The organism is Niastella vici, from assembly GCF_002077945.1.
Taxonomy (GTDB): Bacteria; Bacteroidota; Bacteroidia; order Chitinophagales; family Chitinophagaceae; genus Niastella; species Niastella vici.
Genome location: NZ_LVYD01000041.1, coordinates 230687 through 404760 on the forward strand (window position 1 = coordinate 230687; position 174074 = coordinate 404760).

At 45.2% G+C, this 174074-nt stretch carries 145 protein-coding genes and 1 tRNA gene (1 of these 146 cut by a window edge); 69 read left to right on the forward strand and 77 right to left on the reverse strand.

The annotated features are described in order from the left end of the window. The 3 genes from A3860_RS10630 to A3860_RS10640 all read left to right on the forward strand — a co-directional run. Positions 1-336 carry the 3' end of a DMT family transporter gene (locus tag A3860_RS10630; protein ID WP_081146665.1) on the forward strand. It extends 573 nt beyond the left edge of the window, so 336 of the gene's 909 nt are visible here — the last part of the coding sequence; its start codon lies off the left edge, out of view; its stop codon occupies positions 334-336. A gap of 652 nt (positions 337-988) precedes the next feature. Then, on the forward strand, positions 989-2149 hold the full coding sequence (locus tag A3860_RS10635) for a PepSY-associated TM helix domain-containing protein (RefSeq protein ID WP_081146667.1): 1161 nt from the start codon (positions 989-991) through the stop codon (positions 2147-2149). A 137-nt stretch (positions 2150-2286) separates the two neighbouring features. Beyond that, complete coding sequence (locus A3860_RS10640) at positions 2287-2802, forward strand: hypothetical protein (protein ID WP_081146668.1); 516 nt, start codon at positions 2287-2289, stop codon at positions 2800-2802. A gap of 18 nt (positions 2803-2820) precedes the next feature. Here the strand turns inward: A3860_RS10640 and A3860_RS10645 are convergent, their stop codons facing one another. The 3 genes from A3860_RS10645 to A3860_RS10655 are packed head-to-tail and all read right to left on the reverse strand — an operon-like array spanning position 2821 to position 4317. After that, on the reverse strand, positions 2821-3066 hold the full coding sequence (locus A3860_RS10645) for a putative quorum-sensing-regulated virulence factor (RefSeq protein ID WP_081146670.1): 246 nt from the start codon (positions 3064-3066) through the stop codon (positions 2821-2823). 9 nt (positions 3067-3075) lie between these two features. Further along, complete coding sequence (locus tag A3860_RS10650; protein WP_081146672.1) at positions 3076-3807, reverse strand: tetratricopeptide repeat protein; 732 nt, start codon at positions 3805-3807, stop codon at positions 3076-3078. A 9-nt stretch (positions 3808-3816) separates the two neighbouring features. Continuing rightward, positions 3817-4317 (reverse strand): RNA polymerase sigma factor, encoded by a 501-nt coding sequence (locus A3860_RS10655; RefSeq protein ID WP_143774048.1) that lies wholly within the window; start codon positions 4315-4317, stop codon positions 3817-3819. 256 nt (positions 4318-4573) lie between these two features. Here A3860_RS10655 and A3860_RS10660 point away from each other — a divergent pair, with 256 nt between their 5' ends. The 7 genes from A3860_RS10660 to A3860_RS10690 all read left to right on the forward strand — a co-directional run bounded on the left by A3860_RS10660 (position 4574) and on the right by A3860_RS10690 (position 14190). Continuing rightward, on the forward strand, positions 4574-5527 hold the full coding sequence (locus tag A3860_RS10660) for a hypothetical protein (RefSeq protein ID WP_081146676.1): 954 nt from the start codon (positions 4574-4576) through the stop codon (positions 5525-5527). 101 nt (positions 5528-5628) lie between these two features. Continuing rightward, a complete protein-coding gene (locus A3860_RS10665) occupies positions 5629-7617 on the forward strand; it encodes a PKD domain-containing protein (RefSeq protein ID WP_081146678.1) in 1989 nt (662 codons plus the stop codon). A gap of 77 nt (positions 7618-7694) precedes the next feature. Continuing rightward, positions 7695-10433, forward strand: coding sequence for a CHAT domain-containing protein (locus A3860_RS10670; RefSeq protein ID WP_081146679.1), 2739 nt, complete (start codon positions 7695-7697; stop codon positions 10431-10433). 62 nt (positions 10434-10495) lie between these two features. Next, positions 10496-11047 carry an RNA polymerase sigma-70 factor gene (locus A3860_RS10675; protein ID WP_158085200.1) on the forward strand — a complete coding sequence of 184 codons (552 nt, stop codon included), beginning with the start codon at positions 10496-10498 and terminating at the stop codon, positions 11045-11047. A gap of 20 nt (positions 11048-11067) precedes the next feature. Further along, on the forward strand, positions 11068-12066 hold the full coding sequence (locus tag A3860_RS10680; RefSeq protein WP_081146683.1) for a FecR domain-containing protein: 999 nt from the start codon (positions 11068-11070) through the stop codon (positions 12064-12066). Further along, a complete protein-coding gene (locus A3860_RS10685) occupies positions 12047-13306 on the forward strand; it encodes a hypothetical protein (protein ID WP_081146684.1) in 1260 nt (419 codons plus the stop codon). The genes A3860_RS10680 and A3860_RS10685 overlap by 20 nt, the downstream gene beginning before the upstream one ends. Positions 13307-13413: 107 nt before the next feature. Further along, positions 13414-14190: a class I SAM-dependent methyltransferase gene (locus A3860_RS10690; protein WP_081146685.1), complete on the forward strand. Its 777-nt coding sequence runs from the start codon at positions 13414-13416 to the stop codon at positions 14188-14190. A 10-nt stretch (positions 14191-14200) separates the two neighbouring features. On the opposite strand, the gene A3860_RS10695 is transcribed toward A3860_RS10690, so the two are convergent. From A3860_RS10695 to A3860_RS10705, 3 genes are all read right to left on the reverse strand, one after another. Then, positions 14201-15283, reverse strand: a complete 1083-nt coding sequence (locus A3860_RS10695) for a fatty acid desaturase family protein (RefSeq protein ID WP_081146686.1) — start codon at positions 15281-15283, stop codon at positions 14201-14203. A 309-nt stretch (positions 15284-15592) separates the two neighbouring features. Beyond that, positions 15593-15679: transfer RNA gene (locus A3860_RS10700), tRNA-Ser, on the reverse strand. A 120-nt stretch (positions 15680-15799) separates the two neighbouring features. Further along, positions 15800-16573: a TatD family hydrolase gene (locus tag A3860_RS10705; RefSeq protein ID WP_081146687.1), complete on the reverse strand. Its 774-nt coding sequence runs from the start codon at positions 16571-16573 to the stop codon at positions 15800-15802. A gap of 206 nt (positions 16574-16779) precedes the next feature. Between A3860_RS10705 and A3860_RS10710 the strand changes: the two genes are divergently transcribed. Next, a complete protein-coding gene (locus A3860_RS10710; protein WP_081146688.1) occupies positions 16780-17688 on the forward strand; it encodes a hypothetical protein in 909 nt (302 codons plus the stop codon). Between the two features lie 139 nt (positions 17689-17827). On the opposite strand, the gene A3860_RS10715 is transcribed toward A3860_RS10710, so the two are convergent. After that, positions 17828-18469 (reverse strand): polysaccharide deacetylase family protein, encoded by a 642-nt coding sequence (locus A3860_RS10715; protein WP_081146689.1) that lies wholly within the window; start codon positions 18467-18469, stop codon positions 17828-17830. 34 nt (positions 18470-18503) lie between these two features. Then, on the reverse strand, positions 18504-19439 hold the full coding sequence (locus tag A3860_RS10720) for an ARPP-1 family domain-containing protein (protein WP_081146690.1): 936 nt from the start codon (positions 19437-19439) through the stop codon (positions 18504-18506). A 71-nt stretch (positions 19440-19510) separates the two neighbouring features. Here A3860_RS10720 and gltX point away from each other — a divergent pair, with 71 nt between their 5' ends. Continuing rightward, positions 19511-21043 carry a glutamate--tRNA ligase gene (gene gltX, locus A3860_RS10725; RefSeq protein WP_081146691.1) on the forward strand — a complete coding sequence of 511 codons (1533 nt, stop codon included), beginning with the start codon at positions 19511-19513 and terminating at the stop codon, positions 21041-21043. Between the two features lie 123 nt (positions 21044-21166). On the opposite strand, the gene A3860_RS10730 is transcribed toward gltX, so the two are convergent. Then, positions 21167-21586, reverse strand: a complete 420-nt coding sequence (locus tag A3860_RS10730) for a cobalamin B12-binding domain-containing protein (RefSeq protein ID WP_081146815.1) — start codon at positions 21584-21586, stop codon at positions 21167-21169. 403 nt (positions 21587-21989) lie between these two features. Here A3860_RS10730 and A3860_RS10735 point away from each other — a divergent pair, with 403 nt between their 5' ends. The 3 genes from A3860_RS10735 to fumC all read left to right on the forward strand — a co-directional run bounded on the left by A3860_RS10735 (position 21990) and on the right by fumC (position 25498). Next, positions 21990-22766, forward strand: coding sequence for an enoyl-CoA hydratase/isomerase family protein (locus tag A3860_RS10735; RefSeq protein ID WP_081146692.1), 777 nt, complete (start codon positions 21990-21992; stop codon positions 22764-22766). Positions 22767-22940: 174 nt separating this feature from the next. Beyond that, positions 22941-23954, forward strand: coding sequence for a LacI family DNA-binding transcriptional regulator (locus tag A3860_RS10740; protein ID WP_081146693.1), 1014 nt, complete (start codon positions 22941-22943; stop codon positions 23952-23954). A gap of 146 nt (positions 23955-24100) precedes the next feature. Beyond that, positions 24101-25498, forward strand: a complete 1398-nt coding sequence (gene fumC / locus A3860_RS10745) for a class II fumarate hydratase (RefSeq protein WP_081146694.1) — start codon at positions 24101-24103, stop codon at positions 25496-25498. 134 nt (positions 25499-25632) lie between these two features. Here the strand turns inward: fumC and A3860_RS10750 are convergent, their stop codons facing one another. The 7 genes from A3860_RS10750 to A3860_RS10780 form a co-directional block, all read right to left on the reverse strand. Then, the gene (locus tag A3860_RS10750; protein WP_081146695.1) at positions 25633-26319 is read right to left on the reverse strand and encodes a lipoprotein signal peptidase; all 687 of its coding nucleotides are present in this window, start codon (positions 26317-26319) and stop codon (positions 25633-25635) included. Positions 26320-26433: 114 nt separating this feature from the next. Beyond that, positions 26434-28968, reverse strand: a complete 2535-nt coding sequence (locus tag A3860_RS10755) for a bifunctional UDP-N-acetylmuramoyl-tripeptide:D-alanyl-D-alanine ligase/alanine racemase (protein WP_081146696.1) — start codon at positions 28966-28968, stop codon at positions 26434-26436. Beyond that, positions 28940-29905, reverse strand: coding sequence for a TerC/Alx family metal homeostasis membrane protein (locus tag A3860_RS10760; RefSeq protein ID WP_081146697.1), 966 nt, complete (start codon positions 29903-29905; stop codon positions 28940-28942). The genes A3860_RS10755 and A3860_RS10760 overlap by 29 nt, the downstream gene beginning before the upstream one ends. A 233-nt stretch (positions 29906-30138) precedes the next feature. Then, entirely contained in the window at positions 30139-31854 is a 1716-nt protein-coding gene (gene gldG, locus A3860_RS10765; protein WP_081146698.1) for a gliding motility-associated ABC transporter substrate-binding protein GldG, read from the reverse strand. A gap of 14 nt (positions 31855-31868) precedes the next feature. Continuing rightward, entirely contained in the window at positions 31869-32594 is a 726-nt protein-coding gene (gene gldF, locus A3860_RS10770) for a gliding motility-associated ABC transporter permease subunit GldF (RefSeq protein ID WP_081146699.1), read from the reverse strand. A gap of 985 nt (positions 32595-33579) precedes the next feature. After that, positions 33580-33912 carry a HesB/IscA family protein gene (locus tag A3860_RS10775; RefSeq protein WP_081146700.1) on the reverse strand — a complete coding sequence of 111 codons (333 nt, stop codon included), beginning with the start codon at positions 33910-33912 and terminating at the stop codon, positions 33580-33582. A gap of 126 nt (positions 33913-34038) precedes the next feature. Continuing rightward, complete coding sequence (locus tag A3860_RS10780) at positions 34039-35205, reverse strand: IscS subfamily cysteine desulfurase (RefSeq protein ID WP_173820192.1); 1167 nt, start codon at positions 35203-35205, stop codon at positions 34039-34041. A gap of 93 nt (positions 35206-35298) precedes the next feature. Between A3860_RS10780 and mce the strand changes: the two genes are divergently transcribed. Next, entirely contained in the window at positions 35299-35706 is a 408-nt protein-coding gene (gene mce / locus A3860_RS10785) for a methylmalonyl-CoA epimerase (RefSeq protein WP_081146701.1), read from the forward strand. Between the two features lie 126 nt (positions 35707-35832). Here mce and A3860_RS10790 read toward each other — a convergent pair whose 3' ends face one another. The 5 genes from A3860_RS10790 to A3860_RS10810 form a co-directional block, all read right to left on the reverse strand. Beyond that, entirely contained in the window at positions 35833-36438 is a 606-nt protein-coding gene (locus tag A3860_RS10790; protein ID WP_081146702.1) for a MarR family winged helix-turn-helix transcriptional regulator, read from the reverse strand. Positions 36439-36645: 207 nt separating this feature from the next. Continuing rightward, complete coding sequence (locus A3860_RS10795) at positions 36646-37605, reverse strand: T9SS type A sorting domain-containing protein (protein ID WP_081146703.1); 960 nt, start codon at positions 37603-37605, stop codon at positions 36646-36648. A gap of 532 nt (positions 37606-38137) precedes the next feature. Further along, positions 38138-38872 carry a ribonuclease III family protein gene (locus A3860_RS10800; protein ID WP_245843522.1) on the reverse strand — a complete coding sequence of 245 codons (735 nt, stop codon included), beginning with the start codon at positions 38870-38872 and terminating at the stop codon, positions 38138-38140. 103 nt (positions 38873-38975) lie between these two features. Beyond that, positions 38976-40229 carry a beta-ketoacyl-ACP synthase II gene (gene fabF / locus A3860_RS10805; protein WP_081146705.1) on the reverse strand — a complete coding sequence of 418 codons (1254 nt, stop codon included), beginning with the start codon at positions 40227-40229 and terminating at the stop codon, positions 38976-38978. A gap of 104 nt (positions 40230-40333) precedes the next feature. After that, a complete protein-coding gene (locus A3860_RS10810) occupies positions 40334-40570 on the reverse strand; it encodes an acyl carrier protein (RefSeq protein ID WP_081146706.1) in 237 nt (78 codons plus the stop codon). A 272-nt stretch (positions 40571-40842) separates the two neighbouring features. Here A3860_RS10810 and A3860_RS10815 point away from each other — a divergent pair, with 272 nt between their 5' ends. Beyond that, on the forward strand, positions 40843-41271 hold the full coding sequence (locus A3860_RS10815; protein ID WP_081146707.1) for a GNAT family N-acetyltransferase: 429 nt from the start codon (positions 40843-40845) through the stop codon (positions 41269-41271). Between the two features lie 17 nt (positions 41272-41288). Here A3860_RS10815 and mfd read toward each other — a convergent pair whose 3' ends face one another. Then, a complete protein-coding gene (gene mfd, locus A3860_RS10820; RefSeq protein ID WP_081146817.1) occupies positions 41289-44729 on the reverse strand; it encodes a transcription-repair coupling factor in 3441 nt (1146 codons plus the stop codon). A gap of 338 nt (positions 44730-45067) precedes the next feature. On the opposite strand from mfd, the gene A3860_RS10825 reads away from it, so the two are divergent. After that, a complete protein-coding gene (locus A3860_RS10825; RefSeq protein WP_081146708.1) occupies positions 45068-45838 on the forward strand; it encodes a ferredoxin--NADP reductase in 771 nt (256 codons plus the stop codon). A gap of 218 nt (positions 45839-46056) precedes the next feature. Here the strand turns inward: A3860_RS10825 and A3860_RS10830 are convergent, their stop codons facing one another. From A3860_RS10830 to dtd, 4 genes are all read right to left on the reverse strand, one after another. Then, positions 46057-46350 (reverse strand): hypothetical protein, encoded by a 294-nt coding sequence (locus A3860_RS10830; RefSeq protein WP_081146709.1) that lies wholly within the window; start codon positions 46348-46350, stop codon positions 46057-46059. 127 nt (positions 46351-46477) lie between these two features. Then, positions 46478-47917, reverse strand: coding sequence for a glycine--tRNA ligase (locus A3860_RS10835; protein ID WP_081146710.1), 1440 nt, complete (start codon positions 47915-47917; stop codon positions 46478-46480). A 211-nt stretch (positions 47918-48128) separates the two neighbouring features. Then, positions 48129-48458 (reverse strand): nucleotide pyrophosphohydrolase, encoded by a 330-nt coding sequence (locus A3860_RS10840; RefSeq protein ID WP_081146711.1) that lies wholly within the window; start codon positions 48456-48458, stop codon positions 48129-48131. A gap of 36 nt (positions 48459-48494) precedes the next feature. After that, positions 48495-48947 (reverse strand): D-aminoacyl-tRNA deacylase, encoded by a 453-nt coding sequence (dtd, locus tag A3860_RS10845; RefSeq protein ID WP_081146712.1) that lies wholly within the window; start codon positions 48945-48947, stop codon positions 48495-48497. A 31-nt stretch (positions 48948-48978) separates the two neighbouring features. On the opposite strand from dtd, the gene arfB reads away from it, so the two are divergent. Genes arfB through A3860_RS10860 form a run of 3 tightly spaced genes read left to right on the forward strand, consistent with a single transcriptional unit; the run spans position 48979 to position 51254 of the window. Further along, positions 48979-49386 carry an alternative ribosome rescue aminoacyl-tRNA hydrolase ArfB gene (gene arfB, locus A3860_RS10850; protein ID WP_081146713.1) on the forward strand — a complete coding sequence of 136 codons (408 nt, stop codon included), beginning with the start codon at positions 48979-48981 and terminating at the stop codon, positions 49384-49386. 17 nt (positions 49387-49403) lie between these two features. Next, positions 49404-50207, forward strand: a complete 804-nt coding sequence (locus tag A3860_RS10855; RefSeq protein ID WP_081146714.1) for an MbnP family protein — start codon at positions 49404-49406, stop codon at positions 50205-50207. Positions 50208-50210: 3 nt separating this feature from the next. Next, complete coding sequence (locus A3860_RS10860; protein WP_081146715.1) at positions 50211-51254, forward strand: cytochrome-c peroxidase; 1044 nt, start codon at positions 50211-50213, stop codon at positions 51252-51254. A gap of 164 nt (positions 51255-51418) precedes the next feature. Here A3860_RS10860 and A3860_RS10865 read toward each other — a convergent pair whose 3' ends face one another. Continuing rightward, positions 51419-52093, reverse strand: coding sequence for a hypothetical protein (locus tag A3860_RS10865; RefSeq protein WP_081146716.1), 675 nt, complete (start codon positions 52091-52093; stop codon positions 51419-51421). 509 nt (positions 52094-52602) lie between these two features. Here A3860_RS10865 and A3860_RS10870 point away from each other — a divergent pair. After that, positions 52603-54114 carry an oligosaccharide flippase family protein gene (locus A3860_RS10870; RefSeq protein ID WP_081146717.1) on the forward strand — a complete coding sequence of 504 codons (1512 nt, stop codon included), beginning with the start codon at positions 52603-52605 and terminating at the stop codon, positions 54112-54114. Between the two features lie 14 nt (positions 54115-54128). Here A3860_RS10870 and A3860_RS10875 read toward each other — a convergent pair whose 3' ends face one another. Beyond that, the gene (locus tag A3860_RS10875; RefSeq protein ID WP_081146718.1) at positions 54129-54773 is read right to left on the reverse strand and encodes an MBL fold metallo-hydrolase; all 645 of its coding nucleotides are present in this window, start codon (positions 54771-54773) and stop codon (positions 54129-54131) included. A gap of 73 nt (positions 54774-54846) precedes the next feature. Between A3860_RS10875 and A3860_RS10880 the strand changes: the two genes are divergently transcribed. Beyond that, entirely contained in the window at positions 54847-58356 is a 3510-nt protein-coding gene (locus tag A3860_RS10880) for a hypothetical protein (protein ID WP_081146719.1), read from the forward strand. Positions 58357-58592: 236 nt separating this feature from the next. Here the strand turns inward: A3860_RS10880 and A3860_RS10885 are convergent, their stop codons facing one another. The 7 genes from A3860_RS10885 to A3860_RS10915 form a co-directional block, all read right to left on the reverse strand. Beyond that, the gene (locus A3860_RS10885) at positions 58593-59303 is read right to left on the reverse strand and encodes a DUF1361 domain-containing protein (protein ID WP_081146720.1); all 711 of its coding nucleotides are present in this window, start codon (positions 59301-59303) and stop codon (positions 58593-58595) included. A gap of 2 nt (positions 59304-59305) precedes the next feature. Next, a complete protein-coding gene (locus tag A3860_RS10890; RefSeq protein ID WP_081146721.1) occupies positions 59306-59674 on the reverse strand; it encodes a diacylglycerol kinase family protein in 369 nt (122 codons plus the stop codon). Positions 59675-59826: 152 nt separating this feature from the next. Then, the gene (locus tag A3860_RS10895; RefSeq protein ID WP_143774050.1) at positions 59827-60204 is read right to left on the reverse strand and encodes a hypothetical protein; all 378 of its coding nucleotides are present in this window, start codon (positions 60202-60204) and stop codon (positions 59827-59829) included. 45 nt (positions 60205-60249) lie between these two features. Next, the gene (locus A3860_RS10900) at positions 60250-61830 is read right to left on the reverse strand and encodes a DUF4153 domain-containing protein (RefSeq protein WP_081146723.1); all 1581 of its coding nucleotides are present in this window, start codon (positions 61828-61830) and stop codon (positions 60250-60252) included. Positions 61831-61874: 44 nt separating this feature from the next. Further along, positions 61875-63278 carry a B12-binding domain-containing radical SAM protein gene (locus A3860_RS10905; RefSeq protein WP_081146724.1) on the reverse strand — a complete coding sequence of 468 codons (1404 nt, stop codon included), beginning with the start codon at positions 63276-63278 and terminating at the stop codon, positions 61875-61877. A gap of 83 nt (positions 63279-63361) precedes the next feature. Continuing rightward, positions 63362-63661: a winged helix-turn-helix domain-containing protein gene (locus A3860_RS10910; protein ID WP_081146725.1), complete on the reverse strand. Its 300-nt coding sequence runs from the start codon at positions 63659-63661 to the stop codon at positions 63362-63364. Between the two features lie 8 nt (positions 63662-63669). Further along, positions 63670-64335, reverse strand: a complete 666-nt coding sequence (locus A3860_RS10915) for a hypothetical protein (protein WP_245843513.1) — start codon at positions 64333-64335, stop codon at positions 63670-63672. Positions 64336-65040: 705 nt separating this feature from the next. Here A3860_RS10915 and A3860_RS10925 point away from each other — a divergent pair. Continuing rightward, positions 65041-67482 (forward strand): DUF5686 family protein, encoded by a 2442-nt coding sequence (locus A3860_RS10925; RefSeq protein ID WP_158085201.1) that lies wholly within the window; start codon positions 65041-65043, stop codon positions 67480-67482. A gap of 733 nt (positions 67483-68215) precedes the next feature. On the opposite strand, the gene A3860_RS10930 is transcribed toward A3860_RS10925, so the two are convergent. After that, the gene (locus tag A3860_RS10930) at positions 68216-68734 is read right to left on the reverse strand and encodes a DUF4399 domain-containing protein (RefSeq protein WP_081146729.1); all 519 of its coding nucleotides are present in this window, start codon (positions 68732-68734) and stop codon (positions 68216-68218) included. Positions 68735-68899: 165 nt separating this feature from the next. Beyond that, positions 68900-70102 carry an aspartate aminotransferase family protein gene (locus tag A3860_RS10935; protein ID WP_081146730.1) on the reverse strand — a complete coding sequence of 401 codons (1203 nt, stop codon included), beginning with the start codon at positions 70100-70102 and terminating at the stop codon, positions 68900-68902. Between the two features lie 198 nt (positions 70103-70300). Here A3860_RS10935 and A3860_RS10940 point away from each other — a divergent pair, with 198 nt between their 5' ends. From A3860_RS10940 to A3860_RS10945, 3 genes are all read left to right on the forward strand, one after another. Further along, the gene (locus A3860_RS10940; RefSeq protein ID WP_081146731.1) at positions 70301-70828 is read left to right on the forward strand and encodes a gamma carbonic anhydrase family protein; all 528 of its coding nucleotides are present in this window, start codon (positions 70301-70303) and stop codon (positions 70826-70828) included. Between the two features lie 73 nt (positions 70829-70901). After that, positions 70902-71069, forward strand: coding sequence for a hypothetical protein (locus A3860_RS41070; protein WP_158085202.1), 168 nt, complete (start codon positions 70902-70904; stop codon positions 71067-71069). Between the two features lie 66 nt (positions 71070-71135). Continuing rightward, complete coding sequence (locus tag A3860_RS10945; protein ID WP_081146732.1) at positions 71136-71471, forward strand: DUF3630 family protein; 336 nt, start codon at positions 71136-71138, stop codon at positions 71469-71471. 55 nt (positions 71472-71526) lie between these two features. Here A3860_RS10945 and rsgA read toward each other — a convergent pair whose 3' ends face one another. Genes rsgA through A3860_RS10970 form a run of 5 tightly spaced genes read right to left on the reverse strand, consistent with a single transcriptional unit; the run spans position 71527 to position 76332 of the window. Then, a complete protein-coding gene (gene rsgA, locus A3860_RS10950; RefSeq protein ID WP_081146733.1) occupies positions 71527-72459 on the reverse strand; it encodes a ribosome small subunit-dependent GTPase A in 933 nt (310 codons plus the stop codon). Positions 72460-72506: 47 nt separating this feature from the next. After that, positions 72507-73514: a vWA domain-containing protein gene (locus tag A3860_RS10955; RefSeq protein ID WP_081146734.1), complete on the reverse strand. Its 1008-nt coding sequence runs from the start codon at positions 73512-73514 to the stop codon at positions 72507-72509. Positions 73515-73517: 3 nt separating this feature from the next. Beyond that, a complete protein-coding gene (locus A3860_RS10960) occupies positions 73518-74423 on the reverse strand; it encodes a BatD family protein (RefSeq protein ID WP_081146735.1) in 906 nt (301 codons plus the stop codon). 2 nt (positions 74424-74425) lie between these two features. After that, on the reverse strand, positions 74426-75298 hold the full coding sequence (locus A3860_RS10965) for a DUF58 domain-containing protein (RefSeq protein ID WP_081146736.1): 873 nt from the start codon (positions 75296-75298) through the stop codon (positions 74426-74428). 32 nt (positions 75299-75330) lie between these two features. Beyond that, positions 75331-76332 (reverse strand): AAA family ATPase, encoded by a 1002-nt coding sequence (locus A3860_RS10970; protein ID WP_081146737.1) that lies wholly within the window; start codon positions 76330-76332, stop codon positions 75331-75333. 283 nt (positions 76333-76615) lie between these two features. On the opposite strand from A3860_RS10970, the gene A3860_RS10975 reads away from it, so the two are divergent. The 3 genes from A3860_RS10975 to A3860_RS10985 all read left to right on the forward strand — a co-directional run bounded on the left by A3860_RS10975 (position 76616) and on the right by A3860_RS10985 (position 78539). Beyond that, positions 76616-77095 (forward strand): lipocalin family protein, encoded by a 480-nt coding sequence (locus A3860_RS10975; RefSeq protein WP_081146738.1) that lies wholly within the window; start codon positions 76616-76618, stop codon positions 77093-77095. 181 nt (positions 77096-77276) lie between these two features. Next, complete coding sequence (locus A3860_RS10980) at positions 77277-77711, forward strand: hypothetical protein (protein ID WP_081146739.1); 435 nt, start codon at positions 77277-77279, stop codon at positions 77709-77711. Between the two features lie 387 nt (positions 77712-78098). Then, on the forward strand, positions 78099-78539 hold the full coding sequence (locus tag A3860_RS10985) for a lipocalin-like domain-containing protein (RefSeq protein WP_158085203.1): 441 nt from the start codon (positions 78099-78101) through the stop codon (positions 78537-78539). A 72-nt stretch (positions 78540-78611) separates the two neighbouring features. Here A3860_RS10985 and A3860_RS10990 read toward each other — a convergent pair whose 3' ends face one another. Further along, positions 78612-80327: an NAD+ synthase gene (locus A3860_RS10990; RefSeq protein ID WP_081146741.1), complete on the reverse strand. Its 1716-nt coding sequence runs from the start codon at positions 80325-80327 to the stop codon at positions 78612-78614. 172 nt (positions 80328-80499) lie between these two features. On the opposite strand from A3860_RS10990, the gene gldB reads away from it, so the two are divergent. Next, complete coding sequence (gene gldB, locus A3860_RS10995; protein WP_081146742.1) at positions 80500-81516, forward strand: gliding motility lipoprotein GldB; 1017 nt, start codon at positions 80500-80502, stop codon at positions 81514-81516. 8 nt (positions 81517-81524) lie between these two features. On the opposite strand, the gene A3860_RS11000 is transcribed toward gldB, so the two are convergent. The 3 genes from A3860_RS11000 to A3860_RS11010 form a co-directional block, all read right to left on the reverse strand. Further along, complete coding sequence (locus A3860_RS11000; RefSeq protein ID WP_081146743.1) at positions 81525-82004, reverse strand: YcxB family protein; 480 nt, start codon at positions 82002-82004, stop codon at positions 81525-81527. A gap of 506 nt (positions 82005-82510) precedes the next feature. Then, entirely contained in the window at positions 82511-82633 is a 123-nt protein-coding gene (locus tag A3860_RS42075) for a hypothetical protein (protein WP_262497293.1), read from the reverse strand. A gap of 439 nt (positions 82634-83072) precedes the next feature. Continuing rightward, positions 83073-86438, reverse strand: a complete 3366-nt coding sequence (locus tag A3860_RS11010; RefSeq protein WP_081146745.1) for a vitamin B12-dependent ribonucleotide reductase — start codon at positions 86436-86438, stop codon at positions 83073-83075. 454 nt (positions 86439-86892) lie between these two features. On the opposite strand from A3860_RS11010, the gene A3860_RS11015 reads away from it, so the two are divergent. From A3860_RS11015 to argH, 10 genes are all read left to right on the forward strand, one after another. Beyond that, positions 86893-87621, forward strand: a complete 729-nt coding sequence (locus A3860_RS11015; protein ID WP_158085204.1) for a DUF2490 domain-containing protein — start codon at positions 86893-86895, stop codon at positions 87619-87621. Positions 87622-87712: 91 nt separating this feature from the next. Next, positions 87713-88477 (forward strand): geranylgeranylglyceryl/heptaprenylglyceryl phosphate synthase, encoded by a 765-nt coding sequence (locus tag A3860_RS11020; protein ID WP_081146747.1) that lies wholly within the window; start codon positions 87713-87715, stop codon positions 88475-88477. Between the two features lie 522 nt (positions 88478-88999). After that, positions 89000-89728: a GNAT family N-acetyltransferase gene (locus A3860_RS11025; RefSeq protein ID WP_081146748.1), complete on the forward strand. Its 729-nt coding sequence runs from the start codon at positions 89000-89002 to the stop codon at positions 89726-89728. Positions 89729-89745: 17 nt separating this feature from the next. After that, positions 89746-90948 (forward strand): argininosuccinate synthase, encoded by a 1203-nt coding sequence (locus A3860_RS11030; protein ID WP_081146749.1) that lies wholly within the window; start codon positions 89746-89748, stop codon positions 90946-90948. An 81-nt stretch (positions 90949-91029) separates the two neighbouring features. Then, positions 91030-92046 carry an N-acetyl-gamma-glutamyl-phosphate reductase gene (gene argC, locus A3860_RS11035; protein WP_081146750.1) on the forward strand — a complete coding sequence of 339 codons (1017 nt, stop codon included), beginning with the start codon at positions 91030-91032 and terminating at the stop codon, positions 92044-92046. A gap of 42 nt (positions 92047-92088) precedes the next feature. Next, on the forward strand, positions 92089-93234 hold the full coding sequence (locus A3860_RS11040; protein WP_081146751.1) for an aspartate aminotransferase family protein: 1146 nt from the start codon (positions 92089-92091) through the stop codon (positions 93232-93234). 129 nt (positions 93235-93363) lie between these two features. Then, entirely contained in the window at positions 93364-94335 is a 972-nt protein-coding gene (locus tag A3860_RS11045; RefSeq protein WP_081146752.1) for a Rossmann-fold NAD(P)-binding domain-containing protein, read from the forward strand. Positions 94336-94346: 11 nt separating this feature from the next. Beyond that, positions 94347-95132 (forward strand): acetylglutamate kinase, encoded by a 786-nt coding sequence (argB, locus tag A3860_RS11050; RefSeq protein ID WP_081146753.1) that lies wholly within the window; start codon positions 94347-94349, stop codon positions 95130-95132. After that, complete coding sequence (locus A3860_RS11055) at positions 95125-96198, forward strand: M20 family metallo-hydrolase (protein ID WP_081146754.1); 1074 nt, start codon at positions 95125-95127, stop codon at positions 96196-96198. Before argB ends, A3860_RS11055 begins: the two co-directional genes overlap by 8 nt. An 18-nt stretch (positions 96199-96216) precedes the next feature. Beyond that, positions 96217-97518 carry an argininosuccinate lyase gene (argH, locus tag A3860_RS11060; RefSeq protein ID WP_081146755.1) on the forward strand — a complete coding sequence of 434 codons (1302 nt, stop codon included), beginning with the start codon at positions 96217-96219 and terminating at the stop codon, positions 97516-97518. Positions 97519-97523: 5 nt separating this feature from the next. Here the strand turns inward: argH and A3860_RS11065 are convergent, their stop codons facing one another. From A3860_RS11065 to A3860_RS11075, 3 genes are read right to left on the reverse strand one after another with little or no spacing between them, the layout of a single operon-like run. After that, positions 97524-98813: a M28 family metallopeptidase gene (locus A3860_RS11065; protein ID WP_081146756.1), complete on the reverse strand. Its 1290-nt coding sequence runs from the start codon at positions 98811-98813 to the stop codon at positions 97524-97526. A gap of 36 nt (positions 98814-98849) precedes the next feature. Continuing rightward, a complete protein-coding gene (locus A3860_RS11070) occupies positions 98850-99584 on the reverse strand; it encodes a LytR/AlgR family response regulator transcription factor (RefSeq protein WP_014221839.1) in 735 nt (244 codons plus the stop codon). 7 nt (positions 99585-99591) lie between these two features. After that, entirely contained in the window at positions 99592-100647 is a 1056-nt protein-coding gene (locus A3860_RS11075) for a sensor histidine kinase (protein WP_081146757.1), read from the reverse strand. 243 nt (positions 100648-100890) lie between these two features. On the opposite strand from A3860_RS11075, the gene dxs reads away from it, so the two are divergent. Together dxs and A3860_RS11085 are read left to right on the forward strand one after the other, a co-directional pair. Further along, positions 100891-102822, forward strand: a complete 1932-nt coding sequence (dxs, locus tag A3860_RS11080; protein ID WP_081146758.1) for a 1-deoxy-D-xylulose-5-phosphate synthase — start codon at positions 100891-100893, stop codon at positions 102820-102822. Positions 102823-103015: 193 nt separating this feature from the next. Next, the gene (locus A3860_RS11085) at positions 103016-103666 is read left to right on the forward strand and encodes a murein L,D-transpeptidase catalytic domain-containing protein (RefSeq protein ID WP_245843514.1); all 651 of its coding nucleotides are present in this window, start codon (positions 103016-103018) and stop codon (positions 103664-103666) included. 114 nt (positions 103667-103780) lie between these two features. On the opposite strand, the gene A3860_RS11090 is transcribed toward A3860_RS11085, so the two are convergent. The 4 genes from A3860_RS11090 to A3860_RS11105 all read right to left on the reverse strand — a co-directional run bounded on the left by A3860_RS11090 (position 103781) and on the right by A3860_RS11105 (position 107043). Then, the gene (locus A3860_RS11090; protein ID WP_081146759.1) at positions 103781-104608 is read right to left on the reverse strand and encodes a segregation and condensation protein A; all 828 of its coding nucleotides are present in this window, start codon (positions 104606-104608) and stop codon (positions 103781-103783) included. Between the two features lie 211 nt (positions 104609-104819). Beyond that, the gene (locus A3860_RS11095) at positions 104820-105752 is read right to left on the reverse strand and encodes a DUF3078 domain-containing protein (RefSeq protein WP_081146760.1); all 933 of its coding nucleotides are present in this window, start codon (positions 105750-105752) and stop codon (positions 104820-104822) included. Between the two features lie 76 nt (positions 105753-105828). Then, a complete protein-coding gene (gene mscL, locus A3860_RS11100; protein WP_245843515.1) occupies positions 105829-106194 on the reverse strand; it encodes a large conductance mechanosensitive channel protein MscL in 366 nt (121 codons plus the stop codon). 102 nt (positions 106195-106296) lie between these two features. Next, positions 106297-107043 carry a PPK2 family polyphosphate kinase gene (locus A3860_RS11105; protein ID WP_081146762.1) on the reverse strand — a complete coding sequence of 249 codons (747 nt, stop codon included), beginning with the start codon at positions 107041-107043 and terminating at the stop codon, positions 106297-106299. 84 nt (positions 107044-107127) lie between these two features. On the opposite strand from A3860_RS11105, the gene A3860_RS11110 reads away from it, so the two are divergent. Continuing rightward, the gene (locus tag A3860_RS11110; RefSeq protein ID WP_262497296.1) at positions 107128-107997 is read left to right on the forward strand and encodes a DMT family transporter; all 870 of its coding nucleotides are present in this window, start codon (positions 107128-107130) and stop codon (positions 107995-107997) included. 106 nt (positions 107998-108103) lie between these two features. Here A3860_RS11110 and frr read toward each other — a convergent pair whose 3' ends face one another. Both frr and A3860_RS11120 read right to left on the reverse strand, forming a co-directional pair. Beyond that, entirely contained in the window at positions 108104-108667 is a 564-nt protein-coding gene (frr, locus tag A3860_RS11115) for a ribosome recycling factor (protein WP_081146764.1), read from the reverse strand. Between the two features lie 175 nt (positions 108668-108842). Next, complete coding sequence (locus tag A3860_RS11120) at positions 108843-109982, reverse strand: MraY family glycosyltransferase (RefSeq protein WP_081146765.1); 1140 nt, start codon at positions 109980-109982, stop codon at positions 108843-108845. 255 nt (positions 109983-110237) lie between these two features. On the opposite strand from A3860_RS11120, the gene A3860_RS11125 reads away from it, so the two are divergent. Then, complete coding sequence (locus tag A3860_RS11125; protein ID WP_081146819.1) at positions 110238-111074, forward strand: transketolase; 837 nt, start codon at positions 110238-110240, stop codon at positions 111072-111074. A gap of 237 nt (positions 111075-111311) precedes the next feature. Beyond that, positions 111312-111683 (forward strand): hypothetical protein, encoded by a 372-nt coding sequence (locus A3860_RS11130; RefSeq protein WP_081146766.1) that lies wholly within the window; start codon positions 111312-111314, stop codon positions 111681-111683. Between the two features lie 12 nt (positions 111684-111695). Here the strand turns inward: A3860_RS11130 and A3860_RS11135 are convergent, their stop codons facing one another. Next, positions 111696-112919 (reverse strand): FtsX-like permease family protein, encoded by a 1224-nt coding sequence (locus A3860_RS11135; protein ID WP_081146767.1) that lies wholly within the window; start codon positions 112917-112919, stop codon positions 111696-111698. 38 nt (positions 112920-112957) lie between these two features. After that, positions 112958-113332 (reverse strand): 30S ribosome-binding factor RbfA, encoded by a 375-nt coding sequence (gene rbfA, locus A3860_RS11140; protein ID WP_081146768.1) that lies wholly within the window; start codon positions 113330-113332, stop codon positions 112958-112960. A 67-nt stretch (positions 113333-113399) separates the two neighbouring features. Here rbfA and A3860_RS11145 point away from each other — a divergent pair, with 67 nt between their 5' ends. Continuing rightward, the gene (locus tag A3860_RS11145) at positions 113400-115220 is read left to right on the forward strand and encodes an ABC transporter ATP-binding protein (protein WP_081146769.1); all 1821 of its coding nucleotides are present in this window, start codon (positions 113400-113402) and stop codon (positions 115218-115220) included. A 173-nt stretch (positions 115221-115393) separates the two neighbouring features. Further along, positions 115394-117505 (forward strand): S9 family peptidase, encoded by a 2112-nt coding sequence (locus A3860_RS11150; protein WP_081146770.1) that lies wholly within the window; start codon positions 115394-115396, stop codon positions 117503-117505. A gap of 231 nt (positions 117506-117736) precedes the next feature. On the opposite strand, the gene A3860_RS40525 is transcribed toward A3860_RS11150, so the two are convergent. Together A3860_RS40525 and ileS are read right to left on the reverse strand one after the other, a co-directional pair. Next, positions 117737-118648 carry a TraR/DksA family transcriptional regulator gene (locus tag A3860_RS40525; RefSeq protein WP_143774052.1) on the reverse strand — a complete coding sequence of 304 codons (912 nt, stop codon included), beginning with the start codon at positions 118646-118648 and terminating at the stop codon, positions 117737-117739. Positions 118649-118652: 4 nt separating this feature from the next. After that, positions 118653-122060, reverse strand: a complete 3408-nt coding sequence (ileS, locus tag A3860_RS11160; protein WP_081146771.1) for an isoleucine--tRNA ligase — start codon at positions 122058-122060, stop codon at positions 118653-118655. 1580 nt (positions 122061-123640) lie between these two features. Between ileS and hemN the strand changes: the two genes are divergently transcribed. After that, a complete protein-coding gene (gene hemN, locus A3860_RS11165) occupies positions 123641-125080 on the forward strand; it encodes an oxygen-independent coproporphyrinogen III oxidase (protein ID WP_081146772.1) in 1440 nt (479 codons plus the stop codon). A 76-nt stretch (positions 125081-125156) separates the two neighbouring features. Here the strand turns inward: hemN and A3860_RS11170 are convergent, their stop codons facing one another. Both A3860_RS11170 and hemH read right to left on the reverse strand, forming a co-directional pair. Beyond that, positions 125157-125696 carry a CopD family protein gene (locus tag A3860_RS11170; protein WP_081146773.1) on the reverse strand — a complete coding sequence of 180 codons (540 nt, stop codon included), beginning with the start codon at positions 125694-125696 and terminating at the stop codon, positions 125157-125159. A 40-nt stretch (positions 125697-125736) separates the two neighbouring features. Next, on the reverse strand, positions 125737-126765 hold the full coding sequence (gene hemH, locus A3860_RS11175; protein ID WP_081146774.1) for a ferrochelatase: 1029 nt from the start codon (positions 126763-126765) through the stop codon (positions 125737-125739). Positions 126766-126845: 80 nt separating this feature from the next. On the opposite strand from hemH, the gene A3860_RS41075 reads away from it, so the two are divergent. The 10 genes from A3860_RS41075 (at position 126846) to A3860_RS11220 (ending at position 136466) form a co-directional block, all read left to right on the forward strand. Beyond that, positions 126846-126989 (forward strand): hypothetical protein, encoded by a 144-nt coding sequence (locus A3860_RS41075; RefSeq protein ID WP_158085205.1) that lies wholly within the window; start codon positions 126846-126848, stop codon positions 126987-126989. 241 nt (positions 126990-127230) lie between these two features. Next, positions 127231-128466, forward strand: a complete 1236-nt coding sequence (hemA, locus tag A3860_RS11180; RefSeq protein WP_081146775.1) for a glutamyl-tRNA reductase — start codon at positions 127231-127233, stop codon at positions 128464-128466. Positions 128467-128627: 161 nt separating this feature from the next. After that, positions 128628-129596 (forward strand): hydroxymethylbilane synthase, encoded by a 969-nt coding sequence (locus A3860_RS11185; RefSeq protein ID WP_081146821.1) that lies wholly within the window; start codon positions 128628-128630, stop codon positions 129594-129596. After that, complete coding sequence (locus tag A3860_RS11190) at positions 129586-130287, forward strand: uroporphyrinogen-III synthase (protein ID WP_081146776.1); 702 nt, start codon at positions 129586-129588, stop codon at positions 130285-130287. The genes A3860_RS11185 and A3860_RS11190 overlap by 11 nt, the downstream gene beginning before the upstream one ends. Before the next feature lie 14 nt (positions 130288-130301). Next, on the forward strand, positions 130302-131342 hold the full coding sequence (hemE, locus tag A3860_RS11195; protein WP_081146777.1) for a uroporphyrinogen decarboxylase: 1041 nt from the start codon (positions 130302-130304) through the stop codon (positions 131340-131342). A 16-nt stretch (positions 131343-131358) separates the two neighbouring features. Further along, positions 131359-132270: an oxygen-dependent coproporphyrinogen oxidase gene (gene hemF / locus A3860_RS11200; RefSeq protein WP_081146822.1), complete on the forward strand. Its 912-nt coding sequence runs from the start codon at positions 131359-131361 to the stop codon at positions 132268-132270. Positions 132271-132354: 84 nt separating this feature from the next. After that, positions 132355-132735: a four helix bundle protein gene (locus A3860_RS11205; RefSeq protein WP_081146778.1), complete on the forward strand. Its 381-nt coding sequence runs from the start codon at positions 132355-132357 to the stop codon at positions 132733-132735. Positions 132736-132825: 90 nt separating this feature from the next. Then, the gene (gene hemB / locus A3860_RS11210) at positions 132826-133800 is read left to right on the forward strand and encodes a porphobilinogen synthase (RefSeq protein WP_081146779.1); all 975 of its coding nucleotides are present in this window, start codon (positions 132826-132828) and stop codon (positions 133798-133800) included. A 16-nt stretch (positions 133801-133816) separates the two neighbouring features. Beyond that, positions 133817-135106 (forward strand): glutamate-1-semialdehyde 2,1-aminomutase, encoded by a 1290-nt coding sequence (hemL, locus tag A3860_RS11215; protein WP_081146780.1) that lies wholly within the window; start codon positions 133817-133819, stop codon positions 135104-135106. A gap of 169 nt (positions 135107-135275) precedes the next feature. Beyond that, positions 135276-136466: a DUF5009 domain-containing protein gene (locus tag A3860_RS11220; protein ID WP_081146781.1), complete on the forward strand. Its 1191-nt coding sequence runs from the start codon at positions 135276-135278 to the stop codon at positions 136464-136466. 128 nt (positions 136467-136594) lie between these two features. Here the strand turns inward: A3860_RS11220 and A3860_RS11225 are convergent, their stop codons facing one another. The 3 genes from A3860_RS11225 to A3860_RS11235 form a co-directional block, all read right to left on the reverse strand. After that, complete coding sequence (locus A3860_RS11225; RefSeq protein WP_081146782.1) at positions 136595-137716, reverse strand: PepSY-associated TM helix domain-containing protein; 1122 nt, start codon at positions 137714-137716, stop codon at positions 136595-136597. A gap of 121 nt (positions 137717-137837) precedes the next feature. Further along, on the reverse strand, positions 137838-138779 hold the full coding sequence (locus A3860_RS11230; RefSeq protein ID WP_081146783.1) for a helix-turn-helix domain-containing protein: 942 nt from the start codon (positions 138777-138779) through the stop codon (positions 137838-137840). 323 nt (positions 138780-139102) lie between these two features. Beyond that, positions 139103-140074 carry a M23 family metallopeptidase gene (locus tag A3860_RS11235; RefSeq protein WP_245843518.1) on the reverse strand — a complete coding sequence of 324 codons (972 nt, stop codon included), beginning with the start codon at positions 140072-140074 and terminating at the stop codon, positions 139103-139105. Positions 140075-140214: 140 nt separating this feature from the next. Here A3860_RS11235 and alaS point away from each other — a divergent pair, with 140 nt between their 5' ends. The 5 genes from alaS to A3860_RS11260 all read left to right on the forward strand — a co-directional run bounded on the left by alaS (position 140215) and on the right by A3860_RS11260 (position 148318). After that, positions 140215-142848 (forward strand): alanine--tRNA ligase, encoded by a 2634-nt coding sequence (gene alaS / locus A3860_RS11240; RefSeq protein ID WP_173820196.1) that lies wholly within the window; start codon positions 140215-140217, stop codon positions 142846-142848. 8 nt (positions 142849-142856) lie between these two features. Then, a complete protein-coding gene (locus tag A3860_RS11245; RefSeq protein WP_081146786.1) occupies positions 142857-143879 on the forward strand; it encodes a M28 family peptidase in 1023 nt (340 codons plus the stop codon). A gap of 641 nt (positions 143880-144520) precedes the next feature. Further along, positions 144521-145495 carry a PDZ domain-containing protein gene (locus A3860_RS11250; RefSeq protein ID WP_158085206.1) on the forward strand — a complete coding sequence of 325 codons (975 nt, stop codon included), beginning with the start codon at positions 144521-144523 and terminating at the stop codon, positions 145493-145495. 153 nt (positions 145496-145648) lie between these two features. Then, positions 145649-147097: an Asp-tRNA(Asn)/Glu-tRNA(Gln) amidotransferase subunit GatB gene (gene gatB, locus A3860_RS11255; protein ID WP_081146788.1), complete on the forward strand. Its 1449-nt coding sequence runs from the start codon at positions 145649-145651 to the stop codon at positions 147095-147097. Positions 147098-147118: 21 nt separating this feature from the next. Then, positions 147119-148318: a peroxiredoxin family protein gene (locus A3860_RS11260; RefSeq protein ID WP_081146789.1), complete on the forward strand. Its 1200-nt coding sequence runs from the start codon at positions 147119-147121 to the stop codon at positions 148316-148318. 79 nt (positions 148319-148397) lie between these two features. On the opposite strand, the gene A3860_RS11265 is transcribed toward A3860_RS11260, so the two are convergent. The 6 genes from A3860_RS11265 to A3860_RS11290 all read right to left on the reverse strand — a co-directional run bounded on the left by A3860_RS11265 (position 148398) and on the right by A3860_RS11290 (position 161322). After that, entirely contained in the window at positions 148398-149885 is a 1488-nt protein-coding gene (locus A3860_RS11265) for a RagB/SusD family nutrient uptake outer membrane protein (RefSeq protein ID WP_143774053.1), read from the reverse strand. Between the two features lie 37 nt (positions 149886-149922). After that, entirely contained in the window at positions 149923-153009 is a 3087-nt protein-coding gene (locus A3860_RS11270) for a SusC/RagA family TonB-linked outer membrane protein (RefSeq protein ID WP_158085207.1), read from the reverse strand. Positions 153010-153460: 451 nt separating this feature from the next. Then, positions 153461-153964, reverse strand: a complete 504-nt coding sequence (locus A3860_RS11275; RefSeq protein WP_143774054.1) for a hypothetical protein — start codon at positions 153962-153964, stop codon at positions 153461-153463. 21 nt (positions 153965-153985) lie between these two features. After that, on the reverse strand, positions 153986-155434 hold the full coding sequence (locus A3860_RS11280; protein ID WP_081146793.1) for a SusD/RagB family nutrient-binding outer membrane lipoprotein: 1449 nt from the start codon (positions 155432-155434) through the stop codon (positions 153986-153988). 17 nt (positions 155435-155451) lie between these two features. Further along, positions 155452-158577: a SusC/RagA family TonB-linked outer membrane protein gene (locus A3860_RS11285; protein ID WP_245843520.1), complete on the reverse strand. Its 3126-nt coding sequence runs from the start codon at positions 158575-158577 to the stop codon at positions 155452-155454. A gap of 393 nt (positions 158578-158970) precedes the next feature. Next, positions 158971-161322 carry an efflux RND transporter permease subunit gene (locus A3860_RS11290; protein WP_081146795.1) on the reverse strand — a complete coding sequence of 784 codons (2352 nt, stop codon included), beginning with the start codon at positions 161320-161322 and terminating at the stop codon, positions 158971-158973. 333 nt (positions 161323-161655) lie between these two features. Here A3860_RS11290 and porZ point away from each other — a divergent pair, with 333 nt between their 5' ends. Together porZ and recO are read left to right on the forward strand one after the other, a co-directional pair. Then, on the forward strand, positions 161656-163956 hold the full coding sequence (gene porZ, locus A3860_RS11295) for a type IX secretion system anionic LPS delivery protein PorZ (protein WP_081146796.1): 2301 nt from the start codon (positions 161656-161658) through the stop codon (positions 163954-163956). Continuing rightward, positions 163953-164693 (forward strand): DNA repair protein RecO, encoded by a 741-nt coding sequence (recO, locus tag A3860_RS11300; RefSeq protein WP_081146797.1) that lies wholly within the window; start codon positions 163953-163955, stop codon positions 164691-164693. Before porZ ends, recO begins: the two co-directional genes overlap by 4 nt. A 134-nt stretch (positions 164694-164827) precedes the next feature. Here recO and A3860_RS11305 read toward each other — a convergent pair whose 3' ends face one another. Then, complete coding sequence (locus tag A3860_RS11305; RefSeq protein WP_081146798.1) at positions 164828-165997, reverse strand: amidohydrolase family protein; 1170 nt, start codon at positions 165995-165997, stop codon at positions 164828-164830. Between the two features lie 153 nt (positions 165998-166150). On the opposite strand from A3860_RS11305, the gene prfA reads away from it, so the two are divergent. Further along, on the forward strand, positions 166151-167215 hold the full coding sequence (prfA, locus tag A3860_RS11310; RefSeq protein WP_081146799.1) for a peptide chain release factor 1: 1065 nt from the start codon (positions 166151-166153) through the stop codon (positions 167213-167215). A gap of 876 nt (positions 167216-168091) precedes the next feature. Here the strand turns inward: prfA and A3860_RS11315 are convergent. The 6 genes from A3860_RS11315 to A3860_RS11340 form a co-directional block, all read right to left on the reverse strand. Beyond that, positions 168092-168484 carry a VanZ family protein gene (locus tag A3860_RS11315; protein WP_081146800.1) on the reverse strand — a complete coding sequence of 131 codons (393 nt, stop codon included), beginning with the start codon at positions 168482-168484 and terminating at the stop codon, positions 168092-168094. Positions 168485-168633: 149 nt separating this feature from the next. Further along, entirely contained in the window at positions 168634-169479 is an 846-nt protein-coding gene (locus tag A3860_RS11320; RefSeq protein ID WP_081146801.1) for an anti-sigma factor, read from the reverse strand. Further along, positions 169476-170021 (reverse strand): RNA polymerase sigma factor, encoded by a 546-nt coding sequence (locus A3860_RS11325; RefSeq protein ID WP_081146802.1) that lies wholly within the window; start codon positions 170019-170021, stop codon positions 169476-169478. The genes A3860_RS11320 and A3860_RS11325 overlap by 4 nt, the downstream gene beginning before the upstream one ends. 92 nt (positions 170022-170113) lie before the next feature. Further along, the gene (gcvH, locus tag A3860_RS11330) at positions 170114-170494 is read right to left on the reverse strand and encodes a glycine cleavage system protein GcvH (RefSeq protein ID WP_081146803.1); all 381 of its coding nucleotides are present in this window, start codon (positions 170492-170494) and stop codon (positions 170114-170116) included. A gap of 120 nt (positions 170495-170614) precedes the next feature. Beyond that, positions 170615-171304, reverse strand: coding sequence for a peptidylprolyl isomerase (locus A3860_RS11335; protein ID WP_081146804.1), 690 nt, complete (start codon positions 171302-171304; stop codon positions 170615-170617). A gap of 112 nt (positions 171305-171416) precedes the next feature. Then, positions 171417-171761 carry a hypothetical protein gene (locus tag A3860_RS11340; protein WP_081146805.1) on the reverse strand — a complete coding sequence of 115 codons (345 nt, stop codon included), beginning with the start codon at positions 171759-171761 and terminating at the stop codon, positions 171417-171419. Positions 171762-171840: 79 nt separating this feature from the next. On the opposite strand from A3860_RS11340, the gene serS reads away from it, so the two are divergent. Further along, positions 171841-173112, forward strand: a complete 1272-nt coding sequence (serS, locus tag A3860_RS11345) for a serine--tRNA ligase (protein ID WP_081146806.1) — start codon at positions 171841-171843, stop codon at positions 173110-173112. 124 nt (positions 173113-173236) lie between these two features. Continuing rightward, positions 173237-173887 (forward strand): hypothetical protein, encoded by a 651-nt coding sequence (locus A3860_RS11350; protein WP_081146807.1) that lies wholly within the window; start codon positions 173237-173239, stop codon positions 173885-173887. Positions 173888-174074 lie beyond the last annotated feature (187 nt).

The window sequence follows — 174074 nt, forward strand, 5'->3', positions numbered from 1 at the left end:
CTCACCATTAATGGCTGGCAAACCATGTTGGGCGGTTTGTTTTTGCTACCGGCCGCTATAGCTACCTACGACAAAACAAAAAATGTATGGGGCATGAAAATGATGGCGCCCATCCTGTGGCTGGCCATACCGGTATCCATCGTGGGTGTTCAGCTCTGGTTGTATTTGTTGAAAGACAATGCCGTTAAAGCTTCTTTCTGGCTATTCCTTTGCCCCGTTGCCGGCTTTATTATTGCCAGTGTAATGATGCACGAACCTATTGGAATTTTTACCGTTACCGGTATGCTATTGACATTAGCAGGTTTGTATCTGGTGCAGAAGTATAAGTCGGAGTAGGCTATTATTGAATCATTTTTCAAAATTGATTCTGAATACCCCGAAAAAATTGAAATAGGAAGTAGGAAATAAGAAGTAGGATTTACCCAATAGCCTCCAAATAAAAGCCGTGAATTACGAAATTTTAGATCTTCTTACTTCTTATCTCTTACTTCTGCTAAAACCTTAGCTATTGACCACCATTAATTTACCTCACCGTTAAAATTCTTCCCAATCCCGTAAATTCTCTTTCCAATTCCGTAAGCCCATTTGCCCCCGCAGCGCGCATTTTGCGCAAATGTTTTGCGCAAAACGAAAACATCAAATGAAAGACATTTGCAATTTGATATATGCATTTAAATCAATAAGTGTCGTATGCACAAATCAATAATTGGTGCTATATGTCCTTTACCCGTTTTGCACATTAGCTCTTTACATGAGTGTACACAGGTAGGTCCACATAAGTGTTTTATTTATAACTGACAGACAGTCCCTGGAATTTTTTGCTGTTTACCGGTTTTAATGGAACTTTTAGCGGATCAAATAAATAATAGCCTACATCTGGTTGGTTGCCCTGGCAGTCACCACAATACAGCCAGATGTTAAGGCTCTGATTAGTTTAAAGTCCCGCCAAATGGCGGGACTCTTTTTATATCCTATACAATAGCAAGCAATGACGTTGAAACAGCTCTTTGGTAAACTGCATTTATGGTTGGGACTGGCATCGGGGCTGGTGGTATTGATCGTTGCAGGTACCGGCATATTGCTGGTATTTGAAGACGAGCTCGATGAGTGGGCAAACCATGATTTTTATTTTGTGACCGTACCGCAAAATGCCCAACGCCTGCCCATGGATAGCCTGGTGCATGCAGCAGCTGCCTTTAATCCGGCGTTGAAGCTTACCCGCATTTATGCCGAAACCCAGGCCCCCGATCACTCGGTGGTGATCATGGCCAAAAAAGGAAAAATGCAAACCTGGAATATTGCCGTGGACCCCTATACCGGTAAAGTGATCAAAGCCAGGAATCAAAGCAAAACCTTTTTCGGATTTGTATTAGACCTGCATCGCCGCTTATGCATGAATGAAGTGGGCAAAGCCATTACCGGCGCATCCTGTCTCATATTTGTGCTCATGATCATAACAGGGCTTGTACTCTGGTGGCCCAAACGCTGGCAGGTATTAAAACAACGCACCCGCATCGCCTGGTCATCAAACTGGAAACGCCTGAACTGGGACCTGCATGCGGTGGGCGGTTTTTACGTACACCTGGTATTATTAGCCATTTCATTGACCGGGCTTACCTGGGCCTACCCCTGGTTTAATAATGCCATTTATTTAATGGCCGACGGCAAACCCATGAAAAAGAATGAAGCTCCGGTTAATAAGATCAGCCAACCAGTTGAAGCAGGCTTTTACGAATCACTTTACCAGCAAACCAATAACAAACTGCCTTATAAAGGCCGCGTTACCATGCTGTTTCCTGAAAAAGAGAACCAGTCTGTTACAGTTAACAAAATGAACAGGGAGGCTTCCGTTAATAACGTCGTTGATGCGCTTTACTTTGAAAAAGGCACGGGCCGGCTTTTAAAAGAAAATCTGTTTAAAAATTATTCAACAGGAAACAAGATCCGCAGAATGATTTACCCCATACATACCGGGCGGTTGTACGGCTGGCCTACGCAAATACTTGCATTGATCGCGGCCATCGTAGCTTTTAGTTTACCCATTACCGGTTTAAATATTTACCTGATGGGCCGTAAGAAGAGAAAAGCAAGAGCGGCAAAAGCGCCTGAAAAGGTGGTAGCTATGCAGGAAGAAAGTGCAGCGGTGTAAGTCAGTCAATAATTAATAATATATGTGCTGGCCCGGTTAGAAACACATCTAACCGGGCCTTGCATTTTAAGCGGAATTGGCGTCTGCAGAAACTATCGTATATTCACCGTTTGCGTTTTTAAACACCCACATTAGTAATGACGGATCACGAGTTTGATGAAATGGCCTTGTTTGAAAAAAGTATTGAATTCTTACATACGATCGGAATTGAAACTACATTCAGAAAGATTGGCAAAAACAGTTTTCTTCCTGGTCTTTTGATCAATAAGGGAACAATCATTATCGATAAAGATGTGCTGCAAAACCCGGGCGATATTTTGCACGAAGCAGGTCACATTGCAGTAGTACCGGGTATCGACAGATCTGGTTTATCTGAGCGGAACATTATTAATAGAAAAGACCGGGAAATGGAAGAGATCATGGCCATTGCCTGGTCGTATGCGGCCTGCATCAATTTATTAATTGATCCCTTTTTTGTTTTTCACGAGCAGGGATATCGCGGCGGCAGGGATTATATAACAGATAGCTGCCGGTTGAAAAGCTATATTGGCCTCTCCATGCTCGAAAAGATCGGTTTAACCGCTAATGAAAAAAAAGCCAACCGGCTGAATATCCCTTCTTATCCGCATATGATAAAGTGGTTAAGGGCATAAGATCAAAACAGGCTTATTTTACCGGGGCATACTTCCCCCCTTCTTCAAAGGTTCCAACAAATAAGTCAACCCATTCAGCCTGATCTCATACAGGGTTTCAAGCAATACACCCATTTTTCCTTTGGGAAATCCTTTCTTTTTAAACCAGGACAGGTAAAATTCAGGCAGATCGCACAACAAGGTCCCTTTGTATTTACCAAAGGGCATTTTCATTGCTACCAGTTGTAACAGTATTTCACCATTGGGGCCTTCGCCACTTATCATGTTATAAATTTATAATTGTTGTAACAGCCTTTGTGCTCTGTTATATTCGTTTGCATCGGCAGGTATCTTTTGTAACCATTCTTTACAGGCTACTTTATTGCCCTCTTTCAAATATCCCAGCGCCTGGTAAAACGCCGCCTCGAATTTAAAAGCAGATTGCGCTGCAAACAACCGGTTAAAAATATCCCGGGCCTCTTTTAGCTTATCAGTCTGCAGCAAAGCAACTCCATAATAAAAATTGATAGTGCTATTAGCCGTATCCTGTTGTTTTACCTGTTGCAATAAGGTTGCCGCAGTGGCATATTCTTTTTTATTGAACGCCTCAACGGCCTGTTCCAATAGATCATCCGCAGCATCGCCCCGTTCAGCAGGTGCCACCATACTGGTTTCAGAAAATTCTTTGAACAGATCTGGCTTCCAGGGTTGCCAAATAACTATTACGGCAATCAAAATAGCAGCCACTGCTACAGCACCACGCAAATACCGTTTCATTGGTACTACCCGGGCAGGCTGCGTGGCAGCGCCAAAGAATTCACCACGCATTGATTGCAACGTATTCTGCAATTGATCACGTTGCTCATCGGCGCCAAAATGTTGTTGCAGCGAACCATGCACCTCCTGGTATAAAGCCAGTTGATTACGCAGCGATTCATCAGCCAACAGGGCCACCTCGAAGGCCGACCGTTCATCAGCATTCATCTCGCCTTCAGCATACCGTGCTATATCGTTGAACGTGCTCATAAATTATTATCATTCGGATAATTGAGAATGTATCATTTTTGTGAGGGCCGCCATGCATTCACTTTTCTTTTTGCGCAGGTACCCATAGGTTACCTTTAATTGTGTTGCTATCAGTTCCTGATCTTCGCCACCCAGGCATTTTTTTATGATCTCTTTACAGGCATCGCCCAGCTTTTCAAAACATTGCAGAAATACCTGCATGCGTTGATCGCTTTGCTTCATTTGTTCGGCCAGGGCAAACACATCTTCTCCTATAGATACATCGGCTGCATCTTTTGTTACCGGTTCCCGCCCTCTTTTTTTTAAAAGATTTAACCATTTCCTTTTGCAGATCAATAAAAGAAAAGGTTCAAACGGGCAGGTGAGCTGTAATTGTTTATGTTGCGCCTGGTTATATATATCTATTAATGCCTCCTGAAAAATATCGGCAGCATCATCTTCGGTGCCATTATTGGCAAGAATATAATACCTGATCTTTCCGGCATATTTAGCATAGATCTCCCGCACCATTACTACATCATTTTGCAGCAGGGCAGTAATATAACGCTGATCGGTATGAATGACAGTAGCTATATAAAACAGTTATAAGTGGTTGATAATCCAGGCCTCCCCATCAGTTACACACCTTCAAATATATGTAATAAAAAAAATCTTCAAAAAAAGGGGGTAACAAAAAAACACACCGGTTGATATACTTCTGAAACAAGCACGGGCGGAAGCCGAAAAGCCCGAAAGAGAGTAGGCCATATCTAAAAAACTATTAATTATGAAAGCTTCTTTATTATCAGCCGCTATACTGGCAACAGCTATTGTATCTGTAACTGCCTGCAAAAAAGATAAAAGCACGCCCAACTATGCAAAAGCCGATGATTTCATGGCTTCGCATGCCATCAAGGAACAATCTTTTTCCGGTAATGCCGCCGCCGGATTTACTATAACCGGTAAAGACGGCACAAAAGTAACCTTCTCACCCAATGCATTTGTCGACGGCAATGGCAATGTGGTGAGTGGCAATGTAACAGTAACATTAAAAGAAGTATTAAGCAAAAAAGATGTACTGTTTTCAGGTGTAATGACAGAATCAAATGGACAGTTGCTTGAATCGGGTGGAGAAATTTTGGTGAAAGCCCAGAAAGATGGGGCCGACCTTCGGATAAACCCCGCCCTGCAAAACGATGGAGCCCGTGTAGAGATCCCCAAAGCAATGAACAAAAAAGATATGGGCCTCTTCGTACAGGATAAAAGACAACAGGGTGGCGCCACCGGCGGCAACCAACCCCAACAAAGCCCATATACCTGGAACCCCGCACCTTATTACCCTTTTGGCAACGGCCCCAACAGCTACAGCTTCTCTTTACCTTCTTTTACCTGGGTTAACTGCGATCGTTTTTACAGCGATCCCAATCCTAAAACAACCATTACCGCACTGCCTGCTTTCCAGGATAATAACCAGGTAACAGACCTTCAGGTAATGCTGGTATTCAAAAATATTACAACCGTAATAACCCTGCCCTATGATTTTACCGTACAAAAATTTCAATCGTATCAAAATTCATTGCCCATAGGGTTACAGGCCGACCTCATCATTATAGGTAAAGACAGCGACGGTTATATACAATTTGGCACACAGCCCATCACCATCAGCGCAAACATGCACATCGATGCGCCTATTCATAAGGCAACTCAGGCCGAAGTTGATGCTTTCCTCGCAACCATTTAAAACGGGGCGTTTACAATTAATCCGTACACCTCTCCCGGCCGGCTCCCATACCGGCCGGGATTTTAGGTACAATTAATTATATTTATAAAATCTTTCGTCATATGATATCATACAAACCCCTGTTATGCTCAGCGTTCCTGTTATGTATGATAAATTTTTCCTCAAAAGCACAGACCAGCGATACGGCCGCTGCCGACATTCAACCGCAGGTCGACAATAACCAGGTGAAATTCGGCGCAGCCCTGCGGCCACTCCGACAAATTGCCGGCGCCCCGCTTTCATTTTACACCTATTTCTGGGAGTTTGGTGATGGCGGCTATAGCTTTGAAAAAGAACCGGTGCATGTTTATAAAGATACCGGCGATTATGAAATTCGTTTGTTTGCAACCAACAACTATGACGATGGCAAAAAGCCGAATACCCGTCCCCGCCGCGTTCGGGTGAATAACCGCTCCATGCTGGCCGTCAATAAAACACCCGCTTTTTTTACCGGTGATGGGTCGCTCGAAATTAAATCGAATCAAATGCCCAAACCGGGGGAAGACATGGTACTGCTGATCGGTTATCGTAACAAAAGCAATAACACGTCCCTGAGCGGTTCCGTTATGTTGTTGTACAACGAAAAACAATTCAGCCAGAATTGCTTCGACCTGTCAGAAGCCCGCAGTTACCACCAGGAAAAACCGGTTAGCCTTGAATCGATGTTAGCCTGGCAGCCCGGCACCGAGATGATAGAAGTTGGCACAACAGAAAATAACAGTCTTTTCCCAGTTGCCTCAGCAAACAATGCTCCTGCTGCCGACAGGCGGCAATTGCTGCAACAGATAAAACAGGAAATGGATGGTTTTAGAAAGCATAACATCTGGCGTATAAACAATGTACAAAAAGGCGAAGAACAATTTATGTTCGTGACCATCAATACCCTGCCCGAAATGATCAGGGATACCAATGCAGTGGTTACTATTTCCGGACTATTTATCCCTGATGACCCCTCCATGGACATGGAAAAATTCAATCTCGAAATGCAGGTGGTAGCCTCGCACGACCCCAACCGCATGCTGTTAAAGAACAAAAAACTGAACTATCGCTTTACCAGGAAAAATAAAGAGAACACCTATAAAGTTCAATTTCAAAATACGGGTAAGGGACCGGCTAAAAAAGTGGCGATCACCATTACCATACCCGGGTTATTAAACACTGCATCTCTTGAAGTGGTGAGCATGAAACCAGCCTGCACCTGGTGCAAAACGGCGGGGGAAAACCAAAGCTGTATTGACACCATCGTTACAAAAGACAGCATTCAGTTCGTTTTCAATAATATTTACCTGCCGGGTACGCAACAGGATGGCATTACTGATCCTGATTCCACAAAAGGATATATAAAGTACCGGATCCGGTTTGGGAAGAAAATGCACAAGGTGCCCTTTCAATGCCGGGCGGCCATTGTATTCGACAAAAACGAACCCGTATATACGAACCGTTCTACCGGAAGTTTTAAAAAAGGAATCTCGCCCGGTATTATACTTGGCTTTGGCGCTCAGCCGGGTTCAGCAGCAGCCGGGATAGCCGCACAACAATATTCACTGGGTTTTACCGTATCGGAATATGCAGCTTACAAAAAATATTTCCAGTGGGAATTATTCCTTCGTTCAGATCGTTCATTTGAACAATTTACAGCCCGCCGCCAGGGTGGCGACACCACCATCAACGGCACCGTTTACAAAGTGCAATACCACGACAGCTATGAAAAAATAAAGGTGGCGAATATTGAATTGGTCCCCCTCGAATTCAGGTATAACCTGGCCTCCTTTGCCGCAGCTGGTGCAGGCGCCCTGTTATCGGCAGAAATAAGCCGTAACACTACCCGCTATATACGTTCGCAGTTGTTTAATCCCAATGGCAACGGCACCTTTACCGTCGAAGGAGAAACCGGCAAACAAAATGAATCATTTGCAAAGATCAGGGGTGCCCTGTTTGCCGATGCGCAGGTAGGAAAAGTAAGAACAGGTCCGGCTATCGGCGTCCGCTTTTTACAGTATTTCAACCCTTCTTATCAGACTATTATGCTGTATGCAAGCTGGAAGTTTTAACAGATCGATTGTTCACGGGAAAATGGCTATCCGGTTCAATGCCGGCAATTACCTATCTTTAGCCAAATTACCACCCAATGAACCGCTGTCTGTACAAGGTGGTCATACTTATTCTTTTTCAAATTGCCGTTCCTGCCTGCTGGGTGTATGCTTCGCCCGATAGTCTCGCGCTTCCTGCTTCTTTAACAAAAAAACTGGCGAATTATAAAAAGCACGATGACCTCGATTTCTGGATCTACGAACGCATGATGTATGTTGAAAAAGATCCACCGGCACGTATCGGTTTCCTGATGCGTTCGCAACAGGAAGCCTGGCGAACCTATAAAACTTATTATGAACGGATGGCCTGGTTCGATCTGCTTTCGGTACAGGGATATTATCAATTACAAACCGGTAACATCCTGGCCTCTATAAATGCCTACGAAACCGCCCTGTCTTTTTATGAATCTTATCCATTACCCGATGCCGACATTATTGAAACGGTATTAAAACCGCTTGGTAATAACTATACGCGTTTGGCCGATTACAATACAGCCCTGTTCATTCATCGCAAAACAATGGAACTGGCGATGAAAACCAACAATAAAGACCTCATTGCTTCTACATACAGCAACATGGCCATCTGTTCCCGATCGCAGGACGATCTGTTAACTGCCGCGGGTTATTGTACGGATGGTCTTCGATATGCTTCCCCCGCAACGCCCCTGTATGGTTTATTGCTCAGCACGCAGGCCGATATTCTCACCGCACAGCATCAATACGATTCGGCCGAAAGCATTTGTAATACCGCATTAAAAAAACTACAGCAATATCATACAGAAACAACTGCCTTGTACTGGTATGCCGGGGCATTACAGGTAGCCGCTAAAATTGCCATGGAGAAACACCGGTTTCAACAGGCTGCCGGTTATGCAGAACGGGCATTACAACTTTTCAAACAACACTTTACCGGAACAAGGCAACGCGAAAAAGCCAAACTGTATGTACAGCTGGGTGATATCAATTGCAAAACAGGCAACGGCAGCCGTGCACTTGAATTTTATCAGAACGCACTTCTTTTATTGATACCAACCTGGAGCCCGGCTTCCATAAGCACTGTTCCCGGCGAACAGCTGTTATACAGCGAAAACACCTTTTCAGATGCGTTGTGCGGAAAAGCAGCAGCGTTCATGCTGTTGCATCAACCCCAGGAAGCATTACAACAGTATACAGGTGCGTTGGTGGCAACCGGAAAGCTCAGAAGGGAATTCTTTTATGCCGAATCAAAACTAAAGGAAATAATTAATACCCGGTCAGGGGTAGAAGCTGCTACCAAACTGGCCTATACGCTGTGGATACAAACCGGCGACCGTAAATACCTGGAACAGCTGTTGCTTATAACCGAGCAATCGCGGGCGCAGGTATTAATGGATGAACGCCGCTCCCGCATGGTAACCGGAACATCGTTGCCAGGCGATACGGTACTAAGGCGGGCAGCCCAGTTAAAACAGGTTATCCTCTATTACCAGCATGAGCTGTTATCTACAAAAAACAAAGAAACAGTAACCGCCCTGCTGCAACAGGCCGAATACGACCTGTCGATCTTAAATAAAAAAATAAAACAACAGGCCGGGCCCAACCAATACGAAACCGGGCTCACTGAAAAAAAGCTGTATGCCATCATGCAGCAGATCCCCGAACGGGTAACCATGTTGGAGTTTGTAGCAGCCAGCGACAGCAGCTTTATTATTGAATTGAACAATAAAGGAATTCAATCGGTACAGCTTATCACAGCCAGCAGGGAATTACATGCCGATATTCCACGGTTCATGCAGCAGTGGTTTGCGAATGGCCCTTCGGCGATGATAAATGAACCGGGAAAATTTTATAAAGAATGCTACCATATTTACCAGTCAATATTTAAAACCAGGTCGTGGCAAAAAGACCGGCATTATGTATTGATCCCTGATGGCCCATTCAGCTACCTGCCCTTTGACGCCTTGCTCACCGATCCGGTATATCAGAATAATTTCAGTCAATGGCCATATCTTTTAAAAAAGGCTTCCTTGTCGCAGGCATTCTCGCTTACTACCTGGTATGAACAGCAAAATGCGAACTACCCTTCTGCCGGCTTCACCGGTTTTTTTGTTTCAAAGGGGCAACAAACAAAACAGGCCGTTCTTTCAATTGAAACGGAATTCAGGGAATTAAATAAAAAGATTGCAGGGCGTTATTATACAAATTCTGCCGCAACCTGGGAAGCTTTCAATAATGCAGTTACTTCTACCGGTATTTTGCATATCAGTACGCATGCGGTTTCTTCTGTATTGGCCACTGAACCCTATTTGCAGTTATATGATAAACCCTTTTATTTATTCGACCTTCGGTATAAACATTTTACCCCGGCCCTCGTAGTGTTGAGCGCCTGTAAAACGGCCGATGGCAATTTGCTTGTTGGGGAAGGGCTCAATAGTTTAAGCCGTGGCTTTACAGCGGCTGGCGCCGGTGGTGTTATGGCTGGTTTATGGAATGTGAATGACAAAACGGCCATAGCATTGACCCAACTTTTTTATGAACAATTGTCGAAACAAAATGACATTGCACTGGCATTACATCATGCAAAAAAGCAATGGTTGTTGTCAAATAAGGATAATGCCCTGGTACAATTGCCTTATTATTGGGCGGCATTTGTTTACAGCGGCCATCTGAAAAAAATACAGGTACCGGCTGTTCAATCAACCCGGCGGTATTACTGGTTTCTCGCCCTGCTGTTAATTCCCGGTGCCGTGTATGTATATTCGCGTTTAAACAGGAAAAAAAATTCACCCACCCAATAAGGGTATTCGCCTTTCAGCGTGTAATACCTGAAAATCATCTGACAAGCGGGATTTTGCAAGGATTGAACCTACAGGATGACATAAAAATGAATGATGAGCGGCTGACTGCAGTCGTGGAAAAATACTTTCAAACCCATTTTGAAGGGTTGTATCGCTATGCCTTTACCTTATTGAAGAACAATGATGAGGCAAAAGATGCGGTACAAACCGTTTTTGTAAACCTGTGGCAGAAACGGTTAACCATTGATGAACAGCAATCGGTACAATCGTATTTATACACTTCGGTCTATAATTATTGCCTGAATATAAAAAGGAATGAAAAAGTACGAAAGGCATACCTTCAAAATAACCAGTCTGTTCAACAGGTATTCAACGATGAGCTGGTAAGCAAGGAAAACATCAACCGCATAAGGGAAGCGCTGGAAAGCCTGCCGCCACAATGCAAACTGATCTTCATGAAAAGCAGGTTCGAGCAAAAGAAATATGCTGATATAGCCCTGGAAATGAATTTATCGGTAAAAACGGTAGAAGTACAGATCGGTAAAGCCCTTAGAATATTGCGGGAAAAGCTATCAGAAGTGATGATCCTGTTTATATTACTCTTAACCCAATAAACAATGACCCGCACCAACCGATGAATAATAACAACCATATCGATGTTGATCACCTGCTGGGTAACTACCTGGCCGGCGAAGCCTCGCCTGCAGAAGCCATTCAATTGGAAACATGGCTGGCGGTCTCGCCTGCAAACAGGCAATTGTTTGAACAGGTCAGCAACATATGGAGTTCCCTTTCTTCAGAAGAAAATTGTACCATTCCCGATAAAGAAGCTTTTTTACAGGAGATCAAAAACAGGGTTTTACAGCCACCAATATCAAAAACCATCCCACTTAAAAAAGCGCTGGCCTTTACAAAGATCGCAGCAAGTTTAATACTGATAGCAGGAGCGGTTATCCTGTTCACCGTGCTTACTAAAAAGAAACGTTCACCAAACACGATCGCCATTACCCGCCAAACAGATCAAACCATCCTGAACGATACCTTACCAGATGGCTCCATTGCTATCATTAACAACCATTCGCTGTTACAGTATCCGGTTCAATTTACCGGTAACCGGGAAGTACAATTAAATGGGGAAGCCTTTTTTAATGTTACACCCGATGCTTCCAAACCATTTATAATAAGTGTTGGCCCGGTGCATATAAAAGTGATTGGCACATCATTTAATGTACGCAAGGGAACCGACAGCATTGAAGTAGTGGTAAGAACAGGTATTGTACGTATGCTTAACGATAAGGATAGCATAACCCTTAAAGCCGGTAATAAAGGCATCTACCATATTTCAACACAACGGTTTTCAATTTTGGAGACTTTCAATGTCAATGAAGTGGCCTATGCTACAAAAATTTTCAATTTTGAAAATGCCAGCTTAAAAGAAATTGCCAGTCAACTGCAAAAGGCTTACGGTATAAAAATTGTTATAACCAACAAAGACCTGGAAGCCTGCACCATGAGCAGTTCTTTCGATAATAAATCAATTGAATATATCTTTGAGGTGTTGGCAATGACGTTGAACATTCAATACCGAATTGAGCAAAAAACTGTGTATATAAGTGGTAGTAGCTGTACGTAACAACCAAATAGCGATTAAGATAAGTTTGATCATTTTGCTGATGGCCCTGGTAATAAAAGGCAGCGCGCAAACTGCCGTCAACCTGCATAAAATGATCCTCGTTCCGGCCAACGCTATTCAGCTCGACTCCCTGTTAAACCTGATCAATAAACAGGCGGGTGTAAAATTCTCTATCAATACACGCAAATTTCCCGCAGGAAAATATATCCGCATAAAAGCGAATAAGCAAACTATTGGCGGTTTGTTACAGGAAATAAAGGCGAACACAGGCGTATATTATGCCATCCTCGGCGACCACATTATTCTGCTCGATAATCCCCCGCCCGCAAAAAGAAAAGCTACCAACGTTGTAAACACCACGCACACCGTGCTGGCGCCGCATTTACCGGCTGCCCCATCAGTAAGTCAAAAACAACCGGTTCCGCCCAATAAAAATTCATCGATAAAGCATATTCCGCCAGATACAAACCCGCATATCTCGAACCAGAGGCCTCCGGCAGGTAATGCCACCACTCCTTTACCCGCAGTAACAGCTGCAGATGCAGGTGCTAACAAGAACTTCAGCAGCGATACCATAAAAACCACTGTCCCCATACCAGCCAGTAAGGATTCTGTAAAAGCGCAGTCACCTGTTGGTAAAAAGCCAGCTGCTACAATCAACCAGGTAGCCTCGCGTGCTTCTTCTCCCACAAAAGAACGCAGCATTGCCGGCAACATGCTTATAAAAGCCGGCCTGGGAGCCGATGATGTTTTTTATTTCAACCCAACCATACAGGCAGGTATAAAATATGTGTATGCCCTTGCCTCCTTCAGCAGCAACTTCAAAATATCGGGTTTCCGGTATGGGTTGGGCGGTGCTATTGAGCTGAACGATCAATGGAATTTGCAGCTGCAGTTAACTACCGGCAACCTGTCTTCTACATTTGATACCGCCGGCCAAAAATGGGAATTTAAAACGCAATTACATAGAGCAGCCTGTATAGCCGAAGCCAGAATTGGCAATCGCATCAGTGTTCAATTTGGTCCCGTATTCAATCTTATGAAACTGACCTTTTACCAGGCGGGTATAAAAATGGCGCCGGGATTACCAGATTACCAAATTGATAAAAAATTCAACCTCATTAAACCCATTTATACCCTCTCTGATAATTTTTCAATGAACAGGGCCCAAAGCACCAAAATGTGGATAGGCTTTCAACTGGGTCTCTTTGTCGATCTCAATTTTTTGAAACAGGAATAAGGGTATTCTCCACTAACCGTGTATCAGTAATGCATACCTGCCATTACTATTATTGCAGCTAACCTGCGATAGTATGGGCATTTCATTCTCATTTCAATTTTGTACCAATGATAGCATTACTGAAAACCTCAGAAAGAACCAACAACCTGTCGCACATTAATAATTATGTTTTTCAACGTCACCTGTTTGCTTATAAAGCCATTTCAAAAGAATGGCTCCGCGATAAAAAAGTACTGGAACTGGGTTGCGGCGAAGGCTATGGCATGGAGTTGTTGAGTCCGCTTACCGAAAAGTATGTAGCAGTCGATAAAAAAAGACCGGCAGGCATTTCCTTTAATAACAACAGGCAATTCACCCAATGCCAGCTTCCCTGGTTATCTCATATTCCCGACAACAGCTTTGATACTATTTTATGCTTCCAGGTTATTGAGCATATCAAAAACGATCACCTGCTGCTAAAAGAAATAAAGCGAGTGCTGAAACCCGGCGGTTCATTATTTCTTACAACGCCCAACCAATTGACCTCGCTCACAAGAAATCCTTTTCATATAAGGGAATACCTGCCCGGTCAAATGCAGGCACTTATTGCCGGCGGTTTTGAAACCTGGTCTGTACAGGGCATTTATGGCAACGACACCGTGATGAGGTATTACGTCGAAAACAAAAGATCAGTTGAAAGAATTACCCGGTTCGATGTGCTCAATTTACAATACCATCTTCCTGCTTTACTGTTGAAAGGCGTTTACAGTTTGCTCAATAATTATAACCGGTTTACGCTTGCCCGTAAAACACCCGACATTACTGCCAGCATCGACTATGTTGATTTTTACCTGGGTGAATTGTCAGATACCTGCCTGGATTATTTTGTGACCGCAATGAAATAGCTATGTATTACTACACAGCCAATGGCTTTTTTCCCAACGATTTAATAAACCGGAAATGGGATCTGACAGCAGAATTAAATGAAGGGATGCAGTTATAAGGGATATTGAATTCTTCGCATTTCCCTTTAACTATTTTGCTCAACGCCGGATAATGAATATGGCTCACCTTCGGGAAAAGGTGATGTTCTACCTGGTAATTTAATCCACCTGCAAACCAGGTGATCACTTTGCTATTGGGCGAAAAATTGGAAGTTGTCTTTAACTGGTGAATGGCCCATTCGTTTTCGATGACCGTTGTTTCATTTAACGGCGCAAAAGCAAACTCGGTTTCTTCCACAACATGGGCCAGCTGAAATACAATAGCCAGGGTAAAACCCTGCCCTATGTGCAGGCTTATAAAAAATACCAGCCACTGTTGCCAGCCTACAAGTATTATGGGGAGCGCAATATAAAAGAACAAATACAAAAGTTTACTGATCCAGAAAACAACATGATCACTGGTTTTCATTTTTTGCAGATCAGTATTGTGTATTTTTTGCTTGAAATATTTTTCAAAGTCCTGGAATAAGATCCAGATCATAGAACTAATGGCATACAACAAAGGTGTATATAAATGCTGCACCCTGTGCATAGGCACCCATTGTTGCGTGCTGCACATTCTGATAAACGGCGTTTTGGCAATATCGTCATCAATGCCATCCACATTGGGATAGGTATGATGAATAATGTTATGTTTATGACGCCAGATAAAGCTATTGCCACCCAATGCATTCAATGTTAAGCCCAGCGTATCGTTCACCCAGCTTTTTGAAGAGTAACTGCCATGGTTTGCATCGTGCATCACATTAAAACCGATGCAGGCACATAAAAATCCTAAAACACTGCCAATTAAAATAGTTGTTATTACCGGCAGAGAAAAACAAATGGTGATGAGATATAATGAAATTGCAGCAACGATCAGTATGATGGTTTTACTATACAATCCCCATGTTCCTGTCTTTTTTAATCCGTTTTCTTTAAAATATTTGTCTACAGCCATTTTCAAAGAGGAGAAAAAGACAGCATTTTTATTATTGAAGACGACTTTTGACATGTTTTTATTTATAAGGGTAGAACGGTTAAAGATACCTTTTATTTCCGTTAGGGGATTAATATAAAATAGTTAAGATTGGAATTGCCTTCGGCGCAATGGCATCAATGAATATTACTGGTGGGGTGAATTTATTTCTTCCCCAGGGATTGCCTGCGGCGATCCCTTAAGGGAGGGGCTTAAGTCAAACACAACGTCCGGCACTGTCGTGCCTTCCCATTTTTATTTATCGGGCTTTTGCGCTCGCCACAGGCGGCGCAACGCCCTCAAATAAAAATGTCCCGCCAAAGGCGGGACGTTGTATTTAACTTGCGGAGACTGAGGGATTCGAACCCTCGATACGGTTTCCCGTATACACACTTTCCAGGCGTGCTCCTTCAACCACTCGGACAAGTCTCCAATATTTTTTATTACCCTTCAACCTCTCAGGCACCTCTCTTTCTATGTTTTCCCATTAAAAACAGATTAAGATTTTCTGCCTCTGCTTTTAAAAGGGGAGCAAATTTACATCTTCATCCATTAGGCCCCGAATATTTTTTTTGCATTGGCTGTAGTGATGGCAGCCGCCTCCGAAACCGGTATTTCTTTTACCTCCGCCACCTTTTCAACTATATATTTCAGGTAACTGCTTTCATTCCTTTTACCCCTGAAAGGTACCGGTGTCAGGTACGGCGCATCCGTTTCCAGCACAATATGGTCCATGGAAACCGCCTTTAGCACTTCGCGTAAATGGGTATTTTTGTAAGTTACCACGCCCCCTATTCCCAGGTAAAATCCGAGGTCAATGATCTGTTGCGCCTCTTCCAACGTACCGGTAAAGCAATGAAAAATGCCCCCCAAATTCCCCTTCTGGTGCTGCCGCACTATCTCAATGCTATCGGCCATCGACTCGCGCGAATGGATCACAATAGGCAGCTGGTAGTGTAAAGCCCACTCTATTTGTTGGTGAAAAGCTTCCTTCTGGGCGTCAATAAAAGTTTTATCCCAGTAATAATCAAGTCCAATCTCCCCTACCGCTTTAAAAGGCCGTTTGGCCAGCCATTGCTCAACCAGGGCCAGTTCCTGCTTATGGTCTTCCTTTACCGAACAGGGATGCAGGCCCATCATGGCAAAGCATTTTCCCGGAAAATCCTGTTCCAGTTGCAGCATGGCATCTATCACTTCGCTGTCTATGGCCGGCAAATAAAAACGCCGAACCCCTTCATTTTCAGCCCGCTCAATAACGGCCCTGATGTCCTTGGAAAAATCCTGCCCATATAAATGGCAGTGAGTATCAATTAATTGAAGATTCATATCGGTCGCAAAATTCCCAAAAAATTTATGATTTGTTTAAACTATTTAGAACCGCTTCCGTCATAAACCGGTTACTTGGTTTATGATAATATGCCTTAATTTGTTTTATGAATCGTCTATGGCAAAATTTTCATTAAAACATGCCGTACAATGAAAATTTTGCCATAGTAAGATCCATCTGGCCAAAACCCAATTAATATTCGCAGATGAAAACTATATCAAAACTTACCGGGTTACTGGTAACGGTACTGGTTACCACACTTGTTTTGTGGGCCTGTAAAAAGCAGGATGATGCTTCTGGAACGGCCGACAGGGAAGAGTTTGCCTCAGTTTCATCTGAATCTGATGCTGCCGCCGAAGTGGTTTTTGATGATGTTTTTAATAACGTAATGGGCGTCAGCAGCGAGGTAGCTATTGGCGGAACCGGCGTTTTTGGAAGGGTCGACGTAAGCAGCAGCTCTAATGGTAACCGCATTGATGGAGTAGATTCCATCACCTGCTATGTAGTGACTACCAAACAGTTAAGCACTTCAACCCGCTTTCCTTTACAAATAACCATCGACTTTGGCAGCGGCTGTATTGGCAAAGATGGCAGAACCCGCAAAGGCAGGATCATTGTTTTGTATACCGGTCACCTCGGCACCTCAGGCAATTCGGCCACGGCCTCCTTTGATGGCTTTTATTTAGATAACATTAAAGTAGAAGGCACCTATAAGCTCACCAATACCGGCACAACCGGCCAAAAAAGTTATACCATACAGATTATCAATGCCAAATTAAGCAATTCCAACGGCGATTATATTCAATGGAGCAGTGAAAAAACGATAACCCAGATAGAAGGCGGGGCCACTCCCCTACTGGCGCTTGACGATGTGTACAATATAACCGGCGGGGCCAGCGGCGCGGTTTCGGCCGGTAACAAATACTTTCAATGGTCAACCGTCATTACAGCCGCCCTCCGCAAAAAATTCGGCTGCCGGTGGATCACCCTCGGGACCCTCAGTTTAAAGAAAGGAAATGACGCTGTGGCAGTGCTCGACTACGGTCCGGGCACCTGCGATAACAAGGCAAGTTTCACGGTAAATGGGGTGTCTCACGAAATAACTTTGCATTAATCAAAAAAGTTTATACCTTTAAGTCAGTTTTCATAGGGTACGGATTAAAAACGGGCCAGGGTGTCTACCCAGGCCCAACTTTTTTTAAGGACATACTGTCGCAAAATCCGGTTATTTCTACCCTTATTTTACCGCTTTTTTATCCTCTTATTGCTTCAAAACGGAAGCCTTTTTCACTAAAATATTGCAGCGTTTTTGGCAGTGCTTCCTGCAAGCGGGGAAATGCTTTCTCACTGTCATGGAAAACGATTACGGAACCCGGTTGCGCATTCCTGGTAACATTTAATGCGCAGGCTTCTGGCGTGAGCTTAAGGTCAAAATCACCGCTGAGCACATCCCACATGATTATCCTAAAATTGCTGCTAACGGGCGAATTGCGAATTCCTGTTAACAGTTTTACCTGAAAGCGCGTGATCTTTCCGTATGGAGGTCGAAACAGATTGGAGTCAATATATTTTCCAGCCGATAAAATATTTTGCAGGTACAACTCATCGGTAGCCTTCCAGCCATTCAAATGATTGAACGTATGATTGCCTACCCGATGCCCGCCATCGAGTATTGAACGATAGATGTCGGAATGTGCGGCCACGTTCTTACCAATGCAAAAAAAAGTAGCCTTGGCGTTATACTGCTGTAACTGGTCTAATACAAATGGAGTAACTACCGGGTGTGGACCATCGTCAAATGTGAGGTACAATGTTTTTTCTTTGACCGGAATGTCCCAAACACAACGCGGATAAAGCTTCTTAAGCCACCATGGTGTTTTTACAAAATAAAGCATGCTATGCTATCCTCTGCAACAAAAATAACTGAAATTACTGTGCGTAACCGGTAATGTGTACTACTTTCTCTTTGTACTTATACATCTTGCCATTTTTTTTAAGGTATGCTTCCTGTGTTGCTTCGCTTGTAAGTATGGGATTGAGGTATTCTTTTACTTTTTCATCTTTTATAACCGGCGTACTGCCAAAGGCGATCGCTTCTTCTATATATCCATGTAATAATGGCTGCAGCTCGCCATAAAACAAATTATTACCGGCATATATATCACACCCTATTACTTTATCGCCGCTCATACATACAAAACCGGTTATTGTACTGTCGCTGTTCCTGAATTTTTCGGTGAAGTAACGTAAATACGCATCCTGTTCGGGCGTATATTTTTTATCGCTGCGATGGGCCAGGTAGGCTATTGTTGGTGCTTTTGTGCCGTTGCGTTCCAGTTGCGAAAATACTTCTTTCCATACCAGTACCTGGTTCTTCGATTGGTCTAACACCTTCCGCAAGGCGGGATCAGCATAATTATTGTATTGAAATTTTTTTTCTTTATCGCTCCATCGCCCTTCTTCAACACACATTACATTTATGTATTGATCTTTTGGCGAAGGGGGCAGAACCGTATCCCGGGAAACCATGCGGTCCTGCCGGCCGCCGAGAATTATTTCGCCCGAGCCTATATACACCGATTCGGATCCATTATTATTTATGCGCAACCAATGAACATTTTCCGTTGCCGCAGTTCCGCGTTCGCTGATCACTACACTACCCTTTGCCACCGCCTGGCTTAACGATACCACGCCCGGCACAACCCGGGCCTGGCCGCCAAAACCTTTTGGCCTGATGGGAATAATTTTCAGGTTTTTGTAAGTCCAGGCGCTATCATAATCCACATACAGGGTCTGGTACGTCAGTTGGGCCGGCACTATTTTATATATAAACAGAAAGATGAGCGTGATCAGCTTTTTTAGCATACAATAAAGATAGTTGGAACCGGGGCAAGATGCAAACATTGCCTGTTGTCAATTGCTTATCTTTGCGCCCTATGGCAAAAAAAGTAAGGGTACGATTTGCTCCCAGTCCAACAGGCGGACTTCATTTAGGGGGTGTAAGAACGGTTCTATACAATTATTTGTTTGCCCGCCAGCAGGGTGGCGATTTTGTGTTGCGTATTGAAGATACCGACCAAAGCCGCTATGTACCGGGCGCCGAAGAATACATCTATGAATGTTTAAAATGGTGCGGGTTGCAACCCGATGAAAGCCCGCTGGCCGGTGGCCCATTCGCTCCCTATCGCCAAAGCGAGCGTAAAGAGCTGTACAGGCAATATGCGGAATTTTTAGTACAGGAAGGAAAAGCCTATTATGCGTTCGACCGGCCCGATGAGCTGGAATCGATGCGCGAACGGTTTAAAACAGCCGAAAACCCTTCGCCCCAATACGATCATAATATACGCATGCAAATGCGCAACTCGTGTGCGCTTACTTTTGAAGAAACACAGCGAATGATAGCAGATGGTGTTCCACACGTCATTCGTATTCGCATGCCTGAAAATGAAACGGTGACCTTTACCGATATGATCCGCGGCGAAGTAAGTTTTCATACGTCCCTGGTCGATGATAAAGTATTATTGAAAGCCGATGGTATGCCAACCTATCACCTGGCGGTGGTGGTTGATGATTACCTGATGAAAATAACCCATGCTTTCCGCGGCGAAGAATGGCTGCCCAGCTCACCCGTGCATATCTTATTATGGAAATACCTGGGCTGGGAAAAAGAGATGCCGCAATGGGCGCACCTGCCATTGATCCTGAAACCCGATGGCAATGGAAAATTGAGCAAACGCGATGGCGACCGCCTCGGCTTCCCCGTATTTGCCATGAACTGGACGGTGCCTGGCACCAGTGAACTTACCAAAGGTTTTCGTGAAATGGGTTTTTTACCCGAAGCATTTATAAATATGCTGGCCATGCTGGGCTGGAATGATGGCACCGACCAGGAATTGTTCACCCTCGATGAACTGATACAAAAATTCTCCATCGACCGCGTTCATAAGGGCGGCGCCAAATTCGATTTCGAAAAAGCCAAATGGTTCAACCATGAATGGATAAAGAGAGCGGATGCTGGCAGGCTGAAGCCCGAAGTAAAAAGCATCTTTGACCAGCACGGCATTGCAGCAACTGATGATGCACAACTCGAAAAAGTGATTGCGCTGGTAAAAGAACGTTGCACCCTGCTCCCCGATTTTGTTGAGCAGTCGCGTTTCTTTTTCCAAACCCCACAACAATGGGACCTCGATGCCATAAAGCCCAAGTGGAACGAAGCCAAACAAACATTTTTTGGCGATGTCATCAGCTACCTGCAACAGCAATCCTACTGGAATGCCACTGATCTGGAAAATGGATTTAAAGAACTGGCCGCAGCCAAACAAATAAAACCAGGTGAAGTATTATTGCCCTTGCGCATAATGCTGGTAGGTGGTAAGTTTGGCCCGGGCGTGTTTGAGATAGCCGCTATTATCGGAAAGGAAGAAACCATAAATAGAATTAACCTCGTATTGCAGCAATTGCGCGGTTAAAAAACAAACAATTTAACACAAGAGCCACACCTTCAAAAGTGTGGCTCTTGTGTTTTATGGAAGTATCAGAAAAAGATCGCACATAAACAGGTTAAGGCAGGCCGGCACAGCCTGCGCTTTTTATTAAAAATTCCGGTGGGCGCTTACCCAGTCAGCGATATAGCTGGCAATTTCAGTAGTGGGCGTTCCCGGTGCAAACAATTTACCCACCCCCAGGGCATTTAATTGCTGCATATCTTCTTCGGGAATAATGCCCCCGCCGGTCAGCAATACATCTTCCATTCCTTTTTCCTTCATTAAAGCCACTACTTTTGGGAAAACGGTCATATGGGCGCCGGATAAAATACTAATGCCAATAGCGTCTACATCTTCCTGTAACGCGGCATTCACTACCATTTCAGGCGTTTGGCGCAATCCGGTATAGATCACTTCCATTCCGGCATCGCGCAAAGCCGTAGCAATGACCTTGGCGCCCCGGTCGTGCCCGTCGAGCCCAACCTTTGCCACCAAAACCCGCAGCGGCCTGTTTACTTTTTGATTCATGCAAGCAACATTTAAGTGTTCAAAAATACGGTTCTTTACCCAATAGAAAGGCGCGCCGGCAAAACGCTTCATGATCTTATAATTACACTTCAATACCCCTTTTACACATTACAAACAAACCCGCTTTTCAAGGGCGGAATTTGTTTGCATTTTTGCCCTGTTAATACAACAAAACGATACTACCTACATAAAATATTATCAGGACAGGTTCTCTTATCAGAAACGGCAGCCTTTTTCCAAAGGCTGCATTTTTTTTTGCCGGGAGCGAAGTCGAAGGGGCAGGCACAAACAGCGTTGAGCACTGAGCGTAGTCGAAGTGCCGGAGTATCGAAACGCTCCAAAATCATCTATTTCCTTTAGATTTACAATTATTAATCATTCCAATTGATAAAAAACCTGCAACATGTATTCTGCCATAACTACATCACTTGAAAATGCCATTCTGCTCATTACCATCAACCGGCCCGATAAATTGAACGCACTCAATAAAACCGTATTCGATGAATTGAACACGGCCATTGATGATGTATATAATAACCCCGCCATCAGGTCGGTGATCATAACCGGGGCCGGACAAAAAGCTTTTGTTGCCGGCGCCGACATCAGCGAGTTCCAGGGATTGAAACACCATGAAGGCATGGACCTGGCAAAAAAAGGCCAGTATATTTTCAGAAAGATCGAAGAAGCGCCCAAACCCGTCGTTGCTGCCGTAAACGGATTTGCCCTCGGTGGCGGATGTGAGCTGGCCATGGCCTGTCATTTCAGAATAGCTTCGGAGAACGCCCGCTTTGGCCAGCCCGAAGTAAACCTGGGCCTTATACCCGGCTATGGCGGCACCCAGCGGTTGACCCAACTCATTGGCAAAGGCCGGGCCATTGAACTGCTCATCACCGGTAATATGCTCGATGCCGCTACCGCCCTTCAGTACGGACTGGTAAATTATGTGGTGCCGCAGGAAGAATTGTTAGCAAAGGCCCGCTCTATTCTGGAGCTGGTAAATACCAAAGCACCGCTGGCCGTTGGCCGTTGCATTAAAGCGGCCAATGCCGTTTTTGATCATACCAAAGATGGTTTTACCGAAGAGGTGAACCTGTTTGGCGAATGCTTTGCCACCCACGATATGGTGGAAGGCACTACTGCGTTCCTTGAAAAAAGGAAGCCTGATTTTCAGGGAAAGTAACAGCGGGCGTTGGGGTTGGTGGTGGCCGGCTGCAGGATCTCTATTAAGCGTTCCTTGCGTCGCACACTTCAGGGTTCTGTTCGCTATTCACCATTCACACCCCCGGCTGCATTTTCCGCAAACGTTTGCCTGTCCTATCTTCCGCTACATTGTTTAACTTACAGTGCAATACACATGGAAAAGAAACTCCCCACCATAAAGGAAATAGCCCGCCGGTTAAATATCTCCGCTTCTACGGTTTCACGCGCCCTGCACGATCATCCCAGCATTGGCCTGCGTACAAAAATGGCGGTGAAAAAACTGGCTGCTGAATTAAACTACGAGCCCAACCAAACAGCCATATTCTTCAAACAGCGAAAAACTTTCACGATCGGTCTGGTTCTGCCCAACCTTCGCGAAGAATTCTTTTCCGCTGCCATCAATGGCATTGAAGACGTGGCCATCGATCACAACTATATTGTGCTCATTGGCCAAAGTCACGATGACCTGGCCCGCGAACAAAAGCTGGTAGAGTCAATGAAGAACCATCGCGTAGATGGTATCATCGCGTCCATTTCGAGCAGCACCACCCATATTGAACATTTTGAACAAATGAAGAACTACGATATTCCCGTGGTGTTCTTCGACCGCGTTCCCGATGCCAAAGACATTCATTCGGTAAGCTGCAATTTGTACGATAGCTCTGTGGAAGCAGTGGAATGGTTAATAAAAAAAGGCCATAAACGCATCGGTTACCTGCAGGGACCACCCACCCTGAATATGAAAAATGAGCGGCTCGATGGGTACATGGAAGCCCATAAAAAGCACAAACTGCCGGTCGATGAATCGCTGATCGTAAGCACCGACCTGTCGGTTGAAGGCACCCAGAAAGCCTTTGATGCGTTGATGCTGCTTAAAAAAAGACCTACCGCCATTCTTTCTTTCAACGATTATGTTACGCTCGACGCCATTCATTATGCGCGGCAAAAGAAACTGGCCATCAACAAAGACATCTGTTTTGTAAGCTATGCCAACGTACCGGTTACGCAGTATGTCGAATACCCCCCGCTGGCTTCGGTAGAACAATTTCCTTACGACCAGGGCGTGAGCGCCACAGAACTGCTTTTTCGCCTGATCGATAAAAAAACCTCCCGCCTGGAAGCGCCCTATGAGAATATTGTGCTGAAAAGCGAGTTGATCATCCGTTAAACAATAAGTAGTTACCTGTTACCAGTCGCCGGATACCGGGGCCGAAATTCGAAGAGTACCCTTAAGCAGGGAGAGCCTGGAATTTTAGGCCCGGAAACTGGTACCCGGGAACCGGAAACCGTGTATTTTTGCGCAAATTTTACATTATGGAATTCCGGATAGAAAAAGATACCATGGGAGAAGTGCAGGTGCCTGCCGATGCCCTGTATGGCGCTCAAACTCAGCGCAGTATTGACAATTTCAAAATTGCACAGGACATCAATAAAATGCCAAAAGAGATCATCCGGGCATTTGCTTACCTGAAAAAAGCGGCCGCCATCACCAATTTCGAAGCTGGCGTTCTGCCCAAAGAAAAATGCGACGTAATTGGCCAGGCCTGTGACGAGATCCTTGCCGGAAAGCTCGATGCTTATTTCCCCCTGGTAGTTTGGCAAACCGGTTCCGGTACCCAAAGCAATATGAATGTAAATGAGGTGGTTGCTTACCGTGGCCATGTTATCAAAGGCGGTAAACTCACCGATAAGGAAAAATTCCTGCACCCCAACGACGATGTAAACAAATCACAGTCCTCCAACGACACCTTCCCTACCGCAATGCACATTGCGGCCTATAAAATACTGATCGAGGTTACTATCCCCGGCATTGAAAAATTACGCAACACCCTGGCTGAAAAAAGCAAACAATTCATGCACGTGGTGAAAATAGGCCGTACGCACTTTATGGATGCTACGCCCCTCACCGTTGGTCAGGAGTTCAGCGGTTATGTATCGCAGCTCGACCACGGTTTGCGCGCCATTAAAAACACCCTGGCGCACCTGAGCGAACTCGCCCTGGGCGGTACTGCGGTTGGAACCGGCATTAATACCCCCGCCAATTACTCAGAGAACGTGGCCAAGCATATTGCCGCATTGACCGGACTGCCGTTTGTAACGGCTGAAAATAAATTTGAAGCCCTGGCTGCCCACGATGCCATTGTGGAAGCCCATGGCGCTTTAAAGACCATTGCCGTAAGCCTCATGAAGATCGCCAACGATATCCGGATGTTGTCTTCGGGCCCGCGCAGTGGTATCGGCGAACTGTTCATCCCCGATAACGAACCCGGTTCTTCCATTATGCCCGGTAAAGTAAACCCCACCCAGTGTGAGGCACTGACCATGATCGCTGCTCAGGTAATGGGTAATGATGTGGCCATCAGCATCGGCGGCGCCAATGGCCATTTTGAATTGAACGTGTTCAAACCCGTAATGATCTTTAACTTCCTGCACAGCGCCCGCCTCATTGGCGATGGTTGTGTAAGTTTTAATGATAAATGCGCCGTAGGTATTGAACCCATTGAAGCCAACATTAAAAAACACGTCGACAACTCCCTGATGCTGGTAACATCGCTCAACACAAAGATCGGTTACTACAAAGCAGCAGAGATTGCCCAAAAAGCCCATAAAGAAGGCACTACCCTTAAAGAAATGGCCGTGAAACTGGGCTACGTTACCCCCGAGCAATTCGACGAATGGGTTATTCCGAAAGATATGGTGGGTAAGATCTAGGATCTAAACAAGCATCGCCAATCAAGGGTGCTTTCGCGATTTTCCTGCTTCTTACTTCTCTCTCCTATAAAGCAAAATGTCGCCCCGGTAAATCGGGACGACATTTTTTATTGTAATTAGTTATTTCAACACGCTTATTGCCCGGTGTACACTTTCACTGTATCCTTCAACTCTTCATCAGGCTTCACTGAAACCGGTTCTTCTGCTAACGGACTCTTCTTGAAAAAACGCTTCTGGAATATCAGGATGGCAATAACACCAACTGAAATGGAAGCATCGGCAATGTTAAAGATGGGCGAGAAAAAGGTGAAGCGTTCACCACCCCAGAAGGGGATCCAGGCCGGTAATACTTTGTTATCGATGATGGGGGCATAGATCATGTCAACCACTTTACCGTGCAGGAAACCGGCATAACCTCCGCCTTTAGGGAACATATGCGCCAAACCCGAGCCATCATTACTGCCCGAGAATATCATTCCATAGAACATACTATCAATAAGGTTACCCAACGCGCCGGCAAAGATCATGGCCACGCAAAGGATAAACCCGGGATGATATTTCTTTTGCACGATACTTTTAATATAGTATACACCAAAGATCACGGCTATTAACCTGAAAACGGTGAGGGCCAGCTTGCCCCAGTCGCCACCAAACTTCCAGCCCCAGGCCATCCCTTCATTTTCTATAAAATACAGCCGTAAAGTTCTGCCCAGCAAAAAGATTTGCTCTCCATAAGTCATGCTGGTTTTCACCCATATTTTTAAAGCCTGATCGGCGATAATAATTCCCAGTATTACCAGGGCAACTGTTCTGATCTTCACTATGCTAAAATTTAGTTTCCAAAGATAAGGTTTTCTGTCTTTTATAATAGTTAAGCCCGGGCTGTATTGATAAACGGTTTTCCGGTGCCAACTAATGAACTAATAACGAATGCCCTACTCCTCAAAATATATTCGTTTCACCCGCTGCGAAATACCGGCCAGCAGCTCATACGGGATGGTTTGGGCCCAATGGGACACCTGCTTCACTGGTAAGGCCGCGCCAAAAACGATCACTTCATCGCCTTCCTGAACATGTGAAATATTGGTTATATCGATCATGGTCATATCCATACACACAGTGCCTATCACCGGCGCCAGGTGACCATTCACCAGCATTTTACCGGCCCCATGGCCCAGGCTCCGCGGATACCCGTCTGCATAACCTATGCGCACAGTTGCAATGCGCGCGTCGCTGGTTACCACGCCTTTACGGCCATAGCTCACCGTTTCTCCCTCCTTCAGTTGCTTTATTTGCGCAATGGTCGATTTAAGGGTAGAAACTTCCCGCAAATCGAGCCCGCCTTCCCCGCTGCTGTCGCCACCGTATAAGCCAATACCCAATCGCACCATATCGAGGTGCCATTGCGGATGGCGAATGATACCGGCCGTATTCACCACATGCCTGATGAAGGGATACGACACCACGGCCTGAATTTGTTCAACCATTTGCATATACAACTCGCCCTGCTTATTGGTATAGGCATCATGCTGGGGATCTTCACTCGATGCCAGGTGCGTGAATACCGATTGCACTTTAAAGATCGGGGAACGAAGGGCATGTAGTACCGCCGGCAATTCGGCCTGGGAAAATCCCAACCGGTTCATGCCCGTTTCCAGTTCTATATGTACGGGGAATTGCTGAATTCCCTGTTTTTTAACAAATTCTTCAAACAGCGCCAATATACCGGGCGAATACAGGTCGGGTTCCAGATTATATTGCACTAATATGTCGAAGGTCGATTCTTCAGGATTCATGACCATGATGGGCAGGTTGATACCCGCCTTGCGTAATTCAACGCCCTCATCGGCATAGGCCACTGCCAGGTAATCGACCCGGTGAAACTGCAACGCATTGGCGATCTCATAACTGCCGCTGCCATACGAAAACGCCTTCACCATGGCCATTGTGCGGGTGCTGGGGCGCAACAGCTGCTGAAACTGTTTCAGGTTATGCGCCACGGCTGTAAGGTCAATTTCAAGCACGGTCTGGTGTACTTTCTGTTGCAGCAACCGGTCAATTTGCTCCAGCTCAAAAACCCGGGCCCCCTTTAACAGAATGGTCTCCTCTTTAAAATGGATCTGCGGTAATTCTTTTATAAATGCATCAACCGACGAATAAAACGCCATTTCGGCAAGGCCGGCCGACTGAAAAATAGTTTGATGATGCGATATGCGTTCGCCGATCCCGATGAGGCGGTTCACCTGCCGTTGCTGCAGCATGCGGGCCACTTCGGCATACAGGTCTTTTTCTGACCGGCCGCTTTGCAAAATATCAGAGATCACAACAGTTCGTTTGCCATGTTGCTGTTGCTGGCTTAAGAAATCAAGGGCAATGGTAAATGAACTGAGGTCGGCGCTGTAACTGTCATTGATGATAGAACAATTATTAATGCCTTTCTTTAGTTCCAACCGCATGGCCACCGGCCCTAACAGCTGCATTTGCTGTTTTATTTCTTCATGCGGCACCTGTAAATGCAATAACACGCACCAGCAATGAATGGCATTTTCAACCGAAGCATTATCCATGAACGGAATAACAATGCTGATTTCCTGCTGGCGGTAGCTGGCCGAAATGGTGGTTTTGCCATCTTCTTTTGCCACCAGCAGTATTTGCAGGGTGGCCTCGGTTACCATGCTCCAGCTAAAGATCTCGAAGCGCTTGTTGTTGGGCAATTGCTGCCATAAGGCGGCTACCCCGCTGTTTATTTCGGGATCGTCCTGGCAATAGATCAATGTTTGTACGTGCCTGAACAATTGCAGCTTTTCATTCACTTTTTGCCTGATGTTCACAAACCCTTCACTGTGCGCTTCGCCCACATTGGTAAATATGCCAATGGTGGGTTGAATGATCTTTTGCAGTTGTTCCATTTCGCCCGACTGCGAAATACCGGCTTCGAAGATGGCCAGCTCATGTTGTTCATTGAGCGGCCAAACGCTCAGCGGCACGCCTATTTGCGAGTTATAACTTTTGGGACTGCGAATAATAGTGAACCTTTCTTCCAACAACTGGTTCAACCATTCTTTTACAATGGTTTTGCCATTACTACCGGTAATGCCTATTACCGGCAGGTTGAATTGTTTACGATGCGCCGCCACCAGTGTTTGCAAGGCCTGCAACGGGTCGTTTACCTGTAAAATATTGGCTTCGGGAAAAGAAAGGGCATCTACCGCCTCGCTCACTACAAAATTCCGTACGCCTTTCTTATACAACTGGTCAATAAAGGCGTGCCCATCGCGGCGCGGACCTTTAAGGGCAAAGAACAGGGAGGTTTGCGGAAAAATAAGTTTGCGGCTGTCTATAAGCAATTGTTCAATCAATGAATTATCATGTTGAACAAGCCATCTTGCTTTTATGATGGAAGCAATATTGTCAATAAAATATTTCACCCGGTTAATTTGATCAGTGAATTTCCCGGTCTGTTCCGGCATCCGTTTCTTTGTTTTCAATGGTACGATTGCCTATGGTTACAGAGTATACTATAGAAGCTAAAATACAAATAACGATCACCAGCAGGGAAATATAAACAGGTATTTCAATGTTGAAATATTCCACCAGCATTTTCAACCCAATAAAGATCAACACGATGGCAATACCCTGTTGTAAATTAGCGAACTTGTTGGCGGCCCCTTTCAGTAAAAAGAACAGGGAACGCAAACCCAATACAGCAAATACGTTTGATGTATAAACCACCAGCGGTTCAGGCGAAATAGCAAATACCGCAGGTATTGAATCCAATGCAAATACAATATCGGTAGTGGCCAGCATGATCACCACTACAAACAGGCTGGTGTAGTATTTTTTGCCATTCACATTTATTTTCCACTTTCCTCCGCCATCATCGGCGGTTATAGGCAATGCCCGTTTCAGCAGTTTATATACGCGGTTATTTTCCAGATCGGCCTCTTCATCGTGATTCGCCCTGAACATGGAAATACCGGTGTATATTAATATTCCACCAAATATGTATAATATCCAATGGAATCGCGCTACCAGCCCAATTCCAATTGAAATAAAGCCCATTCTGAAAATAATGGCCATTAAAATACCGATCAACAGTACCCTTGCATAGAATTTATCCTTTACCTTAAAAAATCCGAAAATGAGGATGAACACGAAGATATTGTCGATGCTCAGCGACCACTCCATCAGGTAAGCGCTCAGGTAATTGAGGGCAATTTTATGACCGTTCTGGTACCACAGAAAACCAAAGAAAAGCATGGCCAGCGAAACCCAGAAAGCGGTTTGCCAGATTGCTTTTTTAATGGAGATATGCGTCGATTTTTTGCTTAGTAATCCCAGGTCAAACGCCAATGCCAGTATTAATAAACTGCCAAACGCTAAAAACGTGATCTGCTCAGCTGTCATGTAAGTATTAAATGGTGGGCAAAGATAACCAACTTAAGGTTACTGGTTGATGGTTTGTGACTGCCGCGTTTTAAAGGTCAGTTTCAGGTTGCAGGGTACCGGGTACCAGTTACCAGGCATAATTTGCAAAATGCCCGATAAATTGTTAACAGTTTAGAAATTCAAGGCCCGGCAACCGGAAACTGGTAACCGGTAACTGTTTTTCCTTGTAACTTGAAACTTGTAACCTGTAACTACTTCTTTCCGGCCCCCTGATACTTTCTTTTTCGTAAAGCCTGGTAAACAACGCCAAACAACAATATGAGAACAACCGGCATTCCAATGTTCATAACCTGCCATTGGGTTCTGTCTTCTTCTGTTTTTTTGGTATCTAACAACCGCAGCGCAAAATCTTTCGAGCGGGTGTCTAAAATACCTGATGAATCGGTGAGGTACTGTATACAGTTCAGGAAAAAATCTTTGTTGGCATACTGGTTGTTGGTAAACTGGTTGAAGCCCATGGGCAGGGGTCCTTCCTTCTGTGTTACCACATTGGCTACAATGTCGGCATCACTCACCACGATCATTTTACTTTCCTTCTCCGTGGCAGCCCTGAAAGGCTGTTTGTACAGGCCCGCCAGGGTATCGAGCATGCCTGTCGACAACCGGTTGGTGTACAGAGAAGAAAATCTTCCTTCGAGTAACACCGCTACCGGTATAAATGACTGGTTGAAAGTTTTGAGATCGTCCTCTGTTTTTACACTGTTCAGTGTTACAATAGCCGGTGTGCTGATGATGCGCGAGCTTTCTGAAGACGACAGCAGCACCGTTTTTTTGAGATTATTTTTTATGGTATCTATCGAGTTGGGAAATATGGAAAGCACATTATCGAGGTTCTTGGCAATGGGATGTCCCGAGTAATTCGATAACGTGGGGAAATAAGGCCAGGGCACCAGCTGCATCTGGGGCTGATTACCATAATTGCCCACCACAAGTGGAATTTTATCGCATTGCAGGTCCTGCACCAGGTCGCCATTTATGCGAACACCGTATTTGAATAACTGGTCGTCGAGGTTCAGGTTGCGGTCGAAGGCTACAAAATCACTGTGCGAACGCATGAGGCTGTCCATTTCGGCATACAGCTTATCGATTAGCCATATTACCTTACCGCCATGCATAATGTACTGGTCAATTTTTAACTTCTGCTGATCGTTGAATGTTTTGGTTGGTTTTACGATCACAAGCGCATCAAATTCGGCCGGTATCACCGGCACGCTATCAATGGGCACCCATCCAAACCGGTATTCCTGGCGAAGCGTATGCTCTACGAGGTCGAATACATTATAATTTTGTGGTTCGCCGTTGCCCAGCAGGTAACCAATGGCCGGTACGGTATCGGCAGTGATCTTTTGAATGGTGCGGGCCATTTTATATTCAAGCAGGGCTTCGGCATTGTTAAGCGATTGCACGCCTCCCGTCATATCCTGACCTTGCAGCAGGTCAATAGCTACTTCGCGGTCTTTGTACCGCACCAGGGCGCCGGGGTAAACCAGCCGTTCTTCCTGCGATTCGCCGGCTTTCGCTTTTACTTTAATGTTGGTAGGCTTAAGGCCCAGGCTGTCTAAATGCAGCTGCATATTTTGTTTAGCCGACTCATCGAGCCCCGCGCCTGGTTTTTCGAATTTGAACTGAATATTGCTGCCACCCAGTTCTTTAAACTCCTGCAGCATTTCTTTGGTGCTGTTGCTGAGTTTTTTGAACCCGGCCGGCATATCGCCGGTGAGCAATACGGTAATGGAAACTTTATCGTGTAAGCCTTTTATTAATTTTTTGGTAGCGGGCGACAGGGTATATCTTTTTTCCTGAGTAAGGTCGGCACGGGTATGCACTGCCGATGCCAGGTAATTAATACCCACCAGTACGATCAGCAAAAACAACCACCATAGTTTTGAAGCCAGTATTTTGTTCATGGTGTATTACCGGATTATCGTTTCAACAAATTGCGATTGGTAAATAGTAGAAAGAAAAAGATGACGCTGAGAAAATATATGATGTCCCGGCTATCGACAACCCCGCGGCTAACACTGCGGTAATGGAAGTCGATGCCCAGCATTTCAACGTAATAATCGGCGCCCGATTGCAGGGCAGGTATGCGGCTGATGGCGTTGAACCCGCTGTACAATAAAAAGCAAAGAAAAGCGCCGGCAATAAATGCCACCACTGCGTTGTTGGTGAAGCTGCTGCAGGCAATGCCGATGGCTACAAATACCCCGGCCAAAAAAATAAGGCCAATGTACGAGCCAATGGTTCCACCCATATCAATACCGCCGCCAGTGGCAGCCAGCTGCTGCACGGTGATGGGGTATATTATGGTGGGCACCAGGGCAATGAGCACCACTAGCAGGGAACCGAAATATTTTCCCGAAACCAGTTGCCAGCGGCTAAGCGGCTTGGTTTGTAATATTTCGAATGTGCCGCCTTTGAATTCGTCGGCAAAACTACGCATGGTGATAGCGGGGATCAGCAATAACAATATCCAGGGAGCAAGCTCAAAAAATTTGTCGAGGGTAGCAAACCCAAAGTCAAGGATATTGGTATCGGGGAATACGAACAGGAATAGCCCGTTTAACAATAGGAATACGATGATGGCAATGTAGCCGGTCAGGCTGCTGAAAAACTGCCGGAATTCTTTTTTACAAACTGACCACATGGGCACGAAAATAAGTGATTATAAGTATATGTTAATAAAAGATGCCGTCGTATGATGCACGTTTCAGCAATTTTATTATATTGCGTCTACTCTCGAGCTAATTATCCATGAAAAATGAACATCCGGTGACCGTCTATTTCTGTTCAATTATAAAATAGCCGAAACCTACTGCATAAAAAGTCCCCCCGATTAAAACGGGGGATTTTTATTTTAGGGAGGTGCCCGGTCACCTGGATAAATCGAAAACCCTATTGTGTTGAACACTTTGCCCACTTCAATTCAGGTTTAAGTCCTTATAACCTGTAACAGCCGATCACCCACACACAAGTTTCATTCACGACTATGGCTTCGCACCGGAATCATCCCTGCCCCACTTGATAGCTTTTCACTACCGACTTGCTGCTCTTTCTCTATCCCTGTTTCGTTTGATAACTTTTCAACGCCGACTTGCTACTCATTCTCTATTCCGGCTTCGCTCCGGTTTCGCTTTGGCTTAACTAATATTCCGTATATATCCCGTACATATCTCGTATATGTCTCGTATATATGCCGTTGCTTTAAAGGAACGGAACATTAACGGAATACTTTGGCGAAACGTGTGTGATAAATGCGATAAATAGGTTAAGACGGAGCGAAACCGGAGCGAACCCGGAGTAGCCCAGGCTACAAGAAAGGGAGAACAATAAGTACTATGGAAGTAAAGAAGAATAAAAAAGCCCCGCATGGTAAGCAGGGCGGTATTATGAAAGTAAGATGAATTGTGGTGCTGAAAAGTTGTTTCGCCTGCCGGTTGGCCCAGTACACTTCACCGTTTTTTGGGTGGAACCGGAACTTTATGACCGTTTGCCATTGCTTCGTGCGCTTCACCGTTTCTTTAGCGGAACCGGAATTTCATGACTGCTTGTTGTCGCCTCATGTACTTTGCCGTTTTTTGGGATGGAACCTGAACTTCATCCAGTTCAATTGCAGGCGGCTTTGCCAGATCCTAAACCGCAAAACTTTCGCCACAGGCACAGGTACGGCTGGCATTGGGGTTATTAAAATAAAATCCTTTACCATTCAACCCTTCCGAAAATTCGAGGGTGGTATTCACCAGGTATAAAAAGCTCTTCAGATCGGTAACCACTTTAATGCCATTGTCCTCAAACACCTGGTCGCCGCTCTTTGGCTGGTTATCAAAATCCATTTTATAACTAAGACCGGAACAACCGCCGCCTACCACCGACACCCGTAAAAAATAACCGGCATCAGGCGCATAGGAAGATTCTTCCATCAGTTTTATTACTTTCTCTTTTGCTTTATCGCTTACGAAAATCATAACTCTAATTTGATGATCCCGGCTTTACGGGACAAGTTATTATATAACGCACTGCTGCCTTATTTGTTTAAAATTACAAAATTTAAGGCATATTTCCTATATTAACTCACTGTATTTCAATACAAATTAACTAATTGGCTTCATCGCCCTCAGCTCCTCCACTACACTAATAACCTTTGCTATTACAAAGTCAATTTGTTCTTCGGTCGTATACCGGCCAATGGAAAACCGTAAAGAACTGTGGGCCAGGCTGTCTTCGACACCCAATGCTTTCAGTACATAGCTGGGCTCCATGGATGCACTGGTGCAGGCAGCCCCCGACGACAGGGCTACTTCTTTATTTAACCCCATCATTAACCCGTCGCCATTCACAAAATTGAACGAAATGTTGGCCACATGGGGCAGGCGGCTGATGCGGCTACCATTTACATAGGTAGCATCCAATTGCAGCAGGGCATTTTCGAGCCGGTTGCGCAGGTTGCTCATCCGCTGGCCATCGGCCTCCAGTTGCTGGCGGCAAATATCTGCCGCCTTTCCAAAACCGGCAATGCCGGGCACATTGAGGGTACCGCTGCGCATTCCTTTTTCGTGGCCGCCCCCATCCATTTGGGCCGTTAGCCTTACCCGGGGATTCTTCCTTCGCACATAGACCGCCCCCACCCCTTTTGGCCCATACATTTTATGGGCACTGCAGGTAAGCAGGTCGATATTGTCTCTTATAACATCAACGGGAATTTTACCTACTGCCTGGGTGGCATCGGTAAAAAACAGCACATTATGTTTTTTGGCCAGCGCCCCTATTTCGGCAACCGGTTGTATGGTACCCGTTTCATTATTGGCATACATAATAGCAATAAGAATAGTACGGGGCGTAATGGCGGCTTCCAGTTGCTGCAGATCGATGAGTCCTTCTTTATTCACCGGTAAATAAGTCACCTCGCCGCCCAGCTTTTCAAGATGCTTACAGGTATCGAGCACGGCTTTGTGTTCGGTAACACAGGTAATAATATGATTTCCCTTGCCGGCATACATTTCAAACACGCCTTTTAAGGCCAGGTTATCGCCTTCGGTAGCGCCCGAGGTAAAAATGATCTCCTTTGGTTCGGCGCCTATAAGCCTGGCCACCTGTTCCCGGGCATAATCAACCGCCTCCTCAGCCTGCCAGCCAAAGGAATGGCTGCGGCTGGCGGCATTGCCAAACTGTTCGGTAAAATAGGGCAACATTACTTCCATCACCCGCGGATCGCAGGGGGTAGTAGCATTGTGATCGAGGTATATTGGCAGCTTCAGCATGATTTGTAAACACAAAATTAAATGAAAAGGTTTGTTTGGCGGGTGGCTGCCCATTACTTATTAACTTACGAACTTAACAACTAACTACCTGGTATGCTGAAAGTTGAACACATTGGTATTGCTGTACGCGAATTATCACAATCGGTACCCCTGTTCGAAAAGCTGCTCAACACGCCTTGTTACAAAACCGAAGCCGTGGAAAGTGAGCAGGTGGCCACCGCTTTTTTCAGGACCGGCGACACCAAAATTGAACTGTTGGAAAGCAGCAGCCCCGAAGGTGTAATTGCACGCTTTATTGAAAAAAAGGGCGAAGGCATTCATCATATCGCATTTGAAGTGGCAGATATTGAAGCTGAAATGAAGCGGCTGGTAAACGAAGGTTTTGTACTGCTGAGCGAAAAACCCAAGCCGGGCGCTGATAATAAGTTAGTGTGCTTTCTTCATCCCAAAAACACTAATGGAGTACTAATTGAATTGTGCATGGAGCGGAAAGATCAATAGATAATTGCTGAGTAGCGATGGGGACGTAGAAGTCCCAACTGAAGTCGTCGGGATGCCGATGAAATCGGCAAGTGACACAACCGAAGCCGATAGCAGCACTAAAGCCGGCCGCCAAAATATTCTTCTTTACTTAATGTCTTTATGTTCGGGGCATTCGATACGCAATTCATCGATGGCCAATGCCTTTTGCATAAGATTGCAGTGATGGCTCTGCTGCCGGTCGCCATTATAGTAATAGCAGTTGTAACACATACGCTGGGTAGAAATGATGCCGTTCTGGTTCATGCGGTAAATAAGATCGAGCACCGATACCAGGAACTGGTCTTTTTGCTGGGGCGATAATGTTGCAATTGCGCCATCGAGCGGCAGGGTAAAATTCTCGATCATGCCGGTGAGCTTCATTCCCTGATCGGTAAGCGAAAAATTAAAGCTGCGTGAATCAAACGCATCATCCGATCTTTTGATGAGGCCTTTTTGTTCCAACACTTTTATAGAATCGCTGATGGTGGCTTTGGTAAGATTGAACTCCCGGGCCATGGAGGCAATGCGGCGCTGCTTGTCATTGTTGTGGTATTTGATAAAAATAAGCAGCTGCATCTGTATAGGACTCAGCTTATGTTCCTTGGCTTCGGTCCATAACAAAACCCTGAATACTTCAGAAATTTTTTCCAGAGCAGCCACTATCTTGTAGTCTACATTGGTAATATGACGTTCCGGGTTAAAAGCCGACATGACAAAGCAATTCGCTTAAAAATACAGACTTTACATTGTGAATATAATACAAGAAAGGGTAATAACCCATACCGGGAGCCGATTATAGACAGAACAGGCTGTAACTGCGGCGATTACGCCAAAAAAATATACGAAGGGGATAAAAAAAGTTCCGCTGTAGACACAGCGGAACCATTACTGTTTACCTAATATGAGGACCATTTAAACCTACAAAGCTATTTTCTTAACCTCGCTCCAACCCTTGCCATCACTAACTTGTACTGCATACACACCGGAGCCGGCGCTCATCGCATCAACGATAAGCCGGTAAGAAGCCTGATTGAATTGTTTGCGCACTATAACCTGTCCGCTCATGTTTATCAACTGTATGGAAACGTTATCTTTTACATCGCTGTTAAAGTCGATGGTAACGGTTTTATATGAAGAAGTGTAAATGTTGGTAATGATGTTGTTGCTGTTGCGCAGGGAGCGAATGGCTGAGTATAAGGCAGTGCCACTCATATCTACCTGGCGTATGCGGTAATATACCACCGCATCGTTAATATTTTTGTCGGTATAACTGTATTTGTTAACCAGGGCCGATGTACCGGCGCCCATTACTATAGCTACCTGTTTCCAGGTGCGGGCATCGCTGCTTCTTTCTACTGCATAATAGCTGTTGTTCATTTCTTCGCTGGTGCTCCAGTTGAGCTGACTGTTTGAACCCTGGCGGGTTACATAAAATGTTTGAAAGATCACCGGAAGTGGTGTAAAAGTCAAAAAGCCAGAACCGGTTGAAGCATCGGCGTAGCTAGGGCCGGTTTGAACACCTTGCGTTCCATCAAATTTTACAACGTTGCCGATCTTTATCTGATCATTGGAATTAATACCGGTTATTTTTCCGGTAGAGAGTACAACAATGCGGCTGGCAGCGTTCATTCTTAATTTGCCGTTGTTCAGGTCTAAAATACCAGCTACAATAACTACTACATTATCGATATCTACATTTATGTCAAGGGTAACGGTTTCACCAGCCGGGATAATAATGCTGTCACCACTTTGGGGTTGACGGATCAAATTCCAGGTACTGTTCAGGTCCCAGTCGCTGTTGTTTGCTGCTTTAATAGAACCTGCCATGAGGCTGGTAGCCATCAGCAGGGTTAAAAGGGTAGTGTAGAGTTGTTTCATACGGTAAACAGATTATGCCAGAATAATTTCAATACACGTACCTGAATTTTGTGGCATGGGTGAAAACAGGGGCTAAAACCGATACCGGAATTGGGTAAATTGACGCATAACACAATGACTATCACATTGGTACTATTTTTCCCAAATTCTCAAAAAAAAATAAATTTTCCTTACGGGGAAGCATCTCCCAGCACGCGGAATTATTCCCAAACATGGAAGATTTTTACAATACAGGGAACTATTTAGCCGGAATAAGCTAATCCTGCTAGGGCGGGGACAGGATATGCCAGATTGCTGATCCCTGAAAAGCGGGGCAAGCCAGGCTAATTGGGCCTTTGCCGGGGCAAATTGTACTAATGGAATGCAGGGTGCAAATTGAAAAACCGGCTGCGTGTTGGCATGGTGCGTCGGCGAAAGGCTTGAGTTGGCGGCTAAAACCAGGGCGGCATGCGATCGCAAGCCTGGGCTGTTGGCGCCCTGTTCGCCAGTTGGCGAAGATGGGGCACGAAGCAAAACAGGTTGAAAGGGAAAATTATTCTTCCTCGGGAGCTTCGGTTTTGTTTAAACCCAGTTTATCGATGGCGATGGCGGCGGCAATTTGACTGGCGTCTTTTTTATTATAGGCCTTGCCTTCGGCGAGTAATTCCCCATCTACCACGGCTCCGATGGTAAACAGGCGGCGGCCGCCTTCAATTCGTTCATCGAGGGTTTCAAATTCAAGGTTCTTACCGTTCTTATTGGCCCAGCCGTATAATTTATTCTTATGGTTAATCTCGAGGTTCTCCAGGTCTTCCATATACAAATGGGGAATAATGATGCATTCAAACACCCATTGCTTGGTTGCTTTAAAGCCCCGGTCAAGATAAATGGCGCCAACCACCGCTTCGAGCGTATTGCCAAAGATCTGGCTCATCTTTAGCGAATTGTCGAACTTATTGTAGAAGGTAATTTTCTTGAGTCCCATTTTGATGGCAATTTCGTTGAGCTTGTTACGATTTACCATCTTGGAGCGCATTTCGGTAAGGAACCCTTCTTCTTTGTAGGGATATTTCTTAAAAAGAAAATCGGCTACGATGCCACTGAGAATTGCGTCTCCGAGGTATTCGAGCCGTTCATTATTTTCATCTGCACTGTCCCTTACCGACCTATGGGTAAGGGCAGCTTTATATAATGCGAGCTTGCCCGGGGTAAAACCCAGTACATTGCGCAGATTCTTTTTAAAAGAAAGATTCTCTTCTTTGCCTAAAAAGCGGTCCAGGATTCCCACAATTGTCAATCTACTAATTTTTCATTAAGCCAAAAAATCATTAATAGGGCCAGGAGTCCGCAGCCATCAATTTCAATAATTCTACAACTCAAAGCGTATAAAGTTACGCTTTATATTTTTTCACAATTACGCAGGCATTATGCCCTCCAAACCCGAATGTATTACTTAAGGCAGCTCGAACAGTTCGATGCTGGGCTTTTTCAAAGGTGAAATTTAACCGGGAATCGAGCTCAGGGTCGTCGGTGAAATGATTGATTGTAGGAGGAACAATATCATGTATTACGCTCATAATACAAGCAATGGCTTCTACCACACCGGCAGCTCCGAGGCAATGCCCCGTCATGGACTTGGTTGAACTTATGTTCAGTTTATAGGCCTGTTCACCAAAAACGTCAGTGATGGCTTTTACTTCAGCGATGTCACCTAAAGGAGTTGAGGTACCGTGGGTATTGATATAATCAATATCCTCGGGTTTCATGCCGGCATCGTCCAAAGCCTGGATCATCACATTTTTGGCGCCCAACCCTTCGGGGTGCGGGGCTGTAATATGATGCGCATCGGCTGTAGCACCAGCTCCGGCTAATTCGCAATAAATTTTTGCGCCACGCCGGATGGCATGTTCCAGTTCTTCTACCACCAGTACGCCTGAGCCTTCGCCCATTACAAAACCATCGCGATCCTTATCATAAGGACGGCTGGCTGATTTGGGATCATCGTTGCGTTCGCTCAGGGCTTTCATGGCATTGAAACCACCTACACCGGCTTCGCTGATTACACTTTCAGCACCACCGGTAAGAATGATATCGGCCTTGCCCATCCTTATGAGGTTGAACGCTTCCATGATAGCATTGGTAGATGAGGCACAAGCACTTACTACGGCAAAATTAGGACCGCGAAAACCATGCCGCATAGATATATGGCCGGCGGCTATATCAAGGATCATCTTGGGAATGAAGAATGGATTGTAGCGGGGGGTTCCATCGCCTTTGGCGAAGTTCATCACTTCTTCCTGGAAGGTGATCAAACCACCGATACCGCTCGCAAATACCACCCCTACCCGGTCAACGTTGACATTATCTTTATTAATGCCGGCGTCGGTCACTGCCTGGTCACTTGAGATGATGGCAGTTTGGGTAAAGCGGTCGATCCTCTTGATCTCCTTACGGTCGAGGTAATTCAGCGGGTCGAAATTCTTTAACTCGCAGGCAAAGCGTGTTTTGAATTTTGAGGCATCAAACTGGGTAATAAAATCGGCACCGGAAACTCCGTTAATGAGTCCGTTCCAATATTCCTGTAAACTATTGCCGATTGGTGTAAGGGCACCAATACCGGTCACAACAACTCGTTTCAATTGCATAGCTCTTGCCAGAGGGAGTTTTAAGTAAGAAATCCGCTTTCGCAGCATGCGCCCAGCTATCGAAAGCGGATTTAATTTATTGCACCTGATCTACAGTATTCAAATTACTTAGCATGCTCTTCTAAGTAAGCAACAGCCTGGCCAACAGTGGTAATTGTTTCGGCCTGTTCATCAGGGATGGAAATATTGAACTCCTTTTCAAATTCCATAATTAATTCCACGGTGTCGAGCGAATCGGCACCTAAATCATTGGTGAAAGAAGCCTCATTGGTAACTTCTGCTTCTTCTACACCAAGCTTATCAACAATGATCTTTTTTACTCTTGTTGCGATGTCTGACATTTTTGTAAAGTTTAGTTACGGCTGCAAAAATATAGATTTTGGAATAATGACAATAAAAGGCTGGTTTTTAATTAATCTTGTTAATATTTTGTGATTTACCGGTTTTGTAGTACTATCCCACCCCTCTTTCCAGTCCCGATACCTATCGGGAGGCCCCTAAAACGGTAAGATACCCCTGTTTATGCATTACCGCCCCGTTTTTTTTAAATGCCCGGTTGGGCGGTTATAAATGGTAAATCCTTATATTGCAGCGCACTACCCAATTAGTCGGCATGGCATTAAAAATAATAGATCACGGTTCCCGCGAGTACCAGCAAATGGTTCAGTTGCGTAATGATATACTACGCAGGCCATTGGGGTTACAATTTACCCCCGACGAGCTGGAAAAGGAAAAGGAGGAGATCTTAATAGGCGCCTTTGAAGAAGAAAAGATGCTGGGCTGCTGTATGCTTATTAAAATGGAGCCCGGCTCGGTACGGCTGCGCCAGATGGCGGTATTAAATAACCTGCAGGGTAAAGGCATTGGCCGGGCCCTGATGCAATTTGCCGAAAACATTGCCCGCGACCGGGGCTTTCAGAAAATAACCATGCATGCCCGTAAAACTGCCGTTGGGTTTTATGAAAAACTCGGTTACCGGGTATGCGGACAGGAATTTGAAGAGGTTACCATTCCGCACTATGTAATGGAGAAGTTGTTATAAATTATCCTGATCACCACTTACGCTGTTTCCTCTTTTGCCGCTACAAACTGTTTCATCTGCGATAAGAAGCGTACCATCTTTTGCATGGTACCCATATCTGCTACTACCAGCATAAATAATTTTCCATTCTGTTTCAGGCGGGCCTTGTTCGTTTGGGTTTGAATAAACGTAAGTATATTATGGAATATGGACGATTCAAAATAAGGTGAGTCGGCCTTGTTGATGAAATAGCATTTCAGCGTATCATCTTTCAGCAACATTTTTTCAAAGCCCAGCTCAACGGCCAGTCTGCGGCAGCGCACCGTATGGAACAGGTCTTCTACCTGCTGCGGTATGGGGCCAAAGCGGTCCTGCAGTTCGGTGGCAAAAGCCTGCAGATCTTCTTCATTGTCGCAATTATCGAGTCGGGTATATAACGTTAACCGTTCGGTAATACTTTCTACATAACTATCGGGGATCAATATTTCCAGATCAGTATCAATGGTGCAATCCTGCACATAATCTTCCTGTTTGGAGATCTCTGCCTTAAATAGTTCGCGGAACTGTGTACGCTTCAATTCCTTGATGGCTTCTTCCAGTACCTTCTGGTACATTTCGAAACCGATCTCGGCCATAAAGCCGCTTTGTTCGCCACCCAACAGGTTACCCGCACCCCGTATGTCGAGGTCGCGCATGGCTATCTGAAAGCCGCTGCCCAGCTCGCTGTGCTGCTCCAGGGTTTGTAACCGCTTTCTTGAATCGGGCGGCAGCGTGCTCATTGGCGGCGCCAGCAGATAACAGAATGCTTTTTTATTGCTGCGGCCTACCCTGCCCCGTAGCTGGTGCAGGTCGCTTAACCCAAAGTGATGGGCATTGTTGATGATAATGGTATTTACATTGGGAATATCAACCCCGCTTTCAACAATGTTGGTACAAATTAGTACGTCGTATTTTCTATCAATAAAGTCAAGAATGCGTTCTTCCAGCTCATGCCCTTCGAGCTGGCCATGGGCAAAGCCAATGCTCAGGTCGGGGCATAACCCCTGTATAAGGGCAGCCATTTCGGCCAAACCCTGTACCCGGTTATGAATAAAGAATACCTGCCCGCCCCGTTCGGTTTCAAAATAAATTGAATCGCGAATGAAGTCCTGGTTAAAAACCTGCACTTCGGTTTGAATGGGTTGCCTGTTCGGCGGCGGGGTATTAATAATGCTGAGGTCACGCGCGCCCATAAGGCTGAACTGCAGCGTTCGTGGTATAGGCGTTGCCGTTAAGGTTAAACAGTCTACATTGGTACGCAGGGTCTTGATCTTTTCCTTATGCGCCACACCGAATTTTTGTTCTTCGTCAATGACCAGTAAGCCCAGGTCTTTGTATTTGACTTCCTTGCCCAGGAGCGCATGGGTGCCAATAATAATATCAATTTTGCCTTCTTCGAGCTTCTTCAGGGTTTCCTTTTTCTCTTTGGCCGATTTAAAGCGGTTCACATAATCAACGGTCACCGGAAAATCTTTCAGTCGCTCACTAAAAGTTTTATAATGCTGAAAGGCCAGAATGGTGGTGGGCACCAGCACAGCGGCCTGCTTGCCATCGCAACAGCTTTTGAAGGCTGCGCGTATAGCGATCTCCGTTTTTCCAAACCCTACGTCGCCGCATACCAGCCGGTCCATTGGTGAGGGTGATTCCATATCCTTCTTCACATCGCCCGTGGCCTTGCTTTGATCGGGCGTATCTTCATAAATAAAGGAAGCTTCCAGCTCGGTTTGCATGTAGTTATCAGGCGCATGCTGAAAACCCTGCTGGGCCTTACGTTGTGCATACAGGGTAATGAGGTCAAAGGCAATTTCCTTAACCTTCGTTTTGGTTTTTTCTTTCAGCTTGTTCCAGGCTTCACTACCCAGCTTGTTTACCTTGGGTATGGTTCCTTCCTTACCGGTATATTTCGAAATTTTATGCAGCGAGTTGATGTTCACATACAGGATGTCGCTGTCTTTATAAATGATACGCACGGCTTCCTGCAGCCTGCCGTTCGATTCCAGTTTTTGCAAACCGCTGTAAACGCCTACGCCATGGTCTATATGGGTAACGTAATCGCCGGGCTGCAGCTCGCGCAGGGTGCGCATGGTAATGGCCTTGTTCTTATTATAGGCCTGCTTTACCTTGTATTTATGATAGCGCTGGAAGATCTGGTGATCGGTATAACAGATCACTTTCAGGTCTTCATCAATAAACCCTTCATGTATAGAGGTAGGCACCGGCGTGAACTGGATGCCTGCTTTCAGGTCTTCAAAAATGCTGTTCAACCGTTCCAACTGCCGGGGATTCTCAGCAAATAAGTACAGACTGAATTTCTTTGCTTCCCATTGCTTCAGGTCTTTTATCAGCAGATCGAACTGGCGGTTGAATGCGGGCTGGTCTTTTGTATTGTAGTCAATAGTGAGTGGCGTGTGTTGAGTGGGCTCGCTGTCTTCAATGAACCCCGACTGATAGCCAAATTCTACTACATGGCGGCTGGCTAACTGTTTTTTCAACGGGCCCGCTATAAACTCATCGGCCTTAATGGTTGTTTTTATGGTTTTATCGTCATCCTCTACATTTTCTTTGGGCGCTTTATTGTTCGACTGCATTTCGAGGAACAGGCGCAGGTCTTCTTCCTGGGTCAGCAGCTTTTCTTTGGTAAGCTCCCAATCCTGCACCCAGTAAATGGTATTTTCGGGCAGGAACTCAAAGAGGGAGATCTTGCCCTCTTCATCAAACTGCGTTTCTACATTGGGGATGATGCTTACCTGTAATAATTTGCGCTCGCTTAACTGCGTTTCGGGATCAAAAATGCGGATAGAGTCCACATCATTACCAAACAATTCAACCCGGTACGGTTTTTCATTGCCAAATGAATAAATATCAAGGATACCACCACGTAAGGCAAACTGCCCCGGTTCGTATACAAAATCGGTTGATGAAAAACCATAATCAACCAGTTGCCGCAACAATCCTTCTACGTCAATGGCGTCGCCCGATTTTAAATAAATGATATTTCCGGCCAGGGTTTTGGGCAGAACCACTTTTTCGAACAGGGCCTCGGGATAGGTAACCAGCATACCAACGCGGTTGCTGCCTGCCGGGGGCGAAGAAAACCGGGTAAGCGCTTCTGTTCGCAGCATTACGTGCGAGGAATTGAGCAACCGGAAATTCTTCCTGTTCTTGAAAGAGGTGGGAAAGAAAAAGATATTCAGGGCATGGGTCAGGTTCTCCAGCGAATTGTGCATGTAGGCAGCCGACTCGGCATCTTCACAAATAATGACATGGTTGAGCTGGCTGCAGGCATCATGCTGAAAAATAGTGCTTATCACAAAAGCGGGGGAACTTCCATGCAGGTTCTTGCAAAAAATTTGTTGGGGTTGGGCAAAAGAGAGCCTGTCCGCCAGTTGAAAAAGGCGGGGGTTATTTTTATATGCGTCGAGCAGCACCTGCAAATTCATATCAGCGGCGCAAAGATACGAGTCAGGGAGCAATTGGCAAGAGGCAATGGGCAAAAGGTAAATTAATGAGCAGTTGCAGGTCGCAAGTTCCAGGTTACCAGGTACCGGCTGCCAGTTTCCGGGCATGGAATTTTGATTACACTACCTACTGGTAGGGGTCTCCGGGTCTTTTACCCGGTAACCGGATTCTGGTAACTTGTAACTGCCTTTTTCCTTGCAACCTGGAACATGGAACCTGTAAATGAATTTCACCAATCCCCATTGAATCACCATTCACCGATTTTTGGCCAGTGGCCTAAAATCAAGTATCTTAAATTGGTATCAAACCTGCTAGCTATATGTCGCTTCTGCCCTGGCAAACCGGTAAAGTCATTCGCATTGCAAACGAAACCAGCAATACAAGACGGTATTGGATAGAAGTGCCAGATGTACAGGCTTTCGATTTTGAGCCCGGCCAATTTGTAACGCTCGACCTTCCTATTCATGAAAAACCTGCCCGGCGGCAACGCAGCTATTCCATTGCCTCCTGGCCCGATGGCACCAACGTTTTTGAACTGGTGATCGTTTTACTGGAGGGCGGCGCCGGCACCACCTGGCTTTTTAATGAAATAAAAGAAGGAGACGCACTCACCTTCCGCGGCCCGCTGGGCAAGTTTACCCTGCCCCAACCTATTGACCGCGACCTGTTCTTTATTTGTACCGGTACCGGCATAGCGCCTTTTCGCTCAATGGCCCATCATATTTTAAACCATAACATCAGTCACCAGAACATATACCTGATCTTTGGCTGCAGAAAGCTTACAGATAGCCTTTATGGAACGGAATTGCAGGAATTATCAGAAAAAGTGACCAGCTTTCAATACATCCCCACCTTCTCAAGGGAAGTTCCCGAAAACTATAATCATTTAATACGCACCGGTTATGTTCATTCTATTTATGAAGATATATGCCGGGCAAATAGTACCCAGGCCAATGGAGCAGATGCTGCTTTAGTTAAGCCCGCTTATTTTTATTTATGCGGCTGGAAGAATATGATCGATGAAGCCAAACAGCGCATACAGGCGCTGGGGTACGACCGTAAAGCCATACACCAGGAATTATATGGGTAAAGATGGCGATATCAACTGGCCGTTACCAGCACACATAGATGACAAATACAATTAACCCAGGCAGTTATTTGATTTATATCAATAAATACCTGTTATCATCAATTGTAAGTCGATGATCTTATTGGATCTGTCGGGAATTTTTGAAAAGGACTTGGTAAAAACAGTGCAGATAAAAAGGGAATAAAAAAACAAAAACACGAGGAACAATGCCAGGACAGCTATTTTTTACCGAATGATTTATCCTGCAGCATGTCTGACTTCTTTTCTTCTTTAGCGGTAATAGGGATCACCGGGATGTTGGAGTTGCCTTTCAGCTTTTCTTCCAACAGCAACCTATCTCGCTGTAATTCAAGGATTTCTGCGTGGCTGTCGATCATTTCCTTCTCCAGATCGGTCACTTTGAATTGCAGCTTTTTCAGCTGTGAGTGCCTGAGTAGGAAACCTGTAGCAAAAGCAATAGCTATAATGCCAGCCAGCATTGAAACTTCAATAGACAATTTAATTAAGAGCATAAGCTAGCCTCCAATGTTGATTCACCTGGTTTTTTTAAGGTTATTACAAAAATACAAGGTTCCTCATAGAATAAAAGAGTAGATCCACGATTTTGATATTTGATTTAGCTCAATATCTATACCGTTTTTAGACAATGTATTTCTGAACCAGCTCCCTTATTTGGGTAGCAGGAATACGATCCTGTTGCATGGTATCGCGGTACCGGATAGTAACAGTTCCATCCTCTTTGGTTTGTTTATCTATTGTAATACAGAACGGTGTACCAATTGCGTCCATACGACGATAGCGCTTTCCAATAGTGTCTTTTTCTTCATAAAAACAACGGAAATGCGCCTTACAGTCATCCATAATTTCGCGGGCAATTTCGGGTAACCCATCCTTTTTCACCAACGGCAATACGGCCAGTTTAATGGGCGCCAGCTTTGGCGGTATCTTTAACACAACACGGCTATCCTGCTTTTCAGCAGTACTTAGGTCTTCTTCAGTATAAGCTTCGCTTAATACCATTAAAACCGTTCTATCTAAACCAATCGAAGTTTCAATTACGTATGGGATATAGTTTTGATTGATCTCCGAATCGAAGTACTGCATTTTCTTTTTGCTATACTCCTGGTGTTTACTCAAATCGTAATCGGTACGGGAATGTATACCTTCAACCTCTTTAAAACCAATTGGGAAATTATATTCAATATCGCAGGCTGCATCGGCATAAAAAGCCAGCTTGGCGTGATCATGAAAACGGTATTTTTCTTTTGGAATACCCAGGCTCAGGTGCCATTTCATGCGCTCTTCCTTCCAGTACTCGTACCATTCTTTTTGCGTGCCAGGACGAACAAAGAACTGCATCTCCATCTGCTCAAACTCCCGCATGCGGAATACGAATTGGCGGGCAACGATCTCGTTACGGAAAGCCTTACCGGTTTGAGCAATACCAAAAGGTATTTTCATACGGCCGGTTTTTTGTACGTTCAGGAAGTTCACGAAGATACCCTGAGCAGTTTCGGGCCGCAGGTAAATTTCACTGGCTTCTTCTGATACGCTGCCCAACTGGGTGCTGAACATCAGGTTAAACTGACGTATTTCAGTCCAGTTACCGGTACCGCTTACTGCACATTTAATTTTATTATCTTCTATGAGTTTTTTCAACCCATCATAATCATTGGCTACCAGCAACTTATCCATTTCAGCCAATAGGGCATCGGCTTCGGCTTTTTTACCGGCCAGCTCCAGTTCATCGGCTTTGGCTTCAATAAGGTGATCAACGCGATAGCGTTTCTTACTGTCTTTATTATCGATCATGGGGTCGCTGAAATTATCAACGTGCCCGCTGGCCTTCCAGGTTGTGGGATGCATAAATATGGCAGCATCAATACCCACGATGTTCTCATGCATCTGGGTCATACTCTTCCACCAATAGTCACGGATATTCTTCTTCAACTCGCTTCCCCACTGGCCATAATCGTACACGGCACTAAGCCCATCATAAATTTCACTGGACTGAAAAATAAAACCATACTCTTTGCAATGCGAAATAATTGCCTGGAACCTATTGTTGTCTGTTGCCATAAGGCTGCAAATATAGGCGATAAGTTGAAAAGTTTACCAGGCCAACATTCGAAGTTCCTTACTGCCAGCTAATGCCGGCATGCCGGGCAGGCTTATCAAATTTTAGACACATTTTTTATGGTATATGTATCCGCATTACGGTGGTCATGGCCAACTCAAAAAACCATGCATTCTTTAAGCAAAGCGAGATGCTCAGCAATGCCTGCCCCGGTTATTTTTTCAGCTTTTCATTTTCCTGATGGCGGGTAGCATCGCGGATATTTTTCTTTTCGAAATTCTTATGCAGCGCCTCGGTAAGGTCAACGCCGGTTTGATTGGCCATGCATATAAGCACCCACAGAACATCGGCCATTTCATCGGCCAGGTCTTTTTGTTTATCACTTTCTTTAAACGACTGATCGCCGTACTTACGGGCCATAATACGCGCCAACTCTCCCACTTCTTCTGTAAGAATGGCCATATTGGTGAGTTCGCTGAAATATCGAACACCCACTGTTTTTATCCAGTGATCAACCTGTTGTTGTGCTTCCCTGATTTCCATATATGCTACACAAATTAATCATTTATCACATTATCGTTATTCCTTATTCTTTGTATCGATGACGATGGTAACCGGTCCGTCATTTAACAGCGACACTTTCATATCGGCTCCGAATTCGCCGGTAAATACCGGTTTACCCAAATCGGTTTGCAATTGCTGAACAAACTGTTCATACAATGGAACGGCAATGGGTGGTTTTGATGCCTTAATGTAGGAAGGCCGGTTCCCTTTTTTGGTAGAAGCATGCAGGGTGAACTGGCTTACCACCAACAGATCGCCGCCCTGTTCTTTTACCGATTCATTCATAACCCCGGCAGCATCATTAAAGATGCGCAGGTTAACGATCTTGCTGCTTAGCCAGCTTATATCTTCTGCAGTATCGGTGTCTTCAATTCCTACCAATACGAGCAAACCCTTTGAAATGGCCGACCGTATATTATTATCGATAACAACATTCGCCTGTGTAACCCGTTGTATAACCGCTCGCATAGTACCTGTAAATTAATTTTACCTTTATAGAATGAAGATAGATGTTTCAAGAGAATTAGAATTTAAAACTGCCCGAAGCGGCGGTAGTGGGGGGCAAAACGTAAATAAAGTGGAGACAATGGTGGAAGGATATTTTCATATATCTAATTCACTGATTTTGAACGATGAACAAAAAACCATTGTTCAAAAGAAATTGGCGTCAAAAATAAATTCGGAAGGGTTTTTGCAAGTAAGAAGCCAGATTCACCGCAGCCAGTTGCAGAATAAGGAAGAAGTGGTAAAAAAAATGAATACGTTCATTGAGCAGGCATTAAAGAAAGAAAAAAGACGGATCGCCACCAAACCTTCCAAAGCAGCCAAGGAAAAGCGGCTCGATACTAAACAGAAACAATCACAACACAAACAAAACCGGCGAAAGATCCGTCCCGGCGATTTGTAAGCGTAACACCGAATGCTATGAAACTGACTCACCTACTGCACCGAGTTAATTTGCCCAAACTTTGCATTGTATTACTGTTAGGAACAGCCATCATCTCCTGTCAGAAAGAATTGAAATTTGATGAAGAGCCGCAGAAAGATCATAACCTGGTGTTGAAATTTAAACCCGTTGTACTGTACGATTCTGTTCCCCTGGTGCTGGGAAAAGCCTATACCAATTATTTTAAAGAATCCTTCACGCCCACTGCTTTCAAATTCTATGTACATAATTTTCAAATGATCAATACCGACTCAGGTAAAATATTCAAACTGGCCAATGATAAATATTACCTGGTCGATTTTTCCGACTCTGCTTCCACAGAAATAAAAATATCCATTTTACCATACGTGTATAACCGTATTTCATTTTCTATTGGGGTCGACAGTGCGCAGAATGTAAGCGGTGCCCAAACCGATGCCCTTGACCCGGCCAAGGGTATGTTCTGGACCTGGAATACCGGTTATATTATGGCCAAGCTGGAAGGCACGTCGCCCAAATCGGCACAGGCCGGAAAATTTGAATACCATATCGGCGGTTTTTCGGGTACCGAAAGCGTACTCAAAACCGTGAACCTGTTATTCCCCTATGCGCAAAACCTTGATCTGAAACCCGGCAAAACGAGCGAGATGTTCATAACTTGCGATGCGTATGACTGGTTCTATAATCCCTGGGATATAAAAATTTCTGAAAACCCGGTAATCAGCACGCCCGGCGAGCTGGCTAAACAGGTGGCTGAAAATTATTCAAAAATGTTTACCGTAGATTCCGTGTTTAATGAATAAACAGTGGCTGTAAGATGGTCAATAAGAATTTGTTTATTGCTTTTTTTAGGTTGCCTGCTGGTAAATGCCTGTAAAAAATCAGGCAGTGGTAACAGTGGGCCTCATCCGCTGACCTTTTCAATACCAGCAGGATTTCCTGCCCCGCAATATACCTTTACCGGCAATCCCCTTACACAGGAGGGGTTTGAACTGGGCAGGAAACTATTTTATGATGGCCGCCTGTCGAAAGACGGGAATTTTCCCTGCTCCTCGTGCCATCAGCAATTCGCGGCATTTTCTACCTACGATCATCCATTGAGCCATGGCTTCAATAACCAGTTCACCTTTCGCAATGCCCCCGGGCTTTTTAATTTAGCCTGGAATAAAGAAATGCATTGGGATGGCGGCATTACCAATATTGAAGTACAGCCATTAGCCCCGCTAACTGCACCCAATGAAATGGCAGAGGATATAAACAATGTCATTGGCAAGCTACAGCAGGACGATACCTACAAAAAAATGTTCAGGGCTGCCTTCGGCAGTGATACCATTAACAGCCAGCGCATGTTACTTGCCATAACCCAGTTTGTAACCTCGCTGGTATCGGCCAATTCAAAATATGATAAGGTAAAACTGGGTATGGCCAGCTTTACGCAAACAGAACAGAACGGATATGCCCTTTTTCAATCGAAATGTACCGGCTGTCATCCCGAACCATTATTTACCGACCATAGCTTTCGCAACACCGGTATACCGGTTGACCCCTACATTAATGATTTGGGAAGAATGCGCATCACCAATAAAAAAGAAGACTCGCTGAAATTTAAAGTGCCCGGTTTGCGCAATGTGGCCCTTACCTTTCCCTATGGCCACGATGGCCGTTTTTCTTCCATCACCAGCGTACTCGATCATTACAGCAGCGGCGTACAAACCAGCGCTACGCTTGATCCGCTGTTAAAGAACAAGATCCCACTCACCAATGCAGAAAAATTCTATGTGCTTGAATTCCTGAAAACGCTTACCGATTCTACGTTTATCAATGATAGCAGGTTTGCACAACCGGAGTAAGACACCGCCTCGACCCTTCGCCTTTCTGCCGGCAGGCGAAAACGCGCGCCCGGCAGGCCTGCTCGGCGTAAGCCCGTTCCCGGCAAAAAAAACGCGGCACACTGCTGTGTACCGCGCTTCAACTATTTAAAAATTAACGCTCCAACTTATCTATAATAACCAACTTACTGACGGCTCAACTTGCCCTGGGTTACATCTTTTTTGTTATGAATGGCATTCAGGGTATCCTTCTGGCGGTTCAGGTCTTCAGTTTGCATTAACTGGTCATTCTTGTTCTGGGCAATTTTATCCTGCAGGGATTTTAATCTTTTTTCCAGGTCGTACTGGTCGTCTTTGAGGTTCAGCAATCTTTTTTCAGATTTCCTTACCACTTCTTCCTGCTTTTTAATTTGTACATCGAGGTTATAGGCATCAATGTAAGGCGCCATGGTGTTCAACAATTCCTTGGCCTCAGTTACCTTGAAGCGGTCATCGGGAGTACGGGCGCCAACGTTTTCACCGGGGCGGCCAATAAGCAGGTATACCACGCTCGTTTCACGGTCTTTTACCAGCTTACGTTCTACCTTGCAGTGTACATCTACAATTTCGGGATCAGTATCGGAAAGGCGGGCATTGCGGTACACATCAAAACTTTTGATATGATCACTTTTACCACCTTTTTTTCCCATATATTCTTTGATGGCGTCTTCCACTACTTCATCAGCGTAGGGCAATTCGATGATGGCTACAATTTTATCGCTTTTCTGGTATTCAACTTTTGTTTCGCCTGATTGCGAAAACACAGGAGTGCTTAAGGAAATAACGGTCACAAGGACCATTAAGGGTAAAGATACTTTCATCGGGATCGGATTTTGATGCTTAAATATACATTGAAGCGGTAAAGATAGCAAGAGCCACCTGATAAAAACATATTAACAGTTGCGGGGGCGGGAAACGGGAATTTCCGGCTTACCGGCAATCGTGAATGGGCAGTCGTCAATACGGAATGGAGAAACAGTTACCAGTTACAGGGTCCCGGCTACCGGGCAAAAAGTACGGAGAACCCGACCAAAGGTAGAGTGACCGGCATTCGAGGCCTGGCAACCGGAAACCGGAAACCGGAAACCGGTACCCGGGCCGGCGATTTTTGGCCCTGAAAATGGGAAACCTTAAACTTGTAACCTTTCTCAACAGCCTTACCTTTGGCGCCGGTTCATCCCCAGCCGCTGACCGCCTGATAATCAATGCCCCTATACATGACCAAATTGGCGCGGGTATTGATTGTGTTATTTAAATCCTATATCACGCGTTAACAGCGAATATTATGATTGAACCCTTAATTTTGATCATTAATCTTAAATAAATTTCATTGAGCGGTATTAAAAAATTAGCCGGGCAAACATTGTGGTATGGGGTCAGTAGTATTTTTGCCCGTTTCCTGAATTACCTGCTTACTCCGTACCTCACGTATAAACTTAGCGGGGCAGCTTACGGGGAAATGAGCCTGGTATATGCAGCCATTCCCTTTTTAAACACCCTCTTTCTTTTTGGGGTAGAAACGGCTTTTTTCCGGTATATTCAAAAAGACGAATACAAGAACGAGATCTACAATACGCTTTCCATTTCAATAATCACCAGCACCCTTAGCCTGTGCACCCTGTTGATCCTCTTCAACAGATCTTTTGCCCACCTGATCTCTATAAAGGATCATGCTGAATATGTTACCATAAGTGCGTTCATCATTGCATTTGATGCATTATCGGCCCTTCCCTTTGCCAAACTCAGGCACGAAAACCGGCCCATGAAATTTGCATTTGTGCGCATAAGTGGCATCCTGTTGTACATTGGCCTTACTTATTTCTTTTTATCGGTTTGTCCTACCCTGTTGCAAAAAAATCCCAACAGCCCGTTGTTATTGATCTACAACAAAGAATTTGGCGTAGGATATATTTTGCTGGCCAATCTGGTTCAATCGTTTTACCAGCTCGTTGTTTTAAGGAAAGAGTTTTTCGACTTTCACTGGAAATTCAATTTCCCTATGTGGAAGGAGGTAATGCTGTATGCCTGGCCGCTGGCCGTAGCGGGTTTTGCCGGAATGATCAACGAAACCTTCGACCGTATTATGCTGGGCTGGTGGGCGCCTGCTCAATCTGAAAAAGCGGCCCTTTTTGAAGTGGGCACTTACAGCGCCTGTTATAAATTATCTATTCTGATCACGTTGTTCATACAGGCTTTCCGCATGGGCGCCGAACCGTTCTTCTTTAAGCAATCACAGCAGGAAGATGCGCCCAGAACCTATGCCCGGGTAATGAAATTTTTTGTGATCACCATTACATTGATGTTCCTGGTGGTAGCGCTTTACCTGGATATCTGGAAACAATTTATCAAGAACGAGGCCATGTGGAAGGGACTTACGGTGGTGCCCATTTTGCTTTTTGCCAATATGTTCCTGGGTATTTATTACAATTTGTCGATCTGGTATAAATTATCGCAAAAAACCATGGCCGGGGCCTGGATCACCCTCATAGGTGCCGTCATTACCCTGGTTATAAATGCAGCTTTTATTCCCCGGTACAGTTATATAGCCTGTGCCTGGGCAACTTTCTTATGCTATGGCAGTATGATGGTTGTTTCCTATATATGGGGGCAAAAAAAATATCCTATTCCCTACGCCACCAAAAAACTGTGCGCTTACATGGTAATAGTGGCCATTTTATACTTTGTACATCATTATGTCACCAGCTGGTGGCCGAACACCTGGCTCAATTACTCACTGGCCACCGTATTAACCTTCGGTTACCTGGTATTTATTCTGCGGGTTGAACGTAAAGAATTCAGCAGACTGCCCTATGTTGGGAAAATGATCTATAAATTTATATAAGAGCTTATCAAGACCTATAAACCCTTCAGAAACGGATTGTGCATTTTTTCATACCCGACAGTAGTTTGAGGCCCATGACCGGGGAAAACCACGGTATCATCGGGCAACACAAATAGCTGGTTGCGGATACTGGCAATCAGGGTATCGAAATTTCCGCCCGGCAAATCAGTTCGGCCAATGCTTTCGTGGAACAATACATCGCCGCCAATTACGAACTGCTGCGCCTGACAATAAAAACAGATATGTCCCGGGGAATGGCCGGGTGTAAATATTACCTGTAGCGCATCATTACCCAACGGTATGGTGTCACCTTCGCGTAAAAAGATAAGGTCGCCTTTGTAATTATCAAAAGGCAGGCCCCATGATAAGCCAAACGTGGGTGCATATTCCAGAACCGGCTTTTCTTTTTCGTGCAGGTGAAGGGTTAGGCCCCAGGTATCATAAATGAATTTGTTTCCGAATACGTGGTCCAGATGGCAATGTGTATTTAACAAATATTTAGGCGTTAGCCCTGAAGTTTGTATAAATTCTTTCAGCTCATTGCGCTCATTCCCGAAATAGCAACCGGGATCAACAATGCAGCATTCGCCCGTCTCGTTATACACCACATACGTATTCTCCTGAACCGGACTAAAAGTAAATGACGTCACTGTAAGCATACTCGTACCTTAATATAATTGATTTTCGCGGTATTATGGATTGTTTTAACTTTAAAACATTTAAAGACAGGCTATGCAATTTCAACAGAATCAGCCAAAGACAAAATCGTTTTCCTCCGTTCCCTTTTTACTTGCCATCTTGCTGCCAACCGTACTATTCGCCCAGGTGAATACTGTAGAGTTTGGAAAGAACCGGGTACAGTACCGTAAATTCAAATGGCAATATTACCAAAGCACCAATTTCAATACTTATTTCTACGAAAATGGTAAAACCATTGCCAACTATGTAGCGCAGGTGGCTGAAAACGAATTGCCCGGTCTTGAACAATTTGTTGAATATGGCCTGCAACGCCGTGCGAATATCGTTATATATAATCATTTTGATGAATTACAGCAATCGAATATCGGGCTGAACCTCGACTGGCAAACATCCGGTGGTATTACCAAGCTGGTGAATAACAAAATGGTGATCTATTTCGACGGCGATCATGCCAATTTACGCAAGCAAATACGCCAGGGTATTGCCCGTATTCTTACCGATAATATCCTTTTTGGCGATGACCTGGGGGAGTTCGCCACCAACCAGGCCCTGCTCGACCTGCCCAAATGGCTGGTTGACGGTTATGTTGATTACGTAGCGGAAGACTGGAGCCCTCAATACGACAACGATCTGAAGCTGGCCCTGCTGTCGGGCGATTACAGGAATTTTTACCAGCTTGCCTACGATAAGCCCCTGCTGGCCGGGCATGCCTTCTGGCAATACATAGCTGATAAATATAAAAAAGAGAACGTTACCTACTTTTTATACCTGTCGCGCGTATACCGCAATCTCAACAGCGCCTCTCAGCGCATTTGTAAAAAGAAGTTCAAGGAAGTGCTGAAAGATTTCATGTTGGAAAGAACTGAAATGTATGAAAAGGACCTCCGCGGCCGTCGCGATCTGCCAAAAGGAACGGTTTCGATCGTTGAAGAAGTGACCCATAATAAAAACTTCGTACACTTTACGCCCAACCCCGCACCCCGCAGTCAAACCTATGCCGTGGTTGAATTTATAAAAGGACAGTACCGGGTGGTGTTATGGGAAAATATGACCGACAGAAAGGTGCTTTTAAACACCGGAGTTCGCTCAAACGAGAATGAGATCAATCCTAATTACCCCTTACTGGCCTGGGATGGCAAAGGCACCCGCCTCGCCTGTATTTACTGGTCGGAAGGAAAGGTAAAGCTGTTCGTTTACGATATGATAGCCCATTTCAAACGAATAAAACAGGAGATCCCGCACTTTGAACAAGTACAGGACATGAAGTTCATGCTGAACTCCAATACCCTGTTATTAAGTGCCGTTCGCAACGGTCAATCTGACATTTATATTTACAATATTGAAAAAGATACCTACGAGCAGGTTACCAATGATGCCTATGCCGACCTGGATGCCAGCTTTGTAGCTTTCCCTAACAAGACCGGTATCCTGTTCTCCTCAAACCGCCCCGATGCTACCACCATAGGCGGTGATACGGCTGTTGCTTCAAGACGCTATAATATTTTCCTGGCCGATAATTACAACAAAAGCGAGTTCAGGCAAATTACGCAGTTAACGAAAATGAAGTATGGCAACGCCCGTTATCCCATGCAGTATAACACCTATCACTTCACCTTTGTTAGTGATGAAACAGGTATAGCCAACCGTTTTGCCGGTTTCTTCAGCACCAAACGGGCCGGGCTCGATACAGTTGTACTGGTAGGCGATCAGGTTTTGCGTAACCCCGATGCCATGGAAATTGATTCTACGCTGAAAGCCTGGGGTAAAACTGCACCAGACTCTGTATTTACTTTTTCAGTGACCCAGGATTCGGCCTATTCATTCCCGATCACCAACTACCAAAGCGCCTTGCTTGAAACGAAGATCGCCGGCTACCAGGGCATGGTAAGTGAAGTAAGACAGGAAGGAAATCTGAAATTATTATATCGCTTAAAAGTTGACGAATCGGCCCTGAAAAAACGCAATCTCAATCCCCGGCCTACTGAATACCGGCGCAAGACTATTATCGCCGAAGAACAAGCCAGCGGAGCGGCCATTCAGTTCAATAAACCCGGCGCACAGGCCGACAGCAGTAAAAGGATCAGTGATATTTTTGAAACCGGGTTCGATAAAGAGAAAAAAGACAGCGTACAACCACAACAACAGCCCACTGAAAATAATAATAACAATGTGACCGTACCGGTGGTGCCCTCACAAAAAGAACAAGAAACGGTTTTAAAGAAGGCCAAGCTTTTTGATTATAAATTGAAGTTTTCAATAGATAATTTCTCAGGCGGCTTTAATAATGACATCCTCGTAAGCCGCTATCAGCCATATACAGGGTCATTGCCGGTAGTATTACAAAGCGGTGGCGCCTTTAACGGCATGCTGAAAGCCTCTGTATTTGATCTGTTCGAAGACATCCGTTTTACCGGCGCCATGCGTTTGCCGTTGATAGGCGGTATAGGAACCGGTATTGGCGTAGGCAGTTCGGGATCTTCTGTTTTTGTACCGGTGAACCAATCTTTATTCGATGGCGGTGGCGAATGGTATGGCAGGGTCGACTACCTCAAACATAGGATAGATTACTCGCTGATCTATTATCGCCGTACCGACCTCGGTAATGTGCAGGGCATTAACGGCACTTCAGACCTTTATGAAGCAAAATCATACACCAACCTGTATCAGGCTGTATTTAAATATCCGTTCGATAAAGTACGCAGTTTAAGATTATCAACCGGTATACGTACAGATAAGGTTGTAGTACGTGGTGAAATAAATACGCCCGCTACATTAGAAATAGGCGACATCAATAAACAAACCTTCTCGGTTAACCGTATTGAATATGTACATGACGATGCTATCATGAAAGCTACGAACATCTGGAACGGTTTGCGCTACAAGATATATACTGACCTGGATTTCCAGACCAGTAAACCTTCAGATGGTAATTTGAAACCAGGCCGCATTACGTGGAACGCTGGTTTCGATGGCCGCTACTACTATCCTATTTACCGCAACTTCATTTGGGCCGGTCGCGCAGCAGGTGATTTTTCATGGGGTAATCAGAAAATCGTTTATTACCTGGGTGGTGTAGATGGCTGGATGTTCCCGAAATACAGCGAAAATCCCAAACCCCAGGATGCTGATTATGCCTTCCAGTCACTGGCGGTTAATATGCGCGGCTTCCCGCAAAACGTTGCCAATGGGAATAATGCAGTGATCATTAACAGCGAATTCAGGTTGCCGGTATTCGCTACGCTCTTTAATAAACCCATCAATAACGCATTCCTGCGCAACTTCCAGGTTATACAGTTTATAGACCTCGGCAGCGCCTGGAACGGAAAAATAAAAAATATCTCACGGCCATCGGTTTCATATGGCGGTACGCCGGTAGAGGTCTTGATAAAAGCAGGCGGTATTGGGCCTTTTGTAGGCGGTTATGGATTTGGCGCCCGCAGTACCCTGCTGGGTTACTTCCTGCGTTTGGATGCCGGCTGGGAAATGAATGTATTCTTCCGGGGCAAACCTTATTTACATTTTGCTATGGGTGTGGATTTCTAGCCCCCCATCCCCCTAAAGGGGGAGCAAAAACATAATACTTAAAAGCCTCGCGACTAAAATCGCGAGGCTTTTTTATGCGTTTCAGAGGAACCTTGGCCATACGGGAAGGCTGGTAATTTGCAAGTTTCTTACTTCATACTTCTTACCTCTTACTTCTAAAAAAGAAGGCGCTATGAGAACAAAGCGCCTGTATGTGGATAAACCAACCGCTATATTGGAAGGGTATAGCGCCTGGATCAATGAATAGCTTTACTTAATCTTTTTATTGCGAGGTATGCCAGCGTCATAAATATCGAGAAACAGGCCACCATGCCCCAGGCATATTTCCATTGTATGGGATGGTATAACAACCTGAACATATAAGCTACAAGCCCGAACGGATTGGTAAGAATATCCCAGCTGTTGAACCGCGGATACCGGCCCATGTAAACGCCCAATGCATTCAGCCACATGATGGGATAAACGAAAAGCAATTCATGCCTGCCGCGCAGGTATGGCTGCATTATTTTTTCCATTTGCCGCACCGATAAAATACCCAGCAATAAACCATTCCAGGCAAAGGAAATGATCAGCGTTAAATCGAACCAGTTAGGCACATTGGTAAACTTGCCGAGATGAAAAAGATCGGTAAGTATGTAAAACGCATTGGGTATAAACAACAGCCATACCAACGATATGGCCGTAAATTTCCATTTATTGGTTTGAACCGTTGGATGCTGGTGCAACCAGGAAGAGATCCTGTATGGCAGCCAGGCGAGGAAAAGGTTCCATGTCATCCAGATAAAAGTGTATTTGCCGGTGTAAGCAATTCGCGCCAATACCAGGGCTACGCTAAAAGCCATTGATAAGGTAAGTATGCGATCAATTTCACTGCCGGTTGTTTTGAACAATGCCCAACCTTTCCAAATATTTGTGTGGCCCGGGGCTTTCGTTTGTGCTACTTTCATCGTTAAAATAATTTAGGAATGAATATTATAGCGCCTACGGCCACTGCTGTTAATGCAGCTACCAATACAGCCCCTGAAGCCAGGTCTTTTATAAATTTTATATCGGGATGGCGTTGCTCCGAAACAAAATCCATCACCCGCTCAATACAGGTATTGAACATTTCCGACACCCATACAAAACCAATGGCAAATACCAATGCCAGCAGTTCATTTTTTGTAACACCTGCCAGCGCACTGAGCGTAAAAACCGCCACCGTTGCCATAAAATGCAACCAGGCATTGTGTTCGGTCAAAAAAAATGAGGCAATCCCTTCCCATGCAAACCTGAAGCTTCTGATTCTACCCCGTATAGAGAACTCCTGTGACTTCATATACTTATTTTTAAAAAAGTGATCATTTTATTGTTATACTAAAGTTACTACAACAAAGACTGTAATTTGTTATGATGAAAAATGCCTTCGCTCTCTTTACTAACTGTTGTTTATTTCACGTTGTCACATTGATGACTGAATAGGGCCTGTACTTATTTATTAGCTTCATATAATTCATAAAGGGACCTACGGTTAGTGAATACAGCCACCGGCAACACACCTGCCATGAAAAAAATGAGATGATTAAAAAAGGTTTCAAACTCTTTAATGCTGGTAATTTTTAAAACCATCAGATAGTATAAATAAAATAATACTATAAGGTAAAAAGTGAGCCATACCAACCGGGCCTGAATACTATATTGTGATAACCGCTTCGTAATATTTATCAGCACTAAAATCAACGGCAGTAAGGGTACCGTTATAGTAAATCCGAAAAAGAAAGCCAGTGCTGCTAATAACATACCAAAAAAATCCAGCGCTATTACAGCAGTCAATCCAACGCTAATACCCAACAAAAGCACTGCTTTCATCCAGATCTTTGCTGCTACTCTTATAGGTGTCATACTTACTGGCTTTTAGTGAACTACGGTTATCAATCCCCTTTTCCGGAAATACTTTTCCGTATACGCATCGGCATAATTCCACGACAACCAGGATAACTGTTGCTGCTCTTGCTTAAACTGCTTTTCCCGTTGTTTCAATTGCTCAATAAAACAGGAGTCACAGGCTGAGGTCCTGTTGTTATGTAAAGCCTGCAGCTCATTCTCGCGTTTCTGTAAGGCAACTATATTGGTATCAAGCAGGGGCAATGCTTTATCTGACAGGGAAAGCAGAAAGGCAACATCCAGATCGACCGTATTCTTTCGTTTCAGATTATAACCGGCAATAAATTCATCCCAGTGAATAGTGGAAGCCAATACCAGTACTGCTATACCAGCCCATGCATTTACCCTGAACAGGAAGTAATTGGTTCTTTTACTCCATATTTTTATAAACACTGTGATCAACCCCACCAATACCATTAGCAAAAAGAACAACACGCCAATACGCTTATAAGCCAGGCCATGTTTCAGGATATAATAATAGTCGCGCAGGAAAACTGAGCTCACCAGCATGGCGTTCTGAATGATCCAGGCATAGGCGCCATATTTCAACCATTTGTTCCGTTTGTAAAAATTGAGGTTGCCTTTAAAGAAGAATAACAAAATAGCCATGGCCAGCACAATGGAAACGATCAGCAACTCAGTGCCTTCGTGCACCATTTTAAAAACCGGTTTTCCTTCTTCATATTGAAAATGCAACCACAGAAAGTTCACATCAATGATATTCACTACCAGCAGCAGCACGTTCAATAATACCAGACTGGTAATACCGGTGGTGTTCTCATTCTTTAAAGCCATCATACCACTGGCCATTTTGCCCATTATTAATTCAACGAACTGGAAAAAAGGTTTTTCTCTTTTCTTATTTAATGTTCTTTTGAACCGTTGCAAACCATCATTTAGCCGGGCTTCTTTCACACTGAAATAATCCAGTTTGCTCTTCAGCAGTATTGAACCGGTGATCAGCAGTCCCAACAACAGGAACAGAATGCGCTGCCAGGAGAAGAAGTCGAAAAAGTGACTGAAGAATATTTCGAGTTGCACGCCTATTTTACCGGCTATTTCAGAAAATACATTATTCGCTCCCCTATAAATACAAAAGAATATGATCAGCAGGATGATGGGGAATATAGCAAAGCGAATGAACCGGCTGAGTCCTTTACCTTTAACGGCCTTACCCCTGTTCAACCTGATGGGTTCTACAAACGAAGCGGCCACCATCACAACATTCATCAGCATGGAACCACCTGCAAACCAGGCCGACCGGTGGGTATACTCTGCAAAACCAGCCACCAGTAACAGGGTAACAACAAAAGCAATTTTACTGAGGTCGGTATTGTGTATAACTACCATGGTCAAACTGATGAGGTGCCCCAGCAACAACCAGTTCACAGTAGCATGCAGGCGGGCTTTTGGGTACAGAAAGAACAGGGCCGATAATAAAAAGGCATCGAATAATACAGTATTCACAGCGAGTTTTTCGTTCCAGAAAACCAGGTTGAACAGCAAAGCGCCGGCTGTTACCAAAATGATTTTTACAAGGTCTTTATTCATAGTACAGTTTATTAGTTGTTTATCCACAAGGGTTAAATATTTGTTTAAGCAATAGCCGGAAATGGGCTAACAGATCTATTGTTGCTCCTGTTATTTACTTTCGATAAAATGGCTTCCAATATGAGCAGCATGTTATTAAGTCCTTTTGTTTTTATAATGAAGTTCCATAACGGTTCAAACTTTTTCCAGCCACCGGCATAGGTAAAATGTTTGAGGGGGTACTTCAGGCTATCGTGCTGCATGCTGGCCCGGTAAATATTTTTCCAGGAATAGAAGGACTTATATGCACGATCGTAACCTTCTTTAAGCTCTTCTGCATGTAAGCCCACTGTTTTGTATACAACCTGGCGGGTATCGTACTGGTCCCAGTTGTGATGCAATATTCTGTTCTGCTGCTCCATGGTCTTATACAAACGGGTTCCGGGGTAAGGAGTTAAAATATGGAACGTGCAGGTAGTAAGGGCATTTTCCACGGCCCATTCAACTGTTCTTTCAAAAACATATTTATCATCATCATCGAGCCCAAACACAAAACTGCCATTGATCATTATACCCAGCGAATGCAGGCGGTTAATGGCTTCGCGGTAATCTTTGCCCAGGTTTTGCTTTTTATTGGTTTGCGAAAGATTAACAGTACTGAGTGTTTCAAAACCGATAAACACACTTCGCAACCCGGCTTCCGCTGCTTTTTCGATCAGATTGCCACGTAAGATGGCATCAAGGGTAGAAGCGCCCTGGAAAACCCGGTTCATGCCTTTCATACCTTCAAATAAACCGGTCGCAAATTTCTGGTTGCCTAACAGGTGATCGTCGAGAAAATAAAGATGCCTGCCCGGTAAGCGGTCGATCTCGGCTAAAGCGGCATCAACCTGTTGCGTGTAAAAAGACTTGCCGCCTTCGAAAAAAGCATCCTTATAACAAAAGTCGCAATGGTGCGGACAACCTCTTGAAACAACGATGGAATTGGGCACCAGGTACAGTTGGCGTTTGATGAGATCACGGCGAATAGGTGGTATATCTGCAATAGTGCGCTTTGCATTTACATATACCTTTTTCGGGGTCCTGTTTTTAAAATCTTTCAGGAATTCAGGAAAAGTATCTTCACCGGGGCCAATAAAAATACTGTCGGCATGCGGCAGCGCTTCGTCGGGCAGAGAGCTTACATGCAGTCCCCCCAGGCATACATATACGCCTTTGCTGCGGTAATGATCGGCCAGCCTGTACGAGCGGAATGCATTGGTGATGTAGACCTGAATTATTACCAGGTCGGGCGAATCATGGATCTGCAATTCTTCTACATGTTCATCCTGCAGCTCAATATCATCATCTGGTGAGCAATACGCCGCGAGTGTGGCGAGCCCCAACGGCGGGAATAATGAATATTTAACCGGGCGCCAGTATGGACTTTTGGCTTCGGTAAGCGCAGGCAGTATCATTTTAATTTTCATGGTTATACTTTTATGGCCATGCGAAATAAGTGTTACACATATCTAAAAGTACTTTGCGTTTCAAAGTGTAAAGGCAAAAAAAATTACTTCATTCCTTTGATCATATTTTCCAGGGCTTCAATATGATCTTTAAATGCTTTTTCACCAGCCCGGGTAATGGAATAGGTTGTGTTGGTCTTACGGCCAATAAACCCTTTGTGTACTTTAATGTATCCATTTTCTTCCAGGTTCACCATGTGCGATGCCAGATTACCATCGGTTACATCGAGCATTTGCTTAAGGTCATTAAAGCTCACCTCCTCATTCACCACGAGAATACTCATTACCCCCATGCGAATGCGGCTATCAAAAATTTTATTAAGATTTTCAATCGGGTTCTTCATGCTGTAAATTATTGACTACTACTCTTCCGTTCATACCGCCACCACATAATAGCACCGTACAGGATGTGCAATACACCAAAACCGGCGGCCCAAAAATACAATCCACCCCGAACAGCCCACAAATTAATAATACCCAGGATCAATTGGCCATAACCCAGATAGCGGATCTCGCCCAAAGTATATTTCGATGCGTTCACGAGTGCCAGGCCGTAAAAGATCAAACAACCGGGTGCTACCAGTTCAAAATATTCCATCTCCATGGCTTTTAAAATAACCAGTCCACCCACAACCATGGGCAACATGGTATTCCAGGCCAGGCGCTGAACGGTACGGTCCCACAAGCGGGTACCATTGCGGCGGCTTCTTATCCAGGTAAAAATAAAAGCCGAAATAAAAGCTGTCGTAAAAGTAATGGCTGCGATCAAAAAAAGGTCGTTGTACAAAGCGGCTGGTGTATCGAGGCCATAGTGCCTTGGTCTTCCGCTGTCGAAACTGCCACCATACACGGTTTGTACGTAGCTGTTAATGCGGTGTTGTGCTGCCCAGGCACCCACCAGGGCGCATATGCCGGCACTGATCCCGCTCCACCCACTCAGGGAAATGAAGCGCGACGACCGTTCCATAATACGTTTAATGTCCTGCAGGGTTTCCAGCGGGGGATGTTGGCTATCCATAAAAAGCACTTTGTAAAACAAAGTAAGCCCGAGTTTTTGAGAATTCCAAACTTTTTCGAAATAAACTTATTCGGGATGGGGGAAGGCCACAGGTGAATTGTCAATAATAAATGGGGGAAACCGTTATATGTTCAGGCTGTAAGGGGCAGGCAGCCGGTGCTGGCCTGGCCGGGGCAGCAGTAAATGAGGAATCTGTTTGCTGTGTATTGTGCCAGGGTGAAGGGTAATGGTGTAAATTGGCGGAAATGTCGCCGAATGAAACCATGACACGCGGTGCGCAAGACGCAGTAAACAGGCTTACTGGCCCTGGTATGGAATCGGGCTTTGTTTCCATCTCATGATTTGTGCTGCCTGCAACCCGGAAACCTGAAATTGGTTATCCAGTTTCTATCGATGCCTGCTTAAACTAACTTATTTAATATTAGTCACATGCAAAAAGCAGCAATTGATCGTTTAAGTACCTGCAACAACATTATTGTTTATCATATTTCACGCTAATTATGATCAGGAAAAGTATGTTTATCGATTGGAAGGGGCTTTTACCGGCTACAGGATTCCATTTATCGTTTTTAACAATATGCTTTTATCTCTGTTATCGTATTTTTGGCGGAGAAACAAACCGACCTTATACGAATGCCTATTAGACCGTTTAAACTCCTGCTGCTTATTCTGTTAGCCCAAAACACAATAGCGCAAACCAGGATCTTGAAAGGAATTGTTAAAGATGCACATAGCGACGAACGTATTCCTTTCGCCTCTATGCAGTTTCAAGGACAAAAGACCGGCAAGCTCACCGATTCAGCAGGGAGTTTTATTTTCCGTTTTAACGAATGGCCTTCTTCTGACACGCTCATCATTTCTTATGTAGGCTATCAGGAATTCAAACTGCCATTCGATAGCTTTTTATTGGCAAAAGCCAAGAACAATGTTCTTGACATAAGCATCCTGATGGAACGGGGTAAGTTCGAAGCCGTGATAGTGAAAAGAAAGATCGACCGGGGTCTGCTGATGTGGAAGCGTATTGTAAAACACAAAGCCCAGAACGACCGCTACCGCTTCCACAACTTTTCTTACGAACTGTACAACAAACTGGAAGTAGACCTCAAGAACATCAAAAGAGAAAAATGGGAGAACCTGCCTTTTATCAAGAAGTTCAATTTTGTGCTGAACAATATTGATACTACGGAAGAGGGTGTTCCCTATTTACCAGTATACATTACTGAAGCCATTAGTGATTATTATTTCCAGAAATCGCCTCTGCGCCGCCGGGAAGTGTTCAAAGGCACCAAAACCATGGGGGTGAACAATGAAAGCGTTTCAAAACTATTGGGGGGCATTGATCAGAATGTAAACTTTTACGCCAACTTCATTCCGGTATTCGACAAACAATTTGTAAGCCCCATCAGCGATAACGGGGATGCATTCTATAATTACAAAGTACTGGATTCGCAATTTGTGAATGGCCGCCGCCTCATCCACTTCTTCTTTATACCCAAACACAAGGGACAAAACACTTTTGAAGGCGATTGCTGGGTGCATGATACCACTTTCGCCATTCAGAAAATGAACCTGCGCCTTGATAAGGACGCCAACGTAAACTATGTGAACAGGCTTAGCCTCATACAGGAATTCAGCCTGTTGAACGACAGCACCTGGTTCCTCACAAGGGATAAGTTTGTGGTTGATCTCTCCCTGCTATCGGGTGAAAAGCTGCTATCGGCCATTGGCAGAAAAACCACCACTTATAAAGACATTGTCGTAAATGATACCTCGGTTACCAATCAGCTGGCCAAGAACAAGCTCATTGAAGAAACCATATTTCCGCCCCAGGCCAATAACGCCCCCGATTCTTTCTGGACGGCGAACCGGCATGAAGAATTAAGCGTTCAGGAAAAGAAATTATATCAAACCATTGATACGCTGTTAAAGATCCCGGCCTTTCAACGGGCGGTAAAAACAGTTAATTTCCTGGCAACCGGTTACCTCGATGTAGGCAATTTTGAAATAGGTCCCTGGTACAACTGGATATACTCAAACGTGCTGGAAGGATATCGCTTCAGGTGGGACATGGGTACCAACAGATATTTCAGCAAAAAGCTACACCTGCATGGCTATTTGGCATACGGTACCAAGGACCAGAAATTCAAATACGAGGGCGACGCCATGTGGTTGTTCAACAAGAACCCACGCGCCTATATTATGGCCAAATACTCAAAAGATATTGATTATGGCCAGCTCTATTTTGATGAAGTAAGTCAGGATAACATCTTTGCACTGGCAGTAAGGAAAAATGGCGTGCCTATAAAATTCCTGAAGACAGAATTAATGCAAATGGACCTGTTTAAAGAATGGCATTCGGGTTTATCGGTTACCCTGAGCGGTGCACGAAAATTGTATGATCCTATAATGAACCTGCCGGCCAAAGAACTTTTCGAAGATGTAAATGACGGCGCTACCCAGCCATTAAATACCTTCGAAGCCTCGGTACAGCTTCGGTTTGCTTACCTTGAAAAGTTCATTGAAGGCACTTTTAGCCGCTACAGCATAGGCAGCCCCTACCCCATTACCACTTTCAAATATACCCGGGGTATGAAGGGGGTGTTTAACAGCCATTATGAATACAGCAAAATAAGCGGCAGTATTTCTGACTACCTGAAAATATCACCATATGGCAGCATTTACTATAATGTATTTGCCGGCCGAACTTTCGGCACCCTGCCCTTTATGCTGCTTGATGTAGCGCCAGGTAATGAAATTTACTATTATAACAAGTATGCCTATAGCCTGATGAACCGCTTTCAGTATTTGCACGACAAGTACGCGGGGTTCAATTTCGAACATAATTTCGGGTCTGGTATATTCCGGTTTACACCGCTTACGCGCAAATTGAAATTCCGTCAGTTCTATACTGTAAAAGGAATGTGGGGCAGCCTGAGTGATGAGAACAAGGCGCTGAACATGCCAGCCACTTCTGACTACAAGTTCGAATCGCTCGATGGTAAAACATACATGGAGATTGGTACCGGTGTCGACAACATCTTTAAAGTATTCAGAATTGATTTCGTTTGGCGGGTATTACCACAACCATTGCCCGATGCAAAATCGCAACGTTTTGGGATATTTGGCAGCTTTAGATTGCAGTTCTAGTGAGGAGTGAAAATTAGTGAGGAGTTCTCTTAAAATATTTAGCCTTCGTCGGCACTTGCTGGCGAAGGCTTTTTTTATGGAAGAAGGTGTGAAGTGTTCCTTCGACTCTTCGACTTTCAACCGGCGGGCGAATACCCGCTCAGAGCGAGTTGCAGGGATTTAAAAAAACAGGAACCAGAGAACTGGCTCCTGGTAAAGTGTAATTTGCGATACTTCACAAAGAAAAAGAACTACGATAATCAGCCAGTGTCCGATGAAATTCAGGGGTGATTTCTTTTCGTGCAATAACTGACTATCACTAATTAAAACAACTGACTGATACCGATGTACCAAATAACTATAAAAAAAAGTATCATATTTGATTTTGATCAATAGGAAAGCAAAATTGTTGCGCAGTTTTAGACTGATATACACAAAAAAAGGGCGATTAGAAAATCGCCCCGCAGGTCATGCCCTCAAAGCTATTGCATAGACCTTGTTTAACTTCTTCAAAAATATTGTACAGAATTTTAAATAAATAATTTTTTAGACGAGCTGCGGCATTTTAACAAATAAGTTATCTAAAACACCCTCATATAAGTCCTTAAATTTGTGTAAAAAAGACACTTTAATACGCCGTATTATCTACTCAAACGATTGCGTGATCGAAAAGAATTTTCTTCCGCAAATACGCCAATAAAAAAAAGGGCAGACACCTTTTCAGGTATCTGCCCCGGTTATTTATGAGCAACATTTATTTCTGTACAGTCACTTTCACCGATGAAGCCAGTTTACCACCGTATGAACGGTGAATGCCATCGGCATACTGCAGGGTGATGGTATGCTCACCGGGCGTTAATTTCAGCTCGGCTTCTTTTTGCGCATTACCAAAATGCAGGTGGGTAGAATCTTTAGGCACTACGGTTCCCGCAGCCAGTGAATCGCCGGCATCAATGAGAATATGATGGTGGCCTGAAGCGGGTTTTATTACACCGGCAGAATCCAGTGCAATGCCCGAAACGCCCATCTTTACCTTGTAGGGAGATTTAATTTTCTGCCCATTTTTCAGGTTTACGAAAAATACTTTGGCGCCCTCAGGGATAGCGGGCAATGGAGCAACCGCATTGGCAGAATCAGCCATTGGATGGTGTGAAGTAGTATCTACTGTTGCAGCTGTAGCAGTATCAGCAGTTTTTTCACCTTCCTTGGAGCCGCCATCGTTGCAAGCTACCATACCCAGGAACAGAAATGGAATAAGATCAGTTTTACGCATAGCCTATTTTTGAAGTGATTAAATATTGGTTAACCAGTCACCACAGGTATACAGTGGCGCAAATTTAAAGGTATAAAATTGATATCCACCTATTTATCGGGTCATTAACAATAAAACAACCCGGTTGTTCAATAACCCAACCATTTCAATAACACGGCCTTATGGTCACATTGGCGCCGCTTCTGCCTGTATTGCATCCAATATCGACAGCATGATCTTCACCGCTTTTTTTATTTCTTTGGCCGAAATGGTAAGGGGTGGCGCAATCCGCAAACATTCGGGCGCAAACAGGAACCAGTCGGTCAGTAAGCCCTGTTGCAAACACCCGTCGATCACTTTTTTATTGATATCAAAATTGTCAAACTCAAGGGCTATCAGCAATCCATTCACCCGTATTGTTTTGATAAGGGGGTGTTGCAACAACTCTCTGAACAGCGCGCCCTTATCGGCCACTTCGGGCATGATCCCATCTTTCAACAGTACTTTAAAAGCGGCCAGTCCGGCAGCACAGCAAACGGGGTGCCCGCCGAAGGTGGTAATATGGCCCAGTACCGGGTTTTCGGTAAGCACCTGCATAAGTTTTCTGTCGGCTACAAAAGCGCCCAGGGGCATTCCGCCGCCCAGGGCTTTCCCCATCAAAACGATATCGGGCACTACTTTGAATTGTTCAAACCCCCATAAGCTACCGGTTCGGCCAAAACCGGTTTGAATTTCATCGAGCACCAGCAGGGTGCCGGTTTCCCGGCATTTTTGCTCCAGGGCGGTCATCCATTCGCCCGAGGGGGCCACCACGCCCCGTTCGGCCTGAATGGTTTCGGCAATTACACAGGCAGTTTGGTTGTTGATCTCCTGCAGCGACTCAAAGGAATCGTATTCCAGGTGCAGCACATCGGGCAGCAGCGGGCGGAAGGCATTGCGCCAGTATTCATCGCCCATGACACTCAGTGCGCCCTGGGTACTGCCATGATAGCTTTTATTGAAGGCGATAATGCGGGTGCGGTTGGTAACGCGTTTGGCCAGTTTCATGGCTCCTTCGGTAGCTTCGGCGCCCGAATTGGTAAAATAGACCGAGTTCAGGGAAGCCGGCAAATGTTCAGTGAGCCATTTGGCGTATTGAACCTGGGGAGTTTCTATCATTTCGCCATATACCAACAGGTGCATATAGTCGTTCAGCTGTTTTTTTATGGCTTTTACCACTTTCGGATGCCGGTGGCCAACATTGCACACGCTGATGCCGGCAATGAGGTCGAGGTATTTTTTACCGGCGGCGTCGCGCAGGGTGGTCCCACTCGCTTTCACGATCTCGAGGCCCAATGGTGCCGGCGAGGTTTGGGCCACATGCCGTAGAAATAATTCGCGTTTATTCATAATCAGGGGCAAATATACTGGTTACCTGTTACCGGGATGCCAGAGAACCAGTTACAAGTTGCAGGTTACAGGTTACAGGGCGCAATAGCAGGGTACCGAAACAATTGCAAAATCCCGAAAACCAGGCCTTGTAACCTTAAACTTGAAACCTGAAACTAATTCAGGATATTTGTTGTAGAAACTTCAAACCTTACTATCATGCCAGTCATCTTACATGTAGAAGGGGTTTATCCCCAGTTCGGAAGCAATTGTTTTATTGCCCCTAACGCCACTATTGTTGGCGATGTAGTGATGGGCGACGATTGCAGCATCTGGTTCAATGCCGTTGTGCGCGGCGATGTAAACAGCATTCGCATGGGAAATAAAGTGAATATACAGGACGGCGCCGTTATTCACTGCACCTATAAGCGCACTCAAACCATAATCGGCAATAATGTGTCAATTGGTCATAACGCCATTGTACACGGTTGTACCATAGCCGACAATGTACTGGTTGGCATGGGCTCCATTATCATGGACCGGGCCCAGATCGGCAGCAATTCCATTATTGCGGCCGGCGCCGTGGTTCTGGAAGAAACCATCGTTCCGCCCGGCACCATTTTCGCAGGCGTACCGGCTAAAAGGGTGAAAGACATTGCTGTAAACCAGATCAATGGCGAAATTGACCGGATAGCCAACAATTACATCAAGTATGCCGATTGGTTCCGTGATCAGGTAACCGAATAATTGATTCTACCTATTGCATTAATGGCATAATATTTTTAGATTTAACTGCGTTTTATCCTTTGAAAATAAGCATATGAAATCCATTAGAATCGTTCTTTTTTTTGCAGTGCTGGCGGCTTATATTTTAGGTGGAAGTGCGTGCAGTCCGAAATACGGATGCCCCAGTAATGGCAAAAATGTAGGAGCCGAGCGCATACTGAGTGGCGAGAAGGTTCCAAAAGCGCGAAAGTTCAGATCGTAGTAATCCCTGCGAAACTCGGTTGAACCCCGGTTCAACTGTATCTATATAACACCCAAACCGTACTTTATGAGCCTGACTCTACGCACAGATTTTGGCTGCACCGAGGCCATCATTGATGATGACTGCGGACTGAAACGCTTTTATGAAGTGGCCAACATTCTCCTCGACGATCTCAAGATCCGGTTTTCCAACAAGCAGGATGATTTTGATACCTTAACGTGGAACTTCACGTACAAGGGTCATATACTTACGTTGTATTACAATATTTACACCGGTATTTCCATATACCCTAACAAAGTAAAAGAAGCTCCCCGCAAGGATAATGATGCGGTGATAGAGGTTGCCAAATACCTGGAGACCAAATTGCTGGTTAACAAGGCCAGGCGATTCATTGCGCAGTAACCGTTCACGCTTCGGTTCAGGATCCTTCCTTCTTCCAATCCAATATCCCCGGCTTTTAATAACTCTTTTCATCAATAGAGTCAAGAATGTTGACGTAACTCACATAGCGGTCTTCATCGATGACACCATTGATCACAGCATCTTTTACCGCACAGCCCGGTTCATTTATATGTAAGCAATTATTGAACTGGCATTCGGTAATGAGGCGCGCCATTTCAGGATAGTAATGCGAAAGCTCCTGGCGGCTAATATCAACCAAACCAAACTCACGCATCCCCGGCGTATCGATCACGCGGCCACCGGTTGGCTGTGGCAGATCGAACATTTCAGCAAAAGTGGTGGTATGCATTCCCTTGCCGCTCCAGCCGCTTACATCCTGTGTTTTTAATTGCAGCTCGGGGAAAATGGTATTTATAAAAGAAGATTTACCAACGCCGGAATGCCCGCTTAACAAGGTTATCTTATTTTCCAAAGCGGCCCGCACTTCTTCAACACCCTGGTTATTTTTAACCGACATCAATACCGTACGGTAGCCAATAGCCGCATACATTTCGTGCAGGGCTTCATATTTTTCCAGCTCTTTATTCCTGTATACATCAGCTTTATTGAACACAACAATGGCCGGTACATGGTAGGCTTCGCAGGTTACCAGAAAACGGTCAATAAACCCCTGTGAGGTCTTTGGATCCCTGAGAGTGGCAAATAATAACGACTGGTCGAGGTTGGCAGCCACAATGTGGTGCTGCATTTTATGTGATGGCGATTGCCGGTTAATGTAGTTGCGCCGGGGAAGAATTTCGGTAATGATGGCTGTATTGGCCGATTCGCTTTCAATATCAATCATTACTTCATCACCTACTGCAAGAGGATTGGTTGAGGTAATATCATCTATTTTGAAAACCCCTTTTATACGGGCACTCATAGCCTTGCCCGTTTCTGTTTTTATATTGTACCAACTGCCGGTTGACCGGTATACGATTGCTTTCATTAGAACATAAATGTACGCTATCCCGGGGAGACCGGTGACGCCTTCTATTATGGGAATTTCCTGAATAACGTATACCGCAAAAATATTTCAAGTATCATTAATACTGCGGCGGCAAATGCAAATGGGAAGAACCGTTCTGTATAGCGTTTGAGTGAAGTAACTTCTATGCGCGATTTTTCGAGCTTGTCAATTTCGGTATAAATCCTTTTTAAACTCTCATTGTCGCGGGCCCTGTAATACAAACCGCCGGTTTCGGTAGCGATCATCCGCAACAGTTTTTCGTCAATATTTACTTTTTGCTGCCGCGTAGTGGTGCCGCCAGCGCCATCAGGAATGGGTACCGGTGCATATCCTTCTGACCCTACCCCAATGGTGTATACCCGGATACCATAAGATTTGGCCAGTTCTTTTCCTGCCAGCGGATCAATACGGCCGCCCTGGTCTTCTCCATCGGTAAGCAGAATGATCACTTTCGATTTTGTTTTTACGCTCTTCAGGCGGTCAACGCTTACGCCGAGGCCATCGCCAATAGCGGTTCCATCTTCGAGCAAACCACGTTGTATATTGTAGATCTGGGTTTTTAATACTGCTTTATCGGTGGTTAACGGCACCAGCGTAAAACTTTCTCCCGAAAAAATAACCACGCCAATGCGATCGGTGGGGCGCATATCCACAAAGGCGGCTGCCATTTGTTTGGATGCTTCCATCCTATCGGGCAAAAAATCCTGCGCCAGCATACTACCACTTACGTCGAGGCAAAGGATGATATCGATACCCTGACCATTCTTCAATTCTTCATCATTACGCGTTTGTGGCCGGGCCATCGCCATAATGATACAGCTAACGGCCAGCAACCGGATGATAAAGGGTGCATGCCTGAAGGTATTTTTCCAGGAACTGCTTTTTCGGTAAACCGACAGCGACGATACTTTTATGGTACCCTGTTGCCGGCCATACCGGTTCAGGTACCAGTATAGCATCGCTGGTATCATTACAAATAATCCGAATACTTCGGGATATGCAAATGTTATATGTTCAAACCAATTGTACAGCAAGGGTCAGGAAATATTGTTTAGTGTTTTGATAGCCGATTGTATTACGGCAAAATTCTTTTCATTATCGGTTGCATCTGGCTGATAGCGGGCGAACTTTACAAAATCTGCGATCTGCAAGGCATGTACCAGTTGATTGAAACTTTCTTTATCTAAGGCCAGCTGGCGCAGTTGCGCAATCAGTTCTTCATTGGTTTTTTCGAGCGTGGCCACTTTCATTTTACGGAACATGAACACACGCAGAATATCGTTCAGCCGGCTGTAATAGGTTTTTATTTCTCCATTTTGCAGAAATCCCTGCCTGCGCAATTCTTCCAGGGCCTGCAACGCCTCTTCGTAGGGGCTTAATTTGGGCTGAACCGGTACCGGCGGTGCGGGCGCCACGTTCTTTGGCTTCCGCAACAGGTAAACGATAACTGCAATGGCTATAGCTGTAAAGGCGCCCAGGATCCAGGGTATCCAGGCCATCCAGGCCGGTTTGGGTACTTCTTCAATTTCTTTTATATCGCGATAATCTTTTGAAATATCGAGTTGGGCATAGCTTACTTCAATGGGAATGGAGTCGGTAGCATAGTTCTTTCCACCCACATTGATGGTCATGGGTGGAATAGCGACAACACCAGAATCAAAGCTGGTAATAGTAAGCTCCTGGTGAAATTGTTTGCCATCGATGTTATCGGAGGTATCGGCTTTGCCTTTCTCCATGATCTCGAAATGCGGAATGGTATCGAGGTTAAACCATTGCAGGGTTTGCCCCATGGGAACGCGTACTTCGAAGGTGAGTTTAATGGGCTCGCCAATAAGGATCTGGTCGCGGTTAACCGATGCCCTGGCCATCACCTGACCATGCATTTGAGCGGGGCCTGCGAGTAAACAACCAACAAGGATAATATTAAGAATACGGTTTTTCATAATTACCGGTTACGCCCGATAAAGAACTTCTGCAACACTTTTACATAATCTTCTCCGGTGCGTATATGCAGGAGGTCGCAACCCGCCCGCGTAAAGATATTTTTACAATAGTTTGTATGGTTAAAAAAAGCGGCTTCATGTTGCTGGCGAACCAGGTAATCGCTGGTATCTATCCAGGTGCGGGCCCCGGTTTCTGCATCTTCCACTTCCATCAGGCCGGCATCGGGTAACTGCATATCCATTTTATCATACACTTTTATGCCGATCACATCATGCTTTTTACCAGCCACCTTAAGGCCATCTTCAAAATCATTGTCAAGGAAGTCGCTTAATACGAAAACAATGCTGCTTTGCCGAACGGTATTGTTAAGCCGTTGCAGGGCCTGGCCCAGGCGGGTGCCTTTATGCTTGGGTTCAGCGGTGAGCAGTTCGCGCACAATATACAGCCCATGGTCGCGCCCCTTTTTGGGTGGAATGAATTTCTCTATCACATCGCTGAAGAACAGCACGCCTATTTTATCGTTATTACTGATGGCTGAAAAGGCCAGTACAGCCGCCACTTCGGTGATGAGGTCTTTTTTGCGTGCCTGGGTAGTACCAAACAGCGAGCTGGCGCTTACATCAACCAGCAGCATTACCGACAGTTCGCGTTCTTCTTCAAATACCTTGCTGAACGGGTGGTTAAAGCGGGCCGATACATTCCAGTCGATAAACCTGACATCGTCACCGGCGTGGTATTCGCGCACTTCTTTAAACAACATACCCCGGCCCTTAAAAGCACTGTGGTACTCACCCGTAAATAAATGGCGGGTGAGCTTTTTGCTTTTGATCTCCAGCTCGCGAACTTTTTTTATTATTTCGGCCGTAGTTAGCATAAACAATGGGTTTATTGGGTCTATGGCAGTTGTTAAGGCACCTGAATAACGCGCAAAACATCATCGATGATATTCTCTACATTAACATTCTCCGCTTCGGCCTCGTAGGTTAACCCCAGCCTGTGGCGGAGCACGTCTTTTGAAATACTGCGCACATCTTCGGGGATCACAAAACCGCGTTTATTCAAAAAGGCATGCGCTTTAGCGGCCAGTGCCAGGTTAATGCTGGCGCGGGGCGAACCGCCATAGGCGATCAGCGGCTTCAGTTTTTCCAGTTTGTATTTTTCGGGGAACCGGGTAGCAAATACAATATCGAGAATATAATTCTCCACTTTTTCATCCATGTATATCTGCCGGGTGAGGTCCTTTGCCTGGGTTATTTCCTGCATCGACACTACCTGGCTTACTTCAGGCGATTTCAGGCTCTGCACATTCTGACGGATAATGATCTGTTCTTCCTGTTTGGTAGGATAATCTATAATCACTTTCATAATAAACCGGTCCTGCTGCGCTTCGGGCAATGGATAGGTTCCCTCCTGTTCTAAAGGGTTTTGGGTGGCCAGTACCAGGAATGGTTCATCGAGCTTGTAAGTGCTATCACCTATAGTCACCTGCCGCTCCTGCATGGCCTCCAGCAGGGCGCTTTGCACTTTTGCCGGGGCGCGGTTGATTTCATCGGCCAGAATAAAGTTGGCGAAAATGGGCCCTCTGCGTACTACGAATTCATGTTTCTGCTGATTGTAGATCATTGTACCAATGACGTCGGCAGGAAGCAGATCGGGCGTGAACTGAATACGGCTGAATTTGGCATGTATGGCCTGCGCCAGTGATTTAATGGTGAGGGTTTTAGCCAAACCAGGAACCCCCTCCAGCAAAACATGCCCATTACTCAGCAGACCTATTAACAATCTGTCGAGCATATGGTGCTGGCCAATAATAACCCTGGCCGTTTCGTCGCGGAGCCGATCGATAAAAGCGCTCTGGTACTGAATTTTGTCATTGAGCTGCCGGATATCATCTGCTGTTAATAGCATATACGGGGTTTAGATATGAATGATTGATAATCAGTTATGAAAATACGCAAATGCCCTTGCAAGATGCTTGCCAACTTGCTAAAACAACCCTAAAATCAATAAAAATAAACATGTTTAACAAGATACAATAAAGGAGCAATTTAGGAGTTGTGGAACTTATTTCCTTCTGCCCTTTCCAAAAAGCAACGGAAAGGGAATAAAATTTGCTCATAATAGTATCTTATTTTGCGCCTGGTTTAGTAACATCCTGGTTCAGGCCCATTAAATCATAAAAACTGTTCAGATGAAAAAGTATGTATTTGCACTGCTGTCAATTGGTTTTATCATTTTTGGTTGTAAAAAGGATGATAATAACAATTCAGGCGATAAGGAAAAAATGACATTGATCACCAGCGCTGCCTGGAAATATGATACCATAGGTATTGATGGTGATAAAAATGGCACTATTGATCAGGCGTTACCGCCAGGCTTCATTGACAATTGCGATAAAGACAATACCATTACATTCAAAAGTGATAGTACAGGCACCCTCAACGAAGGAGCCACCAAATGTAATTCAAGCGACCCACAAACTACCCCTTTCAAATGGTGGTTTAAAGAGAATGGGACCGTATTGTACACACCCGACCAAATTTTTGGAACGAGCTATTTCAGCGGTGATGTAAAAGTAGGTGAACTTTCAAGTACCAAACTGCGGTTAATAAAAGATGTTACATATCCGCCTTATGGCACTTATACCGTAATTCTTGACCTGAAACATTAAACGTAATTTCAACATATTTTAGAGCCTCCCGATGCATCGGGAGGCTTTTTTATGGACTTCAACTTATCCAAATGTTTTTTCCCCGGAAAGAAGGGGTAAAATACCCAATCGCTTAGGCAATAAAGTGGCATAAGTACAGTTAATTTGCCGGCCCCGAAATTCGTCACCCTAAAAAACAAATATGAATTGCACGTTTACCAAATCCTTTGCCTTATTACTATTAGCAGCTGCCGTTTTCACTGGTTGCGGCAAAAGTGAAACACAAACCAAAACAGAGTTACTGACCAAAAAAACCTGGGTCCTGTCTGATTATGGATACGATGATAATTTAAACTGGACTATCGAAAGTTCGGAAAGTTATATGTGGACTTGTGACAAAGACAACGTTTTTACTTTCAAAACAAATGGTACACTTTCAGAAGATGAAGGAACAAACAGATGCTACAGCGCAACAGGATACAGTTATGACTGGACGTTATCAAGTGATGGTACCAAGCTAACCATTGACAGCCGGACTTATACCATAAAAACGCTCGACAGCTATACACTCGAGATATATTATGATTACCAGGGTTCTAACGGACCTTCAAGATATATTAAAAGATGGTCACACTAAACCCTGATTGAACCATAAAAAAAGAGACCGGCCTTTAAACAGCCGATCTCTTTTTTATGTCGCAATAAAACTTACGCATTCGACCACTCATCATCTTATCAAGTATTCTTGTTAAAAAAATTAATAAATACTACTGGCTGCACAATAAAGTCACACGAATACAGTTTATTTGCTTGCACTTTTCAATAACCCTAAAACAGCCATTATGTACCTGCTCACACTGACCGTTCAAAAGAAATAGCTACCTGCTTTTCTTCCAGTTCACAACCAGCATATAGAACCAGACACAATCAGACAATCAGTTTAATAGTAGGGGAAAAATTACATCAGCAATGCTACCCATTGTTAGGGTAACGTATGACTATGTTAATCAAAAACCCAAATATTATGCTTCGTTCATTTACCAAAACCCTTGCGTTAGTATTATTTGCTACAGCCACTTTTACGGCTTGTAAAAAAAACCATGACGATGACAGCCTGGCTATTACAAAAGAGAACCTCGTAGCTACTTACACGTTGTCTTCCATGAAAATGAAAGGCACCAATTATCCTGAAGCGGATGTTACTAGTCAATTTTATGATGCCTGCGAAAGAGATGATCAGACTGTTTTAAAATCTGACGGAACCATGAGTTACGTAGACGCAGGTACAAAATGTTCTTCTGCCGGAGATTATACAAGTACATGGTCTATTTCAGGCAGCAAGATCACCATCGACGGAGATGAATACACTGTAAAATCACTGACTAAAGGACAGTTGGTTTATGAAGTGTCTTCAACCTATAGTGGCCAAACAGTTACTGTAACTTATACCTACAGTAGAAAATAATTCCATCTTTTAAGAATGAAAAAAGCCTCCTGACGTATCTGGAGGCTTTTCCTTTTATAGATTGTATTTTCATTACGACAAATACTTCCCCACTATCGGCACCCGGCGCCCTACACCGAATGCTTTACAGCTTACGCGTATGATGGGGCAGAACTGGTTGCGCTTGTACTCATTGCTGTTCACCATTTTCAACACCCGTTTTACCAGCGTTTCATCAATGCCCATGGCAATAAGTTCTTTGGGCCCTTTTCTTTTTTCAATGTATTGATACAGCACTTTATCGAGCACCGAATAATCGGGTAAGCTGTCGCTGTCTTTTTGTTCGGGCCGTAATTCGGCCGAAGGAGGTTTGGTGATGATATTCTCCGGAATGATCTCTCCGTTGCGGTTAAGGTAATTGGCCAGCGCATATACCTGCATCTTATATACATCGCCCAATACACTTATTCCACCCGCCATATCGCCATACAGGGTCCCATAACCGGTGCTCAATTCGCTTTTATTAGAAGTATTCAGTAAGATATAACCGAACTTATTGGCAATACCCATTAAAAGATTACCGCGTGCACGGCTTTGGAGATTCTCTTCAGCCAGCCCAAACGGCAGATCGCCAAACACAGGCTTCAGGGTATGCAGCAACGCATCGTACACATTCTTTATTGGTACAATGTCATAGGGGTTGCCCAGGTTCCTGCTTAATTGTTCAGCGTCTTCAACCGAATGCGAAGTCGAAAAATGAGATGGCATTAAAATAGCCCTTACATTTTCCCGGCCCAATGCCCGGGTGGCCAGGGCCTGGGTAACCGCACTGTCGATTCCACCCGAACTGCCCAGTATGGCCTTTGTAAAACCCATTTTGCGGAAATAATCCCTGATGCCCAGAATAAGCGCTTCTTTTATTTGCCCGATATTTTCATCAGAAGTGAGGTATTCAATGATCTTTTCGGGGTCTTCCACTTTACCCACGCGCATATCTTTATCAAATTCCGGAACGGCCTTCAACGGTTTGCGTTTTGCCTTTTGCACCTCAATTTCGTCGAGGTTCACGATGGCAAAATCCTCTTCAAAATATTTCATCTCCTTTACGATCTGTCCGTTGGCATCCATCACCAGGCTGCCGCCATCAAATACCAGCTCGGTTTGTGAACCAATGGCATTGCAATAGAACATGGGCAGCCCATATTTCAGCACGTTAGCCCGCACGATCTCTTCCCGGTCCTGGTCATGATCGTAATCGAAAGGAGATGCCGAGATGTTGATCATTAAATCGGGTTGTTGCGTAATGAGCACATCCATGGGACATTGCCGGTACAATGGATTATCGCCGAGGTTCCAGATATCTTCACAAACGGTCAATGCTATTTTCTTTCCTTTAAACTCCAGCACATTCCATTCAAACCCTGGTTCAAAATAGCGGTATTCATCAAACACATCATAATTCGGTAACAGTGTCTTATGTGCAACGCCCACTATTTTCTTATCGTACAGCAGCCAGGCTGCATTAAACAGGTCTTTCCCTTCTTTTTGCGGGTTCCGTTGCGGACTGCCGATAATTACCCCAATGGTATCGGCCTGTTCTTTTATGATGTCAATGGCCTTATAGCATTCGTTGATAAAATCGTCAAATTCCAGGAAATCGCGTGGCGGATAACCACAAATACTTAATTCGGAAAAGATCACCAGGTCGGCCTTCCGGCTTTTGGCATATTGAATTGCCCCCATGATCTTCCGGGTATTATCTTCAAAATTCCCTATATGATAATTTTGTTGCGCAATGGCAATTTTCATTTTTGAATTTTAGGTTAAAAAAGCATCCCCTATTTGTAAGCGCAAATTTACGCCAATGTGCCAAGCTATACAAGCTTGGCCCGATATGCCCTATATTGCAGGCCGTTACAACAAAAACCGGGTGGTTTGCGTTCCTTGAAACCCCATCAGATCAAACTATAAATATTGTCCAATGAAACGAACAGGTTTGGTATTATTGATCGTTGCCGGATTATTTTCCTGTAAAGACAAAAACGCTCCCGACGTGTCGGATATCAAGATCGACCTTACAGTAAAACGGTTCGAACAGGATTTTTTTGCCATTGATACCAACCATATAATGCCCGCCCTGAATCAGGTTGGGCAAAAGTATCCCCTGTTCCTGGGCGATTTTTTATACAACATCATGGAACTGCCCGGTATAAGCGATACCAGTATGCAGGAACAGGCCCTGCTGAAAAAATTCATTGGCGATTACAAGCCGGTCAAGGATTCGGCCGATCAGGTATTCCGAAATTTCGGTTCCATTGAAAAGGATATAAAAAAGGGATTACAGTATGTGAAATACTATTTTCCGAACTATAAAACACCGGCGCAACTGATCACCTATATCGGGCCCATGGAAGGGTATAGTGATGTAATTACCCGCGATGCGCTGGCAGTAGGTTTGCAACTGCACATGGGCAATCAATATTCATTATACAGCAGCAGTATTGGTCAGTCGGTATTTCCCGATTACATCTCACGCCGGTTCACGCCCGATTATATTGCAGTGAATTGCATGAAGAATATTATCAATGATATAGCCCCTGAAAAAAGCGGCAGCAGTCCGCTGGTTGAGCAAATGGTTGAAAAGGGGAAGCGTTTATATGTGTTGGATAAGATCATGCCTTATACCGAGGATACACTGAAAACAGGTTATACCGCTTTACAATTGAAAGGTTGTTATGAAAATGAGGGCAGAATTTGGAATTATTTTCTCACACAAAACCTGTTGTTCAATATTGAGCCCGTGAATATAAAAGCGTATATGGAAGAAGCGCCCAATACGCCTGAACTGGGCGACAAATCACCCGGCGCCATCGGGATATTTGTTGGCTGGCAGATCGTAAAGAAATATATGACCAAACACAGTGATCTTTCTTTAAACGAGTTGTTACATACCGATCCGAAAAAGATATTTGAAGAAAGTAAATACAGACCAGGATAACCTGGAAATTACTTCTTCCCAATCTTCGTCCTCAGCATTTCCCGGGCATTCTGCAGGTCGGTGATTGATTTAAACGAATCTTTAGGCACCAGGAAAAAGGAACGGGCATCGAAATACAGGTGAAAAAAATAAGGGCTTTCTACAAAATAGCTGAATTTTTTCCAGGGCCAGCCTTTTGATCCTTTTTCGGTTTCCAGCACCACATTCTCCTCTTCAAAATGCATGATAAAATGGTCCTTAAAGGTGAGCGACCGGCGATAAATGCTGCCCGGCAAAATGCGCCAGATGACCAGCATCAGCATAAACCACAAAAAGGAAAATATTAAAAACGAAATGGCCTGAATTTTCTTCAGGTAAAACAATACCGCCGAGGTAATTGCAAATACATTGATGAGTACCAGTAGGACCTTTATTTCCGGACGCATTAAAAAGTGATAGCGTAAAGCCTGTATCACCTGCTTTTTATCATAGCCAAATTGAACTGTCATTCAGTTTTCCCCTATTAAGGCCGTAAAAGTAAGAATTCCCGGTAAAGTGGGGTTAAAAACAGGGTTCAAATTAATGAACCCTGTCCAGCAGTGCACATGAAACAATCCCGCAAAGCGGGAAAGTCCTGTTTTCAGGGCAAAATTGTTCTTAATGGCTATACTTAAGGTTTAGTAATACGTCTCTCGAAATATGTTGAAGTGCGGGGCAATTATTTCTTCTGCAAACGTACTTCGCCGAATGGGCGGAAACAATACCACTTTGTGGTGCTATTTTTATGGAGATTTTTCCTTAATGGGCTGTATAACAATTATTTAATATTATTTCGTATACCGTGTTGCCCATGGGGTAAGCGGGTATTTTTTATTCATGTTTAAACATAAAAAGCCCTGGTAGCCAGTCCAGCTCATGCGGGCATACCACCAGGGGTAATATTTTAATGATTTTAAAAATGGGGGCAAATAAAAGCTGGCACAATAGCGCCTGCTTCGCCCAGTGAGGCAATACCTCAGCGTATCATTCTGCCACATTTCGCCTTGCCATTGGCGGCTTCGAAAGGCGTAATATAGCGGCTGCAGGAAGCCAACGAGGCAAATCCAATTGTCAGTAAGAGCAATGTTTTAAATCTCATGCGTGCAAAGGTGGTTTTATATAAGGGTAAAACGTGCTGATCTTTCAAATCAATACAAAAGAATATATAAAGAAATGTCAAAATAAGTAGATGAACCGGCGGGTTGTACGGGTAAATGGATAACTATTGCGATTTAGGGTTTTGAACGATCCATTGGGGCAGAAGCCTGCGCCAACCTGGTTTTGACAGCTCCGGCCGGGTAAAGGTTTCGGAAAATTGGGTGGAAGCCTCAGCCAACCCATAATTTGAAATTCCCGGCGGCCAACAAAAAAAATCCGCCCATAAAAATGAGCGGATTGAAGTTTATAAATATAACCGTCCAAAAATTAGCATTTAATGTTCCTGATAACAGGCAATCATACCTTGCTTTGTTTCAGGTACCGGCTACTGCTGCAACCGGCCAGGATATTGGAACGGGTACTTGTGATCGGGAACCCCATTAACTACAGCCCATACTATTTCCGCAGTTGAGACATTTATAACAGGTACCGCTGCGAATAGTTATATGTCCGCAGGTATTACAGGCCGGCGCATCGCTCTGCATGCTTTTAGCGGCTGCATTGATGGCATCCATGCCTGCTTCTGCTTTTTTAACAGTGGCTTTTACTGGTTTTAATGGTTCTACATCCGGTGCTTTCGCTGGTTTACCGGGCACAATGCGTACATCACTTAATGGAGGCGTTTTTTTTTCGTACTCCAGTGATGTGGGAATTTCATCCCAGTCATCGGTGCCGGTATTCATTACTTCGGGGCGGTCGAGTACATGCACCAGATCGGTTCTTCCCAGATACTCATAAGCCAGGGCACGGAATATAAAGTCAACAATAGATGTAGTGCTCTTGATATTCGGGTGGTCTACCATGCCCGCAGGATCAAAGCGGGTGAACACGAACTTCTCAACAAACTCTTCCAATGGTACGCCGTACTGCAAACCAATTGAAATTGAAATGGCAAAACAGTTCAGCATACTACGCATGGTAGCGCCTTCCTTGGCCATATCAATGAAGATCTCGCCTACGGTTCCGTCACCATATTCGCCGGTGCGTAAGAAAATAGCCTGTCCGTTTATCTTGGCTTTCTGGGTATAGCCACGGCGTTTTGCGGGTAATGTTCTGCGTTCTACAATGCGTGCCAGTTCGCGTTTCAGCCTGGTGTCGGGTGAGGCCTGTACGCGTTTTTGTACTTCGCCCAGCAATTCGGTAATAGTCAATTTTCCTAAATCAACAATGTTCGATTCCTGTGGTTCAGCGGCAGGTGTCTTATCTGTGGTTTCTTCTTCCACTTTCTTCTTCTTATCGCTCTTGTTGCTGAGCGGCTGGCTGAGCTTGGAGCCATCGCGGTATAACGCGCAGGCTTTTAAACCCAATTGCCAGCTCATCATGTAAGCATCTGCAATTTCATCTACTGTGGCTTCATTAGGGAGGTTAATGGTTTTTGAAATAGCACCACTCAAAAATGGTTGTGCGGCGGCCATCATACGAATATGGCCATGGGCATGAATGTAACGTTGTCCCTTTTTACCGCATTTGTTGGCACAGTCAAAAACGGGCAAGTGTTCGGCCTTCAGGAAAGGAGCACCTTCAATGGTCATGGTGCCGCAGATGTAATCATTGGCTGCTTCAACCTGTTCATCAGTAAATCCTAATGCTTCGAGCAGGCTCCATTCAAAATTAAAATATTGCTCAGGTTTGAATCCCAGGCGCTGCAGGCACTCTTCCCCGAGCGTGTAAACATTGAATACGAATCCGATCTCAAAGGCGGAAGCTACTGCGGCATCTAATTTCCTTATCTCTTCGGCGATAAATCCTTTTTCACTTAGGGTCTGGTGATTGATGTGCGGAGCGCCAACAAAAGTGCCGGCTCCAACCGCGTACTTAACAATGGATTCAATTTCACGGGTCTGGTATCCGAGATTTTTCAAAGCTGTGGGTACGCTCTGGTTAATGATCTTGAAATAACCGCCGCCACTGAGCTTCTTAAATTTAACAAGGGCAAAATCCGGTTCTACGCCGGTTGTATCGCAATCCATTACCAAACCAATAGTACCGGTTGGTGCTATAACGGTAACCTGGGCATTGCGGTAACCATATTTCTCGCCTAATTGTACTGCTTCATCCCATGCTTTGGTAGCGGCTTTCAGCAGGTAATCGGGACAATATCTTGCTTTTATACCCTGGGGCTTAATGTGCAGTTTCTCATACTCATCTGCATCATAAGCTGCCAGGCGGTGATTGCGCATTACACGCAGCATATCTTCCCTGTTCTCTTCATACCGGGCAAAGGGTCCTAAAATAGAAGCCAGCTCGGCAGAAGTTTTATAAGCTACACCGGTCATAATAGCGGTGAGCGCGCCGGCAATGCCGCGGGCTTCTTCACTATCGTACGGTATGCCCATTACCATCAACATAGAACCCAGGTTGGCATAACCCAAACCCAGCGTGCGGTAATCGTAACTCAGCTGGGCCACTTCTTTTGAAGGGAACTGCGCCATCAGCACAGATACTTCCAGCACAACGGTCCACAAACGGCACACATATTCAAAACCTTCTACGTCGAAAGTATTGTTAGTCTCATTGTAAAAACGGCGCAGGTTGGCTGATGCCAGGTTACAGGCCGTATTATCGAGGAACATATATTCACTGCAGGGGTTGGAAGCATTGATGCGGCCACCCTTGGGGCTGGTATGCCATTCATTGATGGTGGTATCATATTGCGTTCCGGGGTCGGCACAACGCCAGGCAGCATAGGCAACCTGGTTCCATACTTCGCGGGCGGGAATGCGCTTCATCACTTTACCATCGGTTCTGGCCTTTAATTCCCAATCTTCATTATTATTGAGCTTGTTAAAGAATTCGTTGGGAATACGAATGGAGTTGTTTGAGTTTTGTCCGCTTACTGTTTTGTATGCTTCACCTTCATAATCACTGGGATAACCGGCAGCAATGAGGGCGCCTACTTTCTTTTCTTCTTCTACCTTCCAGTTAATGAACTCCATAATTTCGGGGTGGTCGAGGTCGAGGCAAACCATTTTGGCTGCCCGGCGGGTAGTGCCACCACTTTTGATGGCGCCGGCTGCGCGGTCACCGATCTTCAAAAAGCTCATTAAACCACTTGAGGTACCGCCACCGCTTAATTTCTCCCCTTCACCCCTGATATGTGAGAAGTTGGTTCCAACGCCACTGCCATATTTGAAGATGCGGGCTTCGCGCATCCACAGGTCCATAATACCTCCATCATTCACCAGGTCATCTTCTACGCTTAATATAAAGCAGGCATGCGGTTGTGGACGCTCATATGCTGAAGTAGATTTTTTCAATTGACCGTCAACGGCGTCTACATAGTAGTGGCCCTGCGGTTTTCCCTTGATGCCATAGCTTTCGAACAAACCGGTATTGAACCATTGCGGGCTATTGGGTGTGCACGACTGGTTAAGGATACAATGTACCAGCTCTTCATAAAAAATAGTGGCATCCTGTTCTGAAGCAAAATAACCATACTTTTCACCCCAAACCTTCCAGCAGTTGGCCAGGCGGTGCGCCACCTGTTTTACCGAAGTTTCACGGCCCATTGAACCATCTGCCTGGGGAACACCTGCCTTGCGGAAATATTTCTGGGCAAGAATATCGGTGGCAATCTGACTCCAGTGCTTGGGCACCTCTACATTATTCATTTCAAACACTACTTCACCAGTTGGATTGCGGATCACACTCGTTCGGTAATCATATTCAAATTGATCAAATACGGAGATTCCGTCCTTGGTGAACCGGCGATTGAACTGTAAGCCTTTCGATTTCTTGCTGGGCATAGGTTACTTAGTTTTTAACATGAATAAATCAGGGTAGAGGGAAAACGAAAATATCCAGTCAGGGCCAAAATTCCCAGCTTTTAATATGCACACCTGTGGAAAAAGCATGTTGAAAATACTATACCTCAAGCTGGGTGTGACTTACTCGATTTTTGCACAGAATACGGCCCTATGTTAATTAATTTATTTAGGCTGTTATCAAAAAAAAACGTATCTATTAAGCTGCTGTGCTACATTCCATTTTAGATGAAATTATGCTTTATAAACAACTGTTGCCAGTTACCGGTTTCCTGTTACCGGGCCCTTAATGCCGAACGCCTGCCGATAATCAAACTGCACTTAATTTGAGCCCAGGTTACCGGTATCTTGTAACCGGTAACTACTTACAAACGACCATTAGAGAATTGTTCTTTTTCTTTGCGCACGTATGTCTTTTTATAAACAATTAATGGTAATGATAGTTGGAATGGTTGCCGGTAATGAATCCCACTCGCAACTGTCATTATCGGCCTGGGCTACCACCAACAACCAGATTGCGATCTCGCATAAGGTCATTTACCAGTTGGAAGCCAGTTTCAGAAGCGATACCAAAAGAGAATACCTACAAACATTCTTACTTAGAACGGGCGCCTTTGTGCAATTGAACAGCCAATGGAGCCTGGGGGCCGGGTATTGCCTTACCGATAACCGGCGCACCATTAGCGGTGTTACGGGCTATGCCGCTGAACATCAGGCCCTTGAACAGGTATGGTTTACGCACCCGGTTTATTTTGGTTCGGGCCCGCAACACCATAAAACCATTATGCGCCACCGATTACGGCTCGAGAACCGGTTCCTGCCCCAAATGGTGGCCGAAAATGACCACCTCACACGCACCGGCTCTTCCTTTAGCAACCGGCTGCGGTACCAGCTCAGGGAGCAAATACCGCTGGTTCGCACCCAGGCCGATTTTACAAAGGGAATGTACCTTTTGCTGCAAAATGAGTTCTTTTTTAACATAAGCGGGCAGCAGTATGTAAATGGAAAGCTATTTGATCAGAATCGCAGCTTAATGGCCACGGGATACCGGTTCAACCGGGCCCTTGACCTGGAGTTATCGTATATGTTACGGACCATCAAAGACGCCGGGAATGGGTGGTCGCACGAAAACCTGGTTCAGGTGACTGCTTTTACGAGATTGTAATGGCCTGAAAAACAATAATTGGTAAAAGTTTGGGTACCTTTTGGCCCCTTTCGAAAAGTTTTTGCATTTTTGTAGTCACCAATAGCCCAGCATGACGAATCGCATTTATCAATCTTTACTGCAGCATAAGGAGAAAGGACAGAAGTCATTTGCAGTACTGATTGACCCAGACAAGGTTACAGTAGAAAAAATTGATGAATTAACAGCATTGGCCATCGAAGCAAGGGTTGATTACCTGCTGGTGGGTGGCAGCCTTGTTGTCACTAACCGGCTTGATGAGGTGGTACAACAGATCAAAAAGAACTGCAACATTCCGGTGATCCTGTTCCCGGGCAGTCCCTCCCAGATAACGCCTTATGCCGATGCATTGCTCTATCTCTCCCTTATTTCGGGCCGCAATGCCGAATTGCTGATCGGCCAGCACGTGATTTCGGCCCCATTCGTAAAACAAAGCCGGCTCGAGATCATTTCTACGGGTTACATGGTCATTGACGGCGGCGCCCCCACTACCGTTTCCTACATCAGTAATGCAGCACCTGTTCCTGCCGACAAAAATGAGATCGCTATGTGCACGGCCATGGCGGGTGAAATGCTGGGCATGAAACTCATTTATATGGATGCCGGCAGCGGCGCCAAACGCCCTATCACCGAAAGCATGATCGAGAAAGTGGCGCAGATCATTGAAGTACCACTGGTGATTGGTGGCGGCATTACCGATCCTGAAAAAGCTTACCGTAATTGTAAAGCAGGCGCCGATATGATCGTGATTGGCAATGCCATTGAGAAAGACGCTTCGCTGATCAGGGAAATGAGCGCTGCTATACACTCTGTACCGAAAGTTTCCCGAACTATTTGATCGCGCTGTTGTTTATTGTTCTATAGTCTGATAGCACTATGGCGATGCTTACAAACAGGCATTAGTTTCGACCGGCACCAACAGAACCACGAAACCATAAGGCCATCAGGCCCAGCCCGGATGAACGTCGTTAGGGCCGGCATTGGGGAGTTTAGGGTATTTAAAGATTTACACAAAATTTTACACTAAAAATCCCCAATGATATAAAAAAAGTGTTTTTCTTTGCGGTGACAAATTCTATATACTCAAAAGCATACCCGTTTAAAATGCAAAAAAATCTCACCATAATACTCGCTGATGTACTCGCGCAAGCCGTGAGCACTATAGTGCGTGGGGTTTTTCCTGTACGGCTTCGTACAGTTTTTTACTTCCAACCTATCCCCGTAAGGGTGCGACGTTGATACTTTCTGTACCATACAGTGTGTTCTATGGTGACGGGAATGGCTTCATTTCCTGCAAGCCCTCATCCCCGGCACAATGTTTTAAGCCGTTGCATTTTTCACATTTAGCCTTGTTTCAAAAATGGAAACCCAACAACAATTTCAGGTTATTGTAGCTAACGAATCGCACCTCAGCTTTGCCCAGATCATTTGCGATGAAATGGCCTCGAGTGCCAAAGCCCGTGGAACCGGTATAGCTAAACGTTCGCCCGAATATATACAACAGAAAATGCGCGAAGGGAAAGCCGTTATTGCCTTTAACCAGGACGGTATTTGGGCTGGCTTTTGTTATATTGAAACATGGAGCCATGGAGAGTATGTGGCCAATTCAGGATTGATTGTATCGCCCAACTTTCGCAAAGGCGGACTGGCAAAGGCCATTAAGAAAAAGATATTCGAGCTGAGCCGGCAAACATATCCCGAAGCAAAAATATTCGGTTTAACTACCGGACTGGCGGTGATGAAGATCAACAGCGACCTGGGGTATGAACCCGTTACTTATTCAGAGCTTACGCAGGACGAAGCATTCTGGGCCGGCTGTAAAAGCTGTGTGAACTATGACATTCTCATGAGCAAGGAAAGAAAGAACTGTTTGTGTACCGCCATGCTGTATGATCCAAAAGATCACTATGAGCCTGAAGAAACCAAAGAGTTCTTCGAAGAGAAGAAGAGTGTGTTTGAAAGAATGTTACGCATAAAACAATGGAAATTGCTGAAGCCCTTCTTTAAGGAGGATAAAGACACCAATAGCGGATCGGGTGGCGGTGGCGCTGCCAAACTCAAATCTTTTTTTCATTTTTTTAATTTCTAAAAACAATTTCTGGGAAGATGGCAAAGAAAGTCGTACTCGGTTTTAGCGGTGGATTAGACACTACATTTTGTGTAAAATACCTGGGCGAAGACCAGGGTTACGAAGTGCACAGCATTATTGTAAATACCGGTGGTTTCAGCGATGAAGAACTGAAGAAGATCGAAGAGCACGCATACAAACTGGGCGTAAAAACACATACCACAGTTAATGCAGTTAAAGGATATTACGACCGCATCATAAAATACCTCATTTACGGCAACGTGTTAAAGAACAACACCTACCCGTTAAGTGTGAGTGCCGAACGCCTTAGCCAGGCCCTGCACATTGCCGAACATGCGCAAAAACTGAAAGCCGATGCAGTAGCACACGGCAGCACCGGCGCCGGTAACGACCAGGTTCGGTTCGATATGATCTTCCACATCCTGATACCCGGTGTTGAGATCATTACCCCCATCCGCGATCTGAAACTGAGCCGCGAAGCAGAAATTGAATACCTGAAAGGCAAAGGCGTGAACATGAACTTTGCCAAAGCCGTATACTCTATCAATAAAGGATTATGGGGAACCAGCGTTGGCGGTAAAGAAACCCTTTCATCAAAAGGCATGCTGCCCGAAGAAGCATGGCCGACCCAGGTTACCAAAACCGGCAGCGAAGAAGTAAAGCTGCACTTTGAAAAAGGTGAACTGAAAAAAGTTAACGATAAAACATTTGATCATCCCAGCGAAGCCATTCAATACCTGCAAACCATTGCCGGCGCCTATGGCGTGGGAAGAGATATTCACGTAGGCGATACCATTATCGGCATCAAAGGCCGGGTTGGTTTTGAAGCCGCTGCCCCCATGGTGATCCTGAAAGCGCACCATGCCCTTGAAAAGCATGTGCTCACCAAATGGCAGCTGAACTGGAAAGACCAGCTGGCACAGTTCTACGGTAACTGGTTGCATGAAGGCCAGATCATGGACCCCGTAATGCGCGATATTGAAGCCTACCTCGAAAACTCGCAGGCGCATGTAACCGGCGATGTATTTGTAAACCTGCAACCCTACCGCTTCCAGATCATCGGTATTGAATCTACCTACGACCTCATGAGCAGCAAGTTTGGCAAATACGGTGAAATGAATACCGGCTGGAGCGGCGAAGATGTGCGCGGGTTCAGCAAGATCTTCGGAAACCAGACTTCCATCTGGAACTCGGTGAAAGAAGACAACGAGAAGAAGTAAGTGGTAGCGTTGGCCCATTTGCAATTACCCCACCGGTAGGGGCGGGTGAGGCCAGGTTGAAAAGATAAAAGAACGTTTTGTATGAGTAAGAAAATATCAGTTGGCATTATTGGTGGCGCCGGGTATACCGGCGGGGAATTGCTCAGGTTACTGATCAATCACCCCAATGTGGAGATTGGCTTTGTGAACAGTAAAAGCAATGCAGGCAATCCCATTCACCAGGTACATGCCGATCTTATTGGTGAAACCAACCTTCAGTTCTCAGATGACCTGAGCGCCCTGGCCAATGGCAGCATCGATGTATTGTTCCTGTGTGTAGGCCATGGCGATGCCCGCAAGTTTTTAACTGAGTACACAGTAAATGATAAAATAAAGATCATCGATCTTTCTCAGGACTTCAGGCTGAACGCCAAATCATCAATTGCCAATCGCCAGTTTGTTTATGGATTGCCTGAGCTGAACAAAGACCAGATCAAAACCGCGCAAAACATTGCCAACCCGGGTTGTTTTGCTACCGGTATACAATTAGGCCTGTTGCCGCTGGCAAAGGCCGGCCTGCTCGATTCGGTGTACACCACCGGTATTACCGGTTCAACGGGGGCGGGACAAAGCCTGTCGGCCACTTCCCATTTCTCATGGCGGGCCAATAACATTCAGGCATATAAAACCTTAACGCACCAGCATTTGAAGGAGATCACACAGTCGTTGCAACAATTGCAGCCATCCTTCTCGCCCACTTCTTCCGAAGGAGTTGATGCGCTGAGCTTCATTCCCTGGCGCGGCGATTTTACCCGGGGCATTTTCATTAGCTCACTGGTTGATTGCGACTGGAAGATTGAACAGCTTACTGAACTGTATGCTGATTTTTACCAGAACGCCCCCTTCACGGTGATGAGCAAGGGTGAGATCTTTTTAAAGCAGGTAGTGAATACCAACAAATGCATTATTCAGTTGGAAAAAGTGGGCAGCAAACTCGTGGTGCACAGCGCCATCGATAACCTGACCAAGGGCGCCTCGGGCCAGGCAGTTCAGAACATGAACCTCCTCTTTGGTATTGATGAGGGTGCCGGCCTGAAATTGAAAGCGAATTATTTTTAATCATATGCGGAGCGGGAAACCGCCACTTAAACCTTTAGTACAATGAAACTCTTTGACGTTTATCCGATCAATAACATCATCATCGAAAAAGCCAAAGGCTCTTACGTATGGGATGACAAAGGGGAACAATACCTTGACCTGTATGGCGGTCATGCGGTAATTAGTATTGGCCATACCCATCCGCATTATGTAGAGCGATTAACCTCCCAATTAAATAAAGTCGGCTTCTATTCCAATTCGGTTAAAATGCCGTTGCAGGAAGAGCTTGCCGAAAAGCTGGGCAAATTATCGGGCAAACCCGACTATCAGTTATTCCTGATAAGCTCAGGGGCCGAAGCCAACGAAAATGCACTCAAGCTGGCCTCCTTCCACAATGGCCGCAAGAAGATCGTTGCATTTAAAAAATCTTTCCACGGACGTACCTCCCTGGCTGTTGCTGCCACCGACAACCCTTCTATTGTAGCCCCGGTGAACCAAACGCCGAATGTGATCTTTCTTCCCTTCAATGATGTAGCAGCGCTTGAAGCCTGCTTCGCAGCGCAGGGTAATGAAATTTCATCGGTGATCATCGAAGGCATTCAGGGCGTGGGCGGCATCAATGTAGCCAGCGAGTTATTTTTACAGGCCATCAGGCGTTTGTGCAGGGAATACAATGCCGTATTCATTGCCGACAGCGTACAATGCGGCTACGGCAGAAGCGGTAAGTTCTTTTCACAGGATTATGCCGGTGTAGATGCAGATATTTATACCATGGCCAAAGGCATGGGCAATGGCTTTCCTATTGGCGGCATCATCATTGCCCCGCATCTGCAACCCAAACACGGTATGCTGGGCACTACCTTCGGCGGCAATCACCTCGCCTGCGCAGCCGCACTGGCCGTGGTTGAAGTGATGGAAAAAGAGAACCTCATTCAAAACGCTGCCGAAGTAGGACAATACCTGATAGATGAACTCACGAAGATCCCACAATTACAAAATGTACGGGGCCGTGGCCTCATGATCGGCTTTGACGTTCCTGAAGCCTTCAAAGACCTGCGCAAGAACCTGCTGTGGAAACACAAGATCTTCACCGGCGAAGCCAAACCCAATGTGATCAGGCTGCTGCCCTCACTGGCCCTGCGTAAAAAAGATGCAGACCAGTTACTCGAAGCAATAAGAGAAGAAGTACAGGTAGGCGCCGAAGCGTAATTAAACTTATAAGGGTGAGCTCCCCTGCAAGGGGCTCACCCAACAAATAAACCGGGGGTGAGCCGCCCTCCAAAAGGCGGCTCACCCCCATTATATCTTTCATCATTTAAAATTCCTTCCTGCTAAGGCATGAAAAATTTTACAAGTGTATATGATGTGCAGCAGCTTGATGCACTGGTAAAAAAAGCGCTGGCATACAAGGCCGCTCCGTTTAAAGATAAAACTTTGGGAGCCGGCAAGCGCATTGGTTTGTTGTTCCTTAACCCCAGTATGCGCACCCGCCTCAGCACCCAGATCGCTGCACAGAACCTTGGCATGGAACCCATCGTGTTCAACGTTGGGCAGGAAGGCTGGGCCCTGGAATTTGAAGAAGAAGCCATCATGAGCGGCAGCACTGTTGAACACGTGAAAGATGCAGCCCCCATCATGGGTAACTATTTTGACATTCTGGCCATTCGTACTTTCCCTTCCTTAAAGAACCGGGAAGACGATTACAGCGAACTGTATATAAAACAATTCATCAAATACGCCGGCATTCCGGTAGTAAGTCTCGAAAGCGCTACCCTGCATCCCCTGCAAAGCCTTACAGACATTATTACCATCAACGAATGCCTGAACGCTTCTCCCCTGCCTGCAGGTAAAAAACCGAAGATCGTATTAACCTGGGCCCCGCACGTAAAACCGTTGCCGCAATGTGTGGCCAACAGTTTTTCGCAATGGGTGAACGCCTGGGGAAAAGCCGATTTCGTGATCACGCATCCCGAAGATTACGAACTGGATGAACAATTCACCAAAGGCGCCACCATTACCCACGATCAGGACGAAGCATTAAAAGATGCCGATTTTGTATACGTGAAGAACTGGAGCACATTCAAAGATTATGGTAAGATCTATAACAATGACCCCGAATGGATGCTTACCAACGAAAAGCTGTCTGTTACCAATAATGCCAAAGTAATGCATTGTTTACCCGTACGGCGTAATGTGGAACTGAGCGATGAAATACTCGACGGGCCCAACAGCATCGTTACCCAGGAAGCCAGTAACCGGGTATGGGCGGCGCAGGCTGTGCTTAGTGAAATACTTGAATCGAAAAAATAAAGTAGTATCCAGTGTCAACATTATATGTCGTTAAGATAGGCGGTAACATTATTGATGATGAAAAGAAGTTATCGTCTTTCCTGAAAGATTTTGCAGCAGTAAAAGGCCATAAGATACTCATACACGGCGGCGGTAAACTGGCCACCAAACTGGCCGAACAAATGAACATACCGCAGCGGATGATCGATGGCCGCCGTATCACCGATGCCGAGACCCTGAAGATAGTGACCATGGTGTACGCCGGTTATATCAATAAAAATATCGTGGCGCAATTGCAGGCAAACAACTGCAACGCCATTGGCTTAAGCGGCGCCGACGGCAATGTGATACTGGCGCATAAAAGAAATCACCCTACCATTGATTATGGCTTTGCCGGTGATGTGGATGCCATCAATACCTCCCTGTTAAAAAGCATTCTCGATCAGCAGGTGGCCGTAGTAATGGCGCCCATTACCCACGATCAAAAAGGGCAATTGCTGAACACCAATGCCGATACCATTGCCCAGGAAGTAGCCAATGCATTGAGCCCCCTGTATGATGTGCAGCTGATCTATTCGTTCGAAAAAAGCGGTGTATTGCTCGATGCCAATGACGACAGTACGGTAATTTCATCCATTAACCCTTCCTATTACCAGCAACTAAAATCAGAACAAAAAATATTCGCCGGCATGATCCCTAAACTGGACAATGCCTTTGCCGCCCTGAACCGGGGTGTAAAAAAAGTGATCATAGGCAAAGCTGAACAGTTAAGCGATCTTCTTACCGGTAATGCCGGAACAAGCATTGTACATGAGTAACTTAACATTACATACACTGCAGCAGCGTGCTATTGAATTACTGAAGCAGTTGATCAGTACGCCTTCTTTCAGCAAAGAAGAAGATAAAACTGCTGAGATCCTGAAGACCTTCCTTGAAAAACATGGTGTGCCGGTAAAAAGCGTTCAACACAATGTGTACGCACGCAACGCACATTTCGATGACAGCAAGCCAACCATCCTGCTCAATTCGCACCACGATACGGTAAAACCCAATAAGAACTATACCCTCGATCCGTTCACCCCAACTGAAAAAGACGGGAAGCTGTACGGTTTGGGCAGCAACGATGCGGGCGGTCCGCTGGTTGCGCTGATCGCTACATTCCTGTATTTTAATCAGGAGCCTGATCTTAAATACAACCTGGTACTCGCAGCTTCTGCCGAAGAAGAGATCAGCGGAAAGGGCGGCATTGAACTGGTATTGCCACACATCGGTAATATTGATTGCGCTATCGTAGGTGAACCCACCCAAATGCAAATGGCGGTGGCCGAAAGAGGATTGATGGTACTGGATTGCATAGCTCACGGCAGGGCCGGGCATGCTGCCCGAAATGAAGGGGAGAATTCCATCTACAAAGCCATAAAAGACATAGAGTGGTTCCAAAGCTACCAGTTCCCCAAAGTCTCTGACCTGCTGGGGCCGGTAAAGATGAGCGTAACGGTCATTGAAACCGATAACAAAGCGCACAACGTAGTGCCGGCTCAAACAAAGTTTGTAGTTGATACCCGGGTAAATGAGCTGTATACGTTTGAAGAGGTGCTGGAAACCATTCATAAAAGCGTGCAGTGCGAAGTATTGCCCCGCAGTACGCGGTTGCGATCTACCTCCATTGCACTGGACCACCCATTGGTTAAAAGTGGTATTGAGTTGGGCAGAACCTATTACGGCTCCCCCACTACATCAGACAAAGCGCTGATGCCCTTTCAGGCATTAAAAATGGGCCCTGGCGATTCAGCACGGAGTCATACCGCAGATGAATATATTTACATAAATGAGATTACTGAAGGAATAGAATTATACGTGCAGTTGCTTAAAAAAATCCTGTAATCACAGAAACGAATTCACATGAAACTTTGGAGTAAAGAATCAACCAATACATCGCAGCTTGTTGAAACCTTCACAGTAGGCAGAGACAAAGAGTTCGACATTCTGCTTGCCAAATACGACGTGCAGGGTTCTATAGCACATGTGCGCATGCTGGGCGAAGTTGGTTTAATGACGAAAGAAGAAGCTGATACCGCTGTTAAAGGACTTGAAGAAATTGCCGCAGACATTGAACATGGCCGGTTCGCCATAGAAGAAGGTATTGAAGATGTACACTCCCAGGTTGAATTCATACTTACCCAACGCATTGGCGATGCCGGTAAAAAGATCCATAGCGGCCGCAGCCGCAACGACCAGGTGGCTGTTGATATAAAATTATACCTGCGGGCAGAGGTGCTGGCTGTAAAGGAAGAAGTAAAACAATCTTTCGACCTGCTGATCGCCCAAAGCGAAAAATTCAAAGACCATTTATTACCGGGCTATACCCATTTGCAGATCGCCATGCCTTCTTCATTTGGTTTATGGCTGGGCGCTTATGCCGAAAGCCTCACCGATGATATGGAACTGCTGGCAGCTGCTTACCAGGTAGCCAACAAAAATCCATTGGGCAGCGGCGCCGGTTATGGTTCTTCATTTCCCCTGAACAGAAAACGCACCACTGAGTTATTAGGATTTAAAACCCTTAACTGGAATTCGGTATATGCACAAATGAGCCGCGGCAAAACCGAGAAAGTGATTGCCACCGCACTGGCCGGTATTGCCGGCACCATTGGCCGCCTGGCGATGGATGCCTGTTTATACATCAACCAGAATTTCGGGTTTATTTCTTTCCCGAACGAATTAACAACGGGTAGCAGCATTATGCCGCATAAAAAGAACCCCGATGTGTTTGAGCTCATCCGCGCCAAATGCAACCGCATACAATCAGTTCCCAACGAGCTGACGCTGTTGCTGGCCAATCTGCCTTCAGGCTATCACCGCGACCTGCAGCTCACCAAGGAAATATTGTTCCCTGCTATTGAGGAATTAAAAGCCTGTTTGCAAATGACCCGGTTAATGCTCGACAACCTGTCGGTTAAAAGCAATATCCTGGACGATGAAAAATATAAGTACCTGTTCAGCGTGGAAGCCGTTAATGAACTGGTGAATAAAGGCGTTCCTTTCCGCGAAGCCTATAAACAGGTAGGCAACCAGATCGAAAAAGGCGAGTTCTCATTCGACTATAAAAAGCAACTGGTACACGTGCACGAAGGCAGCATTGGCAATTTATGCAACCGCGAAATTACCGGTGTTATGGACCGGGTGTTGGAGAAGTTTAGTTAGTTATACTACCGCTTCAAAGCATCTTCAGTCACCCGCGAAGGAGTATCCTTTCCTGCAACAATAGAAGTTGAACTTATGGCAATAGCTTTTATGATAGCCGCCATATTGTTCATATCGAGGGTTTCTATCTCATCTTCCTGGGTATGATAATACTTTTCGCTGTCCATTTTTGATGTGGAGATCGTATGCGCCGGTACGCCCAGCCTGGCCAGCGTGGCATTATCACTTCTGTAAAAAAGTTGTTGCGTGGGGTAAGGGTCGGGATAGAACTTAAAATTGGTTCCTTCCAGGTTCTTCTCCAGTATTGTTCCCATATCAGTTTTTTCGTACCCGGTTATAAAGGCTGAGTTAGTGCCCCATTTACTTTCGGTACCTATCATTTCAATATTGAACATGGCCATTACCTGGTCGGGACTGAACTGTTGTGAAAAGTATCTTGAGCCATACCCACCACTCTCTTCACCGGTAAAGGCGGCAAAGATGATGGTACGTTCATTATTCTTAAGCTTCGCAAAATAATGGGCCAGCATCATCACAGCAGTGGTGCCCGCAGCATCGTCATTGGCGCCATTGTAAATACTATCGCCCGCTTCATTTGCCCGGCCCACACCTAAATGATCATAGTGGCCCGAAAAGATCACATATTCATTCTTCTTTGATTTGCCCGGCAATATGCCCACCACATTTTTCAACGGCATGCTGGTTACTGTTTGGCGGTATTCAATGGAGTACTCGCCCGCCTCCTCACTGGCCAGCACCATTACGATATTACCCTTAGGTGCAAACTGGTTCTGCATACCTCTTCTGTATACATCAAACCACTTGCGATGCGCCGTATCAACCATCAGTAAATAATCACCACCGCTTTTTTGCAGGCGGCTTACCAATACGTTCAAGGTATCTGTACCATGTACAATAACCTGCTTATAACCCGAGGCCTGGGTAACCGTCAAAGTTTCTTTGGCAGTGATGGCCGCCACGCTTTTTTCATCGAGCACCCGCCCATTCATTTTACCACCAGCCATCACCACTTTTGTTCGCAGCATGACAAATTCCTGTAAATAGGTGTTGCCATTTACTGGTTGAAGACCCGCCTTTTTAAATTCTGAAGCAATAAAATCAGCCGCCTTGTCTATCTCGGGCGAGAATATTTTACGGCCGCGCATGCCGTCGGCCGATAACGTTCTTTCGATACGTTCAACTTCCTTTGCGTTAATGACTTTGTCAATGGATTGGCAAAAAGCGGTTTGCTTTGCTAACAAGATCAGGATAAAGTAGGAATAACGCTTAACCATGAATTATTTTTATAAGGTAGTATAAAAGCTCACCATTTAAAGGCTCATCATTTCTTTGAACTTCACTGTTTGGCGGCGGCTCACTTCTATTTTTTCGCCTCCTTTCAGTTCAAGCAACAGTCCGCCATTGAAATACGGCTCAATTTTATCGATCAACCGCAGGTTCACAATATGTTTACGATTGGCCCTGAAAAAGGTCTTTTCATCGAGCCTTTCTTCCAGTGCATTCAGTGATTTTAAGATCAGTGGCTTATTAGGGCCAAAATACACTTTAGCATAGTTGCCCACGCTTTCAAACAAACGAATATCCGACAGCTTTACAAACCAGCAGCGCTCGCCGTCTTTCACAAACACCTGGTCATTCTCGCTCAGGATGCTTCGGTTAAAATTCACCGGCACCATAGGTCCCTGTTCGCGTTCTTCCTGCAGGTGCAGCTTTTGAATGGCATCTGCCAGCCGTTTGGGTTCTACAGGCTTTAACAGGTAATCGAGGGCATTTACCTCAAATGCCTTTAATGCATATTCGTCATAAGCCGTGGTAAAAATAACAAGCGGGGCTTTATCCAGTTCCGACAACATATCGAAACCGGTTTTACCCGGCATTTGTATATCAAGAAAGATGAGATCGGGATTGATGTTCTCAATTTTTTCTACCCCTTCCCCGGCATTGCTTGCTTCAGCAACCACTTCAATTTCAGGAAAGTCCATAAGCAGTTTACGCAGCTCACTTCTGGCCAGCCGTTCGTCGTCGATAATAATGGCTTTGATCATAACTGGTTTATTTTATTTCAACAGGGATCAATATGCGTGCTTCCACCAGGTCAGACCCCACTTGCTTTATTTCAAAATTAGCCTTTTCGCCAAATAATAACTGCAACCGGTTTTTGGTGCTGAACAATCCAAACCCATCGCCTTCCTGAATATGTCCGTTCAGGTAACCCGTATTCAACACCACCAGTTCGTGAAAATTCTCTTTGAAATCAGAGACTACCTTTACCACGCCACCCCCTATTTGTTTGCCAATGCCATGTTTGATGGCATTTTCAACCAGCGTTTGCAACATCATGGGGGGAACCGGTTGATCGAGCGTATCTTCGTCGATCTGGTATTCTATCTTCAGCCGGTCTTCAAATCGGATATACTCCAGCGCCAGGTAATCCTTTACAATATCCAGTTCTTTTTCGAAAGGAACTGTTTCCACTTTTTCGGCCTGCATGCTGCTGCGCAATATATTGCTGAGCTCGGTGATGGCATTGCGGGCACGGCCGGGGTTTTCATCGATGAGAGCCCTGATGCTGTTAAGGGCGTTGAAAATAAAATGCGGGTTAATATGCGCCTTGATCGTTTTCAGTTCCAGCTCTTTTACCAGCGATTCTAACCTGATCTTATCCAACTGCGCCTGCCGCGTTTTTAAAATATAGTGATAGGCAAAGTAGATCATGTTCCAGATAAGAATGAACATGAAACAACCCATGGATGCCCGCATGATCTTGTTCAACAAATTAATGGGCTTTTGCCGCGGCGCTTCTATCTCCAGCACCTGTTCCAACGTAGTGCCAATAGCGGCATAAATGAGTGCGAACAGGATAGAAATAAAGAATATATAAAACACCTGCTCATTCACCGGCTTATCAACGATCTTATAGCTTTTTATGAAAAACCGCATTACATGGGTAACAATAAAGCCAATACCCGCCTCCAGTACCAACACGTGGTAAATAAAAGGGGTTTCCTGGGTGTGCAGGGTAATGTAAAAAAATATGAACAATAAAATAAAGGCGCTCCAGCCTACACACTGACATAGCCAGTAATATGAGATTCTCTTCTTTATCATACGCGTTGGAACTGTAACAAATCTAGGCAATTAGCCTACTCTGGTTTCGTATTTTGGATATGTGGCCGTATAAATAGGTTACCGGCACTACAAAGTAGTGAAATTGTCAATAACTCGGCAGTATTTTCCCACCACTGAAATAATCTTGATCGTGGCCCGTTTTTTTGTTGTGTTAAAATCGGGCCTTTATTAGGGCTCATGATTTAAAGCTGTATTTTTGTCGATAATAAATTTCATAGTAAAATGGACATCACGCCCGGCCCATTGTTGAGTACCGTTAATTCCCCCGCCGATCTTAAAAACCTGAGCAGAGAGCAGTTACATCAACTTTGTGACGAATTAAGGCAATACATCATCGATGTAGTGAGTGTACACGGAGGTCATTTTGCCGCCAGCCTCGGCGTGGTAGAGCTTACCGTAGCCCTGCATTACATTTACAATACCCCATACGATCAACTGGTATGGGACGTAGGGCACCAGGCATATGGCCACAAAATACTGACCGGCCGCCGCGATGAATTCCATACCAACCGTAAATACCACGGTATCAGCGGTTTTCCCAAACGCAGTGAAAGTGAGTACGATACCTTTGGCGTAGGCCATTCTTCCACCTCTATTTCCGCCGCCCTGGGCATGGCCATGGCTGCCAAATACAAGGGTGAGAACCGTAAATCAGTTGCTGTCATCGGCGATGGCGCCCTAACCGCCGGCCTCGCGTTCGAGGGAATGAACCATGCGGGTGTAGCCGATTCTGACGTGCTGATCATCCTGAACGATAACTGCATGAGCATTGACCCCAATGTGGGCGCGCTGAAAGAATATTTGACCGATATCACTACCTCCCATACCTATAACCGCCTAAAAGATGATATCTGGAAGGCGCTGGGCAAATTACCCGTTGGTAAGAACTTTACCCGCGAAATGGCCAGCAAGCTCGAGCACAGTATCAAAGGCTTTATCAACAAAAGCAGTAACCTGTTCGAATCGTTAAAGCTGCGCTACTTTGGTCCTATCGATGGCAATAACATCACCAAGCTGGTTGATACCCTGCAGGACCTGAAAAAGATCCCCGGCCCCAAATTACTGCATGTAATTACGGTGAAAGGAAAGGGTTATGCCCTGGCCGAAAAAGAACAAACCCTTTGGCATGCGCCCGGTTTGTTCGACAAGATCACCGGTGAAATCTATAAAAAGAAATACGATACCCCACAACCGCCCAAATACCAGGATGTGTTCGGGCATACCATTATTGAGCTGGCCGAAAAGAACGACAAGATCTTTGGCGTAACACCGGCCATGCCTTCGGGTTCTTCGCTCAAATTCATGATGGACAAAATGCCCAACCGGGCTTTTGATGTGGGCATTTGCGAACAGCATGCCGTTACCCTGAGCGCCGGTATGGCTACCCAGGGCATGCGGGTATTCTGTAACATTTACTCTTCGTTTATGCAACGCGCCTACGACCAGGTGGTGCATGATGTAGCCATTCAAAAACTGCCGGTAGTGCTGGTGCTCGACCGGGCCGGACTGGTTGGTGAAGATGGCCCTACCCATCATGGCGCCTATGACATAGCGTATATGCGATGCATCCCCAATTTGGTCATCAGCGCTCCCATGAATGAAAGCGAATTGCGCAACCTGATGTACACCGCGCAGCTCGATACCATGGAGTGGCCCTTCGTTATCCGCTATCCCCGCGGTACAGGTGTTATGCCCGAATGGAGAACGCCTTTTGAAGAAATTCAAATTGGCAAAGGCCGAAAGATCAAAGACGGTCAGGATATTGCCATTCTTACCATTGGCCATCCCGGTAACTTCGCCACCACCGCCATCCGGGAATTAAAGATGGATGGACTGAACCCCGCGCATTATGATATGCGTTTCGTGAAGCCGCTCGACGAAGCAATGCTGCACGAGGTGTTCAGCAGGTACGATAAGGTGATCACGGTAGAAGACGGTACCGTTACCGGTGGTTTTGGCAGTGCCATTCTCGAGTTCATGGCGCAGCACAACTACAAAGCCGAAGTAAAAATATTAGGTATCCCCGATCGCATAGTGGAGCATGGCACCCCGAAAGAATTGTATCACGAATGTCATTACGATGCACCTGCTATTGCAGCAGCAGTGCGTGAGCTGATGAAAGGGAAGGTTACGGTGAACCAGTTACTGGGATAAGAAGCGGTTACCGGTTACCAGTTGCCAGTTACCAGTTGTCTCATGCGGGACGCCCGAAAATAATCGGGAATCCCGTAATTAGAGCCCGGTAACCTGTAACCTGTAACTTATTTTTAACATCCCCGGTCATCGTTTTACGTATGGAATAACGTTATGAAAGCGTCTTCGCTTTTATCATAACCACCCTTCCACCATGAAACGCGTCATACTCACTACCATCGTTCTGCTGTTCTGTTTTTTACTGGCAGGTGCGGCCTGGTATTATTCAAAACTAAAGACCGGAACACGCACCACACATCGCACCGCCAACATAACAGCCTCACCCGCATTAATGGGCAGGCTTAACAGCCGGGCCAATCAGTTGCAACTATATGCGAAACAACATGCTTACAATGCAGATCTTTGCTTTTTGATTGATATGAGTATAGAATCGGGGCGGAACCGTTTTTTTATATACGATCTGCAGAAAGATAGCATACTCGATGCAGGGCTGGTAGCGCATGGTTCCTGCAATAAGAACTGGTTAAGCGGCCGCCAGTACGGGAACGAAACAGGCTGCGGCTGTACGTCGCTGGGGAAATACAAGATCGGAAATCCGTACAAAGGTAAATTCGGCACCGCCTATAAATTATACGGGCTCGACTCCACCAACAGCAATGCCTTTAAACGGTTTGTTGTATTACATTCATTTTCCTGTGTGCCCGATGAAGAAGTGCACCCTGCCCCTATTTGCCAAAGCCTGGGCTGCCCCATGGTGTCACCGGCCTTTATGAACAAGCTGGCAAAGATCATCGATCAATCAAACAAGCCGGTGCTGTTAACTATTTTCGATCAAAATAAATAAATCGCTTACCTGCCAGGCCAATTCTTCGAGTTCGGTCTTCTTCTGCTTCGCTCAATTCTTCGACTTCGCTCAAAACAAAACTGCCCCAGCGGGAAGCCAGGGCAGTTGAATTATTTATAATACCGATTCCGGTTGCCGGTCGGGATCATCATCGGGGTTTAACGGTGGCTGTTCGGGATCAACATCCTGCTCCCAGTTCTCGTTCAATTCAACCATAAAGTTATTACGCCCTTCGCCCACCATAATGGTCATGTATTTCATTTGAACCAGCTCGAGCATTGAAAGGAAGATAAAAATGGCATGTATGCGGTCCTGACAAACATCGAACAGCTTTTCAAACGACAATACCTTTTCCCTCTTCACGGTTTCCAGGGCGTAGTGGCGGCTTTCATCCATGGTGTAGTTGTATTTCACCACGGTATGCACCGGCTTCGTCATATTACGCTGTTCCACCTTCTTCATTACCCTTTCAAAGGTCTTCATCAGCTTGAAAAGGGTGATGGTTTGAATTTCGGTACCCTCGCCGCTTTCTTCACCAATGTTGGCAATTTCCTTGGCCAGGTTACCACGGCGAACCATCAGCATACGAATGGCTTCCATTTCGGCCATCTTGGCCGAGGCTTCCTTAAAGCGTTTGTATTCAAGGATCTTGTCAACCAGTTCCTGACGGGGGTCAATCTCATTACCCTGTGCATCCAGCTCTTTACGGGGAAGCAACATCCTGGCCTTGATGCGCATGAGGGTTGAAACGAACAGAATGAATTCGCTCGACAGCTCAATATTCAACTGCTCCTGGCCATGGATATATTCAAGAAAATCCTTGATGATACTGCTGATGGGAATATTATAAATATCCAGTTCGTCCCGTTCAATAAAGAACAGCAACAGGTCGAACGGACCTTCAAACTGCGGTAACTTGATCTGATACGACGGTTGATTCACTTGCTTCTTTTTTTAACCTGATCCCCACTGGCCGGTTGTATTGCGACGCGCGCCGGGAGCCAACAAACGTACGCCAAAAAAACAATTGCAGAAAATTACAGGCAGCCATTGGCTGAGATTGTCTATAAGTTGTGAAAAGTTCCTTTGACACTTCTACTTCGCGCCCTGCAAGCCGCTCAGGGCCCTATAACAAATATTAAAAATCAATTAGTTAGAACTTTCGCATGTAGCCAATGCCTATGAACTGCCGCACCTGCAGCCGGGGTGCATTTTTGTCGGGGCCAAAGCTCTTTTGATCATCATCATAAATAAAATCGGCCCCCAGGCTAAAGGAGAAACCTTTATATACGTTCATGCTGATCAGGTTGCTCATGAACACATCGATGTTCTCTGGGTTGTGCTTGTAGTTGGAAAACAGATCGAGCTTGGCTTTATACGTTAAATTCTTTATTATTTCCCTATTGCAGGTGGCTGATAAATAAGCACCTATTTCATTACGCACTGTTTTACCTGAATCAACACCATAGGCGCCTTTTGCCGACAAAGTATCATCCTTAACAATGACCCAGCGGGTTGTGATGGGTGAAAGGAATAATGAAAAAGTAGGACTCGGCTTCCAGTCCATACCCAACGCAACGATCACATAAGCCGGGGCCATAAAGTTGGACGTTTTTATTCTGGTAGTATCATTGGGATACGTATACCCCGCAGTAAACTGTGAACGAAAATTGAACAATCCGGTCAGGAACATATGGTCAAACAACTGGCAGCCATATTTTGACACCACATCAATACGGTCATTGGTTTTACGGGTGCCCAGGGAAGTGGAATTTATATAGCCCAGCTCGAGGTCAATACTGTTATCCCAGGAATGAATTCCTTTTTTATAAAAAGCAAACAGGTTTACCAGGCCATTTGCGTTTAAGGAGAACTGATCGCCACCCGCGGCCCAGTTAGAGAGGGATGTTTGTCCAAATGTACCATTGAACAAACCACCCGTTTTCCAGGTTTTTACAATGGTATCTTTATCATCTTTTGTAATTGTTTTAGCCGATTCTGTACGTAACTCCTGAACCGTTTTATCCTGTGCAATACTACTGACTGTTAGGAGTAGAAAGGCTAAAGCCAGGGCAACCTTCTGCATACGATTAAAAATGAATAAGATTAAAAAAAGGCATTCTGAGTAACTCAAAATGCCTGCAAATATAAAACCACGTGGTCTATTTCCTTAATGAATCGCGGATCTCGCGTAATAAAATAATTTCTTCGGGGGTAACGGGGGCTGCCACTTCCTCTTTTTTCTTGAAGCGGTTGATGGCTTTCACGATCAGGAAAAGAATAAATGCAACTATTATGAATTTAAGAATAGCCGCTAAAAACTTTCCTACTTTAACGGTGCCCAATATGGTCAGTTTGTCAAGGTCCTGCAGGTTAGCGGCTTCCAGGGCGGGTTTCAATAACAGGGGCGTTATAACATCATCAACAAGCGAACTAACAATACTGCTAAATGCCGCGCCAATGATTACACCAATGGCCAGGTCAACAACGTTGCCCTTCATGGCAAATTCTCTGAATTCTTTCATCATTCCCATAGTAATAGTTTTAGTTGTTAATGATATATACTTCTAATATATCGATTTTTTCAATATCACTTTGTTATTAACAGGCTATTAATATTCCCAGGCTGCTCACTTCTTTAAGCCGGGGAATTTCATATCGAGCTTTTCCAGGGCCTTCAGCAGGGTATGCGCAATTATGTATTCTTTATACCAGTTCTGATCGGCCGGTACAATTGTCCAGGGTACATCATTACAATTTTCAAAGCAATCTTCATAAGCCTCCATATAATCGTTCCACAGTTTGGCCTCCTCAAAATCCTGCTCATTATACTTCCATTGTTTGGCAGGGTTACTAATGCGTTCCCTTAACCGTTGCTCCTGTTCTTCAGGGGATATATGCAGGTAGAATTTTAATATAGTGGTACTGTTATGCTCCTGCAGCAATTGTTCAAAATCGTTGATGGCCTTCATGCGCTTTTTGGCGGTTTTGTCATCTACCCACTTGTGTACGCGGGTTACCAACACATCTTCGTAATGCGAGCGGTTAAACACCTGGATGGTGCCTTTGTGCGGGGTCACCGAATGTATCCGCCACAAGAAGTCATGACTCAATTCTTCAGCGGTAGGCGCTTTGAAAGATTTTACGTTTACCCCCTGTGGGTTCATAGATGTAAAAACGTTTCTTATAACACCGTCTTTTCCACTGGCATCCATACCCTGCAATATAACGAGTACAGCATGCTTCGATTCGGCAAATAATAAATTCTGCAACTCATCCAGTTTTTCGAGAATGCCGGTTATTTTGGCTTTTGTTTCTTCTTTATCCCAGTCCTTCGGCGCCCGGGTGCTTATATCCTTCAGTTTGATCGTTGCCATACAAATATGTTTATTTCAAATTATTACATTTCAAATGGAATACCTGATTTTTGAACAAATTTTTACATGCCGGGCAACAGGGGGATGCTTTTTAACGCGATCGTTTTTATTGCGCTTTGTATCATTTGGGGGAGCTCTTTTATTCTTATGAAAGAAGGGATTGCTCATTTAAGTGCCTACCAGGTTGCCACCATTCGCATACTCAGCGCGGGCATAGTATTGTTGCCGGTAGCCATACAACAATGGAAGAATATTCCCCGTAACAAGCTGGGGTATGTTTTTTTATCGGGTTTGTTAGGCAGCTTCTTCCCGGCTTATTTGTTTTGCCTGGCCGAAATAAAGATCGATAGTTCCCTCGCCGGCTTTCTGAATTCGCTCACGCCCATCTTCACCATATTTACCGGATTGCTATTTTTTGGACAGGTGTTCCAGTTGCATAAATTAATAGGGGTACTTATTGCCATTGGCGGTATGTTGGTATTACTGTTTGCCAAAGGCAGTGTGAATATGCAATATCTCTCTTATGCCTCGTTTGCGCTGGTTGCAACCGTTCTATATGGGTTTAATATAAACCTGGTGGGCCGTCATTTGAAAGAAACGTCTTCGCTGGCTGTGGTGGCGGTAAGCTTTGCGTTACTGCTGCCCATTTGCTGTATTATCCTTTGGGCAACCGGTTATTTTTCATTGCCGCTTACCCAGAAAAATATGCTTTTTTCAAGCGGCGCCTCCTTCATATTGGGTATTATGGGAACGGCAGTTGCCACCATTCTTTTTTATATACTTATAAAACGCGCCGGGGGGTTACTGGCTTCTATGGTTACTTACGGTATTCCGTTCATTGCATTAACGTGGGGAAGGCTGGCGGGGGAATCGATTGTTGGATGGCAGGTAGTGGGTTTGATTATTATTCTTGCGGGGGTATATGTTACTACGAGATGGAAGGTAAAACCCTGAGAAGCTAATTGCAGATTTTGAGATTTGGGGATTTTGAGATCTCAAATAGTTGTAGCTTCTGAAAAATCTCAAAATCCCTAAATCCCGAAATCGCTAAATTTCATTTTTAAACGGTCATGATCTCTTTTTCTTTCGCTGCCAGGTGTTTATCAACCAGCCCAATATAGCGGTCGGTCATTTCCTGTACGTTCTTCTCACCGTCTTTACAAACATCTTCGCTCAAACCGTTCTTTTGTAATTTCTTTATTTGCTCCATGGCATCGCGGCGGATATTCCGGATGGCCACTTTTGAATGCTCCCCTTCGCTGTGCGATCTTTTCACCAGGTCCCTGCGCCTTTCTTCGGTCAATGGCGGCATAAATAACCTGATAATATTTCCATCATTCTGTGGGTTAATGCCAATGTTGGCGGCAATGATGGCCCTTTCAATGGGTTGAAGCATATTTTTTTCCCAGGGCTGAATAGTCAGGGTGCGCGCATCGGCTACCGAAATATTACCAACCTGGTTAATGGGTGTTGGTGTTCCATAATAATCAACTACGATACCATCGACCAGGTTTGGATTGGCTTTTCCGGCACGTACTTTCACTAATTCTGTTTCCAGGTGGCTAATGGCCTTATCCATGTTCTCCTGGGCTAATTCCTGAATAATATTTAATTCATCTGACATAGGAAGAAATATTAAATGCCTGCAAACCTACTTAAATTTTTTGGATGGCGGAGAGAGCAAAGGGTTACCGGTTTCCAGATTCCGGGTACCGGGTCCTTATTGCAGGTTTAAAATTATTATTCAGCATACCTGTAAATCGGAAATTTTCCGGTAACTGGTAACTGGCAACTGGAAACTAGTTCTTATGCTCCAGAATAGTATCGGTAGTAAGCGGAACGATCTTGGTGCTTGTACTTGTAAGCTCCCCTTCCGGCACATCAATGGTTTTGGCCACGAACAGGCGTGTGCGCGGACGGGTATAGTACAATGCCGCAATACCCGAAAAGAACACGATCAGTATAGCCAGGATGATCCAGGTGCAACCCAGGTTACGGCCTGCATATGCTGCCAGAATGAATAACACATTAATTGAAACCAGCAGCAGGGTAATATTGCGATGTGAAAAGCCCCTGTCGAGCAACAGGTGGTGTATATGATTTCTGTCGGGACTAAAAGGCGAACGGCGTTGGAAAGCACGTATCGCAAACACCCGTAATGTATCCATTAAAGGAATTACCAGTATAGCAATACTGATGGCCGGTGAAGCAATAACCGGGTAAGTAATATCGGCCTGGTTGGCAACACTGATGAATTTTATAACCAGTATGGCGTTCACCAATCCAATGAGTAGCGACCCCGTATCGCCCATAAATATTTTTGCAGGCTGAAAATTAAATATCAGGAAAGCCATGAGGCTGCCCGCGAGTGAAAAGGCCAGTATCGAATAGGCCAGCATGTTCACCTGTAAAAAATAAAAACCGAATATAGAAGAAGCCAGCAGGCCCAATGAACCAGCGAGGCCATCGATGCCATCAATTAAATTAAAGGAGTTAATGATAACAATTACGGTGAGGTAAGTCAACACCAGGCTGAACATTTCAGGCAGTTCATGAATGCCCATAAAGCCATACATGCTTTTTATCTGGATGTTGCCTTTATAAATGATGAGGAAGGCCGCCAATACCTGGCCAATGAATTTTTTAATGGGAGAAATAACAAGGATATCATCTTTCAGGCCCAGGAAGAAGATCACAAAGGCTGCTGCAAAATAATATTGGAAGTCGGTTGCCGCCAGGTAGGGAATGGCTATTAAACAGGCCAGCATAAACCCTGCAAAGATCCCAAGGCCACCCAATGAGGGTATAGGGCTTTGGTGTACTTTTCTGGCATCAGGTATGTCAAATAATTTTTTCTGTTCTGCTACGGTTATAATTACCGGTATAGCTAAGAAGGTAATAGCGAAAGAAATGGCTATAGAAAATAATACATCAAACATCAGCCTGATTTTGTAAGTATTGTAATAATAATGCGTGAATACGAACGTGCTACCAATCGGGCCGGTTGGCTCATGAACACAAAAGCACCGCAAATTACAGCGTATTTTCTAATTTCCAACTATTAATAACACTTACTTCAAATACGGGTAATTTTCTATACAACGGCATATGATATAAAAATATTGGGAAAGTTTAATTTGATTTATGTATACAAAACAATTCCTGTAGTTTTGCAGCCAAATTTTAATCTTGCTATGCCACCTTTAAAGGACATTGCTACTCAAATTCGCAGGGATATTGTACGTATGGTTCATGGTTGTGCCAGTGGTCACCCCGGGGGGTCACTTGGCTGTACCGAGTATTTTACCGCATTGTACTTCAAAGTAATGAAGCACAATCCGCAATTCACTATGGAAGCGCGCAATGAAGATGTTTTCATATTATCAAACGGCCATATTTCACCTGTATTTTACTCGACTTTAGCCCGTGCGGGTTATTTCGACGTAAAAGAACTATCCACATTTCGTAGGATTGACTCCCGCTTGCAGGGTCACCCCGCTACCCATGAGCACCTGCCTGGTATTCGCATTGCCAGCGGCTCCCTGGGACAGGGCATGAGCGTTGGCATTGGGGTTGCTTTATCGAAAAAGCTGAATGGGGAGAATAACACAGTATACACTTTACATGGCGATGGCGAGCTCGATGAAGGTCAGAACTGGGAAGCTATCATGTTTGCCGCCCACAATAAAGTAGATAACCTTATTTCTACTATTGACTGGAATGGCCAGCAAATTGACGGTCCAACCGATAAAGTAATGTCACTGGGCGACCTGCCAGCTAAATTCGCGGCTTTTGGCTGGGATGTAATGATCCTTGATAAAGGCAATGAGATTGATGCAGTAGTAGCTGGTCTTGAAGCGGCTAAAGCCCGTACCGGCAAAGGCAAACCGGTTGCTGTATTAATGAGAACGGTTATGGGCGCCGGCGTTGACTTTATGGAAGGCCACCATGAATGGCATGGTATAGCGCCTAACGATGAGCAACTGGCCAAAGCACTGGCCCAGTTACCAGAGACGCTTGGAGATTATTAATTTGATGTAAAAGGTCTAAAAATATTGAGAACGGAGCTTAACAGCTTCGTTCTTTTTTTGTGCCCCACCCTTTCCATAAAACTCAATTTCATTATATTTATAGATAACTAAAATAATTCACATGTTCTGCATACGCAAATAAGATGCAGGCATTAATTACCCGGTTAAGTTGTTAAGGCTATCAGTATTGCTGATGGTCTTTTTTTATTGTTATATCCAAATAAACCTGCTTGTAAAATGGATCATGGTGTAAGAAGTATCGAAGAAGCATACCTGCGGGCATATGTATCGTTGTCGGGTGGTTGCATTGATTTACATCCATTACATGGGAAAGGTGAATTAGTTGAAAATATGGAAGCATGCAAGATCCTGGCCGATCATGGATACCAAATTGAAATGCTCCCTTCGTTACCAGCAAATGAAACTGCATTAAGAAGGAAATTATTGCCCGATGTTTTTTTAAATAAAAATCCTGATGTACGTATAAACGGTCTTTTATTGGGAGATATAAAAACACCCGAGAAAAATTCACTGGTCAGGAAATCTGTAATTAGCAGACAAATAAGTCAGGTATATTCAAATCCCTGGTTATGGCATGCTATAAATTGATTATAATCAAATCTAACTCCTCAACTCAATCGGCTGCAACGCTGCCCGGCGCGATGGGAACCAGGAGGCCAGAAAAGCTACAATGGATACCGTTAGCAACACCAGCAGAAAATCTTTTGCTACTAATTGAACCGGATAATAATCTATTAAAAAGGTTCCACCCTGAATGGCGATCAATTTATATTTAACCTGGGCCCAACAGAATAATATAGCCAGCAACGCTCCGGTAACCGACCCTATACCTGCCAGCAACAATCCTTCGCTCAAAAATATTTTTTGTACCATTTTGTTATTGGCGCCCATCGACTTCAGCACCTGAATATCTTTTTGCTTTTCAAGCACCAGCATGGTAAGGCTGCCGATCATGGTAAAAGCCGCCACAATAAGCATTAAGGTAAGAATGCCATAAATAGCCCATTTTTCGAGGTTCATTACACTGTATAAGCTTTGGTTTTGCTCATACTTTGTTTCAACCTGGTAATTAGCTCCCAACTGTTGCTGAATTTCCCTTTGCACATCCTCTGCATCAAAACCGGTATGCAGGGCCAACTCACAACTGCTATATTCATTTGACCCCAACCCCATCATCATTTTCATGAAACCGAGGTTGGTGATGGCGTATTTGTTATCGATGTCCTGTTGAATTAAGAATGTACCGGAAGTATTGATATTGGCGGCCGCCAGCGATTGGGAATAATCGGCCATTTCGATGTTCTGGCCCCGCTTAAAGGCATAAACGGTAAGCGGGTAAATGTATTTGTCGCTTTCAATGCCAACGGCGTTTTCAACACCATTACCCAAAACAAGGGCAGGCTCTTCGGTATTACCGGTTTGAAAATTACCGCGGATCAGTTTCTGGGCCACCCCAACAACCGATTCATAGGAAGTATCAACCCCTTTCAAAGTAACGGGCACCTGTATATCGCCATTGATGAGCAGGGTCTTTTCTTCGGCTATGAGGCTATAAGCCTTTACGCCCTTTATGGCCGTCAGCTTTTGCAACTGCTGCGGCGTAAGCACGATGGTTTTGCCCGATTTGGCGGCAATTCTCAGATCGGGGTAAAACGAAGAGTACAATGATTTTACCAGCCCCTCAAACCCATTGAACACACTCAATACCACAATAAAAGCAAACGTAATACCCATGATGGCAATAATGCTCACCCATGCTATCACATTAATGGCATTGGTACTTTTTTTGGCTTTAAAATATCGCCAGGCGAAAAGGAAGTTCAAGCCGTTGATGGTTTGATTATTTGATTGGTACTTTATTGTTACTTGCTGGTATCCTTATCTTCCGATGGATTGATCTTTTTGAACAATTCCTCCATCTTAAACACGTGGTCAAGCGTGTCATCATGGTAGAACCGCAGTTCGGGCATCCACCGTAACTGTTTGGCCACCCGGCCCGTTAGTTCGCGTTTTATTTCCCAGGCCCTTTCTTCAATCTTCTGCAAGGTCGCATTGGCATCCTTTACCTGGAAAAAGCTCAGGTAAATGCGCGCTTCCAGCAGGTCGGGCGTGATCTTTACAGAAGAAATAGACACCATGCCTCCATCGATCATTGTTAACCCCAAACGCTGAAAAATTAAATTTAATTCCTCGTTCAATAAACTTCCCACCTGTTTTTGACGTTTCCCTTCTTGCATTTCCTTAACGGTTTAATACCCGTAAAATTAGTTACTTTGCACCGTTTACTCATTATTTAACTGATTCATGAAGAGATTTTCAAGGATTTTCTTTTACCTGCGCGATCAGAAGGGAAAAATTGCAGCTTACCTGGTATTCAATTTGTTATCCATTGTTTTCTCCCTGGTTTCGCTGGCCATGCTGGGCCCCTTTTTTAAATTGTTGTTTACACAGGATGAAACCCCGCTTACAGTAAGACCGCCTTTTGTATTTACCTCCGAAGGGGTAATGACCGAATTAAAGTACTGGCTTTCGTATATAATTATCCATTACGGTTATCCGAGAGCCCTGATAGCCATATGTGTTACGATCATATTATCAATTCTATTTAAAAATCTATTCTTATACCTGTCGTTCAGAACACTTATTCCCCTGCGTAACAGTATCATGAGACGTTTCAGGGAAGACCTGTACGATAAAATACTGTTGCTGCCGGTAAGCTATTTTACCGAACAACGCAAAGGAGATATTATCTCCCGCATGAGCAACGACATGAACGAAATTGAGTGGAGCATCATTGGCGCCCTGGAAGGATTGATCAAAGACCCGCTGAACATCATAATAGTACTGGCTTCCCTGATTTTTTTAAGTCCACTGTTGTCACTGATAATGCTGGTATTGTTACCCGTAGCCGGATTTATTCTTGGCCGGGTAAGCCGCACCTTGAAAAAGGAATCGGGCCAGGCACAGGAACAACAGGGTTTATTGCTGAGCATCCTCGATGAAACCCTGGGTGGTTTGCGGGTGGTAAAGGCCTTTAATGCCGAAAAGTTGATGAGGACCCGGTTTATTGGTACCAATAACCTGCTGAATCATATCCGCATTAAAATGGCATTCAAGCGTGACCTGGCCTCGCCCATGTCGGAGTTTTTAGGCGTAATGGTCTTTTGCTGTATCCTGTGGATCGGTGGTCAAATGGTATTTAGCGGAAAGGGCCTGGCGCCTGAAGCCTTTATCACATATCTTGCTTTGTTTTACCAGATCATTCAACCGGCCAAATCTCTTTCCCAGGCATTTTATAACATGCGCCGCGGCGCCGCCGCTATTGAAAGGGTTGAAGAAGTGATAGATGCCCCGTTAACCGTTTCGGAAGTGGCTAACCCAAGAACACTGAATACCTTCGAAAACAAGATCGAATTAAAGAATGTATCGTTTAAATACAATGATGTAACCATTCTCGATAATATCAACCTCACCATTGAAAAGGGTAAAACCATCGCCCTGGTAGGCTCCTCCGGCGCCGGTAAAAGTACCCTGGCCGATCTGGTGCCCCGCTTTCACGATGTAAGCAGCGGCGAATTACTGATCGACGGCATAAACATCAAGGAATATTCCCTGCTTTCTCTGCGCGATCAAATGGGTATTGTTACCCAGGAACCCATCCTGTTCAATGATAGCATTGCCGCCAATATTGCACTGGGCAACCCCGTTGCCACCATCGATGAAATTGAATCGGCGGCCCGCGTGGCCAATGCGCATAATTTCATCATGCAAAAAGAAGAGAATTATCAAACCAATATAGGCGACCGTGGCAGCAAGCTCAGCGGGGGCGAACGCCAGCGCCTGACCATTGCCCGGGCTGTTTTAAAGAACCCGCCCATCCTTATTCTCGACGAAGCCACTTCTTCTCTTGATACAGAAAGCGAACGCCTGGTTCAGGACGCCATCAATAAAATGATGGAGAACCGCACCAGTATCGTTATTGCGCACCGGCTCAGCACCATACGCCATGCCGATGAGATCATCGTTTTGCAGAAAGGAAAGATCGTTGAACGTGGTACACACGACACACTGATTGAACAGAACGGGTTTTACCGGAAGCTGGTTGAAATGCAGGAGGTGAAATAGTTACCGGTTACCGGTTTCCGGGCCCTGGCGACCGGTAACTGGTAACCGGTAACGAATTTATTGCTTGCCTGTCGACTTAGTTGCCCCAACCATCACCTCATCCGGCCATTCAGCCATCAATCCGCCGCCAAATTATCTAAATAGCTAATTTTCGATCTAAATAAAAACTCTACATGAAAAGGGCTGCTGCACCCGGCATGTTACTACCATGCCTGTTACTTATTGGTATTACCTCCCATGCTCAAAAACAAAACTTCACCTTTGAACAGATCTTCAAAAACGGTGAACCGGGCGTTGTTCAACAACTGCCGATGGTCAAAGGCTGGGTCGACGATACCCATTATTTACTGACAAAAAAAGAAGCCGACGGAAAAATGGCCACCTATATGGTGGATGTAAAGACCGGCACTACCTTACCCCACCCCGATGCGGGCATGTTTACACCGCCCCAGGTAGACGTTCCCGGCGGCATTAATACCACTTATTCGCCCGATAGAAAATGGGCTGCCTATACCAAAAAGGACAATAACCTGTATGTAAGGGATTTATCAACCGGCCAGGAAACCCAGCTTACCAAAGACGGTTCTTCCACTATTTTGAACGGCTATGCCTCCTGGGTATATTATGAGGAGATCCTGGGCCGGGCCAGCAAGTATAAAGCCTTTTGGTGGAGCCCCGACAGCAAGCACCTCTGCTTTATGCGTTTCGACGATTCGCAGGTGCCCGTGTTCCCTATTTATGTAGCCGATGGACAGCACGGTTATCTTGAGAACCAGCATTATCCCAAAGCCGGAGACAAGAACCCCGAAGTAAAGATCGGCATCGTATCGGTTAACCCCGGCGAAACCATTTGGGCCGATTTCAATGCACAGGATGACCAGTATTTCGGTGAGCCGGCCTGGTCGCCCGATGGACAATTATGGGTGCAATGGATGAACCGCAAACAAAACAACCTGAAGTTCTATAATATCGATCTTGCCAATGGCAGCAAAAAAGAAGTGTATGATGAAAAGCAGGAAACCTGGATCGATCTCGATGAAAGCGAACGCATTACCTTTCTGTCGGCTGGTAAAGGCTGCATCATTAAAAGCGATCGCGATGGCTGGGAGAACCTTTATTACTATGATAACAATGGTCAGTTAAAGAACGCCATTACCGCTGGTAATTTTTGGGGAACCACCATTGTAAAAGTGGATGAGAAAGCAGGCACTATCTATTTCAGGGCCCGCAAGGAAAGCTCTACACGCTTTGACCTGTATAAAGCCGGTTTGAACGGAAAGGGATTGACCCGACTGAGCTTTGGCGATTTCAGCCATGATTTCTGCAGCATTTCGCCCAACGGCAGTTATTTTATCACGGCCTATTCCAATTTAAATACCCCGCCTGTGATGTCGCTGGTTGATGCCAAAGGAAAGATCATTCGCGAGGTGGCCAACAGCAAAGGAAGTAATTTCAACAACTATAACCTGCCTAAGAACGAACTGGTGCGGGTTCCCTCTGCCGATGGTTTATTTGAACTGCCGGTGACGATCACCTACCCCATCAATTTTGATCCCACTAAAAAATACCCGGTACTCATCAGCATTTACGGGGGACCCAATGCCGGCACCGTATACGACCGGTGGAAGGCGGCTGTATCGCCCACTCAATGGTTTGCGCAGGAAGGCATGATACAGGTGGCTTTTGACAACCGCAGCAGCGGGCATTTCGGAAAAAAGGGATTGAACTATATCTTCCGCCAGCTGGGTAAATACGAAATTGAAGATTTCATGACCTGCGGCCGCTGGCTTAAACGGCAGCCCTGGGTCGACAGCAATAAATTGTGTATCACCGGCGGCAGCTTTGGGGGGTATATGACCTGTATGGCCCTTACTTATGGCGCCGAGGTGTTCCCCTATGGCATAGCCAATTCATCGGTCACCGACTGGCAGTTTTATGATACCCATTATACCGAAAGGTTCATGAACACCCCACAGGATAACCCCGAGGGCTATAAAAACACGTCGGTTTTAACCTATGCCGATAAATACAAGGGACTGTTGCGTATAGTACACGGCACTTCTGACGACAATGTACATATGCAGAACAGCCTGGTGCTCATCAACAAGCTCGAAGACCTGAAAAAGCATTTTGAGCTAATGGTATATCCGGGCGAGCGGCACGGGATAATGGGGTTGAAGGGCGTGCATAATCGCTATGAGGCGTATAAGTTCTATTACCAGTACCTGCTCGAAAAACCAATGCCTGCCGCATTCTGGGCGCCGGAATCGCAGAAAGGATTTTGAGATTGCTGATTTTGAGATTTAGAGATTTTGTGATTTCCCCGGAATTGAATTCTGAAAAATCCCGAAATCTCTAAATCTCAAAATTTCTTATTTCTTACTTCATTTCCCTTAATAGAAAAAGCCTCCCGAAGTATCGGGAGGCTTAATTATTTTGATTAATTATCGGCCGTAGCAATCCACTTCCACATCAAGCAGAATGATAACCAACCGATTATGTTAAGCAGATAATGCTTACTTATTCATCATTTGCTTGGCCTCGATACTCAGGGTAGCGTGCGGAACTGCGCGTAACCTGGCTTTATCGATGAGCTTTCCTGTAACCCGGCAAATGCCATAGGTTTTGTTTTCGATGCGCATCAGAGCTTTCTCGAGGTGATCAATGTAATTGATCTGGCGGCTGGCCATTTGGGCCAACTGCTCCCGTTCCATACTCATGCTGCCATCTTCCATTGTCATGTAGCGATTTTCATTTTCATCGCCACCCATTTCGTCTTTGCGGGTAATTAAACCCTGTAAATAAGTAAGTTCTTTTTTTGCCTGCTCTGCTTTTTTCAAGATCAGTTCTTTGAACTCGCTTAATTCGGCATCACTATATCTCATGGTTGGTCCTGTTTGAATGTTTTCTGGTTGATCTAATACTGATTTTGTGAATTCCGGTTCGTATCTGCGTGAAGTTTTTGTTTTTATTTCCGGGATCACCACTTTTACCGGTTTCGCCGGAGGTTCCGGCTTTTTGGGTGGCGGTGGTGGGGGTGGGGTTGGAGGAACTACCTGTTCCGTTTTTTTAACTTCCACCTTTACTTCCGGTTTTTCTACTTTAACAGGAGCTTCAACAGTTTTTTTAACGTCTTTAACTTCTTTTATATCAACGTGTTTGGCAACGGGTTTGGCGGCAGCTGCGGTAGGGGACTTTACATGGGCATGCGCTTTGGCGGCTTCCTGATGATGAACAACAGGCGGGTGTTTTACCGTCGCCTTCTTATCAATAACAGGTTTGGCCGCCTTTTTTACAGCAGGCTTTGAGTCCTTCTTAGCAACTACTTTTTTAGCAGCAGGTTTGGCTGCCCCACCGGCCGGACGGGCTGGTTTTTTGGGGGCAATCGTTTTTTTTGCTGGCTTGGCCGCCTTTTTCTTGGTTGCCATACTTTTACGCTTTTTTTGTAACGAACACTTTTAATGGAATATCGTTCACTTCAATTTCGGTGCCATCTGGTAATTCAGGTACTAGTTCAAGTTTATCTGCCAATATCTCAGTACAAATATAATTATTAAATTGGGCGATCGATTGATTCAAATCCTGGTGTTCGGTTACCTTAACCACTATTCGATCTGTAAGTTCGAAACCACTGTCTTTGCGGATTTTCTGGATACGGTTAACTAATTCGCGGGCATTTCCTTCGCTGACCAGTTCTGGGGTAACGGTTACATCCAAAGCCACTGTGAGAGTATCTTTATTGGCTACCATCCACCCGGGGATATCTTCACTGGTGATCTCTACTTCATTAGTCTGTAATATTAAGGGTTCGTTCTCAATATTCAATGAAATACTGCCATCTTTTTCCAATTTCGCTATGTCTTCCTGCGTAAAAGTGCTTAATGCTGCGGCTACGGGTTTCATTTTGGCCCCCAGCTTCTTACCTAACACCGTATAATTGGGTTTTATCTTCTTTTTAATAAACCCGTTATCCTCCGTTAGATATTCGATCTCCTTCACATTCACTTCGCTTTTTATCAGGTCTTCGATCAGTTCTATCTGCTCTTTCATGTGTTTATTCAACACAGGAACCAGTATCTTTTGCAACGGTTGCCGCACTTTCAGTTTGGCCGTTTTCCGTAACGACAGTATCAGGGAAGAAATATCCTGGGCCAGCTGCATGCGCTCTTCGAGCGAGGCGTCCATGACGGCGGCGTTACTAACGGGGTAATCTGTATGATGTACCGATTCTACCCTATACCTGCCGGTAACTGCGTTCAGGTTCTGGAACAACGCATCGCTGAAGAAGGGCGAAATGGGCGCCATCAGCTTTAAGATGGTTTCCAGGCATTCGTACAGGGTTTGGTAAGCGCATACTTTATCATGCTCATATTCCCCTTTCCAGAACCGGCGGCGGCACAACCGCACATACCAGTTACTGAGGTGTTCATCCAAAAACTCCTCCATGGCCCTGCCGGCCTGGGTAGGCTCATAATCATCCATGTATTCCGTTACCTTTTTCACCAGGGTATTCAGGGAAGAAAGGATCCAGCGGTCGATCTCGGGCCGCTGTTCCAGCGGAATGTACGCTTCTTTAAAGGTAAACCCGTCAACATTGGCATACAGTGCAAAGAACTGATAGGTATTGTACAGGGTGCCAAAGAACTTACGTTGTACTTCCTTGATGCCTTCGAGGTCGAATTTCATGTTCTCCCAGGGTGAGGCATTGGTGATCAGGTACCAGCGGGTAGCATCGGCGCCGTACTGCTCAATGGTTTTGAACGGATCAACCACATTACCGAGGCGCTTACTCATTTTATTTCCATTCTTATCAAGAACCAGTCCGTTCGATACGCAGGTCTTATAGGCTACAGAATCAAATAACAGACCAGCTATGGCGTGCAGGGTATAGAACCAGCCCCGGGTTTGATCGACCCCTTCGGCGATAAAATCGGCCGGGTAGTTCTTGTTGAAAGGCTGTTTGAAGGGGAAGGGATCACCTGCTTTCAGCTTTTCATGATCGAGGCCCCATTGGGCGTATGGCATGGCGCCGCTATCGAACCAAACGTCAATAAGGTCGGGTACCCGTTTCATGGGTTTGCCCGAGTCGCTCACAAGTATGATGTCATCTACATAAGGTTTATGCAGATCGAGGTCAGCCATGATCTTTGCATTGTTGGTGCCCAGCGCTTTATCGGCTTTTGCCGCTTCTTCTTTTAACTGGGGAACCGAACCAATGCATTTTTCTTCATTGCCATCTTCGGTTTTCCAGATAGGTAAGGCAGTGCCCCAAAAGCGGCTGCGGCTCAGGTTCCAGTCAACCATATTCTCGAGCCAGTTGCCAAAGCGGCCTTCACCGGTTGATTTGGGCTTCCAGTTGATGGTCTTGTTCAGGGCCACCAGCCTGTCTTTAAGCTCAGTGGTTTTTATGAACCAGGCATCTAACGGATAGTATAATACGGGTTTATCGGTGCGCCAGCAGTGGGGATAATTATGCTCATATTTTTCGATCTTGAAGGCGCGGTTCTCTTTTTTCAGCTTTACGCAGATGTCAACGTTCACATCTACATAGTCTTTCTCGTCTTTATAATTCTTTACGTACCGGTTGCTGAACTCACCAAGGCCATCTACGAATTTGCCGGTGCGGTCAACGAGAACCAGCTTTTCCAGCTTTCCATATTTATTTATACCAGTAAAGTAACCCAGATTGTATTTGCTTCCTACCCTAAAGTCATCTGCTCCAAAATCAGGAGCCGTATGTACTATACCGGTACCATCTTCAGTGGTAACAAAATCACCTAACAGTACACGCCATGGTTTAGCATCAGGCGTAAGGGCTTTTATTGATTCTATTGAATTGGCTTCAAAAGGCAGCAATTGCTCGTAGCGGCAACCTTCTATTTGCGCCCCTTTGAACTCAGTCAATATACGCCAGGGCAGCACTTTATCGCCTTCTTTGTATTCCTCAAATCCGGTATTTTCGGCTTCGGGTTTGAAGTATTTGCCCAACAGGTCTTTGGCAAGCACCACGTTTATTGGCAAATGTGTATATGGGTTAAAGGTTTGAACCAATACATAGGTGATGCGCGCCCCTACCGTTAAACCGAGGTTCGAAGGAAGCGTCCAGGGAGTGGTGGTCCAGGCCATGAAGAACAGCTCAGGGGCCTGGTTCTTTGTCGCGTCAAACAGGAAGGCTGATTTTTCATCCTTCACCGCCTTGAACATGGCAACGGCGCTGGTGTCTTTCACCATTTTGTAGCAACCGGGCTGGTTCAGCTCGTGTGAACTAAGACCGGTACCGGCAGCCGGTGAATATGGTTGAATGCTCACGCTTTCGTACAGTAAACCCCTTTCATACATTTTGCTCAACAGGTACCAAAGGGTTTCTATATAATTGTTATCGAAGGTGATATAAGGATCGTTCAGGTCGACCCAATAACCCATCTTTTTTGTAAGGTCGTCCCATTTGTCTTTATACCGCATTACGGCCTCGCGGCATTTGCGGTTGTATTCTTCTACAGAGATCTTTTTGCCGATATCTTCTTTGGTGATCCCCAGTTCTTTTTCAACTCCCAGTTCAATGGGCAGGCCATGGGTATCCCAGCCGGCTTTGCGGTTTACCTGGTAGCCCTGCATGGTCTTGTACCGGCAAACCAGGTCTTTGAGGGTACGGCTGATCACGTGGTGAATACCGGGCATACCGTTGGCGCTGGGCGGCCCTTCATAAAACACAAAGGAAGGAGCATCGTTGCGGAGCGACACACTTTTCTCAAATGCCTGGTTTTCATTCCATTTAGCTAACATTTCCTGTTCTATAACAGGCAAATTCAATTTCTGGAACTCTCTGTAGTTAACTGCCATATATTCTCCCGTAAATCTGTTTAAACATGTTTGTAATCGATGGCTGTGGGCTATAAAATTCCGCAGCCTGAAAAGTGTGCAAAGGTACTGAAAAGTTGCCAGCCTGCCCCGGCTCGTGAAGTGGTTACCGGTTGACGGGCCCAGTTAGAGATCCCGGGTTACCAGGGCCTGAATTTCGATCGCTTTATAAATAACCAGGCTCGCCAAATGTTGCCCGGGTTGCTCCATTTCATTGCCCCTGATTACTGCTGAACGGGATCAGTCAATTCTTTACCTTTTCTTTACCTCCTGGTTACCGCTGCGTTTCATAATTATTTGGTTTACAACATCAGCGAAATCATTTCTTAACCTCTTAGTTACCTCCTGGTCACCCCAGTGTTTCGCAATTCGTTGATTTACAACATCAACAAAATCATTACTTTACCCCTGGCTACCTCCAGCTTAGGTATTCCTTACCTTTCCGTTACCTCTTCTTTACCTCCCGGTTACCCATGCTTCTCCTTTTCATTACCCCCTGGTTGGCTTTTCTTCTCCCTTCTTCAGGTACTCTTTATGTTAGGATAATATTGCTTTTACCTTTTCATTTCCTTTTTATTACCTAAGGGGTAAAGAAAAGGTTAACCTAACCAAACCACAACCAAGCGACAACCAAACCACAACCTAACCGGACTGGGATAATGGGATGCGGGGATATTTGGGATAAAGAGATGGTCCTGGCTTTATTTTTATCTCCTTATCCATCGTCCCAGGTATCCCAATAAATCCTATGATTCCAACCATCCAATTCCCAGCCATCCCAATAATCCCACTACCCCAGTCAATGTTTCACCCTAATTATTGCCCTATCAATCACTGTTGCAACACGATATTAAGTGGAAAATAACTCCACCTGAAATCTTAAGAAATTCAGTGGTCTTTTGGTTATACAAAAGATCAGAACCAGCTCTTTTAACTTATTTGGGTATAATCCGGTTTATTTGAAGGATTTTTAATGAATAGGGGGATTTTGGCAGCGGTTTATCCACATTTTCTGGCGTTTGGCATAATTTATGGAACTATTTCTGTGCTCTTTAACAATACGGATTTTTGAAAATTTGAGTGGAAAACTAAGCTGTGACAAAGTGATTTTTGGTACGATATTTTCTAAGTATTAGTCCCTGTCACATTCCTTAGAGGTTGCGCCTCCAGGAATTCGCTTAACAACTTGATTTATATACCTCATTATATGAAAAACCTTTTCTACGGTTTAGGGTTTAGGGGTTAAAAAGGGGAGTAGTCCTGCTCCCCTTTCCTTTAAAATTCTAAAACTAAGGAAAGGTTTTTCTTTTTTACACCTTTTTGTAATCCGCTACCTTCCCGTTTTTAATCTCTGGTTATGCCTGTGGAAAACCATCCAGGCAATTGTGCATGCCTTAAGAACAACCCGTTTTCGGGAAGCTAAAGACATTGGTGACCCCTATTTTAAAACCTCCGCCACGGGAGGTTTTTTTATGCCTGCATGACCAAGATCATCCCACCTGCTATAACAAATCAGCATCCCCCTCTTCTTCTCCCAATAGTTTTGCATCAATACTTTTAACATGCTCATCGACCCCATATTACTGCATAAATACAATGTGCCTGTTCCCCGTTATACCAGCTATCCAACAGTACCTTGCTGGCACGATCATATTGATGCACAACAATGGACAACCACTTTTCAACAACAGTTCAAAGCGCAAAATCATAGCAAAGGCATCAGTCTTTATTTACACCTGCCTTTTTGCGAATCATTGTGTACCTACTGTGGTTGCAATAAAAAAATAACGACCAATCACAGTGTTGAAGGTGAATACCTGCAGGCCATTATTACCGAATGGAAAATATATCGCCAACTAATGGGTGAAGCACCGGTTATCAGGGAAATGCATTTGGGTGGCGGCACGCCTACTTTCTTTTCGCCGCAGCACCTTGAACAACTGATCACCGCCATTACAAAAGACGCCATTATTCATCCTGAACATGAGTTCAGTATTGAAGGACATCCGAATAACACTACCAAACAACACATGGAAACCCTGTACCAGCTTGGGTTTAGGCGAATCAGTTTCGGTGTACAGGATAATGACCCCAGGGTACAGCGCATCATCAACCGCATTCAACCTTTTGAAAATGTACAACGGGTAACCGAACAGGCGCGCGCCATTGGGTTCACTGCAGTGAATTTCGATCTCATATATGGATTGCCGTTACAAACGGTTCCCTCCGTACAACAAAGTATTTTACAATCGCTTCAATTGCGGCCCGACCGCGTGGCGTTTTATAGTTATGCCCATGTACCCTGGACAAGCCGCGGACAACGTTTGTTCGATGAGAATGATTTACCCGGTGCGGCATTGAAAATGGAATTGTATCAAACCGGCCGGCAATTATTTATGGAGCATGGCTATACTGATATTGGTATGGACCATTTTGCCTTGCCCGGCGATGCCTTGCATACTGCCTGGCAACAGGGCACCTTACACCGGAATTTTATGGGTTACACCACGCAACACAGCGGGTTATTGGTAGGACTGGGGGTATCGGCCATCAGCGATCTGGGTGTGGCGTTTGCCCAGAACCATAAAACATTACACGATTATTATCAATGCCTGAAAGCCCATGCCGGTAATGATACCGAAGATGGAAGCGATCCTGCCGCACATGATCTACGCCACCCTGCAAGCGAAAACACTTCCCTGCCGGTAGTGAAAGGATATTTTCTTACCAATGAAGACGAAGCTTTCCGCAAATATATTCTGGAAGTGATCTGCCGCGGTTCGGCCCGGTTCCAACCCGAACACCTGCCCCTGCTGCAGCAATATACTTTTCCCGAATTGAAATTACTGGAAGCCGATCGGCTGGTTGAATGGAATTCAACAGGCATATGGGTAACCGAACAGGGCCGTCATTTTCTGCGGAATATATGTAAGGCGTTCGACTTGCATTTACTACGGAAACAGATATCAGCGGAAGATACTTTGTTTAGTAAGGCAATCTAGCGATTTTGAGATTTCGAGATTTTTAGATTTCGGAATTTACTTAAATCTCAAAATCAACAAATCCCAAAATCAGCAATCATTTCTTCTTCTGCCTGATGTTCTTGTAGATCTTGATCGCGCTCATTAACACAACAACAAAACCAATAAGACCAACCAGCCCCCACACAACACTCATATTTTCTTTTACTTCGGCCAGCATCACAATGGCAACCAGGAAAATGGTGGCCACTTCGTTCCAGATGCGTAATTTTTGCGAGCTGTATTTGAATACGCCCTTCATTTGTTGTTTATAAATAGCATGAAGGGTAAAATGATAAGCGTATAACCCGATAACAAAAAACAGTTTAATGTTAAGCCAGTCCATCGATGCCCCGCCGAACTTTCCAAACCATAGCCAGGGGCCCAGGATCAGCGTGATAATGGCAGAAGGCCAGGTAATGCCAAACCACAACCGCCTGATCATAATATTGAACTGATTGCGCAGAATGGTTTTCTCCGGTTCGCTTTTTTCGCCGGCCTCCGTGTTATAAACAAAAAGCCGTACAATGTAAAACAGGCCGCTGAACCAGGTTACAATAAAAACGATGTGTAATGCAATGATGTAGCTGTAATTCATAGTGTAAGGTTGGTCAGTGATATATTAAAGCGCTTATTGCTTATTTTTCATTGTCCTTTACCCAACTTGCAATCGCCTTCACCCACATAGGGTGCACGTTTAAACAGGGTATCATGGTAAACGATTCACCACCTGCCTGCATAAAAGTTTCCTTGCCCTGTTCTGCAATTTCTTCAAGCGTTTCGAGACAATCGCTCACAAATGCCGGACAAGCCACCAACAAATTTTTTACTCCTTCTGTGGGCAATTCGGCCAGTCGTTGCGCCGTGTAAGGCTTCAGCCATTCATCCCTGCCGAGGCGCGATTGAAACGAGAAACTGTATTTCTGCGCCGGTATCTCTAACAGGGCGGCCACTTTTTTTGTGGTAACCAGGCATTGATGCCGGTAACATTGCTTATGCGCTTCACTGCTCACTTCACAACAATTATTCACCTTGAGGCAATGATTGCCGGTAATATCTCCTTTATGAATATGCCGCTCGGGCACACCGTGATAGCTGAACAAAAAATGATCGTAGGGTTGTTGCAGATAAGGCTTCATACTCGCCGCCAGGGCATCGAGGTATAAAGTATTATCGTAGTAAGGCGGTATAACAGTAAGCTTGAAAGCATACTTTCCTTTTACATGCGCTTCTTTGGCGTATTCAACCGCTGTTTCATAACTGCTCATGGCATAATGCGGATACAGGGGCACCAGCACCACTTCTTCGAGGCCGGGCATTTTTTCCAACAGTTCGTCGTAGGCCGTCCACGGTGCGGGGGCGCCATAACGCATGGCCAGGGCAACCGGTTCGGTAACCTGTTGTTGCAAGGCTTCCTGTAATTGTTTGCTCAATACCATCAGGGGCGAACCGGCCGCGGTCCAGATGGTGGAATAAGCATGCGCCGATTTGGGGGCCCTGAACGGAACGATGATCCCTTTTACCAGTAATAACCGGCCCAGCCAGGGCATATCGATCACCCGCTCATCCATCAAAAACTCGTTCAGGTAACGACGTACATCCTTTACCCGGGTTGAATCGGGTGAGCCCAGGTTCATTAAAACAATACCTCTTTTTGTTGCTGTCATAATTATTGATTGCAAAAATAACCCCGATAACAACTTAAAAATCAATTTTTCTTACCACTCCTCCCATTAATGACAAACCCATGAAGAAGGAGCTTTATATGTTCCGCACCTATAGGGAAACACCTACCAACCCCGGCGAAACCACCGGTCATGATCCTAAGAACCGGTTGCCCCAACAACTGAACAGCCAACCGCGCCAGCCCGTTTGCCGGAGAATGGATTAGCTCAGCATTAAAAATTCTTCTAACCTGATTTTATAAAAACCGGCTATGAAAAAGCTCCGGTTCCGCCCAAACCCGCACCCGTATTGTAATACAATTCATCCCTGAAAAGCCTCAATGAATTTCCTCATATGCTCACATGATGATAATCAGACAGTAAAATGACAAAGCAATGACAGACTTATTAGGACATTGACGAGTCCGAAAGTATTTTTGCAGAGTCACTTTTCAGAATTCGATATTCATGCACGGAAACAGTACCAAGGACATAACGAAATTTTTCATAGCCGGGATCAATTACAAAAAATCCGATGCTGCAATCAGAGGACAATTTGCAGTGAGTAATGATCAATACGCTACCCTGCTTACCCAGGCGCCTGAATTTGGTTTGCATGAGTTATTTGTTTTAAGCACCTGCAACCGTACCGAAATTTACGGCTTTGCCGAAAGTGCCGATCAACTGATCAAACTCCTGTGCACCCAAACCGAAGGAAACGCCACCACATTTTCCCAATTAGCATACATAAAGAACGGCATGGCCGCCATAGAACACCTGTTCTCGGTTGCTGCCGGTCTCGACTCCCAAATATTAGGTGATTACGAAATTGTAGGGCAAATAAAACAGGCTGTAAAATTCAGCAAGGAGCATGGCTTTACCGACTCCTTTATGGAACGCCTGGTAAACTGCGTGCTGCAATCTTCAAAAGCTATAAAGAATCAAACCAACCTGAGTGGCGGAACCGTTTCGGTTTCTTTTGCCGCCGTTCAATATATCAGGGAAAAGGTTACCAATATCGCCAACAAAAAGATCCTGTTGCTGGGTGTTGGTAAAATTGGCCGCAATACCTGCAAGAACCTGGTCGATTACCTCGATGCCGACCACATCACCCTCATTAACCGCACGCCCGATAAAGCGCTTCAACTGGCCGAAGAACTGGACCTGCATCATGCGCCACTGAGCGAACTGGCACAGAAAATAGAAGAATCGGATATCATACTGGTAGCCACCAATTCAGTAGAACCTACCATTAAACAATCGCACCTCGAAGGCAAAGGAGAAAAATTGATCATCGATCTGTCGGTTCCCTTCAATGTAGAAGAAAGCGCCCAGGAATTGCCGAATGTGCACCTGGTGAATGTTGATGAGCTGTCGAAACTGAAAGATGAGACCCTGCAAATGCGGGAAGCAGAAGTGCCCAAAGCCTGGAATATCATTCGTGAACATATTGACGAATTCCTGGAATGGGTCGAAATGCGCAAGCATGTGCCGGTATTCAAAGCCGTTAAAACAAAACTTAAAGAGATCCAGACCTTTCCATCATATATTCAACTTTCGCCCGAATTAGCTGCATGCCAAACTATAAATGCCGACGAGAAAATACAACGGGTGATCAATGGCATGGCCTCTAAAATGCGCCAGCGTAACCAACGCGGCTGTTATTATATAGAAGCCATCAATGAATTTATTGCGCCCAACTGATTTGGTGAATGGTGAATGGTGAATGGTGAATGGTGAATAAGCCTCGCGAATCAGGAGGCTTGCAGGCAAACAGAAACCTCAAAAATTCGGATTCCATTGACCATTGCCCATTGACCATTCACGAATACATTAGCTTTGCAGAAATTTTTGAATTAGCACTGATGAATAAAGTGATCCGTATAGGCACCAGGGAAAGCCAGTTGGCAGTTTGGCAGGCTACCCAGGTAAAAGACCTGTTAACGAAACATGGGTTTTCCGCAGAACTGGTATATATAAAAAGTGAAGGGGATATTGACCTTAAAACCCCATTGTATGAAATGGGTGTACAGGGCATTTTTACCCGCAGTCTCGATATTGCCCTGCTGAACGAGCGCATCGATATCGCCGTGCACTCCCTGAAAGACGTTCCCACCCAGTTGCCCAATGGCATTGTTACCGCCGCGGTTTTACAAAGAGCTTCCTATAAAGACTTACTGGTATATAATAATATGCCCGAAGCCGGCAATCAGCAACCGGCAATCGGCAATGCCCAAACTACGGGTTCCGGATTCACCATTGACCATTCACCATTGACCATAGCCACCAGCAGCATTCGCCGCAAGGCCCAATGGCTGAACCGTTACCCCAACCACACTATCGAGAACCTGCGCGGTAATGTAAATACCCGTTTGCAAAAACTGGCCGACAGTCACTGGAACGGAGCCATTTTTGCCGCAGCCGGATTGGAAAGAATTGGCCTGCGCCCGGCCGCATCCATTGAACTGGACTGGATGTTGCCTGCACCCGCACAGGGCGCCATCACCGTAGTATGCCGCAGCAATGATCAATTTGCATTTGAAGCCTGTCAGCTGTTCCACGATGCGAATACCGCCCTTTGTACTTCCATCGAACGCGACTTCCTGCGTGCATTGCTGGGTGGTTGCTCCACCCCTATCAGCGCGCTGGCAGCCATCACCGGCGACCAGCTTCATTTTCAGGGAAACATTCTGTCGCTTGATGGTACCCAAAAAGCGACCATCGAAAAAACAATCGCTGTTAACAATAGCAACAACCTGGGTGTTAATGCCGCCAAAGAACTCTTAGAAAATGGCGGACAGGTTATTGCCGATCAGATAAGAAATGGCAAATAAGATCTCCATATTAAGCACCCGGCCACTGGAAAAAGCTTTGCTCGAAGCTGCCAAGGCAAAAGATATCCAGATCGATATCGTATCGTTCATTGACACCACGACTATAGAAACAACAGGCCTCCATGACGAAATTGGCAAACTGTTAAAGCAACCCGCTTCGGTGGTATTCACCAGCATGAATGCCGTGAACAGCGTGGCTGCCCATATAAACGGGCAAACGCCCGAGTGGGCCATTTTCTGTATCGGGAACACCACCCGCCAGCTGGCCGCGCGGTATTTTGGCGAACAATGCATTCATACCGTTGGCAATAATGCAAGCGACCTGGCCGATAAGATCATCAGCGAAAAAACTGTAAAACAGGTTGTTTTTTTCTGTGGCGACCAGCGCCGGGAGGAGTTGCCCGGCAAGCTTCGGCAAAACGGAATAACCGTGCAGGAAGTGATCGTTTACCATACCATTAGCACGCCCCATAAAGTTGAGAAAGCGTATGATGGTATTTTGTTTTTCAGCCCCAGCGCCGTACAAAGTTATTTTTACGCCAATGCCATTACCCCTTCAACCATCTTGTTTGCCATTGGCCAAACAACCGCCGATGCCATAAGATCATTTACCGATAACCTGGTCATTGAATCGGAACGTCCCGGTAAAGATGAACTGGTAAAAAAAATGTTTCAATTTTTTAAAAAGTAACACCACTACATATTATGCTGCAAAATGACCTGTTATTAAGAACACTGAAAGGAGAACAAGTAGAACGCCCCCCCGTATGGATGATGCGCCAGGCCGGCCGGTATTTACCTGAATACATGGCCTTACGCGAGAAATATGGCTTCTTCGAACGGTGCCAGACACCCGAACTGGCCTGCGAAATAACCATTCAACCCGTCGACATCATTGGCGTAGATGCAGCCATCCTGTTTTCCGACATCCTGGTGGTTCCCCAGGCCATGGGCATGGAAGTACAACTGATAGAAAGCAAAGGGCCGCTGTTACCCGACCCCATTAAAAATATAAACGACCTCAACCGCATTCGCGTAGCCGACGTGAACGAAACGCTTCACTACGTTTTTGACGCTATTAAGCTCATCAAACAGGAACTGAACGGCCGCGTTCCCCTCATTGGTTTTGCCGGCGCCCCCTGGACGCTGCTGTGCTATATGGTACAGGGCAAGGGCTCCAAAACATTCGATGAAGCTAAAATATTCTGTTATACCCAACCCGAAACAGCGCATCGCCTGTTGCAAATGATCACCGATACCACCATCGCTTATTTGAAAGGACAGGTAAAAGCCGGTGTGGATGTAATTCAGATCTTCGATAGCTGGGGCGGTTTGCTGAGCCCCGATGATTTCGAGAATTTTTCTTTACAATATATTCGCCAGATCGTTGCCGCATTAAAAGAGGAAGTAGCCACGATCATTTTTGCCAAAGGCGCCTGGCATTCGCTGCAATCTATGGCAGCTACCGGCGCACATGGCCTGGGAATTGACTGGTGCATTACCCCTGCTATGGCCCGCCAACTGGCAGGCCCCAATGTAACGCTGCAGGGCAATTTTGACCCCGCCAAATTGCTGGCGCCTATTCCCGTTATTCAAAAAGAAGTGAAGAAGATGCTGCATGATTTCGGCGGTCATCGTCATATCGCCAACCTGGGCCATGGTATTTTACCCAATGTACCGGTTGATCATGCAAGGGCATTTGTTGATGCGGTGAAAGAATACAAACAACAAGGCATCGAGGCATAATATGATCATTGACCACATGAACATCAAAGAAAACTGGATAAACTATATATACTCCCTGCAGGACCGTATTTGTGCAGCGCTTGAAAAAGAAGATGGCAGGGCAACCTTCAGGGAAGACCAGTGGCAACGCCCCGAAGGCGGCGGTGGTAAAACCCGCGTTATTGCCAATGGCAATGTATTTGAAAAAGGCGGCGTTAACACCTCGGTAGTATTTGGCGAAGTAACCGACCCCATGCGCAACCAGTTAAAGATAAATGGGAAAAGCTGGTTTGCCTGTGGCCTGTCGCTGGTATTGCATCCTGTGAATCCGTTCGTACCCACCGTGCATTGTAATTATAGAATGTTTGAAGTGTATGGCGATGAAGGCACGGCTGCCGACCGCTGGTTTGGCGGGGGTACCGATCTTACGCCGTATTATTTGTTCGAAGAAGATGCCCGGCATTTTCATCAAACGTATAAGAATGCCTGCGCTGCCTTCGATGCCGGCTTTTACCCCACATTCAAAAAAGAATGCGACAACTATTTTGTGAACTGGCATCGCAATAAAGAACGCCGGGGTATTGGCGGTATCTTTTATGATCACCAGCGCCCTTCGGCAGAAAAAGATGTACAGTTCTGGTTCAATTTTGCACAATCCTGTGGCGATTCGTTTTTAACCGCTTACCTGCCCATCGTACAAAAAAGAAAAGAATTACCTTATACCGAACAACACAAACACTGGCAGGAGATCCGCCGCGGCCGGTATGTTGAATTCAACCTGGTTCATGACCGGGGCACTTTGTTTGGTTTGAAAACAAATGGAAGAACGGAAAGTATTTTAATGAGCCTGCCGCCCACCGTACGTTTTGAATATAATTATCAACCCCAGGCAGGCAGCGAGGAAGACAAACTGTTACAGGCCTGTTTGAACCCGGTTGACTGGGTGTAAGGGGATTTTGAGATTTGGGGATTTAGGGATTTTTAGATTTACTGATCGGAATGCGATTGATCGTTGCAAAACAAATCAATCGATATGAACAAGTTTGATTTACAAAAACGAACAAAACAATTTCATGTTGATGTAATAAAGCTGTGCGGCCGATTTCCCAAAAATGCGGCTGGTTTTGAAACAGCCAGACAATTAATAAGAGCCGCAGGGTCTGTTGGATCGAATTACAGAGCTGGTTGCCGTGCAAAGTCAAATGCAGATTTCATTTATAAGATAGAAGTTGTATTAGAAGAAGCTGACGAATCACTCTATTGGCTGCAGTTATCGCAAGAAGCAGGTTTGGTGCAGGGAGAAGATTTGGAAACGTTGATAAAAGAGGCCAATGAACTAGTAAGCATTTTTAATGCAAGTGATAAAACAGCCCAAAAAAACAGAGAGGGCAGCTTAACTAAAAAAAAGGAATAACAAAAAATCACTGACTTTGAGATCTATTATTTTGGGGAACTCAGCCCAATCAAAAAAATCTCAAAATCAAAAAATCTCAAAATCAGAAATATGTTTCTTCAACGTCGCAACCGCATATTACGTCAGTCGCCGGCAATCAGAAGCATGGTGGCTGAAACCATTTTAACACCGAATGATTTTATAGTTCCGCTGTTCATCAATGAAGGCGAGCATTATAAGGAAGAAATAGCAAGCATGCCCGGCTATTATCGCATGAGCCTAGATAACACGGTAAAAGAAGTAAAAGAATTGTGGAGCATGGGCCTCAAAAGCGTGTTGCTGTTCATAAAATGTAAAGACGAACTGAAAGACAATAAAGGTACCGAAGCATTAAACCCCAAAGGCCTGATGCAACGCAGCATCAGGGCCATTAAAGAGGCTTGTCCGGATATGCTGGTGATGACCGATATTGCCCTTGACCCATTCTCTTCTTTTGGTCATGACGGTATTGTAGAAGGCTCAGCCATCGTGAACGATGCTACGGTAGAAGTGCTGGCGCAAATGAGTGTAAGCCATGCGCAGGCCGGGGCCGATTTTGTGGCTCCCAGCGACATGATGGATGGCCGCATTGCCGCCATTCGCGAAGCACTGGAAGAGAACGGGCTTAATAATACCGGCATCATGAGCTACAGTGCCAAATATGCTTCCTGCTTTTACGGTCCCTTCCGCGATGCGCTCGATAGCGCCCCTGGGTTTGGGGATAAGAAAACCTACCAAATGGATTACAGCAACCGCCTTGAAGCCGTTAAGGAAACGTTGATGGATGTAGAGGAAGGCGCCGATATTGTGATGGTAAAACCGGCCCTGGCTTACCTGGATATTATCCGCGAAGTGAAAAATGCGGTATCTGTACCCGTTAGCGCCTATAACATCAGCGGGGAATATGCCATGATAAAAGCTGCCGCCAGAATGGGCTGGATAGATGAGAACAAAGCCATTCTGGAAACGCTGACAGCGATCAAAAGAGCCGGTGCAGATCTCATTGCCACTTACTTTGCAAAGGACGCCGTTAAACTTATTAGCTAATACCAGAACTCACCATATGTTTGAAAAAAGTATCAATCTCTTCAACCGGGCGCAGCAAAGCATTCCCGGTGGCGTAAACTCTCCCGTACGGGCTTTTAAAAGCGTGGGCGGAACGCCGGTATTTATGAGATCGGCCAAAGGCGCCTATATGTTCGATGCCGATGGCAACCGCTTTATTGATTATATCAACTCCTGGGGCCCCATGATATTGGGTCATGCCTATGAACCGGTGGTAAAGGCCATTCAGGATTATGCACAATATTCTACTTCATTCGGCGCCCCTACCGAACTGGAAATTGAGATGGCTGAGCTCATCATCAGCATGACGCCCAATGTTGATCTCATTCGTATGGTGAGCAGCGGAACCGAAGCCTGTATGAGCGCCATCAGGCTGGCCAGGGGTTTTACCAGCCGCAACAAGATCATCAAGTTCGAAGGCTGCTATCATGGTCATGCCGATTCGTTCCTGGTAAAAGCAGGCAGTGGCGTAGCCACCTTTAATATTCAAACCGTGCCCGGCGTAACTGCCGGCGTAGCCAACGATACGCTTACCTGCGCATATAACGATTTACCAGCCGTTGAGCAATTGATAGCAGACCACCAGAATGAGATCGCCGCTATCATTATAGAACCGGTAGCCGGTAATATGGGTTGTATAATACCCCAACCTGGTTTTCTGCAGGGCATACGCTCGCTTTGTGATAAACATGGTATTGTGTTCATCATGGATGAAGTAATGACCGGTTTCAGGCTGGCGCCCGGCGGCGCACAGGAAAGGCTGCAAATAAATGCCGACCTGGTTACCTATGGAAAAGTGATCGGTGGCGGTATGCCTGTAGGCGCCTTTGGTGGTAAGAAAGAGATCATGCAACACATTTCACCACTCGGCAATGTGTACCAGGCAGGAACATTGAGCGGTAACCCACTGGCCATGATCGCCGGGTATGTGATGTTAAAAACACTGAAAGAAAACCCCGCTATTTATAAACAGCTCGACGAAAACACCAACTATTTACGCAATGGGTTAAATGAGGTGTTAAAGGCAAGCGGCACACCGTATGTGATCAACCAGTTGGGGTCAATGATCAGCGTGCATTTCAGCGACCACCCTGTTATCAATTTCGCAACTGCCGCATCGGCCAATAATGAGCTGTTCAAGAAATTCTTTCATGCCATGCTGAAACGCGGGGTGTATTTACCACCTTCCGCCTTTGAAACCTGGTTCCTGTGCAGCGCCCTCACCAATGAAGACCTGGACGCTACCATACAGGCTGCCAAAGAAAGTTTGCACGAGATATTAAATTAGGCACCTATATCTATCATATTTAAATTAAGCCGTTGATGGAATAATATTCCGGATACGGCTTTTTTCATTATTATACAGTACAAATACACTTAAAACCGAACTTTATAGTATACACCTACCGAAAGTAATGTGGCAATGAGGCATATTTAATTATCAAAACAATGTTACTATGCGCCCATTCACACAACGGCTTGCGTCCATTGATGTTTTCAGAGCACTCACCATGCTGCTGATGATCTTTGTAAATGACCTGGGAACCTTAACCAATATTCCGCGCTGGCTCGAGCACACCAAGGCCGCCGAAGACGGAATGGGTTTGGCAGATACCGTATTCCCGGCCTTTCTATTTATTGTTGGGCTCTCTATACCCTTTGCCATTGGCAACCGCTGGGCAAAAGGTGTTTCACAAAACAATATCCTATGGCATATTCTGGTGCGCTCATTTGCACTGCTGGTAATGGGTTTCTTTCATGTGAATATGGAGAGCTATGATCATGTAGCCGCCCTGCTGCCAAGAACAGTATGGGAAATATTACTGACGATCAGTTTCTTCCTGATATGGCTCGATTATCCATCTACCTTTTCAAAACAAAAGAAAGGGTTACTGCAAGGCGCCGGCATAGCCTTACTGATCTTTCTGGCCATTGTATTCAAAGGCGGCGAACATGGCAATACAGTTTGGTTAAAACCTTATTGGTGGGGCATATTAGGACTCATTGGCTGGTCGTACCTGTTATCAGCAATTGTCTTTCTGTTCGCCAAAGGAAAGCTGCCCTTATTAATAGGCGCCTTTGTATTTTTTACACTATTTAACATAGCGCAAAAAGCAGGCTGGCTACATATGCTGCACCCGGTTAGACCTTATATCTGGATCACCGGTGATGGTTCCTTACCTGCGCTCACCATGGCGGGTATCATTATAGCCGTATTGTATTCTTCACTGGCTGAAAAAGGTAAATACGCCGCCTGCTTTGGTTTACTGTTGCTGCTGGGCGTAGCCATGTTAGCGGGTGGATTTGCCATAAGGCCACTGGCCGGCATTTCAAAAATACGGGCCACGCCTTCGTGGGTAATGATCTGTACCGGCATCAGTATATTGGTATTTACTGCTTTAATATGGCTGGTTGACCTAAAGAAAAAACAACAATGGTTTGCCATTATCAAACCGGCCGGTACCAGTACGCTTACCGCTTACCTGCTTCCTTATATTATTTATCCGGGGGTTCACATTCTGGGCCTCAGCCTGCCTGCATTCCTCCTGACCGGCGGGGTGGGATTAATTAAATCGGCCCTGTTTGCCTTGCTGGTCATTATACTGGCCGGACTGCTTGAGAAATGGCGGATACGCTTAAAGGTGTAACGAAAACGATTTCTGTTAACAAGTTCAAAATATAAAAACACAGAGATACATATGAACGAATTTATATGTATCTTTGTGTTTTCATAGGATAAGGTTTAATGGTTAATGGTATTTGATTAGTACAGCCCTTACTTCGGTAGGGGCTTTTTCTTTCTTCTACCCCACCAGATCATAAAGCCGGTAACCGGCAAACTGGCGGCGATGAGTGAGGCGCAAAAAGCCAGGATCTTTCCGGGCAAACCCCAAATAGCGCCCACATGGATATCATAATTCATTCGAAGCAATTTATCGGCCCCTTTGGCTTCTTTAAAGCGGCCATAAATATGATCTACAGGTAATTCCTTCATCGTATACTGATCGAAATAGCGGTAATCTGTTTTCCAGTACGTATCGGCATCTGTGTTTATAGCTACTTCAATAGATGATTTGCCGGTGGCGGGGAAATGCATTTCAATGATCTCCGCATCCCGGTGTTCCTGCTGCATGCGCCCCCATAGTTTATCAACCGGTAACAAAGTGGCCTGGGGTATTTTTGTTGTATCGGAAAATGGTTCCTGATAGGTCAACGACTTTTTGCCACCGGCGCTTTTGTAAATGGCATTGGCCAGTAATTGCCAGCCGAACACCAACCCGGTAATGGCCATAATGATAGCCACCCAGGTCATATAAAACCCCAACACATTGTGCAGGTCATAATTCTTGCGGCGCCAGGCAGCGCTCCATTTTATGCTGAACCGTTGTTTGGCAGCGGCTTTATTCCGTGGCCACCAAAGTATGAGACCGGTGATCATCATTATCACAAAAATGATGGTAGCATAGATCGTGATCTGCTGACCTGCCTTTTCGGGTAACCACAGATAAAAATGACCGATCAATACTATTCTGAAAAAATCCCGGTCCATATTCTTCACCTTCAACACCTCGCCAGTATAAGGATTTGCATATACAGTATAATAATACTCCGGATCAAAGCTGAAAAAGGTAACACATACCGCTTCGTCTTTCGCTCCATACTGTACGCTGTGCACCTGTTTTCCCGGAATTTGTTTTTCGGCTATTTCCTTAAACCGGGTGGGAGGCAGATAAGCCGCCTGTTGTGGCGCCACCTTTCTGAAAGACGATTGGGTAAGTTTGCTGATCTCGGCCTGGAAAGCGTATAAACAACCGGTAACGGCAATAATGAAAACAACGATCCCTGAAGTAAATCCCAGCCACAAATGAATTTTTCCGATAGTCTTTTTAATATTCATACGATAAGATTGCGCCCGCCACGCCTGTTAAACTGCAAAAATGCCATTGGCGGTCAACTTATCGTTATACAATCGGAAAATTGGTTTACGCAAAAAGAAAAAATGGACTGATCCTTAGCTATTAATGTAATAACAGCTCACAAGGCTTTAAACCGGTTTGCTTTTTAAAGGCGGTAGAGAAGTGAGAAATAGATGAATAGCCCAGCATCATAGATACCTCTGTTACGGTCAATCCTTTTTCATATAATAAATACCGTGCATGCTCCATGCGCTGGCTCTGGTAGAAGTCGAAGATGGTAGTGCCGTATAATTCTTTAAATCCTTTTTTCAGATAGCATTCATTGATGGCCACTTTACGGCTTAATTCTTTTATGGTAATAGGCTCACCAATATGCTGCAGTAATATTTCCCGGGCCTTCACGATCTTTTCGCGGTCGCTTTCATTGGCCAGGAACTTGCACTGGAACGCTTCCACTTCCTTATCATCGCCCAGCATACATTCCAGACTGTACAACAACAACATCTGGGTTTGGGCATTAATAAAGATATTCTCGAGGCTATCAGTATAAGTATGGCTCAATAATGCTTCCAGCACCTGGCGGGTGCGGCCGCATAAAGGCAGGATCTTTGAAAAAGAAGAAGGATGAACAAATTGCAGTACTTCATCGGTAACGGTTTTCAACTTGCCGGGTTTTACAAACTGCGACAGGTGTACGGCCGAAAACCTGAAACTCATTACATCGATGCATTCAATTCGTTCTGCACAGGTTTTAGATGTGTTCAGTTTGCAATTATCACATTCCACATCTTTCTTATTACAATAAATATTACCCGCAATACAAAAGCGCAGTTCCACAAAGTTCTCCTGGGGTTCAGCTTTTTTGTAATGATATACCAACACCCCGGTATCCTCAATATTCCATTGCGCATGTTTCCGGTATCTTTTAATGGCATACTGAACCGAACCAGGCATCTGTTGCTCTTTTTCCTGCAACAGCTGCAACTGATCGTGCATGATCGGTTGTTTGTAAGCCAGTGAAAGTATATCGGGTGGGTTATACATATTTGGACGCAAATTTACATTTACAACGTTAAATTTCCCAATGGTTTATCGCATTGGCAGTCATGGAAGTGTAAAGATTCAAGGTCAATGGTGAATGGTCAATGGTCAATGGTCAATGAAAAAGATGCCACCAGCTGAAAACCAGTTGCTTATTCGGCCAGCAAACATTCCAGCCTCCAATAACATAGGCTAGGCTATATCAAAATTGTTTGACGAACACTTAAAAAGTGCGAACAGGCAGTTAGGCTAAAGAATAGCGAGCTATTCACCCCGCCCGAACGACGTTCAGTCGGGCGGGCATTGACCATTCACCATTCACGCTTCTAGTCAAAGCTTTGGTTGCTCGAAGAAGACATCTTCAACAGGCGGTCGTATTGTTCGGGCGAAAGGTCGTTGTAGAAGAAGTAAACGGGATCCACGTGACGGCCGTTTTTATGTACCTCGTAGTGGCAGTGCGGGCCGGTTGATTTTCCGGTACTGCCTACCCAGCCGATGATCTCGCCACGTTTGATCTTATCACCGGGTTTTACTTTAATACGGTACATGTGGCCATAGAGGGTTTCGTAGCCATACCCATGGTTCAGAACTACGTGGTTACCATAGCCATTACCCAGGTTGCCGGCTACTTTTACCGATCCATTGGCGGTGGCATAAATAGGTGTTCCCTGCGGAGCGGCAAAGTCGAGCCCGGCATGCATTTTCACCGTTTTATATACGGGGTCAATGCGGTAGCCAAAACCGGAAGCCAGGCGCTTGAGGTCGCTGTTGCTAACCGGTTGAATGGCCGGTGTACAGGCTAACAGCTGTTCTTTATTCTTGATAAATCCGGTTATTTCAACATATGACTTTTCCTGGGCCCCCATGCGGTTCTCGAGATTGTGGAGCGAGCTGACTATTGAGTTTTCCAGCTCGTAATTGGTCATGCTGGCCACCATTTCCATTTCTTTTTTCTGGGCCAGGTCTTTTGCCCGCATACTGTCGGGAATGGGATTAGCCTCGAAAATGGTGCGGTAAATATCATTATCCCGCTCTTCGAGCTGGGTCATATGCTGTTGCATTTTGGCAACCTGCTCATCCAGCACCCAGTAGCGTTCCTGCAGCTGTTCATTATACTGCATCAACGCCTTCTCTTTGGTAGAAGGAAAATAACGATAAGCAATGGAAACGATAATTACAGAGGTGACAATAGCTGCCGATATAAAACCGAGCACCCGCAACAGCTTTACGTGCAGCGGAGTCTCCAGCTTTTCATATCGGAGAGTATTGGTATTGTAGTAGTACTTGATTTTCTTCATGGATACAAGCCGATTACCAAGGTTGCTTTTCAGCAAAACAGCCCGAATTAAATTACCTTTGCAGCCGTTGCCTAAACGGTAACATTTACAAATATAAAGGCTTAAGTGTCAATTTTGATCAAAGATCGTTCCGTTTTATGATGACCAGCGCAGAAATACGACAGCTATTTATGGAATTTTTCCGTAATAAGGGCCATGAAATTGTTCCATCGGCCCCTATTGTAGTGAAAAATGACCCTACCCTGCTATTTACCAATGCAGGAATGAACCAATTCAAAGATTATTTCCTTGGCAACAAAAAAGCCCCGTTCCCGCGGGTGGCCGATACCCAGAAGTGCCTGCGGGTAAGCGGAAAGCATAACGACCTGGAGGAAGTAGGTGTTGATACCTACCACCATACCATGTTCGAGATGCTGGGCAACTGGAGCTTTGGCGACTATTTTAAGAAAGAAGCCATTGCCTGGAGCTGGGAATTGCTGACCGAGGTATATAAAATACCCAAAGACCGGTTATATGTAACTTATTTTGAAGGTGATGCCGCTGAGAACCTGCCAAAGGATGAGGAGGCATTTACTGAATGGGCCAAACGGGTAGCTGCCGAGCGCATTTTGCCAGGTAATAAGAAAGATAATTTCTGGGAAATGGGCGATACCGGCCCTTGCGGTCCCTGTTCCGAAATACATGTTGACTGCCGCAGCGACGAAGAAAGGAAACAACAAAGCGGGGCCGAACTGGTAAATAAAGACCACCCCCAGGTGATTGAGATCTGGAACAACGTGTTCATGCAGTTCAACCGGAAAAAAGATGGCAAGCTGGAACCACTGCCCGCCAAACACGTGGATACCGGGATGGGTTTTGAACGGCTGGTGCGCGTACTGCAGGGCAAACAGTCAAATTACGATTCAGATGTTTTCACCGGCACCATTGCCGCCATCGAAAATATCACCAAAAAGAAATACGATCCGTTAGCCACCCCCGCTACCATTGCCGACTGGCACCAGGCCGTAGCATTCAGGGTACTGGCCGATCATATTCGCGCCATCAGTTTTACCATTGCCGATGCGCAGCTGCCTTCCAATACCGGGGCCGGTTATGTTATCCGCCGTATTTTACGCCGCGCAGTTCGTTATTATTATTCTTACCTCGATTATAAACAGCCCCTGCTGCACCAACTGGTGCCGGTGCTGTCGGAACAATTCAAAACCGTTTTCCCCGAACTGTTCCAGCAACAGGATTTTGTTGCCAAAGTAGTGAAGGAAGAAGAGGAAGCCTTTTTGAGAACACTGGAAAAAGGACTGAAGAAGATCGATGAAATTATTGCTTCTGCCAAAAACAAAACCATCAATGGTTCGGCAGCTTTTGAGTTGTACGACACCTATGGTTTCCCCGTAGACCTTACGCGCCTGATAGCCCGGGAAAATAACCTGGATGTAGATGAGGAAGGTTTCAAAGCAGAAATGCAACAACAAAAAGACCGTAGCCGCGCCGCTACTGCATTAAATGCCGAAGACTGGGTTGTGCTGAACGATGGCGGTACCAGCTTTGTGGGCTACGATAATACCCGGTCTGAAACCAAGGTGCAGAAATACCGTAAAGTAACAGCCAAAGGAAAAACGTCTTTCCAGCTGGTGCTGGGCAAAACACCTTTTTATGCCGAAAGCGGCGGACAGGTGGGCGATACCGGCATGCTTATGTTCGAAGGCGAAGAAGTAGCCGTGGTAGATACCAAAAAAGAAAATGACCTCATCATTCATTTTGTTGAAAAGCTACCCGTTAATATTACCGGTATTGTAGATGCGCGCATCAACACCACCCGCCGGGAAAGAACGGCCGTTCACCACTCGGCCACGCACCTGCTGCATGCCGCCCTGCGTAAAGTATTGAGCACACACGTAGCACAAAAAGGTTCGCTGGTAAATGATGAATACCTGCGGTTCGACTTTTCGCATTTCGCCAAAATGACCGCTGATGAAATAGCCAAAGTTGAAGCGATCGTAAACGAAAAGATCCGCGCCAATATACCCGTTGTAATAAAGGAAATGTCGAAAGAAGAAGCCCTGCAACTGGGTGCCATGGCCCTTTTTGGCGAAAAATATGGCGATGTGGTGCGTGTAGTGATCATTGACCCGGCATATTCTGTAGAACTCTGCGGCGGCACACACGTAGGCGCCACCGGCGAACTGGGTCTCTTTAAATTAAAACATGAATCGGCAGTGGCCGCCGGCGTACGCCGTATTGAAGCCATATGCGGACTGGCAGCTGAGCAATATATCAATGAACAGCTCACCCAGTTGCATCAGGTAAAAGAAGAGCTGAAAAACCCGGCCGACCTCTTAAAAGCGGTTCAGAACATGGGTGCAGAAAACAGCGAGCTGAAGAAAAAGCTTGAACACCTGGAAAGCCGCATACTGGTAGACATTCGCAATGAACTGCTGAAAAAAGGCGAGATCATTAACGGCATTACATTCGTTGGCGAAATTGTTGAAGTGAGCAGCGCCGATGCATTAAAGAAATTGTGCTTCGATCTGAAAAATAATCTCAATGATCATGCAATAGTTTTGTGCGCCAACATTGGTGGTAAACCATTTGTTGCCGTCGGCATTGCCGATGCCGTAGTCGCAGCTAAAGGGCTCGATGCCGGAAAGATCATTAAAGAACATATTGCCCCGCTTATTAAAGGTGGCGGGGGTGGACAAAAAACCCTGGCTACTGCCGGCGGGCAGGATGCAGGCAATATGCAACAAGTGATTGCCAAAGTGAAAAGCTTATTGTAAATTGGGGCATGCGAAATTGCCATATTAGCTTTATCCTTTGCGTCCTTTTATCCTGGAAAGCCTCTATATGTTCAGCCCAGTCAATTACAATTGACTCCATAATAACGCCGTCGTCCCTGAAAGCGCTGGTTCAAACATTGTCAGCCGATAGCTTTCAGGGGCGCCTTACCGGCACCATGCAGGCAGCACAGGCTGCCACTTTCATCAGTGAACAATTTAAACAGGCAGGTGCGGCACCCATTTCGGGTAACGATGGCTATTTAATGCCTTTTGAGCTCTCCTATAAGAACAATGCTTTCAGTTTTTCCATTCCCTACAAAGCAAAATCATTGAATGTGGTGGCCGCTTTACCAGGCCATTCAAAACCAAAGGAACTGGTGATCTTCAGCGCGCATTTTGATCATATTGGTACCCAGAACTATACCATCAGGACCAAATTGCCCGAAAATGGCAAACCAGAAAGTGGAGATGAGATCTACAACGGGGCCAATGACAATGCATCGGGCATCAGCGCCCTTATACACCTGGCCCGGTATTTTTCCCAGCGCCCTAACAATGAGCGTACCCTCATATTCATCGCTTTTTCGGGTGAAGAAGAAGGTTTGTTAGGTTCCAAACATCTGGCAGAAGGTTTTGACCCCAAAGTAGTGACTGCCATGGTCAATATGGATATGATCGGGCGGCCGGTCGATGAAAAAAAACCGTACATAACCGGCGATGACCAATCGAACCTGATAGCCTTATTTAATAAAAGACTGACCGAAATGGCGCCACAATATGGAGAAAAATATTTCCAGGGCGACCGCTTTCCCAATGAAAGGCTGTATTTGCGGTCAGATAATTACCCTTTTGCCAGAAAAGGTATTACAGCACATACCATCATGAGCACTTCACCAAACGATCCCTATTATCATTCCCTGAATGATGAATGGGAAACGCTCGATTACCCGTTTATGGCCGATGTGGTAAAGGCCATTGCCATGGCGGCTACCTGCCTCACCGATGGTTCTGATACACCGAAAAAATACTGATCAAAAAGCCTACCCCTGCAGTATTTGAAAAGCTTCACGGCTTGAGATTAAACAGAATGAACTTTGCGTTTAATTAAACAATCACGCCTTTATAGGCACAGCGTTTTGCGTTTAACGGAACGAACTTTTCATTTAAAGAAAAGCCTTTTTGATTAAAGAGAATGGACGTTTCGTTTAATTACAAGGCTTTTTGATTAAAGAGAATTGATGTTTCGTTTAAAGAAAAGTCTTTTTAAAGAGAATGGATGTTTCGTTTAATTGAAACGTGTTTGCGTTTAACGGAATGGACGTTTGATTTAATCAAAAGTGTTTTGCATTAAATGAAATGGACAAATCGTTTAATTGAAACGTGTTTGCGTTAAACGAAACAGACGTTTCTTTTAATTGAAAGTTCTTTGAATTAAACGGAATTGACTTTCCCTTTAATTCAATTTATTCACAAAGAACTGAAAATCAATTAAATTAATATTTTTCTCACTTTTTCAGCCTGCTTGCCCTGTGTTATATCAACCAACCCCGGGTCCTGTTCTTCTTTCCCCAATCTTAACATTTCCGAAAATTTTCGTATTTCAATTAAATCCCTATATTTGATGTACGAAAGTCGACGTAGTCAAATTATTTATATCAAAAACTTCAATACAATGAGACGATTTCTGTTAACCAGCACCGCCATTGCAACCGTAGCCCTGATGCTGTGCCAACCCCTGGCCGCCCAGGATAATGACAAAGAAAAGGATAAGGAGAAGGACAAACCCAAAGTGAATAATGAAGAGATCATTATCAAAAGAAAAAGCGATAAGGACACCAAAGTCACCATTGAAATAAATGGCGACGACGTTAAGGTAAATGGTAAACCTTTGGACGAGTTTAATGATGATAATGTTGTAATAAAAAAGGGAAGATCAACTACCATTTACAGCCCCCACTCGCCTTTCCGTGGCCAAAGCGGCGCAACAACTTACAGTGAAAGCTCAGGCAATTCAGCCTTCCTGGGCGTAATTACCGAGAACGACGACAGAGGCGCCCGCATAGAAGATGTAACTGAAAACAGTGCCGCTGCCAAAGCTGGTTTGAAAGATGGCGATATTATCACCAAAATTGATGAAACAAAGATTGAAAGGCCCGAAGACCTTACAAAAATTATTCAAAAGCATAAACCGGAAGACAAGATAGCCATCACTTATTACCGGGATGGCAAAACCCAAAAAACCGAGGCAACCCTGGGAAAAAGAAAAAGCATGGCCTTTAGTATGCCACCGCAACAGTTTGAAATGCCTGGCTTTAATTTCGATTGGAAGGATAATGAGTTTTTACCGCGGGTTTCCCCTTATGGCGGCAAACCCCGCCTCGGCATAAAAGCGCAGGATACCGAAGAAGGCAAGGGCGTTAAAGTGTTAAGTGTTGATGATGAATCAACTGCCGAAAAAGCTGGCATCAGGGAAGGCGATGTGATCACCGAATTTGATGGCAAAAAAATAACCAGCACCGACGAGCTGGTGAGCGCGGCCCGGGAGGCAAAAGACAAGCAGTCTGTTAAAATAACCTTTACCCGCGATGGAAAATCACAGACCGTTGAGGTAAAAACACCCAAAAAATTAAAGACCGCTAACCTGTAGTTTTCAAACATCAGCCCTATAGTTGCCACCGAAGCTTTTGCCGAGGCTGGCGCAAGCCTCCCGACTTTAGTCCGGAGGCTTTTTATCATAAAGACCATTGCCGGAAATGAGGTATTTTTGCCTGATTTTTCACCATTAGGCAATTAGAATAACATGTCGATAAATTACGATGCATATGAGGTGGTTGTAGGTCTGGAAGTGCATGCCCAGTTACTTACCAACAGCAAGCTGTTTTGTGGCGATAGCGCTGCATTTGGCGGCGACCCCAATACACATATCAGTCCCATTACCCTGGCGCACCCCGGCACCCTGCCCAAATTGAATAAAAAGGCCATTTCCTACGCCGTTAAAATAGGATTGGCCTGTAATTGCACCATTACCCGGCATAATTATTTTGCCCGCAAAAACTATTTCTATCCCGATCTGCCCAAAGGATACCAGTTATCGCAGCATACCACCCCTGTTTGCCAGGGCGGTTTTGTGACCATTCGCACGCAGGAGGGAACCAGAGATATCAGGCTGAACCGCATTCATATGGAAGAGGATGCCGGAAAAAGCCTGCACGATGTGGATGCCAGCAATACCTGTGTTGATTACAACCGCGCCGGCGTACCCCTGGTTGAAATAGTTACCGAACCCGATATTGCCAGCGGCGACGAAGCGTATGCCTATCTTACCGAATTAAGAAAACTGTTACGGTATCTCGAGATCTGCGATGGTAATATGGAAGAAGGCAGTATGCGTTGCGATGCCAACATTTCGGTACGTAAAAAAGGGGATCCCCAACTGGGAACCAAGGTGGAAGTAAAGAACCTGAACTCTATCCGCAACGTAAAACGTGCAATTGAATTTGAAGCCAAACGCCTGGTCGACATCATAGAATCGGGTGAAAAGGTTATACAACAAACAAGAAGTTTTGACGCCGGCAATGGCACCACTTTCGCGTTGCGCACCAAGGAAGACGCCAACGATTACCGGTATTTTGCCGATCCCGACCTTACGCCATTTGTGGTAACAGACCAACTGCTGCAGGAAGTACGTGCGGCCATTCCCGCATTGCCCGAAGAGCGGGTAGCCCGGTACACCCAACAATTACAATTACCCGAATACGATGCCCGTGTGATCACCGATGAAAAAGAACTGGCTGAGTATTTTGAAAAGATCATAGAACATTCCACCAATTACAAGGCAGCCGCCAACTGGATGCTGGGCCCTGTTAAATCGTGGCTCAATGAAAACAGTGCATCCATCACAGCCTTCCCTATACAACCCGGCGCCATTGCATCGCTCATTGCTTTGATCGATAGCAACCAGGTGAACTTTTCAGTAGCTTCTACCAAACTGTTCACTGCTTTGTTGAAAGAACCCGGCAAACAACCATTGCAAATTGCAAAGGAACTAAACCTGCTGCAGGATAGTGATGAAGGGAACGTTGCCGCCTGGATTGAAGAAGTGCTGAATAAAATGCCCGATAAAGTAGCAGAATATAAAAAAGGCAAGAAAGGATTGATCGGGTTATTTGTAGGCGAAGTAAAAAAAGTATCAAAAGGTAAAGCCGACCCCAAGCTTACCAATGATATCCTCCTGAAAAAACTGCAATAACTATTAACAAAAACCAGATAGATGAAACTTATTTCGAACCGGCTCCTGATCGTACTCATGGTTACCATTAGTGCCTGCTCCTCAAAAGAAAAAGGAACACTGGAGGTAACTGGCAACATAGCCAACCTTGATAAGGTAGCCGCATTGTACCCGAACGCTGTAAAAAAAGGCAACGTAACACTGTTGTTATATGAAGTGCCTTTTGGCGGAGACCTGCCCCCGGTTCAACTGGATTCGGTTACTGTTTCGGCTGAAAAAAGATCCTATACATTAAAAGGCCCCGCCAAAAACATTGGCATGTATAATATCGTGGTGCTCGATGGCCCCATGGTGCCTATCGTGAATGATGAGCCTAAGATGACTGTTGATATTGACATGGCGAATGAAAAATTCTACACGGTAGCCGGTTCGGTGGCCAGCCGCGAATTACAGGATTTTATTTTTACCTACGATACTAAAAGCTCGGGCGCCGAGCAAACCATGAACCAGCTCGACAGTCTGAAACGCATTGGCGCGCCTGACACCACCCTGCTCAGTTTTACCAACCGCAAGAACGACGCCATTAAAGAACTGAACGAGTATATGAAGCGAATGATGTCAGATGCCAGCCAGCCAGTGGTTGCCGCATTTGTGCTGGGCCGTTCGGCTAAAACATTACCGCAGCCAGAGTTTGAAACGGCCCTGAACAGCCTTACTCAAAAATATGCGGGCGATTCGAACCTGGCCGAAATGAAGAAACGCTACAATGCCTACAAAGAGCAGATCGCCAAAATAAAGGAACAACAGGAACAACAAAACGCCTGGATCGGTAAAAAAGCACCAGAGTTAACCCTGCCCGATGTAAATGGCAAACAGGTATCGCTCGCCTCTTACAAAGGAAAGTATGTACTGGTTGATTTCTGGGCAAGCTGGTGCCCGCCCTGCCGGGCAGAAAACCCCAATGTGGTAGCCGCTTTCAACAAGTACAAAGACAGGAACTTCACTATTCTGGGTGTTTCGCTCGATAAAGACAAAGAAAAATGGGTGGAGGCCATTAAGAAAGACCAGTTAAAATGGACCCATGTAAGTGACCTCGCCTATTGGGACAGCAAGGCGGTAAATACATTTGGATTTACCGGCATCCCTTACAATATATTAATTGACCCCGAAGGTATTGTAGTAGGCGAAGCATTACGCGGCGACGACCTGGAAAATAAACTGCACGAAATATTTCTGAAATAATAACAACAGCGATGTTGTAAAAAGCGAAGCCCTCCCGGTGCACCGGGAGGGCTTCGCTTTTATTTAAACCTGTTCAATTTTAATAGTCATCATTTTGCACCAATACGCCCTTGCTTTTATCAACTTCCAACTGCGGAATAGGAAAAACATTCTTTTTGGCTCCAAATGGTTCGGCCGGTAATATCGTAGTACCGTCACTATCGTACTTGTTGGTAACGGTTCCTTTTACCCGCATAATATCCCAGAAGCGATGTCCTTCAAAAGCCAGCTCAATTCGACGCTCGCCTAAAATAGCTGCGATCAATGCATCTTTATTGGCAAAGCTGAGTACTGTATAAGAAGGCGACAGGCCTTTAGCGCGGTCCCTTACCAGGTTCAGTTTGGCTACCGCATCGGCATCAACACCGCTGGCAAGGCGGGCCTGCGCTTCGGCATACGTAAGCAATATTTCTGCATAGCGTATGATGGGCGCCCAGTCGGCCCGGCCGGTAATATCAGTATACTTGCGGGTGAATTTATAAGAGGACGTTTGGCTGGTTGTACCGGTAATGATCAGGGTCCTTCTTTTATCATCAATAGCAAAATAAGGATTGGTGGTTGTGCTCAAATAAGAAGGAGATATTGCCAGGTCGCCCCTGCCAGTAGGGTAATAATGCATGGGTAAGGCATTATTTGTATTCGGATTGTCATTTACATTATTGGGAATTGACCAAATGCCTTCATCGGTTATATATTCACCGCCATTTGAAGTGTAGGCAGCATCAACCGTACTGTTCAGCGAAAACGCACCATAAGTGCCACTGATCACATCTGATGCATATTTTTTTGCATTGGCATAATCGCCTTTGTATAAATATACTCTTGATAATAAGGAAGCAGCCGAGGCTTTGGTGCCACGGGTTTTATCGTGGTACGCGTCATTTGATGTACCGGTATATTCAAGCGGCAGATCGGCCAGGGCATCAGTGAGGTCGGTAATAACAGCTGTATAAACAGCCGCAACCGACGATTTCGGTGTATTGGCAGCCGGGTCGTTTGAAGTAAACCCCTGGGTTATTAATGGTATGCCGGGGTGCGAGGCATCGGCAGTGTACACATAGGGTTGCGCAAAAAAGTTTACGAGGTAAAAATTAGCTACGGCACGAATAAACTTACATTCCGCGGTTAGCTCTTTTGCTTTGGCAGTGGTTAATTTACTGCTATTGGCCGCAATACCAGCCAAATTCCTGTTTGCCGTTGCAATAGCAAAATACCCGGCCGTCCAAACATTGTAAGCGATACCGCTATTGGAGGTCAGGTTAAACCGGGGTAACTCGGTAAAATAACCGGTGCGGTCAAATATGTCTTCTCCCAGCAGGTCAACATATATCAATACTCTTCCTGAGAGAAATTCAGGACTTTGCAACGCATCATAACCAGCCAATACAGCGTTTTCAATTTTTTGTGGCGTTGAAAATACCACATCGCTCGATAACAGGTCCTGCGGTTTTATATCATCAGTAACCTTTTTTTGGCAGGCGCTCATGAGTACAGCCGTTGCCAGAAATACATATATTATGTGTCGCATAATTTTTTTCAGTTTAAGTAATTGAAGCAAATCACCATTATAATCCAAAGTTGAGACCCACCGTATAGGAACGGGCGAGGTAAGGTCTTGTTCTATCTATACCCAACCCGATATTCGTATTACCAATACTGTTCGATTCGGGATCGATGCCACTGTAGCCGGTAAAGGTGTACAGGTTATTGGCCTGTACATAAAAACGCAATTTGCTCGCTTTGAATTTGTCGGTGATCGATCTTGGCAATGTATAACCGATCTGCACGTTCCGGATACGAACAAAGTCAGCCCTTTCTAACCAACGCGATGAAGCCTGTGTTGACCACAAATTTGAATTCCAGTACAACACAGGTACATCTGTATTGTCGCCGGCTTTTGTCCAGGCGCCTAAAATGTCTTCCGATTTATTCCTGGTATTGCCATAGTTCATGATAGTTTGCTTGGTTTGGTTATATAAATAAAAGCCAAACGCATATTGCAGATCGATGTTGGCGTCAAAAGCGCGATAGTTGAACGTTTGTGATAAACCGCCATAGAATTTCGGATAAGGTGATTTATCTTTTAATACAACCCGGTCTGCGGCTCCAATTGCAGTAGTATTAGTGCCATCTTTAACAAATGACCAGGTTCTGTTATTCATGTTATATTGCTTTTCATTGCCATTTACATCCAGAAAAATGGGAAATCCATTGGCAGGGTTAACCCTTGACCAGCGGACGAGATAAAAAACACCCAGATTATAACCAGGCTTTGCCAAAGAAAAAGTGGCGGCCGGGTCTTTATCAAACACCTGATCATTATTGGCATTCGTGGCAATTACTTTGGTGTTGTTCCAGGCCGTATTGAAATTCACATTCCATTGAAAGTCTCTTGTATGTATAACTGCGGTGTTAACGGTTAACTCAACGCCCCGGCTGCGCATTTCACCAACGTTATCTTTGATAATATTGCCGGGAAAACCCAGCGTAGCCAGAACCGGGTTATCGAGGATGAGATCAATAGTTTTGCGGTTATAATACTCAATGGTAAAACTGGTATTTTTAAAGATCACCGCATCAATGCCTATATCGAATGTCTTATGCCGTTCCCAACGCAGATTGGAGTTTCCGGGGTTTGCCATTGTTAATACGCCTATATCGGCATATGAGGCCGGTTTATAGGTACTGATGGCAGGGAAATAACCAATATCAGAATTACCTGTTACGCCATAGCTGGCCCGTAATTTCAGATCATTCACAAAGCTGAACTGGCTCATAAAATCTTCCTGCGTCACCCGCCAGGCTATTGAACCCGAAGGGAAATAACCCCATCTGTTTTTGGGACCAAAACGGCTATCGGCATCGGCCCTGAAATTAAAAGTAGCCAGGTACTTCTTCTTAAAACCATAATTGATACTTCCAAAATAAGAGGCCAGGCCATCATCAATACCATCAATGCCATTTTCACCGCCTACCTCGTCATAATTATCCGCACTGATCAATAACAGGTCCGGATCTTTTATACCGGCTCCATAAGTATAGGTATAAGAACTGGTGCGGCGGGTATATTCTGTTCCGGCCAGCGCATTCAACTCATGATCGGCGCCTATTTGCCGGTTATAGTTTAACGTGTTATACCAGCTCCAGGTGTTTCTTTCATTGTAAACTTTTTGTTTCAGTCCAAAACCCAGGCCATCACCAATATCAGGGTTCCAGAACTGATCGGTTAAACCGGTAGCATAGTCAACGTTTACCTGGCTCTTAAACTTCAATCCTCTTATCAGTTGCGCTTCACCGAATGCGCTTCCAATAAAACGGCGGCCGTCGCGGTTGTCATAGTTAAGGTGAGTAACCGCTTCGGGATTGGGTACATTGTAGCCGGTAGCCAAATTTCCGCCCAACCCAGCATAGTATTTTCCATCAGCCCCATATACCGGGATGTTCGGCATGGCTGTTAATGGACCGAAAGGGATACCCGACAATGCGTTACCGGTACCCGATCCCAGTCCACTGGTTTGGGTGCGTGAGAACTGGGTGTTGGCCCCTATCTGCAACCAATCGGTCACTCTCGATGCAATATTCAACCGCACTGCTCCTCTCTTTTGCTCAGTATTCTCAATATAACTTTGCACATCATTATAGTTCAAAGAGGCGAAATAGGTAGTTCGTTGTGAGCCGCCACTGAGAGCAAGGTTATGGTTCTGCACCATTCCCTTTCGGGAAAGCTCTTTCTGCCAATCGGTATTAACAGTATCCAGCTTTCCATCACTATTTATATCACCATAATTGGCGCCGGGCGACAACCCTGCATTACTTCTTAACTTATTGACAGTGGTAATATAATCTGATGCATTCAATACTTTCATCTTGCGCGCAGCTTCATTGAAACCAAAAAAGTTATCATAATTGAGCGTGCTTTGCCCGGCCTTTCCTTTTTTGGTAGTGATCAACAGTACGCCAGCCGACCCACGTGAACCATAAATGGCAGCTGCCGAAGCATCTTTCAACACTTCAACACTTTCTATATCGTTTGGATTCAGTTCGGCCAGGGGATTGTTGTGATTGTATAACTGCCCCTGATCACCCTGTGTTATGGGAACACCATCGAGCACGATCAATGGGCTGCTACCCGATGAAATGGAAGCACCGCCTCTGATGCGGATGATCACATCATCGCCAACCAAACCCGATGAAGTATTCACCAGCACACCGGCAGCCTTACCGGTAAGCGCCTGGTCAAAACTGGTAACGGGTTTATTGGCCACCACATCTCCATTTACCTTACTTACAGAGCCTGTCAGCGACCGTTTGGCAATGGTATTATAACCTACCACCACTACTTCATCAAGCGAGGCATCCATAGCTTTTAAAGCCAGGCTGTACTCGTTTGCAGGTCCGATCTTTACTTCTTCGGTTTGCAGATTGATCGAAGAAATAACCAGGGTTTTGGCACCAGGCGGTATATTTAATGAATACCCGCCATCGGTATTAGTGACCGTGCCTACTCGTGTACCTTTAACAATAACAGAAGCATTGGGCACCGGGTTACCATTTGCATCGGTAACTTTTCCGGAAATGGTTCGTGTTTGGGCAAGCAATTCCCCTGAAAGGAGTAATAAGCAACACCAAAGGGACGTCAGAAATTTTCTCATCGGAGTTAGCATTTATATAGGTTAATAACAGTGAATGACTAAATTTTATAATAGATATATCAAAGAAGGACAACAAAATCTAATGAGCGCTGCAATCAATTCTTAATAATAATTACATGTTCTTATCATGACTCGATAGCGCATCGGGTCATGACACCTTTAAAAAATATCATTTACCAAGAATTATGTAACGGTATACCAGGATATTCCCGGTATTGTCTGGTTGATCTTCAATCAATTTATTGATCAAAAACAAGTCTACAGGGAATCGGCCTTCGCACATCCTGTAAGGTTATCGGTAGGGGGCCCCAAAGATAAGGACTTGGCGATATAATATATGTTTAGATGATATATTGTCAGTTAAAAACAGAAAACAAAAAACCTGTATAAGTAGTTTTATAATAAAAGGCCCGACATAATGACGGGCCTTTTATTATGTATACAATACAAATTACGCCAGCACTAAAACGCGAACGGGCATGGTCACCACCTGTGATCCATCATCTAACGTTATCAGAAAATATAACCGTAATGCCAGTTCAGCATTTGCTTTTGCAGCCGGATTGGAAGCTGATACGGGGAACTTGCTGAAATACTCGGTTATAGATGTATTGTATGTATACGTGGTAGCACTCACTGAAATGGGCGTTGCCACATACCAACCTGTTGCCCCGGTTGACTGGATCTTTGTGTAGGAAGTGCTGGCTGCTATTCTTGTTATTTCCTTTATTGTTCTGCCGCTTTGGTCAGGTATTGCCAGAACGATCTGGATATTGCCACCACCCGCCAAAGAGGTAGTGACCGTAGGATCGGGCCGGTAGGCGGTTGCATTGGTAATATTAACCGGCACACCGGGCCGTGCATCCATCAGCGGGTCGGTTGTTTGTTTGGTACAGCCATTCAATATAATAGCGGCCATTATTATAAAGACAGTTTTATTTATGCTGTGTTTCATGTTATAATTTTTAATAAACAACTATTTAGCCCACCATACTTTTACATCGGTATGTGGTGCAGGGTTTGGCGTATTGGGATTCCTTTGTATTTCACCATTGGGTAATGTTAACCGCGTAGGTATTACGTTGGGATTTTGACCAGCAGCATTACTGGCAAGCGCCAATACAGGGTAACCTGTTCTTCGATAGTCATTGAATGCTTCTATACCATTCCCGATCCAGGCCATGTATTTCTGCGTGATGATCTGTTTACGTTTGTCTTCTGTTGTACCAGCCAGGGTAACCACAGCAGGGTTGTCAGTAAAATACTGATTGATCTCAGCGGTAGTCATACCTATCTTTTGCATGTTGGCTTTAATACCGGCCTGGTAATAGGTATTGGCATCACCCGCTGTACCCAGGATCAATGCCGATTCGGCCAAAATGAAATTCACCTGGGCAAATGTCAGTAGTCTTACAGGCGCTTCACCAAGGGTGCCAGTAAGGAAAGTGTTGTATTTACTTCTGGTAGCAAGCGCAGGCGCAACAGCAGTTGAACCGTTTTCATAGGCTACAAAATTGCCGGTTGGCTTGGTAAAGTATTTGCCCAGCCGCACAGTATCATTGAGGCTTCTTGACAGGGCCAGCAAACGGGCGCTCAACATTTGATCGGTGGTACGGTTTACATTATTGAAAGTGTAAAGCGGATTTTGATTACCTACAGCGTTACCAAATGGCACTTCAAAATCAAGTGCATTTGAATTGATATAATTATTACCGGTTATTACCGCATCGATGATTGATTTAGCCAGGGCAGGATTGGGGTTGGAGATCTGCATGGCAAATTTCAATAACAGGGTGTTGCCCATCTGTTTCCATTTAGTTAGGTCGCCGCCATAAACCATATCATCTTTCCCTGGAGTTAATACACTTGTTTTGTCAAGGTCGGCCATACCCGATTTAACCAGGTCGAACAAACTTTGAATGCTGTCGGCAGCATTCCCCTGATAAATATCCTGCTGTTTATCAAAGCGGGGCGTAATAAACTTTAATCCCTGACCAGCCTGAGAGTAAGGCACATCACCCCACAGATCTGTTATCATAGAATAGGCATAGGCCAGTTCCAATTTTGCAATGCCTCCATATGCAGGGTTGGCGTCACCAAATTTATTTATAATTATTACCAGGTTATTGACTGCTCCATTATAAAGCTCCAGGTTCCACTGGTTATCAAAATAACCTTCCAGTTTATATACATCATAATCCAGCGCCTGGCTGCCTGTGCCTGCCAGATGTTGTATGATCACCGAAGTAACCCTGTCGAGGTCATTGGCATTTGCAAACGCAAGGGCTGCCGTGGTGGTCGGCAATAGTGTGCCTGGCGGAACAGATGTTGGGTTATTGGGGGTTTGGTTTACATCAAGATACTTCTTACAGGCTATTGATGAAAACAAAACCGGTATTATCAGAAATAGAATTAGTTTTTTCATACATGATTTTTTTCAGGTTATAATGACACTTTCAAACCAGCACCAACAGTTCGTGCATTGGGCACACTCTGCAGATCGAGCCCGCGGATATTCCCTGCCCCCTGGGTATTCACCTGTGGATCGAAGAAGGCATTGGGCGCCACAAAGAATACGTTGTTGGCGAATACGGCTATCCGGGCGCTATTGATCTTCAATTTTTCCATCAATGTTGCCGGCAGGTCATAGCCGATAGAAATATCCCGCATTCTGAAGGTAGTGGCATCGTACACGTTGAATTCACTTTGCAATCCACCCATTGTTTGCCAATAGGGCTGAGCCGGGATCTCGATGTTATTGGGTAAATATTTGCCGGCATTATTAGGATCGGGTATAACACCTGGTAAAATATGGGCTTTATCCCTGTCAACAGCTGTTTCCTTCAATGCACCACGCGATTTGTAAGCAGCTGCAGTAAATGATAACACCTCGCCGCCTTTGATGAAATCGAATGTGAAAGACAAGCTGAAACTTTTCACTTTCAGGTTATTGGTAAACCCCAATTGATAATCGGGATTGGGATTAGACAGTACCTGGTTGGCTATGGTTGATTGGTATGTTCCGGTAACCGGGTTGATGATGCGCTGCCCATCGGGGCTCCTGGGTATGAGGCCACCAATGATAACGCCATAAGGTTGTCCTTCCTGAATGGTAGGAATAGAACCGGTAAATGCATTGCCGGGCACCGCAAAACTGGTAACACCGGGGAATATAGAAACGACCTTGTTCCTGATCTTTGTGAAATTACCGGAGATATCCCAACGAATGTTACGGGTAGATATAGCTGATACCGTAACCAACGCTTCCACGCCCTTGTTGGTCATTTTACCAACGTTTGCAGTAACGTTGCTGTACCCGGTAGAAGGTGCCAGCCCTACATCCACGATCTGGTCCTTACTTACCTCGTCAAAATAAGCCACATCGAGGGTGATGCGGTTTTTCCAGAACGCGGCATTCAAACCAATTTCATAGGAAGAGGTAAACTCCGGTGATAATTTTGTAGGTGGGATACGGGTGCTGGCCTGAAAACCGGCAATGGATCCCATGGGAAAAGTAATGTTGGCCACGTTATTTCCATAGGTAGTTACCCCATATACACCCTCCAGTTTATAGGGAGGCGCATCTCTGCCTACCTTGGCATAGCTGGCGCGTATTTTACCATAGTTCAGCACCTCCGATACAATGTTAAACGCATCGGTAAACACCAGGCCGGCGCTTATGGATGGATAAAAATAGGTGTTCTTGCTTTTCGGTAAAGTAGAGGATTGATCGGCCCGGCCGGTCAACTCCAGGAACAAATAATTTTTATAGTCAAACGATGCCTGTGCATAGTAACCAACTATCCGTTGCAGGGTGGTGGTTTCAAGCGAACCATTGGCATAGGCAGTGGCATTGCTTACATTATAGAAGAACGGAATGGTGAGGTTATCTCCCTGCAGTGTTACGTTTTGATTCATGCGCTGGTTGATGTTATTACCAACAATGCCGCTTACATTCAAACCTTTGATGATATCATTCTTTTTCATGCTGATAATGAGGTCGCCATTCACTTCGGTACGGGTGATTGGGTTATCGAGCACCTGACCGGCCGGTACGCGGCCCGATCCTACAGCAAAGATCTGTTTACGCCGGTCTGTATAAGCATCTACACCCAACCGGTAGTTGATATTCATCCAGGAGGTAACATCATACCCAATATTGGCAATACCGATAATCCGGTACAGATTGCTCTTTAAAGGATTTTCGTAAGCACCGAAGTAAGGATTTTCAATTCCGGTAACGCCATAGTTGTTGGTGCCATCGGGGTTTTTCCAGGTCTTATCCCTTTTATACTTCTGCAGGTCAATACTGCGGGGCATACCATGTAACACCCCCATTGAACTTTGCCCATTACCACCCAGGATACCATCCTGCAGGGTATTGGTAAAGGTAGCAGAGCCCCCCAGTTTTATTTTATCGCGCAATACCGTGTTGCCGCCAAACTTAACGGTAGCCCTTTTTACGCCGGTATTGGGCAAAATGCCCTTTTGATACAGGTAACCGGCAGAGAAAGTATAGTTCTGTTTGGCATCACCACCGTTAATAGAAAGGTTGTTGTCGGAAAGTATGCCGGTTTCAAAGAAATCCCTGATATTATTGGGATATGGGTTATAATCAACTGCCACACCACCTACCAGCAGCCCATTGGCAACTGTTGCAGTAGATCCGAATTTCGGTCCCCAGGAGTTGGAGGTGCCGGGATTATATATCCCGTTTGACCCCTGGCCATATTCGTTTTGTACTTTAGGTAATCCCGTAGCCTTTTGAAAACTCTCATTAGTGTTTACTAAAATTTCTGCCCGGCCTTTTTGACTGCTTCCTTTTTTGGTAGTGATAATGATAGCGCCGGCTGCAGCCCGTGAACCGTATAACACCGAAGCGGCTGGTCCTTTCAGGATGTTCACTGATTCAATATTGTTCATATCAAGGTCAAGGGCCCGGTTCGGAGGTTGGTTATCGCCCAGGGTACCGGTAGGACCTCCATTGGTGCGGTCAACATCATTGCTAATAGGGATCCCATCAATGATAAACAAAGGCTGGTTGCTTCCGGTAAAAGAAGAAATACCACGAATATTGATATTTACAGAAGCGCCGGCGCCACCACTGGCATTGGTAATGTTTACACCGGCCACCTTACCCTGTAAGGCATTTACAACGTTCACCTGTCCGCGGTCGTTGAACTGATCGGCTTTTAAATTCTGGGTGGCATAGCCAAGAGAACGTTTATCACGGCTAATACCCAATGAAGTAACTACCACTTCCTGCAACATATTAAGCCGGGTTGAAAGCCTGACCAGGATCATGTTTTTATCTCCGATCGGGATCTCCTGTTCGGCCATGCCTACAGCTGAAATGGTAAGTACCTTTGAACTGGCTGGAATAGTGAGAGAATATGTACCGTCGTCTTTTGAAGTTGTTCCCAGGGAAGTGCCTTTTACCTGGATTGAAGCATTTGGAATGGGATTTCCGCTTTCATCGGTAACCTTACCGGTAATGGTGCGGCCCTGCGCCAGCAGTTGCCCATATAGGAGCAACATGCCGCTTAGCAGCATTAGAATTTTTCTCATCTCGTATTAATTTTTGAGTGTTACTACTGTGACGTAGTTATATGTCTGATCCAGAGTATGGAAAAATGGATGGGATTAAACCAGGGTAGGATTTACTATAGAGTAGGTGTTTAGCATTAGGCCATTAAAAACGATAGAATGCTGCTTTTAACCCGCAAATCCCTGGTCACATGATAAGTTATTGAACTGCTCCACCTTAAAAAACAGCGCCACGGCGTTACTGCCGTGGCGCTGTTTTTCTATTTGGACCCCGTTTGGGGAAAGGTGTAAACCCTGGTGAGCCAGCTCCTTTTGCCAAAACCGGAGCCGGTTATTTTTATAAGATCACGCCGGTAGCCGGCCAGGCTGTTGCGTCACCAAAACACAATAGCTTTATTTTTCAGCCACACGACATCACTTTTTTATCAGCGTCAATAACAGCGCAGGTAAAAAGATCAGGTTGGTGAGTGTTGCCAGCACGAGCGTAAGCGAAGTGAGCCATCCTAACGCCTGGGTGCCACCGAAGCCGCTGAAGCAGAAGATCACAAACCCGGCGATGAGGACCAGAGAAGTATAAATTATACTAATCCCTGTTTTGTGTATGGTATCGATCACCAGCTCGTGTGAAGTTTTTTTGCTGTTGATAGAAAGCTCCTGTTTGTAATTCACAAGGAACCTGATGGTTATATCGATAGCGATCCCCAGGGCCACAGAGAACACCAGCACGGTAGAAGGTTTGATGGCAATGCCCACCCAGCCCATAACACCAGCCGTAATAATAAGCGGAATGATATTCGGGATCAGGGAACATATCAGGATCTTAAACGATCTGAACAGGTACAGCATACAAAGGGCTATAAGCAGGAAGGCCCACATAATACTTTCCTTCAACCCATTTATGATAAACGCACTGCCTTCGAGGAAGGTAATACTGGTGCCGGTAAATTCAACATGGTATTTGGAAGTATCGAACAACTGGCGGCTGCGGTTTTCAATGGTGCCAATAAGCTCGGGTAACCGTTTGCTGCCCACATCGGCCATACTAACGCTTATACGCGCCTGCCGCCGGTTGCTATCCATAAAGGAGGCCACCACCCGGTTAAAATTGTTTTGTTTGTTGCTGCTATCGGTTGATCCTTTTGAAGAAAGATATTGCGACAGGAAGATGAGATCGCTTTCAGTGGGTGCTTTGTAATTACTGCTATCGCCGTTGTAATAAGCCTGGCGGGCAAATTTCAATCCTTCTACTATCGACAGCGGCCGGGCCATTTCGGGCTGGGCAGTAATAAACTGCGATAAAGAATCGATGCGGGCGAAAGTTTGTACCGGGTTTCGCCGCAATCCCTGTTTCTGTTTGGTATCAACGACAATCTCCAGCGGCATTACCCCCTTGAAGTGATGCTCAAAAAATTTCAGGTCTTTGTAGATCTTATCAGTTTTTGGCAGGTCATCAACTATAAAACCAACCGATTTTAACCTGGTCATGCCCCATACTGATGCCAGCAACATTACAGCAGTTACGCCATAAATAAGTTTTTGATGATGCAACGACCAGCGTTCGAGGTTATCGAGAATGGCCAGCAGCCATTTGTTCTCGAGATACCGCATATGTCTTTTCTTGGGGTCGGGTAAAAAACTCAACACCGCCGGAATGAACATGATGGAGATAAAGAACAGGGCCATGATGTTAATACCCGCCACGATCCCAAACTCTTTCAACACAGCGCTTTTTGTTAACCCGAATACCGCAAACCCGATGGCGGCCGCAATATTACAGAACAGGGTAACAACGCCCATACGGCTGATCATAGCTGTTAAGGCAATCCGCTTTCTGCTGCTTTCTGTAAATACTTCACCAGAGATATCGTTATATGCCGTATGGTATTTATTGAGGAAGTAAATACAGTTGGGAATACCGATCACCACGATCAACGGTGGTATTACACCGGTAAGCAGGGTAATTTTATACCCCATCCATTCTATGGTTCCCATACACCATATTACGCCAATGATCACAACGGCCAGTGAAATGGCGGTAGCGCTGAAGCTGCGGAAGAAGATCAACAGGATAACGGCCGATAAGATAATTGATCCAAGCAGGAACCATTGCATTTCAGAAGCCACCTTGGTAGCCAGGTTGGTGCGTATCAATGGCAATCCGCTGTAATGCATTTCAATATTGTGTTTACTGCCAAATGCATCGGCAATAGCAACAATATCGGCCACTACTTTATTTCTGCGTTTTGAGTTTAATACATCCTTATTAATTCGTATACCCATCATATACGTATGGGTAACCGGGTTGTACATCAATCCCTGGTAAAAAGGCAAACTGAAGAACACAGCCGCCATACTATCCAGCTCGGGTTGCGCCAATGGCCGGCTGGCAAAAACCGGAACGGCATTCAATTTCTCATTGGTGGTATCTTTTACCAGGTTGGTAGCGGCGGGAACGCTCAATACATCTTCAACAGCTGGAACTTTCTTTATATCTTTAGCCAGTGCGGCATAATCATTAAAGACCGGCGCCTGAAACAACTGATCGGTTTGAATGCCTATGGCCATCAGGTTCCCATCTTCACCAAACTGGCTGCGAAAAGCCTGGTAAGCCTGGTACTTGGGATTATCGGTTGGAATTGCTCTGGCGAACTCATAGCTCATTTGAACTTTGGAAGCATGATACCCCATTAAACCGGTTAGGGCCAGTAAGAGTATCAAAAGTATCCAGCGTGATCGTAAAATGAACCGGGCGATTTTTTCCCACATAAGATATATCGAATATTAAATCTCAGTAATAGGAAGCAAAGAAACTCAATTTAACAGGATTACAGAAGTTTATTTGCCGCCATTAAAAGTCCCTGATGAACTTTTAATGCCAATGAATTAAGAAATTAATTTTTTATAATATCACAACTTTAATTCAGCTCATTAGTACGTTTTTTGCTTATGGTTTAGTATCGGGAAGCTCATTTTTATTAATGAAGATCACTTCCCTGCTGCCTGTTTATTCACTCCCTTCTGTTATCATTAGCTTACTGCGATTTTGGCCCGCAGGTTGTATATTACCAATTCAACCACATATAATTACCTTTGAAAACTATGCTTCAACGGATACTGGCCTTTTATTGCGTGGCGCTCACCTTTCCGTTCGTTTCCCGGGCACAATTACAGCCTATAGGTCAATGGCGCGATCACCTGCCTTATCAACAGGTAACCAGTGTTGCGTACACCACCGACAAAGTTTGGGCCGCTACACCTTACAGTCTGTTTTCAGTAGACGCTACCGACAACAGCATTGAACGCTGGAGCAGGACGAACGGACTATCCGAAACCGGCATCAGCGCTATTGGCGCCGAACCAACCGGCAACCGCATACTAATCGCCTACAACAACAGCAATATTGATGTATTGGTTGATGACAGGGTCATTAATATTAATTCCTTAAAAAACGCCTCCCTTTCCGACGACAAAAGCGTAAAGGCTGTTTTTCTTTACCAGCAGCTGGCGTACCTGGCTACAGGTTTTGGCATTGTAGCCATCAACCTCGATAAATACGAAATAAAAGATACGTACATCATTGGCGCCGGTGGCACCCGCATTGCCGTGAAAGCCGTTACAAGCGACGGAACTTCTTTGTATGCCGCTACCGCAGAAGGTATAAAAAAAGCATCCCTGACCGCTGTGAACCTGGCCGACTTTCGTAACTGGCAATTAATATCAGGTACCAATGGTTTACCGGCAGGCACTATTCAATCGCTGGCATCGGTTCAAAACAATGTGCTGGCGGTGAAAAATGATTCGCTTTGGCTGCAATCGGGCACCAACTGGAGTTTGTTGTATCGCGATGGATGGAATATAAAAAATTGTACGGTATCGGGTAACAGGATCATGCTGAGCGAAACCAGCAATAATACCGGCCGTGTTGTGGTGCTTACTGCCACCGGATCATTTGAAAGAACTATCCAGGATGCGCAACTTACCCGCTCACCGCAGCAGGCGGTTTATTTTCAAAACAATTGCTACATCGCCGATACATTGGCCGGTTTGATAGCTTTTAGCGGAACATCGTTCAACCGCCTGGTACCCGATGCGCCCGCTTCAATTGCTACCGGCGCCATGCAGGTTGTACATAACACCTTGTGGGCAGCAGCAGGCAGCGTTAATGCCAACTGGGAACCGGTGAATAATAAAAATGGATTGTTCCGGTTAAGCGATAACAACTGGAATTCTTTTAATAGCAGCCGTCTTTCTATATTAGATACACTGTCAGATGTGATTACCCTTGCCATTGAGCCTGCCAACGAAAGTGTATGGGCCGGCTCCTTTGGCGGTGGGCTTGCCAACATAAAAAATGACAACACCATTACCATTCTCAAACAGAATTCGGTTATTCAACCCGCTTATTTTAACCGCACAAGCTATCGCGTGAGTGGTCTTGCTTTTGATGCGGATAATAATTTATGGGTTGCCAATTATGGAGGAGAGAACCCGGTGCTTGTGAAAAAAGCTGATGGAACCTGGCGTACTTTTATCATTCCCTATGCCCTGATTGAACAAGCCGTATCGCAAATTGTAATAGATGATAACAATCAGAAGTGGATCGTGTTGCCTAAAAACAATGGACTGGTATGTTTCAATCATGGTCAATCGATCGATAACCCGGGCGATGACCAATGGAAATTATACCGCAGCGGAATAGGGAACGGCAACCTGCCCTCGACTGATGTTCGGTGTATTGCAAAAGATAAAAACAATTTTATTTGGGTAGGAACCGCCAAAGGCATTGGCGTAATTCAATGCCCGCAACAGGTTTTTACCAGTACCGGATGTGAAGCTGTGTTACCCATTGTACAGCAGGATAATTTTGCCGGTTATTTATTTAGTGATGAACAGGTGCAGGCCATTGCTGTAGACGGCGCCGATCGCAAATGGGTAGCAACCCAGAATGGCGTGTGGCTCATAAGCCCCGATGCCGAAAAAACTATTTATCGATTTACAGAAACTAACAGTGGGTTGTTGAGCAATGATGTAAAACAAATAGCAATTGACGGTATAACCGGAGAAGTGTTCTTTGCAACAGCTAAGGGCATCTGTTCTTTTCGCAGTACTGCAACCGAAACAACAGAAACCAATAGTGGTGTACTGGTTTTTCCGAACCCGGTTCCCCCCGGCTATTCCGGCACCATTGCCATAAGGGGAGTTGCCGAAAACGCGATCGTAAAGATCACCGAACTGAATGGCCGGCTGGTATATCAAACAAAAGCACTGGGCAGTCAGGCCGTATGGAATGGCAGGGATTATAAAGGCCGCCTCATTTCATCGGGTATTTACCTGGTGCTCACCAGCGATGAAACCCATCAGCAAAAACTGGTAACTAAAATCGTATTTATCCAAAAATGACGCTCCATAACACCAAAGGCATTGTATTACGGACCGTAAAATATGGCGAAACCAGTGTGATCGTCACTATTTTCACGGAGCTGTTCGGTATACAATCGTACATAGTGAATGGAGTAAGGACCTCCTCAAAAAAAGGCAGCGGTAAAGCCAACCTGTTTCAGCCGGGCGCCATACTCGACCTCACCGCCTATCATAACGAGTTACATCACCTGCAACGCCTGCGCGAGTTCAAATGGAGCTACCTGTACCAGTATATATTTTTTGACGTGCTAAAAAATTCCGTGGCCCTGTTCATGGTAGAACTGCTGTCAAAAACATTGAAACAACCCGAATCGAATCCCGAGCTGTTCTATTTTGCAGAAGATGCTTTTACGCATCTTGATAAAGCCGATGAACAGGTAGTGGGAAATTTTCCGTTGTACTTTGCCTTGCACCTCGCTTCGTTTTTTGGTTTCCGCGTTAGCGACCAGTATACTGAACAAACAGCTTACCTCGACCTGCAGGAAGGGGAATTTGTGCATGAGCATCCGGTTCATCCCCACTTCTTATCGTACCCGTACAGTTATATTACTTCACAATTATTGAAAGTAATGCAGCCGCATGAGCTCACGCAAATAAAGCTGAACCAGGACACCCGGCGCATTTTATTACAGGCCTATCAGGCCTATTATGCATTGCACATCCAGGATTTTGGGATCATGAAAACGTTACCTGTTTTACAAGAGGTATTAGGTTAGAACAGTTGCATTTAGTTGATTTTGGAGTTACGTGTATGTAGTAATCTGTTCCAGGTTACAAGTTGCAGGTTCCAGGGAGAAAACATTTTAACAAGCCCTGCAACCTGCAACTTGAACCTTGTAACAGCCCCTTCTTATAACAATCTTTCTACCTTAGAAAAATCTTCCTTAACAACAATGACACCCGGTTTTTTACCGGGTTCAAAACTACCCAGCACATTATCCAGTTGTAAAGCTTCGGCGCCGTTCAATGTAGCCCACTGCAATAATTCAACCTTTTCAATATGCGGAAAATGCCGATGTATCGTTTGCAATTCGGCCAGTATGCTTAACTGGTGATTCGACGCGAGGCTATCGGTTCCAACCACAATAACCGCCCTGTATTGCCGTAACAGGTCAATATCGGGCAATGGATTACCAATATAAAGATTGGCATTCGGGCACAAACAGAAGTACAGGTTGGCTACCGGCAGCTCCCCGCTGGCAACATATTCCAGATCGTGTGAATTGGTATTTGTATTATGCACCAGTATCAGCGACTGGTTGGGCAAAAAATGAGAAAGATAAGAAGGCAGGCTTCCATTTTTGGCCGGCTTATAAAAAGAGATGTCGATATGCAGGGCTTCATATAACCGGTGAAGATCGCCGGTACCCTTTTCAATAAATTCCCTTTCAGCAGTACTTTCCTGGCTGTGTATGGTAAGCAGCTGGTTGCCGGGAAACCGGGTGATCATTTGAAACAATGCCGGAGAAACCGAATAGGGCGCATGCGGAACAATAGAGACTGATTCAGCGGGTGTGCGGTACAAACGGGCAAACTGGTCGTACACTGCCAGGGAGGCTTCGAACCGCTGGGCTGCGCTGTTTTCAATAAAACCCATGGTTTCAATAAAATTATGATACAGCAGGCGCCCGGCTTTTTTTTGATCAACCGTATTGGGGGTATTACAAATATCTCCTACCGCCACAATACCGTTCTGCAGCATGCTGTTCTCCCCTTCCTCAATAGCTTTTTTTATGATGGGGGCATCAAAACCACGTTGTTGTATTACCCGCACCAGAAAATCGACCATGCCGGTATTTTCAGGAATAATGCCCTTCATATGGCTTAACTCCAGGTGACAATGGCAATTTACAAAACCGGGGCTCAGGATACCTGAAACGCGGGTAATGCCTTCGCCGGCCTCGGCAGCGGGCACCAAATCAACAATTTCGCCCCCGGGGCTGGTAATTAGCACCGAATCGTTTGAAAACCATTCAAACCCGGTAAATAAATGATCGGCCTGGAACTTTCTGTAATTCATGTAAGCGATGAAACAATTAACTTTGCAGGTTTTAATAACAGCCGGAAAACGGGGATACCGCCAATCCGAAAGAAAGGTCAAAATTAAGTACAATTCTTTCAGACTTCACAATACCTGCCGCCGGACTGTAATTGGATAAAATAAGTCAAAACTATGTTAGACAAGCTGGAAGCCATAAAAGCAAAGTTCGAGGACCTTGGGGTAGCGCTGACCAATCCTGAAATTGTGGGCAATAACAGGAAGTTCAGAGCCATGAGCCAGGAGTACCGCAGCCTTGAAAAGATCGTTAAAGCATACGAAGAGTACAAAAAGGTGCTGGGCGACCTGGATGTGTACAAAGAAGCCCTGAACGGCGATGATGCCGAATTGCGCGAACTGGCCAAGGAAGAGTTGCCGGTGCTGGAAGAAACAAAGGAAAAGCTGGAGGCCCATATTCGCCAGTTGCTGATCCCCAAAGACCCGCAGGACGAAAAGAATTGTATTCTGGAGATACGGGCAGGTACCGGTGGCGATGAGGCCAGCTTATTTGCCGGCGACCTGCTGCGTATGTACCTGCGTTATTGCGAAAAGAAAGGCTGGAAAACAGCCGTTCTGAGCGAATCGGAAGGTACCGTAGGGGGCTACAAAGAGGTTCAGTTAGAAGTAACTGGTGAAGATGTGTATGGCACCCTGAAATTTGAAAGTGGTGTACATCGCGTACAGCGCGTTCCTGATACCGAAACTTCGGGCCGGGTGCATACTTCTGCCGCCACCGTGGCCGTAATGCCTGAAGCGGAGGAAGTGGATGTGGAAGTAAAGGACAGCGAGGTGAAAATGGAAACAGCCCGAAGCGGTGGTGCTGGTGGTCAAAACGTAAACAAGGTGGAAACAAAGGTTATTTTAACCCACCTTCCAACCGGTACCGTGGTTATGTGTCAAACAGAACGTACCCAGTTAGGGAACCGGGAAAAAGCGATGCAGATGTTGCGTACCAAGCTGTATGAAGAACAGGTACGTAAACAGGAAGAAGAGATCTCGAGGCATAGAAAGAGCCTGGTAAGTTCAGGCGACCGCAGTGCAAAGATCAGAACGTATAACTATCCCCAGGGCCGTATCACTGATCATCGTATTGGCCTTACCGTTTATAATCTGGATGATGTAATGAATGGCAATGTGCAGGAGTTTATTGATGCCTTGCAATTTGCCGAGAATGCAGAAAAGCTGGCAAAACAGAATTAAGAAATAAAGCACTACATCTTAAATTTATAAGGAACGTCCCGGTATTTCGGGACGTTCTTTTTTTATTGTGCTGAGGTGGTTGTTCGCAAAGATGAATTTGAAGAGTTTATTGAGACAGGGCCGGTATTAAGAAAATGTTACTTCATTACGCATTATAGGCGATGGCTTAATGTATTAGTGCCAGCCCGTAATGCGCCCCGGGCCTTGCTTCGTTGCTCCGTCGCTGAAGCTATGGCGCAAGCGACCGAAGCTACGCGACCACGTGCCGCCAAAGCTTTAGCGGTGGCGCAAGGCGCAGTAAGTGTTTCGCAGAGCCTGCCCCCCACTTGCAGGGGCACCATATTACCTACTTACCCTAAAGCAATTATAAGCATTTTACCAGGCGACCTATTCTCACTGCAAATGGTTGCATTAATTTTACATTAAATCAACTAGTATACTAATCTCCGTTATAACGGTACTATTTACCGAAATGCAAATGAATAAGTTATGAAGGCCTGAAATTAACGTTCGTTCGGTTTATAAGTAGGAGTTTTACGTGTTGTAGCTGCAGTATGGGATACCTAAAAACACGCGAATGTTAACGTTTTACAAAAAGTCCTGAAAGGTGACTGAAAATCCCAAAATACGTAGTTCCTTTGCATTAGAAATTTCAACGCACAGTTCTTTGCCAAACAAGTCCCGGGGTTTTAATCTTACTTTAACGGGCTTATCTATACTAATGGCATTGGATTTGCGTTATATAATAAAGTTCTTTTTTAACGACTCACACAAAGCAGTCAATTTTCTCATAAGCAGTTAGTTTTGGTTACGGCCCCTGTTTCTACAGGGGCTATTTTATTTTATACAACTAACTGATTTACAGCTTCTGATTTCCTATTTTACTTTCACAAAAAGGTGGTAAAGCGCAGCAATTATAGCGCCGGTTGAATCGGCAAGAATATCATATTCATCAAAACTCCTATTTGGTATATAGTCACCTTGTAGAAATTCTAACCCAATCCCCAACCCGATGCTAAAAAGTGTCAGAAAAACAATAATGCGCTGCCATTTTGATTTTTCGTTGCGACGATAATACAGGTTGAACCCACCCAGCAAAACAATGCCGCCAAACAAAATGGTGTGCACCACTTTGTCAATTCCTTTTGTGGCAAAAACACCCGTGCTGGGAATGGCAGAGCCGGGCAGGCACAGTAAAATAATGGTAGTGACAGTCCAGGCAATGGGAATGATCTTCCAGGTACTAAGCTTTTTAACAAGACGCATCATACGGGAGGAAAGATAAAGCAAAAAGAGATCAGATACCCCCGGCTCTTAAAGGGGGGGTAAAAAAAATTGAGCTTGCAGGCTGCTGTTTATTGAAAACGAATGCTCCTTTTGCCCCCGAAGGAATCGATTATCCGGATGGGCATTCACCGTTACACTTTACCTAACACATACATGGGACCTTTTGGCGTGGGACTTCCGCCAGCCTGTTCAAGGGTGATGGCAAACAGCTGGGCGCGGGGAATATTTTTCATTTTAACCATAACATGGCCATTTGCCATATCGAGCATGCCGGCATCAACAGGCACGTTATCAACAATGGCCCACAACTGGTATTGTTTACCGGTTTCAGGTTGGGGCAAATTATTTACCATGAGGTACACGTCTTTTGAGCGCGTATCCCAATAAACGGTTGCCAGGCTGCTGCGGTCGGGGCTCGCGGGCGCACTGGTTCCATTCATTTTAATGGCCACCATATTGGTGTCGGTTAACCCGGCAACGGTATGCTCGTAGGTACTGAGCTTTGTTTGAAGAACGGCACTGTTTTTAGCCAGGACGGCTTGTTGTGCAAGCAAACGGTCGTAAGCCTGGCTGAACTCCCGGTATTTGGTAAAATAATAGAAATTCAACCCGGCACTGGCCACCAGCAGAATGATGGCGGCTGCGGCTGCATACCGCATAAACAGGGGGATAGCTGGCCGGCTGGTGACTTCCATTTGTACCACCTTCTCCTGTTCAACCACCGGCGCCACCTCCCGGTTGGCTGCCACCGGTTCTGCGGCTAATTGCTGCAGAATGGTTTCGCGCAAACTGGCAGGGGGCGCTACAGCGGAAGCTATAGCATGTTGTTCAAGATCCATCTCAAAAGCATCCCTGGCAGCCAGTACTTCGGCATGCCGGGCGCACATTTGCTCAAATTCAAGCCTTTCCGCCTCATCGGCGAGCCCCAACACATAGCTTTCGACTATGCCACTTGATATGTATTCCTGTATATTCACTTTAATAATCCACGTAACTGAATCAGTGCATTTCGAATACGCGTCTTTACCGTGCCAAGCGGAAGTTTTTCCAGCTCGGCGATCTCTTCATGCGTATATCCTTTAAAATAAGCCAGTTCTATCAAAATACGCTGTTCTTCCTTTAATTTTTCCAGCACTTTCCGCAATCCGATGGTATCAACCCCGGGTTGAATAACATCGGTGACTCGTATGGTATCTACGTTTTCCCCGATCGATTGGTTTTTGCGGCTGTTCTGGTAACTCCTCGAACGCAGGGTATCAATAGCAGCATTGCGGGCAATATTCATCATCCAGGTGAACAACCGGCCTTTAGTGGCATCGTATTGTTCTATCCTGCGCCAGATATTTACAAATACCTCCTGCAAAACATCGTTGGTCAGCTCCCCATCACTCACGATCTGAAGTATAATACTGTATAAAGCCGAAGCATAATTATCGTATAAATAAGCATAAGCTTTATTATCCCTGTTACGCAACAGGGACACCAACTCCTGTTCAGTATATGTTAGTGCTATTGCCAATGTGTTTACCCGGAACGTAGCGGTTACAAAAAAAGTGGCTGTTAACCACTTTCAATTTACGCAATAACGTTCGCAACGGATTTAATTTATTTTTAGGCGCCTACCAGGTTGGTATACGCTGCAGCATCCATGAGTGCTTTTACATCATCTGGATTATTAACGGTCATTTTAACCATCCAGCCTCCGTTATACGGATCAGAATTAACCAGTTCAGGCGAGTCGGCCAGGGCAGGGTTCACCTCGTTTATAGTGCCTGAAACGGGCAAATACAGGTCGGATACGGTTTTAACCGCTTCAACTGTACCAAATACAGCTTCTGCCATCAGGGTTTTACCAACTGTTTCTATTTCCACATACACGATATCACCCAGTTCGTGCTGAGCGAAATCGGTAATACCAATGGTAGCTATATTACCTTCCAGTTTTATCCATTCATGATCTTTAGTGTAGCGCAGATTTTCCGGAAAATTCATGTTTTCGATTTTTGTGCTGCAAGATTAAGAAATTTCTGTTAGCCACAAGGGACCCCGGGGGCAGAAAGTGAACAATTATGTTATAACCGGTACGCCGGTCCACTTTCCGTACATTTTACATTATTGCCTTTTTATGAGGGTGGCCCTGATGATCTTTACATCTTCAACCGGGCGGTTGCGATCGCCGGTAGCTACCGCAGCGATGCTGTCTATGACCTCAATACCTTTTATTACCTCGCCAAACACGGTATATTTTGTATCGAGCGAAGGGGTACCACCAAGCGTTTTATATACCTCCCGATGCGCCGCCGGTATCTTATAGCCATTGAGCCTTCCTTCAACCTGGTTCAGGTCTTCTTCTGAATAAACCCTGCCGTGCACCAGGTAGAACTGGCTGCCATTGCTTTCTTTTGTGGGGTTTATTTCGTCGGGCGTGCGGGCGGCCGCCAAGGCTCCTTTTTTATGGAATAACAGATCGGGTTTTATTTCGGCTGGAACCGCATACCCCGGGGAACCCTGGCCCAATGCCTCGCCGGGTTTGGCGGTTTTGCTTTTGGGGTCACCGGCCTGCACCATAAACTGGTTCATAACCCGGTGAAACAAGATGCCGTCGTAATAATGCTGGTTCACCAGCTTTATAAAATTATCTCTGTGTAAGGGGGTAGAATCTGAGAGCCGGATGATCATAGTGCCCTTGGTGGTCACCATTTCAACATCCTTGTTCAGATCGCCTTTTTTAACCTGACAAGGTTTCAGGTCAACGGCCGAAGTAAAGAAAACGGATACAAGAAGGAGTAATAGTTTATTCATAGTTAGTCAATATACTAAAACAAATGTGATAATGAAATACAGCTACAAAAATCGGGGCTGCGCCTGTTGGCACGTTTCCCGGAATTTCGGGCACCCCATTATCACAACCTGTTTAAAATCCTTGCTGATCAAAATACAACAGGATATGATCTTTCAAAAAATTCTCCTGCTCGGGCAGCGCCATAACCGGTAAGCTCTTTAATTGTCTGAAATGCGGCCAGCCTTCTTCATCTACCCCTTCCAGTTCGTAATAACCACTTTGCGACAACAGGGAGCAGGTAGCGATGTGCATAAGATCCTGTTTTTGCTCTTTGGTGAACTTTGCCTTTATATCACCAAACTCCTGGATACCTATTAAAAATAAAATGGTTTCCATATCAGGTTTTCTGCCAAACCGCTCCATCAGCTTTTCTTCCAGCTTCCACCAACGGGTTTGTAAATCATCATTTGCTTGCATGCCGCAAAGGTAATGCTAATGTGATAATTAGCTGCTGAGCTCATTATTTGAATTATCTTTGCCGCAAACCTGATTTTACATGTTACAGATTGCATTTATTCGACAAAACACGGCGCTGGTAAAGGAACGACTGGCTTTAAAAAATTTCGGGGATATTGCGTTGGTAGATGAGATCATCTCTCTTGATGATACCCGTAAAAAATTGCAGCTTGAATTTGATACTACCCAGTCAAAAATAAATGCAGCCTCCAAAGAGATCGGGCAATTAATAGCAAAAGGCCAGAAAGAGGCAGCTGACACCCAACGACAGGAAGTGGCCGCGTTAAAGACCACCCTGCAGCCATTTGCCGATCAACTGGCCGAAACAGAAAAAAAATTACAGGAGCAGATCGTAAAACTGCCTAACCTGCCATCAGATAAAGTACCACCCGGTAAAACACCCGAAGATAATATCACCATCAGGGAAGGTGGAAAAAAACCCGCCCTGCATGCAGGCGCCGTTCCGCATTGGGACCTTACAAAAAAATACAACCTCATCGATTTTGAACTTGGCAACAAGATCACCGGCAGCGGCTTCCCCGTATATATTGGCAAAGGCGCCAAATTGCAACGCGCATTGATCCAGTATTTTCTTGATTATAATACCAATGCCGGTTACAAGGAATTTATGCCGCCACATATGGTGAACGAAGCATCTGCTTTCGGCACCGGCCAGTTGCCCGACAAAGAAGGGCAAATGTATTTTGTTACCGAAGACAATTTTTACCTGATACCTACAGCCGAAGTTCCGGTAACAAATATTTACCGCGACGAATTGCTGAAAGAAAACGAGCTGCCTGTAAAGATGACAGCTTACACCCCCTGCTTTCGCCGCGAGGCCGGCAGCTACGGTAAAGATGTACGCGGACTGAACCGCCTGCACCAGTTCGATAAAGTAGAAATAGTGCAGCTCGTTCATCCCGATAAAAGCTACGAGGTGCTGGAAGATATGGTAAACCATGTTGAAACGCTGCTGCAATCACTCGACCTCCCCTATCGCATCCTGAAATTATGCGGCGGTGATATGGGATTTGCATCTGCCCTTACCTATGATTTTGAAGTATACAGCGCTGCCCAGCAAAAATGGCTTGAAGTAAGCTCTGTATCTAACTTCGAAGCCTACCAAACCAATCGTATGAAGATAAGATTCAAGGATGCCAATGGTAAAAACCAACTGGTGCATTCATTAAATGGCAGCTCACTGGCCCTGCCAAGAATAGTTGCGTGTTTGTTAGAAAACCATCAAACAGAGCAGGGCATTCAATTACCGGCTGTTCTGCACAGTTATTTCGGCGCTCAACTTATCAACTAGCAGCCGCATAGGATGTTTTGATCATTTGATCAACCTTAACATAAAAATTTTCTAAAAAGGAAGTATACATATTGCATACTTCCTTTTTCATTTACATATTTGCGTTACCAAAAACCAAAGTATAATGCTACAAAAAAGTTTACCCATTATCGCTTTCGCCTTTTCACTTTTTACAACCGCCCATGCACAGATAAATAAAGGCGCAGTATTGACGGGTACCAGTATCGGTTATAGCCAATCAAAAGGCAACATCTCAAGCAGCGATTTAAAATCCAAGTCATTTGCCGTCTCTCCTGCTGTTGGAATAGCTATTAAAGAAAACCTGGTTGCCGGTATTCGTTTCGATTATTTGAAGAATACACAAAAGAACGTGTACGGCTCCAATAATACTTATGACGATGAGGCCAAAAATTATGGCGGCAGCCTGTTTATTCGCCGGTATGTACCTTTAATCAGCCGGTTGTACGTATTTGGAGAAGGCAGCGCCTCGTATACAAATGCCAGGGAAACAAACACCCAGGCGTATTATACAAGTACGAACGAAAGAAAAATCAAGGGCTGGAGCACAGGGCTGCACATTACACCTGGTATTTCCTATGGCGTTTGTAAAAAGTTCCTGGTTGAATTTGGGTATAATTCGCTGCTGAATGCAAGTTATGGAAAAATCAAATCGACCTATAACAACACTCCTGAGGAAAAACAGGAATCATTTTCAGGAGGAATAAGCAAGGATAATAATTCCATGTTCTTTATCGCTTTCCAAATTATACTTTAGTAATCACAATATTTATCCTTTTATGGACGCTATCCTAAACGATAAATGGCAGCTCACTGACCCTACCAGGAATAGTTGCCTGTTTGTTAGAGAACCATCAAACCGGGCAGGGCATTCAATTACCGGCTGTTCTGCACAGTTATTCCGGCACTCAACTTATCAACTGGCAACCGTATAGGATGTTTTG

What these genes read in the sequence shown, in the direction of transcription:
- A3860_RS10705 (WP_081146687.1), bottom strand. Translation starts at nt 16,573, where the DNA reads ATGAATCTTCAATTAATTGATACTCACTGCCATTTATATGGGCAGGAT.
- mfd (WP_081146817.1), bottom strand. Translation starts at nt 44,729, where the DNA reads ATGAATTTGCAGGTGCTGCTCGACGCATATAAAAATAACCCCCGCCTT.
- A3860_RS11065 (WP_081146756.1), bottom strand. Translation starts at nt 98,813, where the DNA reads ATGGTTAAGCGTTATTCCTACTTTATCCTGATCTTGTTAGCAAAGCAA.
- A3860_RS10670 (WP_081146679.1), top strand. Translation starts at nt 7,695, where the DNA reads ATGAACCGCTGTCTGTACAAGGTGGTCATACTTATTCTTTTTCAAATT.
- alaS (WP_173820196.1), top strand. Translation starts at nt 140,215, where the DNA reads ATGACCAGCGCAGAAATACGACAGCTATTTATGGAATTTTTCCGTAAT.
- A3860_RS10660 (WP_081146676.1), top strand. Translation starts at nt 4,574, where the DNA reads ATGAAAGCTTCTTTATTATCAGCCGCTATACTGGCAACAGCTATTGTA.
- gldF (WP_081146699.1), bottom strand. Translation starts at nt 32,594, where the DNA reads ATGTGGTCAGTTTGTAAAAAAGAATTCCGGCAGTTTTTCAGCAGCCTG.
- A3860_RS10855 (WP_081146714.1), top strand. Translation starts at nt 49,404, where the DNA reads ATGAAACTGACTCACCTACTGCACCGAGTTAATTTGCCCAAACTTTGC.
- A3860_RS10720 (WP_081146690.1), bottom strand. Translation starts at nt 19,439, where the DNA reads ATGCTAAAAAAGCTGATCACGCTCATCTTTCTGTTTATATATAAAATA.
- arfB (WP_081146713.1), top strand. Translation starts at nt 48,979, where the DNA reads ATGAAGATAGATGTTTCAAGAGAATTAGAATTTAAAACTGCCCGAAGC.
- A3860_RS10980 (WP_081146739.1), top strand. Translation starts at nt 77,277, where the DNA reads ATGAATTGCACGTTTACCAAATCCTTTGCCTTATTACTATTAGCAGCT.
- A3860_RS10635 (WP_081146667.1), top strand. Translation starts at nt 989, where the DNA reads ATGACGTTGAAACAGCTCTTTGGTAAACTGCATTTATGGTTGGGACTG.
- A3860_RS11120 (WP_081146765.1), bottom strand. Translation starts at nt 109,982, where the DNA reads ATGTTTGATGTATTATTTTCTATAGCCATTTCTTTCGCTATTACCTTC.
- A3860_RS10880 (WP_081146719.1), top strand. Translation starts at nt 54,847, where the DNA reads ATGCAATTTCAACAGAATCAGCCAAAGACAAAATCGTTTTCCTCCGTT.
- A3860_RS10810 (WP_081146706.1), bottom strand. Translation starts at nt 40,570, where the DNA reads ATGTCAGACATCGCAACAAGAGTAAAAAAGATCATTGTTGATAAGCTT.
- A3860_RS11245 (WP_081146786.1), top strand. Translation starts at nt 142,857, where the DNA reads ATGCGAAATTGCCATATTAGCTTTATCCTTTGCGTCCTTTTATCCTGG.
- A3860_RS11225 (WP_081146782.1), bottom strand. Translation starts at nt 137,716, where the DNA reads ATGAATATTAAAAAGACTATCGGAAAAATTCATTTGTGGCTGGGATTT.
- A3860_RS11220 (WP_081146781.1), top strand. Translation starts at nt 135,276, where the DNA reads ATGCGCCCATTCACACAACGGCTTGCGTCCATTGATGTTTTCAGAGCA.
- A3860_RS11130 (WP_081146766.1), top strand. Translation starts at nt 111,312, where the DNA reads ATGGATCATGGTGTAAGAAGTATCGAAGAAGCATACCTGCGGGCATAT.
- A3860_RS10740 (WP_081146693.1), top strand. Translation starts at nt 22,941, where the DNA reads ATGGAAAAGAAACTCCCCACCATAAAGGAAATAGCCCGCCGGTTAAAT.
- dxs (WP_081146758.1), top strand. Translation starts at nt 100,891, where the DNA reads ATGGACATCACGCCCGGCCCATTGTTGAGTACCGTTAATTCCCCCGCC.
- fabF (WP_081146705.1), bottom strand. Translation starts at nt 40,229, where the DNA reads ATGCAATTGAAACGAGTTGTTGTGACCGGTATTGGTGCCCTTACACCA.
- A3860_RS10975 (WP_081146738.1), top strand. Translation starts at nt 76,616, where the DNA reads ATGAAAAAGTATGTATTTGCACTGCTGTCAATTGGTTTTATCATTTTT.
- A3860_RS10890 (WP_081146721.1), bottom strand. Translation starts at nt 59,674, where the DNA reads ATGAAGTCACAGGAGTTCTCTATACGGGGTAGAATCAGAAGCTTCAGG.
- A3860_RS10645 (WP_081146670.1), bottom strand. Translation starts at nt 3,066, where the DNA reads ATGATAAGTGGCGAAGGCCCCAATGGTGAAATACTGTTACAACTGGTA.
- A3860_RS11095 (WP_081146760.1), bottom strand. Translation starts at nt 105,752, where the DNA reads ATGCAGAAGGTTGCCCTGGCTTTAGCCTTTCTACTCCTAACAGTCAGT.
- hemH (WP_081146774.1), bottom strand. Translation starts at nt 126,765, where the DNA reads ATGACAGCAACAAAAAGAGGTATTGTTTTAATGAACCTGGGCTCACCC.
- A3860_RS10795 (WP_081146703.1), bottom strand. Translation starts at nt 37,605, where the DNA reads ATGAAACAACTCTACACTACCCTTTTAACCCTGCTGATGGCTACCAGC.
- A3860_RS10840 (WP_081146711.1), bottom strand. Translation starts at nt 48,458, where the DNA reads ATGGAAATCAGGGAAGCACAACAACAGGTTGATCACTGGATAAAAACA.
- A3860_RS10965 (WP_081146736.1), bottom strand. Translation starts at nt 75,298, where the DNA reads ATGCTAACTACGGCCGAAATAATAAAAAAAGTTCGCGAGCTGGAGATC.
- gldG (WP_081146698.1), bottom strand. Translation starts at nt 31,854, where the DNA reads ATGAACAAAATACTGGCTTCAAAACTATGGTGGTTGTTTTTGCTGATC.
- A3860_RS11235 (WP_245843518.1), bottom strand. Translation starts at nt 140,074, where the DNA reads ATGAAGAAAATCAAGTACTACTACAATACCAATACTCTCCGATATGAA.
- A3860_RS10960 (WP_081146735.1), bottom strand. Translation starts at nt 74,423, where the DNA reads ATGAAAAACCGTATTCTTAATATTATCCTTGTTGGTTGTTTACTCGCA.
- A3860_RS11280 (WP_081146793.1), bottom strand. Translation starts at nt 155,434, where the DNA reads ATGAAAAAACTAATTCTATTTCTGATAATACCGGTTTTGTTTTCATCA.
- A3860_RS10655 (WP_143774048.1), bottom strand. Translation starts at nt 4,317, where the DNA reads ATGGTGCGGGAGATCTATGCTAAATATGCCGGAAAGATCAGGTATTAT.
- A3860_RS10760 (WP_081146697.1), bottom strand. Translation starts at nt 29,905, where the DNA reads ATGACAGCTGAGCAGATCACGTTTTTAGCGTTTGGCAGTTTATTAATA.
- A3860_RS10895 (WP_143774050.1), bottom strand. Translation starts at nt 60,204, where the DNA reads ATGAAAGCAGTGCTTTTGTTGGGTATTAGCGTTGGATTGACTGCTGTA.
- A3860_RS11265 (WP_143774053.1), bottom strand. Translation starts at nt 149,885, where the DNA reads ATGCGACACATAATATATGTATTTCTGGCAACGGCTGTACTCATGAGC.
- A3860_RS11340 (WP_081146805.1), bottom strand. Translation starts at nt 171,761, where the DNA reads ATGCAAGCAAATGATGATTTACAAACCCGTTGGTGGAAGCTGGAAGAA.
- A3860_RS11070 (WP_014221839.1), bottom strand. Translation starts at nt 99,584, where the DNA reads ATGATCAAAGCCATTATTATCGACGACGAACGGCTGGCCAGAAGTGAG.
- A3860_RS11015 (WP_158085204.1), top strand. Translation starts at nt 86,893, where the DNA reads ATGATAGTTGGAATGGTTGCCGGTAATGAATCCCACTCGCAACTGTCA.
- A3860_RS10990 (WP_081146741.1), bottom strand. Translation starts at nt 80,327, where the DNA reads ATGAAAATTGCCATTGCGCAACAAAATTATCATATAGGGAATTTTGAA.
- A3860_RS42075 (WP_262497293.1), bottom strand. Translation starts at nt 82,633, where the DNA reads ATGAGATTTAAAACATTGCTCTTACTGACAATTGGATTTGCCTCGTTG.
- A3860_RS11275 (WP_143774054.1), bottom strand. Translation starts at nt 153,964, where the DNA reads ATGAAACACAGCATAAATAAAACTGTCTTTATAATAATGGCCGCTATT.
- A3860_RS11075 (WP_081146757.1), bottom strand. Translation starts at nt 100,647, where the DNA reads ATGATAAAGAAGAGAATCTCATATTACTGGCTATGTCAGTGTGTAGGC.
- A3860_RS11335 (WP_081146804.1), bottom strand. Translation starts at nt 171,304, where the DNA reads ATGAATAAACTATTACTCCTTCTTGTATCCGTTTTCTTTACTTCGGCC.
- A3860_RS10665 (WP_081146678.1), top strand. Translation starts at nt 5,629, where the DNA reads ATGATATCATACAAACCCCTGTTATGCTCAGCGTTCCTGTTATGTATG.
- gatB (WP_081146788.1), top strand. Translation starts at nt 145,649, where the DNA reads ATGTCGATAAATTACGATGCATATGAGGTGGTTGTAGGTCTGGAAGTG.
- mscL (WP_245843515.1), bottom strand. Translation starts at nt 106,194, where the DNA reads ATGATGAAAGAATTCAGAGAATTTGCCATGAAGGGCAACGTTGTTGAC.
- A3860_RS11055 (WP_081146754.1), top strand. Translation starts at nt 95,125, where the DNA reads ATGAGTAACTTAACATTACATACACTGCAGCAGCGTGCTATTGAATTA.
- A3860_RS10680 (WP_081146683.1), top strand. Translation starts at nt 11,068, where the DNA reads ATGAATAATAACAACCATATCGATGTTGATCACCTGCTGGGTAACTAC.
- A3860_RS10815 (WP_081146707.1), top strand. Translation starts at nt 40,843, where the DNA reads ATGGCATTAAAAATAATAGATCACGGTTCCCGCGAGTACCAGCAAATG.
- argC (WP_081146750.1), top strand. Translation starts at nt 91,030, where the DNA reads ATGAGTAAGAAAATATCAGTTGGCATTATTGGTGGCGCCGGGTATACC.
- A3860_RS11190 (WP_081146776.1), top strand. Translation starts at nt 129,586, where the DNA reads ATGGCAAATAAGATCTCCATATTAAGCACCCGGCCACTGGAAAAAGCT.
- hemN (WP_081146772.1), top strand. Translation starts at nt 123,641, where the DNA reads ATGCTCATCGACCCCATATTACTGCATAAATACAATGTGCCTGTTCCC.
- A3860_RS11150 (WP_081146770.1), top strand. Translation starts at nt 115,394, where the DNA reads ATGAAAAGGGCTGCTGCACCCGGCATGTTACTACCATGCCTGTTACTT.
- A3860_RS11020 (WP_081146747.1), top strand. Translation starts at nt 87,713, where the DNA reads ATGACGAATCGCATTTATCAATCTTTACTGCAGCATAAGGAGAAAGGA.
- A3860_RS10930 (WP_081146729.1), bottom strand. Translation starts at nt 68,734, where the DNA reads ATGCGTAAAACTGATCTTATTCCATTTCTGTTCCTGGGTATGGTAGCT.
- A3860_RS11045 (WP_081146752.1), top strand. Translation starts at nt 93,364, where the DNA reads ATGAAAAATTTTACAAGTGTATATGATGTGCAGCAGCTTGATGCACTG.
- A3860_RS10945 (WP_081146732.1), top strand. Translation starts at nt 71,136, where the DNA reads ATGAGCCTGACTCTACGCACAGATTTTGGCTGCACCGAGGCCATCATT.
- A3860_RS10985 (WP_158085203.1), top strand. Translation starts at nt 78,099, where the DNA reads ATGCTTCGTTCATTTACCAAAACCCTTGCGTTAGTATTATTTGCTACA.
- rsgA (WP_081146733.1), bottom strand. Translation starts at nt 72,459, where the DNA reads ATGAAAGCAATCGTATACCGGTCAACCGGCAGTTGGTACAATATAAAA.
- gcvH (WP_081146803.1), bottom strand. Translation starts at nt 170,494, where the DNA reads ATGAATTTTCCGGAAAATCTGCGCTACACTAAAGATCATGAATGGATA.
- fumC (WP_081146694.1), top strand. Translation starts at nt 24,101, where the DNA reads ATGGAATTCCGGATAGAAAAAGATACCATGGGAGAAGTGCAGGTGCCT.
- A3860_RS11285 (WP_245843520.1), bottom strand. Translation starts at nt 158,577, where the DNA reads ATGAGAAAAATTCTAATGCTGCTAAGCGGCATGTTGCTCCTATATGGG.
- A3860_RS10835 (WP_081146710.1), bottom strand. Translation starts at nt 47,917, where the DNA reads ATGGCAACAGACAACAATAGGTTCCAGGCAATTATTTCGCATTGCAAA.
- serS (WP_081146806.1), top strand. Translation starts at nt 171,841, where the DNA reads ATGTTACAGATTGCATTTATTCGACAAAACACGGCGCTGGTAAAGGAA.
- hemA (WP_081146775.1), top strand. Translation starts at nt 127,231, where the DNA reads ATGCACGGAAACAGTACCAAGGACATAACGAAATTTTTCATAGCCGGG.
- A3860_RS10900 (WP_081146723.1), bottom strand. Translation starts at nt 61,830, where the DNA reads ATGAATAAAGACCTTGTAAAAATCATTTTGGTAACAGCCGGCGCTTTG.
- A3860_RS11145 (WP_081146769.1), top strand. Translation starts at nt 113,400, where the DNA reads ATGAAGAGATTTTCAAGGATTTTCTTTTACCTGCGCGATCAGAAGGGA.
- A3860_RS11290 (WP_081146795.1), bottom strand. Translation starts at nt 161,322, where the DNA reads ATGTGGGAAAAAATCGCCCGGTTCATTTTACGATCACGCTGGATACTT.
- A3860_RS10710 (WP_081146688.1), top strand. Translation starts at nt 16,780, where the DNA reads ATGAAAACTATATCAAAACTTACCGGGTTACTGGTAACGGTACTGGTT.
- gldB (WP_081146742.1), top strand. Translation starts at nt 80,500, where the DNA reads ATGAAACGAACAGGTTTGGTATTATTGATCGTTGCCGGATTATTTTCC.
- argH (WP_081146755.1), top strand. Translation starts at nt 96,217, where the DNA reads ATGAAACTTTGGAGTAAAGAATCAACCAATACATCGCAGCTTGTTGAA.
- A3860_RS11205 (WP_081146778.1), top strand. Translation starts at nt 132,355, where the DNA reads ATGAACAAGTTTGATTTACAAAAACGAACAAAACAATTTCATGTTGAT.
- hemB (WP_081146779.1), top strand. Translation starts at nt 132,826, where the DNA reads ATGTTTCTTCAACGTCGCAACCGCATATTACGTCAGTCGCCGGCAATC.
- A3860_RS10935 (WP_081146730.1), bottom strand. Translation starts at nt 70,102, where the DNA reads ATGAATAAACGCGAATTATTTCTACGGCATGTGGCCCAAACCTCGCCG.
- A3860_RS40525 (WP_143774052.1), bottom strand. Translation starts at nt 118,648, where the DNA reads ATGGCAACCAAGAAAAAGGCGGCCAAGCCAGCAAAAAAAACGATTGCC.
- dtd (WP_081146712.1), bottom strand. Translation starts at nt 48,947, where the DNA reads ATGCGAGCGGTTATACAACGGGTTACACAGGCGAATGTTGTTATCGAT.
- frr (WP_081146764.1), bottom strand. Translation starts at nt 108,667, where the DNA reads ATGTCAGATGAATTAAATATTATTCAGGAATTAGCCCAGGAGAACATG.
- prfA (WP_081146799.1), top strand. Translation starts at nt 166,151, where the DNA reads ATGTTAGACAAGCTGGAAGCCATAAAAGCAAAGTTCGAGGACCTTGGG.
- recO (WP_081146797.1), top strand. Translation starts at nt 163,953, where the DNA reads ATGACGCTCCATAACACCAAAGGCATTGTATTACGGACCGTAAAATAT.
- A3860_RS10690 (WP_081146685.1), top strand. Translation starts at nt 13,414, where the DNA reads ATGATAGCATTACTGAAAACCTCAGAAAGAACCAACAACCTGTCGCAC.
- A3860_RS11270 (WP_158085207.1), bottom strand. Translation starts at nt 153,009, where the DNA reads ATGAGAAAATTTCTGACGTCCCTTTGGTGTTGCTTATTACTCCTTTCA.
- A3860_RS10905 (WP_081146724.1), bottom strand. Translation starts at nt 63,278, where the DNA reads ATGAAAATTAAAATGATACTGCCTGCGCTTACCGAAGCCAAAAGTCCA.
- hemL (WP_081146780.1), top strand. Translation starts at nt 133,817, where the DNA reads ATGTTTGAAAAAAGTATCAATCTCTTCAACCGGGCGCAGCAAAGCATT.
- A3860_RS41075 (WP_158085205.1), top strand. Translation starts at nt 126,846, where the DNA reads ATGAAGAAGGAGCTTTATATGTTCCGCACCTATAGGGAAACACCTACC.
- A3860_RS11030 (WP_081146749.1), top strand. Translation starts at nt 89,746, where the DNA reads ATGGCAAAGAAAGTCGTACTCGGTTTTAGCGGTGGATTAGACACTACA.
- A3860_RS11250 (WP_158085206.1), top strand. Translation starts at nt 144,521, where the DNA reads ATGAGACGATTTCTGTTAACCAGCACCGCCATTGCAACCGTAGCCCTG.
- A3860_RS11025 (WP_081146748.1), top strand. Translation starts at nt 89,000, where the DNA reads ATGGAAACCCAACAACAATTTCAGGTTATTGTAGCTAACGAATCGCAC.
- A3860_RS10790 (WP_081146702.1), bottom strand. Translation starts at nt 36,438, where the DNA reads ATGTCGGCTTTTAACCCGGAACGTCATATTACCAATGTAGACTACAAG.
- A3860_RS11185 (WP_081146821.1), top strand. Translation starts at nt 128,628, where the DNA reads ATGAATAAAGTGATCCGTATAGGCACCAGGGAAAGCCAGTTGGCAGTT.
- A3860_RS10640 (WP_081146668.1), top strand. Translation starts at nt 2,287, where the DNA reads ATGACGGATCACGAGTTTGATGAAATGGCCTTGTTTGAAAAAAGTATT.
- A3860_RS10940 (WP_081146731.1), top strand. Translation starts at nt 70,301, where the DNA reads ATGCCAGTCATCTTACATGTAGAAGGGGTTTATCCCCAGTTCGGAAGC.
- A3860_RS11040 (WP_081146751.1), top strand. Translation starts at nt 92,089, where the DNA reads ATGAAACTCTTTGACGTTTATCCGATCAATAACATCATCATCGAAAAA.
- A3860_RS10695 (WP_081146686.1), bottom strand. Translation starts at nt 15,283, where the DNA reads ATGTCAAAAGTCGTCTTCAATAATAAAAATGCTGTCTTTTTCTCCTCT.
- rbfA (WP_081146768.1), bottom strand. Translation starts at nt 113,332, where the DNA reads ATGCAAGAAGGGAAACGTCAAAAACAGGTGGGAAGTTTATTGAACGAG.
- hemE (WP_081146777.1), top strand. Translation starts at nt 130,302, where the DNA reads ATGCTGCAAAATGACCTGTTATTAAGAACACTGAAAGGAGAACAAGTA.
- A3860_RS10875 (WP_081146718.1), bottom strand. Translation starts at nt 54,773, where the DNA reads ATGCTTACAGTGACGTCATTTACTTTTAGTCCGGTTCAGGAGAATACG.
- gltX (WP_081146691.1), top strand. Translation starts at nt 19,511, where the DNA reads ATGGCAAAAAAAGTAAGGGTACGATTTGCTCCCAGTCCAACAGGCGGA.
- A3860_RS10885 (WP_081146720.1), bottom strand. Translation starts at nt 59,303, where the DNA reads ATGAAAGTAGCACAAACGAAAGCCCCGGGCCACACAAATATTTGGAAA.
- A3860_RS11230 (WP_081146783.1), bottom strand. Translation starts at nt 138,779, where the DNA reads ATGTATAACCCACCCGATATACTTTCACTGGCTTACAAACAACCGATC.
- A3860_RS10910 (WP_081146725.1), bottom strand. Translation starts at nt 63,661, where the DNA reads ATGAAGAACCCGATTGAAAATCTTAATAAAATTTTTGATAGCCGCATT.
- A3860_RS10830 (WP_081146709.1), bottom strand. Translation starts at nt 46,350, where the DNA reads ATGCTCTTAATTAAATTGTCTATTGAAGTTTCAATGCTGGCTGGCATT.
- A3860_RS10825 (WP_081146708.1), top strand. Translation starts at nt 45,068, where the DNA reads ATGTCGCTTCTGCCCTGGCAAACCGGTAAAGTCATTCGCATTGCAAAC.
- A3860_RS11105 (WP_081146762.1), bottom strand. Translation starts at nt 107,043, where the DNA reads ATGGCAACGATCAAACTGAAGGATATAAGCACCCGGGCGCCGAAGGAC.
- hemF (WP_081146822.1), top strand. Translation starts at nt 131,359, where the DNA reads ATGAACATCAAAGAAAACTGGATAAACTATATATACTCCCTGCAGGAC.
- A3860_RS10970 (WP_081146737.1), bottom strand. Translation starts at nt 76,332, where the DNA reads ATGCTATTAACAGCAGATGATATCCGGCAGCTCAATGACAAAATTCAG.
- A3860_RS10775 (WP_081146700.1), bottom strand. Translation starts at nt 33,912, where the DNA reads ATGATTTTCGTAAGCGATAAAGCAAAAGAGAAAGTAATAAAACTGATG.
- A3860_RS10650 (WP_081146672.1), bottom strand. Translation starts at nt 3,807, where the DNA reads ATGAGCACGTTCAACGATATAGCACGGTATGCTGAAGGCGAGATGAAT.
- ileS (WP_081146771.1), bottom strand. Translation starts at nt 122,060, where the DNA reads ATGGCAGTTAACTACAGAGAGTTCCAGAAATTGAATTTGCCTGTTATA.
- A3860_RS10915 (WP_245843513.1), bottom strand. Translation starts at nt 64,335, where the DNA reads ATGGATAGCCAACATCCCCCGCTGGAAACCCTGCAGGACATTAAACGT.
- mce (WP_081146701.1), top strand. Translation starts at nt 35,299, where the DNA reads ATGCTGAAAGTTGAACACATTGGTATTGCTGTACGCGAATTATCACAA.
- A3860_RS11170 (WP_081146773.1), bottom strand. Translation starts at nt 125,696, where the DNA reads ATGAATTACAGCTACATCATTGCATTACACATCGTTTTTATTGTAACC.
- A3860_RS11110 (WP_262497296.1), top strand. Translation starts at nt 107,128, where the DNA reads ATGCTTTTTAACGCGATCGTTTTTATTGCGCTTTGTATCATTTGGGGG.
- A3860_RS10735 (WP_081146692.1), top strand. Translation starts at nt 21,990, where the DNA reads ATGTATTCTGCCATAACTACATCACTTGAAAATGCCATTCTGCTCATT.
- porZ (WP_081146796.1), top strand. Translation starts at nt 161,656, where the DNA reads ATGCTTCAACGGATACTGGCCTTTTATTGCGTGGCGCTCACCTTTCCG.
- A3860_RS11315 (WP_081146800.1), bottom strand. Translation starts at nt 168,484, where the DNA reads ATGATGCGTCTTGTTAAAAAGCTTAGTACCTGGAAGATCATTCCCATT.
- A3860_RS41070 (WP_158085202.1), top strand. Translation starts at nt 70,902, where the DNA reads ATGAAATCCATTAGAATCGTTCTTTTTTTTGCAGTGCTGGCGGCTTAT.
- A3860_RS11000 (WP_081146743.1), bottom strand. Translation starts at nt 82,004, where the DNA reads ATGACAGTTCAATTTGGCTATGATAAAAAGCAGGTGATACAGGCTTTA.
- A3860_RS10730 (WP_081146815.1), bottom strand. Translation starts at nt 21,586, where the DNA reads ATGAATCAAAAAGTAAACAGGCCGCTGCGGGTTTTGGTGGCAAAGGTT.
- A3860_RS11085 (WP_245843514.1), top strand. Translation starts at nt 103,016, where the DNA reads ATGAAACGCGTCATACTCACTACCATCGTTCTGCTGTTCTGTTTTTTA.
- A3860_RS11305 (WP_081146798.1), bottom strand. Translation starts at nt 165,997, where the DNA reads ATGAATTACAGAAAGTTCCAGGCCGATCATTTATTTACCGGGTTTGAA.
- A3860_RS10755 (WP_081146696.1), bottom strand. Translation starts at nt 28,968, where the DNA reads ATGCCGGAACAGACCGGGAAATTCACTGATCAAATTAACCGGGTGAAA.
- A3860_RS11260 (WP_081146789.1), top strand. Translation starts at nt 147,119, where the DNA reads ATGAAACTTATTTCGAACCGGCTCCTGATCGTACTCATGGTTACCATT.
- A3860_RS11350 (WP_081146807.1), top strand. Translation starts at nt 173,237, where the DNA reads ATGCTACAAAAAAGTTTACCCATTATCGCTTTCGCCTTTTCACTTTTT.
- A3860_RS10715 (WP_081146689.1), bottom strand. Translation starts at nt 18,469, where the DNA reads ATGCTTTATTTTGTAAAAACACCATGGTGGCTTAAGAAGCTTTATCCG.
- A3860_RS11125 (WP_081146819.1), top strand. Translation starts at nt 110,238, where the DNA reads ATGCCACCTTTAAAGGACATTGCTACTCAAATTCGCAGGGATATTGTA.
- A3860_RS10780 (WP_173820192.1), bottom strand. Translation starts at nt 35,205, where the DNA reads ATGCTGAAGCTGCCAATATACCTCGATCACAATGCTACTACCCCCTGC.
- A3860_RS10865 (WP_081146716.1), bottom strand. Translation starts at nt 52,093, where the DNA reads ATGAAAGTATCTTTACCCTTAATGGTCCTTGTGACCGTTATTTCCTTA.
- A3860_RS11010 (WP_081146745.1), bottom strand. Translation starts at nt 86,438, where the DNA reads ATGCCCAGCAAGAAATCGAAAGGCTTACAGTTCAATCGCCGGTTCACC.